Source organism: Shewanella litoralis, assembly GCF_009828585.1.
In the GTDB taxonomy this organism is placed as follows: domain Bacteria; phylum Pseudomonadota; class Gammaproteobacteria; order Enterobacterales; family Shewanellaceae; genus Shewanella; species Shewanella litoralis.
Genome location: NZ_WSRZ01000005.1, coordinates 1 through 196,530 on the forward strand (window position 1 = coordinate 1; position 196,530 = coordinate 196,530).

General features: G+C 42.4%; 172 protein-coding genes, 3 tRNA genes, 1 pseudogene and 1 other annotated feature. Of the genes and pseudogenes, 104 read left to right on the forward strand and 72 right to left on the reverse strand.

Annotation, left to right across the window (positions count from 1 at the left end; translation table 11 throughout):
* Window positions 1-886: 886 nt before the first annotated feature.
* Window positions 887-1,246, forward strand: coding sequence for a hypothetical protein (locus GQA99_RS05900; protein ID WP_160052976.1), 360 nt, complete (start codon window positions 887-889; stop codon window positions 1,244-1,246).
* A gap of 1,022 nt (window positions 1,247-2,268) precedes the next feature.
* Here GQA99_RS05900 and GQA99_RS05905 read toward each other — a convergent pair.
* Window positions 2,269-3,576, reverse strand: coding sequence for an NAD(P)/FAD-dependent oxidoreductase (locus GQA99_RS05905; RefSeq protein WP_160052977.1), 1,308 nt, complete (start codon window positions 3,574-3,576; stop codon window positions 2,269-2,271).
* Between the two features lie 229 nt (window positions 3,577-3,805).
* On the opposite strand from GQA99_RS05905, the gene GQA99_RS05910 reads away from it, so the two are divergent.
* From GQA99_RS05910 to GQA99_RS05975, 14 genes are all read left to right on the forward strand, one after another.
* Window positions 3,806-4,354 (forward strand): cupin domain-containing protein, encoded by a 549-nt coding sequence (locus GQA99_RS05910; protein ID WP_160053129.1) that lies wholly within the window; start codon window positions 3,806-3,808, stop codon window positions 4,352-4,354.
* 425 nt (window positions 4,355-4,779) lie between these two features.
* Window positions 4,780-5,544: a gamma-glutamyl-gamma-aminobutyrate hydrolase family protein gene (locus GQA99_RS05915; RefSeq protein WP_160052978.1), complete on the forward strand. Its 765-nt coding sequence runs from the start codon at window positions 4,780-4,782 to the stop codon at window positions 5,542-5,544.
* Window positions 5,545-5,546: 2 nt separating this feature from the next.
* Window positions 5,547-6,902: a glutamine synthetase family protein gene (locus GQA99_RS05920; RefSeq protein WP_160052979.1), complete on the forward strand. Its 1,356-nt coding sequence runs from the start codon at window positions 5,547-5,549 to the stop codon at window positions 6,900-6,902.
* Between the two features lie 132 nt (window positions 6,903-7,034).
* Window positions 7,035-8,420 carry an aspartate aminotransferase family protein gene (locus tag GQA99_RS05925; protein WP_160052980.1) on the forward strand — a complete coding sequence of 462 codons (1,386 nt, stop codon included), beginning with the start codon at window positions 7,035-7,037 and terminating at the stop codon, window positions 8,418-8,420.
* Window positions 8,421-8,677: 257 nt separating this feature from the next.
* Window positions 8,678-9,778: a polyamine ABC transporter substrate-binding protein gene (locus GQA99_RS05930; protein ID WP_160052981.1), complete on the forward strand. Its 1,101-nt coding sequence runs from the start codon at window positions 8,678-8,680 to the stop codon at window positions 9,776-9,778.
* A gap of 153 nt (window positions 9,779-9,931) precedes the next feature.
* A complete protein-coding gene (gene potA / locus GQA99_RS05935; RefSeq protein WP_160052982.1) occupies window positions 9,932-11,068 on the forward strand; it encodes a polyamine ABC transporter ATP-binding protein in 1,137 nt (378 codons plus the stop codon).
* Window positions 11,065-11,964 (forward strand): ABC transporter permease subunit, encoded by a 900-nt coding sequence (locus GQA99_RS05940; protein WP_160052983.1) that lies wholly within the window; start codon window positions 11,065-11,067, stop codon window positions 11,962-11,964. The genes potA and GQA99_RS05940 overlap by 4 nt, the downstream gene beginning before the upstream one ends.
* The gene (locus GQA99_RS05945) at window positions 11,961-12,776 is read left to right on the forward strand and encodes an ABC transporter permease subunit (protein ID WP_160052984.1); all 816 of its coding nucleotides are present in this window, start codon (window positions 11,961-11,963) and stop codon (window positions 12,774-12,776) included. Before GQA99_RS05940 ends, GQA99_RS05945 begins: the two co-directional genes overlap by 4 nt.
* A 187-nt stretch (window positions 12,777-12,963) precedes the next feature.
* Complete coding sequence (locus GQA99_RS05950; RefSeq protein ID WP_160052985.1) at window positions 12,964-14,250, forward strand: NAD(P)/FAD-dependent oxidoreductase; 1,287 nt, start codon at window positions 12,964-12,966, stop codon at window positions 14,248-14,250.
* A gap of 72 nt (window positions 14,251-14,322) precedes the next feature.
* The gene (gene gabD, locus GQA99_RS05955) at window positions 14,323-15,771 is read left to right on the forward strand and encodes an NADP-dependent succinate-semialdehyde dehydrogenase (protein ID WP_160052986.1); all 1,449 of its coding nucleotides are present in this window, start codon (window positions 14,323-14,325) and stop codon (window positions 15,769-15,771) included.
* A gap of 11 nt (window positions 15,772-15,782) precedes the next feature.
* The gene (gene gabT / locus GQA99_RS05960) at window positions 15,783-17,060 is read left to right on the forward strand and encodes a 4-aminobutyrate--2-oxoglutarate transaminase (RefSeq protein WP_160052987.1); all 1,278 of its coding nucleotides are present in this window, start codon (window positions 15,783-15,785) and stop codon (window positions 17,058-17,060) included.
* Between the two features lie 123 nt (window positions 17,061-17,183).
* Window positions 17,184-19,301, forward strand: a complete 2,118-nt coding sequence (locus GQA99_RS05965) for a methyl-accepting chemotaxis protein (RefSeq protein WP_160052988.1) — start codon at window positions 17,184-17,186, stop codon at window positions 19,299-19,301.
* Window positions 19,302-19,390: 89 nt separating this feature from the next.
* Entirely contained in the window at window positions 19,391-20,050 is a 660-nt protein-coding gene (locus GQA99_RS05970) for an RluA family pseudouridine synthase (protein ID WP_160052989.1), read from the forward strand.
* A gap of 430 nt (window positions 20,051-20,480) precedes the next feature.
* Window positions 20,481-21,203, forward strand: a complete 723-nt coding sequence (locus tag GQA99_RS05975) for a DUF599 domain-containing protein (protein WP_160052990.1) — start codon at window positions 20,481-20,483, stop codon at window positions 21,201-21,203.
* Window positions 21,204-22,025: 822 nt separating this feature from the next.
* Here the strand turns inward: GQA99_RS05975 and GQA99_RS05980 are convergent.
* The 12 genes from GQA99_RS05980 to rpsU all read right to left on the reverse strand — a co-directional run bounded on the left by GQA99_RS05980 (window position 22,026) and on the right by rpsU (window position 33,574).
* Window positions 22,026-22,484: a hypothetical protein gene (locus GQA99_RS05980; protein WP_160052991.1), complete on the reverse strand. Its 459-nt coding sequence runs from the start codon at window positions 22,482-22,484 to the stop codon at window positions 22,026-22,028.
* Between the two features lie 192 nt (window positions 22,485-22,676).
* Complete coding sequence (locus GQA99_RS05985) at window positions 22,677-22,844, reverse strand: hypothetical protein (RefSeq protein WP_160052992.1); 168 nt, start codon at window positions 22,842-22,844, stop codon at window positions 22,677-22,679.
* A 337-nt stretch (window positions 22,845-23,181) separates the two neighbouring features.
* Window positions 23,182-25,161: a DEAD/DEAH box helicase gene (locus GQA99_RS05990; RefSeq protein WP_160052993.1), complete on the reverse strand. Its 1,980-nt coding sequence runs from the start codon at window positions 25,159-25,161 to the stop codon at window positions 23,182-23,184.
* A gap of 477 nt (window positions 25,162-25,638) precedes the next feature.
* Entirely contained in the window at window positions 25,639-26,835 is a 1,197-nt protein-coding gene (locus GQA99_RS05995) for a site-specific integrase (RefSeq protein ID WP_160052994.1), read from the reverse strand.
* 189 nt (window positions 26,836-27,024) lie between these two features.
* The gene (locus GQA99_RS06000; RefSeq protein ID WP_160052995.1) at window positions 27,025-27,459 is read right to left on the reverse strand and encodes a hypothetical protein; all 435 of its coding nucleotides are present in this window, start codon (window positions 27,457-27,459) and stop codon (window positions 27,025-27,027) included.
* The gene (locus tag GQA99_RS06005) at window positions 27,449-27,829 is read right to left on the reverse strand and encodes a hypothetical protein (protein WP_160052996.1); all 381 of its coding nucleotides are present in this window, start codon (window positions 27,827-27,829) and stop codon (window positions 27,449-27,451) included. The genes GQA99_RS06000 and GQA99_RS06005 overlap by 11 nt, the downstream gene beginning before the upstream one ends.
* A 10-nt stretch (window positions 27,830-27,839) precedes the next feature.
* Window positions 27,840-28,007 (reverse strand): hypothetical protein, encoded by a 168-nt coding sequence (locus GQA99_RS06010; protein WP_160052997.1) that lies wholly within the window; start codon window positions 28,005-28,007, stop codon window positions 27,840-27,842.
* A 682-nt stretch (window positions 28,008-28,689) separates the two neighbouring features.
* Window positions 28,690-28,766: transfer RNA gene (locus GQA99_RS06015), tRNA-Ile, on the reverse strand.
* Window positions 28,767-29,098: 332 nt separating this feature from the next.
* Complete coding sequence (rpoD, locus tag GQA99_RS06020) at window positions 29,099-30,940, reverse strand: RNA polymerase sigma factor RpoD (RefSeq protein WP_160052998.1); 1,842 nt, start codon at window positions 30,938-30,940, stop codon at window positions 29,099-29,101.
* A gap of 150 nt (window positions 30,941-31,090) precedes the next feature.
* On the reverse strand, window positions 31,091-32,818 hold the full coding sequence (gene dnaG, locus GQA99_RS06025; RefSeq protein ID WP_160052999.1) for a DNA primase: 1,728 nt from the start codon (window positions 32,816-32,818) through the stop codon (window positions 31,091-31,093).
* Between the two features lie 89 nt (window positions 32,819-32,907).
* Window positions 32,908-33,351, reverse strand: a complete 444-nt coding sequence (locus GQA99_RS06030) for a GatB/YqeY domain-containing protein (RefSeq protein ID WP_160053000.1) — start codon at window positions 33,349-33,351, stop codon at window positions 32,908-32,910.
* Between the two features lie 7 nt (window positions 33,352-33,358).
* Window positions 33,359-33,574, reverse strand: coding sequence for a 30S ribosomal protein S21 (rpsU, locus tag GQA99_RS06035; RefSeq protein ID WP_006080725.1), 216 nt, complete (start codon window positions 33,572-33,574; stop codon window positions 33,359-33,361).
* 333 nt (window positions 33,575-33,907) lie between these two features.
* Between rpsU and tsaD the strand changes: the two genes are divergently transcribed.
* Window positions 33,908-34,924 (forward strand): tRNA (adenosine(37)-N6)-threonylcarbamoyltransferase complex transferase subunit TsaD, encoded by a 1,017-nt coding sequence (gene tsaD, locus GQA99_RS06040; RefSeq protein ID WP_160053001.1) that lies wholly within the window; start codon window positions 33,908-33,910, stop codon window positions 34,922-34,924.
* A 24-nt stretch (window positions 34,925-34,948) separates the two neighbouring features.
* On the opposite strand, the gene plsY is transcribed toward tsaD, so the two are convergent.
* Complete coding sequence (gene plsY / locus GQA99_RS06045; RefSeq protein WP_160053002.1) at window positions 34,949-35,578, reverse strand: glycerol-3-phosphate 1-O-acyltransferase PlsY; 630 nt, start codon at window positions 35,576-35,578, stop codon at window positions 34,949-34,951.
* A 280-nt stretch (window positions 35,579-35,858) separates the two neighbouring features.
* Here plsY and folB point away from each other — a divergent pair, with 280 nt between their 5' ends.
* The 4 genes from folB (at window position 35,859) to GQA99_RS06065 (ending at window position 38,539) form a co-directional block, all read left to right on the forward strand.
* Window positions 35,859-36,212: a dihydroneopterin aldolase gene (gene folB / locus GQA99_RS06050; RefSeq protein ID WP_160053003.1), complete on the forward strand. Its 354-nt coding sequence runs from the start codon at window positions 35,859-35,861 to the stop codon at window positions 36,210-36,212.
* A gap of 39 nt (window positions 36,213-36,251) precedes the next feature.
* On the forward strand, window positions 36,252-36,776 hold the full coding sequence (folK, locus tag GQA99_RS06055; RefSeq protein WP_160053004.1) for a 2-amino-4-hydroxy-6-hydroxymethyldihydropteridine diphosphokinase: 525 nt from the start codon (window positions 36,252-36,254) through the stop codon (window positions 36,774-36,776).
* A 25-nt stretch (window positions 36,777-36,801) separates the two neighbouring features.
* Window positions 36,802-37,599 (forward strand): undecaprenyl-diphosphate phosphatase, encoded by a 798-nt coding sequence (locus GQA99_RS06060; protein WP_160053005.1) that lies wholly within the window; start codon window positions 36,802-36,804, stop codon window positions 37,597-37,599.
* A gap of 103 nt (window positions 37,600-37,702) precedes the next feature.
* Window positions 37,703-38,539, forward strand: a complete 837-nt coding sequence (locus GQA99_RS06065; RefSeq protein ID WP_160053006.1) for a putative RNA methyltransferase — start codon at window positions 37,703-37,705, stop codon at window positions 38,537-38,539.
* Window positions 38,540-38,918: 379 nt separating this feature from the next.
* Here GQA99_RS06065 and GQA99_RS06070 read toward each other — a convergent pair whose 3' ends face one another.
* Window positions 38,919-39,185, reverse strand: coding sequence for an Lpp/OprI family alanine-zipper lipoprotein (locus GQA99_RS06070; protein ID WP_124017059.1), 267 nt, complete (start codon window positions 39,183-39,185; stop codon window positions 38,919-38,921).
* Window positions 39,186-39,464: 279 nt separating this feature from the next.
* Window positions 39,465-40,697, reverse strand: coding sequence for a multifunctional CCA addition/repair protein (locus GQA99_RS06075; RefSeq protein WP_160053007.1), 1,233 nt, complete (start codon window positions 40,695-40,697; stop codon window positions 39,465-39,467).
* Window positions 40,698-40,827: 130 nt separating this feature from the next.
* Between GQA99_RS06075 and GQA99_RS06080 the strand changes: the two genes are divergently transcribed.
* A complete protein-coding gene (locus GQA99_RS06080; protein ID WP_160053008.1) occupies window positions 40,828-42,483 on the forward strand; it encodes an ExeA family protein in 1,656 nt (551 codons plus the stop codon).
* Window positions 42,483-43,568 (forward strand): general secretion pathway protein GspB, encoded by a 1,086-nt coding sequence (locus GQA99_RS06085; RefSeq protein ID WP_160053009.1) that lies wholly within the window; start codon window positions 42,483-42,485, stop codon window positions 43,566-43,568. The genes GQA99_RS06080 and GQA99_RS06085 overlap by 1 nt, the downstream gene beginning before the upstream one ends.
* Before the next feature lie 274 nt (window positions 43,569-43,842).
* Here GQA99_RS06085 and nhaD read toward each other — a convergent pair whose 3' ends face one another.
* The 4 genes from nhaD to GQA99_RS06105 form a co-directional block, all read right to left on the reverse strand.
* Window positions 43,843-45,090, reverse strand: a complete 1,248-nt coding sequence (gene nhaD, locus GQA99_RS06090) for a sodium:proton antiporter NhaD (protein ID WP_160053010.1) — start codon at window positions 45,088-45,090, stop codon at window positions 43,843-43,845.
* Window positions 45,091-45,404: 314 nt separating this feature from the next.
* The gene (gene hemL, locus GQA99_RS06095) at window positions 45,405-46,691 is read right to left on the reverse strand and encodes a glutamate-1-semialdehyde 2,1-aminomutase (protein ID WP_160053011.1); all 1,287 of its coding nucleotides are present in this window, start codon (window positions 46,689-46,691) and stop codon (window positions 45,405-45,407) included.
* 26 nt (window positions 46,692-46,717) lie between these two features.
* Window positions 46,718-47,737: an aspartate carbamoyltransferase gene (locus GQA99_RS06100; protein ID WP_160053012.1), complete on the reverse strand. Its 1,020-nt coding sequence runs from the start codon at window positions 47,735-47,737 to the stop codon at window positions 46,718-46,720.
* 238 nt (window positions 47,738-47,975) lie between these two features.
* The gene (locus tag GQA99_RS06105) at window positions 47,976-49,715 is read right to left on the reverse strand and encodes a chloride channel protein (protein WP_160053013.1); all 1,740 of its coding nucleotides are present in this window, start codon (window positions 49,713-49,715) and stop codon (window positions 47,976-47,978) included.
* A 52-nt stretch (window positions 49,716-49,767) separates the two neighbouring features.
* Between GQA99_RS06105 and GQA99_RS06110 the strand changes: the two genes are divergently transcribed.
* Together GQA99_RS06110 and erpA are read left to right on the forward strand one after the other, a co-directional pair.
* Window positions 49,768-50,538 (forward strand): DUF6776 family protein, encoded by a 771-nt coding sequence (locus GQA99_RS06110; protein ID WP_160053014.1) that lies wholly within the window; start codon window positions 49,768-49,770, stop codon window positions 50,536-50,538.
* Window positions 50,539-50,562: 24 nt separating this feature from the next.
* On the forward strand, window positions 50,563-50,913 hold the full coding sequence (gene erpA, locus GQA99_RS06115) for an iron-sulfur cluster insertion protein ErpA (protein ID WP_160053015.1): 351 nt from the start codon (window positions 50,563-50,565) through the stop codon (window positions 50,911-50,913).
* A gap of 90 nt (window positions 50,914-51,003) precedes the next feature.
* On the opposite strand, the gene GQA99_RS06120 is transcribed toward erpA, so the two are convergent.
* The 4 genes from GQA99_RS06120 to GQA99_RS06135 all read right to left on the reverse strand — a co-directional run bounded on the left by GQA99_RS06120 (window position 51,004) and on the right by GQA99_RS06135 (window position 54,657).
* Window positions 51,004-51,465: a hypothetical protein gene (locus GQA99_RS06120; RefSeq protein ID WP_160053016.1), complete on the reverse strand. Its 462-nt coding sequence runs from the start codon at window positions 51,463-51,465 to the stop codon at window positions 51,004-51,006.
* A gap of 14 nt (window positions 51,466-51,479) precedes the next feature.
* Window positions 51,480-51,866, reverse strand: coding sequence for a DUF2750 domain-containing protein (locus tag GQA99_RS06125; RefSeq protein WP_160053017.1), 387 nt, complete (start codon window positions 51,864-51,866; stop codon window positions 51,480-51,482).
* 92 nt (window positions 51,867-51,958) lie between these two features.
* On the reverse strand, window positions 51,959-53,074 hold the full coding sequence (locus GQA99_RS06130) for an anhydro-N-acetylmuramic acid kinase (RefSeq protein WP_160053018.1): 1,116 nt from the start codon (window positions 53,072-53,074) through the stop codon (window positions 51,959-51,961).
* Between the two features lie 41 nt (window positions 53,075-53,115).
* On the reverse strand, window positions 53,116-54,657 hold the full coding sequence (locus GQA99_RS06135; RefSeq protein ID WP_160053019.1) for a peptidoglycan DD-metalloendopeptidase family protein: 1,542 nt from the start codon (window positions 54,655-54,657) through the stop codon (window positions 53,116-53,118).
* Window positions 54,658-54,782: 125 nt separating this feature from the next.
* On the opposite strand from GQA99_RS06135, the gene tyrS reads away from it, so the two are divergent.
* Window positions 54,783-55,979 (forward strand): tyrosine--tRNA ligase, encoded by a 1,197-nt coding sequence (gene tyrS, locus GQA99_RS06140; protein WP_160053020.1) that lies wholly within the window; start codon window positions 54,783-54,785, stop codon window positions 55,977-55,979.
* Window positions 55,980-56,051: 72 nt separating this feature from the next.
* Here tyrS and GQA99_RS06145 read toward each other — a convergent pair whose 3' ends face one another.
* The 14 genes from GQA99_RS06145 to GQA99_RS06210 form a co-directional block, all read right to left on the reverse strand.
* Window positions 56,052-56,528, reverse strand: coding sequence for a nuclear transport factor 2 family protein (locus tag GQA99_RS06145; RefSeq protein WP_160053021.1), 477 nt, complete (start codon window positions 56,526-56,528; stop codon window positions 56,052-56,054).
* Window position 56,529: 1 nt separating this feature from the next.
* On the reverse strand, window positions 56,530-57,156 hold the full coding sequence (locus tag GQA99_RS06150) for a trimeric intracellular cation channel family protein (protein ID WP_160053022.1): 627 nt from the start codon (window positions 57,154-57,156) through the stop codon (window positions 56,530-56,532).
* Window positions 57,153-57,545 (reverse strand): DUF2721 domain-containing protein, encoded by a 393-nt coding sequence (locus tag GQA99_RS06155; RefSeq protein WP_160053023.1) that lies wholly within the window; start codon window positions 57,543-57,545, stop codon window positions 57,153-57,155. Before GQA99_RS06155 ends, GQA99_RS06150 begins: the two co-directional genes overlap by 4 nt.
* Window positions 57,546-57,747: 202 nt before the next feature.
* Complete coding sequence (locus GQA99_RS06160) at window positions 57,748-58,755, reverse strand: cobalamin biosynthesis protein CobD/CbiB (RefSeq protein WP_160053024.1); 1,008 nt, start codon at window positions 58,753-58,755, stop codon at window positions 57,748-57,750.
* 402 nt (window positions 58,756-59,157) lie between these two features.
* Window positions 59,158-59,850: a 5'-methylthioadenosine/adenosylhomocysteine nucleosidase gene (locus GQA99_RS06165; RefSeq protein ID WP_160053025.1), complete on the reverse strand. Its 693-nt coding sequence runs from the start codon at window positions 59,848-59,850 to the stop codon at window positions 59,158-59,160.
* A 169-nt stretch (window positions 59,851-60,019) separates the two neighbouring features.
* Window positions 60,020-61,108, reverse strand: a complete 1,089-nt coding sequence (locus GQA99_RS06170) for a methyl-accepting chemotaxis protein (protein ID WP_160053026.1) — start codon at window positions 61,106-61,108, stop codon at window positions 60,020-60,022.
* A 209-nt stretch (window positions 61,109-61,317) separates the two neighbouring features.
* Entirely contained in the window at window positions 61,318-62,133 is an 816-nt protein-coding gene (locus GQA99_RS06175; RefSeq protein WP_160053027.1) for a sterol desaturase family protein, read from the reverse strand.
* Window positions 62,130-62,810 (reverse strand): CDP-alcohol phosphatidyltransferase family protein, encoded by a 681-nt coding sequence (locus GQA99_RS06180; RefSeq protein ID WP_160053028.1) that lies wholly within the window; start codon window positions 62,808-62,810, stop codon window positions 62,130-62,132. Before GQA99_RS06180 ends, GQA99_RS06175 begins: the two co-directional genes overlap by 4 nt.
* 34 nt (window positions 62,811-62,844) lie before the next feature.
* Window positions 62,845-63,510, reverse strand: coding sequence for an ATP-binding cassette domain-containing protein (locus tag GQA99_RS06185; RefSeq protein WP_160053029.1), 666 nt, complete (start codon window positions 63,508-63,510; stop codon window positions 62,845-62,847).
* Between the two features lie 9 nt (window positions 63,511-63,519).
* A complete protein-coding gene (locus tag GQA99_RS06190; RefSeq protein WP_160053130.1) occupies window positions 63,520-65,172 on the reverse strand; it encodes an ABC transporter permease in 1,653 nt (550 codons plus the stop codon).
* Window positions 65,173-65,222: 50 nt separating this feature from the next.
* Window positions 65,223-66,515: an ABC transporter substrate-binding protein gene (locus GQA99_RS06195; protein WP_229785838.1), complete on the reverse strand. Its 1,293-nt coding sequence runs from the start codon at window positions 66,513-66,515 to the stop codon at window positions 65,223-65,225.
* Window positions 66,502-67,344, reverse strand: a complete 843-nt coding sequence (locus GQA99_RS06200; protein WP_373291413.1) for a DUF547 domain-containing protein — start codon at window positions 67,342-67,344, stop codon at window positions 66,502-66,504. Before GQA99_RS06200 ends, GQA99_RS06195 begins: the two co-directional genes overlap by 14 nt.
* 138 nt (window positions 67,345-67,482) lie before the next feature.
* Window positions 67,483-69,636, reverse strand: a complete 2,154-nt coding sequence (locus tag GQA99_RS06205; RefSeq protein WP_160053031.1) for a dihydrolipoyl dehydrogenase family protein — start codon at window positions 69,634-69,636, stop codon at window positions 67,483-67,485.
* 11 nt (window positions 69,637-69,647) lie between these two features.
* Window positions 69,648-72,008: a TonB-dependent receptor gene (locus tag GQA99_RS06210; RefSeq protein WP_160053032.1), complete on the reverse strand. Its 2,361-nt coding sequence runs from the start codon at window positions 72,006-72,008 to the stop codon at window positions 69,648-69,650.
* Window positions 72,009-72,241: 233 nt separating this feature from the next.
* Here GQA99_RS06210 and GQA99_RS06215 point away from each other — a divergent pair, with 233 nt between their 5' ends.
* Complete coding sequence (locus GQA99_RS06215; RefSeq protein ID WP_160053033.1) at window positions 72,242-72,655, forward strand: hypothetical protein; 414 nt, start codon at window positions 72,242-72,244, stop codon at window positions 72,653-72,655.
* A gap of 193 nt (window positions 72,656-72,848) precedes the next feature.
* The gene (locus tag GQA99_RS06220; protein WP_160053034.1) at window positions 72,849-73,514 is read left to right on the forward strand and encodes a flagellar brake protein; all 666 of its coding nucleotides are present in this window, start codon (window positions 72,849-72,851) and stop codon (window positions 73,512-73,514) included.
* A 120-nt stretch (window positions 73,515-73,634) separates the two neighbouring features.
* Here the strand turns inward: GQA99_RS06220 and GQA99_RS06225 are convergent, their stop codons facing one another.
* Together GQA99_RS06225 and gltB are read right to left on the reverse strand one after the other, a co-directional pair.
* On the reverse strand, window positions 73,635-75,041 hold the full coding sequence (locus GQA99_RS06225) for an FAD-dependent oxidoreductase (RefSeq protein WP_160053035.1): 1,407 nt from the start codon (window positions 75,039-75,041) through the stop codon (window positions 73,635-73,637).
* A 2-nt stretch (window positions 75,042-75,043) separates the two neighbouring features.
* Window positions 75,044-79,492 carry a glutamate synthase large subunit gene (gene gltB / locus GQA99_RS06230; protein ID WP_160053036.1) on the reverse strand — a complete coding sequence of 1,483 codons (4,449 nt, stop codon included), beginning with the start codon at window positions 79,490-79,492 and terminating at the stop codon, window positions 75,044-75,046.
* 522 nt (window positions 79,493-80,014) lie between these two features.
* On the opposite strand from gltB, the gene mnmL reads away from it, so the two are divergent.
* The 3 genes from mnmL to oxyR all read left to right on the forward strand — a co-directional run bounded on the left by mnmL (window position 80,015) and on the right by oxyR (window position 82,965).
* Window positions 80,015-80,980 (forward strand): tRNA modification radical SAM protein MnmL/YtqA, encoded by a 966-nt coding sequence (mnmL, locus tag GQA99_RS06235; RefSeq protein WP_160053037.1) that lies wholly within the window; start codon window positions 80,015-80,017, stop codon window positions 80,978-80,980.
* Between the two features lie 230 nt (window positions 80,981-81,210).
* On the forward strand, window positions 81,211-81,576 hold the full coding sequence (locus GQA99_RS06240; protein WP_160053038.1) for an Hpt domain-containing protein: 366 nt from the start codon (window positions 81,211-81,213) through the stop codon (window positions 81,574-81,576).
* Between the two features lie 465 nt (window positions 81,577-82,041).
* Window positions 82,042-82,965: a hydrogen peroxide-inducible genes transcriptional activator OxyR gene (gene oxyR, locus GQA99_RS06245; RefSeq protein WP_160053039.1), complete on the forward strand. Its 924-nt coding sequence runs from the start codon at window positions 82,042-82,044 to the stop codon at window positions 82,963-82,965.
* 5 nt (window positions 82,966-82,970) lie between these two features.
* Here oxyR and GQA99_RS06250 read toward each other — a convergent pair whose 3' ends face one another.
* Window positions 82,971-83,993, reverse strand: a complete 1,023-nt coding sequence (locus tag GQA99_RS06250) for an adenylate/guanylate cyclase domain-containing protein (protein ID WP_229785837.1) — start codon at window positions 83,991-83,993, stop codon at window positions 82,971-82,973.
* Between the two features lie 233 nt (window positions 83,994-84,226).
* Window positions 84,227-84,895 (reverse strand): DNA mismatch repair endonuclease MutH, encoded by a 669-nt coding sequence (gene mutH, locus GQA99_RS06255; RefSeq protein WP_160053041.1) that lies wholly within the window; start codon window positions 84,893-84,895, stop codon window positions 84,227-84,229.
* Window positions 84,896-85,947: 1,052 nt separating this feature from the next.
* Here mutH and rppH point away from each other — a divergent pair.
* The 3 genes from rppH (at window position 85,948) to GQA99_RS06270 (ending at window position 89,593) form a co-directional block, all read left to right on the forward strand.
* Window positions 85,948-86,466, forward strand: a complete 519-nt coding sequence (gene rppH / locus GQA99_RS06260) for an RNA pyrophosphohydrolase (protein ID WP_124017220.1) — start codon at window positions 85,948-85,950, stop codon at window positions 86,464-86,466.
* A 24-nt stretch (window positions 86,467-86,490) separates the two neighbouring features.
* On the forward strand, window positions 86,491-88,728 hold the full coding sequence (ptsP, locus tag GQA99_RS06265; RefSeq protein ID WP_160053042.1) for a phosphoenolpyruvate--protein phosphotransferase: 2,238 nt from the start codon (window positions 86,491-86,493) through the stop codon (window positions 88,726-88,728).
* Window positions 88,729-88,792: 64 nt separating this feature from the next.
* Window positions 88,793-89,593 carry a sulfite exporter TauE/SafE family protein gene (locus GQA99_RS06270; protein ID WP_160053043.1) on the forward strand — a complete coding sequence of 267 codons (801 nt, stop codon included), beginning with the start codon at window positions 88,793-88,795 and terminating at the stop codon, window positions 89,591-89,593.
* 70 nt (window positions 89,594-89,663) lie between these two features.
* On the opposite strand, the gene GQA99_RS06275 is transcribed toward GQA99_RS06270, so the two are convergent.
* Window positions 89,664-90,515, reverse strand: a complete 852-nt coding sequence (locus tag GQA99_RS06275) for a thymidylate synthase (RefSeq protein WP_160053044.1) — start codon at window positions 90,513-90,515, stop codon at window positions 89,664-89,666.
* 206 nt (window positions 90,516-90,721) lie between these two features.
* Here GQA99_RS06275 and nhaA point away from each other — a divergent pair.
* The 5 genes and pseudogenes from nhaA (at window position 90,722) to GQA99_RS06300 (ending at window position 94,058) form a co-directional block, all read left to right on the forward strand.
* Window positions 90,722-91,906 (forward strand): annotated as a pseudogene (gene nhaA, locus GQA99_RS06280) (Na+/H+ antiporter NhaA).
* Complete coding sequence (locus tag GQA99_RS06285; RefSeq protein WP_160053045.1) at window positions 91,893-92,279, forward strand: hypothetical protein; 387 nt, start codon at window positions 91,893-91,895, stop codon at window positions 92,277-92,279. The pseudogene nhaA and the gene GQA99_RS06285 overlap by 14 nt, the downstream one beginning before the upstream one ends.
* Before the next feature lie 131 nt (window positions 92,280-92,410).
* The gene (nhaR, locus tag GQA99_RS06290; RefSeq protein WP_160053046.1) at window positions 92,411-93,334 is read left to right on the forward strand and encodes a transcriptional activator NhaR; all 924 of its coding nucleotides are present in this window, start codon (window positions 92,411-92,413) and stop codon (window positions 93,332-93,334) included.
* A gap of 15 nt (window positions 93,335-93,349) precedes the next feature.
* Window positions 93,350-93,598 (forward strand): FAD assembly factor SdhE, encoded by a 249-nt coding sequence (locus GQA99_RS06295; RefSeq protein WP_160053047.1) that lies wholly within the window; start codon window positions 93,350-93,352, stop codon window positions 93,596-93,598.
* Window positions 93,579-94,058, forward strand: a complete 480-nt coding sequence (locus GQA99_RS06300) for a protein YgfX (RefSeq protein ID WP_160053048.1) — start codon at window positions 93,579-93,581, stop codon at window positions 94,056-94,058. The genes GQA99_RS06295 and GQA99_RS06300 overlap by 20 nt, the downstream gene beginning before the upstream one ends.
* 138 nt (window positions 94,059-94,196) lie before the next feature.
* Here GQA99_RS06300 and nadB read toward each other — a convergent pair whose 3' ends face one another.
* Window positions 94,197-95,813 carry an L-aspartate oxidase gene (gene nadB, locus GQA99_RS06305; protein WP_160053049.1) on the reverse strand — a complete coding sequence of 539 codons (1,617 nt, stop codon included), beginning with the start codon at window positions 95,811-95,813 and terminating at the stop codon, window positions 94,197-94,199.
* 234 nt (window positions 95,814-96,047) lie between these two features.
* On the opposite strand from nadB, the gene rpoE reads away from it, so the two are divergent.
* The 12 genes from rpoE (at window position 96,048) to GQA99_RS06365 (ending at window position 106,272) form a co-directional block, all read left to right on the forward strand.
* A complete protein-coding gene (gene rpoE, locus GQA99_RS06310) occupies window positions 96,048-96,626 on the forward strand; it encodes an RNA polymerase sigma factor RpoE (protein WP_160053050.1) in 579 nt (192 codons plus the stop codon).
* A gap of 26 nt (window positions 96,627-96,652) precedes the next feature.
* Window positions 96,653-97,264 carry a sigma-E factor negative regulatory protein gene (locus GQA99_RS06315; RefSeq protein WP_160053051.1) on the forward strand — a complete coding sequence of 204 codons (612 nt, stop codon included), beginning with the start codon at window positions 96,653-96,655 and terminating at the stop codon, window positions 97,262-97,264.
* A gap of 40 nt (window positions 97,265-97,304) precedes the next feature.
* Entirely contained in the window at window positions 97,305-98,237 is a 933-nt protein-coding gene (locus GQA99_RS06320; RefSeq protein WP_160053052.1) for a MucB/RseB C-terminal domain-containing protein, read from the forward strand.
* A gap of 196 nt (window positions 98,238-98,433) precedes the next feature.
* Window positions 98,434-98,907 carry a SoxR reducing system RseC family protein gene (locus GQA99_RS06325; RefSeq protein ID WP_160053132.1) on the forward strand — a complete coding sequence of 158 codons (474 nt, stop codon included), beginning with the start codon at window positions 98,434-98,436 and terminating at the stop codon, window positions 98,905-98,907.
* A 206-nt stretch (window positions 98,908-99,113) separates the two neighbouring features.
* Window positions 99,114-100,904, forward strand: a complete 1,791-nt coding sequence (lepA, locus tag GQA99_RS06330) for a translation elongation factor 4 (RefSeq protein ID WP_160053053.1) — start codon at window positions 99,114-99,116, stop codon at window positions 100,902-100,904.
* A gap of 192 nt (window positions 100,905-101,096) precedes the next feature.
* Entirely contained in the window at window positions 101,097-102,011 is a 915-nt protein-coding gene (lepB, locus tag GQA99_RS06335; RefSeq protein ID WP_160053133.1) for a signal peptidase I, read from the forward strand.
* Window positions 102,011-102,691 (forward strand): ribonuclease III, encoded by a 681-nt coding sequence (gene rnc / locus GQA99_RS06340; RefSeq protein WP_160053054.1) that lies wholly within the window; start codon window positions 102,011-102,013, stop codon window positions 102,689-102,691. Before lepB ends, rnc begins: the two co-directional genes overlap by 1 nt.
* Window positions 102,688-103,692 carry a GTPase Era gene (gene era / locus GQA99_RS06345; RefSeq protein WP_160053055.1) on the forward strand — a complete coding sequence of 335 codons (1,005 nt, stop codon included), beginning with the start codon at window positions 102,688-102,690 and terminating at the stop codon, window positions 103,690-103,692. The genes rnc and era overlap by 4 nt, the downstream gene beginning before the upstream one ends.
* Window positions 103,693-103,737: 45 nt before the next feature.
* Window positions 103,738-104,451: a DNA repair protein RecO gene (gene recO, locus GQA99_RS06350; RefSeq protein WP_160053056.1), complete on the forward strand. Its 714-nt coding sequence runs from the start codon at window positions 103,738-103,740 to the stop codon at window positions 104,449-104,451.
* A 95-nt stretch (window positions 104,452-104,546) separates the two neighbouring features.
* Entirely contained in the window at window positions 104,547-105,284 is a 738-nt protein-coding gene (gene pdxJ, locus GQA99_RS06355; RefSeq protein ID WP_160053057.1) for a pyridoxine 5'-phosphate synthase, read from the forward strand.
* A complete protein-coding gene (gene acpS, locus GQA99_RS06360) occupies window positions 105,284-105,664 on the forward strand; it encodes a holo-ACP synthase (protein WP_160053058.1) in 381 nt (126 codons plus the stop codon). Before pdxJ ends, acpS begins: the two co-directional genes overlap by 1 nt.
* An 83-nt stretch (window positions 105,665-105,747) precedes the next feature.
* Window positions 105,748-106,272 carry an Mpo1 family 2-hydroxy fatty acid dioxygenase gene (locus GQA99_RS06365; protein WP_160053059.1) on the forward strand — a complete coding sequence of 175 codons (525 nt, stop codon included), beginning with the start codon at window positions 105,748-105,750 and terminating at the stop codon, window positions 106,270-106,272.
* A gap of 171 nt (window positions 106,273-106,443) precedes the next feature.
* Here GQA99_RS06365 and GQA99_RS06370 read toward each other — a convergent pair whose 3' ends face one another.
* Window positions 106,444-107,733, reverse strand: coding sequence for an HlyC/CorC family transporter (locus GQA99_RS06370; RefSeq protein WP_160053060.1), 1,290 nt, complete (start codon window positions 107,731-107,733; stop codon window positions 106,444-106,446).
* Window positions 107,734-107,884: 151 nt separating this feature from the next.
* The gene (locus GQA99_RS06375; protein WP_160053061.1) at window positions 107,885-108,673 is read right to left on the reverse strand and encodes a cytochrome C assembly family protein; all 789 of its coding nucleotides are present in this window, start codon (window positions 108,671-108,673) and stop codon (window positions 107,885-107,887) included.
* 284 nt (window positions 108,674-108,957) lie between these two features.
* On the opposite strand from GQA99_RS06375, the gene ffh reads away from it, so the two are divergent.
* From ffh to GQA99_RS06415, 8 genes are all read left to right on the forward strand, one after another.
* Window positions 108,958-110,331, forward strand: a complete 1,374-nt coding sequence (ffh, locus tag GQA99_RS06380) for a signal recognition particle protein (RefSeq protein WP_160053062.1) — start codon at window positions 108,958-108,960, stop codon at window positions 110,329-110,331.
* A gap of 229 nt (window positions 110,332-110,560) precedes the next feature.
* A complete protein-coding gene (gene rpsP, locus GQA99_RS06385) occupies window positions 110,561-110,812 on the forward strand; it encodes a 30S ribosomal protein S16 (protein WP_160053063.1) in 252 nt (83 codons plus the stop codon).
* A 25-nt stretch (window positions 110,813-110,837) separates the two neighbouring features.
* On the forward strand, window positions 110,838-111,368 hold the full coding sequence (gene rimM / locus GQA99_RS06390; RefSeq protein WP_160053064.1) for a ribosome maturation factor RimM: 531 nt from the start codon (window positions 110,838-110,840) through the stop codon (window positions 111,366-111,368).
* Between the two features lie 15 nt (window positions 111,369-111,383).
* The gene (gene trmD / locus GQA99_RS06395) at window positions 111,384-112,130 is read left to right on the forward strand and encodes a tRNA (guanosine(37)-N1)-methyltransferase TrmD (protein WP_160053065.1); all 747 of its coding nucleotides are present in this window, start codon (window positions 111,384-111,386) and stop codon (window positions 112,128-112,130) included.
* A gap of 33 nt (window positions 112,131-112,163) precedes the next feature.
* Window positions 112,164-112,517, forward strand: coding sequence for a 50S ribosomal protein L19 (rplS, locus tag GQA99_RS06400; protein ID WP_124731766.1), 354 nt, complete (start codon window positions 112,164-112,166; stop codon window positions 112,515-112,517).
* 348 nt (window positions 112,518-112,865) lie between these two features.
* Window positions 112,866-113,957, forward strand: a complete 1,092-nt coding sequence (locus tag GQA99_RS06405) for a 3-deoxy-7-phosphoheptulonate synthase (protein ID WP_160053066.1) — start codon at window positions 112,866-112,868, stop codon at window positions 113,955-113,957.
* Window positions 113,958-113,968: 11 nt separating this feature from the next.
* Entirely contained in the window at window positions 113,969-115,108 is a 1,140-nt protein-coding gene (tyrA, locus tag GQA99_RS06410) for a bifunctional chorismate mutase/prephenate dehydrogenase (RefSeq protein ID WP_160053067.1), read from the forward strand.
* Window positions 115,109-115,243: 135 nt separating this feature from the next.
* Window positions 115,244-115,582, forward strand: coding sequence for a hypothetical protein (locus GQA99_RS06415; RefSeq protein WP_373291411.1), 339 nt, complete (start codon window positions 115,244-115,246; stop codon window positions 115,580-115,582).
* A gap of 76 nt (window positions 115,583-115,658) precedes the next feature.
* Here GQA99_RS06415 and GQA99_RS06420 read toward each other — a convergent pair whose 3' ends face one another.
* Window positions 115,659-117,602: a chorismate mutase gene (locus GQA99_RS06420; RefSeq protein ID WP_160053069.1), complete on the reverse strand. Its 1,944-nt coding sequence runs from the start codon at window positions 117,600-117,602 to the stop codon at window positions 115,659-115,661.
* A gap of 57 nt (window positions 117,603-117,659) precedes the next feature.
* Window positions 117,660-117,780, reverse strand: a sequence feature (Phe leader region).
* 115 nt (window positions 117,781-117,895) lie between these two features.
* A complete protein-coding gene (gene hpf / locus GQA99_RS06425; RefSeq protein WP_101086362.1) occupies window positions 117,896-118,249 on the reverse strand; it encodes a ribosome hibernation-promoting factor, HPF/YfiA family in 354 nt (117 codons plus the stop codon).
* 456 nt (window positions 118,250-118,705) lie between these two features.
* On the opposite strand from hpf, the gene GQA99_RS06430 reads away from it, so the two are divergent.
* The gene (locus GQA99_RS06430) at window positions 118,706-119,371 is read left to right on the forward strand and encodes a cytochrome b/b6 domain-containing protein (protein WP_160053070.1); all 666 of its coding nucleotides are present in this window, start codon (window positions 118,706-118,708) and stop codon (window positions 119,369-119,371) included.
* Between the two features lie 81 nt (window positions 119,372-119,452).
* On the opposite strand, the gene GQA99_RS06435 is transcribed toward GQA99_RS06430, so the two are convergent.
* Window positions 119,453-119,902 (reverse strand): c-type cytochrome, encoded by a 450-nt coding sequence (locus GQA99_RS06435; protein WP_160053134.1) that lies wholly within the window; start codon window positions 119,900-119,902, stop codon window positions 119,453-119,455.
* A 236-nt stretch (window positions 119,903-120,138) separates the two neighbouring features.
* Between GQA99_RS06435 and trpR the strand changes: the two genes are divergently transcribed.
* Entirely contained in the window at window positions 120,139-120,417 is a 279-nt protein-coding gene (trpR, locus tag GQA99_RS06440) for a trp operon repressor (RefSeq protein WP_160053071.1), read from the forward strand.
* A gap of 42 nt (window positions 120,418-120,459) precedes the next feature.
* On the opposite strand, the gene GQA99_RS06445 is transcribed toward trpR, so the two are convergent.
* Window positions 120,460-120,837: a hypothetical protein gene (locus GQA99_RS06445; protein WP_160053072.1), complete on the reverse strand. Its 378-nt coding sequence runs from the start codon at window positions 120,835-120,837 to the stop codon at window positions 120,460-120,462.
* Between the two features lie 221 nt (window positions 120,838-121,058).
* Window positions 121,059-121,625, reverse strand: coding sequence for a peptidylprolyl isomerase (gene slyD / locus GQA99_RS06450; RefSeq protein ID WP_160053073.1), 567 nt, complete (start codon window positions 121,623-121,625; stop codon window positions 121,059-121,061).
* 712 nt (window positions 121,626-122,337) lie between these two features.
* Here slyD and thrA point away from each other — a divergent pair.
* The 4 genes from thrA to GQA99_RS06470 all read left to right on the forward strand — a co-directional run bounded on the left by thrA (window position 122,338) and on the right by GQA99_RS06470 (window position 127,818).
* Entirely contained in the window at window positions 122,338-124,806 is a 2,469-nt protein-coding gene (thrA, locus tag GQA99_RS06455) for a bifunctional aspartate kinase/homoserine dehydrogenase I (RefSeq protein WP_160053074.1), read from the forward strand.
* The gene (gene thrB, locus GQA99_RS06460; RefSeq protein WP_160053075.1) at window positions 124,803-125,762 is read left to right on the forward strand and encodes a homoserine kinase; all 960 of its coding nucleotides are present in this window, start codon (window positions 124,803-124,805) and stop codon (window positions 125,760-125,762) included. Before thrA ends, thrB begins: the two co-directional genes overlap by 4 nt.
* A 43-nt stretch (window positions 125,763-125,805) precedes the next feature.
* Entirely contained in the window at window positions 125,806-127,089 is a 1,284-nt protein-coding gene (gene thrC, locus GQA99_RS06465; protein WP_160053076.1) for a threonine synthase, read from the forward strand.
* A 183-nt stretch (window positions 127,090-127,272) separates the two neighbouring features.
* Entirely contained in the window at window positions 127,273-127,818 is a 546-nt protein-coding gene (locus GQA99_RS06470) for a hemerythrin domain-containing protein (protein ID WP_160053077.1), read from the forward strand.
* 95 nt (window positions 127,819-127,913) lie between these two features.
* Here the strand turns inward: GQA99_RS06470 and GQA99_RS06475 are convergent, their stop codons facing one another.
* The 5 genes from GQA99_RS06475 to GQA99_RS06495 form a co-directional block, all read right to left on the reverse strand.
* Window positions 127,914-128,099 (reverse strand): DUF3545 family protein, encoded by a 186-nt coding sequence (locus GQA99_RS06475; protein WP_160053078.1) that lies wholly within the window; start codon window positions 128,097-128,099, stop codon window positions 127,914-127,916.
* Between the two features lie 446 nt (window positions 128,100-128,545).
* Complete coding sequence (gene pgi, locus GQA99_RS06480) at window positions 128,546-130,183, reverse strand: glucose-6-phosphate isomerase (protein ID WP_160053079.1); 1,638 nt, start codon at window positions 130,181-130,183, stop codon at window positions 128,546-128,548.
* Window positions 130,184-130,198: 15 nt separating this feature from the next.
* Window positions 130,199-131,152, reverse strand: a complete 954-nt coding sequence (tal, locus tag GQA99_RS06485; protein ID WP_160053080.1) for a transaldolase — start codon at window positions 131,150-131,152, stop codon at window positions 130,199-130,201.
* Between the two features lie 295 nt (window positions 131,153-131,447).
* Complete coding sequence (locus GQA99_RS06490) at window positions 131,448-132,560, reverse strand: OmpA family protein (protein WP_160053081.1); 1,113 nt, start codon at window positions 132,558-132,560, stop codon at window positions 131,448-131,450.
* Between the two features lie 397 nt (window positions 132,561-132,957).
* Entirely contained in the window at window positions 132,958-135,324 is a 2,367-nt protein-coding gene (locus GQA99_RS06495; RefSeq protein WP_160053082.1) for a phosphoketolase family protein, read from the reverse strand.
* A 715-nt stretch (window positions 135,325-136,039) separates the two neighbouring features.
* Between GQA99_RS06495 and GQA99_RS06500 the strand changes: the two genes are divergently transcribed.
* Window positions 136,040-137,476: an alanine/glycine:cation symporter family protein gene (locus GQA99_RS06500; protein WP_160053135.1), complete on the forward strand. Its 1,437-nt coding sequence runs from the start codon at window positions 136,040-136,042 to the stop codon at window positions 137,474-137,476.
* A gap of 101 nt (window positions 137,477-137,577) precedes the next feature.
* Complete coding sequence (gene yaaA, locus GQA99_RS06505; RefSeq protein WP_160053083.1) at window positions 137,578-138,354, forward strand: peroxide stress protein YaaA; 777 nt, start codon at window positions 137,578-137,580, stop codon at window positions 138,352-138,354.
* A 115-nt stretch (window positions 138,355-138,469) separates the two neighbouring features.
* On the opposite strand, the gene GQA99_RS06510 is transcribed toward yaaA, so the two are convergent.
* A complete protein-coding gene (locus GQA99_RS06510; RefSeq protein WP_160053084.1) occupies window positions 138,470-139,915 on the reverse strand; it encodes a M20/M25/M40 family metallo-hydrolase in 1,446 nt (481 codons plus the stop codon).
* A gap of 134 nt (window positions 139,916-140,049) precedes the next feature.
* Here GQA99_RS06510 and GQA99_RS06515 point away from each other — a divergent pair, with 134 nt between their 5' ends.
* Window positions 140,050-140,346, forward strand: coding sequence for an ArsR/SmtB family transcription factor (locus GQA99_RS06515; RefSeq protein ID WP_160053136.1), 297 nt, complete (start codon window positions 140,050-140,052; stop codon window positions 140,344-140,346).
* A gap of 381 nt (window positions 140,347-140,727) precedes the next feature.
* On the opposite strand, the gene rpsT is transcribed toward GQA99_RS06515, so the two are convergent.
* Complete coding sequence (gene rpsT, locus GQA99_RS06520) at window positions 140,728-140,994, reverse strand: 30S ribosomal protein S20 (protein ID WP_160053085.1); 267 nt, start codon at window positions 140,992-140,994, stop codon at window positions 140,728-140,730.
* A 260-nt stretch (window positions 140,995-141,254) separates the two neighbouring features.
* Here rpsT and murJ point away from each other — a divergent pair, with 260 nt between their 5' ends.
* The 12 genes from murJ (at window position 141,255) to GQA99_RS06580 (ending at window position 155,198) form a co-directional block, all read left to right on the forward strand.
* Window positions 141,255-142,814, forward strand: a complete 1,560-nt coding sequence (gene murJ, locus GQA99_RS06525; protein WP_160053086.1) for a murein biosynthesis integral membrane protein MurJ — start codon at window positions 141,255-141,257, stop codon at window positions 142,812-142,814.
* Window positions 142,815-142,962: 148 nt separating this feature from the next.
* The gene (ribF, locus tag GQA99_RS06530; RefSeq protein WP_160053087.1) at window positions 142,963-143,898 is read left to right on the forward strand and encodes a bifunctional riboflavin kinase/FAD synthetase; all 936 of its coding nucleotides are present in this window, start codon (window positions 142,963-142,965) and stop codon (window positions 143,896-143,898) included.
* Window positions 143,899-143,930: 32 nt separating this feature from the next.
* Window positions 143,931-146,753: an isoleucine--tRNA ligase gene (gene ileS, locus GQA99_RS06535; RefSeq protein ID WP_160053088.1), complete on the forward strand. Its 2,823-nt coding sequence runs from the start codon at window positions 143,931-143,933 to the stop codon at window positions 146,751-146,753.
* A 23-nt stretch (window positions 146,754-146,776) separates the two neighbouring features.
* Window positions 146,777-147,289, forward strand: a complete 513-nt coding sequence (gene lspA, locus GQA99_RS06540; RefSeq protein WP_160053137.1) for a signal peptidase II — start codon at window positions 146,777-146,779, stop codon at window positions 147,287-147,289.
* Window positions 147,252-147,725 (forward strand): FKBP-type peptidyl-prolyl cis-trans isomerase, encoded by a 474-nt coding sequence (gene fkpB / locus GQA99_RS06545; protein WP_160053089.1) that lies wholly within the window; start codon window positions 147,252-147,254, stop codon window positions 147,723-147,725. Before lspA ends, fkpB begins: the two co-directional genes overlap by 38 nt.
* Before the next feature lie 9 nt (window positions 147,726-147,734).
* Entirely contained in the window at window positions 147,735-148,694 is a 960-nt protein-coding gene (ispH, locus tag GQA99_RS06550) for a 4-hydroxy-3-methylbut-2-enyl diphosphate reductase (RefSeq protein WP_160053090.1), read from the forward strand.
* A gap of 250 nt (window positions 148,695-148,944) precedes the next feature.
* Window positions 148,945-149,499, forward strand: coding sequence for a type IV pilus modification protein PilV (gene pilV / locus GQA99_RS06555; protein WP_160053091.1), 555 nt, complete (start codon window positions 148,945-148,947; stop codon window positions 149,497-149,499).
* Complete coding sequence (locus GQA99_RS06560; RefSeq protein ID WP_373291410.1) at window positions 149,496-150,479, forward strand: PilW family protein; 984 nt, start codon at window positions 149,496-149,498, stop codon at window positions 150,477-150,479. The genes pilV and GQA99_RS06560 overlap by 4 nt, the downstream gene beginning before the upstream one ends.
* Before the next feature lie 63 nt (window positions 150,480-150,542).
* Window positions 150,543-150,965, forward strand: a complete 423-nt coding sequence (locus tag GQA99_RS06565) for a pilus assembly PilX family protein (protein WP_160053139.1) — start codon at window positions 150,543-150,545, stop codon at window positions 150,963-150,965.
* Window positions 150,966-150,976: 11 nt separating this feature from the next.
* A complete protein-coding gene (locus GQA99_RS06570) occupies window positions 150,977-154,483 on the forward strand; it encodes a pilus assembly protein (RefSeq protein WP_160053092.1) in 3,507 nt (1,168 codons plus the stop codon).
* Between the two features lie 14 nt (window positions 154,484-154,497).
* On the forward strand, window positions 154,498-154,893 hold the full coding sequence (locus tag GQA99_RS06575; RefSeq protein ID WP_189386209.1) for a type IV pilin protein: 396 nt from the start codon (window positions 154,498-154,500) through the stop codon (window positions 154,891-154,893).
* Entirely contained in the window at window positions 154,890-155,198 is a 309-nt protein-coding gene (locus GQA99_RS06580; protein ID WP_160053093.1) for a TapY2 family type IVa secretion system protein, read from the forward strand. Before GQA99_RS06575 ends, GQA99_RS06580 begins: the two co-directional genes overlap by 4 nt.
* A gap of 80 nt (window positions 155,199-155,278) precedes the next feature.
* On the opposite strand, the gene GQA99_RS06585 is transcribed toward GQA99_RS06580, so the two are convergent.
* Together GQA99_RS06585 and GQA99_RS06590 are read right to left on the reverse strand one after the other, a co-directional pair.
* A complete protein-coding gene (locus tag GQA99_RS06585; protein ID WP_160053094.1) occupies window positions 155,279-155,803 on the reverse strand; it encodes a GspH/FimT family pseudopilin in 525 nt (174 codons plus the stop codon).
* A gap of 140 nt (window positions 155,804-155,943) precedes the next feature.
* Window positions 155,944-156,468, reverse strand: a complete 525-nt coding sequence (locus GQA99_RS06590; protein WP_229785836.1) for a GspH/FimT family pseudopilin — start codon at window positions 156,466-156,468, stop codon at window positions 155,944-155,946.
* Between the two features lie 221 nt (window positions 156,469-156,689).
* Here GQA99_RS06590 and glnB point away from each other — a divergent pair, with 221 nt between their 5' ends.
* The 3 genes from glnB (at window position 156,690) to GQA99_RS06605 (ending at window position 159,305) form a co-directional block, all read left to right on the forward strand.
* Complete coding sequence (gene glnB, locus GQA99_RS06595) at window positions 156,690-157,028, forward strand: nitrogen regulatory protein P-II (protein WP_124017158.1); 339 nt, start codon at window positions 156,690-156,692, stop codon at window positions 157,026-157,028.
* A gap of 73 nt (window positions 157,029-157,101) precedes the next feature.
* Complete coding sequence (locus GQA99_RS06600) at window positions 157,102-158,388, forward strand: NAD(P)/FAD-dependent oxidoreductase (RefSeq protein WP_160053095.1); 1,287 nt, start codon at window positions 157,102-157,104, stop codon at window positions 158,386-158,388.
* Between the two features lie 215 nt (window positions 158,389-158,603).
* The gene (locus GQA99_RS06605; protein WP_160053096.1) at window positions 158,604-159,305 is read left to right on the forward strand and encodes a SapC family protein; all 702 of its coding nucleotides are present in this window, start codon (window positions 158,604-158,606) and stop codon (window positions 159,303-159,305) included.
* A 181-nt stretch (window positions 159,306-159,486) separates the two neighbouring features.
* Here the strand turns inward: GQA99_RS06605 and GQA99_RS06610 are convergent.
* From GQA99_RS06610 to mutY, 4 genes are all read right to left on the reverse strand, one after another.
* A tRNA-Thr gene (locus tag GQA99_RS06610) sits at window positions 159,487-159,562 on the reverse strand.
* 6 nt (window positions 159,563-159,568) lie between these two features.
* A tRNA-Phe gene (locus tag GQA99_RS06615) sits at window positions 159,569-159,644 on the reverse strand.
* Between the two features lie 589 nt (window positions 159,645-160,233).
* A complete protein-coding gene (locus GQA99_RS06620; protein ID WP_160053097.1) occupies window positions 160,234-160,512 on the reverse strand; it encodes an oxidative damage protection protein in 279 nt (92 codons plus the stop codon).
* 33 nt (window positions 160,513-160,545) lie between these two features.
* Window positions 160,546-161,619 carry an A/G-specific adenine glycosylase gene (mutY, locus tag GQA99_RS06625; protein ID WP_160053098.1) on the reverse strand — a complete coding sequence of 358 codons (1,074 nt, stop codon included), beginning with the start codon at window positions 161,617-161,619 and terminating at the stop codon, window positions 160,546-160,548.
* A gap of 257 nt (window positions 161,620-161,876) precedes the next feature.
* On the opposite strand from mutY, the gene trmB reads away from it, so the two are divergent.
* From trmB to GQA99_RS06650, 5 genes are all read left to right on the forward strand, one after another.
* Window positions 161,877-162,593: a tRNA (guanosine(46)-N7)-methyltransferase TrmB gene (gene trmB / locus GQA99_RS06630; RefSeq protein WP_160053099.1), complete on the forward strand. Its 717-nt coding sequence runs from the start codon at window positions 161,877-161,879 to the stop codon at window positions 162,591-162,593.
* Window positions 162,594-162,616: 23 nt separating this feature from the next.
* Entirely contained in the window at window positions 162,617-162,943 is a 327-nt protein-coding gene (locus tag GQA99_RS06635) for a 50S ribosome-binding protein YggL (protein WP_160053100.1), read from the forward strand.
* A gap of 6 nt (window positions 162,944-162,949) precedes the next feature.
* Window positions 162,950-163,864 (forward strand): glutaminase B, encoded by a 915-nt coding sequence (glsB, locus tag GQA99_RS06640; RefSeq protein ID WP_160053101.1) that lies wholly within the window; start codon window positions 162,950-162,952, stop codon window positions 163,862-163,864.
* A 224-nt stretch (window positions 163,865-164,088) separates the two neighbouring features.
* Window positions 164,089-164,901: a YggN family protein gene (locus GQA99_RS06645; RefSeq protein WP_160053102.1), complete on the forward strand. Its 813-nt coding sequence runs from the start codon at window positions 164,089-164,091 to the stop codon at window positions 164,899-164,901.
* 426 nt (window positions 164,902-165,327) lie between these two features.
* Window positions 165,328-166,269: a LysR family transcriptional regulator gene (locus GQA99_RS06650; protein ID WP_160053103.1), complete on the forward strand. Its 942-nt coding sequence runs from the start codon at window positions 165,328-165,330 to the stop codon at window positions 166,267-166,269.
* A gap of 904 nt (window positions 166,270-167,173) precedes the next feature.
* Here the strand turns inward: GQA99_RS06650 and GQA99_RS06655 are convergent.
* The 7 genes from GQA99_RS06655 to GQA99_RS06685 all read right to left on the reverse strand — a co-directional run bounded on the left by GQA99_RS06655 (window position 167,174) and on the right by GQA99_RS06685 (window position 174,542).
* Window positions 167,174-169,027, reverse strand: coding sequence for a DUF885 domain-containing protein (locus GQA99_RS06655; protein WP_160053104.1), 1,854 nt, complete (start codon window positions 169,025-169,027; stop codon window positions 167,174-167,176).
* Window positions 169,028-169,280: 253 nt separating this feature from the next.
* On the reverse strand, window positions 169,281-170,420 hold the full coding sequence (gene hemW, locus GQA99_RS06660) for a radical SAM family heme chaperone HemW (protein WP_160053105.1): 1,140 nt from the start codon (window positions 170,418-170,420) through the stop codon (window positions 169,281-169,283).
* The gene (rdgB, locus tag GQA99_RS06665; RefSeq protein WP_160053106.1) at window positions 170,421-171,065 is read right to left on the reverse strand and encodes an RdgB/HAM1 family non-canonical purine NTP pyrophosphatase; all 645 of its coding nucleotides are present in this window, start codon (window positions 171,063-171,065) and stop codon (window positions 170,421-170,423) included.
* Window positions 171,066-171,459: 394 nt separating this feature from the next.
* On the reverse strand, window positions 171,460-171,852 hold the full coding sequence (locus tag GQA99_RS06670; RefSeq protein WP_373291412.1) for a DUF4426 domain-containing protein: 393 nt from the start codon (window positions 171,850-171,852) through the stop codon (window positions 171,460-171,462).
* A gap of 172 nt (window positions 171,853-172,024) precedes the next feature.
* Window positions 172,025-172,573, reverse strand: coding sequence for a YggT family protein (locus GQA99_RS06675; RefSeq protein ID WP_160053108.1), 549 nt, complete (start codon window positions 172,571-172,573; stop codon window positions 172,025-172,027).
* Between the two features lie 158 nt (window positions 172,574-172,731).
* Window positions 172,732-173,550, reverse strand: coding sequence for a pyrroline-5-carboxylate reductase (gene proC, locus GQA99_RS06680; protein WP_160053109.1), 819 nt, complete (start codon window positions 173,548-173,550; stop codon window positions 172,732-172,734).
* 305 nt (window positions 173,551-173,855) lie between these two features.
* Window positions 173,856-174,542, reverse strand: coding sequence for a YggS family pyridoxal phosphate-dependent enzyme (locus GQA99_RS06685; RefSeq protein WP_160053110.1), 687 nt, complete (start codon window positions 174,540-174,542; stop codon window positions 173,856-173,858).
* A gap of 27 nt (window positions 174,543-174,569) precedes the next feature.
* Between GQA99_RS06685 and GQA99_RS06690 the strand changes: the two genes are divergently transcribed.
* From GQA99_RS06690 to rfbA, 17 genes are all read left to right on the forward strand, one after another.
* A complete protein-coding gene (locus GQA99_RS06690) occupies window positions 174,570-175,607 on the forward strand; it encodes a type IV pilus twitching motility protein PilT (RefSeq protein WP_160053111.1) in 1,038 nt (345 codons plus the stop codon).
* An 11-nt stretch (window positions 175,608-175,618) separates the two neighbouring features.
* Window positions 175,619-176,731: a PilT/PilU family type 4a pilus ATPase gene (locus GQA99_RS06695; RefSeq protein ID WP_160053112.1), complete on the forward strand. Its 1,113-nt coding sequence runs from the start codon at window positions 175,619-175,621 to the stop codon at window positions 176,729-176,731.
* Window positions 176,732-176,858: 127 nt separating this feature from the next.
* Window positions 176,859-177,959, forward strand: a complete 1,101-nt coding sequence (locus GQA99_RS06700) for a putative porin (protein ID WP_160053113.1) — start codon at window positions 176,859-176,861, stop codon at window positions 177,957-177,959.
* A 119-nt stretch (window positions 177,960-178,078) separates the two neighbouring features.
* On the forward strand, window positions 178,079-178,627 hold the full coding sequence (locus GQA99_RS06705; RefSeq protein ID WP_160053114.1) for a glutathione peroxidase: 549 nt from the start codon (window positions 178,079-178,081) through the stop codon (window positions 178,625-178,627).
* A gap of 443 nt (window positions 178,628-179,070) precedes the next feature.
* Window positions 179,071-180,084 (forward strand): ferrochelatase, encoded by a 1,014-nt coding sequence (gene hemH, locus GQA99_RS06710; RefSeq protein ID WP_160053115.1) that lies wholly within the window; start codon window positions 179,071-179,073, stop codon window positions 180,082-180,084.
* Window positions 180,085-180,474: 390 nt separating this feature from the next.
* Window positions 180,475-180,804, forward strand: coding sequence for a stress response translation initiation inhibitor YciH (yciH, locus tag GQA99_RS06715; RefSeq protein WP_160053116.1), 330 nt, complete (start codon window positions 180,475-180,477; stop codon window positions 180,802-180,804).
* Window positions 180,805-180,832: 28 nt separating this feature from the next.
* Window positions 180,833-181,393 (forward strand): YqgE/AlgH family protein, encoded by a 561-nt coding sequence (locus tag GQA99_RS06720; protein WP_160053117.1) that lies wholly within the window; start codon window positions 180,833-180,835, stop codon window positions 181,391-181,393.
* Between the two features lie 92 nt (window positions 181,394-181,485).
* A complete protein-coding gene (gene ruvX, locus GQA99_RS06725) occupies window positions 181,486-181,905 on the forward strand; it encodes a Holliday junction resolvase RuvX (RefSeq protein WP_160053118.1) in 420 nt (139 codons plus the stop codon).
* Between the two features lie 953 nt (window positions 181,906-182,858).
* Window positions 182,859-183,716 (forward strand): HAD-IIB family hydrolase, encoded by an 858-nt coding sequence (locus GQA99_RS06730; protein ID WP_160053119.1) that lies wholly within the window; start codon window positions 182,859-182,861, stop codon window positions 183,714-183,716.
* Between the two features lies 1 nt (window position 183,717).
* Window positions 183,718-184,938 (forward strand): glycosyltransferase family protein, encoded by a 1,221-nt coding sequence (locus GQA99_RS06735; protein ID WP_160053120.1) that lies wholly within the window; start codon window positions 183,718-183,720, stop codon window positions 184,936-184,938.
* A gap of 9 nt (window positions 184,939-184,947) precedes the next feature.
* Complete coding sequence (locus tag GQA99_RS06740; RefSeq protein ID WP_160053121.1) at window positions 184,948-186,690, forward strand: sugar phosphorylase; 1,743 nt, start codon at window positions 184,948-184,950, stop codon at window positions 186,688-186,690.
* Window positions 186,691-187,599: 909 nt separating this feature from the next.
* Window positions 187,600-188,157 (forward strand): DUF4136 domain-containing protein, encoded by a 558-nt coding sequence (locus GQA99_RS06745; RefSeq protein WP_160053122.1) that lies wholly within the window; start codon window positions 187,600-187,602, stop codon window positions 188,155-188,157.
* A gap of 330 nt (window positions 188,158-188,487) precedes the next feature.
* Entirely contained in the window at window positions 188,488-188,979 is a 492-nt protein-coding gene (gene rfaH / locus GQA99_RS06750) for a transcription/translation regulatory transformer protein RfaH (RefSeq protein ID WP_160053123.1), read from the forward strand.
* A 991-nt stretch (window positions 188,980-189,970) separates the two neighbouring features.
* The gene (locus tag GQA99_RS06755) at window positions 189,971-192,709 is read left to right on the forward strand and encodes an SLBB domain-containing protein (RefSeq protein WP_160053124.1); all 2,739 of its coding nucleotides are present in this window, start codon (window positions 189,971-189,973) and stop codon (window positions 192,707-192,709) included.
* A 237-nt stretch (window positions 192,710-192,946) separates the two neighbouring features.
* On the forward strand, window positions 192,947-193,933 hold the full coding sequence (locus GQA99_RS06760) for a Wzz/FepE/Etk N-terminal domain-containing protein (protein ID WP_160053125.1): 987 nt from the start codon (window positions 192,947-192,949) through the stop codon (window positions 193,931-193,933).
* Between the two features lie 210 nt (window positions 193,934-194,143).
* Entirely contained in the window at window positions 194,144-195,241 is a 1,098-nt protein-coding gene (rfbB, locus tag GQA99_RS06765) for a dTDP-glucose 4,6-dehydratase (protein WP_160053126.1), read from the forward strand.
* Entirely contained in the window at window positions 195,241-196,104 is an 864-nt protein-coding gene (gene rfbA / locus GQA99_RS06770; protein ID WP_160053127.1) for a glucose-1-phosphate thymidylyltransferase RfbA, read from the forward strand. Before rfbB ends, rfbA begins: the two co-directional genes overlap by 1 nt.
* 81 nt (window positions 196,105-196,185) lie before the next feature.
* Here rfbA and GQA99_RS06775 read toward each other — a convergent pair.
* On the reverse strand, window positions 196,186-196,530 hold a 345-nt coding region (locus tag GQA99_RS06775; RefSeq protein ID WP_160053128.1), incomplete at its 5' end, for an ISAs1 family transposase.

The following is a 196,530-nucleotide window of genomic DNA, read 5'->3' on the forward strand; positions in this document are numbered from 1 at the left end:
CTTTTAGAGCAGCATCCGCTAAAAGCCAGTAAACCAACCAAAATAAGAAAGGCAGCATGGAATGGTGATTTTAGGAGCGAGATTTTCTTTGGTTAAAAGATTTAACAAAGCTTAATCCCGCCCTGAACCTAGGGCTACTTTATCATCTAAAGGAAACGGGTTTATTACTGGCAAATTGTTGCCCCAATACGTTTTTGGAATGGATAGTTATCTCGCTTTCCTAATCCTTAGTTGACCCAGTTTATCCAATCCATATAGAGTTCATCATGAGTGAGCGAAACTGGATGGGTATAGCGTCATATTCAAACTTAATTAGTTTTGAGGGTTTTTAAGTCAATTCACATACGCGTTTTTCAGTATGGTGTATTTAATTGAAAACTGATAAGTTATTTGCATACAGATAGTTAACTGTGCGTGTTTTCACTGGTCTAACGAGATAAATACGCAACGCCTAAATACTAAACGTTAAATGAACCATATGGATAGTCGTATACTTAAAACATTAAATATAGTCACCATATTTTTTGCTGTGTTAGCAGGCGCTTTTTTAGCGTTATCGCCAACCTTTATTATTATAAGGAATAGCGTTTTTATTGGACTGCTCCCATTTACAATATGCTTTATTGTTTCGTATGCGATATCGTTAATCGTTCAAAAAAAGTTATCTTATTCGCTGATATTACCGAGTGTTTATACATTTACATTTGGTGGTTATATGGGAATAGCATTAGTTATATCCGAATCGTTTTCGTTCGAGAGAGGCTTTGAAATAACAACATTTCACCTTGTATGGTTAGTCATCTCGATTATCAGTTGCCTTGTACCTAAATTTACAGTTCACTTAATAGCGGGGCGTTATATGTGAATGACTATGGGTTGGAGTCAAATGGAAGTATTAAAAGGTATCAATCTCACTGACTCTTTCGTTTTAGATTGGAGTTATGAGAATAACTGTCTTTGCTTTGAGCTTGAGGCCAGCATCTGGCCTGAGTCCAGATATTATGCCGAGCCAAAGTTAAATGAATATACGTGCTACCGAAAAGCAATACTTCAATTCACTAATGCAGTTTCCGTATCTGGTTTAAAGCCCAAATCAGTTGTAATACCATCAATTGATCCAGACGGTTCAATTGATTATGGCAACATTGATACATTGCAGGTAGTCGATAGTGGATTTGAGCTTACCGGTAATTTTGGCAATATAAAAATATCTGGCGGGGAGCTTCTATTTCAAATTCACACATAACAATATTTGTCATTCGGGGCCTACTGTCCCCCGCGACGTTCAAAAGTTCGATCGCATGCTCGTAACGTTAAACCATAGAAATTTTAATCCGAAACTCACTAATTAGAGCTTAGAATCTAAATCGTTTCTGTCCAAAAGTGAGTTGGTCTTAGCTTTTCAACGCCCTAATTCAACTCTGAACTTGAGGCCGTTGAAGAAAATGACGTGAGCTAGCCATGGATGGCGTACTAGCTTTGGAGGGGAAGGGACGCCCCATCTGAAGCGTTAGCATTTTCGAATAAGGCCGAGGCCGATTCCAAATAGAGTTAAAAGCTGGATAGATTTCCGTCGCAATTTTTTCGCTGCAGTTGTTTGGTGAATAAGCGAAAATATTGCCGGAACGGCAGGGGTGATCCAAGAGGGGATTGCTGTTGATCCCCTTTTGGCCAGTGCAGGGTGGAACCTTGCGATCTTAAGCGTTCGTGGCCGCAGGCCATAAGTATAAACACCTGGATCCCGGCTTAAAAGCACTGCCGGGACGACGAGAAGATTGTTAAATGTCCAAATTCAACTCTGAACTTGAGGCCGTTGAAGAAAATGACGTGAGCCCAGACATGGATGTCTGGCTAGCTTTAGAGGGGAAGGGACGCCCCATCTGAAGCGTTAGCATTTTCGAACAAGGCCGAAGCGGACTACAAACGAAGTCAAAAGCTGGATTCAACCACGTCGCGAAATTATCGCTTCTCAGATGATTTTGATGTGGCGGCTGGGAGTTCCAAGAGGGAACAGCCGTTGGTTTCCTCTTGGTCTGGTGTGGGCGAAGCGCCACGACGTTAGTGGCCGCAGGCCATAAAGTAGAAAAGTACAAAGCAAAACAAACACCTGGATTCCGGCTCAAAAGCATTGCCGGACGCAGTATTTGGCCAGTGCAGGGTGGAACCTTGCGATCTTACTTCAAACGAAGTTTGAAAATTCTAGCTTGGCCGCAGGCCATAAAAAAACAAAGTTTGACCCCTTTGCCAACCCACAGCAAATCCCGCAACCTATAGCAAATCTTTCATTCTGTGGTACAGCATCCCTGCCGCTAACATAGGCGATCTAAACACGGGACCGCCGGGGAAGGTCATGTGCTTAATGTCATTAAACACATCTATTCGTTGTGACTGCTGGCTAATCGCTTCGGCAATTAACCTTGCGGCCATGTGAGTGGCGTTAACCCCGTGGCCAGCATATGCCTGGGCAAAATAGATATTGGCTGCATCGGGTAATCGACCAATTTGTGGCATACGGTTAGCGCCGATGCCCATCATGCCGCCCCATTCATAATCAATTTTAATCCCTTTAAGTTGCGGGAACACCTTTTCTAAATTAGGCCTTAATGCGGCTTCAATGTCTTTAGGATCTTTACCAGAATAGGTACATAAACCACCGAATAATAAACGACGATCGGCAGATAAATGAAAATAATCTAATGCCACGCGCATGTCGGCAAAAGCCATATTTTGCGGGATGATAGTGGCACATTGTTGTTCGGTTAATGGCTCTGTTGCGAGTAAATAAGTGCCTGTAGGTAAAACTTTCCCGCCTAAAAAGGGGCTAAGTTTATTGCCAATGTAGCCGTTGCCAGCCATGACTAAATAATCGCAAGTCACTTGACCTTGTGCGGTGAGCACTTTGGGTTTATCACCTTTGATTATCTTTTCTGCAGCGCTGTATTCAAATAATTGAGCGCCTAGCTCTCGTGCGACTCGGGCTTCACCTAAAGCTAAATTAAGTGGGTGTAGATGACCGCTGCCCATATCAACAAGTGCACCTTGATAAAAGTCTGAGCCAATGACTTCGCCAATTTGGCTACGATCAAGCAGTGTGATCGGTTTTTGATAACCTTGAGATTTAAGATCCTGATATTCTGCCGCTAAGTCATCCATGTGTCTTGGTTTTACCGCGAGATCGCAATAGCCCATTTGCAGGTCGCATTCAATGTTATGTTCGCTAATACGCTCAATCACAATATCAACAGCCTCAAAGCCCATTTGCTGAATAGACTTAACCCCTTGCTCACCAATTTCATTTTTAAATTGGGTTGCATCATGACCTATGCCGCGGATAAGCTCGCCGCCATTTCGACCCGATGCGCCCCAACCAATGCGTTTAGCTTCAAGCAATGCCACGCTGTAGCCGCGTTGTCTAAGCTCAATGGCAGTATTAATTCCGCTAAATCCACCGCCGACAATACACACATCAACCTCGATATTTTCGGTTAATATTGGGTAGTCGAATAATTCTTTTGCTGTGGCAACATAAAAGGAGTCTGGATAATCTTGGCTATGAATAGGGGATTTTACTGACATAATGACTCCATGTTATTGACTGTAATCGTATCAATAACAATTAAACAAATAATGATTGGCATGAGCATGCGCTGAGTGTGCATTTTATTTAACACTCATTTGAGGTAAAATACAATTCCTTTGATTTATGCGTGTTATTGCGAATAATTAATATTTGTTGTTGTAAATGTGTTAATAATCTACAACACTATTTTTTGTTATTGATTACTACAACAGTAGGAGAATGAATTTGGACATTGGTGCAAGCCTAAAAGCGGTTCGCAAGTTGAAAGGTCTCTCTCAACGTGAGTTAGCCAAGCGCGCAGGGGTGACCAACAGCACTATTTCAATGATTGAAAAAAACAGTGTGAGCCCTTCTGTCAGTTCATTAAAAAAAGTATTGGCCGGGATCCCAATGTCATTGGTTGATTTTTTCTCAATTGATGATGGTTCCATTGGCGATCAAAAAGTGGTTTATCGGGCGAATGAACTGCTCGACATTGGTACCGGTGAGTTAGTCTATAAGTTAATTGGCCGTGATTACCCTAATCGTGCCATGTCGTTAATGAGTGAGACTTATCCGGTAAACTCTGATACTGGAGCGGAAATGCTGCAACATCAGGGTGAAGAGGGAGGGGTGATTGTTGAAGGTAAATTAGAAGTGACCGTTGGTGGTGAAGTGTTTATTTTAGAAAAAGGCGACAGTTACTACTTTAACAGCCAGCAACCACATCGTTTTCGTAATCCTTTTGATGAACCTTGTCGTTTAGTGAGCGCTACGACACCTGCCGATTTTTAATTGATAACAACGGGGTGCATTGCTTGGTTTAGCAGAATGCGTCTCGTGTTTACCCTCTTTTTCACCTTCTTATGATGAAGCATTTATCTGTCATATTAAATGTCTATCTAGCAAACTTTAGTTATGTTGTGAAGCACTCGTGTAAATAATATAAAGCAATAAAAGCCCTTTTATTGTGCATTTTGCTCCCCATTTTAGGGCATTGCCCCATACTGTTAGCGTATTTTGTATCTCATGATTCTTTTTCAATATGTGAGTTAATTTAAAGTTATCAGCTTGTTTTAGTTGTGTTTTATTCTGCATGAGTAAAAAGTTATTTTTATCATCAGTTATCCTCTTGCCTAGGTAAATAAATCCGTGTAGTGTGTGAAAAAATGAACACGTAAAACAATAAGTTCATCACTCTTCTTTGCCAAAGGTGAGATATGTCTCAATCAAGTCTTCCCCTCATCGGGGTAGTAGCATGTAATCAACAAATCGGCTTACATCCGTTTAATATCGTGGGTGAAAAGTACTTACTCAGTGTGGTCAATGGTGCCAAAGGTTTCCCTTTGGTTATCCCGTCTTTAGGTATTGATTTACCAACAAAAGATTTGCTTTCTCGCCTCGATGGCATTTTGTTTACGGGCTCCCCGTCTAACGTTGAACCTCATCATTATCAGGGCAAACCTAGTGAGGCTGGTACACACCATGATGCCAAGCGTGATGCAACCACATTACCGTTAATTAAAGCAGCTATTGAAGCGGGTATTCCTGTATTGGGTATTTGTCGCGGCTTTCAAGAGATGAACGTTGTGTATGGTGGCAGCCTGCATCAAAAATTGCATGAAGTTGGCACATTTATTGAACACAGAGAAGATAAGCATGCACCGCTTGATGTGCAATATGGTTTATCACATCAGGTTAATTTGGTTACCGGCGGACTCCTTCACGATGCATGGGGCTGTGACACTGCAGAGGTAAACTCTGTTCATACTCAAGGCGTGGAGCGCCTAGGTGATGGGTTACAGCCAGAAGCATTTGCTCCAGACGGATTAATCGAAGCATTTTCAGTGAAAAATGCGAAAAATTTTGCATTAGGTGTCCAGTGGCATCCTGAATGGAAAGTAACCGAAAATGCATTCTACACTGCAATTTTCGAGTCATTCGGACAAGCCTGTAGACAACATGCGGCAACACAAGTGAGATAAAAATGGATAAGTTAATCGCTTTTTTGAAAGAAAAGAAAATTACCGAAGTAGAATGTGTTATTAGTGATCTAACAGGGATTGCGCGCGGAAAAATTGCGCCAGTTGATAAGTTTATCGACGAAAAAGGCATGCGTTTGCCTGAAAGTGTATTGTTGCAAACGGTTACCGGTGACTACATCAATGATGAAACTTTCTATTCATTACTTGATGATGCCGATATCGATTTTGTATGCGTGCCAGACGAAAACGCAGTGTTTATGTTGCCCTGGACTGTAGAAGCAACTGCGCAAGTTATTCATGACTGTTACGACCGTATGGGTAACCCAATTGAGTTGTCAGCTCGTAACGTATTAAAAAAGGTACTTAAACTTTATGAAGATAAAGGTTGGGAACCGGTTATTGCCCCAGAAATGGAGTTTTACTTAACAAAACGCTCTGATGACCACGATTTACCATTAAAGCCACCTATTGGCCGCTCTGGCCGTCCTGAGGCTGGACGTCAATCATTCTCTATTGATGCGGCAAATGAGTATGACCCATTATTTGAAGACATGTACGATTGGTGTGAAGCTCAGGGGTTAGATATTGATACCTTGATCCATGAAGATGGTCCTGCACAAATGGAAATCAACTTCAGTCATGGTAATCCACTGGCGTTAGCCGACCAAGTTTTTGTGTTTAAACGCACCTTACGAGAAGCCGCTTTAAAGCATGATGTTTGTGCCACTTTTATGGCTAAACCTGTCACCGACGAGCCAGGCAGTGCGATGCACATTCACCAGAGTGTGATTGACACAAAAACCGGAAAAAATATCTTCACTAAAGAAGACGGCACGCAAAGCCAGTTATTTTTAAATTACATAGCAGGTCTACAGACGTATATTCCTGAGTTGTTACCGCTTATGGCGCCAAATGCTAACTCGTTCCGTCGTTTTTTACCGGGTACATCTGCGCCAGTCAATTTAGAGTGGGGCGTTGAAAACCGCACTTGTGGTCTACGTATTCCTGAGTCATCGCCGCAAAACCGTCGTATCGAAAACCGTATTCCGGGTGCCGATGCTAACTGTTATTTAGCCATAGCTGCCAGCTTATTATGTGGTTTCATTGGTATGGATAAAAACTTACGTCCGTCGACGCCAGTGACAGGCCGTGCGAATGAAAGCCGTACTAACAATGAAAACTATTTGCCTGTGACATTAGAAGAAGCGCTAATGGCGATGCAAGAAAGTGAAGCGTGTATTGAATATCTAGGTCAGCCCTTTACTACAGCGTTTGTCGCTGTAAAACAGGCTGAGCTAGAAAACTTCCGTCGTGTTGTGAGCTCGTGGGAACGTGAGTTCTTATTGTTGACGGTATAATAACCGTTTGCATAAATGAGTTATTCGCACGATTAAACGTTAAAGAGCAACATTGATAACGGTGTGTTCTTGATGGTGAATAAACAGCTAGCAAACGCTTTGTGTTTGCTAGCTGCTTGAAAGGATACAAGTATGTCGACCCCATTAGTCAGCCAGCAGCAAAAGCTCGATAATTTACAAGCGGCAGATAAACAACATTTTATCCACCCGTTTACCGATTCAAAAGGCTTAGCAGAAAAGGGTACCCGTATTATTGAGCGTGCTGAAGGCGTTTATTTATGGGACATCATGGGCCATAAATTACTCGATGCAATGGCAGGTTTATGGTGTGTGAATGTGGGCTATGGTCGCCAATCTATTGTTGATGCTGTTGCTAAGCAAATGCAGCAGCTGCCATTTTACAACAGCTTTTTTCAATGTTCACACCCTCCGGCGATTGAGTTAGCGCAAAAAATTGCTTCATTAGCACCTGCCCACATGAACAATGTGTTTTTTACTGGGTCTGGCTCTGAGTCTAACGACACCAACTTACGTATGGTAAGGCGTTACTGGGATCTTAAAGGTAAACCTAGCAAGAAAACCATTATCAGCCGCGTGAATGCTTATCACGGCTCTACCGTTGCCGGTGCCAGTTTAGGTGGCATGTCGGGCATGCATGAGCAAGGTGATTTACCTATTCCTGGTGTCGTGCATATTGCTCAGCCGTATTGGTATGGCGAAGGTAAGGGATTAACCCCAGAAGCTTTTGGCTTACAAACTGCGCAAGCACTTGAAGCAAAAATTCTTGAACTAGGCGAAGACAATGTCGCGGCTTTTATTGCCGAACCTTTTCAAGGTGCCGGTGGCGTGATTATTCCGCCATCTACCTATTGGCCAGAAATTAAACGTATTTTGGCTAAATACGATATTTTATTCATTCTTGACGAAGTGATTAGCGGTTTTGGCCGTACCGGCAAATGGTTTGCCGCTGAATACTTTGATTTACAGCCCGATTTAATCACAATTGCCAAAGGGATGACCTCTGGTTATGTGCCCATGGGCGGCGTTATTGTGTCAGACAGAGTGGCAGATGTGATTAAACAAGATTGTGGCGAATTTACCCACGGCTTTACTTATTCAGGTCACCCTGTTGCGGCTGCCGCGGCACTGGAAAACATTCGTATTATTGAGCAAGAGCAACTGGTAGAGCGTGTCGCGACAGATACCTCACCCTATTTGCAGTCGGCTTTACAACAATTAGCCGAGCATCCTTTAGTGGGTGAAGTGCGCGGCATTGGGTTAGTGGCCGCAATAGAGTTGGTGCAAAATAAGACCACTCATCAACGATTTGATTCTAGCGTAGGCGCGGGCACCTTTTGCCGCGATGCGTGTATTAAGCATGGCCTGGTGATGCGCTCTGTTGGCGACACCATGATCATTTCACCACCATTAACCATCAGCCACAGTGAAATTGATGCGTTAGTGGCCATGGCGACACAGGCATTGAACGATACCGAGCAGTTTGTTCAAGGCAAATAACACCAATTATGGTGAATGAATATTGTAAAATAGTGATTTTTTAACCAAAAGCATTTCAATGTCTAGTAATCGAATATGTTTTTGATAAAATCCGCAAAATTATAGGAGCGCGTGCCGTTGCTGTAATCATACCGATGCATAGTTAAGTTGTAGCATTGGATAATTTCTTTCAATAGAAAGAAGATTTTACACGCTGGTATAGCAGCGAAAAAACGAATGTCAGTATCATTCTGACCATTATCCAAAAGGGAGAAAGTATGAAGCTACTAAACAAACTATCCACATTGGCCCTCATTACAGCAAGTGTGTTTTCAAGCACTGCTATTCAGGCCGAGGAAGTGGTCAAAATGTATAATTGGTCAGATTATATCGCCGAGGATACATTAGCTAATTTCGAAAAAGAAACTGGCATTAAAGTGATTTATGACGTGTTCGATAGCAACGAAGTTCTAGAAGCTAAATTGTTATCTGGCCGCAGCGGTTACGATATTGTTGTGCCGTCAAACCACTTTTTGGCTAAGCAAGTGATTGCCGGTGCTTTTCAAAAGCTTGATCGCACTAAGTTGACTAATTATGCCAACTTAAAGCCCGATTTAATGAAACAGCTACAAAAAGCCGATCCAAACAATGAGCATGCAGTGCCTTATTTATGGGGTACCAATGGTATTGGTTACAACATCGATAAAGTTAAAGCCGTTTTAGGTGAAGATGCACCATTTGACTCTTTAGAGCTTATTTTTAATCCAAAATACGCTGAAAAAATCGGTTCATGTGGTTTCTCTATGCTTGATTCTGCTGACGATATGTTGCCACAAGCGCTTATTTATTTAGGTCTAGACCCTAACAGCAAAAATGCTGCTGATTATGAAAAAGCCGCGGAAGTATTAGCCAAAGTGCGTCCTTATGTGACTTACTTCCATTCTTCACGCTACATTTCTGATTTAGCCAACGGTGACATTTGTGTCGCGTTTGGTTTCTCTGGTGATGTGTTCCAGGCTGCTGCGCGTGCTGATGAAGCCGGTAACGGTAACAAAATTGGTTACTCTATCCCTAAAGAAGGTGCCAACTTATGGTTTGACATGTTAGCCATCCCACAAGATGCCACTAACGTGGAAAACGCTCATAAGCTCATTAATTACTTGATGCGTCCAGATGTTATTGCGCCAATCAGTAACTATGTTGCTTATGCTAACGCTAACGTACCTGCGCAAGCACTTGTTGATGAAGCCATTCGCAACGACCCAGCCATTTACCCACCACAGTCGGTAATTGATAAGTTGTACATTGGTGATGTTCGTCCTTTAAAAATTCAACGTGTGGTCACTCGCGCGTGGACTAAAGTGAAATCAGGTCAATAAACCAAAGCACGAGGGCGAGGTAACTCGCCCTCCTTTTTTACAGTTATTTGTAAACTTTATATGGCTAATTTAGCCTCTTTACGAAAGGGTTAAGTGTGCGCATAACAGCGTAGATTGTTATGGGACACAGACTCCAAAAGGCGGAGCAGTATTATGGGAAACACCTCGGGCGTCACCAATAAACCAACCACAAAGACGCAAGAAAAAGTCCTGGTCAAGATTGAGCGCGTTAGCAAGCTGTTTGATGATGTGCGCGCAGTTGACGATGTATCATTGACCATTAATCAAGGCGAAATATTTGCCTTATTAGGTGGCTCTGGTTCGGGTAAGTCAACACTGCTACGTATGTTAGCAGGCTTTGAAAGACCAACTGAAGGACGTATTTTTCTAGATGGTGTCGACATTACCGACATGCCGCCGTACGAACGTCCTATTAATATGATGTTTCAATCATATGCGTTATTTCCGCACATGACGGTAGAGCAAAATATTGCCTTTGGTCTTAAGCAAGACAAAATGCCAAAAGCGGACATTGAAGTTCGTGTAAAAGAAATGCTTAAACTGGTGCACATGGAAAAATACGGTAAACGTAAACCGCATCAGTTATCGGGTGGTCAACGCCAACGTGTAGCCTTGGCTCGTTCGCTTGCTAAACGCCCTAAATTGTTATTACTCGATGAGCCAATGGGCGCATTAGATAAAAAATTGCGTACCCAAATGCAGTTGGAAGTGGTTGATATTTTAGAAGCCGTAGGCGTAACCTGCGTCATGGTGACCCACGACCAGGAAGAGGCCATGACTATGGCAGGGCGTATCTCTATTATGCATGAAGGCTGGATTGCGCAAACTGGCAGCCCAATGGATATATACGAGTCTCCAGCGAGCCGATTAGTGGCAGAGTTTATTGGCACAGTAAATCTGTTTGAAGGTGAGATTATTGCCGATGAAGTCGACCATGCCATCATTAAATCGACCACGCTCGACCGTGAGTTTTATATCGGCCATGGTATTTCGACCAGCCTAGAAAACAAAAATGTCTTTTTAGCACTGCGTCCTGAAAAAACCATTATTACTCGCCAAAAACCAGAAAGTGAATACAACTGGGCACATGGCGTAGTACACGATATTGCCTATCTTGGCGGATTGTCTGTGTACTACATTAAGCTTAAAAATAAACAAATTGTACAATGCTCAATGATTAACCGCGAACGCCGCGCTGACCACCCAACGTGGGAAGATGAGGTGTACATCAGTTGGGAAGACAGCAGCGGGGTTGTATTAAACTCATGAAGAATCCACTGAAAATAATTAAAGGTCGTTATTTAACCATGGGGGTGCCCTACCTATGGTTATTGATGTTCTTCGCGCTGCCATTTGCCATTGTGTTAAAGCTGAGTTTTTCATCAGCGGCAATAGCCATTCCGCCATATGAAGCCACATTCAGTTACGCTGATGAGATGCTTAATATTGCACTGAATTTTGGTAACTATTTACTGTTACTACAAGATTCGATGTATTACATGGCCTACCTCACCTCGCTTAAAATGGCATTTGTGGCCACGTTAGGTTGTTTGATTTTAGGTTTTCCGATGGCTTATGCCATTGCTCGAGCACCAGCTCGGTTGCAAACAGTATTGCTGTTGTTAGTGATGCTGCCGTCGTGGACCTCATTTTTAATCCGTATTTATGCCTGGATGGGGATTTTAAGTAACAACGGTTTAATCAATAACGCCTTAATGTGGTTAGGGGTTATTTCTGAACCAATCCAAATGTTAAATACCAATTTTGCCGTGTATATCGGGATTATCTACGCCTACTTGCCGTTTATGATTTTGCCCCTGTATGCCACCCTGGTGAAACTGGATTTAAGCTTAATTGAGGCCGCATCTGATCTTGGCTCTCGCAGTATTAATACCTTTTGGAAAATCACTTTGCCATTGTCAATGGGCGGCGTAGTTGCCGGTTCAATGTTGGTGTTTATTCCTGCGGTAGGTGAGTTTGTTATCCCTGAGTTATTGGGCGGCCCAGATTCGCTGATGATTGGTAAAGTCTTGTGGCAAGAGTTCTTTAATAACCGCGACTGGCCAGTAGCGTCGTCACTTGCCATTGTGATGTTAGCGCTGTTGATTATTCCAATAACCTTATTCCACCGTTATCAGTCACGTAATATGGAGAACGATGTATGAAGAAGCTAAGTTTCTCTAAAGTGATGCTGTGGTTTGGCTTACTGTTTTTATATGCACCGATGTTTATTTTGGTTATCTACTCGTTTAACGAATCAAAATTAGTGACGGTGTGGAGTGGCTTTTCGCCAAAATGGTACGGTGAGCTGTTTAAAGACACGCAAATTCTTGAAGCCGTGTGGACCAGTTTACGTATTGCCTTTTACAGTGCGACCATGGCGGTGATTATCGGCACTATGGCGGCATTTGTCATGACGCGTTTTCGTCGCTCGTGGGCAAAGTTGACCTTGTCTAACATGATCACGGCGCCACTGGTTATGCCAGAAGTGATTACCGGTTTGTCATTGCTTTTATTGTTTGTCGAAATGGCTGATTTACTTGGTTGGCCAGCAGAGCGGGGCATGTTAACCGTATGGATAGCCCATTCAACGTTCTGTGCGGCTTACGTGGCTGTTGTGGTGTCATCAAGGTTGCGAGAGTTAGATCTCTCGATTGAAGAAGCGGCAATGGATTTAGGTGCAACACGCTTAAAAACTTTCTTTTTAATTACCGTACCAATGATTTCACCAGCATTAATTGCCGGTTGGTTTTTGTCGTTTAGCTTGTCGTTAGATGACTTAGTGATCGCCAGCTTTGCCTCTGGCCCTGGCTCTACAACCTTGCCTATGGTGGTGTTCTCATCGGTGCGTTTAGGGGTTTCTCCTAAAATTAACGCACTGGCGACCATTATCATTTTAAGTGTGTCATTAGTGGCGTTCTTATCGTGGTACCTGGCGCGACGCGCTGAGAAAAAATCCAAAGAAGCCATGGAGTAACATTGGTTATTTAATTGCAAAGAGGCCACGCTTGTTAAGTGTGGCTTTTTTTTAACACTGTGTTGGTTAGGGTGTTAAATATATTCTACAAAGTGTCAAAAATTACGTTTTAAATGCTAGTTTTTAAATAGGCTTAAGTGTACGATGAACCAGTTGTATTTCGTTTTGAACCCATAAAGGAAGCGCTATGTCCGCCACACCTCACGCTAGCTCATATTATGCTGCGTCGGCTAATGATAAAGTCGAACGCCCTCGTTTAGAATCGTCAATAGAAACCGATGTTTGTATCATTGGTGCGGGATATACCGGGCTGTCTTCGGCGCTGCATTTATTAGAAAGCGGCATGAAAGTGGTTATCCTTGAAGCGGCCCGTATAGGTTGGGGCGCATCGGGTCGAAATGGCGGACAAATCGTCAACTCTTTTAGCCGCGACATCGACAGTATTGAAAAGGTCGTTGGCAAAGAACAAGGCAAATTATTCGGCCAAATGGCGTTTGAAGGTGGCCAAATCATCCGTGAGCGTATTGCCAAATACAATATCGATTGTGACCTAAAAGATGGTGGAGTATTTGCGGCAATGAACGCCAAGCAAATGGGCCATTTACAGTCGCAAAAAAAGCTATGGGAATCCCATGGCCATCACAACCATTTAGAAATGCTAGACCACGATGGCATTCGTAATGTAGTGAATACCGATTTATATGTGGGTGGTTTGCTTGATAAAAGCGGCGGCCATATCCACCCGCTCAATTTAGCATTAGGCGAAGCCCGCGCAGTTGAATCCTTAGGCGGACAAATTTTTGAAGACTCAGCAGTGATCAACGTTGATGACGGTGTGTCGCCGATTGTGCACACCGCACAAGGGCAGGTTAAATGTAAGTTTGTGGTCGTTGCGGGTAATGCTTATTTGGGTAAATTATTACCAGAGTTACAAGCTAAATCAATGCCGTGTGGTACTCAGGTTATTACTACTGAACCACTGTCTGATGAAATGGCAGCCAGTTTATTACCGCAAGATTACTGCGTAGAAGATTGTAACTACTTGCTCGATTACTACCGTCTCTCGGGCGATAAACGCTTAATTTTTGGCGGTGGTGTGGTGTACGGTGCTCGCGATCCGGCTAACGTTGAAGCCTTGATTATGCCTAAGCTGCTAAAAACATTCCCACAATTAAAAGGCGTTAAAGTGGATTACGCCTGGACCGGTAACTTTTTAATGACCTTGTCACGCTTGCCACAAGTGGGCCGAATTGGACATAACATTTATTACTCGCAAGGCTGTAGCGGTCATGGGGTGACCTATACTCATTTAGCCGGCAAATTAATTGCTGAAATGCTAAATAATCAAGCGACACGCTTTGATGCGTTTGCGGCCTTACCGCATTACCCATTCCCAGGTGGACATGCACTGAGAGTACCATTTAGTGCGTTAGGTGCCTGGTATTACACCATGCGCGACAAGTTTGGTATTTAGTCTTAGCGAGTAACGTAGTTAAGCATATTTACAGGGAATTAAGTTGATTATCAAATTGAGTAGGAGAGCGTTGTGATTTTAAATGATCCAAGCTTATTGCATGAGCAATGTTATATCGATGGTGTTTGGGTAAGTGCTAACAGCGGTGAAACCGTTGCTATACACAACCCTGCCAACCAAGCGTTAATTGGCCATGTGCCAGTGATGGGGGTGGCTGAAACTCAAGCGGCTATTGTAGCAGCCAATAAGGCGTTGCCAGCCTGGCGAGCGCTGTCGGCTAAAGAGCGTAGTCAAAAGCTACGCCGTTGGTTTGAGTTAATGCACCAACATGCTGATGATCTTGCACTGATGATGACCACAGAACAAGGCAAGCCCCTAGCAGAAGCTAAAGGCGAGGTGACATATGCTGCTTCGTTTATTGAATGGTTTGCTGAAGAAGCCAAACGCATCTATGGCGATACTATTCCTGGGCATCAAACAGATAAAAGGCTGACAGTAATTAAACAACCTGTTGGCGTTACCGCGGCCATTACACCGTGGAACTTTCCTGCAGCAATGATTACCCGTAAAGCGGCGCCTGCGCTTGCTGCGGGTTGTACTATGGTGGTTAAACCTGCACCGCAAACGCCCTTTACCGCATTAGCGTTAGCTGAACTGGCTCATCGCGCGGGTATTCCTGCGGGGGTATTTAGTGTGGTCACAGGTGATGCCATTGCCATTGGTAACACCTTATGTGAAAGCCCAATTGTGCGTAAGTTATCGTTTACTGGCTCAACAGCCGTTGGCATAAAGTTAATGGAGCAATGCGCACCGACACTTAAAAAACTGTCGCTTGAACTTGGCGGCAATGCACCGTTTATCGTGTTTGACGATGCCGACATTGACGCCGCAGTCGAAGGCGCCATGATTGCAAAATATCGCAACGCAGGCCAAACCTGTGTGTGTGCTAACCGTATTTATGTGCAAGCCGGCGTGTATGAGCAATTTACCCAAAAATTTGCTGCTGCTGTCGCTAATCTCAATGTGGGTAACGGCGCAGATGATGGGGTCAATATTGGCCCGTTAATCAATCAAGCAGCTGTGGCAAAAGTGCAAAGCCATTTAGCGGATGCCGTAACCAAAGGCGCCAGTGTTGTGGCGGGTGGTAAAGCTCATAGCCTAGGTGGATTGTTTTTTGAACCCACCATTTTACGTGATGTCGATAAGTCGATGTTGGTGGCCAAAGAGGAAACTTTTGGCCCATTAGCCCCGTTATTTAAATTCGATACCGTTGATGATGTGATTAAACAAGCCAACGACACAGAATTTGGTTTAGCGGCGTATTTTTACGGCCGCGACATTTCGCTAGTCTACAAAGTCGCTGAAGCGCTTGAGTATGGCATGGTCGGAGTCAATACTGGATTAATCTCGACTGAAGTGGCGCCTTTTGGTGGCATTAAATCGTCAGGATTAGGTCGCGAAGGCTCTAAGTTTGGTATCGAAGAATACCTTGAAATGAAATATATCTGCATGTCAGTTTAAGAGAGTGGGCAATGACTAAAACAAATGATGGATTAATGGCGCGTCGCCAGGCGGCAGTGGCTCAAGGTGTAGGACAAATTCACCCAATCTTTACTGAGCGCGCTGAAAATGCCACGGTGTGGGATGTCGAAGGCCGTGAATACATTGATTTTGCCGGTGGTATTGCAGTGCTTAATACTGGCCACTTACACCCAAAAGTGAAAGCGGCAGTAGCAGCGCAGCTAGATGCCTTCTCGCACACCTGTTTTATGGTATTAGGTTACGAAAGCTATATTGCGGTATGTGAAAAACTTAACCATTTAGTGCCAGGTGATTTTGCTAAAAAGACCGCGCTGTTTACCAGTGGTTCAGAAGCGGTTGAGAACGCCGTAAAGGTTGCGCGTGCGTACACTAAACGTGCTGGTGTGATTGCCTTCACCTCTGGATATCATGGCCGTACGATGGCGGCATTGGCTTTAACCGGTAAAGTTGCGCCATACAGTAAAGGTATGGGCTTGATGTCGGCTAATGTGTTCCGCGCTGAGTTTCCGTGCGAAATGCATGGCGTATCTGAAGATGATGCGATTGAGTCAATTGAACGTATTTTTAAAAATGATGCAGAGCCTGCAGATATCGCCGCCATTATTTTAGAACCTGTACAAGGTGAGGGCGGGTTTTACGCCGTGACACCTTCGTTTATGAAGCGCTTACGTGAGTTGTGTGACAACCACGGCATCGTGCTGATTGCCGATGAAGTACAAACTGGCGCGGGTCGTACAGGGACTTTCTTTGCGATGGAGCAAATGGGTGTGGCCGCTGACATTACCACCTTTGCTAAGTCTATCGCTGGCGGTTTTCCATTGTCTGGTATTACTGGTAAAGCAGACGTCATGGATGCAGTAACCGCAGGCGGACTAGGTGGCACTTATGGTGGTAGCCCTATTGCCTGTGCAGCAGCGCTCGCAGTTATTGAAGTGTTTGAAGAAGAACAATTATTAACTCGCGCTAATGACGTGGGTAATCGGCTTAAAACGGCATTAACCGATATGCAGGCTAAATACCCGCAAATTGCAGATGTGCGTGGTTTAGGTGCGATGATTGCCATTGAGCTGATGGAAGACGGCGTACCGGCACCACAATACAGCGCTAAGATTTTGGCAGAAGCACGAAGTCGTGGGCTGATTTTATTGTCTTGTGGTACCTACGGTAATGTTATTCGTGTGTTAGTGCCGCTAACGGCGCCTGATGCGCAAATTGATGCAGGTTTAGCCATTATGGATGGTACATTTCAAGCAGTATTTAAGTCATAGCGTACTGTTTAAAAAAACGTCAATAAAATCCCGCTTTTAGTGGGATTTTTTTTGGGTTTTACGATATGTTCTTAAAAGCTGACTACACTTAAAAAGTCGTGTAAACACTGGGAGTTGAATTGAATGAAAGCACTATCCATTAGATCAAAGTTGCTCTGGATCACCTCGGCATTATTTATTGCCACCGTTATAACGCTCTCAGTCAGTTTATGGATAGTGCTAAAAGATAAAAATAATAGCTTAGCAGCCGAAGTTGAAGTGGCTTTACAGCAAGAAATCAACGATAAGTTATCTGCTAGAGCGGGTGAGTATGGGGAGCGTGTTGCTGGCTTTATCAATGAAGCTTATCGTATTCCTTATTCATTTACAGGATTAATCGAACAAACTTCGAAACAAGATCCACTAACTCGTGAACGACTCGAGCTATCGCTCGCTGCAGTGTTACAAAAAAATGCGCAAGTTTCGTCAATGTATGCTCAGTTCGAGCCGAACGGTTATGACAATCTAGATGATGCTTACCGTCAAGGTAGTAGCCACAGTGTGCCTAATGCCGGCACGTTAGAGATATACTACACCCGCAACGCAGACGGTACGGTGGAACAGCAATCGGTTGATAATGCAGCCGAAAAATATATCGATACCCTCAATGAGTTTGGCATACGAGAAGCGGAATGGTATTTGTGTGCTAAAGACAGTAAAAAGCCTTGTTTAATGGAACCCTACTTATACGAAATTACTCCAGGTAATAACGCATTAATGACCTCACTCACAGTGCCTGTGTTGGTCGATAATCAGTTCAAAGGTTTGGTGGGCGTCGATATAAACTTACCGATATTCCAAACAATGATTATGGAACTGTCAAAAAGCTTGTACCAGGGCCAGGCTAAAGTGACTTTGGTTAGCCAAAAAGGTTTTGTGGTGGCCGCAAGCCATTATACTAAATTCGCACGGCCGTTGAGTGAGTCGGTTAAGCCTGAATTGGCCAAAAAGTTATTAGCATTAAATACCGCCTCTGGTTTTGTTAATGAGCCAGACAGCATTGCGGTTGGTTACCCTATTGCTATCCCTCTTGCCAATACAACATGGTCATTGATTATTGAAGTGCCCAAAAGCCAGGCTTTTATGGCCGTTAATCATATGAACGATTCAATGACTGAAATGGAAATGTCATTAGGTGGTTTGTTATTAATGATAGGCATCGCCGTTACCGTTATTGCCGTGATTATTATTAGTTTGCTTATCCGCAGTATCATTGCGCCATTGAATATGATCCAAATGCGGGTCGAAAACTTGGCCAGTGCCGAAGGGGATTTAACCCAAACCATCGAGGTTGATGCTCATGCGGAATTGATTGCGCTAGGCGGCGGAGTTAATCGTTTTATTGCTAAATTACGCCATTTAATTTCTGAACTTAAAATACTTGCAGACAGTTCGCAACAAGAAAGTATTAAGTCAGCTGAGATCGCTAAGCACACCCGTGAAAGTGTTAACAGGCAGTACCACGAGATTGAAAGCGTGGTCACTGCAGTTAATCAAATGAGTGCCACCGCCTTAGAAGTGGCTAAAGCCTCAGAACAAACGGCGATGGAAACGGAGTCGATGACCACTAATGTTAAAGAAGGTGAGTCGCGTTTATCTCAAGCTATGGTGTTTGTAGAGGGCATGTCTAAAGAGTCAGCCCAGGCGCAGCAAGCGGTTAATTTAGTATCGCAAAGCAGTGGCAATATTAGCCGTATTTTAGAGGTGATTAGTGCTATTGCAGAGCAAACTAATTTACTCGCTTTGAACGCCGCTATTGAGGCTGCACGTGCTGGAGAGCAAGGTCGTGGTTTTGCTGTGGTTGCCGACGAAGTGAGAACATTAGCATCGAGAACTCAAAAGTCGACTGATGAAATTAGTACCTTAATTGATTCACTGCAAAAAGAAGTGAAAAATGCATCGAACATTATTGATAAAGGGGCACAAGGCGCGAATAAAGCCGTTGAGCAAACACAATTGGCGTTGCAGTCATTAAATGCCATCGTGTCGCAAATTGATGAGATATCGAGCCAGGTGACCCATATTGCGACCGCTGCAGAAGAGCAAAGTGCGGTCACTGAAGAGGTCAATCGTAATATTACCGGTATTTCAGATTCAGCTTCAGAGCTGTCACAACTCGCCGACGAAGCGCAGCAAAGCAGTGACAGTCTTGCAGAGCTTGTTCGTCAGCAACATCAACAGCTAGGACGTTTGCGTACTTAAGTTATTTTTAAATACTTTAATGATACAAAGGTGGCCAATGAGCCACCTTTGCTATTATTATCGCCGTATAATTTGATGATCAAAATGCTATGTCTGAATTTATTGCGCCACCCTGTCACGGTGTTATTGAGGTGTTATACCAAGATGAACACTTACTGCTGATTAACAAACCTTCTGGGCTGTTGAGTTTATCGGGTAAAAATCCACTCAATAAAGACTCTGTGCATTATCGCCTAGTGCAAGACTTTCCTACTGCGGCCTTATTGCATCGCCTCGATTTTGGCACCTCAGGTATTATGCTGGTGGCGCTCAATAAACAGGTTAATGGTTTATTGACCCAACAATTTCAGCAACGCACTATAAGCAAAACTTATACTGCAATGCTACACGGTGTGTTAGCGGATGAAGAAGGTGAGATTGATTTACCCATCGCCAAAGACGTCGATAATTTTCCGTTAATGAAAATTTGCCATAGCACCGGCAAGCCTGCTAAAAGTCATTATCTGGTTATAGCGCGGCATCCTCAAGGGTTATCAACCAAGGTGACATTTAACCCCATTACCGGCCGTACGCATCAGTTACGTATTCACAGCCAGCAGATTGGCCATCCTATACTGGGTTGTGATTTGTACCATAATGAGCAGTCACAACAGATGGCACCGCGATTACGCTTGCATGCAACTACCTTAACTTTTATTCACCCCATTACCCTCGAGACTATGAATTGTATTTGCCCAAGCCCATTTTAAACCAATGTGCATTAATTCATTCAGTCATGCGCCTTGTTTATGCTCTTTTACACTCACGCTGAGTCATTACTTACTTAACGTGGAATGGTTATACCATTTCCAATAATTATGTGACCAATCAGAGTCACTCAGATTGTTCAGTTTGAGGCGCATTGTTGAAATAATGGTTATTCCCTTCTAAGACAATGCAACAAAGAAATGAACGGTCTGAGTGCCTCCTACAAGGCGGGTTTCTGTGCCTTCTATGCTGCTTAATAGCATTTTGACGTAGAGCAACTATGCCTACAATTCTATTACTTGCCTAGAAGGCACAGAACTCCCGCTGAATGACCAGATAATTAATGGAATTGGTATTAGACAAAAACTGATTTATGACGAATAAAAACTGATGCATAATCAATCTATTATTTTTGGGTAATAGGTGATTAACATGATGGTGTCATGGATCGATTCGTTAGCCTTTATTGTGTTTTTAGTTGCCTGGGTTGGTTACACAGGTTTTGCTCGTCGTAAAGCTAAGACAACGAACTGTATTGCCAGGGTAATGCATCAACAGCGAATTATGTGGATGTCGCAAGTTATTGGTAAAGAAAACCGAGTGGGTGAGGCGGCATTACTGGCTAACCTTGAACGAAATATCGCTTTTTTTGCTTCAACGACCTTACTGGTTTTAGCGGGTGTATTGACGTTATTCTCGCAAGTCGAAAAGCTTGAAACTGTCATTGCTTCAATTCCATTTACCGCCCCGCCTAATCATGCTTTAGTACAGGTAAAGCTCGGTTTGTTGGTGGGTATTTTTGTATTGGCGTTTTTCCAGTTTACCTGGTCAATGCGCCAATATGGATTTGTTAACGTGATGATTGGCGCAGCGCCATTAGATAAAAGCGGTACCGATACAAACCTCATCGCTTACGCAAGGCAAATGGCAGTAGTACAAGATCAAGCCGCTCATTCATACAACTACGGCCTGCGATCATATTATTATTCAATGGCAGCGCTGTGTTGGTTTGTAAACCCGTGGATGTTTATCGTAGCCAGCTTGTTTGTAGTGTATACCCTGTACCAACGTGAATTTAACTCTAAAGCCGTGGTCGCCATCACCGCTGCCCAAACGCATTTAGAAAAAAGCCCCTTACATATTCATAAAGCATAACGCTTGCAGTTAATTCGCATCATGCCACGCCATGTTAAGCATAGCGTGGTGAATTGCATCAGCTCGATAGCACACCGTTAATGCTTGTGACCCATCAAAATCCTAAACTCCAGATACGAAAAAGCCGTAGCAATGAAACATTGCTACGGCTTATCTGAATTGGTGGCCCCTCCCAGACTTGAACTGGGGACCTGACGATTATGAGTAAAGGGTAACGCTTCAAAAAGTGAGGCAACATAAGGCTATGTTGAAGCGATGGACTAGGCTGTTTTGACTTCAAGCCATAAAAGAGCCAATAACCCCAATACTAAATCCAAAAGACAGGAGAAAGACCGGAAGGTGTTTTTAGACGAACTCTTTTCGATGTTAGGTAAGCGCGCTCACAGAGAAGCCTAGAGACACGTTCAAATACCAACCCAGACAATGTCACTCTAAAGTCAAAAAAAGGCTGAAGGATTACAACTCCGGAGCACAGGCCCCACGGCGTCAGCCTACCCTCATCTTCTTTAACAAGTACACACTAAATTTTTTTTCAATTCGAGCTGCTCTCACGTTGGCGAGAAGTGAAATTAAATTGAGTATGTATAACATCTCGCGACAGGTAGAAGCGCCACACAAGGCGAACTAGACTAACAACTGACTGAATTTTTCGATCAATTCTGCAAGATGCAAAATTCTGAAATCGGTTCCACCTTGGCTAAAGGCATACTTCTGTCGCGCTTACTTTGCTACTTACGGCTTAACAAGGACAAGAATAAGGATATATAATTAATGTTCTTTATCACAAATACCTCGTTTGCAAGTACCATCTTGATTCCCAATTTAATCACTTGTATCTACAACATTTTCATGTGAAATAAATATCTGTATGGCATCATTTACATCATTATAAGAAACTTGTAGATTCTTATTAGAGTCCAGATTGCTCAAAGGTTTATATACAAAAGCAACATCTCTGTCAGTAGAATCCAATGAGATGATATTGACCCCTTCTCCATTTGAATTACTTTCAGATATATAAGTGCTATTACCATTTTTTATATCATAAAGCTTAATATTATTAGTTACCTTATCTTTTGAAAATGTCACTATATCAATTTGAGTGTTTGGTTGAAGATTATAAAAAGAAAAACAATTAGGATAACCATTGAACTTACTAAGCTCTATCTCCACAGACTTATGTTTTTCTAATTTTGAACATTCTATTTTAGTTGCGAAGCTAGAAAATGATAGAGAAAAGCAAAATGCTATTACACCTAGTTTGAGTAGATTTTTAAACATAAAAAGTCCCTTTAAGTAAATTGAAACAAAAAATTAACATGTTAGATGTTAGATCGTCAAATGTAATGGTTATACAGGCAAGGTGAGATTGCGAACGTTTTACGTTACGTACAGATTTAGTATTTTTTTAAAACTTAATTTGTTCAGTACGCCATCATTTCATGAATGTTTGAAAGTGATTCAGTATTTAAATTATTCATTGTGCGTGAAAAATGCACACTCATGCGGTTGCTCTGATGTAACTGCGTCCGTTGACCACCAACGAATATATTCCACGTCTAAACATTCAATAAGAGGTTTAATTCGCTCAAAAATGGGATAACCACTTAAAGACAAGAAGTCTTGTGACGTTATTTTCATTATGCTTCCTAAATAATTCTAACTCTCGGATGATATCATTTCTGTGTCAAAACTGAAGCGTTCAGGAATGTAGATTGATAGCTCTGAGAAACTTTGGGGTAAAAGTGTGTTAGGTAAACAACGAGATAGCAGTCAAATCCACCTACATTGCCATGCTAGTAGCATTAAGCGGCAGTGTTAAATTGAATTACCAAATGACGCTGTAGTAGACCACTTTGCTGATAACTACATTCTAAGCCTGAATCACCATGGTAGACATGTATCAGTGGAACGAGGGGGTAATGCTCTAAGACGTAAGGATTGGTTTCAATCAGACTAGAGCATCACTAAGCCACGGTTAAGGTATTGGGTCTACTTCTGGTGTCACATTCACCTGACTTTTGCGAAGTATCTTAGCTCTTGACGATGTCTTGATTGACCGAATGTTGTAATCATAACCAAATGCACCAATTTTGCTAATGATGAAGCTTTGCTTACCACCGGAACGTTTTTCCTCACACACAGTGAAGTCTCGTATGATCGCGTAAATGAAACGACTCGTTACTTTAAACTTGTTGTTTTTCTGCACACTAAAGCCAGTAATATTCAGCTTACCAATGAAATTTTTAAATTCACTATTTTTCTTAGCAAATTGACGATAAGCCTCTAGAAAGTATTTCTCAATAGCTTCTTGCCCGTTTAGTGCTACTTTTCCATCACGTTTTAAATCTTCTTTTAATGCATCCATAATAGGAATAATGTCTAACCGTTTTTGCACTGAATGCGCAAATTCCAACACCTGTTGCGCTCTGTTCTGTTTGATGGCATCTAATGCTTGGTCTGGTGGAAGAATAAGAGAAAGTTTTAGCATGCTTTGAGCTATGCCACTGATGGGACCAGATTGTTGGTGCTCCTCAGCAAGCTCATTGATTGCACTGGTAGTCAAATTCGTTACATCATTTTCAGTACAATCCGCCGCTGCCAAATAGTCTGCAATCGCGAGATTCCGAGTATTTTCTTGGGCCTCACTTACTTGAGCTAAAATCTCACAAACTAAGTCACGATGCTCGTCAGTATTAGTATCAAAGAACTTAACACTTTCAAAACAATTGATTCCTATTAACGCCTTATTCAACGTATGGTCATTCTGATACTGTGCTTCCATAGTCGCAGTGTAAAGCTTTGCTAACAAGGCAATGTCATTGATGCTTGGTGGTAAGTTGTCTCTACTGTCGTAGCGTATTGGCGAAAAACGCTGATGACACTCAACAGTGTAATTGACTTTCGAAACGGCTGAACTCATCGGTGTACCAAGTTTATTTAAATCCGTACAGAAGGTCAGTGCGCTATGACAAAGAGACTCAAGGTTCTTACGTTCTTCACTGATTTCAATTTGTACACGATTCAATTCAAAATTAAGTAGGTGTAAGCAAAACTCTGGTGATGATTTCCGGCATCTCCCAATGAATTGCTTAATCTCATCACAGTGTAACTTACCAAAAATGTGCACCATTTCAATATTGTTGTTCTTAATGTTAATCGCTTCATCCAGTAAGGAGGTACACAGTACAATGTCGTAGTCCGCTATGTGACTTGTTTCTAGAAACTGGATCACTTCACTCGACTTTTGATTATCACTATGGATTTCAAGCACTCTCATGTCTTGCATTTCAAAACCGACTTTCATCTGTTTGATCGCTTCTTTGTCATTGAGTCTAATGATAGCTACCTTCCCATCAGTAGGATAAATAGTTAGCAAACTTTCTTCCAATGACGTCCTATTCTTATAAAAGTGAACCTCTGCTTTGGGTTGTGACTTGTTCCTATGAAGTATCTCAATTTGCTCGTTAAATTCTAATGGGAAGATATCCCGCTGAAATGTCGCACTTATCGTTATAACTTGTTTGAAAGTGTGGTCATCAATGGCGTTTAGAATGGGAGTTAGAGCCGATTCACGATAGCTTGCAGCCTGATATATTTTATGAGCTTCATCGATAACCAGCGTGTATTCAGAAAAGTGAACGCCTGAGTCAAGGAGTTGTTGTAGTTTGTCGTATACACACACAATCACGTCAGCATCCAAGCTGTTACTTGTGTCGTTTGCAGTAAGGCACTGCACTCTGGGGTCATCTTTAAAATCGTGAGCAAGTTGTGCAACCTGTACATTTACAGGGCATAACATGAGAACTTTCGATTTCTTAGCCAATTCTTCAATAATAAAGGTTGTTTTTCCGCATCCGGTTGGTGCACCTAAATGAGTAAGGTAGTGCTCGATTTTAATAGATAAATCGGAAATGAACTGGTCTTGCCCAAGTGTCAATTCTGTCAATAAAGTCATAATAAATTCTCAATGTTTAAATGAATGAGAGGCGATTATGGCTGTACACAAGCATTTATCAATGTTTATATTTGCATAAGGTATTGATATAAAAGTGATATTTATAAATATTATTTGTAGCGACTAAACCCGTTTTTAAGAGCCAGAACCGTTCAAAAAGGTATCTAGAACCGTCTTAAAAGTGCTCCCTTGTAAACTTACAACGTGGGCTTTTTAAGGCGCTATAAACCTGCTTTTAAGAGGCTCATGACATTTAATCATATCTTTAAGGGTTTTAATTCCATTTGGGAATGATTGATGGTGGTGCAGTCTTTTCAGTAAGCATCTGCTGATGCAACAGGGTGAAATCGATTTAGCGCAATGAGTACACTAGGCACGGGTAAATACTCATAAGCCCTCTGGTATTTTGTATGAACCCTAAAAAAAATGTGATACTCAATAACGAGTATCACATTTAGATTTGTTTAATTAGTGCTGTTAAGTCATTTGCGTGGCATGGGTAATAAAGGCAGACACATTACTACTCACGTCACGAAGCCTACCCGATGCCAAGTGTGCATATCGCTCAGTCGTTTGAGCACTGTGGTGACCCAGTAAATGCTGTACGTCATAAAGTGTCGCAGAACCGCTATTGATTAATATACTGGCGAACGAGTGACGTAAATCATGGATGCGCAGTTTGTCTAAGCCTTCAGCACTCTCTTTTACCCGCATAAAGGCTTTTTTAGGATGGGACATTGGCTTGTCACCAAATCGACCCGCAAACATGTAAGTATGATTGTTTTTTCTCATCGTTCTTTGAAGCTCAATAATTTCAATGGCACTGCTGTTGAGTGGTACTGAGCGAGCAAGACCTGCTTTGGTGTGAGGTAAGAATAAACTCGGTTCACCATCATTAAATCGTAAATCTTCCCATTTAGCGTTGAGTATTTCACCTGCCCGCATACCTGAAAGCAAAGCAAGCTTGAAAAAGTTGGCTGCGCTCTGATTAGTATCTTCATCACAAGCTTTGAGAAAACGTGTGATTTGCTCGCTACTCAAAAAGAAATTGCGTTGATTGTTCTCCTTGAGTTTTTTCAGGTGGGTAGCGGGGTTAGTGTCTAGATGTCCCCACTCACAAGCCAATTTGAGCATACGGTGTATAAGTGACAGCATACGGTTGATACTTGCTGGTTTCAAAATGCCGACACGACTGTCCATGAAACGTTGAATTTCTTGTGCTCGAATCGCATTCAATTTACTTTCTCGCCACAGAGGATAAAAGTAGTTTTTCAATATGGAGATGTCATTGCGATAACTTAACTTGTTGGCCTTGGCATAAGGCAGGTAGTGTTCTTCCGCAAATTCATAAAAGTTCACCACGGCACGTTTTGCATCACGTTCTGCTTTAGGGTCAAGACCATCGGCAATCATACGTTTCAATTCGTACGCTCTCAGTCGAGCATCTTTTACATCAAATGCGCCCAGTTCCCCAATCATTAAAGAACGTTTTGTGCCCTGAAAGCTGTAGCGAAATAAGAAACGTTTAATACCTTTACGATTAACCAGTAAACGTAACCCCGTACAGGCGGTATCTGAATACTCGGTCTCTTTACTTGCACTGTCAGGTGGTGTTGCAGGTAGCTCAGATAACTGAGTTTTTGAAAACTTAAAACGTTTGTTGGTTATATTCATCAGGAATACCTATTTTTGAATGAGAAAGGAAGACGTTTAACTGCCGTTTGAGTACAGGACAAAGTGACAGGCGTTTTTGAACGGGCGGAATTACCCATTAATTGATTGTTGTATTTTCATTAGTCAAAAAAAGTAGGCGAGGAGGGGCTAACGTTAAAGTGAGGCTTAGCAACGGCTAAACCTCATAACTTACTGTTTACCGAGTTTCTTGAGCTTCTTACGCCATGCAGCAAAATCACCAGTAAATAGGTGTAGAAATAGATTCTTTTCACTGACCGATAAGATACCTTCCGCACGTAAACACGCACAAAGGAATCCCGCATTGTTACTACTACTGCCTTTGGTAAATACGGGTTTTAGCATCGAACTTTTAAAAGCAATAGCGGGTGTCAGTGGTTTACCTAAGCATTCTTCAATGCAATCAAGCGAAATCCATTCTTTTGAAAACAAACCACCCGAAGCGTTGGCACTAATTCGTAAGCAAACACACCCATCGATTAATGCCAGTTGATATTCCAATGCTTTGCTACCCTCTAGACTGGCATTGAGCTTGTTCGCATTCGCCGTTTTTAATAAGCAAAAGGTGGCGTTTTCAATTGAAGCCGTTTCAGTTTCAAGGTTCATAGTGTTCCCCATTGTATTTGTAAGACTCCAACAGCTTGTCTAAAGCGTTATGTACACCGCCTTGAAAAAGCAAATAGTTACCTCCACCTGCCTGAGTCGTAATAACCAAGGCTAAATACCAATTGTCAGCTAAGTGCGTAATGAACTCAGAGCATTCAAATGAATCAGTTAGGTCAGTGACGTTTTCCAACACCAGTTCAATGTTGTCTTCGGGCATAAAAGCAAAGAGTTGAGTTTGGTAGTCGTGCCAAAAATGTTCAGCTGCATCAAAGGATCCAAATGGGGTTAAACATTCAGCCATTAACGCGCCCTTGACCGTTTCCGGATGGTTAAGGTGTTTGATCTGTTCTAGTGAAGTGAGTATCTTCATTTAGCTCCCCTTAATCACTTGGACCAAAAACGAGACCGATTAAACAACCCGCTGCACCACCAACAGTTGTCCCTATTCCTGGCACGATACTACCCGCACGCATTCCGGCAATAGCACCAGTAAGAGCACCCTTTAAACTTGGTTTGATAATGATTGATGAATCTTGATTTGTGATCATGTGTTACCCCTAAATAGTCAATAAAATGAAACTTCCAGAAGGTGGAGTTCAAATCATTAATATCTAGTTGAAATTGAGTCAGTTTCGGTAAGTAGATGGATGGACACTCAGCGTCAGAATCATTGAATCTTTATAATCTATAAAAATACGCTCAGCCACGTTCGAGGCCGCTTCGCTTAATCTTTAAATATTAGAAAAATTAAATAATAGTTTTACTTAGGGACCGCGACAGTGGAAAAACAGTGAAATGGTGAGGGGGTTGTTCGGTGAATCGAAATTGAAGTCGTGAAGTTGCAGCTTTTAGGAGTCCTCCAAATTGCGGGGCGTTTGGGGTGTAACTAGGATTGGTAGTCGTTGGGGCTATTGCCAAGTATTTGCTTGGTGAACGTGGCTATGTTGAATTGAGTAAGGAAAGAGTCGGGAAGTGCGAGTTGGGCTGGTCTATTGCTGGTCTTTGACCGTTTTTTGAAGACGGAAGTTGAATTGGTGTTGAGTGTTTTTTGTGAAATACAGTAGGTGTTTGTTTACTTTTTTGCAGGCGGGGGGAAACGAGGCGATTTGCTTGTGCGGAGGGTCTAACAAGGGAAAAAGGTGTAGGTCACTAGTGATCTGAAATCCCCAGCCATGGACCGGCCCTTAAACGAAAAAGACCCTCGAATTTCTCCGAGGGCCTTATCTTAATTGGTGGCCCCTCCCAGACTCGAACTGGGGACCTGACGATTATGAGTCGTATGCTCTAACCAACTGAGCTAAGGGGCCGACTTACGATAGTCGTCACTATCGAAAGCGGGTGAAAGTATACGAAGTTTGTTCGCGCTTGTCACCCGTGTTTTAACCACTATTTACTTATCTTGTTTCAATTGGTTATCTGTTAAGCAGTTTTGTGGTTATTAAAGTCAGTTGCAACGACTTTTATCGCTATTAACTCAAAGCGTAGAGCATGAATTCGCTGCAATGAGTGATATTGAAGTGAGTTGTTGGGATTGAATTGTTGGGTATGAGTTGTTTATGTGAAAAACTTAACGCGTTAAATATGAGGTATAAAAAAACCTGCCGAAGCAGGTTTTTAACCACAGATGACTCAAATAAGCTTATTCGTCTAGGAACGACTTTAATATTTCTGAGCGAGAAGGGTGGCGTAACTTACGTAACGCTTTAGCTTCAATCTGACGAATACGTTCACGTGTTACGTCAAACTGCTTGCCCACTTCTTCAAGAGTGTGGTCGGTGTTCATGTCGATACCGAAACGCATACGCAGTACTTTTGCTTCACGGGCTGTTAAGCCTGCTAGCACTTCGTGAGTGGCGTTCTTTAGACTTTCGCTTGTGGCTGAGTCTAATGGTAGCTCGAGGGTAGTGTCCTCGATAAAATCACCTAAATGCGAATCTTCATCGTCACCGATTGGGGTTTCCATTGAGATTGGCTCTTTAGCGATTTTAAGTACCTTACGGATCTTATCTTCAGGCATCATCATACGTTCTGCCAATTCTTCAGGAGACGGTTCGCGGCCCATTTCTTGAAGCATTTGACGTGAAATACGGTTCAGCTTGTTGATAGTTTCAATCATGTGTACTGGAATACGGATCGTACGTGCCTGGTCAGCAATCGAGCGAGTAATCGCCTGACGGATCCACCAGGTTGCATAAGTTGAGAACTTATAACCACGACGGTATTCAAATTTATCAACCGCTTTCATCAAACCGATGTTACCTTCCTGGATTAAGTCCAAGAACTGTAAACCACGGTTGGTGTACTTTTTCGCAATAGAAATAACCAGACGTAAGTTGGCTTCAACCATTTCTTTCTTAGCACGACGTGCTTTGGCTTCACCAATCGACATACGACGGTTAATGTCTTTAATGCCTGCTATGGTTAAATCTGTCTCTTGTTCAATGGCCGCCAGTTTACCTACACAACGCGCGACGTCGTCTTCGATCATGCGAAGACCTTCAGCGTATGGTTTCGTGCTGGTTTTTTCTGTGCTAAACCACTCTAAACTTGTTTCGTTACCCGTAAATGCTTTAATGAAGTTTTTCTTCGGCATTTTGGCTTGTTCAACACAAAGCTTGATCACGAGACGCTCTTGAACACGTACGCGATCCATCATGTTGCGCATGCTTTTCACTAAACGGTCAAACTGTTTAGGAACGAGGCGGAACTCTTTAAATAATTCACCGATAACAAATAACGAACCGATGGCTTCAGGGTGGTCACGGCCTTTTTCAGCAATAATGCCTAAGCTCTTTTCGTAAGCTTCTCTAAGTTGAGTAAACTTCTCTTTAGCTTCTTCAGGATCGGGACCTTTGTTGCCTTCTTCCTCTTCTTCGTCATCGTCGTCATCGTCGTCATCATCGTTATCGTCATCATCATCGGTGTCAGCCAATTCTGAACCAATATTGGTGGCGGTAGGGGCGACGTCATCGTCGTCAGGATTGATAAATCCAGAGATAATATCAGACAAGCGTAATTCGTCAGCTTCGTACTGGTCGAATTGCTCTAAGATCATTGCGATAGCTTGAGGGTATTCACTCACAGAACTTTGTACTGTGTTAATACCTTCTTCGATACGCTTAGCAATAACAATTTCGCCTTCACGAGTAAGTAGCTCTACAGTACCCATTTCACGCATGTACATACGTACTGGGTCAGTGGTACGGCCTAACTCACTTTCTACGGTTGCGAGTGCTGCCGCAGCTTCTTCTGCAGCATCTTCGTCTGTGTTGTCTTCCGACATCATCATGTCATCGGCATCTGGCGCTTCTTCAAAAACGCGGATACCCATGTCATTTATCATCTGGATAATATCTTCAATCTGATCTGAATCGACCATGTCTGCTGGTAAGTGGTCGTTCACTTCAGCATAGGTTAAGTAACCTTGCTCTTTACCTTTAGCGAGCAACAGTTTGAGTTGCGACTGCGGAGTGTGATCCATAGATATCATCCAAGTTTGGGTAACTGATAAAACGATAGGCCATCTAGCTACGCTAAGTGGCGCGCAAATCGTCAATTATAACTGTGCGGACTCATCTTAGCTAGTCCGTGGCACCGTTTTGTACGCAGATTATTTGTTAATAATTGGGTACTATTTTGCAATGCCTTTCATTATCGCAATTAACTTTGTGAGCTGAACTTTTTCAACTTTTGTCAAAGTCTGTTTCAGGCTTAGCTCTTGGTATAGTTGTTCAATATATTGATTATTCAACCATATCAAGGTTTGCTTAAACTCTGGCAATACGTTTTCATCCGCCACTTGATGGTCCCATTGGGCTAGCTTTGTTAGAGTGCTTTTTTGTTCATGCTCTCTATGCAGTTCAAGTAGTTGTGCGCTGTTTAACGATTGCTCTCGAGTCATGTCTAGCAAGTGTCCTAGTAATGCGATACCAGGCATTTGCAGTCGTTGTAATGCAGGCTGAATGGCTAAACCGAAGCCGAGGCTCGGGTTTTGAACAAGTAAGGCAATGGCTAACCTTAACGGTGTACCACGGCCTTGTAAGCCTTTTGCATTAAGCGGTTTTGCTTTGTTAACCGCAAAACCGAGTTTTTTCTTTAAATCTTCGCTACTGTTCATGCCTAATTTGTGTGCTAGGTTTTCTAACAGCAAATTCTGTAGGACGGTATCCTGTACCTTTTCAATTAGCGCAATGGCTTGCTTGGCTAATGCCCCTTTATCCGAGCCATGATTGCTACTTAATGTATCAAACAAAAACTCTGGCAATAACATGGCTTGTTGCATTAGTGCTTCAAATGCATCTTTGCCAATTTTTCTGACCATGGTGTCAGGGTCTTCGCCTTGTGGCAAAAACATAAATTTAACCTGGTCGCCGGGTTTTAGCAGTGGCAAGGCGGTTTCTAGTGCTCGCCATGCCGCTTCTCTTCCAGCGCGGTCACCGTCATAACAACAGATGACTTGTTTGGCACTACGCACCAACAGTTGAAATTGTTCAGCAGTGGTTGAGGTGCCTAATGATGCTACTGCGTAATCGACCCCAAATTGTGCCAGGGCGACGACATCCATGTATCCTTCAACAATTAACACATGTTGTGGGTCACGGTGTTTTTGTTTGAGCTCATATAAACCATAAAGCTCATTACCCTTATGAAATATGGGCGTTTCTGGAGAATTCAAGTATTTTGGGGTACCTTCACCCAAAACACGTCCTCCAAATCCGACTACGCGACCTCTGCGATCACGGATCGGGAACATCAATCTGTCGCGAAAACGGTCATAACGCTTACCGTTATCGTTGGCAATGAGCATGCCTGCTGTCAGTAATTTGTCTTGTGCTGCCTGGTTTTGGCGATAACGGCCCAGTAAACCATCCCAACCGTCTGGTGCAAAGCCAATACCAAATTGTTCAACGACCTCGTCGGATAAACCACGAAATGCGAGGTAATCAATTACTTTTTGTTTATCTGTGTGCTGCCGTAATTGAGACTGATAAAAAAGGTTAGCTTCTTCCATCAGTTCGTATAAATCGCGGCTTAATGCTTGGTCAGGCCTTTTTCCGCTACCTTGTTCTCTTGGTACGGGGATTCCGAGTTGGCCGGCAAGTTCTTCAATGGCATCAACAAATTCGAGGCGATCATATTCCATGACAAAGTCAATTGCATTGCCGTGGGCGCCACATCCGAAACAATGATAAAACTGCTTGTCTCTGCTGACGGTAAAAGAGGGTGATTTTTCACTATGAAAAGGACAACAAGCCGAGTGGTTTTTACCGGCTTTTTTCAAAGGAACTTTGCGATCAATTAGATCGACTATGTCAATGCGAGCTATAAGCTCATTGATAAAATCACGAGGTATCGCCATTGATTGCTATTTTTCTCGAATTTACTTTATCAACTGATTTAAACAAACAAGCCGTGCAAGTGCACGGCTTATTCAACATTAAAAAGCGATTACTTCAATTTAGCGCGTATCATAGTACCAATGGCACCTAAATCTGCACGTCCTTGAACTTTCGATTTTAATGCTCCCATTACTTTACCCATATCCGCCATGGTTGCAGCACCTACTTCAGCGATAGTGGCATCGATAATCGTTGCGACTTCATCTTCAGTAAGTTGTTTCGGTAAAAAAGTTTCAATAACTTGAATCTCTTCTGCCTCGGCTGCAGCTAACTCCGGACGACCGGCTGCTTCATATTGAGCAATCGAGTCACGGCGCTGTTTCACCATTTTGGTTAATACAGCTATCGCTTGTTCATCAGTCAGAGTTTCGCGGGTATCCACTTCAATCTGTTTGATGGCGGCAAGTGCCATACGAATTGTCCCCAGGCGTACTTTTTCTTTAGCACGCATGGCGTCTTTCATTTGGTCTTTTAGCTGATCGGTTAAGTTCATAATGAGATTAATATAAACGTACGCGACGTGCGTTTTCGCGAGAAAGCTTTTTAGCTAAACGCTTAACTGCAGCAGCTTTTGCACGCTTACGAGCAGTAGTTGGCTTCTCGTAGAATTCACGAGCACGCACGTCAGCTAAAATACCAGCTTTTTCACAAGAGCGCTTGAAACGACGAAGAGCTACGTCGAATGGTTCGTTTTCACGTACTTTAATAATTGGCATACGCCATCACCCCTTAGGTGTAGTTATGTTGGTTGGCTAAGTCTACAGTTCAACACTGTCTGTCATGAGTTTAAAAACAAATGCCAGCACATTAAACAGCAGTGTCTCAACTCAATCCAAAGGCTATTTAAAATGGTGCGGAATTTTACACCGAGCAGCGACCATTTGTAAACCCCTGATTGATTTTCTCTTTGCGTTGGCTGTAAGGCACTCATTTTTAATATGTTAGCTGAATTTAATCAAAACTCTGGCAGGTTAAATACTGAAACATTGGAGTATTTACCTCGACACGGGTAGAATTAGCGGCCATATTTTTGATGAAGACGAGAGATTATGCGGGTTATTGGTATAGAGACATCCTGTGATGAAACTGGGATTGCAGTGTATGACGATAAATTAGGCTTAATGTCGCATGTGCTATATAGCCAAGTCAAATTGCACGCCGATTATGGTGGTGTGGTGCCTGAGCTCGCATCTCGTGATCATGTTCGTAAAATTGTGCCGCTAATTAAACAGGCGTTAACTCAGGCTAATTCAAGTTTAGATGACATCGATGGCGTGGCGTACACCAAAGGCCCTGGGCTCATTGGTGCGTTGCTTGTAGGTGCCTGTGTAGGTCGCTCTTTAGCTTATGCATGGAATAAACCTGCTGTGGGCGTACATCACATGGAAGGCCATTTATTGGCACCTATGTTAGAAGATGATGCACCGGAATTTCCGTTTGTCGCATTGTTAGTGTCAGGCGGTCATTCTATGTTGGTGCAAGTTGAAGGCATTGGCCGTTATCAAGTGTTAGGTGAGTCGGTTGATGACGCCGCGGGTGAAGCGTTTGATAAAACCGCCAAGCTAATGGGACTGGATTATCCCGGCGGACCACGCCTAGCTAAATTAGCGCAACAAGGTGTACCAGCTGGGTATAAATTCCCGCGACCTATGACAGATAGACCGGGATTAGATTTCAGCTTTTCTGGTTTAAAAACCTTTACCGCCAATACTATTGCGGCAGAGCCTAACGATCATCAAACTCGGGCGAATATTGCTCGCGCGTTTGAAGAGGCCGTTGTTGATACCCTGGCAATTAAGTGCAAACGAGCTCTAAAGCAAACGGGTTATAAGCGATTAGTGATAGCCGGTGGCGTGAGTGCAAATACGCGGTTACGTGAATCGTTAGCTGAAATGATGACTAATTTAGGCGGTAAAGTGTACTATCCGCGGGGTGAGTTTTGCACCGATAATGGCGCAATGATTGCTTATGCGGGTTTACAACGTTTACGCGCTGGGCAGATTGAGCCTTTGTCTGTTAAAGGGCAACCTCGTTGGCCTTTAGATACCTTACCTGCAGTAAATTAGCGTTAACTGCTCGTGATGATAAACCTAACTTTTATTCGATGAGTTAGGTTTTTTTATGGATTTTTTTCGGGAGACTTTACTTTCTTTGCCAAGGCGCAAACGGCCGATATTGTCTTTATGACGAATTAAAATCAAGGTAGAAAGCATCGCAACAGGCAGAATAAACCTATCATCTAACCACCAGGTATAAAAAGGCGCGAGTGTTGCAGCAGCCATGGCTGCGACCGATGAGTAACGCGTGATAAGCACAAACACAATCCAAGTAACGATAAGGCACAAGGCTAAATCGCCACCAATGGGCGCCATTGCACCAAATGCGGTAGCGACACCTTTACCGCCTTTAAAACCAAAAAACAGTGGAAATATATGACCTAGACAGGCACTGACTGCAATAAAGCCTAGTGATGCCGCATCAAGACCTATTTTATAGCCAAGGTAAGAAGGCAAAGCACCTTTTAGCATGTCGAAAAATAGGACTAAAACCGCAGAGCTCACGCCGCCGATCCGCAATACGTTTGTGGCGCCAGGATTGCCAGAGCCGCTGGTTCGTGGATCAGGTAAACCTCTTATTTTACAAACCAATACGGCACTTGAGATCGAACCTGCTAAGTACGCGGCGATGATCATCAATATTGTGACAATAACGGTGTTCAAATTGGTTTCCTTACTCTTCTTAGGGTATCATCGCGCATTCGTTTGTAAGACAGGTATTTTTCAGTATCCACTGACACTGTCTTCACGTTAACATTGTTGATTCAAACAAGCTGATTAAAATACGTTGCTTCAAATAATGTTAATTGCACAACAGCGCTTATCCTACTGCTTTAATTCATTAGGAAAAAGGCCAAATGTGTATTATTAAGCATATAATCGGTAATAAAGTTTGATTAAGATGATCTTCGGGTCTGTTTAAGTCGTTAAGGTGGATAGTTGCATGGATAAAGTGCTTATACGTCAGTTAGCCATAGAAACCGTGATTGGTATTTATGACTGGGAAAAAAAGCTTCACCAAACATTACTGATTGATTTAGATATGGCATGGGACAACCGTCTCGCTGCGGCCAGTGACGATTACGAACACGCGTTATGTTACGAGACTGTATCGAATCGCTTAACGGCACTTATTACTGAAAAGCCGATTGAATTAATTGAAACCGTTGCCGAAATGATTGCGCAATGTTTGCAAGATGAATTTAACGTACCCTGGGTTAAAGTGGTGGTGATGAAGCCTGGTGCAGTGCCTCATGCGGCTTCGGTGGGCGTTGAAATTGAACGTGGCCGTATTTAACAGTGTTTCTTTTATCGTATTAGCAATTTAGGTTAGTCAATGGCACGTATTTACATCAGCTTAGGCACCAATATTTCTCCTGAGCAACACCTTAAAGCCGGTTTGCTTGATTTGCAGCAGTATTTTGGCGCTTTACAATTATCGCGGGTATTTGAAAGTGAAGCGGTTGGATTTAAAGGCACCAATTTTTTGAACATGGTTGCCGCCGCAGATACCGACATGAGCATTGCTGATGTGGTCGCGACGTTTAAACAGATTGAACAAGCTAATGGACGCATTAAAAGCGAAAAGAAGTTTAGTCCAAGAAGCTTAGACATTGATTTGCTGTTGTACGATAACACCGTTTGCGCTTTACCAGTTGAACTCCCCCGTGGTGAGATTTTATTTAATGCTTTTGTATTGTGGCCATTAGCTGAAATTGCCCCCGATTTGCAACACCCTGTTGTACAAAAAAATTATCACTCGCTTTGGCAGGCGTATGACAAACAATGTCAAAACCTGTGGCCTATCGCGTTTGATTTTCCTGCAGAATTACAACCAAGTTTAATATTATCAACTCTCTAAAAAGTGACTCCCCACAAGGAAAAATATGGACACGTTTCAAGTTATTTTGTTGGCATTGATTCAAGGTTTGACTGAGTTTTTACCCATTTCTAGCTCGGCGCATTTAATTTTACCCTCACAGCTTTTCGGCTGGTCTGATCAAGGCTTGTCATTTGACGTCGCGGTCAATACAGGCTCGTTATTTGCGGTGGTGATTTACTTTCGCCATGACATTGTGACCTTAGCTAAATCATGGTTTAGCAGTTTTACCGGTAAACAAAGCCAGGAGAGTAAATTGGCCTGGTGGATCATTTTGGCAACGATCCCAGCCGTCATCGTCGGTTTTACGGCCAAAGACTTTATTGAAACTCATTTTAGAAATACCTTAGTGATTGCCATTACAACTATCGTGTTTGGTTTGTTTCTGTGGTTGGCTGACCGTATGTCAAAAGCGCAATTAAATGAGTTTCAAATGGGTTGGAAAAAAGCCCTGCTTATCGGTTTAGCTCAAGCGATGGCACTGATCCCTGGAACATCACGCTCTGGTGCCACAATGACCGCAGCCCTGATGCTTGGCTTAACCCGCGAAGCGGCGGCGCGTTTCTCGTTTTTAATGTCAATTCCGGTGAGTTTTGGTGCGGCCTTACTGGTCACTAAAGATTTAGTTGAAAGCCCTGCTGCTATTGATTACCAAGCGCTTGGTTTGGGCATTGTAGTGTCGTTTATTGCAGCATACTTGTGTATTCACTACTTTTTAAAGTTTATTAGCAAAATCGGCATGACCCCATTTGTGATTTACCGTTTATTATTAGGCGGCTTATTGCTTGGTATGCTCTATCTTTAAGATGATGGCTAAAAATTAATTACACACTTTATAAACGGGTAGCAATACCCGTTTTTTGTTTTCATTATTGGTAACTGTTTGTTATCTCGAGTTAAGGTTTACTATGACTCTACCGCTATTATGCCCAGTGTGCGCTGCACCGATAAATCAACATCAAGCTTCAATGGGTTTTTATTGTGACAATAAACACCATTTTGATAAACATGCTCAAGGTTATTGGCCGTTACTGAGTAATACCAAAACTAAACCTCAAGTGTTGTCGCGCCAGCAAATGCGCGGTCGTCATTTTTTGTTGGAGTCAGGGCTATTTACGCCACTTATAACCCAATTACAAACAAGCTTGTTAAATGTATTAAATGCCAGTGGTGCGCAAGCTTTTGAGCATCTGGATTATCAGTGTGCAGATGGTTATTACTTACGTCAGCTGGTTAGCGCTGTAGCTGAGGCAGGTGTTGTATGTGAGCATTGGGGTATTACCGATGCCGAAAATGCCATCTATGCAGCGGCTAAAGCGCAAACCCCTGCAAAATTAATATTAGCCGCACTGAAAAAACTGCCTTTTGCGACTCAATCAATGGATGTGGTTACTGTGCTTGATTCTCTTTTAAAGGGAAAAGAATGTATTAGGGTATTAAAAGATAGTGGCCGAATTGTCATGCTACAGCCAGGCGTGCGTCATTTGTGGCAAATTAAGCAACAAGTGTATCCTGATTTAACGGAAAAGCCGTTACAGCTTAATTTACCGAATGAGCTTGAGATTGAATCACAGCAACAAGTAACGTTTACTCAATCGGTTGCAGGCGAACAGGCGCTCACGTTACTAGACATGTCGGTGTTTGGTTGGCGAGCGAATGATGAGTTAAAACATCAAATAAAGTCGAGTGCGATATCTGAGCTAGAGTTTGATTGGCAGATATTGACGCTCAAGAAGCGGTTATAAAAATTTATTCTTAAGCCAAATTACAATCGATAAGATAAAGGTATGTCTGGTGTATCAGGAGCGTAAGAGTCAAGGGTTAAGGCGCTTCGCGACCAGATACTTCGAGGCCGGATACTACAATGGTCAGATGCTAAGATTTAATAGCAGGTGCTAAGATTTCTGTAGGATTGTTTAACAAGATTAAAGGGTTGAACAATTAATTGGGGAAATGCTGACAAAAAAGGGGGGGGGGGTGACGAGTGCTGGGTAGATTTACCGCTCAATTCTTTATATGGCACAAATAATTAAGGCTTGACGTTGAAAGCTACCTAGGTAGTAAATCAACAATCAAGCCCTAATAATCAACCTATTAATATAAGCTAATTTTTAATAGCAATTCTTACTTTTTGTAAGAAGAAGCCATGTTGTCTAAACGGTCGTTAGCACGTTTAGCTTCGGCTTGTGCGTCCATAGAAGCAGCTTTAGCGCCTTTAACATCGGCAGATAGCTTGCTTTGCTCAGACTTTAAAGAACCAACTTCTGCTGATAGTTGATCAACTTTGTTACCTAGGTTTGCTACGCTTTCTTCTAAAGCAGTAGTGTTAGCACAACCACCTAATAAAGCAGTCATCGCAACACCAGCAATCATCAGTACTTTTTTGTTCATGGGTAAATCCCTTAATATATAGGTTGTTAAATAGTGCAACGGCGTGTGCCTTTGCAACGGCGTAATTATGTCACAGTTTTTTTTATTTGCTATAGGCAAACAAAAGAATATTTACTTAAAATAGCGAAATAAATGAAAATTGCAAGTCTACAAGCTTAAAAGGGCAATTATTTATCGATTTTATATAAATCTTAGTGATTTATTGCTTATTCACCGCTAAAAAATGCACTTTTTCGCTTTTTATCATAAACCTTGTGACACCCTTTTGTAGCATGTTTGTTAGTTTTTAACCAATTGTAATTTAAAGTCATTAACACATTGGATGCGTTTTAGCTGTAATTGGCTTTTTATTGCAGCGCCCTGGTGCCCCTCAGCAATAATTGACTGTACATCGACTTGAGTCGCTAACTGATAACATTGCTGTAAATATTGGGCTTGCGGATACAAAGCATCTTCAAATCCTGTGCGGCCTCTTATGTCGCCATGGCAACATAACAATAAATCGGTGAGACGTTGTGGTTTGCGCCACAAATCGGCTTTATCGAACAGTTTGACGATCGTTTCTGCTCTAAGTTCAAATGCATTGTGAATATTTTGGTGTTGGTCGCTCACTAATAGTGCTAAATCACGATAGTCGTTTGGTACTTTAATGCGGGCACATAATGCCTTAATGGCGGGTAAGCCTTTTTGTCCATGGCCATAATGTTTCGGCCAGTCTTGTTTTGGGGTGAGGGCTTTGCCTAAATCATGTACTAAGGCGGCGAAACGGACTGCTTTATTGTCGCTTAATAAACTTGTCTGTTCTAACACCATTAGCGTATGAATTCCGCTGTCGATTTCGGGATGCCATTTTTCTGGTTGTGGTACGCCAAATAATGCATCTATTTCAGGAAAGAGCACCTCAAGGGCTTGGCATTGCCTTAATACTTCGAAAAATATTTGTGGGCTTTGAGAGCCTAACGCTTTGTCGCATTCTTGCCATACGCGTTCAGGTGTGAGGTGTTCAAGCTCACCACTGTTTGCAATATCGGTCATGAGTTGCAATGTTTCGGGCGCAACGGTAAAGCCTAAATGATGAAAACGAGCGGCAAAGCGTGCAACGCGTAACACGCGAAGTGGATCTTCGACAAATGCCTGCGATACATGGCGTAAGATTTTTGCCTCAATGTCTTTTACACCCTGGAATGGGTCATACAATGTACCTTGATCATCTTGCGCGATGGCATTAATGGTTAAGTCTCGACGCAGTAAGTCTTCTTCAAGGGTCACTTGTTTGTTGGCATTACAACTAAACCCCTGGTAGCCATAACCGGTTTTTCGCTCCGTTCTGGCTAAGGCATATTCTTGTTGAGTTTTGGGGTGTAAAAATACAGGAAAATCTTTGCCGACTTGTTGATAACCCTGTTCAAGCATTTCTTCGACACTGCTACCGACCACCACATAATCTTTATCAACAACAGTTTGATTAAGAAGGGTGTCGCGCACGGCCCCGCCGACTAAATAAATCTTCATGGCGTACCACAACGTGTAATAATAAGTGGCTTAAATATTATCAGAGTTAGATTTTTACGGCTAACTTTTGACAAGTAAACACACAAGCATTAACGTGAGCCGTCAGTTTCAAATAAGGATTTTTGGTCGAATGTATAAAGCCTTCTATGGATTAAACGATAATCCGTTTTCAATTGCGCCTAACCCTCATTATATGTTCTTAAGCGACCGTCATCGTGAAGCGTTGGCTCACTTAACTTATGGCCTGGGTGAAACCGGTGGGTTTGTGTTATTAACCGGTGAGGTGGGTACCGGGAAAACTACCGTGTCGCGTTGTTTGTTGCAGCAAATCCCTGATAACACCGATACCGCTTTTATCCTTAACCCTTCATTGACTGAACTTGAGTTACTGGCGACATTATGTGACGAACTGGAAATTAACTATGGCGACAACCCGACGTTAAAGCAGCTAACAGATTTGATTAGCATGTATTTGCTTAATAACCATAAAAACGGTCGCAATACGGTGTTGATTATTGATGAAGCTCAACATTTACGCTCTGAAGTATTAGAGCAGCTGCGTTTACTCACCAATTTAGAAACCAACACTAAAAAGCTGTTGCAGGTGATTTTGATCGGTCAGCCTGAATTACAACAATTGCTTAAACGCCAAGATTTACGTCAATTAGCTCAGCGTATTACTGCGCGTTATCATTTATTACCGCTAAATAAAGAAGAGATTGCGCTCTACGTGTTGCATCGTTTGCAAGTGGCTGGTCGTCATGAGCCATTATTCACCCGCAAAGCGATAGCAGCATTACATAAACATTCTGGCGGTATTCCGCGCTTGACCAATTTATTGTGCGAACGGGCATTAATGGCGGGATATGGCCAGGCTAAAGTGCCGATTGACCATAAAATGGTTAATCAAGCGGCGATTGAAGTGTTAGGTGATATTGACGTCTCTGCTGATAAACGTTGGCCATTTGTCGCTGCCGCGGCGCTTGTGTTGGCATTTGGTTTATCTTTTTACTTATTTAATCGCACAGCAATTGATGAAAACATCAATGCAGCGGCACTGTTGCCCCCTGTTTCTGCCAATGTTGCATCCTCGGAAACAGACAGCGCGCCAAAAACGGTTGCCACTGTAGCGCAGCAGCCCGCACAAACCTCGCCAGCGGTGAATGCTGAGCAACAAATTTTACGCCAGGCAATGTTACAAAGTAGCAGTATCGATAATGCATTTGCCGGTTTATTTGGTTTATGGAATAAGCAACCCATTACGGGGTTATCTGCTTGCCAGGCTGCGCAACAGCAAGAGTTAGCCTGTTACCAGCAGCAAGGTAATTGGCACAGCATTATGCGCTTAAATTATCCAGCGGTTGTCTACTTGCAAGATGCACAAGCCAATGTGTTTTACGGAGTTATTGTTGAGCGTCAAGCTGAGCAGATTTTGTTGCAATTAGGCGAGCAGCAATTTTGGGTTAACAAAGATTGGTTTGACCGACACTTTAGCGGCACGTTCGAAATATTATGGCAACCCGACAGTGTGTTGCCTCGTGAAATTGGTCAGTCTTCGAGTTTGGCGCAAGTGCAATGGCTTGAAAATAGTTTAGCCATGGTGAATCAGCGTCGTGCCCGTTTATTAACTCAGTTTGACAGTGATTTAGAACAGCAATTAATGCAGTTTCAGCGTCAGCATGGTTTAAAGCCAGATGGTATTGCCGGCAGTCAAACACTCATACAACTTAATTTGTATTTGAGTCAGCAAGGACCCAGGTTGGCCACTGCCGAGGTACGCCGTTAATGTCTATTTTATTAGATGCGGTTAATCGTAATAAACAGCAACAAAGTGAGGTGGTAGACCTACTGTCGACACCTGCTACTCATTATTCTTCGCCATCACGCCCAGCGAATAAATTAAAGCCTTACAGTTTATTAACGGCTGCGATAGTTTTGGGCATAGGCGCAGCCTGGGGAATGAGCGTGTTGTTAGTTCCTCAACCCGTTCAACCTAAGATTGAGTTACCGGTTCAGCCAGAAACGCCATTAATTGTAAGTCAGCCCGTTGCCAAAATCAGTCAACCTAAACTGAATAACCACACTGACACAAATTCTCAAGCTAAAGACGAGATCCGTTTAGCGGGTAAAGTGGCATTGCCGATAGCCAAACCGTTTGATCAATTTTCCCGCGCTAATAGTAACAATGGTTACGCAAATACTAACAATGTCAGTGATAGCAATGCATATGATAACAATGCATATGATAGCGATGTTTATGCCAATAATCGCGATGCCAATAATACTGAGTTAACCGATGTGTATTCACCGCCAGATACAGTGGAGTTAAATACTAATCGGCAATTACAAGTTCAGAAACAACAGGCACAAGACCAGCAACAAGCATTTCAGCAAGAGCAAATTATATTAGGCGCCAATGCTAACAGGCGAGGATTAGCTGAGCTTGAGGCGTTACGAATGCAGGTGAATACTGCGGCGCAAGAAGTCGATTTTGCCTCGGTTAAAGCCCCCTCAATTGATGAGCGAAATAACTTATTGGCGGCGTTTGAAGTTGCACTTAAAGATGTTGAGTTTGAACAGTCTGTTAATCAACAGGTCACTGAGCCAAAGCTTGACCCTATTCCTAAATCCAGTAATCAACAGATCCCTAAGTACGGCGATTTGCCTGCCAGTGTGCAGTTACAAGTGCCAGAGTTTACTATTAATGCACATGTGTATTCATCAGAGCCTAATAACCGTTGGTTAAATGTCGATGGTGTAGAGTTACAACAGGGGGACATGATTAAAAATAAGCTGACGATTATTGAAATTCGTCCTCGTGATATCGTACTTGATATCAATGGTGAGCAATTTAGAGTGCCAGCTATCTAATCAACCTGAACTCGGGATAAGAGATGAACTTATACTATTTAAAATCAACATTTTACCACTAATCTCTTTCAAACTTGTCATTTGTTCTGCTAACAAGACGAATTGACGCGTCAATAGCTAGCCTATTGTAAGTCGATTCAACGCAGTTAGCCGGGCAAAGGACTGTTTGAAAGGCGTTTATTATCCCGAGCTCAGGTTAATCAGTATCACGTTGGCTAAAAATAACAAAGGCGCATCATGCGCCTTTGTTGTTGGTGAGTATTAGAGACGAGCTTTAGCCGTGAATATGGTTAGCTAAAAACAAGGTTAATCCATATCCCAAGCAATAACATAATAGTAAAGCTGGTACATATTTCAGGTAGCTTACAAATGTCAGCTCTTCTACTTTACTCATGGCAATAATGCCTGACGCTGAGCCGATAATGAGTAATGAACCACCCACACCCACAGCATAAGTTAAGCCTAGCCATTGCGCCGTGGTCAACACTGGATCTGCTTTTAATAACGCCGCCGTTAATGGCACGTTGTCTAATAATGCTGAGCCCATACCTGTAAAGAAGTTAGAAATACTTGGATTGTACATTCCATACACATCAGTTAGCAGATTAAGTGTGCCAATTTCTTTCAGCATGCCGACCAATAATAAGATCCCTAGGAAGAATAATAAGGTGTCAAATTCAACCTGACGTATGTACTCAAGTACCTGTACTTCTTCGCTGTTACTCTTGTTCGTGCGGCCCACTAAGAACATTACTGACAAACCGAATAAGAAAGTTAATACCGGCGGAATACCAAATAATACGTTAAGTACCATGGTTAAAATAATGGTCGCGAAGAAAATGCAGCCAATAACGATATCGACAGTATTGTAATTTTGTTCGACAGGTGTAGTACTCACATGGCCTTCGGCTTTAAGTGAAAATAATACCGCCAGTAAACCGACACTGATCCCTGCTGGAATGAACAAAATCAGTAGTTCAGAGATATGCACTTTGCCGGCTAAGAAAATCATTAATGTAGTCACATCACCGGTAATCAGTGCAACACCGCCAGAGTTAACCGCAAAAATAATCAACACGGCCATACGGCGACGCATTTGATTGTCTAAATTGAAGGTGGTTAGTAAGCCTAAAGACACTAAGGTTGCGGTCACGTTGTCACAAAATGTCGATAACACTAATGAAAACATACCCACTTGTAACATCAGCATGCGCACCGACACTTGTTGTGGAAAGATTTTCTGTACTAATACCTGGATCATACCCTTAGCATTAAGGTAGGCCACAAAGGTCATGGTAGACATTAAAAATAGCCATAGAGTGGCAATTTCTAATAAGTTTTCATTGAGCTCTTCACCTACCAATTTACTATTTTCTGGACTACCAGAGGCCATAAAGAGGGTTATCCAGGCGATACAGCCAAGGAACAAGGTGGTTTTTGCTTTGTTAATATGGGTAACTTCTTCGAGCACAATACTTAACAGTGCAAGCACCGCAAGTGAGATAAGAAAGGTATGTAGCATGACTGCAATTCCAACTTTGTGTTGTAGGTAATCAAGATCATTACCGTGAATTTCTGCTCACTTAATTCAAGCTGATTTTAAGGTTAAATTAAGCTTATTTTTTGGCGGTGCGATCACATCACACCCCGAGCATTTTCGCAATATAGATCACGGTTTTTTCGTTAATTATCGACCAAAGTCGTGGATAAAATTATGGACACGGGAAAGGGATAGGAATTCGTGTTAAAAAAATAGGATAAACAATTTAGTTGTTTATCCTATTTTTGTTGTCAACTATGCGCTTAACCTAAAAAAGCGTTTAGCCTTAGCATGATTTACTTCATAGCGGCAAAGACACGGTCAACAGCGGCTAAGGTGTATTCGATTTCGTCATCGCCATGAGCCATAGACAAGAAGCCTGCTTCATAAGCGCTCGGTGCTAAATACACGCCTTCATCTAACATAGCATGGTAAAAATGACGGAAATGCTCCATGTTGCACTTGGTCACTTGGGCAAACGAGGTCATTGGTGCCGTGTCTTCAGTGAAGAAGAAACCAAACATACCGCCAGCATAGGTGATGCTTAACGGAATACCGTGTTTGTCTGCCGCGGCTTTAAAACCTTGTGCAACGCGTTTGGTTTTATCGGCAAGCGCCTCATATAAACCTGGTTCACATAAGGCATCCATTTGCGCAAGACCTGCAGTCATCGCGATAGGGTTACCCGATAACGTACCTGCTTGATAAACAGGGCCTGTTGGTGCAATAAACTGCATCACGTCTTTACGGCCACCAAAAGCACCTACTGGCATGCCGCCGCCAATCACTTTACCTAGGGTGGTTAAGTCTGGTGTTACGCCATAGAAGCCTTGTGCACCACTCATAGAGACACGGAAACCTGTCATCACTTCATCGATGATTAACAGCGCACCGAATTCATCACAAATTGCGCGTAGACCTTGTAAGAAGCCTTCTACAGGTGGAATGCAGTTCATGTTGCCAGCAACCGGCTCAAGAATGATACAAGCGATATCGTCTGGGTGCTGCTCGAAAATAGCACGCACAGAATCAAGGTCGTTGTAGGTTGCTGTTAACGTGTGCTTAGCAAAGTCTTCAGGAATACCAGGCGAACTTGGCTGACCAAGGGTTAATGCGCCAGAGCCCGCTTTAACTAATAAGCAGTCAGCATGGCCGTGGTAACAACCTTCGAACTTTAAAATATTGTCACGATTAGTAAAACCACGCGCTAAACGAATGGCACTCATGGTCGCTTCTGTACCTGAGCTGACCATGCGAACCTGTTCCATTGATGGCACCATTGAAATCACTTTTTCAGCCATTTTGACTTCAAGTTCTGTCGGTGCACCAAAAGACAAACCATTTTCAACCGCCGCTAATACAGCCTGACGGATTTTTGGGTGATTATGACCTAAAATCATCGGTCCCCATGAACCTACGTAGTCGATATATTTTTTACCGTCAGCATCGAAAATAAAAGCACCATCGGCTTTTTCGATAAATAACGGCGAACCACCAACACCATTAAAGGCACGTACGGGTGAGTTAACGCCACCTGGAATGGTCTTTTTAGCCTGTTCAAATAAGACTTCGGAACGGGTCATGTCTAATCCTTAATATTGTGTGCCAATTATCTATCGGCTTTACGTGAATACCAGTTTACTGGGCACTCATACTTTTCGAGTTGGTTTTCAACTCCAAGTGTTAATGCAAAGAGCGCCATACGGATAAGTAAGCCGTTGTCGGCTTGTCTAAAAATAGCCAAACTTGGATGGCTGTTTAAATCATTGTCGAGCTCGTTTGCTTGTGCGCGCGAATCTCGAGGTAACGGGTGCATAATCACGGTATTTGACTTGCAATGTTGCGTGTAAATATTGTGATTTAAGCGAAACTTGCCGCGATACTTATTAGCTTCTTCTTGTGACGGAAAACGCTCTTCTTGAATGCGGGTCAAATACAAAATATCGGCTTGATGTAAATTACCTTCAAGCTGCTCTGTTATTGTGATCTTATGGCCAGCATTTTCAATGTCGGCGATCACATAGTCAGGCATTGCTAGCTCACTGGGTGAAATCAATGTGAACTTAATGTCTTTATGCATACAAAGTAAGCGCGATAAAGAGTGAACGGTACGGCCATATTTTAAATCACCTACCATCGCAATGTGCATACCGTCGATGCCCATACCTGCGTGGCTGAGCTCTTTTTTAATGGTAAACAAGTCAAGCAAGGCTTGAGTAGGGTGCTCATTGGGGCCGTCGCCACCATTAATCACTGGCACGCGGCTACCTTCTGCGAACTCTTTTACTGAGTAAGCATCAGGATGGCGCATGGCAATCACATCAGAATAGGTCGACAACACTCTGGCGGTATCATACAACGACTCGCCTTTTGATAATGACGATGATGCCATCCCTGTGGTTTCACGAACATGGCCGCCAAGTAAGTTGAATGCACAGCCAAAGCTGACGCGAGTACGGGTGCTGGGCTCAAAAAACAAATTGCCTAAAATCGCGCCCTCTAACACCTTGGTGCGTTTTTCTCGCAGTGCGTAGGGGGTCATTTTGTTAGCAACGTTAAAAATAGTGTTTATTGAATCCAGATCTAACTGGTTTACGGAAAGGATATGTGAACCTTCGAACTGCATCATCAGCCTGATTTCCAGAGTGTAGGGTAAAATATCCACCAAAACAGCATGCTATTTTACCGTTATTTTATAGGGTATTTATCGGTTTTTTTTATAATGTGGCTGAGGCAAAATTGTAGCAGAAAATAAACAGCAGATAAATATGTCCCACGAGATTCACTTGCTTTGAAATAGAACAACCTAGTGAGAATTATGTCCCCATCATCAAGGTGTAAATAATGGGTAGCTCATCAATAAATGGCTAAATTTGCCCAGAGCGGATCTCTTGCAACAAGTTTGTCCAGCTGATTACCCCAACCACTTTCTGACCATTGGGATTATTGGGACTGTCGCGATAAATATACACTTCACCCGAACGTTTAGCCGCTAAAGCTTCATAGGCTTCGTTGAGTGTGGCACTGTCTGGCAACCCAGGCATAGGGTGACGAGACAGAGTGGTCGAGTCTTCAAAAGACTGCATTTCAAGGCGCAGCATTTCTATTTTTCCTTCGCCATTGCGAACCAGTACGGGCCGACCTTCTGCGCGCTTTAATACTTCAAGCAGCAGTTCATCGTCATCGTTTACAATCACAAAGCGGCGGTCCATTAACACTCTTACGCCTTTCTTTTGTAAGCCCTGGTTTAACGGTGCAACCTTGTAACCCAGCCCCATAATGTCTAATTGTTTTAAGAAAATAGAGCTAGTGTTAAAGCCCTGGTAAGCCACCAAAAATGCCGGGATGGTAATAAACATGGCCGGTAAAATAATGGATGTGTCGTTGCTCAGTTCCAGCAAGGCCACCAGTGCAGCTAATGGCGCGCTTAAACAAACGCCCATCATGGCGGTCATGCCAATGACGGTATACAAGCCAACATACGGTGCAATCGATGGAAATAATAAGCTACTTAAAATCGCCAAAATAGCGCCGACTAATGCCCCGATACCATAAAGTGGACCAATTAATCCGCCAGGGACACCAAAGCCAATAGCCGCAATGGTTGCCAGCATTTTTGCCAGTAACAAGCCAATTAAAAACAATAGGCTAGGGTGTTCGCTAATGGCTTCATGAATTGCAAAATCACCAGAACCTAACGCTTGTGGCATCACAAGGCCAATCAAGGTGGTGATCGCTGCGGCAATGAATAAACGGTATATGAGCGGCCAGTTTTGGCCTTTAGCGGTTACGGTTAACAGAGAAAAGTTAAACAGTGCCGCAACGCAGCCGAGCACTACACCGCCGATAAGTAAAATCGGGTAATGGTCTAGTGGAATGCGGATAACATTAATGAGTTCATATTCGTGTACATTGCCAAATACCAATTGGCTCGATACTGCGCCGCAAATGGCCGATAACATAATCGGGAAAAAATAATGAATTTTGTATTCGCGTACGATGACTTCAAATACAAATAATACGGCCGCGAGTGGCGCGTTAAAGGTTGCTGCAATCCCTGCGGCTATGCCACTGGCACACATAATACGTACGCTGTTGTCTGGCAGGCTAAATTTCTCAGCCATTACACTGGCGCTCACCGCGCCAAGGTGTATTGCCGGGCCTTCTTTACCGACAGAGAAGTTACTCATCAGGGCAATTAAGGCCTGAAAAAACTGCCCTGCAGCTGATTGCAGTGGCACTTTGCCATAATGTAATTTAAATCGATGCAAAACATAGGCAATGCCCATGCGGCGGTAGCGCTTTGAGCCTAACAATGACAATAACCAAATTAATGCCGCGCCAATCAACGGCAGATAACTTCGCCAGTCAGTTAATGTTGAACTGATAGTATTCGTGTCCGAAAGCAGATATTGTTCTGCCCAAACTAGGCTTAAGCGAAACAGAATAATGACCAATGAGGCAATTATTGCAAACAGCAGAGCCAGTGCACAAAGTTGTACACTAATTTTGGCTTGAGACAGTTTATCTCTAAATTCATTGTGCAGATATTTGCGCGCCGCTCTTTTGGCGTGAATAATAGCGACTTTATTTATCTTAAATTGCACTGTTTAGCTCTAGGCTCATTGGCATTCGAATTCTTTAAAAGGTTGTTACCTAATGTTAAATTATCACCGTTGGTTAGACAGACTGCAAGTTTTAGAGCGTAAAAATAGGACATCGAGCAAATACTTACTCAGCTTAGTGCTGGTGTCATTTCTATTGGGCGCGGTTAGTTTTAATCTTTGGCTGTCGTTTGCTCCAGACTCGACACCCAATAGTGCCAGTGGCAAGCGTAAATTATTACAGCAACTTGATGAGCAAGCTCAAGTCATAGCAAGCCGTAATATGGCGCTAAGTATTGCTGAAAATGCCAACAAAGAAATGCAAGATATGTTTAGTCAACAACTGACCCAGCAAAAAGCATTAGAGAAAGAGCTCGCGTTTTATCGCAGTGTTATGGTCACCGATGCAGACGTTGAAGGGGTTGCCATTAATACCGTAGAGCTGGCGCAAGGCGTCAGTGCCGAGCAATTTCAATTACGTATCGTGTTAACTCAGTTGCAAAAACGCAAGGCGAAAGTGAAAGCCAGCGCCGAGGTCACCTTAATGGGTAGCCAAAATGGCAAGACAAGCACATTGTCGTTAAATAAGTTATTGAACAAAAAGTTAGATTTTGAATTTAGTTACTTTCAAATTATGGACAGCGATTTTGTTCTGCCGGTAGGGTTTAGCTTGAAAAGGATAGCCGTTAAAGTGAAGGTGAATGCGAGTCGCGGCGTTAAAGGCGGTGCTATTGAGCAAACCTTTAACGTGCCTGAGCTGTTAATGGGCGAAAAAGAACTGCGGGTAATACTTGAACAAAATAGTCAGGTAAAGGATAATTCTTAGTAGACACCGAAGTAAGAGGTAGTAATGACTGAACAAACTGATGCAGCAATGCCGATCCAATTTACCGATGCTGCAGCAACTAAGGTAAAAGGGCTGTTAGAAGAAGAACAGAATCCTGAATTAAAACTACGTGTATACGTTACAGGTGGTGGTTGCTCTGGTTTTCAGTATGGCTTTACGTTCGATGAAAAAGTCAACGAAGGTGACTTCACTATTGAAAAGCAAGGCGTACAACTTGTTGTTGATCCAATGAGTCTTCAATACCTTATGGGTGGCGAAGTGGATTATACATCAGGCCTTGAAGGTTCTCGTTTTTTTGTTAAAAACCCGAACGCAACGACAACCTGTGGTTGTGGTGCGAGTTTCTCGGTGTAATCGTTATATCCGAAACTTCTTGTTGGGTAACAAACCTATAATAAAAAAGCCGTCGAAAGACGGCTTTTTTATATCATTTTAGCGAGAAGGTTAACCGCTAATAATATTGAAGTTAATGCGCGACTTAAACCATGCTTTGACCTTGGTATTAAAGCTTATCCACACTTGTAACATCCCCACAGCGATAAGTACGCTATAAAGAATCCAGTCTGGCACGACTGTTTGGAACACACCAAAATCAACAGTGGTAGGCCCAGCGTCAAGATTATCAGGGTCGTACATAACAATCGGTAACATGCTGTAGAGCATTAGCTGAAGCAGACAGTAAACTCGCAATAAATATAAAGCCGCTTTTTGTCTACCCACAATACCCAGCACTAACATCAGCGTTAATAAACATAACATTGCACTGAGTTCTGACATTGATTGGGCAGCAATTAGACCGCCAACCGAGGTAATGACATAAACCAGCATTAACGCGATAAGTCGCTTTGGTATGCTGGGTTTGGCCGCGTCAGTAGTGGTAACTGGCTGAGTTGATTCTTGGGTCATTATGCGCGATTCAATTAGTGCTTAGACTGCGACTTTGGTGTTAAACGTTCGTTCACTTCGTAGGGTGGAACCACCACACCTAAGTCATCTTGCACTGGGAATACCGCAATAAATAAATCGTCATCTTCCATGCCGCTCACCCAACGCTCTTGAAATTCTGACAATGGAATCGCCAATGGCTCACACTCATTCCATTCGTCAACCGCCCACAGTGCGGCAGTTTCTTCTGACGGCCACATCGGGATGCAGTCTTCATCTTCGGTGGTTAGCATGACGCAACCATCTTGATCTTGCAGAGTCCATATGGTTTGTTCTGCTTTAACTTGCTCAACCATATAATCGTAACGGCCTTCTGGCGTAAGATTCATTAACTCAGATACACTTTTGACTTTGTTGCTCATATTGACTCTCATTAATTAGTAAAGGCTTTGCTAAACCCAATCGATTTGGCAAATTTGCAGTCATCATAACATTGAGACTCGCATTGAAAAAGTTATCTTGCTCTAAAACGACCGCCTAGCACGGCTGGGCGCGATGCACCTGTAACAGCCGGTAAGTTGGCAGGTAAGTCGTTATGATGACGCATAGCAAGCCAGGCAAAGGCTATGCCTTCTACCCATTTGGCATCTACGCCTAGGCCTGCAGTGGTGTCCATTTTATAGCCTGGGACTAATCGCGCTAGGCGTTGCATTAATTCAGTATTGAGTGCGCCGCCGCCGCACACAAATAACTCGCCTGTGGCAGACAGCTTATTGATGTCATTAGCAATGCTGTGGCAGGTTAGGTCGAGTAAGGTTGATTGAATATCTTCCTGGTCTAAGTGGCTATAATCAGCTAATTGCTGCTCAAGCCATGCCTGGTTAAACAGCTCTCTGCCTGTGCTCTTAGGCGCAGATAAAGAAAAATAAGAATGCGATAATAGCTGCTTAAGAAACTCAGGATCTGTTGCACCAGAGGCAGCCCAGGCGCCATTTTCATCAAACGCGTGGCCTAAGCTTTGGTGAACAAAGTAATCAATGAGAGTGTTACCAGGGCCGGTATCAAACCCGAGAACATCATCACTGTTGCCTGGTAAATAAGTAATATTAGCAATACCGCCAATGTTTAAAATCACTCGCGTTTGCCCTTGTTTAGCAAAGACTTGCTGATGAAATGCGGGCACGAGCGGTGCACCCTGGCCACCGAGTGCAACATCTTTGCGTCTAAAGTCGGCAATGACATCGATGTTGGTTTCAACAGCGATGGTATTGGGGTCACCAATTTGCAGGGTAAAGCCCATTTCTAAATTAGGCATGTGACGCACAGTTTGTCCATGCGATCCTATTGCGATAACTTGCTCTGCAGTAATATCGGTTTTTGCCAGTAAGTTATTCACGGCTTGGGCAAATAATTTACCGACACTGCGATCAAGGCGACCTAAGCGATTGATTTCATCATCGGTTGCAGCTTGGCATAAGCGCTGTAAGCCTTTTAACAAATGGCCCGGAATCGCTTCAGTATGGCCGGCAATTAATTTGGGTTGCTCAGCGGTAAAATCAACTAACACGGCATCGACGCCGTCCATGCTGGTGCCCGACATCAGGCCGATAAAATATTCTGGCTTAGACATGAAATACTCTCTGTACTGAAGTCGCGAGCAAGGCAGACAAATTAATTGCTTGCCAATTGCTGCTGTTGATTTGATTTTAGTTGCGCCATTAACTGCTTGCTTAATGAGGTAAACTTACCTTTTTCGCTACGGTTAATAGGCATAGATTTTGGTAAATCTATGGTGCGTGGATTGCGATGTACACCGTTAACAATGAACTCATAATGTAAATGGGCACCGGTCACTCGGCCTGTTTTACCCAAAGTGCCAATCACTTGACCTTGTTTAACGGTTTCACCACGGTTCACTTTGCGTTTAGTTAAGTGTAAATATTTGGTGGTGTAGGTTTCGTTGTGCTTAATGAAAACATAGTTACCATTAAATTGATTGTACCCAGACTCAATCACTTTGCCTTTACCGGCGGCTTTGATCGGTGTGCCGATGGCTGCAACATAATCAACACCACGATGGGCCTTGATTTGACCGGTTACCGGGTGCAAACGTCGTGGGTTAAAGTTAGAGCTGACATACTTAAAGTCGACTGGCGAGCGTAAAAACGCTTTACGCATGCTGTTGCCGTTTTCTGAATAGTATTCACCGTCGGTGTAACGCACTGCGGTATATCGTTCGCCCTGATTAATAAACTCAGCGGCTAAAATATTGCCGTTACGTAAAAATTGGCCATCGGCATATTCTTGATCAAACAATAATGAAAAATGATCGCCTTTACGAATATCTAAAGCAAAGTCGACGTCCCAGCCAAAAATGTTGGCCAGTTCCATAATGTGATTTCCTGACAAGCCTGCGTCAGCGGCGGCGTTCCAAAAGTTGCTTTTAATGGTTGCGGTAATAAACGAGGTACGACTTTGCACTTCTTTGGTGTTTACCACTTCTTTGTAGCGGTCATTGTTATGACTGATCACCAAGGTAGACACTTTATCCATGCGATAACTCAGTTCTTTTAACTCACCTAAATCATTTTTGCTGATGGCAATTTCTTCACCTGGCATAATGGTAAGCAAATTCTTTTTCGCCAAAGGCAGTTGAGTAATGTCATACACATCTTTCGCGGTTAACCCTGCACGGCTGAATAAACCGCCTAAAGTGTCACCTTTTGCGACTTCATAATATTCAACGGTGTAATCATCGTTGCTCGCTTGCTGTTTTATTTTGGCTTTTTGTTTGGCGAGTTGGTTATCAATATCTTTGAGTACTCCATCGACACCCTCTGGGCGGGTTTGCAGCATCGCAAGATGTTGTGCAAATGCCTCGTCGTCAGCCGTTGCAGATACCGACTCATGTTTGTTCACATTTTGTGGTGATAATGTACTGTTATCAAAGATATTGTCGGCAATCTCTTCTTGCTCAACGTCTTTGTTGTCTGCGGGGGGCGTCGGGGTTCTAAAGGCCAGCGGAGCAGAATAGCGAGTATCATTTTCTGTGGTATTTTTATCTGTTGATTTACTCACTAATTGGGTTTGTTTAGATGCTTGAGCATCTTCCGATGGAAACATCAGAATAATAGTGGTTAACATCACTAATAATGACAGTGTGATTTGATGTGCTTTTGGCAACAATGTGAATAAAGTTAGAAGCTTTGCCATTGACTCAGGTACCAATTTCTCTCTAGTGTTGTTATCTGCTAAGTGTACACTCTTTCATTTGCCGTGGCTAACAAGTAACATAGACCTCTTTATTTTTTGTGCAAGCCCTGGGAGTTGCAGTAGAGATGGCGAATTTAGATCAAGTATTGGCAGAGATTAAGCGCGGTACCGATGAGATATTACTTGAAGCGGATTTGCTTGAGAAACTGAAAGAAGGGCGTCCATTACGCATCAAATTAGGTGCTGATCCTACCGCTCCAGATATTCACTTAGGCCACACGGTTATTTTAAACAAAATGCGCACCTTTCAAGAGCTCGGTCACGAAGTGATTTTCTTGATTGGCGATTTTACGGGCATGGTCGGTGACCCTAGCGGTAAAAACAGTACCCGTCCTCCGCTCACTCGCGAGCAAGTGCTTGCTAACGCTGAAACCTATAAAGAGCAGGTCTATAAAATTTTAGATCCCGCTAAAACTCGTATCGAATTTAATTCTAGCTGGTTAGAGCCATTAGGCGCCGCTGGGATGATCCGTTTAGCATCACAACAAACCGTTGCCCGTATGATGGAACGTGACGACTTTAAAAAGCGTTATGCATCAGGCCAAGCGATTGCTATTCATGAATTTATGTACCCATTATTGCAAGGTTATGACTCTGTTGCGTTAGAGGCTGATGTTGAATTAGGTGGTACAGACCAAAAGTTCAATTTATTGATGGGTCGTGAGCTGCAAAAGGCGGAAGGGCAAAAGCCACAAACCGTGATCATGATGCCGCTGCTTGAAGGACTTGACGGCGTTAAAAAAATGTCTAAGTCGGCGTACAACTATATTGGCGTGAGTGAGCCTGCTAATGAAATGTTCGGCAAAATCATGTCAATTTCAGATGATTTAATGTGGCGCTACCTTGAGCTGTTATCTTTCCGTCCACTTGAAGAGCTTGCACAGTTCAAGTTAGATGTTGAAAACGGCACTAATCCACGTGATATTAAGATTTTATTGGCCAAAGAAATCATTGCGCGTTTCCATGATGAAGTGCAAGCACAAGCAGCACACCAAGCCTTTATCGATCGTTTCCAAAAAGGCGCGATCCCAGATGACATCGAAGAAGTGGTGTTAGAAGCGGGTGAAGGCTTAGCGATTGCTAACTTACTAAAAGATGCTGGCCTTGTGGGCTCAACATCAGACGGTATGCGCATGATTAAGCAAGGTGCGGTGAAGATGGATGGCGAAAAAGTGGAAGACAGTCGTCAAATCTTTAATGCTGGCCTAGATGCTGTATTCCAGGTAGGCAAGCGTAAGTTTGCTAAAGTGATTTTGAAGTAACGCTTTAATCACTCGTAAAAAAACGGCTTATTAAGCCGTTTTTTTATGTCTGAAATTTATTATTATTATTATTTATTGCGACTCAAGTTGATCTGACATGGTTTGATAATCCATTAAATCCATCTGTTCTATCAAACGTTCGGTATTGTTATCAAATTTAAGCGTCGTGACACCGGGTACCGCAAGGTCAATAATCTTCCCCGGTTTGCCGAATTGATCACCCGGGCCGCGTAAACGATAGCTGCCAATAATCACCACCAGCGAACCGGTATTAAACATGTGTTCTATGTTTAAACGGTATTCAAGCACGCCTTCATGGGCGCGTTGTAAAAAACCAATAATTTGTCGTCCACCTGTGTAGGTGGTATTCGCTGTTTTGTCGAAAAAAATGGTATCACGAGAATAAAAACGTCGTAAAGTCGAATAGTCATGATCGGTTAATGCTTCCATGTACTTCATGGCTAGCTGCTGCTCTTTCGGCATGTCACCAATATTGGCGCTGATTGAAAAACTGCAAACTAAACAAAATAATAGCAATATTATTCGCACATTAAATTCTCTTTGTTTTTAAATCGAAAGCCGGTAAAGACAAATGCCAGCGGATAGCGCTTAGGCGAATGATTAAGGTACTGATCATTGCGATAAACATCGATGTCATACTGTCCATGCCAACCGCCAAGCTTAAGGTATAACAAATACCACCCACGATGGAAGCGGTTGCGTAAATCTCTGTACGTAACACCATAGGCACCTGGCGGCACAGTAAATCACGAATAATGCCGCCACCGACACCGGTAATTAAGCCCATAACGACGGCAATCATGCCAGATAATCCCATTAATAAGGCTTTTTCGGCACCAATCACCGTAAACAATGCCAACCCTAACGCATCGGCTACGGGTAAGGTTAACGCCGGTAATTTATGCGGTTTACGCACGAGCACTAAACAGGCCAACACAGTGGCTAAAATGACAATGATGTAGTTAGGATCGCGGATCCAAAATACCGGTGTTGCGCCAATTAATGCATCACGAATACTGCCACCACCAATTGCGGTCACAGAGGCAAGTACGATGACCCCAAATGGATCCATTCGATGTTTACCCGCGGCCAGCGCACCAGAAAGCGCAAATACTGCGGTACCACATAAATCGAAAATGTAGATCCATTGACTCATTTACTTAGCTCTTTGAGGTGAATGTTGAGAGCATCAACTGAGATGCGAATTTCAATCACCGATAAAATCAATGAATACAGTAACAGCAATAAACTTAAGCCAAACACCACCGAGCCAGTTTGGTTAAAGCCTGTGTAAATTAGTATCATGCAAAGTACGCATAGGGCAAAACTACTTACTCCCGCTTCTTGCATTTTGCGGATAATAATAATGCGCTGACGTAAGTTTTTTATTTGGTCGCCCTGCACTGGTTTTTTATCGTTACTCAGTTGACGGATTAATGCCGCCAGTGAGAAAAACCGGTTGGTATAGGCCAGCAGTAACAATGAAATAGCCGGAAAAAGCAATGCCGGAGTGGTTAATGATACATGTAAGTTGTTGAGCAACATGGTATTCCTAAGCAGGTCTTTTAGCCGGTAATAATCAACTGTCAGTGACTATAGAGGATTTACACTGTTAAAGATGTAAGCCTTTTGCCAGACGTTAATATTAGCAATCGATTATGACGCTATGTCGTAATGTGTTAATAACTAATAAGTGTGGGCGTATTATCGCTAAATACTGCTGTGTTTAAAACAGTATTTACCTGTTTTAAATAAATCTTAATCCAGTCCAAATTAATGGCAGTAATAAGGTTAAGCTAATCCAGAATAGATTGGCTGTTTGTGTCACTGTGATCGCTTGGTTTATATGGCGATAATCTGGCAGAGGTCCGGCTTTTACCTTGGGTAAGTCAACGCGAATAGTTTGGCCATTGTTGATAAATTGCTGCGGCCCACCAAGCTCAATGTTGAGTAACTTAGCCGCTAAGGCATAACTGCCATAATGGTTATTAAGCTGCTGTTTATTACCTGGTGCTGGCAACATAGACGACACAATAGAACTTAATCCAAGTTGGCCAAATTGCATTGCGAGCGAGCAATGCCATAGCAAGGTAGGAATAAAAAAGATCACTCGATTAAATTGGCCTACAAAGCTTGAAAAAATATGAAAGTGCGGATGATAAGTCGGCCAGCTGTGTTCAAGCTGCCTTAACATTCTCACCACTAATGCCATGGTTGCGCCGCCCAGAGCAAAAAATAATACCGTGGCTAAGGTGCCATAGATTGGGGTCGTAAATAATTTTTCGATAGTGGTTTTACTTAAGCCAACCGCTGATAACACTTGCGTGTTTTGGCTGACCCATGGCGTGAGTAATTGTTTGGCTTCTTGTTTATTATCTGTTTTGATAGCCAGTGCCACTTTTTCGGCAACCGGCTTAAAAGCAGAATCACATAAACAAAAGTACACAATAATCAGTTCAAAAAACCACGGATATGCAGCAAGGCTAAGTAAAAAGCTAACAATAATGCCGATCGGAACGACCAATAATAATGTCGCTAAAATGCCTGCTGTCAGTTGTTGGCTGACGGCGCGCTCTGGATGATTAACCTTAGTTGCAATCAATACTGCAATGCGATTAAACCAAAGCAGCGGTTGCAGATCGCGTGGAATAGGAACAAAGCGAGCCAATATTAACGCACAAAATAAAATACAACAGCTTTGCAGCAACCCACCGTCCTGGCTCAACAATTGCGGATCGAATAATTGATTAATCATAGAGACTCAATAGTTGCGCTAATCAAGCTAACGGGATAAATAAGCTGCTGTTCAGTATAGCGGTAAAGCGACTGGTTCAGCCTCTGTATTGATGAGAAAATGAACCAGTATATACCCAAACAACCTGAAGATGTTCGATTTCAGCAAGAATTTACACGCGTTTAGGCAAGGCATTGATTGCGGGTAATGGTCGTTCCCTTTCCAAAATCAATAACGCAGCATAAACACGTGTAAAACTTGCCCTTTGGGAGTATCACCGTGTTCCCCTGATTATTAAATCAAGAGCGTTGTTGCGCTAATTTATAAGGTACCTACATTACCGTATTAACGCGCCTAGTATTGAAAACACGGTGAAGCTCTGAAACACGGATCTTCAAGTTGATTGGGTATATAGTAGATAATCTACAGCTGTTGTAACAGCGCAATAACCATCATGGCAGAGTGCATGCCCGCTTTGATGATGTACGAGTCGAAATCAACTGGCGAGTCATTATTTGCATTGTCTGATAACGAACGAATGACCACAAATGGCACGTTAAACTGATGACAAACCTGAGCAATGGCAGCGCCTTCCATTTCGCATGCGGCCATAGTTGGGAAGTTTTCGCGCATCACTTTCGTGCGGACAGGGTCACAAATAAAGCTGTCGCCAGTACAAATTAGCCCTTCAATGGCGTTTACTTCACCGAGTTCAGCCACGGCTTTTTTCGCAGCATTAACTAATGTGTGGTCGGGTAAAAACGCGGCTGGCTGTTGTGCCATCTGACCAATTTCATAACCAAAAGCCGTCACATCAACATCGTGGTGACGCACTTCAGATGAAATCACGATATCGCCTATTGCCAATGTATCAACAAATCCACCTGCTGAACCGGTATTAATCACATGAGTCACCGCAAACTTTTCAATCAGTAAGGTTGTTGCAATACTCGCTGCCACTTTACCTATACCTGAGCGTGTCACAACCACTTCTTTATCGGCAATATTGCCACTGATAAATTCGATACCAGCAATAGTAGTGTGTACAGGGTTGACAATGGCTTGCACTAAATGAACAACTTCTGGCTCCATAGCGCCAATAATACCGATTTTCATGGATAAACCTTAACTGATTAAACAAATTCGAATGGGCGCTAATATAGCATGGGCGCGGAGATTTGTGAAAAATACGCTTGAGTTAAGTGATTTGTGCGCAATGGCCAAAAACCGCTAGCGGAGCGTTATCCTGCTAACGGTTTTAAATCGATAATTGAATTAAAGAGGGTTATTGGTGCTGACTTTGCGACAATAAATTATCGATGGCTTTCACTACGCGAATACTGGCATCTTCCATGGTTTCAAGATGAGCTAAAATCGTGGATTCATCACCAGACTGCATGGCTGCTACCGCTGCTTTACCCGCAATGTGTACTGTTTTATGGGGTTGCTCAATCGCTTTAAAGCTGGACAAACTGGCAAACTGCTGGCCTTCGCCATGGTAATACCATTTGCCGAGGCGGCATTCAGTGTGACTATTAACACTGGCCTTGCTGTCTTTATTAGCTAATATACTGTAAACGTTATTTTTCCAAACGCTATGATCTAACTTTACCGTGGTTAAAAATGCGGTCATTGACGCTTCACCAATAACACGTTTCATCACGCCAGAGCTTTGCAGTACTTCGGTAACCACTTGATCAATTTGTTCAGAAGAGGCTGCAATATCACTTGAACAAGTTTGGTTTGTTATCACAACTTGTTTAATTTGTTCGGTTTGCTCTATGACCGTTGCAACTAATTTTTCAATATTGGCGCTGGCATCATGAGCGTTGCTTGCTAATTGACGTACTTCACTGGCGACAACGGCAAAGCCACGCCCAGCATCTCCCGCACGCGCCGCTTCAATGGCAGCATTAAGTGCAAGTAAATTTGTTTGTTCAGAAATTTGTTGAATTGATGACACCAGGTTGCTGATGCCATTAGCAGATTGGCTCAACTGGGCTGCGGTCGCCATACTTTTTTCTGCATGATCATTTAAATGCCCAGCACGATCTTTTAAGTTACCAATAGCCATACGGGTTTGACCGAACAGTTTGTCCACTTCAGACAGCATTTGTTTTTCGTCGTCTAACTTAATTGAATTAGCCAGAGTGGTGTCACGAATATCATTGAGCATCGTGGCACCTTGTAATTGTATATTAGCGCATGCTGCATTATGTTCCGATTGATTATCAAAAGCCGACATTTGCTCTGCTAACTCAGCAACACGTTGTTGTAGTTGAGATATTTCATCGCTGTGTTGTTGCTCTTTTCTAACGATTTGTTGTTCTAGGTCGGCAATGCGAGCTTTCAAGCTTTGGGTAAAACCGATCATATGGTCTCTTCTGGTTATTTTTATATTAGTAATATAGTGGGCAGATTTGAACGTTTTATCAAGCGCTGCAGATGTTACGTATCACAAATGAAGAGAATAAAAAATCTCAATGTTAAATTGGCTAATGAGTATGGAGTTCTATTTATATTAGTAATACAGCACGTTGTAGTTAATTTAACTTGCTGTATTACAATAACGCTTCTAAAACGTTATTTTTTATTGTTACTAAAAGGCATCCACAATAAACCGTTTAACCATGCATTTTGTTTTGCGTTAGGGTATTGGGTTAAGCCAATATCAATTTGGGTATCAGGTTTACTGGCCTTTGCTGTGTACGTGCCAAATAATTTGTCCCACCAGATAATACTAAAGCCAAAGTTGCTGTTGCTTTCACTCATCAGTTGGCTGTGATGTATCCGATGCAATACCTGAGTGACCAGCACTAAACGGGCGAGTTTTTCAATTTTTGCGGGTAAGCGAATGTTGGTGTGGTTAAAAATAGCAAAGCCATTAAGCAATATCTCAAACAAGATCACCGCTTCAGCAGGGATACCCAATGCCACAATGGCAATCGCTTTAATGCCTAGGCTGGCAATGATTTCGATAGGGTGAAAGCGCAATGCGGTACTGCTGTCGACGTGGCGATCGGCATGATGCACTTTGTGCAAACGCCACAATACTGGAATACGATGAAACAACCTGTGCTGCCAATAAATCAACATATCAAGTAGCAACACGCTGACAGCAATATTCAGCCAAACTGGCAAGCTTAAATAATGTAATAATCCCCATTGTTGTGAGCTGACATACAAGGCAAAGCCGGCTAAACCTAATGGCAGTATTAATCTTGCGATTAGTGATGAGATAATTAACAAGCCAAAATTACCCACCCAGCGTGTTGCCATTGAGGCTGACTGAGGGGTTTTGCTGAGTTTTCTAGCAGGGAACAAGACCTCGAGACTCATCATTAATACCAAAATGGTTAAAAACACTCCCAATCTGATTGCTGCCATATCATCTATCATGTTTTCGGCTCCTCAATTGCAGTGTTAATTGGATTGGTGTCTGTTGTTGATGACTGCGCCGCTAGATGATTTTTTAAGGTGTTATAGCCGCCGTGAATACGGGTGAAAATGGTAATAGTACCTAAAAAAGCAAACGTATAAGCCAGCTCTGGAAAGTAAGTCGGCCATAAACAGAATGCCACAAAAAAGGCGATAGTTTCAGTGCCTTCGGTCAGGCCATTCAAAAAATAAAAACTTTTATGGGCAAACTGTGGCCGCGGTAGATTGAGTTTTTCGGCTGGGATTGCAAAGGCTAAAAAGCTTGATCCTGTACCAATAAACACAGTGAGTAACACAGCAGCGGCTAACGCGTTTTCATTGGGATTGGCGAGTGCAAATCCTAAAGGAATCGCGGCATAAAACAAAAAGTCGAGACAGATATCTAAATAACCCCCCGATGGCGTAGTGTGTTTTTGATGACGGGCAAGGGCACCATCAAGTCCGTCAATAATGCGGTTTAATACGATAAATAATAATGCTACGTACCAGGCTTGTAGGGCTAAAAAAGGCACTGCTAACATTCCAACCACAAAGCCGATGAGTGTGAGTTGATCGGGTTGTACTTGTTTTTTATCCAGTAGCAATACAAGCGGTTTAAGCATTGGCTTGATCACGGGTGTTATAAATCTATCTAGCATTTGTGGTTTCCAATTAATTGTCACTATTCACACGCTAAAACAGCGAAATGATCTTGCCCTGCGCCGCCTCTGCATCGCTTTGATCGTGAGTAACCATAATCGCGGGCAGCTTGTGCTGACGAATTTGCTCAAACACCAACTGCCGTGTTTCTTGGCGTAATTGGCTATCAAGCTTACTAAAAGGCTCATCAAGTAAAATGGCTTTGGGCTGACTTAATAACACCCTCAGCAGTGCGACTCTAGCTTGTTGCCCACCCGATAAGCTTTGTGGGCTGCGATGCTCTAAACCGGCTAATCCTACTTGAGATAATGCCTGGCTAATATCAGCTTGGCGTTGTGCTTTAGCTCCGGCTGGCATGGCAAAGCTAATATTACCTGCGACAGTGAGATGCGGGAACAGTAAAGGGTCTTGATATAATAATCCAATACGTCGCATATGGCTGGCAGTGTCAGTGATGAGCTGTCCATTTAGGTATAAATTGCCCGTGGCACTAAACCCCTTTGGCAGCATTCCGGTGAGCCAATTTAACAGCGTCGATTTTCCGCTACCCGATGGCCCCATAATCGTCAGAATATCACCACCAACGATGGTTTCGTTTAAGGATAACAACAGCTGTTGTTGCCGCTTTAGGGTTAACTGTTCAATCACCAACGAAGAAGTGTTTGAACTTGCCGCGGTTGTTTGCTCGTGCGTTTGCATTATGTGTCCTTAATCGCGGTGTGTTAACAGCATTTTAGGCAGTGCCCATGCGAGCAGAAAACCAAGAGCTGGGAGCAACATTTGTACTAATGCATAAACCGCACTAGTACGTCGACTGGCGCCATTCGCTAAAGTTACAGCCTCAGTGGTAATGGTATTAATCCGCCCACCACCGGCTAATAATGTCGGTAAATATTGGCTAAAACTAATGGCTAAGCCTAGCGCCGCAGCTATAAAAATAGGTGCTAGCAACATGGGTAATTTTATTTGCCAAAATATTTTTGCCTGGCTGGCGCCTAAACTGGCGGCAACATGACTAAAGCGCGGATCTAAACGCCGGTAACTGCTTGCAAGCGACAAAAATACATAGGGCAATACAAAGAGTAAATGCGCTAGTACCACATTAATAAAGGTATGGTGACTGTTTACTTGCTCTAATACCCATACCAGGCCAAATAAAAACGCAATGCTGGGGATCAGTAACGGTAGGTAAATGATCACACTGGTTAATCTTGAGGTGGCTTTACTGGTCTGTTGCTCAGATTCTAGCGTCAGTAAGGTCAGCACAATCGCTAATCCCGTTGCACACACTCCAATTAACACTGTATCGAGTAGCGGCGTGTGCATTTGTTGTAATGCAGATTGCCAATGCTGGCCAACAAACGTCTGAGACAGTAGATCAGGATAAGCCCAAAAACCGGCGAAAGACCATAACACCATGCCCAGCAAGGCTAAGCCGATAATCGTTAACATCACCAGAGTCATCACGTGAGTGATATTTTGCATGATGGCGCCGGCATATTCGCGCTTACCATTAACCAACATAGATTGAGACAGTTTGTTGATGAGCTTTTCTGCCAACCACCAGCCAAGCAGTAAGAGTAACGTCAGGGCTATCTGCACAATGGCACCAGCCGAAGCTTTAATACGCAAGCTTAAATCGACATCGTGAAACCATTGCATAATGGCCACGGCAAGCGTTGGCGGACTATTGGGACCTAAAATTAACGGAATCTCGACACTGGCACTGGCATAGGCAAGTACCGCTAAAATCGGTAAGCGCAAAAAGGGATATAAGCTGGGCAAGACCACTTTGAAAAAAGCGGTCATCGGGCAATAACCTAGGCTTAGTGCCACTCGATGCTGAGCCCGCAACGTATGGCCTAACTCGGGCTGTGCCAGCACACCTAGAGCCATCAATAATAAAAAAGGCAACTCTTTGAGGGTTAGGCCTAAAATAATACTTAGCCCCATAGCATCATGCGGAAAAAGCCAATCAGGTGGTGAATCCCAGCCACTTAACCAGGGTGACACCAGCCGTGAAAACATCCCTGACGGGGTAATTAAAAAGCCAATGGCAATCGCCGCGGCGGCATGAGGGATAACTAAAATTGGTCCTAACAAGCGTTGAATATAACCTAGCCAGGGGCTAGTAAAGTAACTGCCTAAAATCAATATGGTAATGACAAAAGCCAGTAAGGTACTGATAAAGCTGGTGGACACACTGAGTAGCGCCATATAGCCAATGCCGGGCGTATGCCATAAATCCACAAAGCCACTGACATTAAATTGAGTGTGCCCAAGTACCGGAAACCAGCCAAAAGCCGGTAACACCACTGCAATTAAACCGCCCATAACCGGCAGCACGAGCAACGCCATCATTAAATACGGGCTACTGCGAACCAAGGTATTAAAACCACTTTTTGCTGTTATCACCGCATCACTCCATAGCGTTGTAACCACTGGGTTGCAATGACTTTAGTCCAACTTGGGTGCGGTTCGCTCAATGCAGGACTGCTGTCTTGGTTAGCGATATTGGCACTAGGGTGTGACAGTGCGGGTGGCTCAAACCACTTCTGTTGCTTTGCTGGTAATTGCGATAAAGCAATCACACTGGTGTCGCCCCACACGTTTGCTTGTTGTTTTTTTGCCTGAGCTTTTGGGCTGAGTAAAAAGTTAACCACCAATTTAGCGCTATTTGTATGCGCTGCATTATAAGGAATGGCGACAAAATGGATGTTGCTTAAACTGCCGTCACGCATGCGATAACTTCGGGTGCTGTCTGGTAAATCAAAGCGCGCGACAGCCGCGGGCACTTCGGCGGCCGAAAAGGTAAAGGCCAGTGCTAGCTCGCCATCGCCCATTAATCGGCGCAGCGCTAAGCCGCTGGACATAAAATGTTGGCCTTTACGCCATAAGTTTGGATGTAAATCGTCTAAGTATTGCCAAAGTGGTGGCAATAATAATGCCTGGCTTTGCGCGTTAGCGGGTTGATAAAGCCTATTTTTAATGGCATCAGGCTGACTGTTGTTAAGGGCGATTAGCGCATATTTTAAAAAGCTCATGGCTAAAAAATCAGGCGGCTTAGGATAACTAAATCGCCCCGGATGTTGTTTTGCCCATAAGCTTAATTGTTGCAGTGTTTGTGGTGGCGTTTGGGTCAATAAGCTGTCGTAGTAAAACGTCAGTGCCGCTTTGCCCCACGGCGCTTCCATGCCTTGAGTCGGTACGCCAAAATCACGGCTCATGGCCGGATTATTATCAGGATCGGTTAAGGCAAAGTGGGGCAATTGCGCAACCCAATTTGGCGCCAATAATTGATGCTTTGCCATCGCGGCAAAGTTTTCGCCATTAATCCACACTAAATCGACTTTGCCATTATGATGGTTACTGGCTGATTTTTCTGCCAATACCCGGCTAACGGCTTCGCCTGTGTCGGTGAGTTTTACATGGTGTAATGTGATTTGGTATTGCTGCTTAACTTGCTCGGCAACCCATTGAATATAGCGATTGATTTGCGGATCGCCGCCCCAGGCATGAAAGTACACATCTTGGTTAACACCACGCGCTTCAATCTCTTCCCATGCGCCAAGCTCATTGGTTTGTGCATAAGCTACGCTCGTCCAAAGGCAAGCATATACACTGACACCCAATGCCAAAGCCGCCACAATATGCTTCATTATGTTAGAGATTTTACTGGAGAACATTGGTTTATCGAACCGCATTTAACGACCAGTTATAATCGAGGTAATCGATATCTAATTGCTGCTTATTCGCGGCATCTTGCTGAGCACCATTGAGTGTTAACGCGTTAGGGTAGAGTAATAAAAATGCTTCAACAGAATCCGCACCGGCAAAACCTTGAGTAAAGTCATCGCCATACCATTTAAAAATGGCAGACAAATAGACCGTATCGCCTTTGGCATAATTGCGGCTAGTGTCAGCTAAATAACGCTTGGTTTGGGCATCGAGTTGTTGCTCAAGCTTAGCGCCGGTATAGGCTTCTTCAAGCAGTGCTGGGCAGCCGATGCTGGCACAATTTACCGCAAAATGAATTCTAGGATCGTTATATCGATCGCTACCACGGATCAGTTTATGTTCAATATCATTGAGGCTGCGGGTTTTGCCAAGCAAAGGAATAAAGCTTTTGTCCCAGGGCGAGCTAAAAAATCCGCCGAGATCTTTTATCGATTCAATATCAGGATACTTAGTTAAGATGAGCTCAACCGTCCAGGCGTTATAAGCATTGATGAGCATGGCCAATTGTGTCGATTTATCCCATGCATCAAATTGTGTCTGACTGATGTTGCTCAGCTGCTTGAGGTAACTTTGCAGTTGAGTGCGTTGCTGCTGCATTGCCGCATAATCTACCGCGCTACTGTTGCCATTATTAATCGGCTTTACGTGCTGACTCACCAAGGCTTGCCACTGTTGGTGTAAGGCCTGCTCAGTTGTTGCTGGGATTGCATCGGCAGCCACACTGATTTGACTGAATAGTAGTGTGCTTAAGAGTAGGGGCGCAATGACAACACTTGCGACAAATGCCTTGAATATTGTACTCATTTTATTTGGCTCTCTTACTGCAATTGGCATTATCTCTTGCCCGGCAGTTTCTATTGATTCACGCTTGTTTCATTTAATGACTGGCAGTTAACCTGGGTTAACTGCCACCATTTTATGCTTTTTAAAGGATTAACCACGGCGCCATGTGTGGTATTTCTCTAACCAACGCAGCACGGTTGCTGGTGCGTGATTACGTTTCCACTCGCCAGCGGCGTACTTGTTGCCTTCGGCCCATGTTGGGTAACTGTGGATGGTACCTAAAATCTTATTCAGCCCTAAGCCATGTTTCATCGCTAATACAAACTCAGCAATTAAGTCGCCAGCATGTTCTGACACGACAGTAACGCCTAAGATTTTGTCTTTGCCTTTTGGAGTGATGACTTTAATAAAACCGTCGGTGGCACTGTCGGTAATGGCGCGGTCAAGCTCGGCAAAATCAAAGCGCGTGACTTCATAATCAATCCCTTGTTGCTGAGCTTCATATTCGTTTATCCCTACACGGGCCACCTCTGGATCGATAAAGGTGGTCCATGGGATCACGCGGTAATCGACTTTAAATTTTTTCAAATGACCAAACAGGGCGTTTACTGCTGCGTACCAACCTTGATGCGCGGCCACATGAGTGAACTGATATGGGCCAACAATGTCGCCAGCGGCATAAATATTAGGGTATAGCGTTTCTAAATATTCATTGGTTTGAATGGTGCGATTGGTTTCAATGCCGAGTTCTTCTAAACCGTAACCGCTTAAACGTGCACTACGACCGACAGCACATAACAACTGGTCGTATTCAATAGCTTGCTCTTGGTCTTGATGCTTAACGATAAGGTATTTTTTACCTTCGCGCAGTTCACAGCGCAGGGCCTGGTGCGAGGTTAAAATGTTAACGCCACTGTTACGTAATGCCTGGGTAGCAAACTCAGACACTTCAAGATCTTCTTTAATCATGATGCGCTCAGCCATTTCAACTTGAGTGACTTGTGAGCCTAAACGGGCAAAGCTTTGCGCAAGCTCAGAGCCAATTGGGCCGCCGCCAAGTACCACTAATTTTTGTGGTGCAGCATCAAGTTTGGCAAACTTGTCCCATAAGGTGTCACTGGTAACATAACCGACTTCTTCAATACCTGGTAATGGCGGTACAAATGGGCGGGCACCGGTGGCAATTACAATGCTGCGCGCGGTTAGGCGAGTGGTGTTGCCGTCTGGGTAGGTAATTTCTACTGTCCATGGGTCAATTAACTTGCCGTAGCCTTTGACCACATCAACCCCTAAATTAGTATAACGCTCAACACTGTCGTGCGGCGCAATATCGGCAACCACTTGATGCACACGTGCCATGACTTTTTTAAATGAAAACTCAGGTGTGCTGTCTTCTAGGCCGTAATGATGGGCATTACGTATTTGCTCGGCTATTTTGGCACTTTTAATAATCGCTTTGCTGGGCACGCAGCCATAGTTTAAGCAGTCGCCGCCCATTTCACCGGCTTCAATTAAGGTCACCTTGGCTTTTACTGCAGCGGCAATATAACTGGTTACAAGACCACCCGCGCCAGCGCCAATCACAATAAGGTTGCGATCAAATTTAGCGGGTTTAGTCCAGTTGCTGTATACGCGACGTTTTTTAATCATATTCACAATGGCCTTAGCGATAAGCGGGAATAAGCCTAATAGTGCAAATGACAAAATTAGGTTGAACGATAAAATGTTAGATAAGCTGTCGATTTGTGCTAATTGAGTCCCGGCATTGACGTACACAAAGGTGCCCAAAAACATACCGACCTGGCTGACCCAATAGAAGGTCCACGACTTAAACGCGGTAACGCCCATCAGCATATTGATTAAAAAGAACGGGAAAATAGGCACTAAACGTAAAGTGAATAGGTAAAAGCCGCCTTCTTTTTCAATTCCGGCATCAATGGCCGCTAAACGCTCTGGAAAACGTTGTTTAATCGAGTCACGTAATAAGTAACGCGACACTAAAAAAGCTAGTGTTGCGCCAATGCTTGAGGCAAATGAGGCTATTATTAAGCCTTCGACTATGCCAAATAACGCACCAGATGCGATGGTAAGAATCGCCGCACCGGGTAGTGATAATGCCGTGACAGCCACATACAATGCAAAGAAACCGCCGATGACTAACAGTGGTGATTCTTGACGTAGCTGGCTAAATTGCGCCATTGAGCCTTTTAGGCCATCAAGCGTGAGTAGTTGGTTTAAATCGAAGTGGAAAAATAACCCCACCAGCGTTGCTGCAATAATTAATAGTATGATTTTTTTTAACATGTTTTATAGCCTTAAAATGAATGCTGCAATGTCAGGGTGGCATTAATAGGTAATTCTGGGTAAACCAGGGTAGAACCGAAATAACCGCCTTCAAATACTGGGCGCCAGTTCTTTTGGTTTGTGACGTTATTAACGTCAAGTCTTACACTGGTTTGTTCGCTAAAGTCATAGCGAGTATTGATATTGAGCGTGTATTGATCGCGAATATACACAGTTGCTAAATAGTCCAATGGATAACTCTTGGTATATAGACCGGAGAAACCGGCTTTCCATTTCTCAGTAATCGACATTCCGCCATTAATTGTGAACGTTTGTTCAGGTAAACCTTGTACACGGCTATTTGATGGCGCAAATGACGCAAAGTTTGGCGCGCCTATTCCAGTACCTGCAATGATATCTGGTCGTGAATTATCAAACGCATCGGCCACTTGAACCGTATCCTGGCTGCTGGCTGAATTATCATAGCGTGCATCTAAATAACTGTAGCCCGCACTAAACCAATATGGGTCGGCGTCATAAAAGGCTTGCGCCTCAAATCCTTTAGTACGAATTCCTGTGTTGCTGCCATCGCGATTTCGCAAACTGCGTTTTTGATCAAACACAGCCGCATCGACATACCAGGCACTGTCGCTTGGCGAATATTTAATACCCACTTCGGTTAAGGTGTTTTCGGTGGCAAAGTTTTGGCTGCTAATTTGGTTATTGGCGCCTAACGTGGTGCCGCCCGCCATACTGTTTGAGGTGGACTCGTTATAACTGGCGCTGGCATAGGTGGTGATAAAGTCGCTGAGCTGATAGCTAATACTGATTTGCCCAGATTCGAGCATTTCATTAATTGAATCACTGGCGGCAATTTGCCCTTGGGGCACTAAAGCATCGCGAGCTTCAACATCATAAAAGTCAGCTCGATAGCCAATGCTGGTCGACAGTTTATCGGTCCATTGGCTGTTGTGTTGAATCGCGAGGCCGGTTTGCCAGCTGGTTGAGTCTGTGGTGTCAGATAATGAATAGTCGCCGCTGCCATTTCCATCAATGTCGTATTGTGCCCCAGGTGATACAAACACCCCAGGGCGCAGCTCAACCAGCCTTGCTTGCTGTTCTGCAGTAAGTGGAATTCGGCGGTTTTCAATGGGGCCTGTTAAATCGATAGGTAAATCGGCTTCGGTGGTAAATTGGCTGTAACCTAACACCTTGTTGTAGCGGATATCGGCAGCGACAATGGTGCTTTGGTCGTTGTTCCATTGATAGGCTAACTCAACTCGGTTTTGTGCAGTGTCAGCGCCATCGATGATTTCAACAAAACTGTTTTGGGCAATTTCTTCACGTTCTAAGTGCTGATAGTAAGTGATATTTTTAAAAGTGGCTTTATCGCTTAACTCACGCACATAGGTGCTGTGAAGAATAAACGTTTGCGCGTTGTTGATGTTGTCTGGATCGGTCAGTACCTGGCTGCGATCTATTTTGACTAACCCAGTTGGCGACACAATGGCATTGGCGCCTGGTATGGTGCTGCCGTTAGGTTGAATGCCTTGACCGGTAACATATAAGCCATCATCAATTAATGCTTGGGTCGGGCGGTTAATCCCGGCGTTGTCGGTAAAGTCGACATCATAATATTCGACATTGATGTCCCAGGTGCTGACATTGTCTGGTAACAGGCGAAATGCCACAAAAATACTGTCGCTTTGAAAGCCAGAGTAATCATAGTAGCTGCCATTATCGATATGCTCGACACTTAAACGAACACCACTTTGGTCTGCAACAATATCGGTGGCAATATCTAATTGAGCACGATAATGATCCCAACTGCCGGCCGAGGCGGTGAGGTTGGCAAATTTGTCATTAGTGGGCGCCACTTTAGAGTGCACATTAACAAAACCACCATTACGTTGGCTGGTGCCTAGTAATACTGGGGGCGCACCTTTTACCACATCAATTTGTTCTATGGCGTTAAACGACATTGGGATCCCAAAGCCATTATTACCCGCCTGGCGGCGCACACCATCTTGATATAACTCACCTAACTGACCACGAATAGTCGGCAAGCTTGAGGCGCCAAAACCGCTGGCCGAATAACTATTAGGGCTGACTTTTTGAATATCTGACAAGTCGATAATATTAAGCTGTTCAATCATCTCGCTTGTAATAGGAGTGACCGAGCGGGCAATATCTTTAAGCGCAATACCATCACCAAAAGGGCCATCGACAGTGCTGTTTTTAGGTGACAAACCTTTATCGTTAATCGCTTTGCCTGACACTTGAATCACTTCGATAGTCGAAGTGTCTTCTGCCGCGACAGTTAACGAAGAGGATAAGGCTAAACCAACAGCCAGTGCTGTTAATGAACGGTTTGAATAACGATAAATAGGCATAATATTTTCTGCTGTGATGAACTTGGCCTAAAAGACCTAATGATTAACGAATTTATTACAACTATCTTATGCCAAATTTTGTTTGTTTAGAACTTAATGGCATAAGTGATTGTGCAATATCATCTGAGTTTATTCGGTCCCTTGGGGGCTGGTTAACTTTTGTCGTTAACACCAGTTTAGCCTATTAAAAGCTCAGCAGAATGAGTTTTATTTATATTTTTTAAGGAATTAAGATGCAAACAACACTAAACAGCGACGTTCAAAGTAAATTGCAATGGTCGTTACTGTCTTTACGCGTCGGCGTGTTTATCGTGATGCTTGTGTGGACATTGGACAAGTTTGTCAATCCTGGCCACAGCATGAAAATATTTGAAAAGTTTTACGGTATTGGTGGGGTGAGTGAAGTCGCAGCGTACATTATGGGCGGTTTGCAATTGTTACTGGTGATTGCCTTTGTACTTGGGATTAAAAAACGCATCACATACGGAGTGATATTCTTAATGCATGGCGCGTCAACCTTGTCAGCATTTAATCAATACTTTGATGCATTTAATAACTTACTGTTTTTTGCTGCATGGCCAATGTGGGCCGCGTGTTTTGCCCTGTACTTACTGAGAGATGAAGATACTAAATTTACGGTAAAATAACGATGTAGCTATTCGTATTTCAGGCCAGCATTTGCTGGCCTGATTTGTTTTAAACAACATTTTATTCATAAACAATAATGTGCTCTAGGTAGAACAATACGAAATCTGTTATCTTTATGTTAATGATAATATTTTGGTTTAATAAGTTGATAAAACAGAGCGCTATCACGTCCACTTACAGGGTGAAAGCTTTATGGTAAAAACCCCAGCGAGCGAGTTACTTGACGATTTACGCTTAATCGATATCGGCATGGATCTGTTTATTGAGATCCATTTTGCCAATGGCAAAAAATTACAATCTCGTTCAAGCTTGATTGGTTATCAAATTAATCGTTTTATATTGATTGAGTTTCCCACCAAAGATTTTTCTGAAGCCTATCAGCATATGTTAGCCAATGCTGAGATTGTGGTGAGAGCGATGACCAACAGTGGTTTTAAAGACATCATTGCCTTTAAATCAACGATATTATCTGTGGTAAATCAACCTGTACGTATGCTGTGTTTGAGTGTGCCTAAATCGATTACTAAGAAACAAGTGCGTGAGCAATTGCGCGTCGATATTGAGCAAGATGTGTTTATTATGCACGACGATAATAAAATCAACGCTAAAATGCTCGACTTTTCGTTGACAGGTTGTTTTGTCACACTGGCGCCTAAATCAATGAATATTGAGCAAGATGCCGAAGTGCATGTAGCGATTTCTATTGATGAAAAAATGTCAGGTATTTTAACCGGAACAGCGGTTAAGGTGCAGCAACTTGAGGGAGAAATGACCCTTGGGGTAAAGTTTTCGAGCGAACATCCTGAATTAAAAAACACCTTATTTAGTCATTTCTTGGTGAGTACCGCCAAAAAATAATTACCGACGGTTGGGCAAAAAAATGCGCATCATAATGATGCGCTAAAATTCACAAGCAAACTCGGTACGTTATAATTGTTAGTAGCCTGCAATCAATCACAGGCTACGTAGTTCAATTGGTTAATCTAAGTAGTTTAAAATTCCCATCGCGGCATCACGACCTTCTGCAATAGCGGTGACCACTAGGTCTGAGCCGCGCACCATATCACCACCAGCAAACACTTTCGGGTTAGTGGTTTGGAATGGGTTATCGTCAACTTTAGTGGCTTTTACCAGGCCCCATTCGTTGGTTTCGATACCAAAATCGCTAAACCAAGCAGCAGGGCTAGCCTGGAAACCAAAGGCGATAATCAGTGCATCGGTTTCGAGTACTTGCTCACTGCCAGCAATGATTTCAGCACGTTGACGGCCACTTGCATCTGCTTCACCCATTTGGGTTTCCACACATTCAATTCCAACCACTACGCCATTTTCGGCTTTAATGGCCACTGGTTGGCGATTAAATAAGAAGTTAACCCCTTCTTCGCGCGCATTTTGCACTTCACGGCGTGAGCCTGGCATGTTGGCTTCGTCACGACGGTATGCACAAGTCACGCTTTTAGCACCCTGTCGCACTGCTGTACGTACGCAATCCATGGCAGTGTCACCACCGCCTAGCACTACGACGTTTTTGCCTTCAAGGCTTAAATAGGGCGTTGATTGGTCTTGTGTCCCCATTAAGTGATGAGTGTTACCAATCAAGTAAGGTAGCGCCTGAATAACGCCTTGGGCATCTTCGTTGGGTAACTTGGCTTTCATGGCGGTGTAAGTTCCCATGCCAAGGAATACAGCATCGTATTCATCTAGCAGGCTTTGAAAGCTCACATCTTTACCTACGGTCACGCCCATTTTAAATTGAATACCCATGCCTTCAAGTACTGAGCGACGGGTTGCCATGACGGCTTTATCCAGTTTAAATGATGGAATACCGTAAGTTAACAAGCCACCAATTTGCGGGTATTTGTCATACACCACGGCTTGTACGCCATTACGGGCTAAAATATCCGCGCAACCTAAACCTGCTGGGCCGGCACCAACAATCGCAACCCGCTCTTTACGCGGGGTGACTTTGGTCATGTCTGGGCGCCAACCTTGAGCAATGGCGGTATCGGTAATGTATTTTTCAACATTACCAATGGTGACAGCACCAAAGTCGTCATTAAGCGTACAAGCACCTTCACACAAACGGTCTTGTGGGCATACCCGGCCACATATTTCTGGCAGGGTATTGGTTTCGTGAACCAGGTCTGCCGCTTCCATAATGCGACCTTGTTCAGCCAGTTTTAACCAGTTTGGAATGTAGTTGTGCAGCGGGCATTTCCATTCACAATAAGGGTTGCCACAGTCAAGACAACGATCGGCTTGCTCTTTAACTTCAGGCTGAGTAAACGGCTGATAAATTTCAATAAATTGCGTAGCACGTTTTTTGGCTTCATGTTTTACGGGGTCTGCACGACCCACTTCGATAAATTGAAAGTCATTGCTCATGATTATCCTGCCTTTACAACTAATTCCGGACTCTTCTGCTCAATTTTAAGCAGGTCAGCAACGGCAATATTCTTTGGTTTAACTAGTACGAAACAATCTAACCAGTTTTCAAAATCACTTAAAATTAAATTAGCGTGTTCACTGCCAGTTTCAGCAAAGTGAGTTTCGATTAGCCCTTTTAAGTGCTGCTGGTGGATGGTTGATTCAACTTTTTGAGTATCAACCATTTCAGTGTTAACGCGGCGGTTAAAGCGACCAAACTGGTCAAACACGTAAGCAAAGCCACCGGTCATACCGGCACCAAAGTTAACCCCTGTTTTACCAAGAATAACCACGATGCCACCAGTCATGTATTCACAACCGTTATCACCGACACCTTCAACGACGGCAATAGCACCCGAGTTACGCACGCCAAAACGTTCGCCAGCTTGGCCTGCAGCAAATAACTTACCGCCGGTTGCACCATACAAACAGGTGTTACCCATAATGGCACTGCGCTCACTTTGGAATGGGCTGCCAATCGGTGGGTGAATGACAATCTTGCCGCCAGACATGCCTTTGCCAACATAGTCGTTAGCATCGCCGCATAGCTTAAGTTCAAGACCTGGGCTGTTCCATACGCCAAAGCTCTGACCTGCACTACCAGTAAAACCTAGGCTAATTGGCTCTTTTGCCCCTTTTACACCAATTTTAGTGGCAATAAAGCCAGACAATGCTGCGCCAACTGAGCGGTCTGTATTGTTAATTGAGTACTGGTACGAGTATGACTCGCCCGCTTCAACTGCCGCTGAGCAGTCTGCCAATAGCGTTTGGTTTAACTGACCCACATCTGATGGAGGATTGATTTCTTTCCAGGTCAGAGCTGAGTTTGGTTTTACCGTTGGCTTATATAAAATGGGTGTTAAATCTAAACCACGCTGCTTATCGGTTTGGCCTTCAATGGCGTGTAACCAATCACTGCGCCCCACTAGGTCTTCAAACTTACTCACGCCTAACGCCGCCATCCATTCGCGCACTTCTTGAGCCACAAACTCAAAGTAAGTCATTACGCGTTCTGGTAAGCCGTGATAGTGGTTATCACGTAAGTTTTTATCTTGTGTTGCCACACCGGTTGCGCAGTTATTCAAATGACAAATACGTAAGTATTTACACCCTAGTGCGATCATTGGCACAGTCCCAAAACCAAAGCTTTCAGCGCCCAGTAAGGCAGCTTTAATCACATCTGTTCCGGTTTTTAAACCGCCATCTACTTGCAAGCGGATTTTATGGCGTAGGCCATTTTCAACTAGCGATTGATGCACTTCAGCTAAACCAAGCTCCCAAGGAGAGCCGGCATATTTAACAGAGGTAATTGGACTTGCACCTGTGCCGCCATCGTAACCAGAAATGGTGATCATATCGGCGTACGCTTTTGCCACACCGGTCGCAATGGTGCCAACACCGGGTTCTGAAACCAGTTTTACCGACACAAGGGCTTTTGGATTGATCTGTTTTAAATCGAAAATAAGCTGGGCTAAATCTTCAATTGAATAGATGTCGTGATGCGGCGGTGGTGAAATCAGGGTGACGCCAGGACGAGCATGACGCAGGCCTGCAATTTCGACACTGACTTTATGGCCTGGTAGCTGACCACCTTCACCTGGTTTTGCGCCCTGAGCGACTTTAATTTGCAGTACATCTGCGTTAACAAGGTAGTGCGCTGTTACACCAAAACGACCCGATGCAATTTGTTTAATGGCCGAGTTACGTTCGCTGTTAAAGCGCTTTGCATCTTCTCCACCTTCACCAGAATTTGAGCGGCCGCCTAAACGGTTCATTGCAACCGCTAGCGCCTCATGAGCTTCAGGGCTTAGTGCTCCGATACTCATTGCAGCACTGTCAAATCGTGGATATAAGGTTTCTGCGCCTTCTACTTTGTCAGTGTCGATAGCGTCTAGTTGACCTTTAATGCCAATAAGATCACGTAACGTTGCCACTGGGCGGTCATCGACCAGGCGAGCAAACTTTTTGTACTCAACATAATCTTGGTTTTTAAGTGATGATTGTAAAGTGTTTACAACATCTGGGTTAAAGGCATGGTATTCACCACCTTCAACATATTTGAGTAATCCACCTTGCGGTAATGGTACATGTGCTCGATAAGCCGCGGTATGGAGGATCTTTTGATCGCTTGCGATATGCTCAAAGCTCACGCCTTCGATACGGCTAATCACGCCTTTAAAGCATAACTCAATAACGTCGCTTGCCAGACCCACAGCTTCAAATTGTTGGCTACAACGGTATGAACCTACGGTACTGATGCCCATTTTTGACATGATTTTACGTAAGCCTTTTTCAATGCCGTAACGGAAGTTAAGCATTAATGGGGTAACGTCTTCTATCTGGTGTGATTTGGCCATTGCAGAAATTGACTCATACGCTAAGTATGGGTAGATTGCCGTCGCGCCAAAACCGAGTAATACGGCAAAGTGATGCGGGTCGCGCGCTGATGCGGTTTCAACAATAATGTTGGTGTCACAGCGCAAGCTCTTATCAACTAAACGAGTTTGCACCGCCCCTACAGCCATCGCAGCAGGGATCACCTGGGCATTTTGCGCAACAGCACGATCTGATAGCACTAATAACGTTGTCCCACTGCGTGCTAAGCGTTCAGCCTCATCGGTAATACGATGAATGGCTTGCTCTAAGCTTTCATGAGAGTCGTAGTTTAAGTCAACTGTATTAGCACGGTAGTTAGTGCTGTCTAAGCCGAGTAGTTGGTTAAAGTCACTGAATAATAAAATCGGTGAGTTAAACATTACTCGGTAAGCATTACCTGTGGTTTCGCTAAATAAGTTTTGTTCACGGCCCACACATGTGGCTAACGACATCACGTGTTTTTCACGTAATGGATCGATAGGCGGGTTAGTGACCTGAGCAAATTTTTGGCGGAAATAGTCATATAATGAACGTGACTTTTTCGACAATACTGCCATAGGCGTGTCATCGCCCATTGAACCGATGGCTTCTTCACCTTGACTTGCGAGCACCCAAATGACTTGCTCTAACTCTTCACGAGTAAAGCCAAATTGCTTTTGGTATTGCAGTAACGTTTTGTTATCAAAGCCGCTGGCACCTTGTTTGGTGGGCGCTATTTGTTCGGCTGGTATCAAGGTTTGGCTGTTTTTAGACATCCATTCTTTGTATGGATGGCGACGTTTTAAGTCATTATCGATTTCAAATGACTGGTATAAACGGCCATTTACTGTATCAAGCACCAGTAGTTCACCTGGACCGACACGGCCTTTTTCAATTACTTCATCAGCCGCATAATCCCAAATGCCGACTTCTGAGGCTAAGGTTAAAATCCGGTCTTTGGTGATCACATAACGCGAAGGGCGCAAACCATTACGGTCAACTGCACAAGCGGCATGACGACCGTTGGTCATTACAATACCCGCAGGGCCATCCCAGGGTTCCATGTGCATGGAGTTAAAGTCATAAAAGGCTTTAAGCTCGTCATCCATTTCCGGGTTTGATTGCCACGCAGGTGGAATAAGCAAACGCATGGCGCGGTATAAGTCCATACCACCCGATAACAGCATTTCGAGCATGTTATCTAGCGATGATGAATCTGAACCGGTTTCGTTCACAAACGGTGCGGCTTGTTGCAAATCGGGCAGCAGTGGTGAATTAAACTTGTAGGCACGCGCACGTGCCCATTGACGGTTACCCGTAATGGTATTGATTTCACCGTTGTGTGCTAAGTAGCGAAACGGTTGTGCTAATGGCCATTTTGGCGATGTATTGGTAGAAAAGCGCTGGTGAAACAAACAAATAGCACTTTTTAAGCGAATGTCGGCAAGGTCAGTGTAAAATGATGGCAGATCAGCTGGCATCATTAAGCCTTTATAGACAATCACCTGGCCAGATAAACTGGCTACATAAAAATCTTTGTCATCGGTAATTTGTTGTTCAAGACGACGGCGCGCCATGTATAGACGACGTTCAAGATCTTTTTCGCGCCATCCCACTGGCGCATTAATCAGAACTTGATAAATTTGTGGCAAACTTGCACGGCCAATCTCCCCCAGAACATCTGGATTAACCGGTACTTTACGCCAACCTGCAACACTCAGTGTTTCTCTTTGTAGTTCTTTTTCTAAAATAAATTTAGCTTCATCAGCACGTTGTTCGTCTTGGCTGAGAAACAGCATACCGACGGCAAACTTTCGGCTTAAGTGCCAATCGTTTTCTGCGGCGATAGCTTCAAAGAAACCCGTAGGCATTTGCATTAATAAACCACAGCCATCACCTGTGCGTCCGTCAGCTGCAATACCACCACGATGCTTCATTCGATCGAGACCATGAATTGCGGTACGCACGATGCGATGACTCGCGTCACCGTCCATTTGTGCGATTAAACCAAATCCGCAATTGTCACGCTCAAAACTGGGATGATACAAGCTCATACAAAAAACCCCCTAAACCTCTACTGGATACGACTCGGGGTAAATGTGAAACATTCCATAGATATGCACCCGAACCATTCAAATTAAACTGAGAATGCATAAAGGTCAAACCAAAAAAATGCAACAAACTGAAATATAATTACCAAAAAAAGCATGAAACCCAACAAGTTTACGTTAACGTCAACTGTGGTTTTGCTGCTATAACCTTATGAATAAAAACAATTTTAGAAATAATTCAAACAAATGATTACCTTTTGGCAACAATCAGTTAAAATTGTTTTTGAAATAAAAATAGTGAATTTTATTTCAAACACAGTTAATGGGTAAAAAATTATTCTAAATGAGTAACTATTCACTTTTAGTCATATCAATCAGCTTGCCACTGTTTTAAACGATTTTCCCTTCACCCTCTCAGTTTGCAGCATACTTGAGTTGATCAAACATTTTATTGATTTAGCACCAAGACAGACGTTTAACTGCTCCCTAAACTGACGCCCTTTTGGATATTATTAGGGACTTATTGTGGGCTTAGACGATTACGTTAATACTTTTGGCTCTTACTGCAAAAATCGCTATGGTGAGCGCATCAAAAAGCTGACCATAGACGCGCAATTTACCTGCCCAAATCGTGATGGCACCTTAGGCGTTGGCGGTTGTACTTTTTGTAATGTCGCCTCGTTTAATCGTCAGCAAGGTCTTGATCAACCGATATCTGTACAGCTTGCACAAGGCAAGTCACGAGCCCATTTACCCCTTAGCAATAATCAAAAAAATCGACCAGCCAAAGTTTCAAACGCAAAGTATATTGCTTATTTTCAGGCGTATACGAGTACATACGATGAGTTCAGCCAGTTAAAGCTCAAATATGACCAAGCCATAAAAGATAAGGATATTGTGGGGTTGCATATTGGTACTCGCCCAGATTGTGTGCCAGATGAAGTGATCGATTTACTGGTTGAGTATCAACAGCAAGGCCTAGATGTATGGTTAGAACTTGGATTGCAAACAAGTAATGTGCTAACGCTAAAACGGGTTAATCGTGGTCATCATTTAAATGAATACCGCAAAACAGTGCATTCAGCACGCTCACGCGGAATTAAAGTGTGCACGCACTTAATTTTGGGCCTGCCAGGCGAAACGACAATTGATTATTTTAACAGTCTGCAAACCGTATTAGGTATAGGTGTTGATGGCATTAAACTCCATCCGTTGCACATTGTCGAAGGCAGCATTATGGCTAAACAATGGCGTTATAAACCCATGTCATTATTATCTCTTGAAGACTATGCTTCTGCCGCCGCGACTCTGATTCGCCACACACCAGAACACATTATTTATCATCGTGTTACCGCTTATGCTAAAAAGCCGATGTTACTCGCGCCCGACTGGTGTGCTTATCGCTGGGATGGTTTGGTCGCAATTGTTGATGAGCTTCGGGAATACGGCGGACAGGGCAGTGCATTGACCGGGCAATACAAGATGGCCTAGTTCTTTCTTCTTGAGTGAGGGCTTTAGTATTTTTAATCATCTAATTGGATAAATTAGTATCAAAATGAGCTTTTTTTAAACATTGGTAATACCAGTGGAACAGTGGTGTTAATGGCTTGTTATTATTTTAAATAAAAATGCGGCAATCCATTTGCAAGTCTTGCATAGGGTATTTTACTCGGTATTATGTCTGTAATTTTATAGCGTTAGATTTTAATAGAGGTGCCTCGATGGCCACAATACAGTTAGACTCAATATTGGATCTCAATACCCTTGAGCAATATATCAGTGCCATTGGTGCTGGGACCTTATTAAAAAGCGTGGTGTTATTTGAGCAGTTAATGCCTGAGTATGTCAGTAGCTTAGTTAAAGCTGATGAAGCAAGCGACAAAGAAACCTTATGTGCAGAAGCGCACAAGTTTAAAGGTGCAGCTGGCTCTGTGGGTTTAAAACGCATTCAACAATTTGCCCAGCTATTACAGCATAGCGAAGAAGCTAACTGGGATGCGGAACATAAAACCTGGCTTGGCCAAATTGTTGAGCATGCCGCTAACGATTTACAACAACTTAAAGTGTACTTAGAAGCCAAAGCATAATCGTTTTCCATTCTTGTTACGCTAATTAAAAAAAGCCTCTATTAATGAGGCTTTTTTTATGGGTGTTTGTCACATTATACCAATTCCATTAATTATGTGACCAATCAGAGACACTCAGATTGTTCAGTTTGAGGCGCATTGTTGAAATAATGGATATTCCCTTCTAAGGCAATGCAACAAAGAAATGAACGGTCTGAGTGTCTCCTGCAAGGCGGGTTTCTGTGCCTTCTATGCTGCTTAATAGCATTTTGACGTACGACTGCATGGATGCAGGAGGTAGAGCAACGCAGGAGCAGTTGCCGAGAGCAACTATGCCTACAATTCTATTATTTGCCTAGAAGGCACAGAACTCCCGCTGAATGACCAGATAATTAATGGAATTGGTATTAATGCTGATGAGTCACTTGTTATTTCGCCTTATTTAATTCATTATTTGAATCAACATCGGTAATGGTAATCGTTAAAATGAAAAATCTTCCTAGCCTCAAGAATCTCTATTATTTAGTGCATCTTCACCAAGAGCAGAACTTTAATCGTGCAGCAAAAATGTGCTTTGTGAGTCAGTCGACCTTGTCTAGTGGTATCCAAAACCTTGAAGAACAACTCGGTTATCAATTGATCGAACGGGATCATAAATCATTTATGTTTACCGCAATTGGTGAAGAGGTTGTTGAACGTGCGCGAAATATTTTAACCAACGTTGATGATTTAGTGGAGTTGGTCAAAAACCAGGGTGAGCCAATGACGGGCGAGATCCGTTTAGGCTGTATTCCGACGATTGCGCCATTTTTACTGAGTCGTGTAGTGAAACTGTGCCAGCAAGATTATCCAAAGCTGAGTTTATTGTTAAAAGAAGACACCACAGAGCGTCTGCTTGATGCATTAGCTAAAGGGGAGCTTGATTTATTGATTTTGGCTTTGCCTGTAGACACCAATGGATTTCACAGTATGAAAGTGGGTATTGATCCATTTAAGATGGTGATGCATAAAGAGTTATCACAAGGTGTTCTTCAGCCAATTGATTATCAAAAAATGCCTGATGAAAGCATATTTTTACTGCAAGCAGAACACTGTATTACTGGCCATGCTATTACTGCTTGTCAGTTAGGTGACAGTGCTAAGGTCAATCCATTTGCCGCGACTAGTTTGCATACGTTAGTGCAGATGGTGAATAGTAAATTAGGCACCACTTTTTTACCGCAAATGGCTATCGATACCGGGATTTTACATGACACCGATCTGATTGCCATGGATCCACCGGGTGAAGCGCCTTACCGAGATATCGGTCTGGTATGGCGTCAAACAACCAGCCGTATTTCTACCTTTAGAACTTTAGGGTTAGCGATACAAAAAAAATTACTTGCGCAAGAATTACCAAGCAAAAAATAGACGCATTATGAGTCTGTCGATTTGATCGGGGCAACACCAAAGACTTCAATTGGGTGTTGCTTTCCTTTGAGAACAATAGGGCCTAAATCAGTTAATTGGTATTGGCTATTTTGCTGCTCAAGACGATGTACCACATCCCCAGATAACAGCATTCTTTGGCCTAATGGATTACATTGATCTTGCAGCCTGGCTAGTGTGTTGAGTACATCACTAAAGAAACTGATCTCTTGTTTATGTACCCCCACCACTGCCGCAACGACTTGGCCACAGTGCGCCGCTGCTTTAAATTTAGGCACAAACCCATATTGCTGCTCAAAATAGTGAGTTTGCCATTTGAGTTGCTGGCAAAACTCAAAATAAATGTTCATACAGCGATCATGCTTTATGCCTTGCTCTAAAGGCCAATGGATTAATACCGCATCGCCCATATAACGGTATATCTCTGCTTCATTGTCCGATACGGTATCGGCCAGCATGCTAAAGCTATCTTGAATTAAGCGACTGAAGCGGTAATCACCCAGAGTCTCGGCATGTGCAGTCGACGACACCATATCGATAAACAAGAAAAGTTGATGCTCATATCGAGGCTTATGGTATTTGCCTAATCCAATATTGAGTAGCACTTTGGGCCCCACCAAAAGCGCCATTTGTTCAATAAACGCTAAGCTGACCCGCACCACAACAAGGTAGACTACCAGGGCTTGGAACGATGGACTGTAAATAATATGAATGCTGAGCATTTGACGTAGAGTCACCATGTGGTTGTCAATCGCCCACATATTTAAAAACTGAGTGACATAAGCAAGCGTTGTGGCGCCGAGCAGTAAAAACAGGCCTTTAAAGACCACTGAAAACAAATAAGGCAGACGGCTGATTGCACTAAAGTCGGCGATTAAATTCGACATCCAATGCAGTCCACCAAAGATAAACCCCATAAATACCGCGAGTGTGGCGAGATCGGCATTGCTGATTGCCCAGTCTGGAAGTTGTGCAGATTGTGAATAACGAAAAAACACAAATGACGCCATTGCGACGCACCAGGCAAACACAGCGAATAATAATTTTTGAGTCTGGCGGCGTGCTTTCACTAGGAGATTACGTGTCCGAATGGCTGAGTTATAAGCGGAGTAGTTTATAGAATAACGGTTCGATTGGGATAGTTTATTTGTGATGTAGATCAAGAGATGTGCAGAAAAATGTGCCTTAGTGCAAACTTTTGTCCTAATGATGGAACTCAGACCACATTATGGTAGATGTCAATTTAGCCAAATGCATTATTTAAAATTTGCTGGGTAAACTCGATTTTCAAATAAAAACCTCGTGGGTTAGATAACTGTATGCTGCCATCTTCGGCAATGCTTTCCGTCAGGGTATGACTATTCGCCGCTTTAGGCCGCAGCTGTAACACCTCGCCATGGCGAGCAGTGATTTTATCGACTTTGCCTAATGCAATAAGCTCCATGATTTCTTCCCAATCTTGTTGCAGTTGTTGTGCTTGTAAAGCATTAGGTTGCCACAGTATTGGTGTACCGATACGCCTTTCGCCGACAGGAATACTACGCTCTCCTTCTACAGGCACCCACAATACATGCTGCAGCTTATGAAACACCACACTGTCTTGCCATGATAAGCCTTGAATATTGACCAATGGTGCGACGGTGACATAGGTGGTTTCTAGCGGTTTACCTTTACAATCAATTGGGATCGTTTTTAGCTCAACACCGAGATGAATAAAGTCTGGTTGAGGCTTTGAACCGGCTAATGCCCCCAATTCAGACTCGATCAACTGGCCAACCCAACCTTTATCGCGTCTGAGATTTTCGGGTACCGATATTTGGTTATCTGCGGCAATATCAGCAAGACGGATCCCCGCCAAATCATGCGCTCTTTGCATTAATTCATGAATGTCTTTTGGAGACGATTTGGCCATGAGTCAATCGGTACCTTTATATTGATGTCGATAATGAATGGGAGGGTGAGTCTATATCAGCAGCTCAACCCATTAATCGTAATGCTGTACTGCCTGTTCAAGCCGATAGGCATACAATGTTTCGATGCATATCGTTTATATTTTGCGCCAGATTTTAATCGAGTAAAAACAGCGTGCAGTATGCTAACAAGTATTGATTAATAATAACAAGTTTAGTGAATATTCATTTGCTGGTTAAAAAACGACCTTATTGGCAGGGTGTCATAAATAAAGATATAAAAATGAGTTAAGTAATTGTTTTAATTTGATTTTAATAGTCATATTTTCTAGTGTATTCGATTTGTCCCAAGTTACTCTCTATTTTCCCCTGTATTTCACACACAGTTATCCACAGATTTAATGGATAACTGTGGTTTTCGATGCCTTTAACTGATTAAAAAGACCAAGTCAACGCAATAAAATGGCTTTTTTAACAGTTTATTTTAAAAAAAGCCTTGTTATTTGTGTATAACTTACCGAGGGTTAAGTTAATTGGTGAACTTATTTGGGGCTGTGTGTTTTTTGTTCAAATTTGGCGATCGATCATTATTCTAAATATTTACTATTTTTAAGTTAATGTTTTAAAATGATTTAATGGTGAAATTTCCATGGTTGAGCGAAATTGATATCCGTTGGTTTTTACAGCGTAATTAAGGTTTACCAAAGTTTCGAACAGAGATATCCACAGATTTTGTGGATAATGTCGCAATGTGTTGACTGTAACTGTTGATAAAGTTTATTTGTTCACGATGTTATTCAATTATCCACAATGAAGGAGATTGCGGTCGCGGTATTGATAGTGTGATATGGGCGTGCGTGCGGGTATTAGTGCAAGCAAAAGTATGAGTCAATATTATCGAGAATTGAGACAGAGGCTTATTTATATGCAATTTCCTGATTTTAGGTTAATTAATCAGCATACTAAGGTGAATTGTGAGTAAATAGAGGTTTGCCGATAGGCATGCTTTGTGAAACAATCAAACGATATAAAATTTGTTAATTTTGGAGTCCATGTGATTGATAGCGACGGCTTTCGCGCAAATGTGGGCATCATTATCTGCAATAAATTTGGACAAGTAATGTGGGCTAGGCGTTTTGGCCAACATTCATGGCAGTTTCCACAAGGTGGGTTGGACGATGGTGAGTCGGCAGAAGAAGCCATGTATCGTGAACTCTATGAGGAAGTGGGACTGAGACCTGAGCATGTACAAATTTTAACATCCACTCGTTCTTGGTTACGTTACCGTTTACCTAAGCGTTTGGTGCGCCAGGAAAGCAAACCCGTTTGCATTGGCCAAAAGCAGAAATGGTTTTTACTACAATTAAAAGGTCACGATAATACCATTAACTTAAATTCTTCTGGTCACCCAGAGTTTGATGATTGGCGTTGGGTGAGTTATTGGTACCCTGTACGTCAGGTAGTGTCTTTTAAGCGCGATGTATATAGAAAGGTGATGAAAGAGTTCGCATCGACGACATTAGCGCTACAAACGCGCGAGTTTAGTAAGAAACGAAGCAAACAACGGAGTTAACTGATTTCATAGAGGATTGGAACCGTGTTAAATATGCTCAGGGATATCACCCAGGCCGTTGCAAGAGCAAACAGCCTGGAGAGTGCATTAAATATTTTGGTGTCGCAAACGCGTATAGCGATGGCGACACATTGCTGTTCTATTTATATCCTCGAGCAACAAAATCTGGTGTTATCGGCCACTGAAGGGCTTGAAAAGTCCGCTGTCGGCCGAGTCAGCATGCCTTTGTCTGAAGGATTAGTTGGCTTAGTTGCTCAACGTGAAGAAGCCGTAAATTTGGCTGATGCACGTATTCACCCGCGCTTTAAATTATTTCCTGAAGCTGTAGAAGAAGAATATCGAGCCTTTTTGGCGGTACCGATTATTTTTCAAAAGCTGGTTGTTGGCGTTATTGTGGTGCAGCAACCTGAAGCAAGACAGTTTAGCGAAAATGAAGAAGCATTTTTAATGACCTTGGCCGCGCAGCTTGCGGTTGTGATAAGAAGTCTTAAACATAAAGCCACTATTACCAATGTTCAGCATCAAGTTGTATTTAGTGGCGTAACGGCATCAAGCGGTATTGCGATTGCTCATGGTTTAGTGCTCGGTGGCACGATTTCATTAGAGCAGCCAGAATTACAGTGCGCCGACATCGACAGTGAATTACGCCGACTCAAACACGCTATGCAGCGCTGCAACGACATGTTGTCATCTATTTCACAGCGTTTTGAACGTGAAAAATCAGGTGATGTCGCCTCTATTTTTACCGCATTCCAGCTCCTGCTCGATGACTCGAGTTTAGGTGGCGAGTATACCCGAGAGGTTGCTCTTGGCTGGCAAGCCGAGTCGGCGGTCAGCCGTGTTTCTCTTCGTTACATTGAACAGTTTTTGGCGATGGAAGACCCGTACTTAAAAGAGCGGGCTAGCGATATTCGTGAACTGGGTCAAAAAGTCCTGCGGCAATTGATTGAACCTGGGCGTTTAGAGGTCGATCCTGATAAGCCGGTTATTTTAGTTGCTAAAGAGGTTGATGCGACATTACTTGCTGAGTTTCCAAGACAAAAGCTTGCAGGTATTGTAACTGAGCGTGGTGGGGTTAACGCCCATGCGGCTATATTAGCCCGCGCGCTTGGTGTCCCGGCAATTGTGGCGGCTGAAGGTATTCTGTCTACCGATATCGATCAAAAACTCTTAGTGCTTAATGCGACACGTGGTCAGTTACTCGTGTCGCCATCACCGGCTGTGATTGAAGAGTATCAATTACTGCTAGATGCCGATGTCGAAAAGCAAAAACAATTTTCAGCAGAGTTGAGTTTACCGTCAATAACAACAGACGGTCAGCGGATCCAGTTGTACCTTAACGCTGGCTTATTGAGCGGTATGGCATCTGAGGTGGCTGAAGGCGCCGATGGTATTGGTCTTTATCGCACCGAAATCCCGTTTATGTTGCATCAACGCTTTCCAAGTGAAAGCGAACAAATCAATGTTTATAAACAAGTGTTAAGTGCAGCAGGTGAGCGGCCTGTTGTTATGCGCACCTTAGATGTGGGCGGCGATAAGCCGTTACCATATTTTCCCATCAAAGAAGATAACCCCTTTTTAGGATGGCGTGGTATTCGTTTGTCGCTTGATCATCCTGAATTGTTTTTGGTGCAATTACGCGCCATGTTGCAGGCAGGTGGTAAAGGTAATCAGCTGCAAATCTTATTGCCTATGGTGAGTAACCTCGATGAGATCGATCAAACTTTGGCGTATCTTGAGCAGGCATTTACCGAACTAAACCACGAGCTCAACACGATTTTAGTCAGACCTAAAGTCGGCGTGATGCTTGAAGTGCCCGCGTTGTTATATCAATTACAAGATGTGGCTAAACGCGTCGATTTTGTGTCAGTGGGTAGCAACGATTTAACTCAATATCTGTTAGCCGTCGATCGTAATAACCCTAGCGTCAGCTCCTTGTTTGACAGTTATCATCCGGGGATATTACGTGCGCTAAAAATCGCCGTTGATGACTGTCAGCGTTATGATTTAGATGTGAGTGTTTGCGGTGAATTAGCAGGAGAACCTTATGGTGCCTTACTGTTAGTGGCGATGGGCTACCATAAGTTAAGTATGAACCAAGCCAGTTTAGCCAGAATTAACTATCTGCTTAGGCGTGTTTCACAACAAGATTTATCTGAACTACTCAAAACAGTATTGAGTCAATCTAATGGCCAACAAGTGCGAACATTATTAAGCCATTTTTTACAGCAACATGACCTCGCCGATTTGATTAATCCATAATTTGGATCAAATAAATTAGCCAATATGTAGCGTATTGTTTAGAAAGTAAGAATAAGGATGTCGTATGGATAGTATGCTACAGGTTTTTATTATTTGTCTGTTGCTTGGTTCAATTGTTGGTTTCCTGGCGGGGTTATTGGGCATTGGTGGCGGGCTCATTATTGTGCCTGCCTTACTGTATATTTTACCGTCAGTTGGCGTGAGCGTAGGGCAGTTAACTCATGTCGCGATTGCAACCTCATTGGCATCGATTATTTTAACGTCTATGTCATCAGCCACCGCTCATCATAAACGCGGTAATGTTCCCTGGGAATTATTCAAACCTATTATGCCTGGCATTGTGGTGGGGTCTTTGGCTTCTGCATTTGTCTCTGAGCAAATTTCATCTGAAGACTTGCAACAAACTTTTGCGATATTCGTCGTATTAATGGCGATTCAAATGGCATTTCCATTTAAGGTCAAAACCGGTGACAACATGCCGAAGTTTGTCGTGCTATTTGGCATATCTATTGTGATTGCGCTCATTGCAGGTTTAATGGGGATTGGTGGTGGAGTGTTGCTGGTGCCTTTCTTAAGTTATTGCGGATTACAAATGCGCCAAGCCGTTGGGTTTTCATCGGTAACGGGTATGTTTATCGCAATTTCAGGCACTATTGGTTATATCATTGCCGGCTTTGATGCGCCCAATTTGCCCGAAGGTGCATTTGGGTTTATTTATTTACCTGCACTATGCGGTATCATTATTAGTTCAATATTGTGTGCTCCTCTTGGAGTTAAAGCCGCTAGTTCTTGGCCTACGCCTGTATTGAAAAAAATCTTTGCCTGTCTGTTAGTTGTTGTTGGCTTAAAGCTACTACTGAGTTAACTCAATAGATAAGTGACGAGTAAAAAAATGCCCTTGTTAAGTGATAACAAGGGCATTTTTTTAGGGGTATTTAAACCGCGAAAGGATATTTGATTGCATCGTGATGTTCATAGTCTTCAACGCTAAAATCATCCAATGTTACCCAGGTTTCAATGTCGTTTAAGCTGGTGATTTTGGGATTGATTATTAACTTAGGTGAGGCAAATGGCTCGCGTGTTAATTGAATGTCACGCATCGGCGCCAGTTGATCTTCATAAATATGGGCGTTAACGATTTTATGGTATGCCTTACCGGCTTTGTGGCCGGTTATTTGTGCCATTAAGGCCAGTAACACATACACTTGAACCATATTGAAGTTTAAGCCAAGCGGAACATCACAACTGCGCTGAGTGCTGTTGAGGTACAAGGTGTCACCTAGAAGCGAAAAATGATGTTCGTACATACAAGGGCGTAAACAGCCCAGGTCAAAAGCGCCTGGATGATAAAAGGTTAATATTTCTCCTCGGTTATCAATGCCGTTGCTGAGGTCATCTACTATTTGTTGTAATAAATCGACATGGCCACCGGTTGGTTTTGGAAATGCACGCCCAAGTGCACCATATATGAGACCCATATCGTCATGACCTTTACGGTTTGGGTTATTAAGCCATGCTTGGTTCTCATTGGCGTTGGCATCCCATGTTTTGGTGCCTAACGCTCTAAAATCAGCAGCATTTTGATAACCACGTAAATACCCTAACACTTCAGCTATTGCCGATTTCCAAAAACTTTTACGTGTGGTGACGAGCGGGAATTGATTGTTGCCAACATCGTATACCAAATCGGCATTAATGACAGTTAGACACTTTTTGTTGGTTCGGGCATTATTGACCCATTCACCTTCATCTACGATACGTTTGCACAGATCTAAATACTGTTTCATATGTTGCAATCCCTTTTTTGCTTTTGGCGATTATACCTAATCAACGCAACCAAATCTTTATGCGCCAAAATTTTAATTTAAGCTTAAAAATAAAGAATAATGCCATCAACACCTCGGTAAAACCGAGTTAATTAGCAGAAAGAATCGATTATTATTGTTTGAGTTGATACTGTAGAGTCAATCTATTGTTCATAAAGGAGTGTTATATGGAACGTGCAATTAGAAACTTTGTCAGTCAAGAATCTGCCGGTGGTATTTTGTTGATGGTCGCAGTGGCCTTGGCAATGGTACTTGCTAATTCGCCGTTAGCGGATTTATATCAGGGCTTCTTGAGTACCGGAGTGCAATTGCGTGTAGGTGAGCTAGACATCAACAAGCCACTATTACTCTGGATTAACGATGGCTTAATGGCATTGTTCTTTTTACTCATTGGCCTTGAAGTTAAACGCGAACTGATAGAAGGTGCGCTTTCAAGTGTCGCTAAAGCTTCTTTACCGAGTTTTGCCGCGATTGGCGGTATGGTATTTCCTGCATTATTTTATTTGGCGTTTAATTATACCAATCCTGAAACCCAAGTGGGTTGGGCTATACCCGCGGCAACTGATATTGCCTTTGCATTAGGTATTATGGCGTTGTTAGGCAGTCGAGTGCCTGTTGCGTTAAAAGTGTTTTTATTGGCATTGGCAATCATTGATGATTTGGGCGTAATTGTGATTATTGCGCTGTTTTACAGCACCGATTTATCTATGATGAGTTTAATTATTGCTGCGGTTTCTATTGTATTGATGGTGGCGCTTAATCGCAGAGGTGTAAGTGCAATAACCCCCTATGCATTAATTGGTTTTGTGTTATGGGTGGCAGTGTTGAAGTCTGGCGTTCATGCGACATTAGCAGGCGTTATTATCGCATTTTGTATTCCATTACGTGATAAATCAGGCGCTTCGCCATAAGGGCGCTTAGAACATAAGCTTCACCCTTGGAGTACCTTCTTGATTTTACCGGTATTTGCATTTGCTAACGCTGGACTATCATTGACTAATATGTCTTTAGAATCATTTGCTGAACCGATTACGTTAGGGATTATGATGGGACTGATGTTAGGTAAACCAATCGGAGTATTACTATTTAGCTACGCGGCGGTAAAACTTAAATTAGCAGAGTTACCACCAGGGATTGGTTGGAACCAAATTATTCCCGTAGCAGTAATGTGTGGTATTGGCTTTACCATGTCAGTCTTTATTGCATCGTTAGCATTTGAACATTCACCAGCAGCTTATGGTGATTATGCAAGATTAGGCATTTTAACAGGATCGTTATTTGCAGCGCTGATTGGTTATTTTTGGTTAGCCAAAGTTCTGCCTAAGACAGGAGAAAACCATGAAACTATTTAAATTATCATTAGGACTATTACTGAGTGCATTTGTTATCCCAGCCTCTGCAAACTCGTTTGATGTGTGTTTAAAATCATCAGAGTCGGCCACGTGTCAGAGTTACCTGGAAGGCGTTGTCGATGGTGCGTTGATGTATCGCGACAATCAGGCAAAGAAACGTATAGATCCTAATAACTATGAATCGCGCGCACTAAAATACCGAGCAGGGAAACGCTATCAAACTGCCAATGTTAATTACTGCTCAAGCCACATATTGATTAAAGAAGAAGTGGTGTCAGCGTTAACTGAGCAAGTGTCATTGAATAACGTGAGTAATAGCGATGAGTTAGAAACCGTTATTACTAGTTTACTCGATTGTCCACGACCTAAGTAGCGACTATGCTATTTTAACGCAGCCTCAGGGCTGCGTTTTTGTATAAGTATTTACCGCTAAAAATACCAATGATTTGCCATCGTAGTTTTTTGCTATAGTAGAGTGATTAATTTTTTAGGTTTTTGAATGATATGCAGCATTTAAATTATAACCATCTGTATTATTTTTGGATGGTACAAAAAAAAGGCTCGGTGACTAAAGCGGCCGAAGCACTGTGTCTTGCGCCACAAACCATCACAGGCCAAATACGGGCATTAGAAGAGCGCCTTAAAGGGTCGTTGTTTAAACGTGTTGGGCGAAATTTGGTTGCCACAGAGTTAGGTGAATTGGTTTTTCGCTATGCCGATAAAATGTTTAGCTTGAGCTATGAAATGCTCGATTTACTCAATTACCAAAAAGACAACTCATTGTTATTTGAAGTGGGTATTGCAGATGCGTTATCTAAGGCATTAGTCAGCAGGGTGTTGTTAACCGTGATTCCTAACGATGGGTCGGTGCATTTAGCCTGTTATGAGTCCACTCATGAAAGTCTTATCGAGCGTCTACGCGAGCATAAGTTAGATATGATCCTATCGGATTGTGCCGGTGGTTCACTTAAGTACCCTGAAATTTTGTCGAAAAAATTAGGTGAGTGTGGCATTAGTTTTTTTGCTGCAGAAGCATCAACTCTGCCTTTTCCTGCTTGTCTTGAAGAGCGTAAATTACTTATTCCAGGTAAGCGCACTTCACTTGGGCAACAACTGCATCGTTGGTTTGCTGAAAAAAATCTAAACGTAAATATATTGGGTGAATTTGATGATGCCGAGATGATGAAAGCATTTGGGTATTTTAATCGAGGCATTTTTGTCGCACCGTCTATTTATCGTCATGATATACTGTCGCAAGGAATGGTTTTACTTGGTGAAACCAACGATATACAAGAAGAATATCATGTCATGTTTGCTGAACGCATGATCCAACACCCTGCAGTTAAATCATTATTAGCCACTGATTTTGGTGATTTGTTTGCAGGGTTAGACCTTCAAGTACAAAGTTTTGAACACCGTATTAGCTAGCATTAGGAGATTGCGTTGGAATTAATGAATATTGCTCGTGTACGCTGGGCATGCCGTCGTGGAATGTTAGAGTTAGATGTTTTGTTTCAGCCGTTTGTTGAAGCACATTATGAAGCATTGACCGATGCTGACAAGCAAACGTTTATCCGCTTACTGGAATGTGAAGACCCTGAATTATTTGCTTGGTTTATGGGTCATGAACAATGCCCTGACTCGCAACTCGCCGACATGATAGTGAAAGTTCGTGGACGAGCAGCGCCTTAACGCTTCTGCAACTTCTACCCGCTCTTTTAGCACTCATCAGCATCAATTTGCGTTGAGTGCTTCATTCTTATATCGATTCGCACTAGTGTGTTTTTTTGCTGTAATACTGTGCAGCTTTTTAGCTTGGCCAGCGTCTTCATCATCTTTATACCTATTGATACAATTGCTATTAGTGATGCTAACCTTAGGCTTACTGGTGTATTGCTGGCGTAAATCAAGCTTATGGCATTGCGTATTTAATGTCGATAAAACGGGTATTGCAGCTTTGTCGGATGCTGAATCTGAGGTTTGTCTAGTCGAATTTAGCCGTCACCCCATAGTCACTCCCATAGTGTGTGTTATCTTTTTGCGAGAGACTCAAACCGGTGAAAATAGATGGGTGTGGGTATGGCAAGATATGCTATCCGACACAGAGTATCGCACTCTGTGTCGGATATTGTTACAACGTAAACTGTCTTAATAATCCTTCGGGCAATGTCTGATGATCATTTTCTGCGTTATCGGCTTTTTATGTAACATCACTACACCTCAAAGTCTCTGCCTTGTAAAAATGGCCAATCATTTGCGGCAACATTAACCTTGGAAGTTTAACCACTCCTTAGCGCCCGGGTTGTAAAATAGTTGGTTTAGGATTATCAATTTGCTCAGGATAGTCGATGTTGTAGTGTAAACCTCGGCTTTCTTTACGATCCATGGCACAACGAATAATTAATTCTGCAACTTGCACTAAATTACGCAATTCGAGTAAGTTATTGCTAACTCTAAAGTTTGAGTAATATTCTTCAATTTCTTGTTGCAGCATCAAACACCGTCTAAGCGCGCGCTCTAGGCGTTTATCGGTTCGAACTATGCCGACATAATCCCACATAAAGAGACGTAACTCGTGCCAATTATGGGCAATGACAACTTCTTCATCAGAGTTGCTGACTTTACTCTCATCCCAAACAGGTAACGGGCAAGGCATAGCAATTTTATGCAGCTGACTTTCAATATCTTGAGAGGCAGCTCTGGCAAACACTAAGCATTCCAATAATGAATTGCTGGCTAAGCGGTTCGCGCCATGTAAGCCTGTATAAGCCACTTCACCAATAGCGTATAAACCGTTAATGTCGGTTTGACCGTGCAGATCTGTCATCACGCCACCACACGTGTAATGAGCGGCAGGGACTGCTGGAATAGGATCTTTAGTGATATCAATCCCAAGTTCAAGACAGCGCTGATAAATAGTTGGAAAGTGTTTAATAATAAAGTCAGCAGGCTTGTGGCTGATATCTAAATAGACACAATCAGCACCAAGGCGCTTCATTTCGTAGTCAATTGCCCGAGCCACAATATCACGAGGTGCGAGTTCTGCACGCTCGTCAAAGTCTGGCATAAAACGGCTGCCATCAGGGCGACGTAAATAAGCCCCTTCACCACGTAATGCTTCGGTAAGTAAAAAGTTTCGAGCGTTAGGGTGGAATAAACACGTTGGATGAAATTGATTAAATTCCATATTGGCAACACGACAGCCTGCGCGCCATGCCATGGCTATTCCATCACCACTGGCAATGTCTGGATTGGAAGTGTATTGATATACTTTTGAGCTGCCACCAGTCGCCAGTGCAACAAACTTTGCTTTGACGGTTTCGACATGCTCTTCATCTCGATTCCAGACATAAGCGCCAAGTACTCGGTTACCAGGACGGTTGAGTTTGCGCGTAGTAATTAGATCAATCGCGTTATAACGCTCCAGCACTGTAATATTGGGGTGTGCAAGGGCGCGCTCTTGTAATGTAGTCTGTACAGCTTTACCGGTAGCATCGGCTGAATGTAAAATACGGCGATGGCTGTGGCCGCCTTCACGAGTTAGGTGATATGGCATGGCTGCGGTGCTGTTTCCGGCGAGCGTTTCTTCTTTATCAAATGCGACGCCACAGCTAATGAGCCACTGCATGGCGCTTTTGGCGTTTTCTGCGGTATAGGTGACAACCGATTTATCACATAATCCTGCGCCAGCAATTAAAGTATCACTTACATGAGACTCAATGGTATCGCCTTCATCAAATACTGATGCAATTCCACCTTGGGCATACAAGGTCGAACCTTCAGACAAAGGACCTTTAGAAAGAAGAATTACTTTTGATTTTTCAGCTAGATGTAATGCTAAAGTCAGTCCTGCAGCGCCGCTGCCGATGACCAAAATATCAGATTGGTGTTCAACTGCTTGTTTCATCAGGTATCATGGTGTGGCCAAGTGGTTTGATTATAGTAAATCAAATTATCTAGACTGGGTACTTTTACAGCGCGTTTTATTGCGGTTTTGCTTAGTTATTTTATTTATATCTCAAAATAATTAACTTTTTTTAATTCAACATCGAACTTTTTTCATATCAGTGAGTCTACTTATATGAACAGGATTCGAGCGACTGAGAAATCAGTATTACAGATTTAGGAGTAGTCGGCTCGGATGAGTGGACAATATAGTGATCAACAATTAGTTGAACGAGTACAGCAAGGCGATAAAAACGCATTTAACCTGTTAGTGCTAAAGTATCAAAATAAAGTGATGAGTTTGATTTCTCGTTATATTCGCAATCAAGCGGATGTGCAAGATGTGACACAAGAAGCCTTTATTAAAGCATATAGAGCGTTAGCGAATTTTCGTGGTGAGAGTGCATTTTATACTTGGTTGTACCGTATTGCGGTAAACACCGCAAAGAATCATCTTACGTCACAAGGGCGCAGAGCACCTGCAAACGATGTTGATGTTGAAGATGCAGAATATTATGAAGGTAGTGATGCGTTAAAAGAGTTTGCATCACCTGAGCGTTTATTAATGAAAGATCAAATGAGTAAAGTGATCTTCGATACGCTTGATACCTTGCCTGAAGAATTAAAAATGGCGATATCGCTTAGAGAGTTAGACGGTATGAGTTACGAGGATATTGCCAATATTATGGATTGCCCAGTCGGAACTGTAAGGTCTCGTATCTTCAGAGCCCGCGAAGCAATCGACAAACAGCTCCAGCCTTTGCTGGAAAAGTAACTGCCTTAACGTTAAATAGGTGAAAAATGCTTAAATCAAGTCAAGAATGGGTATCTGCAGCAGTTGATGGTGAAACCGATGAAAACTCATTGGCACAACTTTCTGCTGACGTTGATTCACATGCACAATGGCAACGTTATCACATGATAGGTGATACGATGCGCGGTGAATTGCCCGCGGCCATTGACTTAGACCTTTCTGCTAGCATCATGGCGGCAATTGAGCTTGAACCGACAATTATAGCCCCAAAAGCGCAGCTCAAAGAGTCGACAGAGCAAGTTGCTTCACGTCCTACTAAGACCAGTAATGTGGTGCCATTTTTCAAACAATTTGGCCAATATGCTATCGCTGCAACTGTGGCTATGGTCGCGATTGTGGGTGTGCAGTCTTACAATCAAAGTAATGATGCTGAGTCGCCATTACCGGTACTCACCACGCGTCCTTTAGTGGGTACAGTGTCGCCTGTGAGTTATCAAACTGGCGCGGTACAAAATCAGCAGAACTATTCAAACGATCAAGTGATTGAACAGCGTCGTCGTATTAATGCCTATATTCAAGACCATATGTTGCAACAACGCTTGAATCCTGGTGTAGTTATCGACGAGAATAACAATCAAGATGCTGCGGTTAAGCCTTAATCCGTAGCGAAACCTTGCCTTATCATTCTTAGGAGTTAGCTTGCGTCTTATCCTGCTAGCACTGTTAGTTTTTACCTTTTCAACACACGCTGAAGAAGATTTATCTGCAAAGGCTTGGCTTAAAAATATGAGCCAAGCCCTACGAGATAAGCAATTCAAAGTTTCTATTATTCAACTTCAAGCCGATCATATACGCCCGTTAGTTTACCTACACGGCATTGTAGATAATCAAGAGGTTGCCTTACTTGAGTACCTTAATGGCCCGCCTAAAAATGCTGTTCGAGTAGGTAATCGCGTTACGTTTATTGAGCATGATCAACCCGCTTACAGTGTTAGCGCCCCGCGAATTCAAGGGGTTTGGCCTGCTGCATTAGCTGGTGATATAAGCCAACTTGAAAAAGGTTACCAATTTGTCATTGGTGGTCGTAGCCGTATTGCTGGCCGCCCTGGACAAATGATCCGTTTGTTGGCTAATGATGAAAACCGTTATGATGCGCAAGTCTGGGTCGACATGGACACTTATTTGCCCCTTCGGTTTGATACGCTAAACAAAGAAAAACAACTGCTTGAGCAAACGATGGTGGTTGAGTTAATTGAGCTATCTGAGCCTGCTAATATTTTAATTGAAGCTGCTAAACAAGAGTGGCCCGCGGTAATTAATCAAGCTGAACGTACTGACGGAAAAAATTGGCAGTTTACATGGTTACCACAAGGCTTTGATGTGGTTGTACGTGATCATCACCGCCTAATAGGAATACATGAGCCTGTTGAATATATAGCGTTAACCGACGGTTTAGCGAATATCTCTGTTTATGTTGCTCGCTCTGGTGAAAACCCGATGCCAAATGAATTACTGACTCGTAATGGCTTATCTATGGTCGTTGTTAAAGTGGGGACGCTTGAAGTGGTCGCCATTGGTAAAGTTCCTTCTGAAACGTTAGACAAAATAGCCAACAGTTTGGTACTAAAGTAATCTGCCTCAAGGTTAAAGCATGATGGTTAACATGATGCTTTAACTTATTATGTATTTTTTACTTCTTTTTTGTCTACCAGATACCGAGTTCAGGGGACTCAAAGGCACTACGGTGTTATTTCACTTTGTGTTAATATTGAATTATGTCATGTAATAGGTTTTATTTATGAGCCAATCAACAGCGTCACAATCATCAATGATGGAAGAAATTGCCCGTGTGGTTGATTATCAACATGGCTGGGCAACCGTCGAAGTTGAATTAAAAAGCGCCTGTAACCATTGTGCGAGTAGCGAAAACTGCGGAACCTCAACCATCGCCAAAGCATTTTCAGTTAAAACTCAGCGTTTTTCATTACCGACGGATAAACCTTGCCGTGAAGGCGACTTACTGAAAGTTGGCCTACCTGAGAGTGTGATTATTAAAGCTGCTACATTAGTGTATTTATTGCCTTTACTCGGTTTGTTTGTGTTTGCGACATTTGGCCATTTATTTGCTACTGGGCTCGATTTAAACACAAACGCATTTGCGATGTTTTTTGCCTTCATTGGCGCAGTCATTGCCTGGTATTTTGGCAAACGTTTAGCCAGTAAAATAGAAATGGATGCATCGCCAGTGATCATTGCCTATTTAGGGCAAGAAGTCGGTGTTATTCGGGCTCATCAAGCCTAAATTAGTCATAATTTGGTAAGTTAATACTTAGTTACTGCTTTAACAGACCCCATTCGCACTATAATTATCCCCATAAACATCGCATTTTAAGCCTTCTTAGGGGCAAAATAGAGACTATTACTGAATCTGATTGGTATTGCCCCCCTAATCAGGTACAATTTGCCACCTTAATTTTAATCAAATTTAGTAGTAGTCATTGCAGCATAATGAAACACATTAGAAACTTCTCGATTATTGCCCATATCGACCATGGTAAATCAACTTTATCCGATCGCCTGATCCAGGTATGTGGCGGCTTAACTGACCGTGAAATGGCTGCACAGGTTTTAGATTCAATGGATCTAGAACGTGAGCGTGGCATTACGATTAAAGCCCAAAGCGTAACACTCGATTACCATGCAAAAGATGGTAAGACCTATCAATTAAACTTTATTGACACCCCCGGCCACGTTGACTTCTCTTATGAAGTATCACGTTCGCTTGCTGCGTGTGAAGGTGCTTTATTAGTCGTTGATGCGGGTCAAGGTGTAGAAGCGCAAACACTTGCAAACTGTTACACCGCACTAGACATGAATCTAGACGTTGTGCCAGTCCTTAACAAAATCGACTTACCGCAAGCCGAGCCTGAGCGCGTTGCCGCTGAAATTGAAGATATTGTTGGTATTGATGCCAAGGATGCTGTGCGTTGTTCTGCTAAAACGGGTGTTGGTGTTGACCTTGTTTTAGAAGAAATCATCGCCAAAATTCCACCACCGGAAGGTGATGAGAATGCACCATTACAAGCATTAATTATCGACTCATGGTTTGACGCTTATCTTGGTGTTGTTTCTTTAGTGCGTATAAAACATGGCGTATTGAAAAAAGGCGACAAGTTTAAAGTGATGTCGACCGGTATAAACTACAATGCCGACCGTGTGGGTATTTTTACGCCGAAAGAAAAAGATGAACCTGAACTGCGCGCAGGCGAAGTGGGTTATGTTATTTCGGGTATTAAAGAAATTCACGGTGCACCAGTAGGTGATACGTTAACGCACGCAAAAAATGGTGCCGACAAACCGTTGCCAGGATTTAAAAAGGTCACCCCACAGGTTTATGCCGGTGTGTTCCCTATTTCGACTGACGAATACGAAAACTTCCGTGACGCGCTAAACAAGCTGAGCTTGAATGATGCGTCGCTGTTTTTTGAACCAGAAACCTCGAGCGCACTCGGTTTTGGTTTCCGTATTGGCTACTTGGGCTTACTCCACATGGAGATTGTTCAAGAGCGTTTAGAGCGTGAATATAACCTCGATTTGATCACCACAGCACCGACCGTAGTATATGAAGTTGTGATGACCAATGGCGACGTTATTTATGTTGATAATCCGTCTGATTTGCCTGCTCTTAATAATATCGAAGAGCTACGTGAGCCGATAGTTGAAGCCAATATCCTTGTACCAAAAGAATACTTAGGTAATGTGATTACTTTATGTATTGAAAAGCGTGGCTCGCAAACCAATATGGTTTATCACGGCAACCAAGTGGCAGTGACTTATCACTTACCGATGGCCGAAGTGGTAATGGACTTCTTTGACCGTCTAAAGTCAACCAGTCGAGGTTATGCTTCACTTGAATATAACTTTATTCGTTTTGACGCGGCAGATATGGTGCGTTTAGATATATTAATTAACGGCGATCGTGTCGATGCTTTAGCGATGATTATTCACCGCTCTAACATTCGTCATCGAGGTTTAGCGTTGGTTGAGAAGATGAAAGAGTTAATTCCTCGCCAAATGTTTGATATTGCGATTCAGGCAGCTGTTGGCAGTCAGATTATTGCGCGTTCAACGATTAAAGCATTACGTAAAGACGTTACCGCTAAATGTTATGGTGGTGACGTATCGCGTAAGAAGAAACTGCTTAACAAGCAGAAAGAAGGTAAAAAACGCATGAAGCAAGTGGGTAACGTTGAAGTGCCACAAGAGGCATTCTTAGCGGTACTTAAATTAAACGATTAATTATAATTAATTGTTTTAATTTGCTTAATAACGCCGCGCATTGCGGCGTTATCGTTATTTTTACTATATATTTTGTAACACTCAACAGGGTGAATGTTTATTCGTTAATCACCATACTGGAATGAGTTAAATTGGGTGATTACCCAAACCATATGGAAACATTTACATCATCCTGCAGGAGATAAATCAGTAATGGCAGCCTATTTTTCACTTATTTTAGTGCTCGTAACCTTAGGTAGTGGTCTTATCTGGTTGATTGACGTTATATTTTTTGCGCCTAAACGCCGTGAAAAACTGGCATTGGCTCAAGCTAATTCAAATCAATTGAGTGCTGATGCGATTGATAAGATTGTCCGTGAGCCGGTTTTAGTGGAAACCGCGCATTCTATATTTCCGGTTATCGCATTTGTGATGATTTTACGCTCATTTATTTACGAACCTTTTCAAATTCCTTCTGGTTCAATGATGCCAACCCTGTTGGTGGGCGACTTTATTTTGGTCGAGAAATTTAGCTATGGTTTACGTGATCCAGTATGGCGTAGCAAACTGGTTGAAACCGGTGAGCCTGAGCGTGGTGATGTGTTTGTATTCAAATACCCTGAAAACCCTAAAATTGACTATATTAAACGTGTAGTGGGTTTGCCGGGTGACAAGATTATTTACCGTAATAAGCAGTTAATGATTCAAGAAGCTTGTGATACAGGTACCGATTGTGCGGCACCTCAAATCATTGAACATACCGAGCTTAACCGTGGTGAATTTAGTCAAAATGACGTGCCACTTATTCGCTTAAACGAACAATTAGGCGATGTAAATCATGATATTTTGATCAATCCGTCACGTCCTGATTTTAGACAGCACTTTTACCCTCAGCCTGGCTCGCCTGCAGGTGAATTTATTGTACCTAAAGGCATGTACTTTGCGATGGGTGATAACCGTGACAACAGTACTGACAGTCGTTTTTGGGGCTTTGTGCCTGAAGAGAACCTAGTAGGTAAAGCTGTCGCTATTTGGATTAGTTTTGAATTTGATCGCAGCCCTAATGATTGGTTACCTACTTGGGTACCTACCGGTGTGCGTTTTGATAGAGTAGGTGGAATACATTGATGGAACCCATTAAAAATTTGCCGCGCTTGTGCCGTACTTTAGGTTACGAGTTTAACAATATTGAGTTACTGACTCAGGCGTTAACCCACCGCAGCGCAGCAAATAAACATAATGAGCGTTTAGAGTTTTTAGGTGATTCAATTTTATCGATAGTGATTTCTGATGCCTTATATCACCAATTTCCAAAAGCAACCGAAGGTGATTTAAGTCGCATGCGCGCCACCTTAGTTAAAGGCGATACACTGACGCTAATCGCCAAAGAGTTTAAGCTCGGAGATTATTTGTTTTTAGGCCCTGGCGAGCTAAAAAGCGGCGGATTTAGACGTGAATCAATTTTAGCGGATGCAGTAGAAGCAATTATTGGCGCTATATATCTTGATGCTAATTTAGATGTTTGCCGCGGATTGTTATTGAGCTGGTACGAAGCCCGATTGGCAAAAATTAAACCCGGTATTAATCAAAAAGATCCTAAAACCATTTTACAAGAACACTTACAGGGGTTTAAAAAACCACTACCTGATTACCAAGTTGTTGCTGTTGAAGGTGAAGCGCATGACCAAACCTTTACCGTAGAATGTAAAATTAGTGAATTGAACGAAGTTGTCACTGGTGTGGCAAGTTCTAGAAGAAAAGCTGAACAGCTAGCGGCTGCTCAGGTATTGGAGTTACTGAATAAATGACCAAAAAAACAGACTTGCCAGCAGGTGCTAATCAAGAACCTAGCTTAGATGAACTGCTGGCAAGGATGAACCAAGCAGCCCCAACCGCCGGAGCGCAGTTTGATGTCACCTATTGCGGTATGGTTGCCATTGTTGGTCGCCCTAACGTAGGTAAATCGACACTTTTGAACAAGTTGCTTGGTCAAAAAGTCAGTATTACTTCTAAAAAGCCACAAACGACTCGTCATCGTATTATGGGGATCCATACCGATGGCCCAAGCCAGATCGTATTTATTGATACCCCAGGTTTGCACATTGAAGAAAAACGCGCCATTAACCGTTTAATGAACCGCGCTGCAGCCAGTTCGTTAGCTGATGTCGCAATGGTTATCTTTGTGGTTGACGGAATGACATGGACCGCAGACGATGAAATGGTGTTACAAAAACTCAAGCATCGTAACGACGACCGTAAAATTATATTAGCAATTAATAAAGTCGATAATATTAAAGATAAGGAAAAGCTATTTCCTTATCTAACTGAGCTTGCTCAGAAGTTTGATTTTGACGAGATTTTGCCAATTTCAGCCAGTAAAGGCACTAACGTACAACGTATTTTAGACATGGCTCGTGAGTCTTTACCGGAAGCACCGTTTTATTTCCCAGAAGACTACGTCACTGATCGCTCGCAACGTTTTATGGCTTCTGAAATTGTCCGTGAAAAGCTTATGCGTTTTTTAGGTGATGAATTGCCATATGATGCCACGGTTGAAATCGAGCAGTTTAAAATGATGGATAACGGTGTCTATCAAATTAACGCGCTGATCCTCGTTGAACGTGAAGGCCAAAAACGCATGGTGATTGGTAATAAAGGCGAACGTATTCGTACTATTGCGACGCAATCACGCCTTGATATGGAAACGTTATTTGATAATAAAGTGTTTCTTGAGGTCTGGGTCAAAGTGAAGTCAGGCTGGGCAGACGATGAACGCGCCCTAAGAAGCTTAGGTTATGGCGAAGACTAAGTCGCCAACGCTCCTTACTCTCGTAATTTTGTAGGCATGGCCACCATGAAACGTGGCTATGTGTTACATCATCGACCTTTTCGTGAGTCGAGTGTGATTGTTAATTTATTGATAGAGGGCGTCGGTCGTGTTGATGCCATAACGCGTGTAGGCACAGGTAAGCGCTCAATCAAAAGTATTTTACAACCTTTTCAACCCCTCATCGTACAATTTAGTGCTCAATCTGAAGCCAAAAGTCTTGGTTTAAAAAATATTACTCAAATCGAGTCTGCCGCTCCTGCAATGCCATTAACCGGTAATAGTTTATATTCTGGTTTTTATCTCAATGAGTTACTTGTGCGCTTACTGTCTGTAGAGCATCAAGCTGAAGGGCTATTTATAGAGTACCATCGCGCCTTGATGTCACTTGCTAAAGGTTTTTGCTCCAGTCATTTACGTTATTTTGAAATGGCATTATTGCTGGAGTTAGGTGCATTCCCCTCTTTGAATTATGACACTTTAGGCAATGCGTTAGATCCAGACTGTTATTATCGGTTTATTCCACAAAGTGGTTTCTTGCCTGTAGTGCAAAGCCGGGAGTCGAATTTATTACATGGTAAAGGCTGTTTAACTGGAGCGATGTTGTTAGCATTAGCATCACAAAATCTACAAATCGATCAGCTAAATCAAGCAAAGGGCCTAATGCGTTATTTGTTGACGCCATTATTAGGCAATAAACCGTTATTGAGCCGACAGTTATTTGCAAAAAATGCACAATAAAGCTTTTCGTATTACGACGTGAACCAAGTACAATTTAGTTCGTACAAGATCACGGTCAGTCCTATTCTTCGTTTATTAATATTAAGGAGCTCGGTGTGAGCGGAATTTTATTAGGCATTAACATCGATCATATCGCCACGTTACGTCAAGCTCGTGGTACAAATTATCCCGATCCTGTTCATGCTGCAGCCGTTGCAGAACATGCTGGCGCCGATGGTATCACTATCCATTTACGTGAGGACCGACGTCACATTCAAGACCGCGATGTTTATTTACTCGCGAAAACCCTAAAAACACGCATGAACTTTGAGTTTGCTGTGACTGAGGAGATGATTGCTATCGCGTGTGATATTAAACCTGCTTACGCGTGTTTAGTACCAGAGAAACGTGAAGAACTCACCACAGAAGGCGGTTTAGATGTTGCAGGTCAATTAGACAAAATCACTTCAGCTGTGACTCGTTTAGCGGCTGAGGGCATTAAAGTGTCGCTCTTTATTGATGCGGATAAAACCCAAATTGACGCCGCAGTCGCCACGGGGGCACCTTATATCGAAATCCATACAGGCTGTTATGCCGATGCACAAACTGATGCTGAACAAGCCCTGGAGCTTGCTCGTATAACCGAAATGGCAAGTTATGCTCACAGTAAAGGTTTAGTAGTGAATGCTGGGCATGGCTTGCATTATCACAATGTTAAAGCGATAGCAGCAATACCTGAATTGTATGAACTTAATATTGGTCATGCAGTAGTGGCTCGTGCAGCTATCGATGGCTTAGAGACCGCAGTTCGCGATATGAAAAAACTGATGCTTGAAGGCCGTAGAGGCGAGTAATGGCAATCGTTGGTATGGGTACCGATATCGTCGAGATAGCCCGAATACATGAGCAACGTGAACGTCTAGGTGACAGATTAGCTAAACGAGTACTCACAGAGTTTGAGCTTGCCATATACATGCAATCTAACCAGGCAGCACGTTTTTTAGCAAAGCGCTTTGCTGCTAAAGAAGCCGCCGCAAAAGCGTTAGGCACGGGTATTGGCCGCGGTGTGTCTTTTCAGCATATTCATATCGACAATGACGCTAATGGCGCACCGATAATCCGTTTCACAGACGGTGCACTGGCTCGTTTAACACAACTTGGCGGCAGCAGAGGGTTTATTAGCATTGCTGATGAACAACATTATGCAGTCGCAACGGTGATATTAGAACGTTGATTCACCGGTATTTGTCCCTTTTAAAACCATACAAACTAGGTTAAATTAACACGATAACAACAACTAATATAACGAGACACAAGATGAAATCGGCAGTAGAACAATTATCGACCTATAAAAGTGTTCACTTAAACCCTAACAACATTCGCACCCATTTTGTCGGGGTTCCCATGATTATTTGGTCGGCATTTTTAATGTTGGGGACATTACGATCAGCATGGCAAGATTATCAAGTGAGTGTGGCAATGGTACTCACATTAGTGGTTTTAGCTTATTACACTATGCTGCATGTACGTTTAGCGATAGGGTTAGTGTTGTTCATTATTCCGGTACTCTATACCACTGAAATGGTGGTTCATACAGAACATCCCATGTTAATTGCCCTGGCTGTTTTTGTGATAGGTTGGGTCATTCAATTTGTTGGCCATCAATATGAAAAAGCTAAACCTGCTTTTATGGATGATTTGAATCAGCTATTAATCGGTCCATTTTTTTTGATGGCAGAACTCTATTTTATGTTTGGCTGGGAAAAAGAGCTCGCAGCTGAAATTAAACCACTTGCCAGAGATAAACGCCGCGCTTTAGAAGCGAAATTGCGTGGCAAGTAATCAAATATAAATGTATTTAGCAAAGCTTTTTATTTTGCTATCTGCGTTATTTTTAGTACATCGACCCATAGTTGTAAGATTGAGTAAATCACTTGAGTCGAGTTAGTTTGCTAAGCCATAAAAAAGGCGCTCAAAGCGCCTTTTTTGTTGTCAGCTATTTAAGGTGAGAGGTTATTCGTCATCGTTTTCAGTAGTAATAACATCTAAATTACTGGGTAATACCCTTACAGCTTTAATCATATTATCTGCAACTTCAATCACTTCTATTTGGTAACCTGCAATACGCAAACTAGTATTGGCTGCCGGAATATCTTCAAGAAACTCGATGATAAGGCCGTTCAACGTTTTAGGACCATCAATTGGGAAGTGCCATTTCATTTCTTTATTTAAGTCACGAATGTTAATGGTCGCGTCAATTAAAAAGCTGCCGTCTTGCTGGATATTAATGTCTTCACTTGGTGTCGTTATCATCGAAGTCGTAAAGTCGCCGACGATTTCTTCTAATATATCTTCTAGTGTCACTAAGCCTTGGATATCGCCATATTCATCCACTACCAAGCCAATGCGTTCTTTATTGTGCTGGAAGTTTGATAACTGTACGTTTAATGGCGTGCCTTCAGGGATAAAATACAATTCTTTCACGGCACGTAATAATGATGATTTACTGAATTGCTCTTTAGACTGCAGGCGTAAAGCATCACGTAAATGGATAAAACCAACAGCATCATCAATATTGTCACGGTAAACCAATACACGTGTATGAGGGCTTTGAATCACCATCTTATTAATGAGTTTAAAGTCATCATTTACGTTAATGGCATAAATATCTGCACGGGAAATCATGATGTCTTCAACAGTGACTTTTTCTAAATCAAGGATAGAAAGCAGCATTTCTTGGTGACGCTGAGGAATGAGCGCGCCAGCTTCATGCACCACCGTACGCAATTCTTCCTGGCTTAGTGCATCACTGGTTTTTACCGTTTTAATGCCCATCAAGCGTAAAAAACCTGAGGTGATTAGGTTTATCGCCTTCACGAATGGCGATAATAAAATTAACAACCAACCTAATAAAATACTCGACGGAAATGCAATGCGTTCTGGGTGAAGTGCTGCAAAAGTTTTTGGGGTAACTTCGGCAAATACGAGTACCACAATGGTCAATACACCGGTTGCAATGGCAACACCCATGTCACCAAATAGACGCATACCAATAATGGTGGCAATAGCCGACGCTAAAATATTGACTAGGTTATTACCGATCAAGATTAAACCAATGAGTCGGTCTGGGCGGTCAAGCATCTTTAATGCGCGCTGCGCACCTTTATGGCCATTGCCTGCAAGATGCCGTAAGCGGTAGCGGTTTAAGCTCATCATTGCGGTTTCTGAACCTGAGAAGTATGCAGAAATCACAATTAAAACCAGAAGGAAGATTAGGAGTGCGCTGGTAGATATAGCGTCCAAAAAGGGGGCCCCATTAAGTGCTGTAAAATTGGCTAACTGCGCCAATACATAAAATTTAACAGCCATTATTTATTAATGGCTGTTAGTGTCAAGTTATCTTATTGATGTTTCGATCTGACTTAGCGTGTTATTGAAGTTTTAAATTATAAAACTAATTTAATATCAATTCTTTAACAACTCTAGCGCCAAAGTAAGCTAACGACAGTAAACCTGCGCCAGACAAGCTATAGATAACAGCAGTGCGAATTCTACAGCCTACAGTATATTGTTGCCACAACATAATGGCATAAACCACCCAAGCCATCATTGATAGCACTGCTTTATGGCCTTTACCGTCAACAAACATGTCATCTAAAAATACAAAGCCTGTGATTAACGACAAGCTCAGGAGTACAAATCCTATAATAATGAGGTGGTAAAGCTGCCGCTCTACGGTCATTAATGGTGGCATTGCAGGGCTCATCATCATCTGTTTCTTTTTGAGCTTAGATTGAATAAACGATAATTGAATCGCATACAGTGCCGCAATCATTAACGCACTGTAGGCCATTAATGACAGTATCACATGGGCTAAAATTTCAGGATGAAGCTCAAAATGAGTAATGAATTGCGGTGGTAGTAACCATAGTAATGCCACAGATAATACTGAGCAGGCATAAACCACAGGTACGACAATAATGACTTTCAGGCGAGGCATAGTGATAGTGAAGGTGAGAGCAATAATCCAATTCACCAGTGAAATCACGTTGGTTAAACTAAAGTTTTGGCCGTCAACAGTAAAGATCGCTTTCGATAGTGCCAGTCCATGCAAAATGACCGCGATACTCGACATGACCATAACCGCCTTGCGATTGGGTCCTTGTGCATGAAATAGTCTACTGGTGACCAAAATAAGTGCAATGCAATAAAACAACATGGCAGCAGCTGAAAAAATAACCATTTGAGATCAACCTATCAAAGTAGTAACGCGTTATTGAAAAGCGATTGTTAACCTACGTGAATGCCAGAAACTAGTGCCTGCACATCGCATTTTCATTATTTGTCTTAGATTAACATGATCATGCACTAATATGGCAGTGACCTGAGGCTCAAAATTTAACAGTATCTTACCCTTAGCGGCAAATAATTTACCTAATCACGATAAGTGATCGCTGCAAGTATCGTAATTTAGAGTGGCTTGGGTATAATAGCCTCAATTACCGATATGCTTAAAAGAGCTGATCAATGTTTGAAAATTTATCCGACAGACTGTCACGCACACTAAAAAATATTAGTGGGCGTGGTCGCTTAACAGAAGACAACATTAAAGAAACCCTGCGCGAAGTGCGTATGGCGCTGCTTGAAGCAGATGTCGCTTTACCTGTTGTTAGAGAATTTGTTAACAGCGTAAAAGAACGCGCTGTAGGGCAAGAGGTATCTAAAAGCCTCAGCCCTGGGCAAGCTTTCATTAAAATCGTTCAAAGTGAGCTTGAAAAAGCCATGGGCGAGTCGAATGAAGCGTTAGATTTAGCCGCCACACCACCCGCAGTGATTATGATGGCGGGTTTACAGGGGGCTGGTAAAACGACCTCTGTGGCTAAATTAGGTAAATTACTGCGCACACGCCATAAAAAGTCGGTGTTAGTTGTCAGTGCTGACGTATATCGTCCAGCGGCAATTAAGCAACTTGAAACCCTAGCGGCAGAAGTCGATGTTGAGTTTTTTCCATCAGATGTAAGTCAAAAGCCGGTCGATATTGCTAAGGCTGCAATCAGCCACGCTAAGCTTAAGTTTATTGATGTTGTGATTGTCGATACCGCGGGTCGCTTGCACGTTGATGAAGCCATGATGGATGAAGTCAAGGCGCTCCATGCAACGGTAAAACCGATTGAAACCCTGTTTGTGGTCGACGCCATGACCGGACAAGATGCGGCCAATACCGCCAAAGCCTTTAACGAAGCTTTGCCATTAACGGGTATTATTCTCACCAAGGTTGACGGTGATGCCCGTGGTGGTGCTGCGTTATCTATCCGCAATATTACTGGAAAACCGATTAAGTTTTTAGGTGTGGGTGAAAAAACGGATGCACTCGAACCGTTTCATCCAGACCGTATTGCATCACGTATTTTAGGCATGGGTGACGTATTGTCACTGATTGAAGAAGTTGAGCGTGGTGTCGATAAAGACAAAGCGATGAAACTTGCTTCAAAAGTCAAATCGGGTGGCAACTTTGACCTAGAAGATTTTCGTGAGCAATTACAGCAAATGAAAAATATGGGCGGCATGATGAACATGCTCGAAAAGTTACCTGGTGTAGGCCAATTACCTCCAGAAGCGTTAGCTCAAGTCCAAGACGGAAAAATGACCGGTCAAATGGAAGCCATCATTAATTCGATGACAGCTAAAGAGCGTAAAAACCCAGATTTAATCAAAGGCTCTCGTAAACGCCGAATCGCATTAGGTTCTGGCACTCAAATCCAAGACGTTAACCGTTTATTAAAACAGTTTACCCAAATGCAGAAAATGATGAAAAAGATGTCAGCAAAGGGTGGTATGAAGAAGATGATGCGCGGAATGAGTGGAATGTTACCTCCAGGAATGAAATTTCCAGGTAGATAATTAAGTCATCTTTTAAGTATAAACGCGGTTAATTGATACACACATCAGTTGGTTAGGTTATGTCTTTACAGCTAGGGCAACCAAATCGGTGAGTTAAAAATCATCAGATTTGGTTGCAATAGTTCAAAAGTCAGGTAAAATCTTCCGGCTTTCTTTCTGGGACTCTTCGCGAACACGGAGTTCCAGTTTTTATTTTTGCTTCTAGCAAATCATTAGAGGAATAAAACGCATGGTTACCATTCGTTTAGCTCGTGGCGGCGCAAAAAAGCGTCCATTTTACAATATCGTTGTTGCTGATAGCCGCAATGCTCGTGACGGTCGTTTCATCGAACGTGTTGGTTTCTTCAATCCATTGGCTCGTGGCCAAGAAGAAACTTTACGTTTAGATCTTGATCGTGTTGAGCACTGGGTTGCTACTGGCGCTGCAACATCTGAGCGTGTTGCAAAACTGATCAAAGACGCACGTAAAGCTGCTGCTTAATTGCGTATTAAAAAGGTATAGATAGATGAGCGATAACCAACAGCCAATCGTACTGGGTAAATTAGGCTCCAGTCATGGTATTAAAGGTTGGCTTAAAATCACTTCCTATGCCGATTCTGTTGAAGGTATTTTTGATTACTCACCTTGGTTGATTAAAGAGCAAGGTGTTTGGCGTGAAGTTAAGGTCGCGCAGTGGCGTTTTCAAGGTAAAGCACTTGTTGCTGAACTTGAAGGTGTTAACTCTCGAGAGCATGCGCAAATGCTCACAAATTGTGAAATTGCGATTTTGCCAGAACAAATGAAAGATCTCGCTGATGATGAATTTTATCACCGTGATCTTATCGGCTGTGAAGTGACCAATATAAACGGCTATAACATGGGGATTGTCGACCAGATCGTGGAAACAGGATCAAACGACGTACTCTTGATTAAAGCTAACGCTAAAGATGCCTTCGGCAAAGTGGAACGTATGGTCCCCTTTGTCCCCGAGCAATTCATCAAACAGGTGAACTTGCAAGAGAAACAGATTTTAGTGGATTGGGATCCTGACTTCTAAGTCGAGGTACAACATATGTGGTTAGGGGTAATCACCCTGTTTCCAGAGATGTTTCGTGCCGTTACAGACTTTGGTGTTACGGGTCGAGCCGTCAAAAGCGGCCTGCTAGAGGTGCAAACGTGGAATCCTCGTGATTTCACCCATGATAGACACAGTACTGTGGATGACCGCCCTTACGGTGGTGGCCCTGGAATGTTAATGATGGTGCAACCTTTACGCGATGCTATCCATGCAGCAAAAGCTGCTGCAGGTGATGGGGCAAAAGTGATTTATTTGTCACCTCAGGGACGTAAGCTGGATCAGCAAGGCGTGACTGAATTGGCTAAATCAGACCGATTGATTTTAGTGTGTGGTCGATACGAAGGTGTTGATGAACGCATTATTCAAACGGAAGTGGATGAAGAATGGTCTATCGGTGATTACGTGCTTTCGGGTGGCGAATTACCGGCAATGACATTAATCGATTCAGTGGCGCGTTTAGTACCTGGTGTACTAGGCAAGCAAGCATCAGCAGAGCAAGACTCTTTCTCTGAAGGTTTACTGGATTGTCCTCATTATACACGCCCTGAACAATTGGATGGCATGGATGTACCGGCAGTGCTGTTAAGCGGTGACCACGAAAAAATTAGACTCTGGCGTTTACAACAAAGTATCGGAAGAACTTTTTTGAGACGACCAGAATTATTTGAAAATCTAGCTCTGACTGACGAACAAACGACTTTATTAGCGCAGTTCGTGAATGAAACGGACAAGTCCGCATAGTCAATGCTCAGTTAATTCTAGAATGGAGTAGTTATGAACAACATCATTAAAATGCTCAACGATGAGCAAATGAAAACAGACGTACCTGATTTCGGTGCTGGTGATACAGTAGTGGTTCAAGTACGTGTTAAAGAAGGTGATAAAGAGCGTCTTCAGGCTTTTGAAGGTCTTGTTATCGCAAAGCGTAACCGTGGTCTACACTCTGCATTCACAGTACGTAAAATCTCTAATGGTGAAGGTGTTGAGCGTGCTTTCCAGACGCATAGCCCATTAATTGCTAGCATCGAAGTTAAGCGTCGCGGCCGTGTACGTCGTGCTAAGCTGTACTATTTACGTGAGCGTTCAGGTAAGTCTGCACGTATCCGTGAAAAATTGGCAACTAAGTAATAGTTACCGATACAGAATAAAGATGCAGTGTTCGCACAAAAAACCGCCGAAAGGCGGTTTTTTGTTTCTGGGACTTTTAAATCTTTGTGGGTCTTTAAAACCATAATAAAGCGAATAGAGAGGTTTTCGCGAAAAAGCACAAAATTTATGTTTGTTATTGTATATCACATTATCACTAAGTTATTTTTTACTCCTTTGTGCAAATAAGCCTTGCTCTAGGAGCTTTGCACAGGCATAGTTGCTTTAAGGTGTAATGGTGTAGCGGTACAAAAATACAATGTGCTGTGTAATACCTAAACATAAATCTATTAGTGACCTTTGGTCTGTCGTCAAAAGAGAGTAATAAGTATGCAGCAAGATACGATTAATAATGTCCACATCAGCTCAGAACAAGTATTAGTTACGCCAGCAGAACTGAAAAAAGAATTACCACTCTCTACTCATGCTTATCAATATATTCTGAATGCACGTAAACAGGTTGCTGATATTGTTCATAAACGTGACAACCGTGTACTAGTTGTGACAGGGCCTTGCTCTATTCATGATATCGATGCCGCCAAGGAATATGCATTAAAACTGAAAAAACTCCATGATGAACTCAGCGGTGAGTTTTATATTTTAATGCGAGTCTATTTTGAAAAGCCGCGTACTACCGTGGGTTGGAAAGGACTGATTAATGATCCTGATATGAATGAGTCATTTGATGTTGAAAAAGGCTTAAGAATGGCACGTGAGTTAATGATTTGGTTAGCCGAATTGGAATTACCTATCGCAACTGAAGCATTAGATCCTATTAGTCCGCAGTATTTATCTGAGCTCGTGACCTGGTCGGCCATTGGCGCAAGAACCACAGAATCACAAACTCACCGTGAAATGGCTTCAGGCCTATCGATGCCAGTGGGCTTTAAAAATGGTACTGACGGTAAACTTGATGTAGCAATTAATGCATTAAAATCTGCGGCGAGCAGTCATCGTTTTATGGGGATTAACCAGGAGGGTCAAGTGGCATTATTGCAAACGGCTGGTAACCCAGATGGACATATTATTTTACGTGGCGGTTCAACACCCAATTATGATGCGACGAGTGTTGCACAAAGCGAAGCGCAAATTCATAAGGCAAAACTCAGTGCACGTTTAGTGGTTGATTGTAGCCATGGAAACTCTTCAAAAGATCATTTGCGTCAGAAAAACGTTTGTGAAGATGTATTTAACCAAATTGAGACGGGTAATAAATCGATTATCGGTGTTATGCTTGAAAGTAACCTCAATGAAGGTAATCAGAGTTCAGATAAGCCATTAGCAGAGCTAAAATATGGCGTGTCGGTTACTGACGCATGCATTGACTGGGAAACCACTGAAACTATTTTAAGACAAGGCGCTAACCAGTTGTCTGCAGTGTTACCGACTCGATTCGATATGCTACAGGTTGCCAACGGTTAATGGATAACAATATGAACGAAAAGACGACTGCTGATCTTGAAAATTTACGCGACCTAATTGATGGTGTCGATCAGCAACTGTTGCATTTACTGCGTAAGCGTCTTGATTTAGTCGCTCAAGTTGGTGCGGTAAAACATTCTGCTGGCGTGCCAATTTATGCGCCTCAGCGCGAAGCATCAATGCTGGCGAAACGTCGTGCAGAAGCACAAAACATGAATGTGTCGCCACAACTTATCGAAGATATCTTGCGCCGATTAATGCGTGAGTCTTACTTAAATGAAAAAGATGTTGGCTTTAAACAAGTTAAGCAAGATTTAGGACATGTTGTTGTAGTGGGTGGGCAAGGTAAGTTAGGCCAGTTGTTTACCCAAATGCTAACCTTGTCTGGTTACAAAGTAAAAAGTATTGATAAAAATGATTGGCAAGATGCTAATGCTATTTTTGACGGGGCTGGTCTAGTTATTGTCACAGTACCGATTAATGTGACTTGTGATGTGATCCGTGAAAAATTAACCCAGTTACCATCAAATTGTATACTAGCAGACTTAACCTCTATTAAAGAAAAGCCGCTTGCAGCGATGCTAGCCGCCCATAAAGGCCCTGTAGTCGGTTTACACCCAATGTTTGGCCCAGATGTAGGCAGCTTAGCAAAACAAGTTGTGGTGGTGTGTCATGGCCGCCAACCAGAAGCATATCAATGGTTATTACAGCAAATTGAGATTTGGGGGGCGCGTATTGTTGAGGCTGAAGCTGAGCGTCATGATAATGCGATGCAACTTGTACAAGCAATGCGTCATTTTTCGACTTTTGTTTACGGTTTAAATCTTTGTAAAGAAGAAGCCGATATCGATAATTTGTTGCAGTTTAGCTCACCTATCTATCGTTTAGAATTGGCCATGGTAGGCAGACTGTTTGCTCAAGATCCTGAGTTATATGCCGATATAATCTTTGCCCAACAAGGGAGCCAGCATGCGATTAGTGATTATTTAGATAACTATCGAGATGCGCTTGCTATGCTCAAGTCGGGTAATCGTCAGGAGTTTGTCACGCAATTCCAACGTGTCGCCAAATGGTTCGGTGATTTTGCACCTCAGTTCCAACATGAAAGCCGGGCAATGTTACAATCAGTCAATGATATGAAGACAGGTTAATCATTTTTAATCGATCAATTTATTGCCAAACAGTAACACAAGGCTTATGTTTAGCTAACGAGATGAACTGAATTTGTCGGTTTATTATCGTTAGCTAACATCTATAATACTTGCCTTTGGAGGAAACCCATGTCGATGACACCATCGAATATGCTACCTGCTCAACAGGTTGAAGATAATTCCCTTGGGCATTTTCTTTATGGCTTAATGAGTGCTTTCCCATTATTTTTTGTCCCTGTTTTGTTAAGTTTATGGCTTAATTTAATCCAGAAAAATGTTAATCCAGAGTCTGTCCTTGGCAGCCATTTACGCTGGCAACGCATGAGTATTATCGGTTTATGCCCATTCTTTATCGCCGGGTACTGGATTAGCCCATTATGGTTAAGTTTGCCGATGTATCTTGTCGGTGTCAGTTGGTTTAGTTACCGTATTTTTAAAGGTTGGATAAGCCTCAATGATGGACTCGCTGTATAGCCTTCTATCAACAACATCATTGAAATAAAAATGCCGAGAATTATCTCGGCATTTTTAATGGTGCTTTAAACAGCCTTTATCCTTGATAAAGGCTGTGAATAAGATCTGCCTGAGAAACGCCATCTTGTTGCTGTAATACGATTGCATCAGCTTTAAGCTGTTTTACTGCATTAGCATGAGTGCTTAATAATGCAGGGTTGACGCAGAAGCTGGTATTAACCATCACAGGTAAGTGGCTGCGCGATTTAACTTCAACCACGCCAGCTAAATCGAGGCTGAGCAGCTCTGGGTGAGTAAAACTTCTCACACCTGATTCACACAATCCAAGTTGTTGATTGCCATGGCTGAGCACCGTATCAGCCGCTTGCAGCCAATCGTCAATGCTTGCCATGGTATTACGCTCTAATATGACAGGTAAATTAACCGATCCGATTAACGCAAGCATGTCTGGGTTGTACATTTGTTTACCGGCCAAAATGATCATATCGGCTAATTGACTTGCGATGTTGAACTCTTGCTCTTGATCAATTTGCATTACGCACAGTAGTCCAGCTTGTTCAATTACCTGAGCATGTTGTTTAAGTTGCTGTTCACTCATTTGATTTTTTAAATCGTTAAGCAGTATTGCTTGAAAGCCCGCTTCTTTAATCAATTTAGCTTGTGTTGCCAGTATGGTGTTGTCTATTGGTAAATTAATTTGTTGTAGTGCGCTAAATTGACCTGCACCTAACTGCATATGCTGACATACAAGCTGGGTGTCTTGTGCTTTATATGCACGAGAATGCTTCGCTTGGCTGCTTAGTTGCGCTTTTATCGGTTCCTGCTTAGAGCTGTCGGGTTCTATTAGCAGCTGAACTTGTGATAGTTGCGTGGGTTTAACCGTTTCACAGGGATAACACCCGAGCACTTTGATAAAGCGTGTTAATCGCTCTAGCTCTTTAATCGCTTGCTGTACTTCAGTAGTGGCTAAGTTGCCATCTATGTCTAAGTAGAACATTTCTTCCCATGGCGTACCCGGTATTGGGCGAGACTCAAGTTTACTCATATTGAGATTATGGGCTTTTAATACTAATAGTGCCTCAACCAGAGCGCCAGGCTTTTGACCTGTCGCCATAATCAATGTTGTTTTTGCGGGTAATTGTGATGGCACTGCAGAGGCTTTTCTGGCAACAACAATAAAACGACTTTGATTTATCTTTTGATTGGCTAAACCGTTTTCAAGTGCTACTAACTGATATAAAGCTCCGCCTTCAGCACTGCCAATCGCAGCGACAGAGTGATTGTCTGCATCGATAACCTTGCTCATCGCTTCGGCACTGCTTGAGCAATATTCCAGTTTAATGTGTGGGTACTGGCTTAAATAGCGGCTGCATTGGCTAATAGGTTGCGGATGAGCGTAAATTGTTTTGATATCACTGATTTTGCTATCGGGCTTTGCCAGTAAACAGTGTCCAACTTCAATGGTAGTTTCACCGACAATCGATAATGTTGTATGTTGCAAAACGTCATACACTTCGTTGATTGAGCCTGATGAGGTGTTTTCTATTGGCAAAAATCCATAATCGGCATGTCCTGACTCAACTGCATTGACTATGTCATCAAAACTTTGACAGCCAAAATCAATCATTTCTACCTGACGACGCGAGCAATAGCGTGTTGCCGCTAAATATGAATAGGAACCTCTGGCACCTAGGTATGCCACAGTATATTGTTGTTTTTGGGTGTCTGGATTTGCGCGTCCGTGTAAGTAGGTTTGTTGAAAGAGCACCGAATCTTCAATGATGTTTTGGTAAAGCGATATTACAAAATGTGCATCTAAACCTTGATCGCGTCCTTGTTGCACCAAACGCTCGAGTAGTTCTTTTTCTCGCTGAGTGTCACGTATCGGTCTAACATCAACTTCTTTACTGCGGGCGACATTTAAGCTCAATTGACGGCGTTTAGATAACAGTTCTAATAACGATTTATCGAGTGCTGTGATCTGCTCACGAGTTTGACTTAACTCTGGTGGTTTTTGCATATTGACCTCAATGTAACGCAACAGTCTGACGTATGGTGAATACAACAGTATTTATAAGACAAAAAAGCCTCCCAGTGGGAGGCTTTAGAATTTTCATTTTCGTTTTTACACAGAAAATCCGCCTCCGAGGGTGGGCTGAATAAAAAAGAAAATAAAAAAGCGGAATATTTTTGTGTTCATAGGGTAAAACTAAAGCCACGGAGTTAACCTGTCAATGTAATTCTACTCAACAAGATACAATTACAAGCAAAAGAAAGCGCACCCGAAGGTGCGCTGGTGAATGATAATTAACATCAAGCTGCGTTTTCCTCCTTATAAACATACTCAAATTCGCTTTCTGTGTCATTGGGTAATGAAACGTGGCGTTGAGCCTGGGGTTTGTGAGTCAGGCGGTTTAGCTGTTTTTCCAGCTTTTGTCCCATTGCAGTAATCGCTGCGTATAGGTTTTCACTTTTCGCCTGGGCAAATAAATCTCCACTAGGTAATCCAACCGAAGCCTCAATTTTAAACAACTGCTTTTCTTGTGTGATAATGACGTGCGGGTTAATTAACTGAATATCGTGTCGAGAGAGTTTTTCTAATCGTCCTTCAATTCTTTCGCGGATGAGGGCAGTGACTTCAAGTTGTTTGCTAGTGATTTTCAGCATATTTAGAACCTTCTTGTTGTTTGCTTAACTTCAGATTACCAAGGTTAACTATAAAAATCGTGATCTAAATCACACTTTTGCAGGCTGTTAGTGTCAAGTGCTGCATATTTGATCGCTTAGACATTTTTGACAATTTATCGTTAAAATTTCCTTGTATTACGCTGCAGAACAGCTCATATTTGAATGAATAAGTTGATACTAAATTATCTTTTTTGTCTATTTATTGCACTATTTATGGCGTTTGGTAAACCATCAAAACCTACGTTGTTATTTCGTTTATTTTACCTCCTCTTGTCGTTCCGCTTCTGTTAATCATATTATTTGTACTTTTTTCATCATTGCGTGAACTGCCATTAGTCAATGCTTGACACTGTTTTAACTTTTTTTGATAAAAGAGCAAAATCTGTCACCGATTTGATATCATCCCAGAACGCAAATGGATATAGGCAGTTATCAATGAGTATAGAACAACACAAAATAAAGGTATGGGATTTTCCAACACGCTTATTTCATTGGTCCATGGTTGGCTTACTAGGTGGCTTGTGGTGGACCGCTGACATTGGCGAGATGCAATGGCATCAAGTACTGGCATATGTGTTAATGATACTAATTTTATTTAGATTGATTTGGGGCGTAATAGGGAGTGAAACATCTCTGTTTAGTCAGTTCTTTGTTGGACCTAAAAAAGTCATCAATTATGCGCTAACCAACCCAAAACCAGCATCATTAGGACATAACCCTTTAGGTGGCTATATGGTGTTTGCGTTGCTTGGTTTATTAGTGTTGCAATTAACGACTGGTTTATTTGCTACCGATGAGATTTTTACTGAGGGGCCATTAATTCACCTGGTGTCGTCTGATACCGCAAGTTGGTTAACCTGGTTACACAAAACCAATTTCAATGTGATTTTAGGGTTAGTTGTACTACACGTTGCAGCTGTGATTTTGCATGTGGTTAAAGGCGACAATATTTTAAAAGCGATGTTTAGTGGCTATAAGTACGTGAGTGGCAAAGTCACGGCTCCGACTTTACGTTCACCTTGGTTAGCCTTGGCGGTAGTTGCTGTATTGTTTGCTGGTATTTGGTGGCTATTGTTAGAGCCCGTGGTGAGTTTTTTATAGCTTAGTTCTCAGGCTGTATTAGGTTATAAAAAAATAAAGCCCATCCGATGGGCTTTATTTCTTAGATTAATTTATAGCGTCTTAATCTTTTTTGTATACATCATGACAACCTTTACAGCTTTTACCAGTGTTAGCAAAAGCTTGTTTAATCAGGTTTTGGTCTGTAGATTTCGCAGCAACCGCTAATGCCGCGGCGTTATCTTGAAATTCGGTCATTTTGCTGTCGAAATCTGCTTTGTCCTGCCAAATTTTAGCAAGCGCTTCAGTATCGCCTTTATCTGAACCGGCGATAAAACCTTCGTGAGGTAGTTTAGATAGGGCTGCAACATTGTCAGCACGGCTACTAAACACCGCCGCATCAAACGGCTTTTTGCCTTTTAACATGGCACCCATGTCACCAAAGTTATAGGCAATCAAACCAAATGCAGATTGACGATATTCAATTGCGTCAGCAGGTTTTTCAAAGTTGTTAGCAAATGCAGCAGGGATTAATATTGCCGTCGCAGCAATAGCAAGTAATGTCTTTTTCATCATGATCCTTCTCTTCTTTCTAGTAATAGCACGGGTTCCATAAGCACTTATTCAAGTCTGTTACACATATCATTATGAGTGTAAACATGTAATCAGTCACAGTTTTATTCTACACAATTTTATTGCAACAATGCGATATCTTTTATCGAAGGTGTTCCAGACTGTATTTTGCAAAGTACTCAGGTTAATTGATACACTTGTACTGTTTCGGCATTACTACAAAGAGAATAAAAATTATGCGTGCCAACTGGAATTTAGTTGTAGATAAAATATTAACTCATGCAAATGATGAAGACCTGTCAGTGTTGTTTCAATTATTACTGACAGAAGAAGAGCGAAGCGCGGTGTCGGGGCGTTTACAGGTGTTCCAAACTTTGCTTGCCGGTGAAATGAGTCAGCGGCAAATTGCCACTGAACATCAAGTGAGTATTGCCACTATTACACGCTGTTCAAATTATTTAAAAAATATGTCACCAGGCCAGCGAGCCAAAGTGAGAAAGCTAATCTTAGATTAATTCATCCTGGACCAAGTTGTTGGCTCGTTGTCCCTCAGGCAATTATTGGCGGATGCCTTTAGGATACTTGTGATGTCTATAGCTTGAGCGTCGCATAATTAAGTAGGCGCCGTATGTCACTAAACATAGCGCAAATAACGTGCTCGAATCTCGTGGATAGAAACGGTATAGACTGAGCGCAGAAAATACATAAATAAAAGGTAGTAGCCCATACAACGTCTCTGGTATTGCGCCAGTTTTGCGTTTGCGTTTTGGGTCAGTGCGACGATTTTTTGAGCGCAGGTTATAGACGTGGGCGCCATATAGGTACACCACAGTGGAAGCAATAAGAGCGTAACTCGGCTCAAGTAAAAATAGGCTTACAGTACCAACAATCATATAGCTGTAAGGTAATAATTCGTATACGGGTTTAATTAACATAAGCACTCCGTCGCTATGTATTAATTATTATATGGATAGGCAATTAACGAGGATCTTCATGACATTGTGGTCCATTACAGTCTTGAAGATAAGTCTGGTTAATTGCTGTTATTTACATTTACAGTATAACGCATATAAAAAGGCACTGCCTAGAACTTAGACAATGCCTTAATGTTTTTTCAAACTTTCTAATGACACTGAGTACATTTTACTCAGTATAATTAGTGACAGCCGCAGCCACCATTGCCATCACAACCTGGCTTCTCTGTTCCACAAGAACCGTGTTCATGGTCGTGATCATGTCCGTGGCTTCCACAACCGCCTTCGGCATGAATATGTCCATGAGCTAGCTCTTCTGCAGTAGCTTCACGCACAGCAATAACTTCAACGCTAAAGTGTAATGATTGACCTGCTAGTGGATGATTTCCATCAACAACGATTACGTCATCTTTAACTTCAGTCACTTGAACTGGACGCTGTCCTAGCTCTGTTTCAGCAATAAAGCGCATACCTGGAATAATGTCTTCTATGTCACCAAAAGCACTCACTGGCACTTCTTGCTTTAGGCCTGGATGGTATTCACCATAGCCTTGAGCGGCAGGAATGTTAGCATCGACTTTTTCGCCTGCAGTTTTACCTTCAAGCACTGATTCGAGACCAGGAATTAAGTTTTCGGTTCCGTGTAAGTAAACCATCGGTTCACCTTCAAATGAACTTTCAATTAATTCACCTTGCTCATCAGATAAGCGGTAATGAATGGTAACCGCTGCATGTTTTGTAATTTTCATATCGCCTCCAATTCGTGATGTGCGCATCATACCGTACTTTATAAGGCGTCTGCGATGACAAACATCAGTTTTTGCTTATTCAATCACAGCTTTTTATGTTTTGTAGATGACTTGTTAAAATGAAAACTTCGATGTTGAAAATAAATCAGCTTAGCAAACTGGTTTGTCTCGCTATGGTGTCTCCGTGCTGACATGGCTAAAAAGTAATTTACCGATGAAGATTATTTTTTTGAAATTTTAACCTATTGCATTGGAAATAAAGTGTTTTATTTTTTCATTATTGTAAGTGACGTGAACGTAAACAGTGATTTTATGAGGAAATTATCGCTGATTTGCAGGTAATTTAAAATTAAGAAATTTAAAATTAATATAAATCAACTCACTTGTTAAAATAACTTGGAAATAAACTGTAAGCAGGGGTTGACAAGACTGGGCAAAAAAAGCAATTCTGTTACCTAATGTGTATCAGCTAATTCGGCAACTTACTTTGGTATGTTGCCAAAAGAAACAAGAGATTATCAGATGTCTACCCTAATGCTCGTTGTAATTACTACCATTACAACCACCACTATTACCATAGTGGGGGCGGGCTGATTACACCCTAAAAGATTTGCACAACAGGCCCGCTTCCCACAACAGAAGCGGGCTTTTTTGTTTTTAATTCATATATATTAAATTAATGTCGTCATTGTTTGGTGACAGGGAGAAGTAAATGAAGGTAATGAAATTTGGCGGAACGTCACTGGCGAATTGGTCTCGTTTTTCAATGGCAGCAGATATTATTGCAGATTCTTCATTAGCGGAGCCTGTTGCTACAGTACTTTCAGCTCCTGCAACTGTAACAAATGCCTTACTAGAAATGGTTGACCTTGCGGTGAGCCAACAAGATTATCAACCTGTTTTAGACCATATCAATCAGGTATTTAATAGCTTGTTTAGCGACGCGTCAGAATCATTATTGAATAAGCAGCAGTACGAGTTGTTAGTTGCGAAGTTAGCGGCGCAAATGCACGTTTGGCAAGACAAATTACATGGGGTTCAGTTGCTGGCTGAATGTCCTGACAGTGTGCGAGCTCAAATTGTCGTAACGGGTGAGCGTTTGTCTGCTGCGCTGATGGAACAAGTCATGTTAGCAAAGGGCCTTACTTCGGCGCAATTAGATCCTGTGGCACTGTTTTTGGGGCATGGCCAACCTTTAGAGTCGGTTGTTGATATCGGCGTGAGTAAACCTCGTTTCGCGGTCCTGCCGCTAGATCAATATCGTGTATGGGTGATGCCTGGTTTTACTGCCGCAGATGCACACGGTAATGTGGTGACATTAGGGCGTAATGGCTCAGATTATTCTGCAGCTGTACTGGCTGCGTGTTTAGATGCGTCAAGCTGTGAGATTTGGACTGATGTCGATGGGGTGTATAACACTGACCCTCGTGTCGTCGCTGATGCAAAACTGTTATCGCAATTAAGTTATCAAGAAGCGATGGAGCTATCTTATTTTGGCGCGAAAGTATTGCACCCCAAAACAATTGCGCCGATTGCGCAGTATCATATTCCTTGTTACATCAAAAATAGCTTCAATCCATCAGCTCCAGGGACCTTAGTGTCAAATGAAGCTGACCAAACAGGTTTACAAGTTAAAGCGATTTCGAACTTAGATAATCAAACCATGTTTAACGTGTCAGGTCCTGGAATGAAGGGCATGGTAGGAATGGCGAGTCGTACGTTAGCCGCTATCTCTCGCAGCGGTATTTCAGTGTCATTGATTACCCAAAGCTCGTCTGAATACAGCATCAGTTTCTGTGTGGCGACGCATGAAGCACACAAAGCGAAATGGGCCTTAGAACAAGAGTTTGAGCTTGAAATCAAAAATGAATTGCTCGAACCCATCGAACAACGCCAAGACTTGTCGATAGTGTCACTTATTGGTGATGGGATGAAAACCCATAAAGGGGTTGCGGCTAAGTTTTTTAGTGCCTTAGCGAAAGCTAGCGTTAACATTGTTGCCATTGCTCAAGGGTCATCTGAGCGCTCTATCTCAACGGTTATCCAGCAAAAAAAGACCAAGCATGCAATTGGTGCGTGTCATCAAGCCTTTTTTGATGTGCAACAATATCTCGATGTGTTTTTAGTGGGCAGTGGCAATGTTGGGGCTGGATTACTCGATCAAATAAAGCAACAAACTGCCATGTTAAAAGAGCAACATATCAGTATTCGAGTTTGTGGTATTGCCAACTCGCGCCAAATGTTACTCAATAGTGAAGGTATCGAACTGAGCGAATGGCAAGCATTACTGGTTGAAAAAGGCCAGGATTATGACTTAGCTAAGTTACTTGAGTGGGGCCAAGAACAACAATTACTTAATCCTGTATTGGTCGATTGTACTTCAAGTGAGCTGGTGTCTGACCGCTACCTTGATGTGATGAATGCCGGTTTTCATGTAGTGACACCTAACAAAAAATCGAACACTCGCGATTATGCTTATTATCAGGCTCTGCGCCAAACAGCGTTAACACAACGTCGTCAATTTTTATACGAAACGACTGTTGGTGCAGGTTTGCCGGTTATCGATAACTTGAAAAAATTACTTTACGCAGGCGATAAACTGCATAAGTTTAACGGCATTCTTTCGGGTTCTTTATCGTACATTTTTGGTATGCTCGATGAGGGAATGAGTTTATCTGAGGCAACAACAATTGCCCGAGAGAAATGCTTTACTGAGCCCGATCCGCGTGATGATTTAAGTGGTATGGATGTGGCGCGCAAGGTGTTAATTCTTGCCCGTGAAGTAGGCTTACCACTAGAGTTGTCTGATATTAATGTTGAATCAGTATTACCGGCAACATTTGATGACTCTGGCGATGTCGGTCAGTTTATGGCTAATCTTCCATCATTAGATGCACAGATCTCTGAGCGTGTCGCTGCAGCTAAAGCTCAAGGTAAAGTTCTGCGCTATGTCGGTCAAATTGATGAAGGCCAATGTTATGTGAGAATTGTAGAGGTTGATGCGACCGATCCTTTATACAGTGTAAAAGGCGGCGAAAATGCGCTGGCATTTTATAGCCGCTATTATCAGCCAATCCCATTTGTGCTTAGAGGTTATGGTGCCGGTACAGCGGTCACTGCCGCAGGTGCATTTGCTGATGTATTAAGAACATTAAATTGGACTCGTGAGGTTGGGCTATGAATCAAGCGGTAAATGTCAGTCAAGAAGTGCTTACCGTGTATGCTCCAGCGTCAATGGGTAATGTGGGTGTAGGATTTGATTTATTGGGTGCCGCTTTAGCCCCTATAGATGGCTCACTGTTAGGTGACAGAGTCATGATCAGTGCGGCAGATTCTGGGGTTAATTTTAACCAAGTAGGGGAGTGGGCACATAAGTTACCCGCTGAAGGTAAGGATAATATCGTTTACCAATGTGCTGAGTTTTTTCTCTACAAGCTTGACCGTAAAGATGGCGTGAACATTAGTTTAGAAAAAAACCTTCCAGTTGGCAGTGGGCTAGGTTCTAGTGCAAGCTCGGTCGTTGCAGCGCTGTATGCCTTAAATGAACATTTTGGTAACCCCTTCGATCAACAAGCCTTACTTGGATTAATGGGTGAATTTGAAGGTAAAATTTCCGGTAGTGTTCATTACGATAACGTTGCCCCCTGTTACTTGGGTGGTATGCAATTAATGCTTAATGCAAAAGACAAAGCATGCGCCGCAATCCCAAGTTTTGATAATTGGTATTGGGTGGTTGCTTATCCTGGTATTTCTTTATCTACCGCTAAAATGCGGGACTTATTACCCGCGCAATATGATAAAGCGGTCGCCATTGATTTTGGCCGCTATTTAAGCGCTTTTGTACATGCCAGTTATCAACAAGATGCTCCATTAGCGATTGAAATGCTTAAAGATGTATTAGCTGAACCCTATCGTGCGGCAGCTATTCCTGGATACACAGATGCGCGATCGGCACTCGCTGAATTGGGTATGCTAACGACTGGTATATCCGGAAGTGGCCCTACTTTGTTTAGTGTAACCGATGACCTAGCTACCGCTGAAAAAGCCAAAGAATGGTTACTCAAGCACTATATTTCACAGGCTGGCGGTTTTGCCCATGTGTGTAAATTAGACCAGTTAGGTACCCGCTGCGTGTAAGCGCATCAAACATTATTTATTTGAAATTGAAAAGGCAGTCGTAATGGAATTATATAATTTAAAACACCCATCGCAGGTAGTAAATTTCAGCCAAGCAGTACAGCTGGGGTTAGGCAAAGACAGAGGGTTGTTTTTCCCAAAGACCATTCCGGTATTAGCGGATGTCGATGCTTTGTTGGCGTTACCTTTTGCTGAGCGCAGTAAAAAAGTGTTGGGTGCTTGGTTAGCCGAAGAATTAGGCCAGGCTAGTGTTGATAAACTCGTTGATAATGCGTTTACTTTTGAAGTGCCGCTTGCCAAAGTTGACGATAAACGTGCTTGTTTAGAGTTATTTCACGGTCCAACATTAGCCTTTAAAGATTTTGGCGCTCGATTTATGGCCCAGTGTGTCAATTTACTTGCGGGTAATAAAAAGCTTACCATTCTCACAGCGACGTCGGGTGACACTGGAGCCGCCGTTGCTGACGCATTTTATGGTTTAGATAACGTCAATGTGATGGTGCTTTACCCAAAAGGTAAGATCAGCGAACTCCAAGAGAAAATGTTTACCACCTTAGGTAAAAATATTCACACCGTGGCGGTGACATCAGACTTTGATGCCTGTCAGCACTTAGTAAAACAAGCATTTGACGACAGTGATGTACGTGATGGATTAGCATTAAACTCGGCTAACTCTATTAATATTAGCCGTTTATTAGCCCAGATTTGTTATTACTTTGAAGCCGTGGCTCAAGCCAAAAATGCCGGCAATGATGAGATTGTTTTGTCCGTTCCCAGCGGTAATTTTGGTAATTTAACGGCGGGTTTGTTTGCCAAAGCCATGGGCTTGCCGATTAAACGTTTTATTGCTGCCACCAACAGTAATGATACTGTTCCACGTTATTTGCAAGATGGCGCATGGCAACCACATAAAACGGTAGCAACCATGTCAAATGCGATGGATGTCTCAGAGCCAAGTAATTGGCCACGTGTCGAAGCCATTTGCGAGCAAATGGGTTGGCCGCTATCGTTAGTGACGGGCGTTGCGTTGTCTGAATCTGAAACGGCTTCAGCATTAGCTGAGCTTTATCAACTGGGTTATCAGTCTGAGCCTCACGCCGCTATTGCTGCGCAGGCATTAACCTTAGGGTTAACGGGTGATGAAAGCGGTATCTTTTTGGGGACAGCGCATCCTGCTAAGTTTAAAGATGTGGTTGATCAACAATTAGCGATTGATTTGCCTTTACCGCCAGAATTAGCCGACGTAGCAGAGAAACCTATATTATCTGCAGAATTAGACGCTAATTTTGAGCAGCTTAAGGCTCATATGTTTTCTGTTTTAAAATAAAGCCTTAACGCTGTTCAAACACCTAACACGCAACAGGGTTGTGGTTAGGTGTTTTTTTATATTCAAATATTATGATCTTCGTCATACCTCATTTTGTGTATCTCAGTGTAGATTAGTAAAAGTGCCAAATTTGACTATTATTTATACGTAGAATGTCTTGTAACTAGATGACGGGAGAAAGTTATGTTGCAACGTTTAATGCGCGATCATAAGCATATTGCCATTTTGTTGAATATTCTTTCGAATAAGTTGACTCGATTGGCTGATGGAAACGGGGTGAATTTTAATCTTGTTAGAGACATTGTTGAGTACATGCAAGGTTATGCTGAACACAGCCATCATCCACTTGAAGATATTATTTTTGATTACTATAGCAATAAAGCGGGTTTAGCTAACTGTGGTCAACTATACAATGAACATCATCGATTGGCTGAAGCATCTGGCTCACTTATTTACAGCTTAAATATGATTTTGTCCGATGTGGTTATTTCTCGTGAAAAATTGATAAAAGACTTAAAGGATTATATCCAATTACAGCAATTGCATATGGAATATGAAGAGCGTGAAGTGTTTCCGCTTTTTGTTAGTTTGTTTGACGACAACGATTGGGACAGGGTTGCAATATTATGTCAGCAACGATTGGTTGATGATCCGCTTTTTAATGATAATGATAAATCGATGTTTGAGGACCTTCGAGCTTACATCGACAGGGCTGAACAGCCTTTATAACCCCTATTAGCAGGTGTCAGAATAACAAAAAGAGCGCAACATGCGCTCTTTTTATGTGATGTTAGCGACAATCAAAGATTGTACAATTTGAGTCATTAGAGCACTAATGTACTAACATCGAAATCGAATGAATCATCGATATCTTGCAATTCCTTGAGTAAACGTTGTTTGTCTTTAATGGCTTCAATTTCACGCCATTTACGTTTCTTGGACGAGCTTTTTGAGCGGCTTGGTCTTTCAACAACTTCGTCTAGCGCACCACCATAGTCTAATCGATCCATGGTAACCTCCCTTGTTATTATGATGTCTCTGCACAAATAAGTATCATATTTCAACTATAGGGTGCAACACTTGTGTTGCATTTACGTTACTAAAACATCACGATTTAGTGAATCTCGACTCATTTCAACAATAAAACACATGTTTTACCTCGCTATATTCGATTTTCGTTAATTAAACTAATTACTTGATGGTGAGTTTCTGCCGTTATTTTGATGCGTTTAAATACGTTATTTGAACAGTTATAGATTTAAACAGTGCGTGATTCGGTTTGTTTTTTTACTTATACCATGCTTACAGTTTATTGGATGTCATGAGGCAGGCTGATTTTAGAGATTTTTTGCCGTCAAAGTGGAGGAGGGGAGTTAGTGCAAGCTAACAAAAATGCCGCTCAGGTTTAGTGCGCGGCATTTTTCATTGACAGTACAAAACTAAGTAAACGTGCGAGTTAAAGTTTACCTTGACGATAAATATTCACTAATGCATTACTCGAAGCGTCTAATTCAGTTGCATCGTGTTTAGCCCCAATTCGCTCAAGGACATCATTGCCTAACTGTTTTCCGAGTTCAACACCCCATTGGTCAAATGAATTAATTTGCCATATTGCACCTTGTACGAATGTACGGTGTTCGTATAGCGCTATTAACGCACCTAGCGTTGTAGGGGTTAGCTTATCCATCAATAAGGTATTGCTTGGTTTATTACCAGGCATGACTTTATGTTTGGCGATAAGCGATTTTGCTTGCTCATCGAGCTTGCTGTTACTGAGTTCTGCTAATGCTTCTTCAAACGTACGACCTTGCATCAATGCTTGAGTTTGCCCAAAGCAGTTTGAGGCTAATTGGTCATGGTGCTCGCCCAAAGGATTATGGCTTTGCAATGGCATGATAAAGTCAGCAGGGATTAATGCTGTACCTTGATGCAGTAATTGGTGATAAGCGTGTTGACCATTAGTACCTTCGCCGCCCCAAATCACTGGGCCAGTACTGTAATCTACATCTGTGCCATCTAAGGTGACTGACTTGCCGTTACTTTCCATATCAAGCTGTTGGAAATAAGCAGGTAAACCTCGTAAATAATGGTCATAGGTTAAAATTACATGCGACTGGGCACCATGGAAATTACCATATAGCACAGACAGCATCGCCATAATCACAGGCATATTTTGTGCTAATGGCGCTGATGCAAAATGCTCATCCATTTGGTGAGCACCGTCAAGTAAGGCTTTAAAGTTATCCATACCGACTAATAGCGCGATTGGCAGACCAATTGCCGACCATAAAGAATAGCGTCCACCAACCCAATCCCACATTGGGAAAATGTTGTTAGCATCCATGCCAAATTCAGTCGCTTTAGTCACATTAGATGTCACCGCAACGAAGTGCTTAGCAATATCTTGTTGCGTAGCTCCCTGAGCTAAAAACCAATCTTTTGCGCTTAAGGTATTTGTGAGTGTCTCTTGGGTGCCAAATGACTTTGATGACATGACAAACAAGGTTGTCTCGGCATTAAGGCCTTTAAGCTTTTCACAAATCGATGTCGCGTCAACATTGGCGACAAAGTGGCAATTAAGCCCAGCATGCCAATATGGTCTTAGCGCTTGCGAGACAATCTTAGGCCCAAGAAATGAACCGCCAATACCAATGCTAACAACATCAGTGATGGTTTTGCCTGTGTAGCCTTTCCATTGTCCTGATTGAACAGACTCAACAAATCCGGCCATTTTAGCCAGTGTTTGCTGTACTTCAGGAACGATGTTGGCGCCTTCAGCAATGATTTCTTGCTCCGCTTTACTGCGAAGGGCAGTATGAAGCACAGCGCGGTGTTCCGTGTTGTTGATCACATCGCCATTAAACATGGCTGCGATTTTGTCTGTTAAGTTGGCTTCATTCGCCAGTGAAAAAAGCAGCTCAAGCGTGTCATCGTTGATGCGGTTTTTAGAATAATCTAAAAATAATCCACATGCTTTAACACTCATTTGCTCGAAACGTTGTGGGTTTTGAGCAAAGAGTTCACGCATATGGGGCAACTGGCTTGTATTAGCCTGTAATGCTTTCCACGTCGTACTTTGAGTGAGTTTAGTCACGAGTATAATCTCCAACTAGCTTAATTTGGTTTTTAACATCACTTCTAGCTTGCCTTGGTCGATAGCAAAGTTACGAATACCTTCGGCCAATTTATCTACTGCCATTGGGTCTTCATTAAAGGCCCAGCGGAACTGTTCTTCAGTTAATGCTGTTGGTGCTGCAACGGTTGATGTTGTAGCAACAAGCTTACGGCTAATGGTTACATCACTGTTTGCCAATTCTTCTAAAAGTGCAGGGCCAATGGTTAGGCGATCACAACCAGCCAGCTCAATAATTTCACCGATGTTTCTAAAGCTTGCGCCCATCACAACTGTGTTATAACCATGTTGCTTGTAGTAGTCGTAAATTTCTGTCACAGAAACCACACCAGGGTCATTTTGAGCAGTGTAATCTTGACCTGTGTCTTTTTTATACCAATCTAAAATACGGCCTACAAAAGGAGAGATAAGGTATACACCTGCTTCAGCACAAGCTCTTGCTTGGGCAAAACTAAACAGTAGGGTTAAGTTACAGTTGATACCTTCTTGTTCGAGCTCTTTTGCTGCGCAAATGCCTTCCCAAGTTGATGCCAACTTAATTAAGATACGAGACTTATCAATACCCGCTTCTTTATAAAGCTTGATCAGTTTATGGGCTTTATCAATTGAGCGTTGTTTATCAAAAGATAAGCGTGCATCTACTTCTGTAGAAATACGGCCTGGCACTAACTTTAAAATTTCAACACCGATATTCACTGCAAGTTTATCGCCAGCATCTTCAATTTGTTGCTCAATGCTGCTGCTCTGTGTTTTAGACCATGCAATCGCATCATCAATAAGCGGAGCATATTCTGGAATTTGAGATGCTTTTAAGATTAATGATGGGTTGGTGGTTGCATCTTCAGGCTGGTAACGCTTTATTGCTTCTATGTCGCCGGTATCAGCAACGATGGTCGTGAATGATTTGAGTTGCGCGAGTGTGTTAGCCATGAAAATTTCCTCTCGGTAAGCAATTAATATAGAACTATATCTTTATTAGAAGCGATTTTAAGGATTATTCCAACTTAATTTGTAAAAAAATTACGAAATAATCATGATTTTTCGCTCATTTTCGACTGATATTGTTGCTAAATAGACAGAATTGGTTAACCAAGTTGGAAGGTGCTTGCAACTCTATCACTGCAACGCCAGTGGTCATCACTGTTGTCGTAAATTTAGGTTGTTCTGAAAATAAAAAAGCCGCTGCAGGCAGCGACTTTTAAAGTGTAGCGTAATATTGTAACTATTAACGCATTACTGGACGTTTTTCAGTACCAGTAACAATCGCTTCGATGCGACGGTTTACACGGTTTGCTTCTGCAGAGCTACCTTGCATAACTGGTTTAGTTACGCCATAACCCATAGAGCTGATACGAGTACTGTTGATACCGTACTTAGTATTTAATGAGTTTGCAACTGCAATTGCACGACGCTCAGAAAGCTTCATGTTATAAGCTGCTTTACCTACGTTAGAGGCATGGCCTTCAATAGATACAGTGTGCTGTGGGTATTTAGTTAAGTGGTCTGCTAGTTTTTCTAAATCAGCAAATGAACCTGCACGGATTTCAGCTGAGTCATTAGCAAATAAAATACCACCTAAGTCATACTTAGTTGTCACGTTTTCGTAAACAGTACAACCAGTAGCATCAACTTTATGAGTCATTGGTGTGTCTGGACACTTGTCGATGTTGTTTGTTACACCGTCTTTGTCAGCATCGCCAGGAGCGGCAGCAACAGCAGCTACAACTGGTGCTGCGGCAACAGGAGCGGCAGCAGCAGTACCGAAGCGATAGCTTAATGCTAATCCCCAGTAGTTACTTTCCATTTTCAAGTTATTTAATACATCGGCGTCCATGTTTTCATAACGACGGTATTTTGCTTGAAGCTTAAGATTGTCAGTAAAGTTATAACCAACACCGGCACCAAGGAATAGAGCAACACCTGAGTCACTTAGGTTAACGCCGTTAAATTTTTGGTCGTTTTCTAGGATATAGCTGTAAGTACCTACTTCTGAAGAAAGGCTCCACTTGTCAGCTAAAGGGTAAAAACCTACGATACCAACGCTAACACCTGAAGCGGCAACGTCATATTTGCGGTTATCATTACCAGTCCAATCAGCGTTACCTAAATCGCGGTAACCTAATTCAATACCGATATATTCGTTGAATAAGTAACCACCAAACACATCCCAAGCATATGGATCATCGTCACCACATGTTAATGCGTTATCGCAGTTCTGTTCGTAATCATTGATACCTAAACCACCACCAACATACCAAGGCGTTAGGCCTTCAGCTGCAGATGCTGCGAAAGGTAACATAGAGGTGAGTAATACTACTTTTAATGTGTTCTTCATCATATTTTTTAGTCCATTGTTATTTTACTCCACCATACATGCATGTAACGGAGTTGTTAGGGTCATGCATTACTGACACTTAGCGTGGTGATTCTTTGTAATATAGTCAGCGGCGCAATTATGGGCTGTAATTAGATGTTTTTCCATAGTAAAAAGGATTAATATTTTGTAATGGTGAAATAAAAGTCACTGTTAAAATGATGATGTTGAAACGAAAAGTCAAACAAAAACAATTGGTAACGATGATTGTTTGGGAACGAGGGTGATTGGAAAATAATTGTAAATATCGTCTTTATTTTTAATAAGTTACTCAAAGACACCTTAATTTATCGGTATCTTTGGTATTTGTAAAAAAAAATACGCCATTAAGGCGTATTTTTATTAGCAATAAAGACTCAAATTAACGTGTCCATACCCAGTTTTCAATTTCTTCTGGATCCACACCATTGGCTTTGATGTAGTTTTTGTGATCAACTAAGCGTTGTAACATGTCTGTGGTAATTGCAACATGTTGAGTTTCATCAATTACGCCTTGTTGGAACAACTTATACGCCATATCGATAACAAGGTGGTAGCGAGATGTTCCGTTACGTACGCCCATATCGAATGGTGTAGTGGTTGAACCTTCTTCTTCGTAACCTTTAATACGGAAGCGACGGTTGCCTTTATAATCAAACACCAATTTTTTGATGGTATTTGGGTAACCGTGATAGTTAAATACCACACCTTTATCTTGAGTGAAGACTTCGTCCATCATCCAGGGCTTGCTTTGGAATTTAAGGCTACCTAAGCCACTGCTGTGCAGTTCAGATACACTGACAAAGCGAATGCGCACTCTTGGTAATATTTCACGAATGAGTACCAATGAAGCCATACATTCTTGTGTAGCATAATCACCACAGCCGGCTAATACTACATCTGGGTTTTCGTCTGAGGCAAAATCCCACACCATGATGCCATCTTTAGCTTGTTTACGAGCTTCATCTAATGATAACCACTGTGGTAGCGATTTTTTACCCGCAACAATAATGTTTAGTTTGTCTCTGTCTGCATAAGCGCGTTCGGTATAAACCAGGGTGCTGTTGGCATCTGCAGGTAAATAAGCAGAGATAATGTCTGGGTGTTTTTCTAGCATGGCTCCAAGGAACGATGGATTCTGGTGAGAATAACCATTGTGATCTTGGCGCTCTAGAAGCGATGACAACACTACGTTACATGCAGGAATAGGCTTACGGAAGTGAATGCCTTGGCTAGCATGCACATACTTACAGTATTGGTCAGCCATTGAAGATACAACTTGAGAGAACGCCTCATAAGTTGGGAACATACCGTGACGGCCTGTTACTGTGTATCCGTGTAGCATACCAAAAAGTAAGTTTTCAGATAGCAACTCAATGACACGACCGTCACGAGACATGTCTTCATCCCAACTTTCAATTGGCCACTGCCAAGCGCGATCTGTTTCTTCAAATACTGCTTGTAACTGGTTTGAATAGGTTTCATCTGGGCTGAAAATACGCAAGTTACGTTGATCACGGTTTAATTTGAATGCATCACGCATCCATTGACCCATTTTCAACATTGAGAAACCGCGCTGACCACGTGGGGTTTCAGCACCGTAACCTAATTTCGTTAAATCAGGGTTTGCCAGTGCACGTACTACTTCACCGCCGTAACTTAGACGTTGACGACCGCAGCACAGATCTTTTGGTGGCATTAAAGACATGATGTCTTTATCAAAGACTAATTCACCTGTTTCAGTCGTTTGTACTAACTCATCAAACTTGTAGCTGGCTAACCATGCGTCAAGTGCTGCAAGGTGGCCTTTATCTTTAGCGCAGTTGTTGACAATCACTTGGTGTGATTCGCAGTTACCTTCTAATTTTTTACCGTCGTATTCAGATGTGCCTGTCCAACCTTTTGCTGTGCGCATTAAAATTACAGGCCAACGAGGTTTGACAACATCTTCACCTGAACGTGCACGACGTTGAATGTCATTAATCATGTCATATGATAAGTCCATTGCTGCTGTCATCTGTTCAAAAATATCAGTGTCTAGTTGGTCATCAACAATAATTGGGTGGTAACCCAGGCCGCGGAACTCGAGATCTAACTCTTCATGGCTCATACGACCCATACGTGTTGGGCCTGAAATCTTATAGCCATTGATATGTACAATTGGCAGTACTGCACCGTTGTTAGCAGGAGAAACTAGGCGGTTAGCGTACCAAGACGCGGCTAAAGGACCTGTTTCAGCTTCACCGTCGCCAATTAAACAGGCTGCAATAAGGTTTGGATTATCAAGTACCGAACCCCAAGCAACAGAAAGTGAATAACCTAACTCACCACCTTCTAAAATTTGTCCTGGCGCTTCTGGGTTTGCATGTGAAGGGTAACCATATGCTGCAGAGAATTTTTTGCAGATATCTTCGATACCCGTTTCAGTAAAGGGAATGGTATCAGGGTAAAAATGGCTTAGTGAACCTTCAACAAATAAGTTTGCTTGTACCGCAGGGAAACCATGGCCAGGACCGACAAGGTAAATAAATTCACGCTTATGTTTAACAATTAGACGGTTAACGTTGGCATAAACGAAGTTAATACCTGGGCAAGTACCCCAGTGGCCAAGAAGACGTGGTTTGATATCTGTATGCTGTAAAGGACGTTTAAATAGAACGTTTTGCTTTAGATAAATTTGTGAAGTAGCAAGGAAGTTGGTTGCTCTTACATATTTCTTTAGCGCGGTGATCTCATTTGAGTTAGCCATAGTGACCTCGGTTAAAAGTGAAAATATTTAATTAACTTTCTTGGTGAACACTGTATTCGTAATTTAGTTACAATAATGTGGCCTTTATCTAACTTTTGAGTAATGAATTTGATGTTAGATCGCACTTTTAACCGTTATCGCGCTAACTACTTGAAATTTAGTAACGATTTATCGGAGTTTTATGAATAGAGCATTAATAACAAAAGTGATAAAGTGTGATTGAGGTCACTTGCGGTTTTTTGTTTTATTTGTGTTATCTGAACGTGTCATTTACTTCAGTAAAATATCTGCTAGGTAACATGCTTTTAGCATTCAAGGACCTCACAAAACAATCCCTATGAATATGCATACTTTAGCTTTTATAATGATTAACCTGAGTTCGGGACAAGGGATAAACTTATGCTATTTAAAATCAACATGTACCCCTTCTCACTTTCAAGCTTGTCATTTGTTCTGCTAACAAGGCGAAAGACGCGTCAATAGCTAGCCAATTGCAAGTCGATTCAACGCAGTTAGCAGGGCAAAGGACTGTTTGAAAGGTGTTTATTATCCCGATCTCAGGTTGATTAGTTATCGTTGATATTTTTGAACGGTAAAATGTTTTACGCAAAACAGTTTGCACAGTGACGTGCTTAGTCTGTTTTGATGCAATTAAAATCGGGTAATGCCTGATATAAAAATAACCTTATAACGGGGAAGATAAAATAATATGGCAATGTTAGAAACGATTGTTAATTTCATGAACAGTTTGCTTTGGGGCAAGTTGTTAGTTTATGGCCTGGTAGGCGCGGGTCTATTTTTCACCATTCGTCTTGGCTTTATTCAGCTCACTCATTTTGTTCATGGTATTAAAGTGCTCGCGATAAGCCGTCGCCCTGGTAAACATGGCTTATCATCATTTCAAGTTTTTTGTACCAGTATGGCAGCCCGTGTTGGCGCTGGAAATATGGCTGGTGTTGCTGTTGCGATAGGAACTGCAGGCCCTGGTGCAGTATTTTGGATGTGGGCCATTGCGGTACTAGGTATGGCTACCGCAATGATTGAATCGACCTTAGCCCAAGTTTATAAAGTGAAAGACGGTGATGGCCAATATCGCGGCGGTCCTGCTTATTATATGGAAAAAGGCTTAGGTCAACGTTGGATGGGGGTGTTGTTCTCATTCTTCTTAATCTTAGCTTTTGGTTTAGTCTTTAATGCAGTCCAAGCTAATACAATTACCGGTGCAATGACTCAAGTATTTGGGTTCGAGCCAATCTATGTTGGTATCGGCATTGTGATATGCAGTGCATTTGTGATTGTTGGTGGGTTAAAGAAAGTCGCTAAAGCCTCTGAGTTAATCGTACCTGTGATGGCCATTGCGTATATTGCTATCGCTTTTGTCGTTGTTGCGATGAATATTGAAAAACTGCCAGATGTGTTTATGTTGGTTATCAACAGTGCATTTGGTTGGCAAGAAGCTGCAGCGGGTGGTATTGCATATAGTGTTGCACAAGCAATGCAAGCCGGTATTGCCCGTGGTCTGTTCTCAAACGAAGCTGGTATGGGGAGCGCGGCGAATGTTGCAGCCAGTGCGTCGCCTAATCCTAATCACCCTGCGTCACAAGGCTTTGTACAAATGATGGGAGTGTTTGTCGACACTATTGTGATTTGTACTGCAACTGCGGCCATTATTTTACTCTCTGGTGATGCGGCGGCCGGTTCTGACGGTATTGCTAAAACCATTAGTGCATTAACAAGCCATGTTGGTGATTGGGGCGGGGCATTTATTGCGTTTGCGATTTTATTATTTTGTTTCACATCGATTATTGCCAACTATTCATACGCTGAAACCAATGTGATGTTTTTGTCTGGCAACAGTAAAAAAGCCTTACCAGCATTTCGTTTAGTAGTACTCGGTATGGTGATGTTTGGCTCACTAGCAAAAATTAGTTTAGTGTGGGATTTAGCCGATGTATCAATGGGCTTAATGGCGATTGTTAACTTGGTGGCATTAGTCTTGTTATCTGGTTTAGCGGTTAGAGTGATTAATGATTATCGTGAGCAAATCGATGCAGGCATTGACCCTAAGTTTGATACCAGTAAATTCCCTGAGTTAGCCGATCAGTTAGAAGAAAAGATTTGGCCTAACTCTACCGAACCCGTCAACAAATAATATTTGTAGGTTAAGGTAATCGAAAAAACCATGCTATTTCGGCATGGTTTTTTTATGTCAGTTCAGTATCATAAAGCCATGATTTTATTTGGAGTGCACTTATGCTGGTTTTAATATCACCTGCTAAAACATTGGATTTCGACAATCCTCCAATCACCAATACGTTTACTCAAGCACCATTACTGAAGCAAAGCCAGGAGTTAATCGACGTGTGTCGCGAGTTAACGCCAATGGACATTGCTAGCTTGATGAAAGTGAGTGACAACATTGCTGGATTAAATGCGGCACGCTTTGCCGACTGGCAGCCTCCATTTACCCTCAAAAATGCCAAACAAGCTATCTTTGCATTTAGAGGTGATGTTTACACAGGCTTTGATGCTGATAACTTATCTAAAGCGCAAATTGAGGCTAGCCAAAAGCATTTGCGCATTTTGTCTGGTTTGTATGGCTTGCTCAAACCGCTTGATTTAATTCAGCCGTATCGTTTAGAAATGGGTACCAAATTGGTTAATCCTCAAGGCAGTAATCTTTATGCCTTTTGGGGGGAGACCATTACCGAGGAAGTGAATAAAGCATTAAAAGAACAGGGCGATGATATTATTGTTAACTTAGCATCGAACGAATATTTTAAGTCGGTCAAGATTAAACAGCTTGCAGGAAAGCTCATTACGCCAGTGTTTAAAGACTGTAAGAATGGTCAGTTTAAGGTGATTAGTTTTTACGCTAAGAAAGCACGGGGCTTGATGGCTCGCTATATAGTTGATACTCAACCTAAGAGTACCGAACAGCTAATTCAGTTTGATCTTGAAGGCTACTATTACAGCGAAGAGCAATCTACACCGACAGAACCAGTCTTTTTACGCGATGAACAAAAATAAGCAGAGCTTTCTACCTTGTAATCTATGTTCACTCAGCGCAAATAGACAACAAAAAGCCCTTAGTTAAACGCTAACTAAGGGCTTTTTTCGTTGGTGTGGTTAACTCATTATGGGTTTAATGCTGAGTTTCTTTTTGCTTAATCGGTCTTAAATCAATTTCAGACTGTGCCATCATATAAGCAAACTGAGCATAAGCCGCTGCACTTTGCGCGAGCTTTTTCGGATCAATTTTATCTAGGGTATCATTCGGTGTGTGATGATAATCAAAATAGTCGGTACCATCTTGATTGAGTGATGCTACAGGTACACCGAGTGCTGGCATAATTGACACATCAGGCCCACCAGAAGCTTCATTATTTCCTAACTGCACGCCAAACAAAGTCATTGCCGAGTGCTCTTGTTTCACTTGCTCGAATGTATCTGGGTTCACGTTAAAATCGATTTTATACACAGGACCTGCGCCAAAATCAGACTCAGCAGCTATATAATGCTTATCTAACTCATCAGCATGTTGCTCAGCATATGCTTTAGCACCCACAATACCGACTTCTTCAGCAGCAAATAACACCACTCTAATTGTGCGAGCAGGTTTTTGTGGTAAGTCTAAAATCAGTTTAGCTGCTGTCGTGACAATAGCGACACCTGCTCCATCGTCAATAGCTCCTGTGCCTTCGTCCCATGAATCTAAATGTGCACCAATGAGTACTATCTCATCTGGTTTACTGCTACCGGTTACTTCGGCTATAACATTATACGATGTCGCAATGCCCTGGTTTTCAGAAGTCATATTCAATGACAACACAATATTAGGGTCACGCTTTAGCATGGCATTAATTAAATCAGCATCAGGGTTAGACATCGCTGCAGCTGGAATTTTCGGGATCCCTTCTTCATAACGCATCATGCCTGTGTGAGCCATTCTGTCATGGTCCGTTCCAATCGAGCGGATCACAATGGCAACCGCGCCTTTTTCAGCCGCAGCTACCGCGCCACGCGAGCGTCCGCCAACACTTTCACCGTAACCTTTACCAGAAATATGACGTTCTGTTTTATGATCGATAAAGACAATTTTACCTTCTATACGACCAGGAGAGGCATTTTGCAGTTCTTCTAGGCTTTCAAAGCGTACGATAGAGGCTTGAATACCATTAACAGGCGTAGCAACGCTGCCGCCAAGCGCTGTAACCACTAACGGTTGCTCATAAGGTGACACGATACTGGCATGGGCTGAACCACGTGACCAAGCCGGAACTTGTACCGACTCTTTATAAACTTTGTCAAAGCCCATTAACCAAAGCTTTTCCATGGCCCAATCGACAGCAACGATATCTTTATCTGTGCCAGCTAATCGCGGCCCGACTTCAACGGTGAGTGATTCTACGATGTCATAACTTAATCGAGATGATAACGCCTGCTTAGCTAATAATTGGCTTATTTGGGCATCATCTGAATCATTAATGACCAATTTTGGAGAAGTTGTTTTAATTGGTGACACGGTTTGACAACCAACAAGGGCGACAAAAATGGCGCCGACTAGGCTGGCCGTTTGAAAGTGTTTCATGAGTTTCCTTTGATTATTTTAGCTAAGTCTCACTTTTTACAACAATCTACCAAAAAGTGTGCTTTATGTCCCGACTCTATTTGTAAGGGAACGCTATATTAGTGCGGGGTTAGATTTAGGAGAACATACTCGTGATGAATATAGAAAAAATGCAGCATCAAGCAGATCATGCAGTAGTGTTGCTAAAAGCATTAGCAAATGAACGTAGATTGTTTATTTTGTGCCACCTTCTTAATGAGGGTGAAATGTGTGTCGGAGAAATGAATAAAAAGTTGGGGTTAAGCCAATCGGCATTATCTCAACATTTAGCATGGCTTCGAAAAGATAATTTAGTGTGTACTAGGAAAGAAGCACAGACTGTTTTTTATTCATTAAAGAGTGATGAGGTAAAAGAGCTGATCCAAGTGCTAAATAATATGTATTGCCATTAATATCATCTCACGAACGTCTTAATGAACAGTTCATTAAGACGTTTCGCGTTTTCTTGTCTGTAAATGTGATAACTTCAATTGGTTTTACTGCACAATAAATTGAGCTCATCGTGAGTATCAATTGAGAGCCTGCAAACCTACTTAAATATCGTCTATTTTTTCAAATACCAAACTCATTATCAGCACTGTGGCCTGCCTTTATTCGTTCAGGCAGGTTAATTAATAATTTGGTATTACATATCGTGAAAGTCTTGCTGGATGAGGATGGCTTTGCAGGTAAAGTTTTGGCGTTGTCATGTTGTCTTAGAATTAGGATTTGCTGAATTTAAGACATAAAAAAACCGGCCTAAGCCGGTTTTTTAAAATCTTAAATCGTAAGAATTAAGCAACTAGTGCTTTGATTCTTGCGTTTAAGCGTGCCTTTTGACGAGCAGCTTTATTCTTGTGAATAAGGCCTTTAGTCGCCATACGGTCAACAATTGGTTGTGCAGTAGCGAATGCTTCTGTAGCCGCTTTATGGTCACCGCTCTTGATAGCAGCGATAACTTTTTTAACGTATGTACGTAACATTGAGCGACGGCTAGCGTTATGCTGACGACGCTTTTCAGACTGAAGCGCGCGCTTCTTTGCAGACTTGCTATTAGCCAAGGTGCAACTCCTAAAAACTGGATTTGATACTTTTAAAGGCCGAGGAATATGCCTGCTTTTTGTCGTCTTGTCAACGACTACGACTGAATATTCATCATAAAGATAAATTAATCCAACCTAGCATGCCTATCTTCAACCCAACTCGTGTAATATGTGGCGCAATTCTACCAGCTCTTGTGTCTGTGTGACAGAGCTAGAATAGAATATTTGTTATAAATCCCATTAATTTTGTTAGAAGTGACCGTAAGTCTGGGGGCTGTTTGAGCAAAAAATTATTTAAGTCAGGTCTTATTGTGAGTGTTATGACGCTGATTTCGCGAGTATTAGGTTTAGTTCGCGACGTGGTGATTGCTAATTTAATGGGCGCAGGCAGCAGTGCAGATGTATTTTTCTTTGCCAATAAAATCCCTAACTTTTTAAGACGCTTATTTGCCGAAGGAGCATTTGCTCAAGCTTTTGTCCCCGTATTAACTGAATATCAAGAAAAGATGACACCAGAAGATACGCGCGAGTTAATCGGTAAAGTTGCCGGAACACTAGGCGTGTTGGTTACGGTTGTGACTTTGTTTGGTGTTATTTGCTCTCCTGTCTTGGCAGCGTTGTTTGGTGGTGGCTGGTTTTTAGACTGGTTAAACGACGGCCCCAATGCCGAAAAGTTTGAGTTAGCATCATTAATGCTAAAAATTACCTTTCCTTACCTGTGGTTTATTACCTTTACCGCCTTGGCCGGCTCTATCTTAAATACCCGAGGCCGCTTTGCCGTGTCGGCCTTTACTCCCGTTTTCTTAAATGTGGCGATTATTGCGGTAGCGATGTGGTACGCACATACGCTTGAAAACCCAGAAATAGGTTTAGCGTGGGGCGTGTTTGCCGGTGGCTTAATACAGTTTTTGTTCCAAATCCCTTTCTTGATCCGAGAGAAAGCCTTAGTTAAACCTTCCTGGGGCTGGCATCATCCTGGTGTAGTAAAAATCAGAACCCTAATGATCCCTGCGCTATTTGGTGTGTCGGTTTCGCAGATTAATTTATTGTTCGATACGTTTATCGCCAGTTTTTTAATGACAGGTTCAATTAGTTGGTTGTATTACGCAGACCGGTTACTAGAGTTTCCGCTGGGGCTATTTGGTATTGCCATTGCGACTGTCATTCTGCCTGCGTTATCACAAAAGCATGTGAATGCAGAGGGAAGCGGTTTTAATCAAACAATGGACTGGGGCGTTAAAGCCATCATGCTACTAGGCGTTCCTGCAATGTTGGGGTTAATTATTTTAGCCAAACCCATGTTAATGGTGCTGTTTATGCGCGGCGCATTTACGATTAACGATGTTGAAATGGCGTCATACAGTTTAGTCGCTTATGGCTGTGGCTTGCTCAGCTTTATGATGATTAAGGTTTTAGCGCCAGGCTATTACTCACGTCAAGACACCAAAACACCGGTTAAATACGGCATTATTGCTATGGTAAGTAACATGGTGTTTAACCTGATTTTTGCTATCCCATTTGGATATGTTGGCCTAGCTATCGCGACATCTATGTCTGCATTATTAAATGCTGGGTTACTTTATCGCGGCTTACACCGTGCTGGGGTATATAAAATGACCCGACAAACATTGTTCTTTACAGCAAAAGTGACAATTTCAACAGCATTAATGGCTGGCGCCATTCTCTATTTCATGCCGCAAATCAGTGAATGGCTTGAGTGGCAGACGTTTGAACGTATGACGATGTTAATTGAACTTATTGTTGGCGGAGCCCTTGTTTACCTGTTGAGTTTATTGGTGCTTGGCGTTCGTCCTTGGAAGATTAAACGCAGCGCTTAAACAGTGACCTTAACTCTGTGGCGTTAATTGATATCTAAACAATTGCAGATGCACCTAAATGGCAGTAATAAACTGAGTTGTAAACTCGCATCTAACATTGGTTTGGGTATATAATCTGCCGATTTACAATTGGCAGTTATTGAGTGCAATGGAATTAATCCGCGGTATACACAATATTTTACCTTCTCATCATGGTTGCGTTCTTACCATCGGGAATTTTGACGGTGTCCATCGTGGTCATGCGCAGGTGATAAGCAATTTAGTCAGTAAAGCGCATCATTTTCAGCTGCCTGCAACATTAATGACTTTTGAGCCGCAACCTCAAGAACGATTTCGTGGTGCCGATGCTCCAGCTCGTTTAAGTTTATTACGTGACAAAATTAGATTACTTGACGAACTTAAAATCGATCAGTTGTTGTGTATCAATTTTACTGCCGCTTTTGCCAATCAACCTGCTGAAGTCTTTATTGAAGATTTATTGGTTAAAAAACTTGGTGTTAAGTACCTGGTTGTGGGTGATGACTTTTGTTTTGGTAAAGGTCGAACGGGCAATTTTAATATGTTGGTGGAGGCGGGTAAAAAGTTTGGCTTTACCGTCGTCAGCACTCAAAGTTTTATGGTGGGATCGTTAAGGGTCAGTTCTACCGCTGTTCGAGAGCAACTTGCACTTGGACACTTAGAGCAAGCTAGACGCTTACTGGGGCATCCTTTTATATTAAGCGGTCGTGTAGCTCACGGGCAAAAACTGGGCCGCACAATTGGGTTTCCAACGGCCAATATTGCGTTAAAAAGAAATGTGGTTCCGGTGCGCGGTGTATTTGCTGTGCGTTTGTATTGGGATGGCAGTGATGTATATGAAGGTGTTGCCAATGTGGGTTTTAGGCCGACAGTAAATGGGCAAACCTGTAGATTGGAAGTTCACTTGTTTGACTTTTCCGGTGATTTATACGGTAAACGAGTGGAAGTGGAGTTAGTAGCAAAAATCCGTGATGAACAACCTTTTGAATCATTGGATGCGCTAAAAAAACAAATTTTAAATGATGCAAACGAAGCACGCGCTTTGTTTAGCAACGATGCTAGCTGAAACTAATCAGCTTTAATAACGGTATGGGATCAATGAGCGACTATAAATTTACTTTGAATTTGCCGGAAACTGAGTTTCCGATGCGCGGTAATTTGGCAAATCGCGAGCCAGAAATGTTAAATCGTTGGACGGAAGACGGACTGTACCAACAGATCCGCGATAGCCGTACTGGTTGTAAACCTTTCATTTTGCATGACGGCCCTCCATACGCTAATGGCAGCATTCATATCGGTCACTCTGTAAACAAAATTCTGAAAGACATTATTATTAAGTCTAAAACCATGTCTGGTTTTGACGCACCTTATATTCCTGGTTGGGATTGTCACGGTTTACCGATTGAGCTCAAAGTTGAGCAAAAAGTAGGTAAGCCTGGGATTAAAATCTCTGCAGCAGAGTTTCGTGAAGAATGCCGCAAATATGCAGCGACTCAAGTTGAAGGTCAGCGTGACGACTTTATTCGTTTAGGTGTACTAGGCGACTGGCAAAACCCATATTTGACCATGGATTTTTCAACTGAAGCCAATATAGTTCGCTCGCTTGCAAAAGTTATCGACAGTGGCCATTTGCATAAAGGCGTTAAGCCAGTGCATTGGTGTACCGACTGTGGTTCAGCACTTGCTGAAGCAGAAGTTGAATACGAAGACAAAACATCACCAGCCATTGATGTGGCTTTTGTTGCTGTAGATAGCGCTGCTGTAGCGGCTAAGTTTGGTGTTGCAAATTATGCCAAGCCGGTTGCAATGGCGATTTGGACCACCACCCCGTGGACTCTGCCAGCTAACCGCGCATTGTCATTAAGCCCTGAATTAGATTACAGCCTGGTTGAATTTGTTAAAGAAGGTAAAGCTACCACTCTTATTTTAGCCCAGGTTTTAGTTGCGTCTTGTCTTGAGCGTTATGGCGCCGAGTCACACACTATTTTAGGTGAAGTGAAAGGTGCAGAGCTTGAACTTATGCGCTTTAGTCACCCATTCTACGCATTCGATGTGCCTGCTATTTTGGGTGATCATGTCACAACAGATGCGGGTACCGGTATTGTTCATACTGCACCAGGTCATGGTCAAGACGACTTTGTGGTTGGCCAGAAATACGGCTTAGAAGTTGCAAACCCAGTCGGCGATAATGGTGTTTACAAGCCTGATACCGAATTCTTTGCCGGGCAGCATGTATTTAAAGCCAACGCGAGTGTGGTTGAGTTACTTGAAGAAAAGGGCGCGTTATTACTGCATGTACCTTATCGCCATAGTTACCCACATTGCTGGCGCCACAAAACGCCAATTATTTTCCGTGCAACGCCGCAATGGTTTATCTCTATGGATAACCATGGTTTACGTTCGCAAGCATTGAAAGAAATTGAAAAGACACAGTGGATCCCTGATTGGGGCCAAAGCCGTATTGAAAAAATGGTAGAGAACCGCCCTGACTGGTGCATCTCACGTCAGCGTACCTGGGGTGTACCTATCACATTATTTGTACATCGTGAAACTGAAGAACTGCATCCAGATAGCGTGTCTCTAATGGAGCGTGTTGCACATCGTATAGAGCAGCAAGGCATTCAAGCATGGTGGGACCTTGATGCAAGTGAGCTACTCGGCGATGAAGCAGAACAATACCGCAAAGTCACAGATACATTAGATGTATGGTACGACTCAGGTTCAACGTTCTCATCAGTGGTTGCTGCGCGCCCTGAGTTCCAGGGGCATGAAGTTGATTTATATCTTGAAGGTAGCGATCAACACCGTGGTTGGTTTATGTCGTCGCTAATGATATCTACCGCGATGAATGGTAAAGCACCCTACAAGCAAGTCTTAACCCACGGTTTTACCGTTGATGGTAAAGGCCGCAAGATGTCAAAGTCTGTGGGTAACGTGATTGCACCATTACAGGTAACAAACAAACTTGGTGCAGATATTTTACGCTTATGGGTTGCTGCGACCGATTACAGCGGTGAAATGACCGTATCTGACGAGATTTTAAATCGTAGTGCAGATGCATATCGCCGTATTCGTAATACTGCGCGTTTCTTGTTAGCTAACTTAAATGGCTTCAACCCTGAAACTGACATGATTGCATCAGAAGATATGGTCGCGTTAGATCGTTGGGTTGTTCGTCGTGCAGCTGCATTACAACAAGAAATCATTGAAGCGTATGATCAATACAACTTCCACCAAGTGACTCAAAAGCTAATGCAGTTCTGTTCAGTTGAGTTAGGCAGTTTCTATCTTGATATCATTAAAGATCGCCAATATACCGCTAAGCAAGAAGGGCATGCTCGTCGTAGCTGTCAATCTGCGCTTTACCATATTGCTGAGGCAATGGTGCGTTGGATGACACCAATTTTAAGCTTTACCGCTGATGAAGTGTGGCAATTATTGCCAGGTAAACGTGAAAAGTATGTGTTTACCCAAGAATGGTACCAAGGCTTAGAAGCGGTCACGCTAGATACAGATTTAAGCGATGATTATTGGGATAAACTATTAACTGTCCGTAATGAAGTTAACAAAGTACTTGAACAAGCTCGTCGTGACAAACGTATTGGTGGTTCATTAGAAGCTGAAGTGACATTGTTCGCCGATGCTGATTTAGCCGCTGAGTTAGCTAAAGTGGGTGATGAATTACGCTTTATTCTTATTACCTCTAAAGCCGCTGTTGCGGATATGTCGCAAGCCGGTAGCGATGCCATCGAAACTGAATTAAGTTCGCTTAAATTGGTCGTTGCCAAAAGTAGCGCCGAGAAGTGTGAGCGTTGCTGGCACTATCGTGAAGAGGTTGGCACTATCGAAGCACACCCAACATTGTGTCAACGTTGTGTGACCAATATTGAAGGTGAAGGCGAGCAGCGCGAATTCGCTTAAAGGAAGATTAAACAATGAGTTCTGTGCCATTAACTTGGAAAGACAGTGGCTTGCGTTGGTATTGGGTAGCTGCATTGGTGTTTTTAGCCGATCAGCTCTCTAAACAATGGGTCATCGCTAACTTCGAACTGTATGACTCGGTAAAGTTACTGCCATTTTTTAACTTCACCTACGTAAGAAATTACGGCGCCGCCTTTAGTTTTCTTGATGATGCAGGTGGTTGGCAGCGTTGGTTTTTTGCCGTTATAGCTGTTGGTTTTAGTACTTTGTTGACTATTTGGCTGCGTAAACAGTCACACACAATGTGGCGCAGTAATTTAGCGTTCACCTTAGTGATCGGTGGTGCTTTGGGCAACTTAGTTGATCGTTTAATGCACGGTTTTGTCGTGGATTTTATCGATTTTTACTGGAACACTAGTCATTACCCTGCTTTTAATATCGCAGACGCTGGCATATTTGTTGGTGCAATATTAATAATTTGGGAATCTTTTAAGCCCGATGCAAAGGCATCGGAGGAGCAATCTAGCCGTGACTGATTTAACCAAGCAAGATGACTATGCATTACTGTGTCATATGAATATAGTCCTAGAAGATGGTTCTACCGCTGACAGCACCAAAGCATCGGGAAAGCCTGCTCGCTTAAATATAGGCGACAACAGTTTAAGCCCTGCATTTGAAGCTCAGCTTAAAGGTTTAAAAGCAGGAGATAAGCATCAATTTACACTCGCACCACAAGATGCGTTTGGTGTGTCAAACCCTGATGCAATTCATTATATGGATCGCAGTCGTTTCCCTGCAGACATGAAACTGGAAGCGGGCGTCATTGTCAGTTTTGCCGGCCCCGGTGGCAGTGAAATCCCAGGTATTGTGCGTGACACTGCCGGTGACTCTATTACCGTTGATTTAAATCACCCGCTCGCAGGACACACCATTACATTTGAGCTTGAAGTGGTCAGTGTTATTACGGAATAAAGGTAAAACATGTTGAAAGTTGATCCTACATCGCCAGAACTCAGCATTTTACTCGCAAATCCACGCGGTTTTTGTGCTGGGGTTGATCGCGCTATCAGTATTGTAGAGCGTGCATTAGAGCTGTTTGAGCCTCCTATCTATGTACGCCATGAAGTGGTACACAATCGTTATGTGGTTGACAATCTAAAGCAACGAGGTGCGCTTTTTATTGATGAGCTCCATCAAGTGCCAGATAATAGCATTGTTATTTTTAGCGCCCATGGTGTGTCACAAGCAGTAAGAAAAGAAGCAAAAACGCGTGGACTAAAAGTCTTTGATGCGACTTGTCCGCTGGTGACTAAAGTGCATCTACAGGTGACACGTGCAAGCCGTAAAGGTATTGAGTGCATTTTGATTGGTCACGAAGGTCACCCTGAAGTTGAAGGTACCATGGGGCAATACGATAACCCTAATGGCGGTGTTTATCTAATTGAGTCACCAGAAGATGTGAACCATCTGAAGGTCAATAACCCAGATAATTTGTGTTTTGTCACCCAAACGACGCTTTCAGTGGACGACACATTAGATATTATTGCGGCTTTACAACAGCGTTTTCCTTCTATTGAAGGCCCGCGTAAAGATGATATTTGCTATGCCACACAAAATAGACAAGATGCGGTACGTAGCATGTCTGCTGAAGTCGATTTGCTTATTGTTGTCGGTTCAAAAAACAGCTCTAACTCAAATCGTTTACGCGAACTTGCTGAAAAAACCGGTACCCAGTCTTATTTAGTCGACACTGCCGCAGATGTTGAAGCCGCTTGGTTTGATGGTGTAAAAAAAGTAGCTGTTACCGCAGGCGCTTCAGCGCCAGAAGTTTTGGTGCAACAGGTCGTTAACGCAATCGCTACATTAGCACCGAGTGTTATTACCGAAGTTGAAGGTCGTAAAGAAGATACCGTCTTTGCAGTTCCTGCTGAATTACGTTAATAAATTCAAATACCTATATATGAAAACCCGCAATCTAATTTAGGTTGCGGGTTTTTTGTACTTGCGCAATAAACCGAGTATAATACTGATTAGATGTTAACTTTTTAAATCAATGTAAATATATATCAATGCTACTTACTGATTACATTTAACTCAGTTATTATTACAAATTGGTTAATGTAATTTTTTGTAGATTTAGGTTTAAGGCGACCCAAGGTTTTTATTGCCTTTTCATGGAGGTTTGGCTCTGATGTCATTTAAAAGGAATGGATTTTCCTTAATCGAAGTAATGGTTTCACTGGTTATTCTGGTGATAGGCCTTATTGGCATTTTTAATCTGCATTTAGTCGCCAAAAAAGGCAGTTTTGAGTCCTTTCAACAAACCCAAGCGTCATACTACGCTAATGACATTATTAATCGTATGCGAATTAACAGCAGCCAGCTTGCTAGTTATGCAGGTACTTATACCGGCACTTCAATCACGTCTGCCAAAGCTTGTGATGTAATTGTGGGTGCCAATACCACATGTACCAATATAGAAACCCGCAACTGGGACTTATTTCAGTGGGAACGCGCTTTTTCCGGTGTGAACGAAATATCATCAGATAATAACAATGTCGGTGGACTTGATTCCGCTACAGCATGTATCCGAGTCGTTGGGACTGATGTAACTGTGGTAATGACCTGGAAAGGGGTTCGCGCAACCTCAGACGGCACTGAGACAAAGTCTAGTTTCGTAAAAAGTTGTGGTAGCAGTAGTGATAGGCGGCGTGCGTTAGATGTAGATACGGCAATTATAAGATGATGATTAAAATTATAAAGATAACAAAAATAACAAAACAACAAGGTATGTCACTGGTAGAGCTAATGGTGGCGATGTTGATCAGTTTGTTTTTAACAGCTGGTCTTTTTACCATGTTTAGCATGTCTTCAAGTAATGTCACCACAACAAGTCAATTTAATCAATTACAAGAAAATGGCCGTATAGCTCTAGCTATTATGGAACGCGACTTAAGCCAGCTTGGTTTTATGGGTGACATCACGGGTACTGATTTTATTATTGGCAGTAATACAACGTTATCGGCCACCGCAGTAACGGCAGATTGTGTGGGTGCAGGGTTAAATAACGCCAGTTTCCCCAATGGGCAACTTTCTCATTTCAGACGGTTATGGGGATACGAGCAAGGCGTAAGTGCAGAATCATTAGCGTGTGTTTCACCAAATAACGCCACTGATGTCATCCAAATTAAACGCTTAATAGGGCCACCAGCAACAGTGCTTACTTCAACGCGCTATTATGCAGCATCTACGTCAAATGAAATCATTTTTTTCAATGGTAGCGCAGCGGCGCCAGGGTTGGCTAATAGTCGTATTTGGGAATATCAGCATCATGTTTATTTTATTCGTAATGACGGAGCAATACCGGTGTTAAGACGTCGTACGCTATCAATTAATAACGGCATGAATAATGAAGAACAGCTTGTAGAAGGCATAGAAAACATGCGAATTCTGTATGGTTTCGACAGTAATGGCGACGGCACTGCAGATAGCTATATGCCAGTACAAAATGTTACCACGTTAATGTGGGATAATGAGATATTTCAACGTTTAGTGTCTCTAAGAGTATTTTTATTGGTTCGCTCAAGTGAAGAGGATAGAACCTATACCAATGACAATACCTATACACTTGGCGATAAAACTATAGGGCCGCTTAATGACAGGTTCCGCCGTAAAGTGGTATCGAGCACTATCGTTTTAGAAAACCCAATTTTAATTAACCTATAATATAGCGGCTCATTACGTAATTTTTTGAGCTGATGCAGCAAAGGCAGGTAAATGATTACATCAATAAAGAAGCAGCAAGGAATAGTGTTGTTTTTTTCGTTAATCGTCCTAGTGCTAATGACCTTGATTGGTGTGGCATTGGCTGTGAATTCGACCCAGTCATTGAGAATGTCTGGCGCGGGTTCAGAACGAATTGAGGCGATGGCTTCTGCTCAAGGCGGGCAGGATAAAGTTATTTTGGCTAATACAGGTAATAACACTTTCACAAACATCATAGCTATTTCTCAAATAGTTGATAATGACTTAGGTGTTACAAATACCATAACGCCATTGGTTGTAGGAGATGTACGATGCCAACGAAGTACAAAAGGCAATTCAGTTCCTATACTTTGTCGTCGAATTGAAATTTCGAGCGCTGCAATATTTGGCCGCAATAATATGGGGCTAGTGACAGTGGTTGTTGGTATTGAACAAGAAGTTAACTGAAGGAGTTAGTCATGTTTTTTAAACAATTATTTTATACATTGCTATTTGCAATTTTGGCTTACTCATCCATCAGCTTCGCCGATGATACTGAGTTGTATGTGCTTGAGTCTACCGCTCGTACGGGGTCTAAACCGCAAGTACTTATTATTTTTGATACATCCGGAAGTATGAGTACAGGTTTTACGACTGACGAACCCTATGACCGTGGTAATGAAAATGTTAATAATGGAGGTCGTTTAACAAACTCAACTAAATTATTTTTTACTCGCAGTAGTAGTAACATTCCATTGTCATCTAGTGATCAATATTTTCTCGCAGAGTCGAATGGCTGTGGTGTTAGTGATGATTATTTAAAAGATTATGGGATGTTTACTGGCTATTTGCGTGAACATAAATATATCGGTGAAAACGGTGAATGGTCAGAGTTCCCTTTAACGGATGGAAGCAGCATTCAATACGTTGATTGTTATGAAGATATAGCTGAATTAAATTTTAAAAACCGCAAAGAAACAAATGGCTTCCCTGTTGATGGTTTAGGCACGAGCTCTAAACCAGAACGTTATACTAAGATTACTAATTCATCTTCGACAGCAGAAATTGAAGCGGCGGTAACAAAAGCCAAATTGACCAATTTTGGTATTGGTCAACCGATTACTATTTATACTGAGAGATACGTTGATTGGTTCCATAGTACTAAAGCTCAGAGAAGTTATTCCCGATTACAAGTAGCTCAACGGGTAATAGAAGACACCATTGTCACTACTCCTGGTGTTGATTTCGGTTTATCAGTGTTTAATAACAACTCTTACAGTTCAATCAGTGGAGGGCGTATTGTATATGGTATAACTACTAATAATGTGTCAAATAAAACTAATTTGCTTTCAACTATTAGCTCTTTTAATGCCAATGGCTGGACTCCATTATGTGAAAATCTATATGAGGCATATCGTTACTTTGCTGGCTTGAGGGTGTATTTTGGTGATAAGGATCCTTACAGAACACCAAAACGCGATACTTCAGTAGAAAGTAATGGAAGTTATATATCTCCATTCGTAGGTAAGCAGTGTCAAGATAAAGCCTATGTTATTTATGTCACTGATGGTGCTCCAACATACGATAATGATGCAGATGCGGAGATAAAAAAACTTCCTGGTATTACAAAAGCATATTCAGGTAACTATTTACCAGCACTTGCCGGTTGGTTAAATAACAATGATGTTAATACCAGTCTTGATGGTACTCAAACTGTTTCAACTTACACCATTGGTTTTGGTTCTGATGCAAATTCAGTTGCGGCTATTTTGAAAGAAACAGCCAGTCGAGGTGGTGGGGCTACATACACTGCATCTGACGCTGAAAAATTACAAGAAGCATTGCAGTCGATTTTCTCTAATATTTTAGAAACTAATTCTAGTTTTACTTCTCCATCTGTTGCTAGTAATAATTTTGATAGAACCCAAACATTAGACTCGGTTTACTATGCGATGTTTTTACCTAATGAAGGCCCCCGTTGGGTTGGTAATTTGAAAAAATTCAAAGTAACAGGTTCCGGTGATGTGGTTGATAAAAACGGTAATGATGCCATTGATGATGATGGCAATTTGGCTTCATCAGCATGTTCTTATTGGACAGCCGATTCAGTATGTAGCTCTACTAGTGGTGGCGGTGATGGTAATAACGTTGAAATCGGAGGAGCATTAACTAAGCTTCAATCAACGACTAGTCGAACACTGTATGGTAACTTTGGTACTGGCGGCTCATTAAAAACATTCAATAAATCAAATGCTGAGGCCAGCCTTGGTGGTGAGGCAGCGTTAGCGACTTTTATGGGTGTTGATAAAACGGAGCTAACTAAATTATTCAACTGGACGATTGGTATCGATGTCGACGATGAAGATAAAGACGGCTCAACCACCGATAAACGCGCGGACATTATGGGTGACCCACTGCACTCTAAACCGTTAGCGATTAACTATGGTACAGAAAGCGCGCCAGATATACGTATTTTACTGGGCACCAATGCAGGCTTTTTACACATGTTTAAAGACAGTGGTGCGAGCATTGAAGAGTCATGGGCCTTTATGCCGCAAGAGCTATTGCCTAACCTTCGTGAGTTAAGAGCAAACGTACCAACAGGCGTTCATTCGGTTTACGGTATGGATAGCACACCTGTCGCATATGTTAAACGTAATGCATCAGGTGCTATTGATAAAGCATGGTTGTTTGTGGGTATGCGCCGCGGCGGAAAATCGTATTATGCCTTTAACATTACCAACCCCGATTCTCCACAATTTATGTGGAAAGTTGACCCAAGCTCCGCAGGGATGAGTGATATGGGCCAGTCTTGGGCCGAGCCCGTGGTCACGTTTATCCCTGGCGTGCCAGCAGGCAATACCTCTGCAGATACCGCTGCTCCTGTGGTGATTATTGGCGGTGGATATAACCCTTCAACTAAAGATGGTGCAGGAGTTGGTACAGATGACACTACCGGTCGCAGTGTTTATATTTTAAATGCAGAAACTGGAGCCCTAGTATATCGATTTGGTACAGGCTCAAGTGGAACTCAATTACCTGGTATTGTTGATAGTATCCCAAATAGTATTGCAGTATTAGACAGTAACGGTGATAGATTGACTGACAGATTATATGCAACTGACACAGGGGCTAATATTTGGCGTATGGATTTACCTAGTGCTTCACCGACGAGTTCTACTAGTCCGTGGACGGCATTTAAGTTTGCGAGCTTAGGGGGTTCTACACAAGCAACCGATAAACGCTTTTTTGCAGAAGCCGCAGTGGCGCAAACGGTATTTACGAATATTTCTCAAGTATCAGTCACCGACTCGTCTAATAATACAACCACAAGTCTAACGTATCAAAATATCCCTTATGATGCCGTTACCGTTGGCAGTGGTAATCGACCGCACCCTTTAGATACAACACGCTCTGATAAATTTTTTGTGTTACAAGACCGTAATGTGGTGACTAAATCGTTTACTGGCGCTACAGGTAAAGAGATCCCTGCTGCCTTAGAGTTAGTCAATCTTTATGATGTGTCTTCAACACCACCGACAACTGAGGCGCAGAATATCGCGTTTGGGACAAAACGAGGTTGGTATTATAACTTTGCAGCCAAAGGCGAAAAAAGTTTATCGGCATCTACAATCATTAATGGAAGAGTGTTCTTTACTTCTTATGTTCCAGGAGATAATACATCAGCAAACCAATGTTTAGCCATTGGGCAAGGTCGATTATATGGTTTTGATTTACATAAAGGTACCCGCTCGTATACACAAGAGTATTTAGAAATGGGCGCGCGAGTACCAGATACGCCTCAGTTAGTCATACCACCAAATGGCACATCAGATAGCTATATGTATCTCATTGGTATTGGCTCTGCTGGCGATGATATGGAAAAAGTCGATGATGATGAAAGTGATGGCTGTGCTGCGGGTGATAATAAATGTATCCGTGGTGGTCCAGGCGTAAATAAGATTTATTATCATATTGATGAGTAGGAAAGAGTAAAATCATGAAACAGTTTCAATCCGGATTTACATTAATTGAAGTGATGATCACAGTCGTGATAGTGGGAATTTTAGCTTCAATTGCTTATCCAAGCTATACTCAATTTGTTGCCAAAGGCGCTCGAGGTGATGGCTTAGCAGGTGTTATGCATGTTGCTAATTTACAAGAGCAGTATTACCTGGATCACCGCAGCTTTACCACTGACATGACCAAGCTTGGTTTAACTGCAGACCCTTGGGTTGTAGAAAATACCTATTATAAAGTTGATACCACATTAAGCGGGGGTGATTACACAGTGACTGCCACCGCAGTGGGTGTTCAAGCTAGCCGTGATAGCGCATGTGCAACAATATCGTTAACTTCAGCAGGCAGTAAAACCCCGACGGAGTGTTGGAAATGAAAACAGTAATATCTTTTATCCTACTATCAATGTTTATATCTGCTGATGCTTCAGCTGTAGAAGAAACTGAAGTGACATTAACACCGTATAAGTGTCATATAGAGACACCTAATGGTTCAAATATTGCTCTATTTTTGTGGGATAAGGCACTTGTTGTACAGGAACAAAGTGCGCTACTTGCTGATTATGTCCCAACCATTTCAAATGAGCGGCTTATCGTTAAAAGAGTCGTGGAATGTATAACTGAAGATAAAGTATTTAAAGATGTATTAGTGCGTGAACTAGATGCACAAAGAACGCATTAGTATTGCATTTCAATGATAGTGAAAAAAGGCTTACTTATTTAAATAAGTAAGCCTTTTTGTTGGCTTAACCTAAACTTAGGTTAGCTACAGGCCACTGCTGTCGTGACTTTTGAAATTCGACCCGATGAATTGATATTTAAGGCTTCAGAAGAGCTGCTGGTGACTTTGCCAGGGCAATATCTAAATACGCCACTACCGCCATTTGTTCCCATACCATCTGGGTTAAAGCTATATCTTGAGAGATCTGATTTAATAAAGTCATTACTATTAAATGCATCAACTTTACGCAATACAATATCTGCTATGCCATTAGTCGTGTCCATTGAACCAATGGTACCGTTGTCAATAAATACGCTAAAGCCCTTGGTCCAGTCGGTGCCGCATGAGGTTGATGTCATCGGGCAAACAGAGACTCTACTGCCGTAACTCACGGCTTGGCTTCTGGCAAAAACTATTGATGATTCAATAGTGCTAATCGCACTCCTTGCTCTTATTCCTTCATAAAGTGAATTGAATGAAGGCACTGCAACAGTAATAAGAATTGCGGCTATTACAACCGTAACCATCACCTCGACTAAGGTAAACCCTGACTGTAACTTTTTCATGTGTGCATCCTCATCTATATAAAGAAGAGTATAACGAAGCACAGCGTGAATTACAGTGTTTAATTGGCTATTTATTGTTTAGTGATTATATTTGCTCATAATGCTGTATCTGATTATAAATTAAAGATAAAAACACTGATTTAAATGGGCTTACATTGAATGTTTTTCTTCTTTGACATTCTGGCTCGTCCAGCTTGATTAACGATAACCGCTTTTGAATATTCACTATCAATGGCACTTGGGCAATATGTCAGTGTGCCGTTAGTCCCAGAGGCTAGACCATCTGGCTGAAAGCGTACAGCAGCCCTGTTGTAACCAACAAAGTCATTTTTATTAAACGCTGAAGTTTGTTGCAATAGGCTGTCATTAGCATCGAGTTGATTTTTTTTACCCCTATCAATAAACACGCTTAATCCTATTCGCCAATCTGAAGAGCATTTGTTATCGACAATAGGACAGACTGTCACTCGGGTTCCATAACTAATGGCCATATTTCTAGCAAACTGCATTGTTTGTTGTATCACTTTAATACTGCTCTGTGCTCTCACTTGCTCGTTTACCGCAGTAAAAGACGGAATGGCGATGAGCGACATAAGCATGACAATTAATGTGGTGACGATGAGCTCAATAAGGCCAAAGCCATTGTGATTTTGAATGTAAGGCATAACAGTTCATCCTTAATCTAGTTGCAGCATCCTGCTACGGGGTCAATTAGTATAGAAAATGAACAGCGTTTTTGCCGTGAAATATCTTTTTCTAAATACGTAAAATAGCAGCGACAATTAGCTACAGATTCAAGTAAGATATTTGCAAGCAGTTTGGTTGCAATAAACGTCAACGACGACATATGTTTAACCAACAATTTAGCCGATGACAGGAGTATGTAATGAAAAAAGTCGAAGCCATTATTAAACCATTTAAATTGGATGATGTGCGTGAGTCACTCGCTGAGATTGGCATTACGGGTATGACAGTGTCAGAAGTAAAAGGTTTTGGCCGTCAAAAAGGCCACACTGAGCTATATCGTGGCGCAGAATACATGGTCGATTTTTTACCTAAGGTTAAAATTGAACTAGTGATTCAAGATGAGTTGCTAGAGCGTGCCATCGATGTCATTGTTGATACCGCCAGAACCGGCAAAATTGGTGACGGTAAGATTTTTGTTACCGATGTAGAGCGAGTTATCCGTATTCGTACCGGTGAAGAAAACGAAGAAGCAGTATAAGGCCCGCAGGGGCCTTTTTTATATTTGTTTATTTTGTGTCACATTGTTAGGAAAAGGTATTTAGAGGTAATTTATGCAGCAAAGAATTGTTATTGTAGGCGGTGGAGCAGCAGGATTAGCATTAGCTTCAAAATTAGGGCGTAAGTTCGGTAACAATTCTTTGGTCGATATCAGTTTGATTGATAAAAACACTGTACACATTTGGAAACCTAAATTACATGAAGTTGCCGTAGGGGTAATAGACCAATCCATCGAAGGATTACAATATCGCGATCATGGTCTTAAAAATGGTTATCGTTATATTCGTGGAGCCATTGAACAATGTGACCCGCAAACCAAAACAATTCAACTCGCGCCAGTCTATAACGATGATGGTGAACAGATTATCGCTGAGCGCCATATTGCATATGACACCTTAGTGCTAGCGTTAGGTGGTGTCTCCAATAGCTTTAATACGCCTGGTGCTGAAAAACACTGCATATTTTTAGACAGTCTAGATAGCGCTAATTTATTCCATCAAAAGTTGATGGATGCGTTATTACAACTCAATGAAACCCAAGATCAGTTAGGTATCGGAATTGTTGGTGCAGGGGCAACAGGTGTAGAGCTATCGGCAGAGCTTCATCATGTGATTGAGTCTGTAAAAGAATACGGATATCAGAACATTTCAAAAGATCATCTAGACATTAACCTGATTGAAGCATCGAATAAAATATTGCCACAATTGCCAGAGCAAGTGAGTGCAAGAGCACAAACGGTATTATCAAAGCTCGGTGTCAAATTGCATCTTGGCGTGCAAGTTAAAGAAGTCACCAAAGAAGGCTTTGTGACCGCAACGGGTGATGTCATTAAAGCCAATATTAAAGTATGGGCTGCTGGCGTTAAAGGGCCAAAAGTATTCGAGAACTTTACTCAGCTCCCTGTGACACCACGTAATCAATTAGATGTTGATGACTGCATGCGAGTAAAAGGGGTCAGTGATATCTATGCGTTAGGCGATTGCGCGCAATTGATATTACCATCAGGTAAACCGGTTCCACCTCGTGCCCAAGCTGCAGCGCAAATGGCAGACCGCCTATACGCTAATTTGTGCTTAAAAATGAAATTGCAGCCAGAAAAGCCATTTGAATACAAAGATTATGGTTCATTGGTTTCATTAAGCCGTTTTTCAGCAGTCGGTAATTTGATGGGGAATTTACGCTCTGGCGATTTTTTCGTAGAAGGTCACGTAGCACGCTTAATGTATATCTCGTTATATCAACGCCATTTAGCCAGCTTATATGGTTGGTTTTCTGCTTCAGTGTACCGTATTGCGCAAAAACTCCTACGTTGGCAACGCCCTAAACTTAAATTACATTAACACCCATTTTGTCACTAAGAGGGCTTTATTACTGATAAAGCCTTTTTATTGCACAATAAAGCAGCTTTTGATGATGATAAGCGCAATTTAATCTAAATGTACTTGAATTTAAGATTGAACTTGGTAGTTTCAGTTATTAATGAGTTGTTAACTCTCGTATAGATACCAAGCTGTACGTATGTCAAAGAAGATAATCAGTGCCTCAGGGAGCCAAGATGCAAAACCAAATTACGTTATTAGAACAAACCAAACATGGTGATTTAAAACTGATCCCAAGTGATTTTTCGCATGTGTCTGAACAACATATCGTGCCGGTAACACTTCATGAAATCAGCCGTGCAGCGACGGAATATCCAATTGTGTTTGTTAAAAATAGCGACACCAATGAATTTCAATCAGTTGCAATGCTAGGGTTAAAGCCCGGGCAAAATTTAAGTGTTAAAGATGGCAAGTGGCAAGGTCTGTATATTCCTGCGGTAGTGCGCGATTACCCACTTGGATTAGTGCTTAACCCTGATGTAAAAGATAAGGTATGGATTGGTATTCGTGAAGAGGCCAAAGAGGTTAGCAAAACTGATGGCGAAGCATTGTTTGAAGACGGTAAAGAAACGCCATTTTTAGAAGCGCGCAAGAAAGCATTGATTACTCACTATGAGCAAGACCAAGCCACTCGTGGCATTTTAGGCTTTTTAAATGAAAAAGGCTTATTGATTAATCAAACTCTTACTGTTGATGTGGCTGGCGAAAAGCGCAATATCAATGGTTTGTATGTTATCGATGAAGTAAAGCTTAACGCATTAACTGACGAAGAATTTTTAGACTTGAAAAAACGCGGCTTATTAGGTCCAATCTTTGGCCATTTAGGTTCGTTAAATCAAGTTAATCGTCTTGCAAGAGTTGAAATGCAAGGTAAATAATCTGGTAGCTTATTGATACCGTTATAACGAAGGCACTCTATCGAGTGTCTTTTTTATGGCTAACTTTTAAAAAGCTTAAGTGATTAAGGGAAATGGTGAGTAGTGCTAAGCATGACGTTTGTGACAATCTATAATCGTCAGATGCAAAAAAGCCACTCATTGAGTGGCTTTTTTGTTTTTATGGTGCCGGCACCAAGAGTCGAACTCGGGACCTACTGATTACAAGTCAGTTGCTCTACCAACTGAGCTATGCCGGCTAATTGTGGTGCCCGAACCCGGAATCGAACCAGGGACACGAGGATTTTCAATCCTCTGCTCTACCGACTGAGCTATTCGGGCAACTAAACTAAGCGTTAGTTTACTACTTCAAACTAGGTACTAACTTGGTAATCAGTGCCTGTCTCGTCTGGAGTGCGCACATAATATAGTGATGGTTTTTATCGTGCAAGTGCTTTTTAAATCTTTTTACTCGTTCGGCTAGTTAATGTGCAAACTGATGCAATTTTATCTGCTATTGATGATTTTTAATCCGAAATGGCTAAATTTCAAAATGAATACTTCGCCAGAGCCGTGTTTTGCGGGTGAATATTGGCTTTATATCGACAAGTGATTGTCACTAGCGACAAAAATAAATGCTATTTTCACTAAACTGACCTAACTATTTATCATGGTTGACGACTTTATCTTTAAATGGTGTAACAAAGCGGTTAGATATTGATGCAAAAGCGATATGTGAGGTGCAGATCTTTGGGGGGAGGGCGATTACCGTGTCGGTTATATCAGTAAAACCTCTTTTTCGATGAAACAATGTGAAATGAAAATGGGTTTAGGTGCTAACGACGTATTAGCCATTGTCATTGAAGGCGTTAAGCAATAAATAACAGGCGCAAAAAAGCCGCATGTTTTGCGGCTTTTTTAGTAATGTTTGTTATTCGTCTTCTGCTGGTGGTACATAACCTTCAATTTCAACGTCTTTACCTTCAAATAAAAAGCTCAGCATTTGCGCTTCTAAAAATTTGCGGTCATCGACATTCATCATGTTAAGTTTCTTTTCATTAATGAGCATTGTTTGCTTTTTTTGCCACAAACCCCATGCTTCTTTACTGATGTTGTCATAAATGCGCTTACCCAATTCGCCTGGGTACAGCTGAAAATCTAAGCCGTCGGCAGATTTGTTAAGGTGTAGACACTGAACGGTACGAGCCATGATGATTCCTTACTAACTTATTTACGGTTAAAACTAATGTGTCGCGAAAAGTACGGCTAAATTAGACAAAATACGTTCTGTGGCTGCCGCCAACCCGACTTTCGCAGGTTGCTCTATGTTATACCAGAGAGCGCTGTGTTGTTCCATGATACTCGTTGCAGAGTCTGGCGTAATCTCAACTAATACCGGTTGTATATCTAAATGGAAATGGCTAAAAGTATGCCTAAATCCAGCAAGCCCTTGTGTTGATGCCTCTAATTTATGTATGGCTAAGTAATCTGTTAATTGAGCTTGAGTATCAAATTGCGGAAAACACCACAAGCCACCCCAAATCCCCGCTGGTGGTCGTTGGATTAACTGCACCTTGGTCGCATCGGTGCTGTTATCGACCATCACCAACATAAATGCTGACTTTTCTGGCGTGACTTTTTTAGGTTTTTTACCTGGATATAAGCTTTGATTACCTTGTAATTGTGCAGTGCAGTCTATGGCGACAGGACAGTGGGCACATAAAGGTTTACTACGGGTACATACACTAGAGCCAATATCCATCATCGCCTGATTAAACTTTTCCACTCCTTCTTTTGGGGTAAGTGTTTCAGTTAATTGCCATAATTTTTGCTCTACGGTTTTAACCCCAGGCCAACCTTCAATGGCACCGTGTCTTGCTAATACGCGTTTTACATTACCGTCTAAAATAGGGTGATGTTGCCCTAAAGATAACGAAAGTACAGCCCCAGCGGTTGATTTACCTATGCCAGATAATGCAACCACATCATCAAAGCGTGTTGGAAACACACCATCAAAAGCGTCTCGAATATGTTGTGCAGCTTTATGTAAGTTGCGGGCTCGGGCGTAATAGCCTAAACCTGTCCATAGGTGCAAAACTTCATCTTGGTGGGCATTAGCAAGATCAATAACGGTAGGAAACCTTGCCATAAACTTTTCATAGTAGGGGATAACCGTCGCAACCTGGGTTTGTTGCAGCATAATTTCAGACACCCAAACTCTGTAGGGTGTTTTATTGGTTTGCCAGGGCAATGTTTTGCGACCATGAAGGTCGTACCAAGCGATTATACGCTCAGCAAATGGAGTCACTTTTTTCATGGGCGCAGTGTATCCATAGCGATTTTATTACACAAGTAGGCAAACCATTTTAACCTTTTATACTCACTTGAGCAGAATCACTTGTTGATGACTAATTTAGCGTAAACATGTGCGACGACTTTAGGTATAATGCGCCACTGAATTTTTAAATTGATCTAATACAAATAGCAAAAGCGTAATATGGATGTAAATAGTTGCGTTGGTGCGCTAACGGTAAATACATACATCGCATAAATTACGTAAGCAATGAGGCAATAATGAGCGACGTTACCACAGCTGAGTTTAACGAAGACGGTAAGTATATTCGTAAAATCAGAAGTTTTGTTTTACGCGAAGGCCGTTTAACCAAAGGGCAATCTCAAGCTATTGAGGCACATTGGCCTGCAATGGGTTTAGATTACACCCCACAACCACTGGACTTAACAGAAGTCTTTGGCCGTGAAGCTGATACAGTACTTGAAATTGGTTTTGGTATGGGGGCGTCATTAGTGCAAATGGCTAGCGCAGCGCCTGAGCAAAACTTTATTGGTATTGAAGTGCATAAACCAGGTATCGGCGCTTGTTTAGCTGATGCCGGTGAAGCCAAAGTGACTAATCTTCGCGTGTATCATCACGATGCGATGGAAGTGTTAGAGCACAGTATTGCAGACGGTTCATTAGCGCGTTTACAGCTATTTTTTCCAGATCCTTGGCACAAAAAACGTCATCACAAGCGTCGTATTGTACAATCTGAATTTGTTCAATTGGTTCGCCGTAAGCTTAAAATTGGCGGCGTATTTCATATGGCGACTGACTGGGAAAACTACAGCGAGCATATGTTAGAAGTGATGAATGCCGCTGAAGGTTATAAAAACCAATCGACTACTGGTACAGTGGTTGAACGTCCTGATCATCGTCCGTTAACTAAGTTTGAAGCGCGCGGTCACCGTTTAGGTCATGGCGTTTGGGATATCATGTTTGAGCGTACCGCTTAATTTTAGCAACAGGAGAGTACATCATGGCGCAAAATCGTAGCCGTCGTTTACGTAAAAAATTACGAGTCGATGAATTTCAAGAGTTCGGCTTTGATATTAACTGGGTATTTGACGAGTCAGTATCTGAAGCCGACATTGATGCATTAGTGGATCAGTTTATTGATGAAGTGATTGAACCTCGTCAATTAGGTTTCCACGGTGGCGGACATAAAGAGTGGGAAGGCATTGTTGCCACTCAAGCCATTGGTAAATGTACTGATGAAGACGTTGCCGCTGCTAAGGCATTTTGGCAAGGTAAGCCCGTATCAGGTATCGAAGTCAGTGACTTATACGATATTTGGTGGGGATAAACTAAATTGCCTGAGCAATTATTACTTCAAGAAGCGGTAGACAAAGTCAGGCCGCTATTGGGTAAAGGTAAAGTGGCAGGGTATATTCCTGCCCTTGCCAATGTTGACCCCAATAAAATTGGTATTGCTATTACTACCATCGATGGTACTACCATTGGCGCTGGTGATTACCTCGAGCCATTTTCAATTCAAAGTATTTCCAAAGTCTTTAGCCTCACGCTCGCGTTAAATTTGTACACAGAAGATGAAATCTGGAACCGCGTCGGTAAAGAACCGTCCGGGCATTCATTTAACTCTTTAGTGCAGGTGGAGTTAGAGCGTGGTAAACCGCGAAACCCCTTTATTAATGCGGGTGCTTTGATCATCGCCGACTTACTGCAAGCCCGTCTAGGTGCACCAAAGCATAGGATGTTAGAAGTGGTCAGGCAGTTAAGCCAAAACCACCTGGTGAGTTACGATAAAGTGGTCGCTGATTCTGAATATCAATTCAGTGCTCGTAATGCCTCTATTGCATATTTGATGAAATCATTTGGTAATTTTGATGGCGATGTTGATACTGTCCTCAAAAGCTATTTTCATTATTGCTCGTTAAAAATGAACTGTGCAGATTTATCTCGAGCGATGTTTTATTTAGCCAATCGAGGTAAAACATTAGACGGTGAGAGCTTGGTTACACCAGTGCAAACTCGACAGCTTAATGCATTATTAGCAACATCGGGTTTATATGATGGAGCGGGGGAGTTTGCTTATCGTGTTGGTATGCCGGGCAAAAGTGGAGTAGGTGGCGGTATTATTGCTGTTATACCGGGCGATATGTCTATTTGTGTTTGGTCACCTGAACTTGATATGAATGGTAACTCGCTTGCCGGTACAGCAATGCTTGAACACATTAGTCAGCAATTAGGTCGTTCTATTTTTTAATAGCCCACCGTTAAATTAATTATTATTGAGATTTGCAAAATAGACTACTTTTTGGTTTATTTTGCGAATACACTGCCTTCATTGAATGTTTACTCTCCTGTCTGAACACATCTAAATTTTTTATCTTTTACAAATCAATGAATTAATAACTTGGCACAACTTGTGCTTTGTAATCATTATATCCAGACCAATTACTCATATTCTTATATTAAAGGGTTTTTATCATGACCAAACAAAAATTAATTTGTGGTTTAGCGTTAAGTGGCTTGCTGTTTAACGCCGGAGCATGGACACCTGCCATGGCTAAAATGTCACTTAATGATGAAAAGTGTAATGTCACGTTAAACTACGATATCACTGTAGAACCGACAACATTACAGTTCAGTGATAATGGCAATGAAAAATACCGTGTTGAGTTAGGTCAACTGTATGTTGATGGCAAAAAAGTGACCCTAGATGATAAGCAGCAAAAACTGTTAACCCAATACTCTGAAGAGTTGTCGCGCCAAGTGCCTGATGTTATCGATTTAGTTGATGACGTGGTTTCTATCGCCACGCAAGCTGTCAATATGGCATTAACACCGATTTTTGGCGAGGCGGCGGGTGTGCATATCGACAAACTTATGGTTGGTATTCAAAAGCGAGTCGACACCATGGCCTATCAGCAAGGTGATAAGTTTTATTTAGGCTCAACTGAAGCATCAATAGAAAAAACCTTCAATAAAGAATTTGAGCAAGAAATTGAACAAATGGTAACCAGTTCAATGGGGTCGTTAATGATGACCTTAGGCAGCCAAATTATGTCGTCAGAAGGTGGCACATTTGAAGAGAAAATGAATGCTTTCTCGCAAAAAATGGACAATGTAGGCACCGATATTGAGAAACAGCTAGAGTCACAGTCTCAAGGACTTGAAGCGCGTGCAACAACAGTATGTGACAACTTTGCTTCATTATTAGTACTTGAAAGCCAAGCTCGAGAAGCTATTCCTGAGCTTGCGCCATACACATTAGCTACACTCGGTGAAACCACCAAATAACTTTGCTTTCTTTTTAGTCACCCCGTCTCCCTAATATGACACCTGACTTCCCCTGTGCTCTTTTTCAAGACACAGGGGCTTTTTTTATGCGGTTAATGTCTCCATCTGCCTGCCATAGCTTAATTTCTTTGTTCTGATAAAAAAATTGTCAATTATAAATATAGAGCCATATAGTGTTTTTTTGTTATACTCTCCCAAATTATAAGAAAAATAGACTCTACTTTAGATGCGGTTATGTTTAGTCATGACGAAAATGAATGGCGGATAACAGCTTTTGCTTGTTTTGCTATTTTTTAATCTAATTCGATAAATATGACTGAGTTAATGTGAATGTTGACCTCAAATATAGCATTTGACTTGCCTTTATTTGAGATCCAATAAACACCTGAATTTTATTAATGTCGTAACCAGTTTAAGGCGACTTCCATGTTAGAACTGTTAGAACCTATCGCAATTTTTACTCACGTTGCACGAGCAGGAAGTTTTAGTGCTGCAGCCAGACGTCTTGGCATTTCTAAATCTAAAGTCAGCACTCAAGTAGCCGATCTTGAACACAAGCTTGGTGTGCAGCTTATTCAACGTACTACACGTAGTTTAAGCCTGACTGAAGCCGGTAATCTATTGTACCTTCAAGGTGAAGAATTACTGCGCGATGCTGAACAGGCCGTTGCAAGTGTGCATAACTTAAATGATGCCACTCGTGGTGTGCTGAAAGTGGGTATTTCACAGTCATTTGGTACCATGCATATTATTCCAGCATTACCAGACTTTATGGCCCGTCACCCAGAGCTTGAATTACAAGTGAGCTTACTTGACCATAAAGTGGATGTTGTCAGCGAAGGATTAGATTTATTGTTAACCATGTCTGAGCAACTACCCTTAGGTATGGTTGCTAGACCGCTAATGAAATGTCAGTTTTTGCTTGTTGCGTCACCTGGTTATATTGCTCAGCATGGTAATATCAGTCGTCCTGAGCAGTTGGTTGAACACAATTGCTTGGTGTATCAGGGCGAATGGCACGAGCATAGCATGTGGCAATTTAAAAAGGGTGAAGACTACTGCGAGATCGGTGTTTCTGGTAACTTCCGTGTCGATAATGCTCCAGCGCTTAAATCGGCTGCAGTAAGTGGTTTAGGGATTGTGTATCTTGCCAGTTACCTAATGGAAGATGAAATTGCTCAAGGTACTTTAGTGCCGTTATTACCCGATTGGCAGTTAACGCATAATTTACCATTGCAGGCGGTTTATCCACGTCGCAAGCATTTAGCACCTAAAGTTAGTGCATTTATCGATTTCATTAAAACCCACATTAGCAGCCCACCATATTGGGATGCAAAATTCGATCATTTATACAAACTTCGTAAGTAAAAGTGGAAACATTGTTTTCCATGTAAAACAAAGCCGCAAATTACCTTGCGGCTTTATTTTTACTTTATATTTATCAATTGCTTGAGTTATTCATTGTTTAGTTGTTTAGCGTATAACTAATCAATGACTTACTAATTGTTGCCGTGGTTGCTGTTGCACTCTGTTCTTATTTCAATACAATAGAATGTAGTTGATTCAGAATGATTTGAACATGCGTTTTCTGAGAAATGACCCCTTTTCAGTTGAGGCCCAAATCGGCAACTAAGCAAATTTTGAATCAGTGCTGACAATTGTTTGTTTCAAACTAAAACCATGTCGGCTTTGAAACCATCATCCTAGTTATTTGGTTACCCCAGGCATTGATCTGGGGTTATTTTTTTGTGCTTTGGTTTCAAATTATGTCAACGTAATAAAAATGCAGCAACCTCAGGTTGCTGCATTTTTGTTTGGTCAATAAACAATACCATTTCCATTAATTATGTGACCAATCAGAGTCACTCAGATTGCTCAGTTTGAGGCGCATTGTTGTAATAATGGTTATTCCCTTCTAAGACGATGCAACAAAGAAATGAACGGTCTGAGTTCCTCCTGCAAGGCGGGTTTCTGTGCCTTCTATGCTGCTTAATAGCATTTTGACGTACGACTGCATGGATGCAGGAGGTAGAGCAACGCAGGAGCAGTTGCCGAGAGCAACTATGCCTTCAATTCTATTACTTGCCTAGAAGACACAGAATTCCCGCTGAATGACCAGATAATTAGTGGAATTGGTATAAAATAAAACGGTTTACGTTTAGGGCTTATACTGCGAAGTATTAGTGCGCTGCATGATTTTGAAAGAGAACTACTTATTCAGTCATGCGCCTTGTTTAAGCCCTTTTAAACTCTTGCTGAGTCTAACGTAGTATTAGACCGCTTTGACTTGCTTAACCCATTTGTTGACTTGCTCTTCGAGTACATCGAGCGGCAATGGGCCATTTCGTAACACCACGTTATGAAACTCGCGGATATCAAATTTATCCCCAAGCTGTTTTTTCGCCTGTTCGCGTAATGACAGAATTTTAATCATACCCACTTTGTATGCGGTCGCTTGAGATGGCATCACAATATGACGCTCTACCATTTTTATGGCATCAGACTCAGCATTTGGCGTGTTTTCAACGTAATAAGCAATCGCTTGCTCACGGTTCCATTTTTTAGTGTGGATCCCGGTATCAACCACTAGGCGACATGCGCGCCATAATTCCATTGATAATCGGCCGAAGTCTGAATACGGATCAGCATATAGGCCCATTTCTTTAGGGAAATACTCAGAATACAATCCCCAGCCTTCAACATAGGCTGTGTAGCCGTTAAATTTACGAAACTGAGGGATGCCTTGCAGCTCTTGTGCTTTAGCTATCTGCATATGGTGACCTGGAATACCTTCATGATAAGCCAATGCTTCCATTTGATATTTTGGCATAGCAGCCATCTTATATAAGTTGGCATAATAGATCCCAGGGCGTGAACCATCTGGGGCTGGCTGGTCATAAAACGCTTTACCCGCAGATTTTTCACGGAAAGACTCAACTTGTTTAACCAATAATGCTGCTTTAGGTTTAACTTTAAAGACTTCGTCTAAACGCGACTCCATGTTGTCGATTAACGCTTTTGCTTCTGTTAAATAAGCTTGCTGGCCTGCTTTAGTGTCTGGATAATAAAATTGTTTGTCATCGCGCATAAAAGTGAAAAACTCAGGCAAAGTGCCAGAGAAGTCGACTTTTTTCATAATGATACGCATCTCATCATGAATACGCTTCACCTCAGCAAGGCCAAGTGAGTGGATCTCATCCGCTGTCATGTCTGTGGTGGTTGTGCGCGCAAGCGCGTTATTAAAAAAGGCTTCACCGTTTGGTAACTTCCAGGCACCATCACGATCATCAGCGCGCGCTTCCAGTGTTTTGGTGTAAGCGATTAATTGTTCATATGCAGGTTTTACTTTGGTGAGCAATGCCTGTTTCACTTCAGCTAATAAAGCTTGTTTCTTATCTTCGCTGATGTCGAGTTTAGCTATTTTACGGTTGGCATCTGCCCAAAGCGCATTGTCTTTACCTGTGTCGGTAAACGGGACACCTGAAATAATATTTTTACTGTCTGCCATCACATAAGCAAACACAAACTTAGGTGCAATAATCTGTTTTTCTGCACGAAGCTCTAATGCCGCCTCTAGTTGAGCTAACAAAGTTTCAGTGGCATTCAGACGGCTAATATAAGCCTTAGCATCGCTTTCATCGGTAATTTGATGTTGATTAATTAGGATGGCTGCCACCATTGAGTGCACGCCATACATTTGGTTCATTGGGTAGGTATGGTAGCGCCATTTATCGTCAGCAATGGCTTGCTCTAGGCGTGCATGTAATAACTCATAACTTAATGCGGTTTGCTCATCGAGTTGCTTAACATCTAAGGCATTGAGTTGCGCGAGTTGCTTTTTAGCGCGTTCAAGATCGGCGTCTGCTGCGGCTTCTGACAAGTCGTTCCACTTGCCGTAGTCTTTTTTGATACCCAGGTAGGTTTGATTGACTGGGTTAGACATAACGTTTTCCATGAAGATATCTTCAAACAATGCGTTGGCTTTTTCTGACTCGCTATTAAGAGCAACAGTCTTGGTTTCTTGTTGGGTTAATGGGGCTGTGGTGTGCGAGTGAGCAATAGTTGCTGTGCTAAATAAGCTTGAAAGTGCCACGGCAATAATAGTCGTTTTTGTTTTGATAGACATCGATATCTTCCTAAAGTACCCAATTATAGGGGGATATCCTAATCAAGGTTTCACTTAATGTGTTAATTGAAATGTTAGAAAGTGTGTATTTTGTTATTGAGAGCACAAGTAAAAAGTACAAATAATATAAGGTGAGAAACGTGCCCACCGCTCAATGCGTATGGGCGCATTTAACACAAACAGTAGCACAAACGGGTAGCACAAATCTTGGTGCAAACTTTGGTACCAACAGTCGCGCAAACTAGTTTGAGGGTTAAATAAATTGCGACAGTAAGTCGTTCACAAACATGTGCCCCTTTGGTGTAAGTTGCCAGTGGCTGTCAGTTTCTGTTAATAAGCCCCTTTCTATCGACTTTTTCATGCCAGTGTTAACCACATCTGCAGATTGCCCAGTACGTTGCTCAAATTCGGTTTTTGCAATGGGAGTCATCAGCCTTAAGCGATTCATCAAGTATTCTAAGGGGCGGTCTTCTTCTATCACATCAGATGTTTCAAACGTGTAGTTTTCTGCGGCAAGGTAGCCTTTAGGATGCTTAATTTTAACGGTTCTGATAATCCGATTTTGCTCAGGTAAGGTGACTTTACCGTGTGCGCCACAGCCTACGCCCAGGTAATCGCCAAATTGCCAGTAGTTCAAATTATGTCGGCATTGATAACCTGGTTTGGCATAAGCAGAAATTTCATATTGCTCGTAACCTAATGCAGCAAGCTTTTTTTGCCCTTGTTCGTATATTTGCCACAGGTTTTCATCGTCTGGCAGCTGTGGTGGTTTTGAATGGAACAAGGTGTTTGGCTCAATAGTGAGTTGATACCAAGATAAATGCGGTGGTGCTAAAGCTGTCGCGGTATCGATATCGTGCATGGCTTCATCAAAGCTTTGGTTCGGTAGGCCATGCATTAAGTCGAGATTAAAACTTAAATAGTTAGCTTGTTTGGCTTTTTGCGCTGCCACTTTCGCTTCATCTTCGTTATGGATACGACCCAGTAAATTAAGCTTTTCTTTAGAAAAACTTTGTACCCCAATTGATAGTCTTGTCACTCCAGCTGCTCGATAAGCACTAAAGTCATCATGCTCAAGCGTACCAGGGTTTGCTTCCATCGTAATTTCAATATCATCTTCAAATGGAATTAATGCATTAGCCCCCTCAAGAAAACGTTGAATTTGACTGGCGTCAAACAAGGACGGGGTTCCACCACCGATAAAAATAGTGTGTATTTTACGGCCTTGTACGTAAGCTAAATCGGCCTGCAGATCGGCTAACAATGCATCTACATATTCTTGCTGCGGTAGCTCGCCATTTTGGCCATGGGAGTTAAAGTCACAATAAGGACATTTCTGGACGCACCATGGGATATGCACATACAAACTTAACGGTGGCAGTTGTAAAGTCATTTATTGGCCGCCATTTAAGCTTTGTGAATCTTGCGACTGAATCAAGCCTTGAGCCTTCATGGCGTTAATTAATAGCTCAAGCGCCTTACCGCGATGGCTGTGGGTATTTTTTTGCTCGCTGGTAAGCTCTGCAGCACTGCAATCAAAACCTTGTGGTATAAACACAGGATCGTAACCATGGCCTTGCTCGCCCTGGGGCGTTAAGTTAATACTGCCTTCCCAGGCGGCCTGGCAAATAATTGGCGACGGATCTTTAGCGTGGCGCATATAAACCAATACGCATTGAAAACGAGCAGAGCGTTGAGTTTCACCGGTTAGTGCATCTAACAGCTTAAGGTAATTGCTGGTTTCTGTGGCGCCAGCGCCTGAATAGCGGGCAGAATAGATACCTGGTTGTCCTTGTAATGCGTCGACCTCGATGCCTGAATCATCTGCTATTGCAGGTTTTCCTGTTATTTCAGCCGCATGGCGCGCTTTAATAATGGCATTTTCAACAAATGTGGTACCTGTTTCTGCAACATCTGGCACATTAAACTGGTTTTGAGGCAGCATTTCGATACCGTAAGTGGTAAACATTTGCGCAAATTCGGCTAATTTGCCTTTGTTGCCACTGGCAAGCACGATGTGTTGAGTTGGAGATTGCATGAGTTGGTCGACCTAAGGTAAAAATTTGCCATATTATACGCTAACAAAGCTGCGATGTACTATGGTTCTTCGGCTATGATTCTAGGTTTTAGGAACTCGCAGGCTCGCCAGAGGGCGTGACTTCGTCACTGCTAGGGTCGCTTCGCTACTAGGTTCCAGGGCGTGACTTCGTCACTGCTAGGGTCGCTTCGCTGCTAGGTTCCAGGGCGTGACTTCGTCACTGCTAGGGTCGCTTCGCTGCTAGGTTCCAGGGCGTGACTTCGTCACTGCTAGGGTCGCTTCGCTGCTAGGTTCTAGGGAGTGACTTCGTCACTGCTAGGGTCGCTGCGCTACTAGGTTCTAGGGTGTGACTTCGTCATTGCTAGCTGCGCAGCGTCGTTCTAGCAGCGCTTTATTATTCTACGTAGAACTTTTGCTTAAATTTAAGTGATGTATTGAGTTGATTTGCATATTTTATTGCGATATCAAAATTGACTTCTTGATCGTCCCTAAAAGGCACTTCGGCAATGTAGTAGATTGCATCTCCTTCACGGATCTCTTTAAAATCAAGTGTCATGCGCGCATCAATGAGGTTGTTGGCGATACCAGAGATTTCAACAGCGACAGGAGGATTGCCTTCCTGGTTAGTATTTAATACTGTGATATTTACTAAGCCATTATAACCACTGCGGGCGATACCGTAGGTTTTGGCAATTTCTGGGGTAATAAAGGTGCTGTTAAGTGCCATATAGTGAATATCAAAATTACCCACTTGTTGTTTTTGTTCTGCCTGGGCAACGCTTGCCATGCAAGCAATAGATAATATTAACGCGCTAACAATACGGCGTGAATGTAACAGTGATTTTAACATGATTGAGTCCTGTATTGACTTTGTGACTTTAGAGATAAAAAGAGCAGCTATTAACAATTAGCTGCTCTTTTAAATTCAGTTGTAAAGCGATAGTGAAGAATGATATCGCTTAAATCATTGCCCAAAATGGAATGTACTGTGCAAAAAGCATGTTTAAGAAGTTCATCGCAATAAACACCACCAGCACCGATAAATCTAAGCCGCCAAGTGACGGTAAAATTTTACGTACAGGCGCTAAAATGGGCTCTGTTAACTGAGTCATAATCATCACAACTGGGTTATAACCTTGATTAAACCAACTTAAAATTGCGCGGATAAGCAGCATCCAAAACAGTAACACACCCGCATTTTTAAGCACTGATACCACAGAAAATAACAAGATGGTTAAAATATCAAAGCCGGCACCTGCGATGAAAGTAAGCACTAACATTTTTAAAACAACAACGATAAGTGCCAGTAAAATGGATGAGGTATCGATACTACCGATTGACGGTAACACCCGGCGCATTGGCGCGACAATGGGTTGTGTCGCCTTGACTACAAATTGGCTGAACGGATTGTAAAAGTCGGCTTTAGCCAGTTGTAACCAAAATCGAAGAATGACTACCATAAGGTATAAATCAAACACCGTGTTGATCAAAAAAACCATTGCATTCATGAATATTGCCTTACATTTATAGCATTGAATTGGATAAGGCTCATTTGCCTATTTCACTTTAGTAGTCACACTACATGTCATAATCTTATCACTAAGCATTTTACATAGAGATAAATAATCTTTCATCTGAACTCTATATCATCAAGCTTAGCGATTTATTAAAACGTTTTAGCCATCTCTTCAGCACGATCCACACAATTGCGCATGGCTTTATCGACTAAACCGCCTAGATCGCCCTGTTGAAATGTCTCTACCGCTCTTGCTGTTGTGCCGCCTTTAGACATCACATTTTGGCGTAATTGCGCCACAGACAGTTGTTGGTTTTGAATCACCATTTGCGCCGCGCCAAGTGCCGCTTGCTCTGCCAGTAATCTGGCTTTGTCTTCGGCCATGCCCATGTTTACGCCCGATGCAATCATCGATTCAATAAACAAGAAGAAGTAAGCTGGTGAACTGCCAGAAAGAGCAATCACTTGGTTTAAACCATCCTCGCTGTCTACCCACACCACCTTGCCACCGCTTTGCATTAAGGTTTCGCAAATGGCTTTCTGCTCAGCAGAAATATCATCTCCAGCGTAAATACCGGTCATGCCATAGCCAATTTGAGTCGGTGTGTTTGGCATAGTACGAATAAGCTTAATTGGTTGCTTAAGATATTGCGAGTAACGCGCAGCGGGAATACCTGCAGCGATAGTGATGATTAACTTATTGGCTAAATCTAGGTGGCTTAGTGCATCACAAACGGCTTCCATTAGCTGTGGCTTAACACTCAGTACAATGACATCAGCAGCTTGTGCAGCGGCAGCATTGTCGTGTGACACTTCAATGGCAAAATCTTGCTTTAATGCATCAAGCTTGCCTTGACTGGGATTGGTTGCGTGGATAAGGGCACTTGGATAACCATGTTTGACTAAGCCGCTAATAATACTGCGAGTCATGTTGCCCGCGCCGATAAAACATACTTTTGCTTGAGTCATTTCAATTACATCCAATAAATAGAGTGAATTTATATTCTGTTGTTATATATGTTACCTAAAAGGGCGCTTCGCTGCTAGGGCGTGACTTCGTCACTGCTAGGACGCTACGCTGCTAGGGTGTGACTTCGTCACTGCTAGGACGCTACGCTGCTAGGGCGTGACTTCGTCACTGCTAGGACGCTATGCTGCTAGAACCTAGAACCTAGAACCTAGAACCTAGAACCTAGAACCTAGAACCTAGAAGGACGAAGTCCGCCCTCAGGCGAGCTTGCGAGCTCCTAGACCCTAGAATCTGTCTTCTCGATTTATCGTTCACCAAATATCGCGCTGCCGATACGCACCATGGTAGAACCATTAGCAATGGCAATGTCCATGTCGCCGCTCATGCCCATTGATAAGGTATCGATACTGGGATATTGCTGCTGTAATTGGTCGAACAGTGTTTTAAGATTGGCAAACTCTTGTTGCTGTAATTGGGTGTCGGCTGTTGCCGTTGGAATAGCCATTAAGCCGCGCAGCCTTAAATTAGGCAATTGATTGATAGTAAGCGCTAACATGGCAACCTGATTGGCATCCACACCAGACTTACTGTCTTCCTGGCTAATGTTGACCTGAATACACACATTTAACGGCTTTTTATTATTGGGGCGTTGGTCGTTTAACCGCTGGGCAATTTTGTCGCGGCTGACGGTATGCATCCAATCAAAATGTTCGGCAACGATTCTGGTCTTGTTTGATTGTAATGGACCAATAAAATGCCATTCGATGTCGGGATAGTCGGTTGCCAGTGTGGTGATTTTTGTTTCACCTTCCTGGACATAATTTTCACCAAACTGGCGTTGCCCTGCATCATACGCTGCAATAATGTCGTTGATTGGCTTGGTTTTACTTACCGCAAGCAAGCTTATGTCGCTGGGTAATCGCGAACAATTTTGCGCCGCTTGGTTAATTCTGCTCTGGGCGATTGATATTCTGTCTGCTATTGTTGTCATAATGTTGGTTAAATGGATGTCTCTACAATGGAAATCACTGAATTACTCGCTTTTAGTGTAAAACACAAAGCATCAGATCTACATCTTTCAGCGGGTGTTTCACCCATGATCCGCGTTGACGGTGAAGTGAGAAAAATTAACTTACCCGCACTCGATCATCAAGGTGTTCATAGCCTTGTTTACGACATCATGAACGATAAGCAACGAAAAGACTACGAAGAACACCTCGAAATCGACTTTTCATTTGAAGTACCTAACTTAGCGCGTTTTCGTGTTAACGCATTTAACCAGGCTCGAGGTGCAGGTGCGGTATTTCGTACCATTCCATCGGACATTTTGTCATTAGAGCAGTTGGGTGCGCCGGAAATTTTTAAAAAAATCTCTAGCTATCCACGTGGTTTAGTCCTTGTTACCGGGCCAACGGGTTCTGGTAAATCGACCACACTAGCCGGCATGGTCGACTACATTAATGAAAACCGTCATGAACACATTTTAACCATTGAAGACCCTATCGAATTCGTTCACCAAAATAAGCAATGCCTGGTTAACCAACGTGAAGTGCATAAACACACTCACAGCTTTAATGCCGCACTAAGAAGCGCACTACGTGAAGACCCTGATGTTATTCTCGTGGGTGAAATGCGTGACCTTGAAACGATCCGCCTGGCAATGACCGCAGCTGAAACGGGTCACTTAGTGTTTGGTACTTTGCACACCACCTCTGCGGCTAAAACCATTGACCGTATTGTCGACGTTTTCCCAGAAGGCGAGAAGGGCATGGTGCGCACCATGTTATCAGAATCTCTACAGGCCGTTATTTCGCAAACCTTGATCAAAAAAATTGGTGGTGGCCGAGTTGCTGCGCACGAAATTATGATGGGTACCCCAGCGATTCGAAACCTTATCCGCGAAGATAAAGTCGCGCAAATGTATTCAGCCATTCAAACGGGTATGGCGCACGGTATGCAAACACTCGATCAATGTTTACAAAACCTGGTGAATCGCGGGCTGATTACTCGTGAAGATGCCATGCATAAGAGCTCGAATAAACAAGCTAATTTTTAAGGATTAGGATCATGGATGTTCGTCCGTTTTTAAATATTATGGTCGAGAAAAAGGCCTCGGATTTATTTATCACAGCGGGTTTTCCGCCCAGTGCCAAAATAGACGGTGAATTACGTCAATTGTCTGAAACAAAATTAACACCGCAACAGTCTTTAGAATTTGTTGAGTCGTTAATGAGTGATGTGCAAAAGAAGGAATTTCACGACAGCAGTGAATGTAACTTTGCCTTTGCCGCATCAGGTTTAGGGCGATTTCGTGTCAGTGCTTTTTGGCAGCGAGAATCTGCTGGCTGCGTAATGCGCCGCATTGAAACCGATATTCCTGAAGTTGATGATTTAAAATTGCCTGCCATTCTTAAAGATTTGGTCATGAGTAAACGTGGCTTAATCATTATGGTTGGTGGTACCGGCACCGGTAAGTCTACCTCGCTTGCTGCACTTGTGGGTTATCGCAATGCGCATGCTCGCGGTCATATTTTAACAATTGAAGACCCGGTCGAATTTGTGCATAACCATCGCAAGAGTATTATTACTCAGCGAGAAGTGGGCATCGATACCGACTCGTTTGATGCTGCACTCAAAAGTTCATTACGTCAGGCGCCAGATGTTATTTTAATTGGTGAAATCCGAACGCAGGAAACCATGGAGTTTGCGTTATCGTTTGCTGAAACAGGTCACTTATGTATGGCGACCTTACACGCCAACAACGCTAACCAAGCACTTGACCGTATTATGCATTTAGTGCCAGAAAGTAAACACAATCAATTACTGTTTGATTTGTCGTTAAACTTACGCGGTATTGTTGCGCAGCAACTGATCCCAAAATCAGACGGAACAGGGCGTCGAGCCGCCATTGAGGTGTTAATCAATACCCCACGTGTGGCCAGCTTAATCGCCAAAAACGAATTGCATCTTCTTAAAGAAACCATGGGGAAATCTCGTGAGCAGGGCATGCAAACGTTCGATCAGGCCTTGTTAGATTTATACCTCGAAGGCGAAATTAGCTATGCAGATGCATTGCACCACGCCGATTCTCCAAATGATTTACGCTTAATGATTAAACTGCAAGGTAACGAAGCTACCTCTGCGGGGTCAATGGAAGGCATTACGCTAGACATGGATTAGTTATATTTTGAGCGTTTAGCACGATTAAATGTCGCAATGAGAGGTCACAAGCAGCAACTTGTGGCCTTTTTTGTTATTATTTAACACTGTTTAAGCAATTATATTATTAACCATTCAAGGATGCCTCATGCATTTATGGCAAAAAGCCACCCTGGCTTCATCGTTATTTCTTTTTTCTCTTTCAGCATCGGCTGTAAAAGTATCAGATGAATTAGATATCGGCGGTGCGGTACGAATTAACTACGGTTGGAAAGATTACGACAACAATGCAAAGTTAGAGTTTGAATTGTTCCGTGCCGACGTCAATTACAAAGCGAAAGATGGCTTATTTGCATCAGCTCAATACCGTTGGTATCAAGATATGGATGTTATCCATCATGCGTATATGGGTTACCAGTTTGATGATGCACAATCAGTTCAAGTAGGCGTAACCCAAGTGCCGTTTGGTTTTTTACCTTATGCCGCTCACTCATTTTGGTTTAGCGCTGCTTATTACCTTGGTTTCGAAGATGATTACGATGCTGGTGTGCACTATAAAAATCAGCAAAATGGCTGGCGTTATGACTTAGCGTATTTTGCCAATGACGAATACGGCGATGGCTCTCGTTATGACCGTTACTCGTTTGACGTAGCAACAACAGGCGATTCTCCATACGAAGAGTCTGGCCAAATCAACGCTCGTATTGAACGTGAATTTACCACAGGTGAGGTGTCTCATAAGTTAGGTGGTTCGCTGCAGTTTAGCCAGTTAGATTTTATGGCTGATGCGGCAAACATCAACGGTGAAGACACAGACAGCATCGCAGCAGCTGCACATTGGCAAGCCGACTGGCAAAAATGGCAATTACAAGTTCAATACATGCATTACGACTATGACGTAGACAGCAACCGTATTGCGATTGGTGCTTTCCAGTATCAATCTGATATTGCCGCTGAAGCTGATGTGGCAATCGTTAACGTGGCTAAGTCGTTTGATGTTAGCTGGGGACCGATTACTCAATTAACCTGTTATAACGATTACAGCCAGGTGATGGCATCTGGTCAAGGCTTAGATGACTCAATACAGAACGTAACCGGCTGTGCTATCACGGCGGGTAAACTGTATTCTTATGTGGATTGGATTGCCGGTAAAAACATGTACTTTGTAAACGGCCCTGGTGTTGGTATCGACAACGGTGACACGGCCTGGCATTCAAGATTAAACATCAATGTGGGCTTTTATTTCTAAACGCGAATGATCTTAACATTGCCATAATACGTACTGTTATATGAAATCTGCTAAGGTATTGATAAGTTGATTATCAATACCTTTTTTATTGGATGTAATTTGAGTAAAGGACTGGCAAAATGATAAAGTACATTACAGCAATCGCGCTATTAACGGGAAGTTTTGCTATGTCAGCGGCAAGCTGTCCAGAGTACCTCAATGTCGAGGCGCGGAAATTACATTCAAAAGAAAACGTCAATTTGTGCGAGCTGACTCAAGGTAAGCCAGTGTTAATTGTTAACACCGCATCAAACTGTGGTTTTACGCCGCAATTTGACGCATTAGAAGCACTGCACAAACAATACGCCGACAAAGGTTTAGTGGTGATTGGTTTCCCCTCTGACGATTTTTTCCAGGAAGAAAAAGATGAAGCGAAAACGGCAGACGTTTGTTTTATCAATTATGGTGTCAGCTTTACCATGGTCGCGACATCGCCGGTAAGAGGTGATAATGCAAATTCAGTGTTTAAATACCTTGGCGAGAAAAGTGATTCACCTAAATGGAATTTTTATAAATATTTAGTCTCTGGCGATGGACAAATCGTGCAACAATTTAATTCACGCGTAAAACCAGACAGCGAAGAAATGAAAAAAGCGATAGAGTCTGTATTATATACCCAATCAACTTGAAGAGACGTGTTTCAGAGCTTCACCGTGTTTTCAATACTAGGCGCGTTAATGCAGTAATGTAGGTACCTTATAAATTAGCGCAACAACGTAGTGGGAACACGGTGAAACTCCCAAAGGGCAAGTTTTACACGCGTTTATGCTGTGTTATTGATTTTGGAAAGGGAACGACCATTATCCGCAATCAATGCCTTGCCTAAACGCGTGTAAACTCTTGCTGAAATCGAGCATCTTCAGGTTGATTGGGTATAAACAGCCGCACTATCGAAAGAGCGCTAAAGACGATCAAAATCGATAACTAGCGCTCTTTTTGTTTTTAAAGAATAAGATACAATTAACAAATACCTAACCCAGCACTAAGCAGATTTTAAATCAGTAAGGTTGCATAAAACCTTACGTTATTTTGTGTTGTTGATGTCACCTAGATTGAATACGGAGAAGATATTTTGGCTAGATTTTCAGGATTAGATAAAGACACCGGTCATAAAGCACGCGGTAAAACTGGCGTGTTGATCATGAATCTAGGCACGCCAGATGCACCAACCGCATCAGCAGTACGCATTTATTTAGCGGAGTTTTTGTCAGATCCACGAGTGGTTGAAATTCCAAAGTTAGTGTGGATGTTAATTCTCCATGGCATTATTTTACGTATTCGCCCAGCCAAATCTGCAGCGTTATATCAACAAGTGTGGACTGAAGCAGGCTCACCATTGCTTGATATCAGCCAACGTCAACAAACCAAATTAGCAAACCAGCTGCAGGCAGAAGGGCATGATGTGAGTGTGCATTTAGCCATGCGTTATGGTTCACCGTCTGTGGCGACCACTTTGCAAACTATGCACAAGCAAGGTATTGATAATCTTGTGGTACTGCCTTTGTATCCGCAATACGCAGCCCCAACAACCGGCTCCGCTTTTGATGCTCTAGCCAAAGAGATGATGAAGTGGCGTTATTTACCCGCGCTTCATTTCATTAATACTTATCATGATAACCCCGACTTTATCGATGCGATTGCCGCTTCAATTCAAAAAGACTTTGAATTAAATGGCAAGCCGCAAAAATTAGTGATGTCGTACCATGGAATGCCAGAACGTAACTTGCATCTTGGCGACCCATATTATTGCTTCTGCATGAAAACCACGCGTTTAGTTGTCGAAAAGCTTGGCTTAAGTGAAGATGAATATGTGGCTACCTTCCAATCACGTTTTGGTAAAGCTAAATGGCTACAACCCTATACAGATATGACCATCGGCAGCCTGCCAGAAAAAGGCATTACCGATATTGCGGTAATTTGTCCTGCGTTTAGTGCTGATTGTTTAGAAACACTAGAAGAGATTAAAGGCGAGAACCGTCATGTCTTTGAAGATGCTGGTGGCAAAACCTTCCGTTACATCGAATGCTTAAATGACAATGATGACCATATCAATATGATGGCCAATCTGGTTAAACCTTTCATTTAGGTCCTAGGAACTCGCAAGCTCACCAGAGGGCGGACTACGTCCAGCTAGGGCGCTTCGCTTCTAGGGCGTGACTTCGTCACTGCTAGGGTCGCTACGCTGCTAGGGTGTGACTTCGTCACTGCTAGGGTCGCTTCGCTTCTAGGGCGTGACTTCGTCACTGCTAGGGTCGCTACGCTGCTAGGGTGTGACTTCGTCACTGCTAGAACAGCTACGCTGCTAAGATCCTAGGCCGCGACGCGGCTGGTCTGTTGATTTTATAGAATCTAGCCGCGTAGCGTCCTAGCAGCGCAGCGCTCTAGGCTGTTGCGTACCCAGGCTTTTCGCTTTATCTCCTCGCCTCAGCTTTTACGATTTGTTAAACTCACACTTCGGTTATCAAAAACAACGATTATGAGAATAGATCCAAATATTTCGCTGGTATACAGCACAGACAAAGGGCGCATCGACGAACCTAAAGCTCAGGCAGAAGTGCCAAGTGGCGATGGTATTGTTCGTATTCACAAAGACACTAAAGGCCGAAAAGGTAAGGGCGTCAGTGTCATTAAAGGCCTTGCTCTAGACGAAAAAGCGTTAAAAGAATTAGCACAAAAACTCAAGAAACAATGCGGGTGTGGTGGTACAGTGAAAGACTTCAACATTGAAGTACAAACCGACAATCGCGAACTGGTAAAATCCATATTAGAGAAATTGAATTTCACCGTGAAATTAGCGGGTGGATAAACGCTAACAGCACGATTTGGGAGAGCATATGGATAGCTTAAAAGATCACTTTTTAATTGCGATGCCGTCATTAGATGACACATTTTTTGAACGTTCAGTGATTTACATTTGCGAACACGACGACAAAGGTGCGATGGGCATCATGGTCAATCGCCCTATTGGTGTTGATGTTGAAGAGTTACTCGACCAAATGGAGCTTCATCCTTCTGCAGAGCATATGTTTGCCATTAATGAAGAAGTCTTAGTGGGTGGACCGGTTTCTCCCGATCGCGGTTTTGTATTACACACGCCACAAAAAAATTGGATTAATAGCGTTGAAATCAGTGAGTACTCAATGCTGACATCTTCTCGCGACATTCTCAGCTCAATTGCCACGGGCAAATCTCCTGACAACTTTCTTATTGCCCTGGGTTATGCCGGCTGGGGGAAAAATCAATTAGAACAAGAGTTAGCAGATAATACCTGGCTAACCATTAAAGCCTCTCCTGAGTTACTGTTTAATGTAGACCATGATCAGCTGTGGCAAAATGCGACTCAAACATTGGGCTTCGATTTCTGGCAAATGTCGAGTCAAGTTGGCCATGCTTAATAATAGTATCGCTACGCTGCTAGAACCTAGAACCTAGAATCTAATAGTGGCGAGCTTGCGAGTTCCTAAAACGAGTAAATAAAGAGAAATACATGCACCCACAAACGGTTTTAGGCTTTGACTATGGCACCAAAAGTATTGGTGTCGCAATTGGCCAAGCCATTACGGCAAGTGCAACGCCATTGTTGTCGATAAAAGCGGTTGACGGTATCCCGAATTGGGATGATATCGAAAAACTACTAAAAGAATGGCAACCAGATCTGGTCGTGGTAGGCCTACCATTAAACATGGATGGCACAGAACAAGAAATGACCCAACGAGCACGAAAATTTGCCAACCGAATCAATGGTCGCTTTGGAGTGAAAATTGCCACTCAAGATGAACGTCTTACAACCGCAGATGCTAAAGCGAGATTATTTGAACTAGGCGGATTTAAAGCGCTAACAAAAGGCCAGGTTGACGCTGTTTCAGCCGTATTGATCATCGAAAGTTACTTTGAAAACCAATATTAATTTCAATACTAGATCGCTACTAGGGCTGTTAGAGTATTCAAACACCGCCCACTACTCCGTCTTATTCCGGCAATGCTTTTGAGCCGGAATCCAGGTGTTAGCTCTTATGTGTTAAATCTTAAAATCTAAAACCCTAAAGATAAGTCAACAGCAACACCTGGATCCCCGATAAAAGCATTCGAGGATGACGGGCGGTGAGCAACACCTGGACCCCCGATAAAAGCATTCGAGTATGGCGTGTGGGTAGAGTGGCAACCATGACTACATGATTTCAAACACCGCCCACTATTCCGTCGTTCCGGCAATGCTTATGAGCCGGAATCCAGGTGTTAGTCCTTACGTGTTAAATCTTAAAATCTAAGACCTAAAATCGAAAATCTAAGTCAACAGAAACACCTGGATCCCCGATACAAGCACTCGAGGATGACATGCTGTTTGAGTAACTCTATGGCCCAATACAAGCATTTGAGTATGGCGTGTGGTTTGAGCAACACTCCTAGCACCCAGCACTTTTTCACTTACCAATTCGCACCAAAGTAGTGCAAGAACTATTCATCGTTGCACAATTCTCCGTCTTCACACCCAATCACCACTTTTACATTATCGGTTTTCACCTTTTTAATATCCCTTTTATATCAGTAGCTAACATCTGATTGAACCATTTGGGTGCAATGTTTTAAGGCTTGGCACATATCCTGAATCCTTCACTATAAAGGTAATGACAGACAATCAAAGCAAAGTGACGAGCGACAAAAGATTAACGATAGTGACTAAATAGTGAATAAACAGCGATTAAAGCGCGTTAAACCGGTTATTAATGGTTTTGAAGGTTAACGAGGTTAGCTGCAAAGCGAATGAGCTTCTAAGCTTACCTTTCTAGCCACCTGGCATCGCTCGCTAACGCTTTTATAGCTTTGCTCACTCAGCACTCAATGATGATAAAGGGACATGATATGACAACTAAACCACTCATTTTCACTGATATTGACGGAACATTACTCGACCACTTCGATTACAGTTTTAATCATGCCATTGAGGTTATCGAAGCACTTAACGAACGTCATATTCCCATTATTGCCAATACCAGTAAAACCTTTGCCGAAATGGAAAAATTACAGCAAACCATTGGGATTAACTCACCGTTTATTTCAGAAAATGGTGCAGCTGTTTATATTCCTATTGGTTATTTCAATGAGCAACCTCAGGACACATTTGAGCAAGGTTATTACTGGATTAAAGAGTTTTGCCCACCGCGCGAACATTGGCTTAAGTTACTCGCTCAACAAGCAGTTGAGTTTGAAGATGAGTATGTTGGTTTTTCATCATTTAGTGTTGAAGAGCTATGTGAGGTCACAGATTTAGCGCCCGATAAGGCGCGTCTAGCATTGGTTCGACACTATTCGGAGCCATTATTGTGGCAAGGCGATGAAGCGCGTAAACAAGAATTTATTAAACACATGACATCTTTAGGTGCGCATATGCTCCAAGGTGGACGCTTTTTACACGTAGGCGGTGAAAGCGATAAGGGCAAAGCCATGAACTGGCTTGCTCAAATATATGCCAAACAATACCAAAGCGAGGTAACCACAATCGCCTTAGGTGACAGTGGTAACGACAGTGCCATGTTAGAGGCCGCTGATATCGCGATTCAAATCAAATCACCAACCCATGACTTCCCGGTGTTGAGTAAAAAACACACCATAAAAAGCCAGGAATGCGGCCCCAAAGGTTGGGCTGAATGTATTACCGCAACGTTACTAACATCGACACTGGCAACTCCCTCAACATCAATGTCTTTAGGAGGCGTTTAACATGGCTGATTTTTATCAAAATGGCATTGTCACCACAATGCATAACTTAACCCGCCGCACTCACGAAGAACTCGAGCAAGACTTACTAAAGTTTGCAAAAACGCGTCCACTAGGGCTTATTTTACCGTCATTATTTTCAGAGTTAGAAGGCGACGCATTAAAAGGCATTGTGGCCAATCTTAAAGATGTGCCGTATTTGTCCGAAATTGTGATTGGCTTAGATCGTGCCGATGAAGCGCAATATAAACATGCGCTGAGTTTTTTTGGTGAATTACCGCAACATCACCGTATTTTATGGAACGATGGTCCGCGTCTTCAAGCGCTAGATGCTAAATTACAAAAGCTTGGATTAGCCCCAACCGAATTGGGTAAAGGCCGCAATGTATGGTATTGCATGGGTTATATTTTAGCGTCTGGTAAATCTGAATCTGTCGCCTTGCACGACTGTGATATCGTCACCTACGAAAAGTCATTATTAGCAAGGTTACTCTACCCGGTAGCCAACCCACAGTTTAACTATGCATTTAGTAAAGGCTATTACGCCAGATTATCCGACGGCAAAATTAACGGCCGAGTCTCTCGCTTATTAGTTACTCCGCTTATTAAGGCACTTAAAAAAGTGGTCGGTTACAACGAGTATTTAGAATACATGGACAGTTTTCGGTATCCGCTCGCAGGAGAGTTCTCTTTTAGACGCGATGTGCTGACCGATTTACGCATTCCGAGTGATTGGGGCTTAGAAATTGGCGTATTATCTGAAATGCAGCGTAACTATGCCCATAATCGTATTTGTCAGGTCGATATTGCCGACAATTATGATCACAAACATCAAGACTTATCACTCGACAACGAAGAGGCGGGGTTATCTAAAATGTCGATTGATATTACCAAAGCGTTTTTCCGTAAATTAGCAACCCAGGGGGAAACATTTAGTACAGAATCATTTCGCACATTAAAAGCCACTTACTATCGTGTCGCCCTTGATTATGTTGAAACCTATCATAATGATGCGTTAATGAACGGCTTAACCACAGATATTCACTTAGAAGAAAAAGCCGTTGAAATGTTTGCGCAAAATATTGTTACCGCAGGGCAACGCTTTTTAGATAACCCTATGGAAACCCCATTCATGCCAACCTGGAGCCGAGTAGTGAGTGCCATGCCAGATGTACTTGAACAGCTTAAGGCCGCTGTTGAAGCAGATAATGCCGAGTTTAGCTAAGGAGTTCTTATGTCAGTAATGGATGGGCTACAGCAAAAACTGCAACATCAACTTGAGTGTATCTATAAAGACATTGATCTCGACATACCGATTGTCAGCTTGGCACAAAAACTCATAGCGATCATGCGTATTACCGAGTTTAGCCAGGTACCAGAACCTTTTGCCAATCACTGGTCTGAAAAAGACACCATCATGATCACGTACGGTGATAGTGTTTTGCAGCAAGGTGAGCGGCCACTGACTACATTGTCACAATTTATCGACAGTTATGTTAGTTGTATCAATGGCGTGCATATTTTGCCATTTTTCCCCTACAGCTCAGACGATGGCTTTGCCGTTATTGACTACTCTAGTGTCAACGAGAGTTTAGGAGACTGGGCTGATATCAGTGCTATCGCAAGTAAACGTCGGTTAATGTCAGACTTAGTCATTAATCACTGCTCAAGCCGAAGCTTGTGGTTTGATAACTTCTGCAAAGGTGATGGCCCTGGTCATGATTACTTTTTTACCGCACAACCAAACGATGATTTATCTGATGTTGTTAGGCCGCGCACATCGGCACTGCTAAGACCTACAGAAACACCTAGCGGAACACAATATGTGTGGTCTACCTTTAGCCACGATCAAGTCGACTTCGACTTTAGAAACCCACAAGTCTTAATCGAATTTGTGACAATTATTCGTCAATATCTGGATGCGGGTGTCAGTATCTTTAGGCTAGATGCAGTCGCATTTTTATGGAAAGTGGTAGGAACTAAATCAATCAATTTGCCGCAAACGCACGAGGTCATTCGTTTATTGCGCACCCTTATTGAACATGCACAAAACGATGCAATGATCATTACCGAAACCAATATCCCTAACACACAAAATCTAACGTACTTTGGCAATGCCAACGAAGCCCACTGTATTTATAATTTTTCACTGCCTCCCTTGCTCATTAACACCTTAATCACTGGCAGTTGTTTATATTTAAAGCGCTGGCTCATGAGTATGCCGCCAGCCCAAGATGGCACCACATACTTTAACTTTATCGCATCGCATGATGGTATCGGTTTGCGCCCAGTCGAAGGCTTATTAGATGACGATGAAATTGAAACGCTCGTCGACACTATGAAGCAATTTGGCGGCCAAATATCGGCACGAACCACCGAAACAGGCGCCCAAAAACCGTACGAAATGAACATCGCGCTTTACGATGCCCTAAAAGGCACCACAAAAGGTAAGGATACTTGGGGTATGCAACGCTTTATGTGTGCTCATAGCATCATGCTAGCGCTAGAAGGCATTCCTGGAATATACATACACAGCTTACTGGGTACACGTAATGATTATGAAAAGCTAGCCAATACCTCGCACAACCGAGCCATCAACCGTCATCGTTGGGAGCTAGACAATTTAAAGCAGCAGTTAAGTGATGCTCAAAGTACTCACAGCCAGGTATTGTCTGCAATGACAAAGCTTATCAATATACGCACACAACAAATTGCATTTCACCCCAATGCCACGCAATTTACCTTACACCTAGGCCTGCAACTATTTGGTTTTTGGCGTCAAAGTCGTAACCGTAAACAAAGTATTTTTTGCATCAGTAACGTCTCAGACCAAGTGACTGATTTACCCATCAATGAGCTCAATCTAGTGATTTCAGAATACTGGATTGATTTACTCACCGGGATCCAAATCGAAGACATCACCAAAACAATACAACTGCAACCATACCAAACCGTATGGATCAGTAATAAAGGATAGGAGATAGGGCGTGACTTCGTCACTTGTAGGACGCTACGCTGCTAGATCACGTCGTTCCGGTAATGCTGTTGAGCCGGAATCCAGGTGTTTCAGTAGATTTTAAAAGCGATTACGGAGTACAGAACGCTTATCTTACGGGGTTTAGGCTCCTTCGCTGCTAAGGCGCTACGCTGCTAGATCACGTCGTTCCGGTAATGCTGTTGAGCCGGAACCCAGGTGTTTCAGTAGATTTTAAAAGCGATTACGGAGTAGAGAACGCTTATCTTACGGGTTTTAGGCCCCTTCGGTGCTAAGGCGCTACGCTGCTAGATCACGTCGTTCCGGTAATGCTGTTGAGCCGGAACCCAGGTGTTCCGGTAGATTTTAAAAGCGATTACGGAGTACAGAACGCTTATCTTACGGGTTTTAGGCCCCTTCGGTGCTAAGGCGCTACGCTGCTAGATCACGTCGTTCCGGTAATGCTTTTGAGCCGGAACCCAGGTGTTCCGGTAGATTTTAAAAGCGATTACGGAGTAGAGAACGCTTATCTTACGGATTTTAGGCCCCTTCGGTGCTAAGGCGCTACGCTGCTAGAACACGTCGTTCCGGTAATGCTTTTGAGCCGGAACCCAGGTGTTTCAGTAGATTTTAAAGGCGATTACGGGGGTACAGAACGCTTATCTTACGGGGTTTAGGAGGCGCTACGCTGCTAGAACCTAGACCTAGAATCCGTCCCGGTAACGCTTACAAAGCCGGGGTAAAAGCAGTCGAGGACGGTGCCTAGAACCTAAAAGGACTCTGACGAGCTTGCGAGTTCCAAGAACCTAGTCCTTATAACCTATAACCTACATTTATAAATTCTAGTTAACTTGACAACATCTTTGCGCTCTATAAGCTTATATGCATTAACATATTGTTTTGGAGTCTGTAATGAAAAAACTGTTTATCGCCGCCGCGGTATTAGCGCTAAGCGCTTGTAGCACCTTAAAATCAAGTTCAGACTTTGACCCATCGGTAAACTTCAGCCAATACCAGTCTTACGCCTGGGTAGAAAAAAACAATACCGAAACTGAATACCATTTAGATGGCCTAATGGACCAACGCGTCCGAGTGGCAATTGAAACCCAATTAAGCCAAAAAGGCATCAGTAAAGTCGATAAACCTAACGCTGATTTATTAGTCAATTACATTACAAAAGTCGATAAAAAAATTAACGTCGACACCTTTAATAGTCATTTTGGTTATAACCCATACTATGGTCCACGTTGGGGTTTAGCTGGCTCAATGCAAACAGAAACGATAGTACGTGAATACGAAGTCGGTACACTAATGGTCGATTTAGTCGACAATAAAACCGGTAAACTCGTATGGCGCGGCACAATTGCCGACACCGTTAGAGAGCAAAGCACCCCACAAGAGCGAGTAGAAACAATTAATCATGCAATCGGTTCAGTCATGATGAATTACCCACCTAAATCAGGCCAATAGGCGCGATTTTAATCAATAGCCTTGTAGCGTTTACCAAACCCCGATATTCAATCGGGGTTTATTTTATTAGCAACAGATAAATAATAGTTAACCGTTATGAATACCATAAAATCGCACAGTTTTTTAATCGGTATAAGCAAATCAATATCTTAGAACCACCACTAACGTTAAAACTGTTTTAATGAGTCAATATGTCAAAGAGGTGGCGTATTAATAGGCACTCAGTACACAAATGGATTCAAAATATTCGCTAAGTTTGTTATGATTTGCTGTTGTGAATTGGACGTCACTTACTCAGACTAATGAGTAAATTTAAACAAGCGAGTAACAATGAAATCCTGGTATCTACTGTATTGCAAACCGCGTGAAGAATTACGTGCACAGCAAAATTTGGCTTTGCAAGAAGTCGAAAGCTATTTACCTATGATTAGCCAACAAAAAAAGGTTCGTAATAAAACCCAAATGGTTACGGCACCTCTTTTCCCAAGTTATCTGTTTATCTATTTCGATCCAGAAGTCACTAGCGTAAGCAAAATCCACAATACACGTGGTGCTAATCGTATAGTCGGCTGTCGAGAAGACATGACTCCCATTGACGACCGAATAATTTCAGCGCTTAAAAGGCGCGTTCAAGGGCATGTCCCTGAAGTTGAAAAACCGCTAAGTAAAGGTGATAAAGTCACTTTCGTTGACGGCCCATTTAAAGATCTTGAAGCCATATTCGACGAAAACAATCCAGATAAACGTTGCCATGTATTGTTTACTATTATGGGGCAGCAAAAACGGATTTTAGTCGAATTGAGTAACCTTAAGTCTGCTTGATTTACGACAGAATATGGTTGTCCTTTTTAAAGAAGTACAGTGTTAAGCTTGTTCATTTGTAAGATATTTGCCATAGGGTTGCTTCAATAACGACTCTGAAATGATTAAAACTGTACCAAAGTGTGCGAGATGTAAGCAATTAGGTCGTTTTTAAACGTTTGTTTAACATATTTAATGTTCATTAGAATCTTAACTAAAGCATCTCAGTGCTTTTTTGAGTATAATTCCGCGCCTGATTACGTATAAAACGTAAAAATAGCGCAAATATGTACATAAAAATTTAAAAGTTCGCATAGCGAAGGGCAAGTTGGAAGCCGTAATCCATGGGCGGTAGCGTGCCTGAAAAGAATTGTCTGGAACAATTGTTAACAGCTTTAGCTGGCCCAAAGGGAAAAATACAGGACGTATTTTATAAAGGCAAAAGACAGAATAGTTTCTGTCTTTTAGTGAACGCCGAAGGGCGTCTCGCCCGCCACGCGGGGCGGTAGCGTGCCTGAAAAGAATTGTCTGGAACAATTGTTAACAGCTTTAGCTGGCCCAAAGGGAAAAAGTACAGGACGTATTTTATAAAGGCAAAAGACAGAATAGTTTCTGTCTTTTAGTGAACGCCGAAGGGCGTCTCGCCCGCCACGCGGGTCGGTAGCGTGCCTGAAAATAATTGTCAGGAACAATTATTAACAGCTTCAGCTGGCCCGCAGGGGAAAATACAGGACGTATTTTATAAAGACATCGAATGAAAAGTTTTCATTCGTTAAGCAGACGCCGAAAGTGATTGTCTGGAACAATCACTAACAGCTTTAGCTGGCTCGAATAGAGAAGTACAGGATGTACTGAATCAGGCCTCTGGCCGCCACGCGGGTCGGTAGCGTGTCTGAAATAGGACGCTTTGCTGCTGAACTTAGAAGGATGTAGTCCTCTCTCTGGCGAGCTTGCGAGTTCCTAGCCCCTATTACTTAACAACCTATTTTTAAAATAATATTGGAGATACCTGGTGTTGCATAAAACCAAAAACATGTTAATTGCTGGCTTGTCAGCCATTATTATTTTCAGTACGCAAGTACAGGCGGTAACGCCGTCGCCTCAGATGATAGAGCAATTCAAGCAACTGCCTAAGTCAGAACAAGCAAGAATAGCCCAACAATATGGTATAGACCCATCATCATTTGGTGGCAGTAGTACCAATACAAGAGTGGAAAACCCGCAAGTTGTCTCTGAACGAGTAGTGAACGGAGCTAATGCACAAACTCAAAATGCCAATACCGAGCTTGATTTCAAACAAGATAATCAGCGTAATGAGCTAAACCGCTTCGGTTACGATATGTTTGCTGGCGAACCAACTACTTTCGCCCCTGTTTCAGATGTACCAGTCCCAAGTGAATACATGGTTGGTCCTGGCGATACCATTAACGTGCAACTTTATGGCAAAGAGAATCAACAATATAGTTTAACCATTGGTCGCAACGGCAGTATTCAATTTCCATCATTAGGTCCAATCCAACTTCATGGTATGAGTTTTTCAGAAGTAAGAGACTCAATTAGTGAAAAAATTAAGCAACAAATGATTGGTATTGAATCTAATATCAGCATGGGCGAGCTTCGTTCTATTCGCATTTTTGTCGCTGGTGATGCTTATAAACCTGGGTCTTACACCGTTTCAAGTTTATCAACCATTACTCAAGCGCTTTTTGTTGCTGGTGGCGTCAATGAAATTGGTAGTTTGCGAAATGTTCAGCTAAAACGTAATGGTCGTTTAGTCGGTAAGTTTGATTTATATGATCTACTTTTACGCGGAGATGCCTCTGGCGACATTAACTTGCGCTCTGGTGATGTCGTGTTTATTCCCGCAGTAGGCGGCTTAGTGAGTGTTACTGGTGAAGTCAGAAGACCTGCCATATATGAAATTGCACCTAATGAAACTATTGCAGATGTTGTCACTATGGCAGCAGGCGTAAAAGCGGCGGCCTATCCTAAGGCAACAAGTTTGGAGCGTTATAACAGTAATGGCCTTAAAAGCATTATCAATCTTGATCTAACTTCTGCCAAAGATAAAACTTTATTGGCCAAAAGTGGCGATTATATTCGCGTTAAAAATGCTTCAAGCCAATTTGAAAATACAATTACATTAGCCGGTGCTGTTGTTCGCCCTGGTAAATTCCAATGGCGTGATGGGATTAAAGTCGCAGATATATTACCTAGCCTATGGGGCGATTTAGCCCCAACTGCTGACTTAAATTATGCTTTAGTGATTCGTGAAATTAATAAATATGGTGACATTGAGGTTTTACAATTTTCATTGGGTGCTGCAATCGCAGAGGGTTCTTTAGCCGACAACTTACCTTTGCTACCACGTGATAAAATTCTAGTATTCAACTACGATGATTCAACTCAAAACCGCTTCGAACTCAACAAATTAATAAAGCAACGTATAGCGCGTGTATCGGAATTAAATGGGGATTCACTTCTTGGCAATGATTTATTTCAAGCAGGATTTGAGTCATTAGATTTTAACGGTAATAAAAAAATATCGAGTAGAGACATTGCAGGTGTCGTTATAAGTGACACCGAACAGTTAAAAGAACAAAAAGCGGTTTCAAACGAAGTGTCGCAAATGTTAGGCAATTTATTTGACGATATTGAGCTCATCAAAGTCAGTAATGCAATGAGCCGTGGTGAATTACTGTACCCAATAATAAGTAAACTTTACCAACAGGGTTCTACCCATTCTAACGTAAAAGTTATTGCTGCAGCAGGTAAGGTGAGACATCCAGGATTATACCCTCTGAGTGATAATGCAACCGTGAGCGATTTAATTACAGCAGCGGGTGGGTTAACTGAAGGGGCTTATATAGAAAAGGCCGAGTTAACAAGAACAAGTCTTGACGATTCAGGTTCAGGTATTACCCATATTCGTGTTGATATTTCTAGCGCACTAATGGGCGATCAATCGGCAGATATCGCATTACAAAGTCGTGACGCATTAACTATTCAGACTATTCCAGACTGGCAAGAAAGCAAAAGTATTGAACTTCGCGGTGAAGTTAAATTTCCTGGTGTGTATAACATTGGTAGGGGTGAGACATTAGCCAAAGTGCTTGAGCGTGCTGGTGGCTTTACGCAATATGCTGCACCCAATGCATCTGTATTTGTGAGAGAGTCAGTAAGGCAGCAAGAAGAGTTAGAAATTAAAAAACTCGCCAATCAACTTCGTCGAGATATTGCCAGTCGTGGTATTTCTAAAGACGGCATACAAGTTAACTATGCCGATGCACAAATGATGTTAACCGACTTAGAGAACATCAAAGCTGTTGGGCGTTTAGTTGTCGACTTAAATGCAATTAGCCTGGGTATTGATGAGGCTGATTTACAGCTAGAAAATGCTGATGTGTTATATATTCCTTCAATAAAACAAACAATAGCGGTAATGGGCGAAGTACAACACCCGTCAACCCACAGATTTAAAACTGGCTACACACTTGAGCAATATTTGTCACTTTCTGGTGGTCCACGTGAGCGAGCAGATGAAGATCGTACTTACATTATCAAAGCAGATGGTTCAGTCGTGTTACCTAATCAAAGCGCCTGGTTTGCAAGTGGCACAGAAATGTCGGCTGGTGATACCGTTATTGTGCCATTAGATACTGAGTATAAAGATAACCTCACGCTTTGGACTCAAGTCACCGGAATTATTTACAACACCGCAGTTGCCATTTCCGCTATTTCAGGATTGTAGCTCGACAGAGGGCTTACTACGTTCTTCTAGGATGTGACTACGTCACTGCTAGGATTTTATAGTAGGCCGCTCTAGCCGCGAAGCGTCCTAGAATCTAGGCTGTTGCTTTGACACAACCAGCAACAAACAAAACACTTAGCAGATATCTGCAGGTATCTTTTGACTTTATAGCAGCGTCGCCTTCTAGCCGCTAAGCGTCCTAGAATCTAGCAACTACTTCCCAGACAAAATAGAATTATGAATAACCAAAATAAACAATTAAACCCAGATGCACAATTTCAACCCTATGCCACCCAACCAATGGGAAACGTAGAAAACGACGAAATCGACCTTCGTGAGTTGTTTTCAGTAATTTGGCAAGGCAAATGGATCATCATCGCCATTACATTTGTATTTACGGTGGCGTCAGTTGTATTTGCAATAAGTCAGCCAAATATATACAAATCAGAAGCTCTGTTGTCACCAGCCGACTCTGAACAAGCCGGTGGTGGATTAGCAGCACTAGCAGGTCAGTTTGGCGGTCTTGCAAGTATGGCTGGTATTAATTTAGGCGGTGGCGGTGGCGTTGATAAAACTAAAATGGCCATCGAGGTAATGAAGTCTCGTCAATTTGCTAGTGAGTTTATTCAAAAGCACCAAATTTTGGCTGATTTAATGGCGGCTGAAAAATGGAACATGGCAGACAATACATTATCATACAAGGTAGATTTGTATGATGCAGAACAAAATAAATGGATGCGTGAGGCTAAGGCTCCCTTTAAACCAGAACCATCAATGCAAGAGGCTTACAAAGTTTTCAGTAAAATTGTTGCCGTTAATGCCGCAAAAGATAGTGGCATGGTTACAATATCGGTAGAGCATTTATCACCAGTTGTTGCTCAACAATGGGTCAATTGGCTTATACAAGACATCAATACAGTAATGAAAGAACGTGATGTTGCTGAGGCAATTAAAAGTACCGAATTTTTAGAGTCTAAAATTCAGCAAACCAATGTGGCAGACATTCGCTCAATTTTATACAAATTAGTCGAAGAGCAAGCAAAAACCATTATGTTTGCAGAAGTGCGCGATGAATATGTATTTAAAACCATAGACCCAGCCTTAATATCAGAAGAAAAAGCCAAACCTAAACGTGCGCTCATTTGTGTGTTGGGTACCATGCTCGGTGGCATGTTAGGGGTAATGTTTGTATTAATTCGGTATTTTGTAAAGAAAGAAGATTAAACAAAAAAAAGGGCCTATTGGGACTGTTTTAAGAAAAAGCAGAAAATCTAGGCTCTATGCAGGTTAGCTAAGATTGACCTGTCTCAAAATGATTAAAAAGTGTCTCAGCTTGGTTTGTAAGGCTGAGCTCCAAAATTGTAAATATTCAATTTCCCTTAGTCTAATGAAATCAATATTTAGGCTATTTAAAGTACATTCGGAAACATAAAAATGAAAATTCTAGTCACAGGCGGAGCAGGATTTATTGGCTCAGCAGTTGTTCGTCATATCATCAATAATACACAAGATAGTGTCATTAATGTCGATAAATTAACTTATGCCGGTAACCTAGAATCTTTATCAAGCATAGAGTCAAATGAACGTTATGTTTTCGAGCAAGTTGATATTTGTGACCGTGCGGAATTAGACAGAGTTTTCGCACAATGCAAACCAGATGCAGTTATGCATTTAGCTGCTGAGTCGCATGTTGATCGCTCTATAACTGGCCCAGCAGATTTCATCCAAACGAATATTGTTGGTACTTACACTCTTCTTGAAGCTACAAGAGCATATTGGAACACATTGTCAGAAGATGCTAAGAAAGCATTTCGTTTCCATCACATATCAACCGATGAAGTTTATGGCGATTTACCGCATCCTGACGAAGTCGATAGTGGAGAAGAGTTACCGTTATTTACAGAGATGACAGCATACGAACCATCAAGCCCATACTCAGCTTCTAAGGCAAGTTCAGATCATCTTGTGCGTGCTTGGTTAAGAACCTATGGCCTACCAACGATAGTAACAAACTGTTCAAATAATTATGGTCCATACCACTTTCCTGAAAAGCTTATTCCATTAGTTATTTTAAATGCATTAGAAGGAAAGCCATTACCTATTTACGGTAAAGGCGACCAAATCCGCGATTGGTTGTATGTTGAAGACCATGCTAGAGCACTTTATAAAGTAGTGACTGAAGGTGATGTCGGCGAAACTTACAATATAGGTGGTCATAACGAAAAACAGAACTTAGAAGTCGTTCAGACGATTTGTGGAATTTTAGATTCTTTAGTACCAAAAGAATCAAAGTACCAAGAGCAGATAACTTATGTAACCGACAGACCAGGCCACGACAGACGCTACGCGATTGATTCGAGTAAAATGCAGCGTGAACTTGGGTGGACACCAGTAGAGACGTTTGAAACAGGTCTTAAAAAGACGATTGAATGGTATTTAACTAACCAAGAATGGTGTCAACACGTTCAAGATGGCAGTTATCAGCGTGAACGTTTAGGTGTAGAGTCTCCGACGACAAAGGAAGAAGTATAATGAAAGGTATTGTATTAGCAGGTGGTAGTGGTACTCGTTTATATCCAATAACTATGGGGGTATCTAAGCAATTACTGCCTGTGTATGACAAACCTATGATTTACTACCCTATTTCAGTATTGATGTTATCAGGTATCCGAGAAATCTTAATAATTACAACTCCAGAAGATAATATAAGTTTTAAAAAACTGTTAGGAGACGGAAGTCAATTTGGAATTGAAATTCAATACGCCATTCAAAACAAACCTGAAGGTCTGGCGCAAGCGTTTATTATCGGTGAAGACTTCATAGGCGACGATTCAGTATGCTTAGTATTGGGAGATAATGTTTTTTGGGGGCAGGGCTTTTCAACAAAACTATTAGATGTAGCCCGCAGAACAGATGGTGCTACAATTTTTGGTTATGAAGTTCAAGATCCAGAGCGATTTGGCGTTGTAGAATTTGATAATAATTTAAATGCTATATCAATTGAAGAGAAACCTTTAGTACCTAAATCTAAATTTGCAGTGACTGGACTATATTTTTATGATAATGATGTTGTGAAAATAGCGAAAAATGTTAAGCCTTCATGCCGCGGAGAGTTAGAAATTACTTCTATCAATCAGGCATATTTAGAACTTGGTAAATTAAAAGTTGAGCTGCTTGGTCGAGGTTTTGCGTGGTTGGATACAGGAACTCACGAAAGTTTATTAGAGGCTTCTAGCTTTGTTCATACTATAGAGAAAAGACAAGGTTATAAAATAGCTTGCTTGGAAGAGATTGCCTATCGTAATAAGTGGGTGTCTAAAGAATTAATTCAAAGTGCTTATAACGTGTTGAAAAAAAATAGTTACGGTGAGTATTTGCTAACTGTAATAGATTGATTTTTATGCTTTTTAAATTATATAGTGCGGAAATATAAATTTTTGTTCAGGTGTCATCCAGGGCAACCGCATGAGTGTTCATTAATTAGCCATGTCACTGAATCCAGCATGTAATACTGCTTCTAAGTATGCTGTTTTCATCCAGGCTCGTTTTTGTTTAGCTGGTATGCTTCCCTTTGACGGTTCGCTTCTAAGCATATTCAATGCGGCTTGGCGTAACATAGCCCAATTTTCAGCACCATGGTCTTGATAAATTTGGCAAGCATCCTCAGCCATACAGACATCTAACACCCAATGCAGGCTATTTTCTACAGCCCAATGAGCACGCACCGCTTCAGCGAGTTGCAGCTCTGTCAGTTCAGCGGAACTGATATGGTAACGATACATTAGCTCAGGCGCTTTTCCTTTTTGCTGACGAAAGCTCAT

Bases quoted from the DNA above. Each gene is read 5' to 3' on its own strand.
- GQA99_RS05900 (WP_160052976.1), top strand. From the start codon at position 887: ATGGAAGTATTAAAAGGTATCAATCTCACTGACTCTTTCGTTTTAGAT.
- GQA99_RS05905 (WP_160052977.1), bottom strand. From the start codon at position 3,576: ATGTCAGTAAAATCCCCTATTCATAGCCAAGATTATCCAGACTCCTTT.
- GQA99_RS05915 (WP_160052978.1), top strand. From the start codon at position 4,780: ATGTCTCAATCAAGTCTTCCCCTCATCGGGGTAGTAGCATGTAATCAA.
- GQA99_RS05920 (WP_160052979.1), top strand. From the start codon at position 5,547: ATGGATAAGTTAATCGCTTTTTTGAAAGAAAAGAAAATTACCGAAGTA.
- GQA99_RS05925 (WP_160052980.1), top strand. From the start codon at position 7,035: ATGTCGACCCCATTAGTCAGCCAGCAGCAAAAGCTCGATAATTTACAA.
- GQA99_RS05930 (WP_160052981.1), top strand. From the start codon at position 8,678: ATGAAGCTACTAAACAAACTATCCACATTGGCCCTCATTACAGCAAGT.
- potA (WP_160052982.1), top strand. From the start codon at position 9,932: ATGGGAAACACCTCGGGCGTCACCAATAAACCAACCACAAAGACGCAA.
- GQA99_RS05940 (WP_160052983.1), top strand. From the start codon at position 11,065: ATGAAGAATCCACTGAAAATAATTAAAGGTCGTTATTTAACCATGGGG.
- GQA99_RS05945 (WP_160052984.1), top strand. From the start codon at position 11,961: ATGAAGAAGCTAAGTTTCTCTAAAGTGATGCTGTGGTTTGGCTTACTG.
- GQA99_RS05950 (WP_160052985.1), top strand. From the start codon at position 12,964: ATGTCCGCCACACCTCACGCTAGCTCATATTATGCTGCGTCGGCTAAT.
- gabT (WP_160052987.1), top strand. From the start codon at position 15,783: ATGACTAAAACAAATGATGGATTAATGGCGCGTCGCCAGGCGGCAGTG.
- GQA99_RS05965 (WP_160052988.1), top strand. From the start codon at position 17,184: ATGAAAGCACTATCCATTAGATCAAAGTTGCTCTGGATCACCTCGGCA.
- GQA99_RS05970 (WP_160052989.1), top strand. From the start codon at position 19,391: ATGTCTGAATTTATTGCGCCACCCTGTCACGGTGTTATTGAGGTGTTA.
- GQA99_RS05975 (WP_160052990.1), top strand. From the start codon at position 20,481: ATGATGGTGTCATGGATCGATTCGTTAGCCTTTATTGTGTTTTTAGTT.
- GQA99_RS05980 (WP_160052991.1), bottom strand. From the start codon at position 22,484: ATGTTTAAAAATCTACTCAAACTAGGTGTAATAGCATTTTGCTTTTCT.
- GQA99_RS05985 (WP_160052992.1), bottom strand. From the start codon at position 22,844: ATGAAAATAACGTCACAAGACTTCTTGTCTTTAAGTGGTTATCCCATT.
- GQA99_RS05990 (WP_160052993.1), bottom strand. From the start codon at position 25,161: ATGACTTTATTGACAGAATTGACACTTGGGCAAGACCAGTTCATTTCC.
- GQA99_RS05995 (WP_160052994.1), bottom strand. From the start codon at position 26,835: ATGAATATAACCAACAAACGTTTTAAGTTTTCAAAAACTCAGTTATCT.
- GQA99_RS06000 (WP_160052995.1), bottom strand. From the start codon at position 27,459: ATGAACCTTGAAACTGAAACGGCTTCAATTGAAAACGCCACCTTTTGC.
- GQA99_RS06005 (WP_160052996.1), bottom strand. From the start codon at position 27,829: ATGAAGATACTCACTTCACTAGAACAGATCAAACACCTTAACCATCCG.
- GQA99_RS06010 (WP_160052997.1), bottom strand. From the start codon at position 28,007: ATGATCACAAATCAAGATTCATCAATCATTATCAAACCAAGTTTAAAG.
- rpoD (WP_160052998.1), bottom strand. From the start codon at position 30,940: ATGGATCACACTCCGCAGTCGCAACTCAAACTGTTGCTCGCTAAAGGT.
- dnaG (WP_160052999.1), bottom strand. From the start codon at position 32,818: ATGGCGATACCTCGTGATTTTATCAATGAGCTTATAGCTCGCATTGAC.
- GQA99_RS06030 (WP_160053000.1), bottom strand. From the start codon at position 33,351: ATGAACTTAACCGATCAGCTAAAAGACCAAATGAAAGACGCCATGCGT.
- rpsU (WP_006080725.1), bottom strand. From the start codon at position 33,574: ATGCCAATTATTAAAGTACGTGAAAACGAACCATTCGACGTAGCTCTT.
- tsaD (WP_160053001.1), top strand. From the start codon at position 33,908: ATGCGGGTTATTGGTATAGAGACATCCTGTGATGAAACTGGGATTGCA.
- folB (WP_160053003.1), top strand. From the start codon at position 35,859: ATGGATAAAGTGCTTATACGTCAGTTAGCCATAGAAACCGTGATTGGT.
- folK (WP_160053004.1), top strand. From the start codon at position 36,252: ATGGCACGTATTTACATCAGCTTAGGCACCAATATTTCTCCTGAGCAA.
- GQA99_RS06060 (WP_160053005.1), top strand. From the start codon at position 36,802: ATGGACACGTTTCAAGTTATTTTGTTGGCATTGATTCAAGGTTTGACT.
- GQA99_RS06065 (WP_160053006.1), top strand. From the start codon at position 37,703: ATGACTCTACCGCTATTATGCCCAGTGTGCGCTGCACCGATAAATCAA.
- GQA99_RS06070 (WP_124017059.1), bottom strand. From the start codon at position 39,185: ATGAACAAAAAAGTACTGATGATTGCTGGTGTTGCGATGACTGCTTTA.
- GQA99_RS06075 (WP_160053007.1), bottom strand. From the start codon at position 40,697: ATGAAGATTTATTTAGTCGGCGGGGCCGTGCGCGACACCCTTCTTAAT.
- GQA99_RS06080 (WP_160053008.1), top strand. From the start codon at position 40,828: ATGTATAAAGCCTTCTATGGATTAAACGATAATCCGTTTTCAATTGCG.
- GQA99_RS06085 (WP_160053009.1), top strand. From the start codon at position 42,483: ATGTCTATTTTATTAGATGCGGTTAATCGTAATAAACAGCAACAAAGT.
- nhaD (WP_160053010.1), bottom strand. From the start codon at position 45,090: ATGCTACATACCTTTCTTATCTCACTTGCGGTGCTTGCACTGTTAAGT.
- hemL (WP_160053011.1), bottom strand. From the start codon at position 46,691: ATGACCCGTTCCGAAGTCTTATTTGAACAGGCTAAAAAGACCATTCCA.
- GQA99_RS06100 (WP_160053012.1), bottom strand. From the start codon at position 47,737: ATGATGCAGTTCGAAGGTTCACATATCCTTTCCGTAAACCAGTTAGAT.
- GQA99_RS06110 (WP_160053014.1), top strand. From the start codon at position 49,768: ATGTTAAATTATCACCGTTGGTTAGACAGACTGCAAGTTTTAGAGCGT.
- erpA (WP_160053015.1), top strand. From the start codon at position 50,563: ATGACTGAACAAACTGATGCAGCAATGCCGATCCAATTTACCGATGCT.
- GQA99_RS06120 (WP_160053016.1), bottom strand. From the start codon at position 51,465: ATGACCCAAGAATCAACTCAGCCAGTTACCACTACTGACGCGGCCAAA.
- GQA99_RS06125 (WP_160053017.1), bottom strand. From the start codon at position 51,866: ATGAGCAACAAAGTCAAAAGTGTATCTGAGTTAATGAATCTTACGCCA.
- GQA99_RS06130 (WP_160053018.1), bottom strand. From the start codon at position 53,074: ATGTCTAAGCCAGAATATTTTATCGGCCTGATGTCGGGCACCAGCATG.
- GQA99_RS06135 (WP_160053019.1), bottom strand. From the start codon at position 54,657: ATGGCAAAGCTTCTAACTTTATTCACATTGTTGCCAAAAGCACATCAA.
- tyrS (WP_160053020.1), top strand. From the start codon at position 54,783: ATGGCGAATTTAGATCAAGTATTGGCAGAGATTAAGCGCGGTACCGAT.
- GQA99_RS06150 (WP_160053022.1), bottom strand. From the start codon at position 57,156: ATGAGTCAATGGATCTACATTTTCGATTTATGTGGTACCGCAGTATTT.
- GQA99_RS06155 (WP_160053023.1), bottom strand. From the start codon at position 57,545: ATGTTGCTCAACAACTTACATGTATCATTAACCACTCCGGCATTGCTT.
- GQA99_RS06160 (WP_160053024.1), bottom strand. From the start codon at position 58,755: ATGATTAATCAATTATTCGATCCGCAATTGTTGAGCCAGGACGGTGGG.
- GQA99_RS06165 (WP_160053025.1), bottom strand. From the start codon at position 59,850: ATGAAAATCGGTATTATTGGCGCTATGGAGCCAGAAGTTGTTCATTTA.
- GQA99_RS06170 (WP_160053026.1), bottom strand. From the start codon at position 61,108: ATGATCGGTTTTACCCAAAGCTTGAAAGCTCGCATTGCCGACCTAGAA.
- GQA99_RS06175 (WP_160053027.1), bottom strand. From the start codon at position 62,133: ATGATAGATGATATGGCAGCAATCAGATTGGGAGTGTTTTTAACCATT.
- GQA99_RS06180 (WP_160053028.1), bottom strand. From the start codon at position 62,810: ATGCTAGATAGATTTATAACACCCGTGATCAAGCCAATGCTTAAACCG.
- GQA99_RS06185 (WP_160053029.1), bottom strand. From the start codon at position 63,510: ATGCAAACGCACGAGCAAACAACCGCGGCAAGTTCAAACACTTCTTCG.
- GQA99_RS06190 (WP_160053130.1), bottom strand. From the start codon at position 65,172: ATGATGGCGTTGCTCGTGCTGCCGGTTATGGGCGGTTTAATTGCAGTG.
- GQA99_RS06195 (WP_229785838.1), bottom strand. From the start codon at position 66,515: ATGCGGTTCGATAAACCAATGTTCTCCAGTAAAATCTCTAACATAATG.
- GQA99_RS06205 (WP_160053031.1), bottom strand. From the start codon at position 69,636: ATGTTAAAAAAAATCATACTATTAATTATTGCAGCAACGCTGGTGGGG.
- GQA99_RS06210 (WP_160053032.1), bottom strand. From the start codon at position 72,008: ATGCCTATTTATCGTTATTCAAACCGTTCATTAACAGCACTGGCTGTT.
- GQA99_RS06215 (WP_160053033.1), top strand. From the start codon at position 72,242: ATGCAAACAACACTAAACAGCGACGTTCAAAGTAAATTGCAATGGTCG.
- GQA99_RS06220 (WP_160053034.1), top strand. From the start codon at position 72,849: ATGGTAAAAACCCCAGCGAGCGAGTTACTTGACGATTTACGCTTAATC.
- GQA99_RS06225 (WP_160053035.1), bottom strand. From the start codon at position 75,041: ATGAGCAATGACTTTCAATTTATCGAAGTGGGTCGTGCAGACCCCGTA.
- gltB (WP_160053036.1), bottom strand. From the start codon at position 79,492: ATGAGCTTGTATCATCCCAGTTTTGAGCGTGACAATTGCGGATTTGGT.
- GQA99_RS06240 (WP_160053038.1), top strand. From the start codon at position 81,211: ATGGCCACAATACAGTTAGACTCAATATTGGATCTCAATACCCTTGAG.
- oxyR (WP_160053039.1), top strand. From the start codon at position 82,042: ATGAAAAATCTTCCTAGCCTCAAGAATCTCTATTATTTAGTGCATCTT.
- GQA99_RS06250 (WP_229785837.1), bottom strand. From the start codon at position 83,993: ATGGCGTCATTTGTGTTTTTTCGTTATTCACAATCTGCACAACTTCCA.
- mutH (WP_160053041.1), bottom strand. From the start codon at position 84,895: ATGGCCAAATCGTCTCCAAAAGACATTCATGAATTAATGCAAAGAGCG.
- GQA99_RS06270 (WP_160053043.1), top strand. From the start codon at position 88,793: ATGGATAGTATGCTACAGGTTTTTATTATTTGTCTGTTGCTTGGTTCA.
- GQA99_RS06275 (WP_160053044.1), bottom strand. From the start codon at position 90,515: ATGAAACAGTATTTAGATCTGTGCAAACGTATCGTAGATGAAGGTGAA.
- GQA99_RS06285 (WP_160053045.1), top strand. From the start codon at position 91,893: ATGAAACTATTTAAATTATCATTAGGACTATTACTGAGTGCATTTGTT.
- nhaR (WP_160053046.1), top strand. From the start codon at position 92,411: ATGCAGCATTTAAATTATAACCATCTGTATTATTTTTGGATGGTACAA.
- nadB (WP_160053049.1), bottom strand. From the start codon at position 95,813: ATGAAACAAGCAGTTGAACACCAATCTGATATTTTGGTCATCGGCAGC.
- rpoE (WP_160053050.1), top strand. From the start codon at position 96,048: ATGAGTGGACAATATAGTGATCAACAATTAGTTGAACGAGTACAGCAA.
- GQA99_RS06315 (WP_160053051.1), top strand. From the start codon at position 96,653: ATGCTTAAATCAAGTCAAGAATGGGTATCTGCAGCAGTTGATGGTGAA.
- GQA99_RS06325 (WP_160053132.1), top strand. From the start codon at position 98,434: ATGATGGAAGAAATTGCCCGTGTGGTTGATTATCAACATGGCTGGGCA.
- lepA (WP_160053053.1), top strand. From the start codon at position 99,114: ATGAAACACATTAGAAACTTCTCGATTATTGCCCATATCGACCATGGT.
- lepB (WP_160053133.1), top strand. From the start codon at position 101,097: ATGGCAGCCTATTTTTCACTTATTTTAGTGCTCGTAACCTTAGGTAGT.
- rnc (WP_160053054.1), top strand. From the start codon at position 102,011: ATGGAACCCATTAAAAATTTGCCGCGCTTGTGCCGTACTTTAGGTTAC.
- era (WP_160053055.1), top strand. From the start codon at position 102,688: ATGACCAAAAAAACAGACTTGCCAGCAGGTGCTAATCAAGAACCTAGC.
- recO (WP_160053056.1), top strand. From the start codon at position 103,738: ATGAAACGTGGCTATGTGTTACATCATCGACCTTTTCGTGAGTCGAGT.
- acpS (WP_160053058.1), top strand. From the start codon at position 105,284: ATGGCAATCGTTGGTATGGGTACCGATATCGTCGAGATAGCCCGAATA.
- GQA99_RS06365 (WP_160053059.1), top strand. From the start codon at position 105,748: ATGAAATCGGCAGTAGAACAATTATCGACCTATAAAAGTGTTCACTTA.
- GQA99_RS06375 (WP_160053061.1), bottom strand. From the start codon at position 108,673: ATGGTTATTTTTTCAGCTGCTGCCATGTTGTTTTATTGCATTGCACTT.
- ffh (WP_160053062.1), top strand. From the start codon at position 108,958: ATGTTTGAAAATTTATCCGACAGACTGTCACGCACACTAAAAAATATT.
- rpsP (WP_160053063.1), top strand. From the start codon at position 110,561: ATGGTTACCATTCGTTTAGCTCGTGGCGGCGCAAAAAAGCGTCCATTT.
- rimM (WP_160053064.1), top strand. From the start codon at position 110,838: ATGAGCGATAACCAACAGCCAATCGTACTGGGTAAATTAGGCTCCAGT.
- trmD (WP_160053065.1), top strand. From the start codon at position 111,384: ATGTGGTTAGGGGTAATCACCCTGTTTCCAGAGATGTTTCGTGCCGTT.
- rplS (WP_124731766.1), top strand. From the start codon at position 112,164: ATGAACAACATCATTAAAATGCTCAACGATGAGCAAATGAAAACAGAC.
- GQA99_RS06405 (WP_160053066.1), top strand. From the start codon at position 112,866: ATGCAGCAAGATACGATTAATAATGTCCACATCAGCTCAGAACAAGTA.
- tyrA (WP_160053067.1), top strand. From the start codon at position 113,969: ATGAACGAAAAGACGACTGCTGATCTTGAAAATTTACGCGACCTAATT.
- GQA99_RS06415 (WP_373291411.1), top strand. From the start codon at position 115,244: ATGACACCATCGAATATGCTACCTGCTCAACAGGTTGAAGATAATTCC.
- GQA99_RS06420 (WP_160053069.1), bottom strand. From the start codon at position 117,602: ATGCAAAAACCACCAGAGTTAAGTCAAACTCGTGAGCAGATCACAGCA.
- hpf (WP_101086362.1), bottom strand. From the start codon at position 118,249: ATGCTGAAAATCACTAGCAAACAACTTGAAGTCACTGCCCTCATCCGC.
- GQA99_RS06430 (WP_160053070.1), top strand. From the start codon at position 118,706: ATGAGTATAGAACAACACAAAATAAAGGTATGGGATTTTCCAACACGC.
- GQA99_RS06435 (WP_160053134.1), bottom strand. From the start codon at position 119,902: ATGAAAAAGACATTACTTGCTATTGCTGCGACGGCAATATTAATCCCT.
- trpR (WP_160053071.1), top strand. From the start codon at position 120,139: ATGCGTGCCAACTGGAATTTAGTTGTAGATAAAATATTAACTCATGCA.
- GQA99_RS06445 (WP_160053072.1), bottom strand. From the start codon at position 120,837: ATGTTAATTAAACCCGTATACGAATTATTACCTTACAGCTATATGATT.
- slyD (WP_160053073.1), bottom strand. From the start codon at position 121,625: ATGAAAATTACAAAACATGCAGCGGTTACCATTCATTACCGCTTATCT.
- thrA (WP_160053074.1), top strand. From the start codon at position 122,338: ATGAAGGTAATGAAATTTGGCGGAACGTCACTGGCGAATTGGTCTCGT.
- thrB (WP_160053075.1), top strand. From the start codon at position 124,803: ATGAATCAAGCGGTAAATGTCAGTCAAGAAGTGCTTACCGTGTATGCT.
- thrC (WP_160053076.1), top strand. From the start codon at position 125,806: ATGGAATTATATAATTTAAAACACCCATCGCAGGTAGTAAATTTCAGC.
- GQA99_RS06470 (WP_160053077.1), top strand. From the start codon at position 127,273: ATGTTGCAACGTTTAATGCGCGATCATAAGCATATTGCCATTTTGTTG.
- GQA99_RS06475 (WP_160053078.1), bottom strand. From the start codon at position 128,099: ATGGATCGATTAGACTATGGTGGTGCGCTAGACGAAGTTGTTGAAAGA.
- tal (WP_160053080.1), bottom strand. From the start codon at position 131,152: ATGGCTAACACACTCGCGCAACTCAAATCATTCACGACCATCGTTGCT.
- GQA99_RS06490 (WP_160053081.1), bottom strand. From the start codon at position 132,560: ATGATGAAGAACACATTAAAAGTAGTATTACTCACCTCTATGTTACCT.
- GQA99_RS06495 (WP_160053082.1), bottom strand. From the start codon at position 135,324: ATGGCTAACTCAAATGAGATCACCGCGCTAAAGAAATATGTAAGAGCA.
- GQA99_RS06500 (WP_160053135.1), top strand. From the start codon at position 136,040: ATGTTAGAAACGATTGTTAATTTCATGAACAGTTTGCTTTGGGGCAAG.
- yaaA (WP_160053083.1), top strand. From the start codon at position 137,578: ATGCTGGTTTTAATATCACCTGCTAAAACATTGGATTTCGACAATCCT.
- GQA99_RS06510 (WP_160053084.1), bottom strand. From the start codon at position 139,915: ATGAAACACTTTCAAACGGCCAGCCTAGTCGGCGCCATTTTTGTCGCC.
- GQA99_RS06515 (WP_160053136.1), top strand. From the start codon at position 140,050: ATGAATATAGAAAAAATGCAGCATCAAGCAGATCATGCAGTAGTGTTG.
- ribF (WP_160053087.1), top strand. From the start codon at position 142,963: ATGGAATTAATCCGCGGTATACACAATATTTTACCTTCTCATCATGGT.
- ileS (WP_160053088.1), top strand. From the start codon at position 143,931: ATGAGCGACTATAAATTTACTTTGAATTTGCCGGAAACTGAGTTTCCG.
- fkpB (WP_160053089.1), top strand. From the start codon at position 147,252: ATGCAAAGGCATCGGAGGAGCAATCTAGCCGTGACTGATTTAACCAAG.
- ispH (WP_160053090.1), top strand. From the start codon at position 147,735: ATGTTGAAAGTTGATCCTACATCGCCAGAACTCAGCATTTTACTCGCA.
- pilV (WP_160053091.1), top strand. From the start codon at position 148,945: ATGTCATTTAAAAGGAATGGATTTTCCTTAATCGAAGTAATGGTTTCA.
- GQA99_RS06560 (WP_373291410.1), top strand. From the start codon at position 149,496: ATGATGATTAAAATTATAAAGATAACAAAAATAACAAAACAACAAGGT.
- GQA99_RS06570 (WP_160053092.1), top strand. From the start codon at position 150,977: ATGTTTTTTAAACAATTATTTTATACATTGCTATTTGCAATTTTGGCT.
- GQA99_RS06575 (WP_189386209.1), top strand. From the start codon at position 154,498: ATGAAACAGTTTCAATCCGGATTTACATTAATTGAAGTGATGATCACA.
- GQA99_RS06580 (WP_160053093.1), top strand. From the start codon at position 154,890: ATGAAAACAGTAATATCTTTTATCCTACTATCAATGTTTATATCTGCT.
- GQA99_RS06585 (WP_160053094.1), bottom strand. From the start codon at position 155,803: ATGAAAAAGTTACAGTCAGGGTTTACCTTAGTCGAGGTGATGGTTACG.
- GQA99_RS06590 (WP_229785836.1), bottom strand. From the start codon at position 156,468: ATGCCTTACATTCAAAATCACAATGGCTTTGGCCTTATTGAGCTCATC.
- glnB (WP_124017158.1), top strand. From the start codon at position 156,690: ATGAAAAAAGTCGAAGCCATTATTAAACCATTTAAATTGGATGATGTG.
- GQA99_RS06600 (WP_160053095.1), top strand. From the start codon at position 157,102: ATGCAGCAAAGAATTGTTATTGTAGGCGGTGGAGCAGCAGGATTAGCA.
- GQA99_RS06605 (WP_160053096.1), top strand. From the start codon at position 158,604: ATGCAAAACCAAATTACGTTATTAGAACAAACCAAACATGGTGATTTA.
- GQA99_RS06620 (WP_160053097.1), bottom strand. From the start codon at position 160,512: ATGGCTCGTACCGTTCAGTGTCTACACCTTAACAAATCTGCCGACGGC.
- mutY (WP_160053098.1), bottom strand. From the start codon at position 161,619: ATGAAAAAAGTGACTCCATTTGCTGAGCGTATAATCGCTTGGTACGAC.
- trmB (WP_160053099.1), top strand. From the start codon at position 161,877: ATGAGCGACGTTACCACAGCTGAGTTTAACGAAGACGGTAAGTATATT.
- GQA99_RS06635 (WP_160053100.1), top strand. From the start codon at position 162,617: ATGGCGCAAAATCGTAGCCGTCGTTTACGTAAAAAATTACGAGTCGAT.
- GQA99_RS06645 (WP_160053102.1), top strand. From the start codon at position 164,089: ATGACCAAACAAAAATTAATTTGTGGTTTAGCGTTAAGTGGCTTGCTG.
- GQA99_RS06650 (WP_160053103.1), top strand. From the start codon at position 165,328: ATGTTAGAACTGTTAGAACCTATCGCAATTTTTACTCACGTTGCACGA.
- GQA99_RS06655 (WP_160053104.1), bottom strand. From the start codon at position 169,027: ATGTCTATCAAAACAAAAACGACTATTATTGCCGTGGCACTTTCAAGC.
- hemW (WP_160053105.1), bottom strand. From the start codon at position 170,420: ATGACTTTACAACTGCCACCGTTAAGTTTGTATGTGCATATCCCATGG.
- rdgB (WP_160053106.1), bottom strand. From the start codon at position 171,065: ATGCAATCTCCAACTCAACACATCGTGCTTGCCAGTGGCAACAAAGGC.
- GQA99_RS06670 (WP_373291412.1), bottom strand. From the start codon at position 171,852: ATGGCAAGCGTTGCCCAGGCAGAACAAAAACAACAAGTGGGTAATTTT.
- GQA99_RS06675 (WP_160053108.1), bottom strand. From the start codon at position 172,573: ATGAATGCAATGGTTTTTTTGATCAACACGGTGTTTGATTTATACCTT.
- proC (WP_160053109.1), bottom strand. From the start codon at position 173,550: ATGACTCAAGCAAAAGTATGTTTTATCGGCGCGGGCAACATGACTCGC.
- GQA99_RS06685 (WP_160053110.1), bottom strand. From the start codon at position 174,542: ATGACAACAATAGCAGACAGAATATCAATCGCCCAGAGCAGAATTAAC.
- GQA99_RS06690 (WP_160053111.1), top strand. From the start codon at position 174,570: ATGGAAATCACTGAATTACTCGCTTTTAGTGTAAAACACAAAGCATCA.
- GQA99_RS06695 (WP_160053112.1), top strand. From the start codon at position 175,619: ATGGATGTTCGTCCGTTTTTAAATATTATGGTCGAGAAAAAGGCCTCG.
- GQA99_RS06700 (WP_160053113.1), top strand. From the start codon at position 176,859: ATGCATTTATGGCAAAAAGCCACCCTGGCTTCATCGTTATTTCTTTTT.
- GQA99_RS06705 (WP_160053114.1), top strand. From the start codon at position 178,079: ATGATAAAGTACATTACAGCAATCGCGCTATTAACGGGAAGTTTTGCT.
- yciH (WP_160053116.1), top strand. From the start codon at position 180,475: ATGAGAATAGATCCAAATATTTCGCTGGTATACAGCACAGACAAAGGG.
- GQA99_RS06720 (WP_160053117.1), top strand. From the start codon at position 180,833: ATGGATAGCTTAAAAGATCACTTTTTAATTGCGATGCCGTCATTAGAT.
- ruvX (WP_160053118.1), top strand. From the start codon at position 181,486: ATGCACCCACAAACGGTTTTAGGCTTTGACTATGGCACCAAAAGTATT.
- GQA99_RS06730 (WP_160053119.1), top strand. From the start codon at position 182,859: ATGACAACTAAACCACTCATTTTCACTGATATTGACGGAACATTACTC.
- GQA99_RS06735 (WP_160053120.1), top strand. From the start codon at position 183,718: ATGGCTGATTTTTATCAAAATGGCATTGTCACCACAATGCATAACTTA.
- GQA99_RS06740 (WP_160053121.1), top strand. From the start codon at position 184,948: ATGTCAGTAATGGATGGGCTACAGCAAAAACTGCAACATCAACTTGAG.
- GQA99_RS06745 (WP_160053122.1), top strand. From the start codon at position 187,600: ATGAAAAAACTGTTTATCGCCGCCGCGGTATTAGCGCTAAGCGCTTGT.
- rfaH (WP_160053123.1), top strand. From the start codon at position 188,488: ATGAAATCCTGGTATCTACTGTATTGCAAACCGCGTGAAGAATTACGT.
- GQA99_RS06760 (WP_160053125.1), top strand. From the start codon at position 192,947: ATGAATAACCAAAATAAACAATTAAACCCAGATGCACAATTTCAACCC.
- rfbB (WP_160053126.1), top strand. From the start codon at position 194,144: ATGAAAATTCTAGTCACAGGCGGAGCAGGATTTATTGGCTCAGCAGTT.
- rfbA (WP_160053127.1), top strand. From the start codon at position 195,241: ATGAAAGGTATTGTATTAGCAGGTGGTAGTGGTACTCGTTTATATCCA.